The following is a 230,686-nucleotide window of genomic DNA, read 5'->3' as shown; positions in this document are numbered from 1 at the left end:
TGTGTTTTTAGAAGCGCCGGTGGCCCTAAAGGGGCAGACTTATATCGGTGAAGGCACCAGAATTGGTATGAATTCAGAACTTCGTGATGCCAAGGTTGGCAGGGATTGCCAGATTGACCAGGCCGTTATCTGTGAATCTGTTGTCGGCAATGAGGTTAAAATTGGTCCCTTTGCCTATTTACGCCCCGGTACAGAGCTGGCGGACCAGGTCAAGGTTGGCCATTATGTTGAAATTAAAAACAGCCATGTGGGCCAGGGCAGTAAGGTCCCGCATTTAAGCTATATGGGTGATGCGGATATCGGTGCGGGGGTCAATATTGGCTGTGGGAGCATTACCTGCAATTACGATGGGCAGAAAAAATATCGGACCACCATTGAAGACCGGGCCTTTATCGGTAGCAATACCAACCTGATAGCCCCGGTGACCATTGGAGAACACGCTTATATTGCAGCAGGATCAACCATACGGAAAGATGTGGCTGGTGAATCTTTGACTTTTATGGATACAAAGGTAAAGAGTCGAGACAACTGGAATAAGGACAAATAATGGAGGCTAAAATCATGTATGAATTCCCCTTGGAAAAAGATTTGCGACATTTAAAAGTATTTAGTGGCAGCTCCTCTCATGACCTTGCACAAGAAGTAGCAGATTGCTTAAAAATTCCATTGGGTAAAAGCAGCAATACACAATTTAGTGATGGCGAATTGAATGTCAATATTGATGAAAGCGTCCGCGGCTGTGATGTTTTCTTAATCCAGTCCACCTGCTCGCCGGTCAATGACAGCATTATGGAACTATTGATTATGATTGATGCCCTGAAGCGGGCCTCAGCCCGTCGGATTACGGCTGTCATTCCTTACTTCGGTTACGCCCGTCAAGACCGGAAGAGCCGGGGGAGAGAGCCCATTACAGCTAAACTGATGGCGGACCTCCTCACGGTAGCCGGCGTCGACCGGGTTTTAACCATGGACCTGCATGCTCAACAAATTCAAGGCTTCTTTAATCTCCCGGTGGATCATTTAGTGGCATCCCCTTTGATCGCTGAATACTACCAGGAACTGGGCCTGAGTGATATTTGCGTGGTATCTCCGGATATGGGTGGTGTTCGCCGGGCCCGGGCCTTGGCTGAACTTTTAGAGGCCCCGCTGGCGATTATCGATAAAAGACGCCCCATGCCGAACGTGTCGGAAGTCATGAATATCATTGGGGACATTAGCGGTAAGAATGTCATCATGATTGATGATATGATTGACACCGCCGGGACGATTACCAATGCAGTGTCTGCCATGAAAGAACGAGGGGCTAAGGAAATCTATGCCTCCTGTACCCATGCGGTGCTTTCCGGTCCGGCCATTGACCGGATTAACCAGTCCGGCTTAAAAGAAGTTGTCACCACCAATACCATTCCGACGGCTCACCTGGATTGCAAAAAACTCAAAACTTTATCTGTCGCCCCCATTTTCGCGGAAGCCATCATGCGGATTTTCCAAGATGCCTCTGTTAGCCGGATGTTTCGCTAAATGAAAATGATTGTAGGGCTGGGCAATCCCGGTAAAAAATATGAGGGAACCCGGCATAATGTAGGCTTTATGGCCATAGATGCTTTGAGTCGGGCCTGGGGGATAGATGTCAGTAAAAAGGAGAAAAACGCCTTAACCGGAAGTGGCTTTGTCAATGGCGAGAAAATTCTCCTGGTGAAACCCCTGACCTTTATGAATTTGAGTGGTGATGCCGTTTGGCAGCTGATCGATTATTACGCTGACCAGCTGGATGACTTCTTGGTTATTTATGATGATATGGACATGCCCGTGGCCCAGGTCCGCTTTAAAAGGCAGGGCTCATCAGGTGGCCACAATGGGATTAAGTCCATTATCAGCCGGATCAATTCCAAGGAATTTGATCGGCTAAAAATTGGGATTGGTAAAAAGGAAAACGTAATCAGCCATGTGCTGTCGCCCTTTTCCAAACAAGACCAGGCCGCCATCGATGAAGCCTTGGAGACGGCCGTTGAGGCGTGCACCAGGTGGTTGGAAGCCGGTATTGATCGGGCAATGAATGAATTTAATTAATCCATATGGGTGGGGGTCCTCGGACACCCACCTATTTCATGTTGGGAGGATACAATGAGTGTCATTACAAGCACTATAATGGACCAGATTCGCTTGCCCCGGCCCCTCCAGGCCGGCGAGCAAATCGTATATACCGGTTTGGAAGATGATATCCGGACACTCCTGGTGGCCTCCGCTATAGACGATAAAAGGACCCAACCCGCTTTGATTGTCTGTGAATCGGAGAAGCGGGCCAAAGAGGTCAGCAATCAGATTTCCCATTTGACAGAGGGGCCGGTCGACCTCTTCCTGCCTATGGAGGCCATAGCCTTTGAAGTCCTGGCTCAAAGCCGGGAAGTGGCAAACGAACGGGTCCGTATCTTGGCGCGTTTGTTAGATGCGGACTATACGGGCGTTATCGTCACGACCGCTCAAGCCTTAGAGGCCAGGCTGATGCCGCCGGCCCTGTGGCGGTCACATCTCCATACCCTATCTATAGGAGAGGATATTGACCCGGAAGACCTGGTTGCCCGGTTGGTCAGTGAGGGCTATAGCCACCAACCGGTCGTTGAACAGGTAGGGGACCTTTCTGTCCGCGGGGGGATTATTGATATTTTTTCGCCGGCCTATGATCACCCCATCCGGATTGAACTTTTTGATACGGAAATAGACTCCATGCGTTTCTTTGATCCGGCTGACCAGCGGTCTATACAAACAGCAGACCAGGTGCTGATTACCCCGGCCAAGGAAGTTTTTGTGGATGAGCAACTGGCACCGGACTGGCTGGGAAATATTAAGGTCGCTGAAAAAGAGGCCCTAAGCCGGCTGACCGATAAAAAGCACCAAGAGGCTGCCCAGAATTTACGGGCTCGCCTGGCCCCGGTCTATACGGCTTTAAAGGAAGGGGTTCCCGGCGATGAATTAGACCTCTACCGGGGTTACTTCTTCGAAGAAAGAACCAGCCTGCTGGATTATTTTCACCAGCAGCCCCTGGTCTTTTTAGACGAGCTCAACCGGATTGAAGACTATATCCTGGCTGCCGAAGAGGAAAAGAAGGACCAGTTTACAGACTTGCTCCACCAGGGGATTGTCCTACCCGGTCAGTGGGAGAGCTACCTCTCTGCCGGTGATTTTTCCCGGCTCTTTAAGGGAATGACCCTCCTGGCCTTTCAAGTACTTAACCGGTCTGCCAAGGTTTGGCCGGCCCTCGCTCATGTGGACTACCGGGCTGAGCGGCTCCCGACTTATTTTAACCAGCTTCAATTGCTGGAAGAGGAGCTGGAGCGCTGGAAGAATCTGGGCATGCGGATCTTAGCCCTTTACGACAGTGACGGGATCCGGGATAAATTTACCGCTTTTTTAGAGACCAGAAACCTGCCCTATGCTCCAGCAATAGTAGATATGGAAGGGGCAGGCCTTTACCTGGCTAGAGATGACCTAACCATCGGCGGGATTTTTTGGGACAACAAGCTGGTCGTCTTACCCTTGCGTCAAATTCTGGGTGGGACCAAGAAAACAAGACGTCGGCGTCGGTCCGATGATGCCGAGCGGTACGCCAGTGCCGATGACCTAGAAGTGGGGGACTATGTTGTCCACGACCAGCATGGGATTGGCCAATTTTTAGGGATGAAGCACCAAAAAATTGGTGACCTGGAAAAGGACTACCTCATCGTCAAATATGCCGGTACAGATAAGCTCTACATCCCGGTGGCCCAGTTTGACCTCCTGCAGCGATATATCGGCCATGAAGGGCATAAACCTAAGTTGAACCGGTTAAGCTCCGGCGATTGGCAACGGACGAAAAAACGGGTGGCCCAATCCGTTCAGGATATGGCCGACCAGTTGATCCGCTTATATGCCAAAAGGGAGCAGGAGCCGGGCCATGCCTTCCCGCCGGATAGTGACCTCCAGCGAGCCTTTGAAGAAGACTTCCCCTATGTTGAAACCGAAGACCAGCTCCGGGCCATTAACGATGTAAAAAAGGACATGATGAAGTCTCGGCCCATGGATCGGTTGGTTTGCGGAGATGTCGGCTACGGCAAAACAGAAGTGGCCGTCCGGGCCGCCTTTAAGGCCTATTGTGATGCCAAACAGGTGGCCGTCCTGGTACCGACAACCGTCCTGGCCCAGCAGCACTACAAGACCTTCTCCGACCGGTTTACCCCCTATGGGGCTAATGTTGCTGTTCTTAGCCGGTTTAATTCCGCTAAGGAAACGGCCCAGATTTTACAGGATATCAAGGATCACAAGATCGACGTGGTCATCGGGACCCACAAGCTCCTGGGGAAGTCTGTTCAGTTTAATGACTTGGGCCTATTGGTTGTTGACGAAGAGCAGCGCTTTGGGGTGACCCATAAGGAAAAAATCAAGGCACTAAAGACCGATGTAGATGTTCTGACCCTGTCCGCCACCCCGATCCCTCGGACCCTGCAACTGTCCCTGGTTGGTTTAAGGGATATGAGCGTTATTGAAACGCCACCGGCAGACCGCTACCCTATCCAGACCTACATTGTTGAATTCAACGATGCAGTCCTGGTCCAGGCCATTCGGCGGGAGCTGGACCGGGGTGGACAGATTTATGTCATCCATAACCGGGTCCAGGAATTGGACCAGCTGGCGGCTCATATTAACGACCTGGTACCGGAAGCTCGAATAGCAGTGGCCCATGGCCGGTCAACAGACCGCCAACTGGAAACCATCATGATGGATTTTGTTGACCATAAGTATGATATCCTCGTTTGCACCACCATTGTTGAAACCGGCCTGGACATTCCCAATGTCAACACCCTGATCGTCCACCATGCCGACCGGTTCGGCCTTAGCCAGCTCTATCAACTACGGGGCCGGGTGGGCCGGTCCAAGCGGATCGCCTACGCCTACCTGACCTACGAGCGCAATAAAATGCTGACAGATGTGGCCGAAAAAAGACTAAACACCTTGAAGGAATACACCGCCCTGGGGTCCGGCTACCGCATTGCCATGCGTGACCTGGAATTACGGGGGGCCGGGAATATTTTAGGGGCTGAGCAGCATGGTCACGTGGCCGATGTGGGCTATGCCTTGTACCTACAGATGCTGGATGAAGCCATTCGACGGCAAAGTGGCCAAGAGGTCAAGGAAAAACGCAGCGTTGAAGTTGAGTTGACCATCAATGCCTTCCTCTCCAAGGCCTATATTCCGGACAGCAGCGTCCGGCTCGGTATGTATAAGCGACTGGAACAAACAGAAAGGGAGGAAGACCTTTTAGCCCTTACAGAAGAGCTGGAAGACCGGTTTGGCCTTTTTGACGAGCCCCTGGTAAACCTCCTGGCTGTCATTTCCCTGAAGCTTGTCGCCGGTCAGCTGGGCATCCGGTCCTTGAAACAAAGGCGAAATGAGCTCGAGATTTACTTTTATCCGGACACGCCCCTATCCATCCAAGCCCTCTTTACGTATGTACAGTCCCAGCAGAACCTATCAATCAGTAACCAAAGTGGCGAGTTGGTTTTGAAAATGACACTTTTAAAAGACCATTTGAATGCAAGTTATGTAGATTCAATTAAAGAGCGGCTAAAAGTGATTCAAAACATTGCCAGCGAAAGATAAAGCCCCTATAATAGGGGCAGACAACGATAAAGGAAAAAGGAGCGAATCAATTTGAAATTAAAGAAACCCTTAGCACTCATGATGGCAACCCTAATGGCTGTAAGTGTACTGGCTGGCTGCGGTTCAGATGCTAACTCCGGCAAAGAAGCCATTAAAGTCAATGACTCAGCTTTAAAAACCGGTTACCTTGACGGGCGTATTGACCAAATGCTTACAGTCAACCAAATTAAAAATGATGATGCCATGGCTGACTACTACAAGGCCCAAATCATCGAAGGTTTAGTTAGCACTGAATTGATTCGCCAGGAAGCAGACCGTCGCGGTATTGAAATTACCGACAAAGACATCGAAGCTTTAAGAGAGAAATCCATTAAATCCTATGGCTCTGAAGACAACTTTAAGGCTGCCATGGAAAAATATAATATTAACGATGAACAGTTTGACGATATGCTGCGTGAGCAACTCCGGTATGAAAAATTAACCGACCAGCTCAAAAAAGATGTCAAAGTAGATGCCCAGGCCTACTACAATGAAAATCAAGACCAATTCAATGTGGATGAACAGGTCAAGGCGTCCCATATCTTAGTCAAAGATGAAAATAAGGCCAAAGACCTGATCAAACAGCTCAATGAAGGCGGCGACTTCGCCAAGTTAGCCAAAGAAAATAGTGAAGACAAGGGCAACGCTGAAAAAGGTGGCGAACTGGGCTACTTCACCAAGGACAAGATGGTAGCTGAATTTGCAGATGCTGCCTTTGCCATGAATCCCGGGGATATCAGTGCTGAACCGGTAAAAACCCAATATGGCTACCACATCATCAAGGTAGAGGATAAAAAAGCGCCTCACTTACAAAGCTTTGATGAAGTAAAAGAAGAATTAACCGCACAGTTGGAAGAAAGTGAAGTCAAGACCAAACTTCAAGACCTGCTCACTAAGTTAAAACAGGAAGCGAAGATTGAGTACCTGGATGACAATTACAATCCGGAAAAACTCATGCAAAAGGCCCAAGAGCAGATGCAAAAACAACAGGCTGCTGCTTCACAACAGGCTGCAGAAGGGTCTGCTACAGAAAGCAAAGAGCAGGCTGCAGACACCAGTAAAGATAAGTAATCCATAAAAAAGGGGCTGTTGCAAAATAGCCCCCTAAAAAAGCACAAGGCCCGTCTCATTTTTGAGACGGGCCTTGGCCATTGTTGGTATAATATATACATGTCCTACAACAATTATTTTAATCTTAGCTTAGAGCGAGAACAATTGCAAGTAAAAATGAGCTTTTATGATCTTCATATTGAAGATGACGGAAAAGTAGGTCTGGTGCAACAACTTGTAGAAAGGATGGACTTAACTGCTTTAATAGGCAGCTATAAAAAAAGAGGAAGAAGACCGGCCTGCAATCCCGTTACAATGCTCCAAATTATTATTTTCTGCTACAGTGAAGGCTTATTTTCTTGCCGTGCCATTGAAAAAGCTTGTAAATATGATTTGCGCTTAAGGCTTATATTAGCTGGACAAAAGCCGCCGGACTATGCTTCTATTAACCGCTTCCGCCAGCGTCTGGCCCCTCTAGCTGAAGACTTACTTCACCAATTTTTAAAAATGCTCATTGAAGACAAGCAAGTTGACCTATCCAGTATCTATATAGATGGCACTAAGATAGAATCCTTTGCCAATAGGTACAGCTTTGTCTGGAAAAAAAGCATCCTAAGGCATCAGGCTAAACTATCTGCTCGAGTGGCAGACTACTTTAACCTGCCTAAAGAGACGGCTAGCCAGATCCTTGAAGATACACTTGAAGAAAGCTTAAAAGCCCTGTATAAAAAAGCCGGGGAAAAAGAAATAGTCTTTGTATATGGGTCCGGCAAGAGAAAAACAAGGGAGCAAAAAGAAATAGAAATGCTTCAGAAGTGGTTGGACCGGTTCCAAAAATACAAGCAACAGCTAGACCTCTTAGCTGACCGGAACGCCTACTCAAAGACCGATCCGGACGCCAGCTTCATGCGGATGAAAGACGACCATATGCGTAATGGACAGCTTAAACCCGCCTACAACATCCAGCTGGCCTCTAGTGGCCAATTTATTATTGCCGCCTATGCCTCCGCCCATCCCAATGACATGCCCACCTTAATCCCCTTTTTAAGCCAAGTCATCCCTAAATACCGGGGTCTCATCTTACGAGTAGTTTGTGACAGTGGCTATGAAAGCATTGAAAACTATAGCTTCCTGGCTAAAGAAAACATCCAAGCCTTTATAAAACCCGCCAACTACGACAAGTCAAAGACAAGAAAGTACAAAGAGGATATTGGGCGTCGGGAGAACATGACCTATGTATCCGAGGGAGACTACTATATTTGTACCAATGGTAAAAGGCTTCTAAGGCAAAAGGATTATTACAAAACCCGTAAAAGTGGCCATAAAGAGCGGATTCAAAACTACCGCTGCCAAGAATGCACAAACTGTCCCTTTACAAAGTCATGCAATAAGTATGCTAAAGTCGCCAACCCTAAAAGTAAAGGCATCTCCTTTAGCCCAGACTTTCAGCATTATAGAGAGGAAGCATTAGAAAATCTCCGTAGTCAATTAGGTATTGAGGAACGGATCAATCGATCTATTCAGGCTGAAGGGATGTTTTCAAAGCTGAAAGATGGCCTTAAATACAATCGCTTTCGCCACAAAGGGCTAGAAAGTATTGTCGCAGAGATAAACCTTATGGCCATAGCTATGAACCTTAATACACTGCTGAGCAAAATAAAAAAAGGCTGCCAAGGCCCCATTCGATACCAAAAAGCAGTCTAGTAAAATACAAAAAACGAAAATGAGAAGGGGGGCTTATATTTCTGTGCCTAAAATTAAGGTGTTCTTACTTTTTGGTACTAGTGGCGTTTTTACTGTAAGTACCTATACTACGCACGTTAAGAAAAAAGGGGCTGTGTCGAATGATTTTACTCATTCTGACACAGCCCCTTTTTTTATGATAAGGCTTCCGGGTTTTGTTTTAGGTATTCGAACAGGTGGAATAGGGCCGCCCGGCCAACCGCATCTCGGACAGCAGACCGGTGCTTGGTCTGGAGGGCATTTGCCTGAAAATGCCAGGTAAAGGTCCCGGTTGGGGTGGCCAAGCCGATATAGGCTAAGCCAACTGGTTTTTCGGGGCTGCCGCCACCTGGGCCGGCGATGCCCGTGGTGGAGATGGCCAAGTCTGTTTGGAAGGCCGCACGGGCACCATCGGCCATTTCTGCTGCCGTTTGTGCGCTGACAGCGCCGTACTTGGCCAGGGTATCCGCCTGCACCTGTAAAAAATACTGCTTGGCCTTTTCGGTATAGGTGCAGATGCCGCCGGCGAAATAAGCCGAGCTGCCGGGAATATCTGTAAACCACTTGGAAATAAGCCCACCGGTGCAGCTTTCAGCTGAGGCCATTGACCACTTGCCCCGGGCCAATTGCTGACTTACCGGGTATTTTAAATGGTCGACATCGATACCGTAAAAATAGTCCTTGAAATGGTCAATCAAGGTCTGGATAACGGGCTTGATGAGGTCTTCAGCGGCCTGGTCGCTCGGGCCATAGGCTGTGACCTGGAGCTCTACTTCGCCGCCCTTAGCGTAGGGGGCCACAAGAGGATTGCTATTGTCCGGCAGAATGTCATCAAGCCGGCTGTCCACCTCCGCCTCGCCAATGCCATAAAAGTGTAGGGCATGCCGCCGGATAGCAGACTGGGCAGTGGCCGCTAAGCGCGGGGCCAGGGAGGCCTCGAAAGTGGCCTTCATTTCATGTGGGGGCCCCGGGAGGAGGACAAGGGTGGCTTCTTCGTTTTTAAGCCAGATGCCCGGGGCTAGGCCACTAGGATTGGCTAGGATTTCAGCCCCTTTTGGTACCATGGCTTGTTTTTTATTGTTGGCGGTTGCCTTTTGGGACCGGTCTTTAAAAAAGTTATCGATATGGGCCATGGCTTCGTCAGAAAGCAGGAGGGGCTGGCCCCACACCTTGGCCGCCACTTCCTTGGTAATATCATCATAAGTGGGCCCCAGGCCCCCGGTGACGATAACCCAGTCGGCCCGGTCTAAGGCCAGGCGCAGGCTTCTTTCCAGCTGGTCGGCAGCATCGCCGACGGTTACATGGCTGACCACTTTCAGGCCGTAATCTTCCACCTGCTGGGCCAGCCAGGCGGAATTCGTATTTAATACATGTCCGCTGGTGAGCTCGCTTCCAACGGCTATTATTTCTGCTTGCATTTCATCACCTCTCAGATATCATACGCGGTTCATAAAATAATAACAAGGTGTTGCATAAATTTCCGTATGGGTGTATACTTATTCAAAACCTGGCGCTTGGCAGAGCTTTTATGCAAGCCTTCCTTTAGCGGGATAGCTTGTTTGGCAACCTTGCCGATAGCAGCATAACCGGCGCCCAGTGAAGGAGGAGGGGCCTATGGCTGATCGTATTGAATCATATAAGTCGCCACAAGCATTGCTGGAAGGCCTCCAGGCTTTTCTGACCGAGGAAGGGGAGGGCTTGACCCATGTCAACTACCGCGTCCTAATCAAAGACGGACGTGAGACCCCTTGGCTATTTAATGCCAGGCTAGAATATGATGCGGAAGGCTGGCAGGTCGTGAGCCTGGAATCAGGTCAAGTCTTGTGGGCCGGTCCATCGGCGGCTATTGTCGCCTTTAAAATCCGACCCTACTACCGGGCCCGGTGCATTGGCTTTAAAAATATTTTATTTACTTTATTATCCCCAGAGGAGGCGGAATAATGTCAACCCTTAAAGGGCGCGATTTCCTGGCACTGGCTGACTTTACCGGTGCAGAAATAGAGCTTTTAGTCGATACAGGTCTTTTGTTGAAAAAACAGTTAAAAGAAGGCACCCCCCATGACCACTTAAAGGGCAAGAGCTTGGCCATGATTTTTGAAAAATCATCTACCCGAACCCGGATGGCCTTTGAAGTAGGTATGTACCAATTAGGCGGGCAGGCCTTATTTTTAAGCAGTCGGGACCTGCAGATAGGCCGGGGGGAGAGCATTGCAGATACAGCCCGGGTTATGAGTCGGTATGTAGATGGGATCTTAATCCGGACTTATAAGCAAAGTGATGTGGTTGATCTGGCCGCGTATGCAGATGTGCCTGTTATCAATGGTTTAACCGACTGGAGCCATCCCACCCAGGTGATTGCCGACTTCATGACCATTAAAGAACACAAGGGTCAGTTAGAAGGATTGAAAATAGCCTATGTCGGTGATGGCAATAATATGTTACACTCTTTATACATCGGTGGAGCCCAAGTGGGTATGTCGGTAGCGGCTGCCTGCCCGATAGGCTATGAGCCGGATGCCTCTGTTGTAAAAGCAGCTCAGGCGGCAGGCCAAGAGACGATTACTTTAACGACTGACCCCCATGAAGCAGTCCAGGATGCTGATATTATTTATACAGATACCTGGGCCAGCATGGGCCAGGAAAGTGAAAAGGCTGAACGCCAGAAGATCTTTAAAGACTATCAGGTCAATGCAGCCCTTATGGCCAAGGCCCGGCCGGGTGCTATTTTTATGCACTGCCTGCCGGCCTACAGGGGCCTGGAAGTAACAGAAGATGTCCTGGAAGGGCCGTCATCGGTGGTATTCGATGAAGCAGAAAACCGCTTACATGCTCACAAAGCCATCATGGCTTCAATTATAAACTAGGAGGATTCAGATGGAAAATAAAGTAAAAGTAGTTATGGCGTACTCTGGGGGATTGGATACATCAATTATCATCCCTTGGCTCAAGGAAAATTACAACTGTGAAGTCATTGCCTGCTGTGCTGACGTCGGTCAAGGGTCGGAAGTGGACCAGGTTCACGATAAGGCCCTGGCCAGCGGTGCCTCTAAAGTTTATATCATGGACTTAAAAGATGAGTTCGTAGCTGATTATGTATTCCCGGTCATTCGGGCTGGCGCTATTTATGAAAATAAATACCTGCTGGGGACTTCCTGTGCCCGTCCCCTCATTGGGAAGGCCCTGGTTGAAGTGGCCAAAAAAGAAGGGGCCGATTACATTTGCCATGGCTGCACCGGGAAGGGGAATGACCAGGTCCGGTTTGAACTGGCCATCAAAGCCTTGTCTCCCAGCACAAAGATCATCGCCCCTTGGCGGATTTGGGATATTAAGAGCAGAGAAGATGCCATTGACTATGCAGAAGCTCATGGCATTGAAGTACCTGTCACTAAAAAACGCCCCTACAGCATGGACAGAAACGTCCTTCACCTATCTCATGAAGGGGCTGACTTGGAAGATCCGGCCAATGAACCGATGGCCGACCTTTGCCTGATTTGCACACGGCCGGAAGATGCGCCGGATGAAGCGGAATATGTGACCATTGACTTTGAACACGGAACCCCGGTCGCTCTGAACGGGGAAAAATTAGCCCCCCTTCAATTATTGGAAAAGGCTAATGAACTGGCTGCTAAACACGGGGTTGGCATTGAAGATATCGTTGAAAACCGCTTGGTAGGGATGAAATCCCGCGGGGTATATGAAACCCCCGGCGGTACCCTCTTACATGAAGCCCACCTGGCCTTAGAATCCTTAACTCTGGATAGACAGACCATGTACTTTAAAAATACGGTCTCCAACCAATACGCCCAACTGGTCTATGACGGTTTATGGTTCACCCCCTTGAGAGAAGCCCTGGATGCCTTTGTCGATTCCACCCAAAGAACCGTTAGCGGTCAAGTGCGGATGAAGCTTTACAAGGGTAACTGCCACTCTGCCGGGATGACCTCTCCCTATTCTCTCTACAATGAAGACTTTGCCACTTTCGGTGAAGATGAAGTCTACAACCAGGCAGATGCAGAAGGCTTCATTAACTTATTCGGCCTGCCGGTTAAGGTGAATGCCTTGATGAAGGAAAAAGCCGGTCTGAATACGGAGGAAAAATGAGTAAATTATGGGGCGGTCGCTTTTCTAAAGACAGCGACCACTTAATGGAGGACTTCCATTCTTCCATTAAATTTGACCAGAAACTCTATCGGGAAGACATCCGCGGCAGCATTGCCCATGCAGATATGCTGGGGACTGTCGGCGTCCTGTCCAGAGCGGAAGCAGATACCCTTATTGAAGGTTTAAAGGCTGTTCAGGCAGATATTGAAGAAGGAAAAGTGGCCTTTACCACCGAAGATGAAGATATTCACATGAATATTGAGCGTCTTCTGACGGCCAAGGTAGGGGATGTTGGTAAGAAACTCCACACCGGCCGGAGCCGGAATGACCAGGTGGCCGTTGACCTGCGGATGTATGTCCGGTCAGCTGTCGCTGAAACCCGTCAGCTCCTGGTGGACTTGGTAGAAGTCCTCCATGACCTAGGCGCGGCCCATGTGGAAACCATCATGCCCGGCTACACCCACCTGCAAAGGGCCCAGCCGGTTACCTTTGCCCACCATTTACTGGCCTATATCCAGATGTTTCGCCGGGATGTTGTCCGCCTGGATGACTGGCAGAAAAATAATAATATCATGCCCCTGGGGAGTGGGGCCCTAGCCGGGACCACCTACCCCCTAGACCGTAACCAGACCGCCCAAGCCCTGGATTTTGATGCCCCCTGCGCCAACTCTATGGACGGGGTCAGTGACCGGGACTTTGTCTTGGACTACCTCTATGCCGCCTCTGTCAGCATGATGCACCTATCCCGCTTGAGCGAAGAGGTTATCTTATGGGCCAGCCAGGAATTTGCCTTTATTGACCTGGATGATGCCTACAGCACCGGCTCATCTATTATGCCGCAAAAGAAAAACCCCGATGTGGCTGAACTCATCCGCGGGAAGGCCGGCCGGGTATCCGGCCACCTGATGGCCATGCTGATGACCATGAAAGGGCTGCCTCTGGCCTACAATAAAGACATGCAAGAGGATAAGGAAGGGCTCTTTGATGCCATCGAAACCTGGCAAAAATGCCTGATGATGGCGGCGCCCATGCTTAAAACCCTGAAAGTTAAAAAAGAAAACATGCGGGCTGCCAGTGAAGGCGGGTTTACCAATGCCACCGACCTGGCAGACTACCTGGTCGGCAAGGGCGTGGCCTTTAGAGATGCCCACCGGATTGTCGGTGAACTCGTGGCCCATGCCCTAGACCAAGGTCAGGCCCTCGGTGACCTCTCTTTAGCAGACCTGCAAAAGGCTTCCCCTCAAATTGAAGAGGACATCTACGAGGCCATCTCTGTAGATACTTGTGTGAAAAGACGCCACACCAAAGGGGCGCCCGGTTTCCCTCAAGTGGAAGAGGCCCTGGACGAATGTAAAAGCTGGCTCACTCAGCAGCAATAGATACGCCCATCAAGCTCATCAAATAAAACCCCTAAAAGTTAGACCGACCGGCCTGACTTTTAGGGGTTATTTTATCCTGCGGCCAGGTATGTAGTCAGTAGAAAGCATCCCGGCGATAAAAAATACTGTAAAAATGACTGGTCCGTGGTGCTGGACCTATCTTTTTTAGAAAGAATCATTTATCATAGAAAAGAGGTGTGAGCATGAATAAAGAATTCGTTTTAAAGGTTTTTCAGGACAATGCGACCAAGCCCTTGCCTTTTGAGAGCATTGCCAAGCTTTTTCCCCAATTAAGTAAAAGCGATCGAAAAAACCTCCAGAAAAGTATTGATGAGCTAACAGCAGAAGGGGCCCTGGTCAAAACCAGAACAGACCGGTATGGACTCCCCGAGCAATTGAACTTGGCCGTCGGTAAAGTAAAAAAGAATAAAAAGGGCTTCGGCTTCCTTATTTTAGATAACCCGGATAAGGATGACCTTTTCATCCCGGCCCAGGCCTTAAACGGGGCCCTCGACCAGGATAAGGTTATTGTCCGCCTTGGGGCGCCGGCGAAAAAAGACCCTAAGACCGGTGACCAATTGCGGGCGACCGGCGAGGTCATCCGCATCTTGGAGCGGGCTAGAACCTCCTTTGTCGGTAAGTTGGATGCCCACAAACACTTTGGCTTTGTCATCACGGACGATGCCGGAGATATTTTTGTGCCCAAGTCCGGCTTTTCCGGTGCTAAAAAGAATGAGATCGTTTTAGTTGAAATCAAAAAATGGTCAGATGGGTCTAGAAACCACGAAGGGGTTATCAAGCGGGTCTTAGGCAAAGAATCGGATCCCGGTATTGATATTCTATCGATTATATATGAACATCACTTGCGGGCCGAATTCCCCAATAAGGTGCTTAAAGCGGCCAAGGACGTGCCCCAAAAAATCAGTTCAGCGGATTTTGATAACCGTCATGACTTACGCCATATTCCCTTTATTACCATTGATGGGGCAGACTCTAAAGACTTAGATGATGCCGTTCAACTAGAAGTCCTGGATAACAATCATTATTTCTTGCGGGTGGCCATTGCCGATGTCGGCTATTATGTGCCGGAAGACTCCGTATTTGATAAAGAGGCCTATAAAAGAGGGACCAGTGTTTATCTCCTGGACCGGGTCCTGCCAATGCTGCCCCAGGAACTCTCTAATGGCATCTGCAGCCTTAATCCCGGAGAAGACCGGTTGGCCATGGTTTGTGCCATGGAAATTGATGAGAAGGGGCGGGTTGTTGCCAGCGAAATCATGGAGGGGGTCATTCATACCAAGGCCCGGATGACCTACGATGGGGTTAATGCCATCCTAGCCGGTGATAAGCACCTGTCTAAGGAATACGAAGAAATCGTCCCCATGCTGAAAGACTTGGAAAGCCTTCAGGGCATCCTCATGCAAAAACGGATGGACCGGGGCGCCATTCAGTTTGACCTGCCGGAAAGCGCCATCCGTTTAGATGCAGATGGCCGCCCGGTGGATATTTACTGGAAGAGCCGGGGCCTGGCTGAGCGGATTATTGAAGAGTGCATGATTATCACCAATGAAACGGTGGCCGAGCGCTTTTTCCGTTTGCGGACCCCTTTCATCTATCGGGTTCATGAAATGCCTGAAAAGGAAAGGTTGGAGGATGTCAGCCGCTTCCTTCAGACCTATGGCTACACCCTGCACATCCAGGAAGATAAAGTCCAGCCGCGGGATTACCAAGCCGTTCTGGACCAGGTGGCCGCAGAGGAAGCCTATCCCATTAACATGGTTATGCTCCGGTCGATGACTCATGCTTACTATTCACCCAAGCCTCAGGGCCACTTTGGCCTGGCCTCCAAGTACTATACCCACTTTACCTCTCCAATCCGCCGGTACAGTGACCTGGCCATCCACCGGGTGATTAAGGAACACATCCACCATAACTATAAATTATCTAAAAAAAGGTTGGTCACCCAAGAAGCCTCCCTCAGTCGCTATGCCGAGCAGGCCAGCCTGACGGAAAGGGTTGCTGAAGAGGCCGAACGGGATGTCCTGGCTCTTAAAAAGGTTGAGTATATGGTTGACTATGTGGGCGAGGAATTTGACGCCCGGGTGGTCAGCGTTACCGGTTTTGGCCTCTTTGTCCAATTAGAAAACTCCGTAGAAGGCTTGGTGCATATTTCAACCCTGGTTGACGATTTCTACCGCTTTAACCAGGACCAACTCTTATTGGTTGGGGAACACACCGGGAAGACCTACCGCCTGGGTCAACCGGTCAAGGTTCGCTTACTCAAAGCGAATGTGGACTTAGCCCAGTTGGACTTTGAATTAATCAGTGAGGAGGATGAAAGTGAAAGTCATCGCTGATAATAGAAAGGCCCGACATGACTACTACATTGAAGAGAGCATCGAGGCGGGAATTGTCCTTAAAGGGACAGAAGTGAAGTCTATCCGAGCCGGGCGGGTAAATTTAAAAGACGCCTATGCCTCGATCGACCAAGGCGAAATCTTCATCGAGGGCATGCACATCAGCCCTTATGAACATGGGAATATCAACAACGTTGACCCCTTAAGAAAAAGAAAGTTACTTTTGCATAAGCGACAAATTCTAAAGCTTGAGCAAAAGATAAAAGAAAAGGGCCTGACCCTGGTGCCCTTAAAGATTTATTTTAACAATGCGAATGTGAAGGTAGACCTGGCCGTGGCACGCGGGAAAAAACTGTATGACAAGCGGGCGGTGGCTGCTGAAAAATCTGCCCGCCGCGATATCGATCGGGCACTGAAATCGCGTCAGAGATAAGAGGAGGCATTTGAATGGGACAGAAACTAACAACTAAAGATATTCGACAAGTTTATTTTTCAGAAGTGAAAAAAAGCGTCATCCGTCGTGTGGCGCGTACCGTCTTCATTACCCTCATTGGGGTGATTTCCATATTTTTAGCAGATGCAGCGACCAACTCTGACTTAGACAATACCAATCCAAACTTCAGACATTAGAAGATAGGCTTAGTAAACAACTGGCCCCCCAAATTTGGATTTTTAAATCCAAATTTGGGGGGCCAGTTGTTTAAAGTACTAAGGGTGTTTTTATTTAGTTAGAGACCTTCGGTTCTTTTACTTCGTAGTCGCCAGCTTCCAGGGTCATTTGCTTGATGAAAGCCGGGCGGCTGGGGGTTTCAGCGATATGGTCAACGCCTTCAATGCCTTCAATGACTTTACCAAAGGCGGCGTATTCGCCGTCTAAGTGGGGGGCCTTGGCATGCATAATGAAGAATTGGGAGCCGGCACTATCTGGGGCCATGGTTCTGGCCATAGAAATAATGCCCCGTTCATGTTTTAGGTCATTCTTAAAGCCATTGCTGGTGAATTCACCGGCGATGGTATAACCGGGGCCGCCGGTTCCGGTACCATTGGGGCAGCCGCCCTGGACCATAAAGCCAGGGATAATTCTGTGGAAGGTAAGACCGTTGTAAAAGCCCTTCTGGACGAGGTGGGTGAAGTTGGCAACGGTATTAGGGGCAATCTCAGGATAGAGTTCAAGCTTAATCAGATCACCATTATCCATCTCAATGGTAACAATAGGATTTGTCATTAATTTGTCTCCTTTAACATGTCTATTTGCGTTAAAATGAATAAAGTCAATATAAACTAGTTACCTAGATATAGCTTTCTCTAAACGCATCTGAGGAGGATTAGCCTTTAATGATAAAGAAAATTATAGTGCCCTTTTTTCTGGGCCTTCTTTTTTGTGCGGCCTTTAACCAGCCCCCGGCTCAAGCAGCTATTACCTTATTGATTAACAATGATGCCTATTTCTCTGAGCCCCGACCTGAACTGGTCGACTCACGGGTTTATGTGCCCTTGCGGACCATTTCCGAAGGCCTGGGTTACGATGTGGCCTGGGACCAGGAAGAGCAGCTTGTTTCAATCAGCAAGACCGGGAATCACGCCATCAGCTCTAATCCCAACCGGCCTCAAATTAGCATCTATATCGACGGGGAAAAGCTAGGTCTGACACCCTCCCTGGGCCAGGCCTATATTAAGGCGCCGGGCTATACCATGGTACCCTTGCGGGCCATTTCGGAAGGGCTGGGTGCCCAAGTTGAATGGCATGATGGCCTGGTAACGGTCCAACAAGATAGACAAGGGGAACTAGTGGGTGAAGAAAGCCAGCCTGAAGCCACTTGGGCGCCGCCGACTATAGCAAGCGAGGAAAGGACGACACCCTCTGACCCAGCACCGGTCTATGAGCCCATCCCAAGTTCGGCACCACAAGTTTCCCTCAGCGGGCAAACAGCTACGAGCATGACCATCTTAGGCGAGGCCTGCCTGAGCCTGGACCAGGTCAACCGCTATTTGGCTGATAAAGAGAAACAAATGCAGGCCCAAACCCTGCGAACCGGTAAACGGTTTACCCCTTTCCCTCAAAACATTGGTGCCCTGTACTTATCCATTGCGCCGAAATACGGAATCCGGGGGGATGTCGCCCTGGCGCAAGCCATTCAAGAAACCGGTTACTTCCAATATGGCAATGAGGTCCTGCCTAAGCAAAATAACTACTGTGGCCTGGGGGCGATTGGCCGCCGGACCACCCAGGAAGACTTAGATAAGCAAGTCTTTTCAACGATTGATCCATCAGCCGCCTGGTTGACCCTGGGTGTTCATGGCTGGTCCTATAAGACGCCGGCTGTCGGGGTGGAAGCCCACCTCCAGCACCTGTACTCCTATGCCAGTGCCAACCCCCTACCGGGTGGCTGTCAATTATATGATGGCCGCTTTAACCACGGTAATCGAGGCAAAGCCCACGTTTGGGCAGACCTGAATGGCCGCTGGGCTGTACCGGGTGACCGCTATGGTCAAATTATTGTCGAACAAATTTGGCGGGAAATGGCCGCCTATTAAAAGCCAGCACTGGTTTCTCAAGGGAACCAGTGCTTTTTGTATGGGCCCGGCTTGGGTATATGCTAGGTAAGACCCTTATCGAGGAGGATGACAGGTGAATATTAGACGGACTGTGACAAAAGCGTTGAAGGGCCAGGCCGATGACCGCTTCAATGTCATCGCATCTGCCTTTGAAGAAGACGCACCGGCAACGATGCGGGTATTACAAATGCACGTTTATGCCCCGATTACCCAGATAGACCGCTGGCAGGCGATTGAAATCATCGGTCAGTTGACTGAAAAATACGCCCCTGAAAACGACGAGCTTTTCCGCAATGTCATTCGGCGCTTTATCCTACAGATGTGTGAAGAAAGTGCCAATGTCCCTTGGGCCTCAGCAGAGGTCATCGGAACCATGCTCGCCCATGATCGTAAGCGTCAGTTTGTAGAATTTGTAGGGCCCTTATTTTACCATGCGGGCTTAAATGAAATCTGCTACCCGGGTTTATTTTGGGCTTATGTGCAAATGGCGCCACGCTATGGTGAGGAAATGCAGGAATTCTTGCCGAAAACCCTTCCCTTTATTACTTACCATGAAGCGGAAGCACGGGCTTATGCCGCCTGGGCTTTCAGAGAAGTGCCCTATGCACCCGCCGCCAAAGCCCTGGAGGCTCTCTTGGAAGACGACAGAAGCTTCCCCATTTATGAAAATGGTACCCTGCAGGAATATACCATTTCAAGTTTGGCCGCTGAAGCCCTGGAGCGGTGTAAGGCTGCTGCCAAGTAAAACTTTACAAAAAAAAAGAGAAGGGGTAGAATAAGGGTTACGCAGCAGAAAGTGATCGCGGCTTCGGCTGAGGAAAGTCCGGGCACCATCGGGCAGGATGCTGGCTAACGGCCAGTGAGGGTAACCTTAAGGAATAGTGCCACAGAAAGCAAACCGCCTTCGGGTAAGGGTGAAAGGGTGCGGTAAGAGCGCACCGGCAATTGGGTGACCAATTGGCCAGGTAAACCCCATCCGGTGCAAGACCTAGTAGAAAACAATAGAGTGGCCCATTCTGTTTTCGGGTAGGTCGCTTAAGGCAAGAGGTAACTCTTGTCTCAGACAGATGATCACTGATACAGAACCCGGCTTATTATCTGCTGAAAAACCCCCTGTACATTTTTTGTACAGGGGGTTTTTGTATGCCATTAAGCAGCGGTACCGGTTTGCTGGCCGTAATACTGTTGGTTTTGTTGGTATTGGCCCTGCTGGCCCGTTTGCTGCTGGCTGTTTTGTTGGCCTTGCTGTTGCTGGTTTTGTTGTTGACCCTGCTGGTTCTGGCCAGTGTTTTGGGTCGCTTGCTGCTGTTGAACAGTGTTTTGTTGCTGTTGCCGGTAGTAATTGGCATAATTGGCCGAGGAGTAGGTGGTGGGTTCTGTGCCACTGGCGTAGAGTTCCATATGTCTGAAGGCATATGGAGTAGACCGAGTGGCCAATTTACCTGTTTTGGTATCAATGAGCACATCTACCAGGCCTTCAGGGCGCTCGAAATTTTCTACCGGTAGATCGCGGTGGGCGTAGGTCATGATGTTGCTAAAGACCACGGCCGCGTTTGTTGAGGTACCGTAAATCGGGGCCGGTGTATCGAAGCCCATCCAGACGACGCCAACCAGTTGGGGAGTGTAGCCGGCGAACCAGAAGTCCTTACTGTTATCTGTGGTCCCGGTTTTACCGACAACGGTTCGGCCATCGCCTAAGGCAGCTGCGCCGCCAATCCCTTCGTAGACCACGCTCTGCAAGCAGGAGGTAACCATGTAGGCGGTTTCTGGGCTCATGCCCTTGTGGCGCTCGGCCTTTTCTTCCCAGATGACCCGGCCTTTTTCGTCAGTAATCTTGGAAATCAGGTTCGGCTCAGTATAGACCCCGCCATCAGCAAAGGCCCCATAGGCACCTGCCATATCCATCACGGAGACCCCCTTGGTGAGGCCCCCTAGACCGGCAGATAAGGTTTCGTCATTGACGTTACCCTCTTCAACCAGAGTGGATATACCGATATTTTTAGCGAACTTGAGGCTATCCTTGATGCCGATTTCCTGTAAAACCCGTACCGCTACTGTATTGTAGGAATCAGCGATGGCTTTACGGATGGTGACATCCCCGTGATACTGTAAGTCAGCGTTTTTAATTTCATGGCCGGAATCACTCCGGAAGGGGGCATCCTTAAAGACGGACCCGGTGCCGTAGCCTTTTTCAAAGGCCGGCGCGTATACAAAAATGGGCTTAAAGGCAGACCCGGGCTGACGGGTGCTTTGAGTGGCATAGTTCCAACCCCGGCTGCGGTTTTCATCCAGGTGACGACCGCCAACCATGGCCCGTACGCCACCGGAGGCGGCATCCATAATGACCATGGCGGCCTGCAGGGTTTCATTTGAGGCACCACCCGGGAAGTTGTAATCGGAATTAAAATAATCAAACATGTATTTCTGTAAAGGCTGGTCTAATCGTGTATGAATAATATAGCCGCCCGTATAGAGCTGGTTGATATCTTTTTCTAAGCCTAATTTTTGTGCAGCAGCTGTAATAACCGCATCAATATAGCTTTGATTATAGGTTTGGGTCTCTGTTTCCGGACTGACAGAAATGGTGGCCAAGTTTAAGGGAGCATTGGCAGCCTTCTGATAATCCGCCTCAGTGATGTATTTATTGGCTAATAAGGCCTGGAGGACTTGGCCCCGGCGTGCTAAGGCATTGTCCGGATTGCTAATGGGGGAGTGGCCGGCAGGGTTCTGAATAATCCCGGCAATCATGGCCCCTTCTGCAATGGAGAGTTCAGAGGCATGCTTACCGAATAAATCATTGGCGGCGGCTTCTACCCCATAACAGTTCATGCCGCTGTTGCCGACGCCCAAATAAACCCGGTTTAAATAAGCCGTAATAATATCTTCCTTGCTGTATTGCTTTTCTATCCGTAGGGCTAATACAGCTTCCTGAATTTTTCTGGAATAACTTTTTTCGTCCCGTTTATTCAGGGCCATCCCGGCTAATTGCTGGGTGATGGTGGACCCCCCTTGGACAATGTGACCGGCCCGTAAGTTGGCAATAAAAGCCCCGCCAATCCGAATGGGGTCAATCCCATTATGCTTGTAAAAGCGCTTGTCCTCGATGGCAACGACAGACTTAATCATATTCGGAGAAATTTCATTGTACTTAATCTGAATATGATTATTATTCGCTGAAAGCTTATCGACGAAGTCGCCGTCTTTATCGACAATGTAGCTGGTTACGTTGTAGCTCGTTATGTCCAGGTCTTCAATATCCGGCATAGAGCCCATGGCCGCCATAATGACAGTCGTCACCGTTGTTACCCCGACGACGCAAAGCAATAGAAAGGCCAGTATGAGTAAATGTGACCATTTAAACCTTTTAGGGGGATTTTGGTCAGGTGAGTTTTTTTCATTATCCATTGAGAAACCTCCTTATAGGCCATATTATAGCATAGATTGAACTGGCTCCATAGCTAATTTAACAGATAAAAAGAAAGGCGCCCCAGAGGGGCGCCGAAAGAACTATACCTTATTCCTTAACGATTTCGTTTAGAGCGTTAATTAAAGCATCAACATCGATACCATGAACTACGGCACCCTGTTCAATATTTTCAAAGCGTGCAGCAGCACAACCCAGACAACCCATGCCATATGCCATGAAGACCTGAGCTGTTTGCGGGTATTCCCGAACAATATCAGAAATAGCCATATCTTTAGTGATTGCCATGATGATACTCCTTTCTATATAGACGGGTCTCCGTCAATCGTCATTTTAGCAAAAAGATCTCACTTGTCAAGCCATCTAAAAGTTATAGGTCTAAAAAAGTTAGCATCCCTTACTTGAGAAAGGGATTGCAAAAGGTTATACTAAGTAGGTTATTTAAGGGAGGCGGTATGAATTGGAAACCTTTCTCAGTCGTACAGAGAAGCTCGTTGGAGAGGAGGCCGTTCTGCGATTAAATAAGGCCCATGTACTTGTCGCCGGCGTAGGCGGCGTTGGCTCCTTTGTCGCAGAGGCCCTTGCCCGTGGAGGCATCGGCGAGCTGACCATTATAGATGATGATATTGTGGATGTTACGAATATCAACCGGCAGCTACAAGCCTTCCCCGATACTGTGGGTCGGCCCAAGGTAGAGGTCATGCAGGAACGGTTATTGAGGATCAATCCCGCCCTCCAGTGCCATGCCGAAAGGATTCATCTTACTGAAGACTGGACCTTGGCAGGAGAGCTGGCTTATATAGCCGATTGTGTGGATGATGTGCAAGCTAAAAAGCAACTGATTGTGACGGCTCAAAGGGCCCAGGTGCCGGTTATTTCCAGTATGGGGTCCGGCAACCAGATCGATAACCGACACTTCACCATTACCGACCTGTCGAAAACCCATACCTGCCCCCTAGCCAGGGCTCTTAGGAAGGCCCTGCGGGAAGAATCCATTTGCAAAGGGGTTAAAGTTTGCTATAATCCAATTAGTCCATATGTTAAAATGGCGGGTTCACCAGGCACCATGTCTTATGTACCGGGCACTGCAGGCTTATTAATTGCAGGCGAGATTATCCGGGAAATAATTGGTATTTCTGTGTAATCGGTTTAAAAGTCGGGTATAAGGTGGATAGATAGAAAACTAAACCAAGGCGTTTTAAGGAGGATTTTCATGGCTAATGATAACGTTATTATCGTCACGGACGATAACTTTGATGAAGTTGTTCTAAAAAGTGACCAACCGGTACTGGTTGACTTCTGGGCAGCTTGGTGTGGCCCCTGTAAAATGGTTGGGCCCATTGTAGAAGAATTAGCAGATGACTTTGCCGGCAAAGCAAAGGTTTGCAAATTAAATGTGGATGAAGCTGGTCGTACCGCTCAAGCTTATGGCGTTATGTCCATTCCGACCCTTATCCTGTTTAAGAATGGCGAAGAAAAAGACCGGGTTGTCGGTTTCAGACCTAAGTCTGACCTGGCCCGTCTGCTCGAATCCTAAAACAAAAGCTGCCCAGAGTGTTTGGGCAGCTTTATTCTTTATAGATACTGGTCAGGTAGGGAGTGGTGGAGGCGTTGGGTTTGATTTTTAGAGAAGTTCTTGTCCAGGCCTTTCACCATAACCCCTATCAGGGCAAAGAGCAGACTGAGAGACAGGCGGACACCGGTTCGGATTAGTTTTTTCCGGAGGGCTGTGTCTAGTTGGTAAAGGGGATGGCTGGCACTAGTGCCGGCTTTTTCAATGAGTCCCTCGTCAGCGAGCTCCTGGAGGGTCAAAGCCGTTTCGGCTGGGGTCATCCCACTTTTTTTGGCTAACTTTTCTACAGAACAGGGCCCCAGCGTTAAGGCGATTAATAGTGACCGGTATTTACCATTGATTAGATGCGTAAAGTAATCTTTCATAGCATGACCTCCTAGTGCAAACATAGCATGATGACGGGGGCCTGTCAATGACCTTCAATTGAAATTTAGACCGCCTATTAGAGAGGAGGAAGCAGGTTGAAATGCCCAAAATGTGGTCATAATAGCCGCGTTCTGGATACGCGCACAGCAGAAAGTGGTGATGTCATCCGGAGACGGCGGGAATGTACCGCTTGTCATAACCGCTTTACGACCTTTGAAAAAATCGAGGACATGCCCTTACTTGTGGTCAAAAAAAGTGGCCGGAAAGAGTTATTTGATGCGAGCAAGGTCATGAAAGGCTTGGTTAAGGCTTGTGAAAAAAGGCCGATATCCGTAGATAAACTCGAAAAATTATCTTTAGAAATTGAAAAGGACCTAAAGGCCGAGGGCCGGGAGGTAGACTCTGCCCGGATTGGTCAAGCCATCATGAATCGCCTGATTGACCTGGACCAGGTGGCTTATGTCCGCTTTGCCTCTGTGTATAAGGACTTTTCGGATGTAGAGACCTTTATCAAGGAAATAGAGAACCTGCCGCACCGCCATGACTGATCGCATAGAGGGGAAGTATGATGCCATTATCCTGCAGGAGCGGACTTTTAATGAAGCCGATGTGATGGTGACGGCCCTGACTGCTGATATAGGCCACCAAACCTTTATCGCCCGGGGCTTAAAGAAGGAAAAGAGTCGTCTTCGCGGGCTGATCGCCCCTTTTTCGGAATGTCGCCTTCAGTTGGTGGCCGGCAAGGGCCTGCCTGTTCTAACCGGCGCTGACTTAATCGATGCCCATGATGCTATCCGGAACAATTACCGGTATTCCGTTGCAGCCCTCTATATTTGTGATTTGTTCCACCAGATGACAGTCGAAAACGAGCCAAACGCAGGCCGATACGAGCTTTTAAGGGACGGACTGGCTCTTTTGCCAACGGTCCGTGCTTGGCAGTGGATCCTCTATATGGAATGGGCCCTCTTAAAGGATGCCGGCTTCGCAGCAGACCTGGATCGATGTAGCGTCTGCGGGGAAAGGCTCCCGGGTTATAGAGAGGCCCCTGTCGCCGGAGCTGACGGCGAATTTATTCATAAGGACTGCCAGGAAGATGGTGCTGGGGCTAGCCTGCCGGTAGCGGCCTTTGCCTACCTGCAGTATCTAGACCGGGCAGATCTTCGTCACTTAGGCCATATTTTATTAACAGAGCCGGCCCGGCGGCAGGTATATGACTACCTCGGTCAGCGCTATCAATATATTTTGGACTTTCCTCTGGCATCACGCCAAAGTGTTCGCCACCTCTTTGCCAGTCCATCTCTTGACAAGTAGGCCGTTCAACGCTATATTTAATGCATAAATTCATATGAAACGATGACCGGGAAGAGTAAAAAATAACTGTTTTTCAGCGAGCTATCGATGGTGGGAGGATAGTAAATGGTGTTTTTGAAGGGCGCCCGTGAGTTTCTTTTTTTGAGAGAGCGCAAGCTAATCAGGGTGGAACCGCGGGAAACGTCTCGTCCCTGTCTTTGACAGGAACGGGGCGTTTTTTTGATGAAAGGAGATAATATGGATTTTCAAAGTATGATCTTATCCCTCAATAAATTCTGGGGTGATGAGGGCTGCATTATTTTACAGCCCTATGATATAGAAAAAGGGGCCGGGACCATGAACCCGTCTACCTTCTTGCGGGCCTTAGGGCCAGAGCCCTGGCATGTGGCCTATGTTGAGCCCTGCCGCCGTCCAACCGACGGTCGGTACGGGGATAACCCCAACCGCTTGCAACACTACTACCAATATCAGGTCATCCTCAAGCCCTCGCCGGAAAATATCCAGGAACTTTACCTGAAAAGTTTAGAGGTCCTGGGTATTGACATGAGCCGGCATGACGTGCGCTTTGTCGAAGATAACTGGGAATCGCCTACCCTAGGGGCCTGGGGCCTTGGCTGGGAAGTATGGTTGGACGGGATGGAAGTGACCCAGTTTACCTACTTCCAGCAATGCGGGGGCATTGACTGCTCCCCAGTTAGTGGTGAAATCACCTATGGCCTTGAGCGGTTAGCCATGTTTATTGACAATAAGGATAATGTCTATGACCTGCCTTGGGTTGGGGATTTAACCTATGGGGACGTCTTCCACCATAATGAAGTGGAGTATTCCAAGTACAACTTCGAGCTGGCAGACGTGCAGATGCTTTTACAGCTTTTTGATATGTACGAAAAAGAGGCTCTCCGCACCCTGGAAGCAGGCCTGGTCATGCCTGCCTATGATTATGTATTGAAGTGCTCCCATACCTTTAACCTCTTAGATGCTCGCGGGGCCATCAGTGTGACCGAGCGGACCCACTATATCTCCCGGGTCCGGAATATGTCTAGAGCCTGTGCAGAGGCCTATGTGGCTGTACGAGAAGAATTGGGCTACCCCTTATTAAAAGAGAAAAAGGAGGCAGAACATGAGTGATGTTATTTTAGAAATCGGCATGGAAGAGGTCCCGGCACGATTTTTGCCGGCTGCGTTAAAAGAGCTGAAAGCTTCTGCTGAAACAGCCCTTGAAGAAGCTAGACTCCCTTTTTCTGAAGTAAAAACCTTTGCGACACCCAGACGCCTGGTTCTCTATATGCGGGGTGTAGCTGACCGTCAAGAGGATTTGCATGAAGAAGTCCGGGGGCCTTCGGAAAAGGTGGCCTATGACAGTGAGGGCAACCCCAATAAGGCCCTCAAGGGCTTTATGGCTTCACAAGGCGTTGTTCCCGGGGATATTACGATTCGAGACGGCTATGTTTTTGCCACTAAAACAGCCACCGGCGAATCCCGGATGACCGTTTTAAAAGAAATGCTGCCCAAGCTTATTTTAAACTTACACTTTCCTAAAACCATGCGCTGGGGGAGCCACCAACTCCGCTATGTCCGGCCCATTCATTGGATTTTGGCCCTCTGTGATGACCAGGTCATCCCCTTCTCTATTGAAGTGGCTGAATCCGACCGGTTGAGCCGGGGCCACCGTCACTTAGGCGAAAGCGAATTCGCCGTGGCTTCTGTGGATACCTACTTCACCCAGCTGGCAGAAAACTATGTGATTGTTGGCCAGGAAAAACGGCGGGCCATGATCCAGGACCAACTGCAAAAACTGGTCGATGAGGCCGGCGGGCAACTGGAAGAAGATCCTGATCTTTTAGAAGAAATTGTTTACCTGGTCGAATATCCAACTGCCCTTTTGGGCCGCTTTGATGATGCCTTCCTGGAGATTCCGCCGGAACTGGTCATTACTCCGATGAAAGAGCACCAGCGGTACTTCCCGGTCCGGGATGCTGCCGGTAAGGGCCTCTTGAATGCCTTTTTAACTGTTCGTAACGGGACAGATGACTACCTGGATGTCGTCAGAGCCGGGAACGAAAGGGTCCTGCTTGCCCGCCTATCTGATGCCCGTTTCTTCTTTGAAGAAGACTTGAAGGTCTTACCGGAAAGTCGGCTGGAGAAACTGAAAAGCGTTGTTTTCCAGGAAAAGCTGGGCACCGTTTACGAAAAGGTGGACCGGCTGCAAGGCCTGGCTGGTCAGATCGGTCAAGACTTAGGCTATGACGAAAAGACCATTGCGGATGCTGTTCGGGCAGCCCGCCTAGCTAAAACAGACCTGGTGAGCAATGTTGTTGGCGAATTTCCGGAACTTCAGGGTATTATTGGTGAGGTCTATGTAGGGCGAAGCGGCCAAGATAATCAGGCGGTGGCCCAAGCCGTACGGGAACACTATATGCCCCGCTTTTATGGAGATGACCTGCCGGCGACAGAGGCGGGGACTATTTTGGCCCTAGCCGATAAGTTCGATACCATTGTCGGCTGCTTTGCTGCCGGTATTGAACCGACCGGGTCCCAGGACCCCTACGGCCTGCGCCGGCAAGCCAGCGGAATTGTGGCCATTCTCATTTCGAATCAGATTCCTGCTTCCTTAGCGGCCCTGATTGACCTGGCCATTCAAGCCCTGCCCAGCGACTTGGTCGATGATCCGGTAGCCCTGGGGGACCAGGTGCTCCGCTTCTTTGACCAGCGGATGCGGACCGTCCTTAAAGAAAAAGACTATGATACCATCTTTGTTGATGCCCTCTTAGCAGCTGGGTACGATAACCCCCTGGCGACGATGGAAAGGGCAAAAATCATGGATCAGTTCCGCCAAACCGAAAAAGATGCCTTTGAAGGTATCCTGCAAACCTACAAACGGGCCAATAACCTAGCCCGGAAAAGTGATGACCGGGCTATCAATCCGGACTTATTTGACGATCCGACAGAAGGGCAGCTTTTCACTGCCATTCAAGACTACAAGGACAAGCAGAAAGACGCAGGGGTTCAAGATCAATTGCGGGCCTTAACTGTCCTGAGCCAGCCCCTGGATGCCTTTTTTGACGCTGTTATGGTTATGGACGAAAGAGAGGATGTGCGGATGAACCGTCTAGCCCTCTTGCGAGACTACACTGAACTAGGTAAGGCTTTAGCTGACTTTGACCGGTTAAATTAAAAGGTAGGGATTATCTATGAAAACCGATATTGAGATTGCCAACAGCATTGTACCCCAGCCGATAGAAACCATTGCAGACCAGATTAATATCCCCAAAGAAGACCTTTATCTGTACGGCCCCCACAAGGCTAAATTGAACCTCTCTCTCCTAAAAGACCAGGCGACCAAGGGAAAATTGGTCCTGGTTACAGCGATTAACCCCACGCCGGCCGGTGAAGGCAAGACAACGACCACCGTTGGCCTTGGCGATGCCCTCAATAAGGCCGGTCGGCGGACGGTGATTGCCTTGCGGGAACCCTCTCTTGGCCCGGTTTTTGGGATTAAAGGCGGTGCAACCGGCGGGGGCTATGCCCAGGTCATCCCCATGGAAGATATCAACCTCCATTTCACAGGGGATATGCATGCCATTACCTCGGCCAACAATCTTTTATCTGCAGCCATAGATAACCACATCCACCAAGGGAATGCCCTGGGGATTGACCCTCGGCGGATTAGCTGGAAACGATGCCTGGATATGAACGACCGGGCCTTACGCCGGATTGTTTGCGGCCTCGGTGGCCCAGCCAACGGCATGCCCCGGGAAGAAGGATTTGACATTACGGTGGCCTCGGAAGTCATGGCCATTCTCTGCCTTGCTAATAACCTGACCGACTTAAAAGACCGCCTGGGACGGATTATCATCGGTGAAAATTTCGCCGGCGACTATGTATCCGCCAAGGACCTCCAAGTCCATGGGGCCATGGCGATGCTCTTAAAAGACGCCTTGAAACCAAACTTGGTCCAAACCCTTGAGGGGACACCGGCCATTATCCATGGCGGCCCCTTCGCCAACATTGCCCATGGTTGCAACAGCATTATTGCAACTAAAATGGCCCTATCTTTTGGGGATATTGCTGTCACAGAGGCCGGCTTTGGGGCTGACCTGGGCGCTGAGAAATTCTTTGATATTAAGTGTCGCTATGCCGGCTTAGAGCCTTCGGCTGTCGTTGTCGTCGCTACCGTTCGGGCTTTAAAGTACAATGGTGGGGTGGCCAAAGATGACCTAGGAACCGAAAATCTGGAAGCCCTTGAAGACGGTTTGCCCAACCTGCTCCGTCATCTGGATAATATCCAGAAAGTTTACGGGCTACCTGCTGTTGTGGCCATCAACCGCTTCCCGACAGATACAGAGGCCGAGCTGGACCTGATTCGCAAGGCCTGCCGGGATAGGGGGGTTCAAGTGGCCCTTTCAGAAGTATGGGCTAAGGGCAGTGCCGGCGGTGCTGAGCTGGCCGAAGCCGTTCTGGCTCTTTTAGATAAGCCCAGGCAATTTACCTTTGCCTATCCTGTTGAGGCGCCCATTAAAGAAAAAATTCAAGATATCGTGACCCGGATCTACCGCGGAAGAGCTGTCGTTTATAGTGCCCAGGCGGAGAAAGTCATCCGCCAGCTGACCGCAGCCGGCTATGGAGACTTGCCCATTTGCATGGCAAAGACTCAGTACTCCTTTTCTGATGAGGCGACCCGGTTGGGGGCGCCGGAAGACTTTACCGTCACCATCCAAGACCTGCATGTTTCTGCCGGGGCGGGCTTTATTGTCGCTCTTTGTGGCAGCATCTTAACCATGCCGGGCTTACCGAAAGAACCGGCAGCTCTCGGCATGGATGTCAACGCTGAAGGAGAAGTAACAGGCCTATTTTAGAGATACAAAAATCCACCTGCTGTAATGTGCAGGTGGATTTTTTCTTTAAATTAAGGAAGAAAGGATTCTAAAATCAAGGCCAGGGCCAAATAACTCCCATAGTCCCGGTTTAATTTGGACATCTGGGCCATAGCCGGCATCATTTCTGCAGGAGACTGGTTTTCTCGGGAAAAGCCGCCAATGACCTTCCGGACCCGCCAAGCAGATAGCCAGGGCAAGAGGATGACCCACTTGTGCCCTGTTCCCAGGAGGACGAAAGTCCAAAGGTAGGCCAGGGCCAGGCCACAGGCAATAAAGATAACACTCTTTCGATGGCCCAGCAAAATGACCAGTGTCCGGCGGCCGCCCTTTTGATCCCCGACCCGGTCCCGTAAATTATTAGCCGTTAAAATAAGTCCGATTAAAATAAAAATAGGGAAGGCTACCCATAAGACATGGGTGGTGAGCTTGCCCAGCTGGACATAGTAAGCGATACAGGTGATGCCGGCCCCCATGGTCCCACCGGCAAAAATTTCACCAAAGGGCGTCCGGGAGAGGGGCAGGGGACCACCGGCATATAAAAAGGCAATAAGGACACAGAGGGCCCCCACAAGGAGGAGCCACCAGCTGGTACTCCAGGCCAGGTAGAGCCCTAAAAGAACCGCTAGTCCCAGGCAGACAAAGGCCGTCCGCAAGACAAAGGAGGGGCTGAGCCCATCATGGACGATGGTCCCTCCAATCCCGATGGAGGCCTGGGTATCCAAGCCGCTATGGAAGTCAAAGTACTCATTCAGTAGATTCGCTGCAATTTGGATAAGCACCGAGGCCGCCAGCATAGCCAGGAGGATCAAGTCCCTTAGCCGTCCACTTTCCTGCATGGCCAGGGCCGTCCCGACAAAGACCGGAATAAAGCTTGCTGATAGGGTATGGGGGCGAATCATTCGCCACCAAAAATCAATAGAACGCACTAAAACACCTCATTTCTATAAAGAAAGTGTACCATAGACGGGCCCAATGTCAATTTGAATAAAAAGACCTCGAAGGGGAGATGTAACCACATTGTCATTAATCCGTATGAATAAAAGGAAAATCGCCTTGTTGAGCGATTTCTAAAAAGTATTCACTGGAAGGTTACTTAGGAGTAACTTAAACTCAGAAGTTTTATTATTGAGCGGTGCCCTTCCTTTTGTTATAATGATAGGTGTTGGAGGTTAACGATAAGAGGAAAAGAGGTGTTCTTAAATGGCTCACGTGATTAATGGAGATTGCTGCATTTCTTGCGGCGCATGTGAAGGCGAATGCCCGGTTAGCGCAATTAGTGCTAATGACGATGGGATCCGTGTCGTTGACGCTGATGCTTGCATCGACTGCGGTAGCTGTGCAGCAGCTTGCCCGTCTGACTGTATTGATGCTGAATAATTTAAGTCAGGCTTCACCGATGTGCCGCTTTGCGGCACACTACATAGACAGGAGGATACCTTAATTAAGTATTATGCTGTCAAAATAGGACGTGCCCCTGGGATTTATACCGACTGGGAAAACTGCAAAAAACAGGTCCATGGTTTCCCTGGTGCGGTATATAAAAGTTTTAAAGATAAAGAGGCTGCCGAGCACTACATGCAGGGTGCCCCCTCAACCCCATCTTCAAAGGAGCTCGCCGCTGCTACCCCTCAACCGACAGAGGACCGGTTCGTTGCCTATGTGGACGGGAGCTATGACGCCCGTACCGGCAGGTATGCCTGCGGTGTGGTGATGCTAACGGTAGCCGGCCGGAAGACTTTCTCTGAAGCCTATACCGATCCTGAAAATGCCAAGCTCCATAATGTGGCCGGTGAGCTGGCCGGTGCCTACCGGGCTATGGCCTATGCCCTGGACCAGGGGGTCTCGGAGTTGGTGATTGTACATGATTACACCGGCATTGCAGAGTGGGCCAGGGGGAGTTGGAAAGCCAACCTGCCCTTGACTCAGGATTATCAGCAATATGCCCAGCACGTTCAAGGAAAACTTAAACTCCGCTTTATAAAAGTCAAGGGACATAGCGGAGACACATATAATGACTATGCAGATCGATTGGCTAGAGAAGCCTTAGCTATAAAGGGGTAAGAACGCCACAAATAAATATAAATAAGGATGGATGGTATGCACGCAGCTAAGAAATGGATTGCCTCCTGCCTCATGTTAACCGTGGCAGGAGGGCTTTTAACGCCACAGGCGGCCCAGGCAAGTTCCGTTCAGGATTTGCAAAACAAAAAAGGGCACTTGGAGGCAGATATAAAGGCCGCAAAAGCCGATAGAGATAAAACCGCTGGGAATAAACGGAGTAATGCCCAGGCCCTAGAGGCCATTCAAACAGGCATTTCAACGACCAAACAGCGTATTGGTATTTTATCCGACCAATTAGCCGTCTCTGAAGGCCGGATTTCAGCTAAAGAAGTTGAAATCGCCGAAAAACAAAAAGAATTTGACGCCCGCAAAGCGACGCTGAACAGTCGTCTAGTTGAAATCTATAAAAAAGGCGATAATAACTTCATCGAAGTCCTTTTCCAGTCAGAAGACTTTTCGGACTTTCTGACCCGGTTTGAGTATATGTCCTTAATCGCTAAAAAGGACCAGGACTTATTACGTGAAATTGCTGAAATGCAGAAGAGCTTACAGGCTGAAAGGTCTGCCTTACAAGAGGAAAAATCCCACTATACAGCTCTAAAGGCTGAGCAGGAATCCCACCAGGCCGGCCTGCAACGGCAAGAAGCCGAAAAACAGGAACTGGCGAAAAACCTGGATGCGGAAGAAGCCTCTTTAAATGAGCGCATTGCCGCCATGAATGCAGCCAGCATTGACATCGGCAATCAAATCGTTGCCATTCAGCAAAGGGAAGCAGAAGCCGCTCGTGCCCGGGCTGCTCAAATTCAAGCTCAACAGGCTGCAGCTGCCCGAGGCACCTCCGTACCGGCTAATATCCCGGATGCGCCTATTACTGTTTCCGCCGGGGGCTATGTCTGGCCTGTGCCGTCTTCCCATTACGTCAGCAGTCGGTACGGCCCAAGGGTTTACCCCTTTGGGGGGACAGACTTCCATATGGGTCAGGACATTGCAGCACCTACCGGGGCGCCTATTGTGGCTAGCCGGAGTGGGAAAATCATTCTTCAGGTGTACCATCCGAGTTATGGTAATTATGTTGTAGTCGATCATGGTGATGGGGTTAGTACGGTTTATGCCCATATGTCTGGCTTTGCCAGCAGCCTAGGGGCAAATGTTAATGCTGGGGATATCATTGGTTTTATTGGCTCTACAGGAGACAGTACCGGTCCCCATTTGCATTTTGAAGTCCGTATTAATGGTCAGCATACAGATCCTGCAGCTTATATTGGTTGTTAATTCATCTCCTCGGTTTGTCGCCGAGGAGTTATTTTATTCCAGGCAAATATAGGAGGATATTCTGTGGCATTAACAAAAAATCAAATCCGCGACCTGCGTAAGATGGCACAAGCCCTTAAGGGTCAGGTCCAAGTCGGTAAAAGCGGCATTACAGAGGGCACCCTGGTCAACTTAAATGAGTCCTTAAAGGCCCATGAACTCGTCAAAATCACTGTTTTAAAGAACGCTACAGATAATACAAAAGAGGTAGCCCAGGCGCTCGCTCAGGCAACTGGTGCTGACATTGTCCAGGTCATTGGTCGACAGATTGTCTTATTCAAACGGAACCCGGACAACCCGGTCATTCAATTGGCGGCGATATAAAATGGAGACCGCAAATCATATCCGTCGGCTTGTCGTCAAGGTCGGAACCAGCACCCTCATCCATGCCAGCGGGAAGCCAAACTTGCGCCGAATTAATGAGCTAGTGGAAATCCTAGTGGATTTAAGTCATAATGGAATTGAGTGTATCCTCGTTTCATCGGGGGCCATCGGCATTGGCATGAGCCACTTGCGTCTAGGCCACCGGGGCAAGACCTTATCTGAAAAGCAAGCCTTGGCCGCTGTCGGCCAAGGCCTCCTGATGCACTTGTATGAACGAAAATTTAGCGAGTTTGGGGCAACCGCTGCCCAACTCTTACTGACCCGGGATGACTTGGCGGACAGACAGCGCTTTCTCAATGCCCGTAACACCATCCATGAGCTCTTAAAATTGGATGTCGTCCCGGTCATCAATGAAAATGATACCGTTTCTGTAGATGAAATCCGCTTTGGGGACAATGATTCCCTGGCCGCCCTGGTTTCTATTTTAATCGATGCGGACCTGGTCATCCTTTTAACGGATGTCGATGGCCTTTATACCGATAACCCAGTGACCAACCCCTTGGCGGAAAAAATCCACCGGGTGCCTGCCATTACTGAAGCATTAGAAGAAATGGCTGGCTCAGCAGGGTCTTACGTAGGCACCGGCGGGATGAAGACAAAGATAGAGGCAGCAAAGATTGCCACTTCCGCAGGTATTCCCCTCGTCATTGCTTCAGGGGAAAAACCCCAATTGGTTTACGATATTGTCGAAGGCAAGGACGTTGGGACCTATTTTAATGCCCAGGCTGTTACGGCCCATAGTCGCAAAAGCTGGATCATTTACGGCGCCCGTCCCTTGGGGACCATTACCATTGATGATGGCGCTGTAGAGGCCATTACCCGGAAGGGAAAAAGTTTGTTACCGGCAGGTGTTGTTGAGGTAAAAGGCGACTTTCAACAAGGGGATATGGTGGACATTGCTTCCACGCATGGTAAAATAATAGCCAAAGGGATTTCGAACTATGCTGCGTCAGATATCGACAAGATAAAAGGCCTACACACGACTGAGATTGACCAAGTTCTGGAAGGACGCAGCTATGATGTCGTCATTCACCGCGACAATATGGGCCTTACCCATTAAGGAGGATCCAATTATGTCATTGGAACAAATGGCGCGCAATGCTAAGGCAGCGTCAAAGGTACTAGCCTTGAGTGATCAGGTCATGAAAAACAATGCCCTTAGCGCAATGGCAGATGCCTTGCTATTAGAAAAAGCCTACTTACAAAATGAAAATAATAAAGATATGCAGGCCGGGCGTGAGGCGAATATGTCTGAAGCCTTGCTGGACCGTCTGCTCCTGACCGATGCCCGTATTGAGGATATGGCCAAGGGGCTCAAAGACCTCTGCGATATGCCTGACCCCATTGGTCAGGTGACAGAATCCTGGCGCACAGAAAATGGCCTGCAAATTTCCCGGCAATCCGTCCCGCTGGGGGTTATCTTGATGATTTATGAGGCCCGGCCGAATGTTACAGCCGATGCAGCCGGCCTTTGCTTAAAGAGTGGCAATGCTGTTATTTTACGGGGCAGTCGGTCTGCCATTCATTCGAATATCGCCATCGCCTCCGTTCTAAAGCGGGCCCTGGCTGATACAGGTATCCCGACAGATGCCATCCAGCTGGTTGAGGATGTTTCCCACGAAGCGGTTGGTGAACTCTTGCGGATGAATAACTGGATTGACCTGGCGATTCCCCGAGGTGGAGCAGGCCTCATTAAAAGTGTCGTTAGCCAGGCCAGCATTCCTGTTATTGAAACCGGGACCGGGAACTGTCACCTGTATGTCGATGCCCCGGCTGACTTGAGCAAGGCTTTGGCCATCACCATGAATGGTAAGGTCCAACGGCCGGGCGTTTGCAATGCGCTTGAAACCCTCCTGGTCCATAAGGATGTCGCCGATGCCTTTTTGCCAATGGCCTTAGAGGCCCTGAAAACCGCCGGTGTAGAGATTCGTGGTTGCGATCAGACCATGACCTACGGTAAGGAGATTGCTGCAGCTACAGAAGATGACTATGCAACCGAGTTCCACGACCTTATTTTAGCGGTTAAGGTGGTCGATAGCTTTGCGGATGCGGTGAGCCACATTAACCGCTACAGCAGCGGCCATTCCGATGTTATCGTTACAGAAAGCTATAGCCATGCCCAGGCCTTCTTAAATGAAATCGACTCTGCCTGTGTCTATGTCAATGCCTCCAGCCGCTTTAGCGATGGGAGCCAGTTTGGCTTTGGGGCGGAAATCGGCATCAGTACTCAAAAAATGCACGCTCGTGGTCCGATGGGAATTCAAGCCCTGACCAGTTACAAATATACCATTTGTGGTAAAGGGCAAATTCGCGAGTGATGCGGATCGCTTTTTTCGGCGGGAGTTTTAACCCGCCCCACCAGGCCCATAAGGCTATTTTGACCCATTTGATGGCGCGCTTTCAGTTTGACCTGACCCTTGTAGCGCCGGCCTACACGCCGCCGCACAAAAAGAATCTCAAGCAAGCCTCCTTTGAAGATCGGCTGGCGATGACCCGGCTGGCCTTCGCCAATATTGAGGGCATAGAGGTCTCTGATTTAGAAAGCCGGCGTCAGGGACCCTCTTATACGGTTGATACCCTGGCAAAAATCGCCCAGCGCTACCCGGATAGCCAGCTCTACCTGGTGACCGGTGGCGATGCCTACCATCAATTCTGTACCTGGCACCGCTGGGAGGAAATCCTGGACCAGGCCTGTCTAATCATTGCCCGGCGGCCCGGCTATCTCTTGACCGGTAACCTGGTTTTAGAAGAAACAGCCGTTAAAAGTGGCCAGGGCATGATTCTGACAAGCGTCCCGCAACTGGCTATTTCTTCAACGGCTATCCGGACTAGAATTGCTCAAGGCGATAGCCCGGAGGGTTGGTTGGCGGACGACGTGGCCGGGTATATCCGGGCCAAACACTTGTATCAAATGGGGGATGACCATCTTGAAGTATGAGCAATTCCGAACCTTACTCAGCCAGGCGCTGGGCCCCAAGCGCCTGGCCCACTGTGACCGGGTCGCTGATACAGCCGCCCGGTTGGCTGAAAAGTATGGGGCTGATGTGGATGCGGCCTATCTGGCAGGGCTGATGCATGACTATGCTAAAAAACTGGACCAAGGGCGGCTATACGAGATTGCCCAAGAGGGGCAGCTCATCACCGACCCCTGTGAAGAAAAGGTGCCGGACTTACTACATGGGGTCGTTGGCGCATATCTTCTGGAAAAATCGGGTACGATTACTAATAAGGACGTCTTACAAGCCATGGCTAGTCATACGGTCGGACGGGCCAACATGTCCCTACTGGAAAAGGTCGTCTACCTGGCTGACTATATTGAACCGGGCCGGACAACGCCCGGGCTAGAGGCGGTACGTCAGGCTACAGAGAAAAACTTAGACGAAGGTCTCTTCCTAGCCTTGTCTAATACGCTCACCTGGCTCTTAAGTGAAAGAAAAGTAATTCACTCCAACTCAATTCTCATGTACAACTGGCTGATAACTGAGGTCTTAAATTGAAATAGGCGAATACAAAGGAGTTTTAACTTGGAACTTGAACTGAAAAGCATTGTTCAAACATTAGACCAGCACAAGGGCGAAGATATCAAGGTTCTGGAAATCGGCGCCTTATCCAGCATCGGGGACTACTTTGTCCTGGTGACAGCATTAAACAATACCCATGCCCAAGCCCTGGCCCATTATGTTGAGGAGGAAGTCTTCAAAGCCGGCGGTCAAAAGCCTTTGCGGATTGAAGGCTTGCGCGAAGGCACCTGGATTCTAATGGACTATGGCGATATCATCGTACATATCTTTACGGCTGAAGAGCGTAGTTATTATGGCCTGGAAAAATTATGGGGCGATGCTGAGGAAGTCGCTACCGACGCCTTAACGGGTGGCCCTTCTGAAGAACAATCATGAGACCTGTTGCCATCTTTGATTCGGGGATTGGCGGGCTCACTGTTATGGCAGAGGTTCAACGCCGGATGCCGCACCTGCCGCTTATTTTTTATGCAGATCAGGATCACGTTCCCTATGGGAATAAGACACCGGAGCGGATCCGGGCTTATATGATAGAGGTTCTAGAAGACCTTAAGCCTTACAATATCCAGGCCTTGCTTTTGGCCTGCAACACGGCCACCAGCGCTGCGGCCGATTTTTTGCGTGCCCAGACAGACTTTCCCATTGTTGGTATGGAACCGGCTGTCAAACCGGCGGTGCTTAAGGAGGCTGTGGATAAAAAAATCCTGGTCAGTGCCACTGACTTGACCCTTAGGCTGGATAAACTCACCCGGCTGATAAAAAATTTGGCGGCAGAGGACCGGGTCCAGCGCTTATCCCTACAAGAGCTGGTTGCCTTTGCAGAAAAAGGGGACTTCGATAGCCCTGCTGTTGAGCAATACCTGCGAGACCAGCTTCAGCCGTATGACTTATCCACTGTGGGGGCCTTGGTTTTAGGTTGCACCCACTTCCTTTACTTTAAGCCTCTATTAGAGGCCATTCTTCCGCCGGCCATTGATATTATCGATGGCAATGCCGGCACCGTGAAGCAATTACAAAAGTTGATTGTCTATCATGAAGATGGTCAGGGGGCAGAGCCCCGTCCCCAATTTATTGTTTCGGGACGACCGGCCAGTAAGGAAGAAGACTTTTTCCAAGCCTGTTTGCGCCGTAGCTAGATGTTTAGGAGGTGGTGACGTATGAAAAAGCTGCTCTTTATAATCAATCCTGCCGCCGGCAGAAGCAGCTTACGGGATAACTTGCTGAGTGTCGTGAAAGTCTTCTCTGATGCCGATTATCTCGTAACCCTTTATATCACCAAGTGTGCCGGTGATGGGCAAGAACATGTGGCTCGGGCAGCAAAAGAATACGATATCATCGTTTGTGCCGGTGGTGACGGAACCCTCAATGAAGTGGTTAACGGTATCCTTTTAAGTGGCTGGGATGTCCCCCTAGGTTATATTCCGGCCGGCACGACAAATGATTTTGCCAGCAGTCACCAGCTCAGCCGGATTCCTCGTCAGGCTGCCCGCAATATCGTAGAGGGGAAACCCTTTCCCCATGATGTTGGCGAATTTAATGGTGAGTACTTCACCTACGTAGCGGCCTGTGGCCTCTTCTCCGACGTTTCATTTTCAACGCCCCAGGCCCTGAAAAATGCCTTTGGCCGCTTTGCCTACTACTTTGAAGGGGCCCGTAAAATCCAGGAAATCACCCAGGAATTTCCCTTGGAACTGACGGTTGATGGAAAAGCCATGACGAGTAAGTATTGTTTTTTGGCCGTCGCCAACTCCCTATCCCTAGGCGGGGTCTTACAATTTCCTGAAGACATGGTCTCTCTGTCGGACGGTATTTTGGAAATCTTGGCGGTCAAGGCGCCTCAAAATCCCATTGAATTTCATAATTTAATGCGCGCTATGGTTGAAAAGGACTATAATAATGACATGGTCCGTTGCATTCATGGCAAGGAAATTCGTGTCCAGACGGACGTGCCCCTGGTCTGGACCCTAGATGGTGAATCCGGCGGGAAACATACAGATGTCACCATTCGCGTTTGCGAGAGACAAATTCGCTTGATTTATTAGATCAATTTTACAAGGATGGTAGCTCGTTCATGATTCGATTTGAAAAGGTAAAAAAGCAATTTAAAAATGGAACGGTTGCTTTAGAAGATATCAATTTGACAATCCATGATGGTGAATTCGTTTATATTGTCGGCATGAGTGGGGCCGGCAAATCAACCCTTATCAAACTGCTTCTAAAAGAATATGATGTCACCGAAGGGGCCATCACTGTCGATGGCTTGCGGCTTAACCGGATACCGGCCGGTAAAATTCCGGCCTATCGCCGAAATATCGGCTTTGTCTTTCAAAACTTCCGCCTGCTTTCTGACCGGACAGCCTTTGAAAACGTTGCCTTTGCCTGTGAGTGCATGGGCTTGAATAGCCGAGAAGTCCGTCGAAAAAGCCGAGACGCCCTGCAATTTGTCGGTTTACAGGATAGAATGAACCACCGGCCGGATGAATTGTCTGCCGGTGAGCAACAACGGGTATCTATTGCAAGAGCCGTCATCAACAACCCGCGCCTTGTCATCTGTGACGAGCCCACCGGGAACCTGGACCAGCAAACGGCCAGCGGCATCATGCAGCTCATGGAAAATATCCACCAAAGTGGGGCAACAGTCATCATGGCCACCCATGACCACCGCTTACTGGATAACCATAAGCACCGGGTCATCAGTTTATTTGAGGGTCGGATTGTTGCTGATAGTAAGCCGCAGGCAGGAGGACTCAACCGTGAAATGGATTAATCATATGCTTTATGGCCTGCGGGATACCTTCCGCGCCCTCTTCAGACACAAGGCCATGGCCGGGTTGACGGTCATTACCATCGCCATTACCCTATTTATCTTGGGGGCGGTCATCCTCTTTGCCTTGAATAGCCAGGCAGCATCTCAAAAAGTAGAGTCTGAACTGGAAATGGTGGCTTATTTAAATGCCGGCCTATCCAACGATCAAATTGCCCAGTTGGGCGATAGCATCGGCAAACTGCCGGATGTGGCTGAAGTCAAGTTTGTGAGTAAAGAGGATGCAATCAATGAGTTGAATGCTCGCTTTCAAGAGAATGACGACTTAAAAATATCCCTAGACGGGGACAACCCCCTGCCGGATGCCTACCGGATTCGCTTAGAAAATGCCGATGCCAGCGACCAGGTCGCTGCAAAAATAAAAGGTATGGAAGGGGTCGACGATTTGCGATATGGCCAAGACCTGGTCCAAAATGTGGTCAAACTCAATCATTCGGTCAAGGTTTTCGTTTTCCTTGCCGTCGCCCTGATGCTCTTTGCCACCCTCTTTTTAATTAGCAGCACCATTAGCCTGACCGTTTCCGGTCGGCGGGAGGAAATCACGATTATGTCCCTCATCGGTGCCTCCGCCAGCACCATTCGGATGCCCTTTTTCTTAGAGGGCATTATTATTGGTGCCGTTGGCTCAATCATTTCCATCATCGGCCTGACTTTTGGCTATGGGAAAATGGAGGACTATATTTCTCACTTACTGCCTTTTTTACCCATCTATTTAAATATGACGGTCATTTATGCATTAATGGGACTTTTGTTGGCCATAGGGGTTATTCTTGGTGCTATAGGTAGTGCTTTTGCCGTCCGCAAGCATTTAAACGTTTAATTTGACCGGCACACATTGATATAGTGTGCCGGTTTTTCATAAGGAGGAAAAAACGATGGAAAAGCCCTTCCCGCAAATTTTACAAGCAATCGCTGATCAAAAGCCGACCATTGGCCTTATTCTAGGGTCCGGTTTAAATAGTATCGCTGACCGAATTAACCAGGCCCTCACCATCCCTTATTCAGATATTCCTGGATTTAAGGTATCTACAGCCCCGGGTCATCGTGGCCAGCTCATCTGTGGCCAATTGGCCGGGCAAAGCATCCTGGCCATGCAGGGCCGGTTACATTACTATGAGGGCTATGACCTAACTGATGTGGTTTACCCGATTCGCCTGATGCACCAGCTGGGGATAAAGACCCTGATTGTGTCTAATGCTGCCGGCGGCATCAACGAGCGCTTTTCTGTCGGTGACCTCATGTTGATTACCGACCACATCAACTTCACCGGCAACAACGCCCTCATTGGCCCGGTTGCTGAAGGGGAACTCCGCTTTCCGGATATGACTTACGCCTATGCGCCGATTCTACAGGACAAGGTCCGCCAGGCGGCGGACCGCCTAAAGATGCCCCTCCAGGAAGGGGTTTACGTCGCGACTTCCGGGCCGAGCTATGAAACGCCGGCAGAAATCCGGGCCTTCCGCATTTGGGGCGGGGACGCAGTGGGCATGTCTACCATTCATGAGGTGACGGCCGCCAATGCCCTGCAAATGCAAGTCATCGGCATTTCCTGTATTGCTAATATGGCAGCCGGTATCCTGCCAGACCGGTTGACGGAAGAGGATGTCTTACGGGCCGGCAAGGCTGTCGAAGAAAAATTCTCGAATCTTATTATTGAAACGATTAAAGACCTGGAGGGGTAGTATGAATAGCGGTGCCGGATTACCAGCTGTAATCGATTATGACCGTGAAAACAATACCATTACCATCATTGATCAAACGCGGCTGCCCATGGACCTGGTTTTAAAGGACCTCAAGACCATCGATGACGTCTACCTGGCTATTAAAAATCTTGAAGTGCGGGGGGCACCGGCTATTGGCTTAGTCGCTGCCTACGGTTTGGTCTTATACGCCCATACGATTCGGACGGATGACCGTCTATTCTTCTGGGGGCAAATGCGGGGAGCGGCAACCTACCTTAAAAGTGCCCGGCCAACAGCGGTTAACTTATCCCGAGATGTCGATATGGTTATGTCCGCTTTCCAACGGTTAGCCGGAGCGCCAGTCGATAAAATTATTAATGATATTGAATTTTGCACAGGCCTACTGAAAAGTGCGATTAAGGCAGCTGAAGAGGCCATCGGTCGGACCGGCGCCAGCCTGTTGGAAGACGGTGACCTGGTCATGACCCATTGCAATGCCGGGGTCCTTGCCACTGGGGGCGCCAAGGGTACAGCCTTGGCCCCCATTTATCGGGCTAGAGAAGAGGGGAAGACCGTATCTGTGATTGCCTGCGAAACCCGACCGGTCTTGCAGGGGATGCGGTTAACAGCCTTTGAATTGGCCAAGAACCAGGTGCCCGTCAGGCTGATTACCGATAGCATGGCTGGCATTTGCATGAAGACAGAGCCCATTAAGGGTATCTTTGTCGGTGCAGACCGGATCACTGCTAACGGCGATGTCGCCAATAAAATTGGCACTTATAGCCTGGCCGTTTTGGCCCAGGCCCATGGCATTCCCTTTTATGTCTGCGCCCCGACCAGCACCATTGACTTGTCTCTGGAAACTGGCAGCCTAATTCCCATTGAAGAACGGGACCCGGGCGAACTTACCCAGCTCTGGTTTGAAGAAAACATGCAAGTGCCTGACGTGACTTACTACAATCCGGCCTTTGATGTCACCCCTTATGAACTGGTTACAGGGGGAATTATTACGGAACACGGCTTTTGGAAGCCAGGGGCAAGCCATGGTTGATTGGGTAGCTGAAGATGACTTAATCCGGGCCAGCCAGCTTCTAGCCGAAGCCGGCCTAGTTACGGCTACCGATGGCAACCTGAGCAAGCGTACGGACCAGGGCTTGATGATTACTCCCACCGGCCGGGCCAAGGCTCTTTTACGCAGCAAGGACCTCTCTCATTTGGATGCGACTGGTAATATCCTTGAAGGCCCGGTCCCCAGCCGGGAATGGGCCTTTCACCGGGCCATTTATATGGCCAAGCCTGAGGTTTTGGCTATCTGTCATGCCCATCCGGATTTTGTGACCGCCCTGGCCTCCCAAGACCTGGTTCGGCAGGAACGGTTTCTATTTGATGCTGAATTACGTTTTCCTCAATTAGGGTATATTGCTAAGATGACCCCAGGCAGTGATGAGCTTGCTCGGGCCGTTGGCAAGGCCAGCCTATCGGCCAATGCCTTACTTCTGGCCAACCATGGAGCCATCACCTGGGGACAGTCGGCAGTAGAGGCGGTGCAGGAGATGGCTGCCCTTGAACGGTGGGCCAGGACAGTCTTTATTTTACAAAGGGGCGGCAGCTAATTTATTTTTCTACCCTGCTGTGTTACAATTGATTAATAGCGGAAAAGGAGGGGATAGTCATGCTGACAAAACTGAATATGCCGATGATCCAATCATTAGAGAAGGAATTTATTGTAACGGGAAAGTCTATCTTTGCCGAATTTCCAGAGGAATTCACCTGCTTTGAGGTCATGAGTGCCTTGCAGATGCCTAAACTCCTATTTCCGGAAGCCAAAAATCCAGACCGGGCCCTGCGCTTCAGCATTAATAGCGCCATGGTCTTTTTAGCTGTTAAGTTACATATCCTAACCATGGGCTTAACTCATTCTGAGACCGATACAAAACTGGAAATGGCCGTCTTAAATGGCGATTTACTGAGCGCGCGCTTTGCCCAAAGAATGATTTCAGAAAATGAGTTTGACTTACTCAAGGGCTGGTTGGAAAGCCTCCTGCCTTTCTATAATGACCTGACCAATATGAGCCTGGAGAACGTGCCTCAAGACACCCGGATGCTCAGCTATCCGGAGACGCTCCTGGCTTATGAGATTGCTATTGCAGCGGACCATGCCGATGATTTTGGCGAAACCCCTCTAGTGGTTCAAGACCATCTTCCTGACCTGGTCCAAGGGTTGGTTTGTGCTAATTGGACGCCTTTTTTATCGGCAGTTAGCCAAGTGCCCGCTCTGACCCAAGCCACCCAGGACCTCATTCGCCTACAAGAGGCATACCAGAAAGTACCGCTTGTTCAATTTTCTATACCTGCACTGGAGGCCGAACAGACGATATGAAGAATATCCTTCAACATAAATTTTTGAAAAATAGACTTCGTAAGGTAGAAGACTACCTTATGACGTTCTTATCAACTGATCCGGAATTTATCAGTGTCCAGGCCAGAGGAAACTTAGCTGCCGGCGGTAAACGTCTGCGGCCGGCTTTTGTGCTTATGTCTTCAGAGTACTACAATCGTTTTGACGACAACATAATCAAAGTAGCTGCGATGTTAGAATTAATACATATGTCATCCCTTATCCATGATGATATTAATGACAATGCCGATTTAAGGCGGGGACGTCAAACGATTCATGCCAGCTATACCAATGATGTCGCAGCTCATGTCGGGGATTACATCCTGATTAAGGCCCTTAGACATATTTTTGAGGTGCCGGACTTTGACCGTATCCTAGACTTAATTGCAGATACGGCCGTTGAAATGTGCAAGGGTGAAATCGCCCAGTTGCATTCTATGTTTGATGCCGAGCAGACCATTACCGACTACAATTATCGGATCGAGCGTAAGACAGCCCTCCTTATTGCCATCTGCTGTCAGATGGGGGCAGTGATGGCCCATGCAGGCCAAGCGGACGAGGAAGCCTTCTACCAGTATGGCTACCACCTGGGTATGGCCTTCCAGATGAAAGATGACCTCCTGGACCTCCTAAATAGCGATGCTGAGGTGGGCAAACCGACAGGCAAGGACTTGGAAACAGGCCTCATTAACCTGCCTACCATTTTACTTTTAAATAAAGACTTCCCGGAAAAAGACCGGGTAAAAAGCCTCATCAACCAGCGGTTTCCGAACGGAGCAGCGGATATTAACTTCATTGTTGATTTGATTAAACGGGAAAATGCCTTCAAGGAAACAGAAGAAATTATCTTAAATCATATCGCGGAGGCAAAAAAAGTTTTAAATCAACTGGAAACCAAGCCCATCGTGAACTTGATGCGAGACGGGGCCGACTTTATTTATGAAAGGGCCTACTAATGTCCTTTAACTACGTTATCCACTGTGACCTGGCCGGAGCGAACTGCTTGATTGTTGGTGGGGGTAAGGTGGCCCTCAGGAAGGTGCAGACCCTCCTGGAAACCGGGGCCCAGGTCACTGTTGTTGCACCGGATTTTTTACCAGACCTGGCAGGCATCGAGCATGAGCGGTTACACTGCCTACGGCAACCCTTTACGATAGAGGACCTGGCCAACAGGGATCTCGTTTTTGTGGCAACCAATGACCGTGCCCTTAACGAAGAGATTGCTGCTGCCTGCAGAGACCGGCACATTCCTGTTAATGTGGCGGATAGCCGGTCGGAAAGCACTTTTATTGTGCCGGCCCTTCTACAAAAAGAGGACCTGCTGATTTCCATCGCCACCAACGGTAAAAATCCCGGTTATTCCCGGGCCTTAAAAGCCTACTTAAACGATCAGATTGACGATCGTTTTTTAGAGGCCCTGGATATCTGGTGTGCCGTGCGCGATAGGGTAAAAGAGAAGGTTCAGGGCCAGACAGAGCGTGAAAAGATTTTAAGGCGCCTATCCCTTCTCGATTTAATCAAGGCCATGGAGACAGCGCCAAAGGAAGATGTGTATAGAAAGGTGATAGAATGTCTATTATTGTAATAGGCTTAAATCATAAAAGTGCGCCGGTAGAAGTGCGGGAACGGGTTTCTTTGTCACGTCCGCAAATCATCAAGTATAGCCCGGTCGTGCGTGATATTCCGTCCTTGAGTGGGTGCGCCATTTTATCCACTTGTAACAGGACGGAAATTTATTGTAATACAGACAATATTGACCAAGCCATCCAGGACATTATGGACCTGGTGGCTCAGAGAAGTGGTTTTAATATAGAGGAGCTTCGCCAGTACATTTACATATTCCAGGATGAGGAGGCCGTCAAGCACCTCTTTACTGTATCTGCCGGCCTGGATTCCCTTGTCCTTGGTGAGTGTCAAATCCAGGGACAGGTCCAAGATGCCTATGATATCGCCCTCCAGGAACACCTTTCCGATAGCATTATCAATACGCTCTTTATGAATGCCTTAACCGTTGGCAAGCGGGTCCGGACAGAAACCCAGGTGGACCGGCAGGCAGTAAGCATTTCCAGTGCAGCGGTAGAAATGGCCAAGGCCTTTTTTGGGGCCTTAGAAGGGAAGAAGGTTCTGGTGCTTGGCGCTGGTGAAACCAGTGAACTGACCTCCCGGCACCTGGTCAGCAATGGAATTTCAAGTATTATGGTGGCCAACAGGACTTTTGAACGGGCCCAGTGGCTGGCCGAAGAAATTGGCGGCCAGGCCGTCCGCTTAGACCACCTGCAAAGCTTTTTACCCACAGCTGACCTGATTATCAGTTCTACGGCATCGCCTAAATATTTCATCGAGGCAAAGGACCTGGCTCCCCATATCGAGGGAAGACAGGACCCCCTCTTGGTTATTGATATCGCAGTGCCCCGGGATATTGACCCGGCAGTCGGTGATTTGCCGGCGGTTACCCTGTATGATATCGACGACCTGCAGACGGCGGTCAACCGCAATAAGGCTTACCGGGCCAAGGAAGCCATTGCTGCTCGGGACATTGTACAGGAAGAACTGGAAGACTTTCTTTTTTGGTTAGATACCCTCTGGGTCATCCCGACCATCGTTCGTATGCGGGACCAGCTGGAAGAAATTAAGGAAAAAGAAATCCGCAAGGCCCTGAACCGGATTAACCATCCAAGTGACCGCGAAATAAAAATCATTGAGCAAATGGCCAATGGGATTGTCAACCAGTGGCTACATACGCCCATGACCAATATGAAGCGGTTGGCCGGTCGGCGGATTGATGAAATAGACTGTTACATTCAAGCCATTAATGACCTTTGGGATTTGAAATCGTAGGGGGAAGCGTATGATAGCTAAAAATAAATGTCGGGTGGGTACCCGGTCCAGTCAGTTGGCCTTATGGCAAACCCACCATGTCATCGAAGCCTTACAAGCCCATTTTCCGGAAACTGAATTTGAAGTGGTGGAGATGTCTACCAAGGGGGACCGGATCCTAGACCAGGCCCTATCGGCTATTGGTGACAAGGGGCTCTTTACCCGGGACTTAGAAGAAGCCATGCATTCCGGGGCCATTGACTTTGCTGTTCACAGCTTAAAGGATATGCCTTCTGTTTTACCGGATGGGCTGGGCCTGACCGCTATGCTGAAAAGAGAGGACCCAAGAGATGCCCTCTTGGCTAAGAATAATGTCAAGCGGGTCGAAGACCTGCCGGCGAAAGCCATTGTCGGGACCAGCAGTTTAAGACGTAAGGCCCAGCTTTTATCCAAACGCCCGGACCTAGACGTTAGAGACCTGCGCGGCAATGTCCAAACCCGGGTTCGGAAGTTTGAGGAAGGGCCCTTTGACGCTGCGATTCTCGCTGGCGCCGGCCTGCACCGGATGGCCATGGAGGACTATATCTCTGACTACCTGCCCCTTGACCACTTCATCCCAGCTGTCGGCCAGGGGATTGTCGTTGTTGAGTCCCGCTTAGATGATGAGCTGATGCTGGAAATGCTGGCCCAGATCAATGATAAGGAGGCCCAAACCTGCTCTGCAGCAGAACGGGCCTTTATGCGGCGCCTTGAAGGGGGCTGCCAAGTGCCCATAGGGGCCTTAGCCAGCATTGAAGGGGAGGGCCTCTCCTTACGAGGCTTTTTAGGCCGGGTAGATGGTTCAGAGGCCATCATCAAAGAAAAACAGGGCGCAGTGGCTGAAGCGGAAACCCTTGGGCAAGCCCTGGCTGAAGACATGTTGGCCGGGTCTGGACAAGCCATTTTGAATGATATTCGCAAAGGATAGGAGCGATTATGAATAAAGGAATTGTATACCTAGTTGGTGCCGGCCCCGGTGATGTCGGCTTATTGACCCTGAAGGGGCTGAAAGCCATTCAAGAGGCGGATGTCATTGTTTATGACCGTCTGGCGAACCCGCGCTTATTAAGCTTTGCCAAACCGGGCTGTGAAATGATTTATTGTGGTAAGACCCCTGACCATCACACCTTAAAGCAGGAAGAAATCAATGCCCTCCTGGTCGACTTAGCCGGCAAGCATAAAGTCGTCACCCGCTTGAAGGGTGGGGACCCCTTTGTTTTTGGTCGAGGTGGGGAAGAGGGCGAGGCCCTTCACGAGGCCGGCTATCCCTTTGAAGTGGTACCGGGGATTACCTCTGCCATTGCTGTCCCGGCCTATGCCGGGATTCCGGTTACCCACCGCCATCTGACCTCTACCTTTACAGTCATCACCGGCCATGAAGATCCTACCAAGGATGACAGCCAAATCAATTGGCAGCGTCTAGGGGAAGACCCTGGCACTTTGATTTTCCTCATGGGGGTCGGTCGTCTCCAGGGGATTGTCCAACAGCTGATGCGGTACGGCAAGGCGCCGGAAACCCCGGTGGCCTTGACTCGCTGGGGGACCAGACCGGAACAGGCGACCGTTACCGGTAGCCTAGATACCATTGTCGATATCGTTGAAAAAGCTGGCTTTACCTCACCGGCCATCATTATCATTGGCGAAGTGGTGAAGATGCGAGATACCCTGGCCTGGTTTGAGCAAAAGCCTCTCTTCGGCCAGCGGATTCTAGTGACCCGGGCCAGAGAGCAGGCAAGTGCCTTATCTGAACAAATTGAAGCCCTGGGCGGCGAGGCCGTTGAAGCCCCAATGATTCATGTCCAAAAGCCCAAGGATGAGGCGCCTCTGTTGGCAGCCATAGAAGACCTGGCCCGCTACCAGTGGGTTATTTTCACCTCCACCAATGGCGTCCGCTACTTTTTTGAGAACCTTCTGGCCTGTGGGAAAGACGTCCGGGCTCTAGCCAATGCCAAGCTCTGTGCCATTGGGACCAAGACTGCCCAGGCCCTCTTGGACAAGGGCCTGCGGGTAGAAGTGGTGCCGGAAGTCTTCCGGGCTGAAGCCATTGCCGAAGCCTTACAAGGCCGGATTGCCAGCGGCGATGAAGTACTGATTCCCCGGTCCAGCCTGGGCCGGCAAGTCCTTATCGATGAACTGGAAAAAATGGGCGCTACCGTCCATGACGTGGTGACCTATGAAACCGTTGAAGCAGATCTACCGGAAGGCGGCCTCACGAGCCTCCTGGAAGACCGGTGCATCAGTGCGGTGACCTTTACCAGCTCGTCAACGGTCCACAACTTTATGAAGCTCCTAGGCAACCGCTTAGACCTGCTTGAATCCCTTAAATTAGTCTCTATTGGGCCGATCACGACCAGTACCTTAGCCAAATATGACCTGAAGCCTGATGTAGAGGCAGAAGTGTATACGATAGATGGCGTTGTAAATGCCTTAAAGACTTTATAAAAAGGAGTAAGCTCCATGAAATTGACTCATCGCATGCGGCGACTGCGTCGGACCCCCGCCATTCGTCGTATGGTACAAAATGTGTACATTCACCCTGAAGATATGATTTATCCGATTTTCGTGACCGAACTGGCCGACCAACCCCAGGAAGTAAGCTCTATGCCAGGCGTTTACCAGTTCCCCCTGGACCATGTCCTTAGCGAGGTTGACCGCTGCGTCAAGGCCGGTGTCGAAGCCATTATGCTTTTTGGCCTGCCGGCTGAAAAAGACCCCCAGGGGAGCCAGGCCTATGCTGAAGACGGGATTGTCCAGGAGGCCATCCGAAAAATCCGGGCAGCCTATCCGGACCTCATTATCAGCACAGACGTCTGCCTGTGTGAATATACCAGCCATGGCCACTGTGGGATGATTACCGCTGAAGGCCAAGTGCAAAATGATGTTACCCTTGATTTACTGGCTAAAACCGCCGTCAGTCATGCCCGGGCCGGGGCAGATATTCTATCGCCTTCAGATATGATGGATGGCCGGGTTGGCGTTATCCGCCAGGCTCTGGATGACGCCGGCTTCGAGCATGTATCCATTATGGCCCACTGTGCTAAGTTTGCCTCAGCCTTTTACGGCCCCTTTAGAGATGCAGCAGACTCTGCTCCCCAATTCGGTGACCGCAAGAGTTACCAAATGGACCCCGCTTCAGGCACCCGCCAGGCCTTACAGGAAATCGCCCTCGATGTAGATGAGGGAACGGATTTTATCATTATCAAGCCGGCCCTGGCCTACTTGGACCTGGTCAACCAGGCAGCTGAAAATTTCTTACAGCCGATTGTCACTTACAATGTGAGCGGCGAGTATGCCATGGTTAAAGCGGCCGCCCAGCAGGGGTGGATCGATGAGAAAAAGGTCGTTATGGAAATGATGAAGGCCTTTAAACGGGCTGGAGCCGATATTATCATCACCTATCATGCAATTGATGTAGCCACTTGGCTTAAGGAGGGGCAACAATGAGTCTCAGTTTCAAAAAATCACAAGCCGCCTATGAAGAGGCAAAAAAAGTCATCCCAGGTGGGGTCAATAGTCCCGTCCGCGCCTTTAAAGCCGTAGGCAACCATCCGGTTTTTATCCAAAGTGGTCAAGGGGCCCATGTGACCGATATCGACGGCAATGAGCTAATCGATTATATCTGCTCCTGGGGTCCCCTTATTTTCGGGCACAATGATAAGGCTGTTCAAGAGGCTGTCTTATCAGCGGTTCAAAACGGGACCACCTTTGGCATGCCGACTGAAATCGAAACCACCATGGCAGCTAAAATCATCGAACTCATCCCCTCCATCGAGAAAGTCCGGATGGTCTCCTCCGGAACCGAGGCGACCATGAGCGCCTTACGCCTGGCTCGGGGCTATACCGGACGGGAAAAAATCGTTAAGTGCGGGGGCTGCTACCATGGTCATGCCGACCACCTCCTGATCCAGGCCGGGTCTGGGGCCATGACCTTTGGGGTCCCTTCTAGCCCGGGTGTGCCGGAAAATATCGCCAAGGAGACCCTAACGGCTACCTATAATGATATTGCTAGCTTTAAGCAGCTCTTTGAAGCCTATAAGGACCAAATTGCCGCAGTTATTATTGAGCCTATCCCGGGGAACATGGGCCTTATTTTACCTGACCAGGGCTTCTTAGAAGACCTGCGCACCTTAACGGAAGCCAATGGCACCCTGCTTATTTTTGACGAAGTCATCTCCGGCTTCAGAGCCTCTTTAGGCGGGGCCCAAAAACGCTTTAATATTATGCCTGACCTGACCTGCTTAGGGAAGATTATTGGCGGCGGCCTGCCTGTCGGTGCCTTTGGCGGCAAGGCTGAAGTCATGGACCACCTGGCGCCATTTGGCGAAGTCTACCAGGCCGGAACCCTGTCCGGGAACCCCCTGGCCATGACAGCCGGCTACACCACCCTTTGCGAATTACAAAAAAGAGACCCCTACACCCAGCTGGAAGAAAAGGGAAAGCAATTAAAAGAGGGCTTGGAAGAAGCCGCTCAAAAGCACGGTGTGCCTGTCTCCATTAACCATCTGGGTTCCCTACTGACGGTCTTTTTCACCGACCAACCGGTTCATTCCTACGCAGATGCCCAAACCTCCTCAACAGAAGCCTACCGGATTTTCTTTGAAAGCCTTTTAGCAGAAGGCATCCATTTGCCGCCCTCCCAGTTTGAATGCTGGTTTATCTCGACAGCCCACCAGGATAGCGACATCGAAGCCACGCTGAAAGCAGCCGATCACGCCTTTAAGGCCGTTGCTGAGGCCGGTCAATAATGAGTAAGGGATCTTTTTACTTTCAAACTTATGGCTGCCAGATGAATGAGCATGACTCTGAAATTATGGCGGGCCTTTTAGCCGACCAAGGCTATACCCCGACAGACCAACGGGATGAGGCCGACGTGATTATCATCAATACCTGCTGCATCCGGGAGAAGGCAGAGCACAAGGTCTTAAGCCTCTTAGGTGAACTCCGGGGGCAAATTGAAGCCGATCCGAATAAGGTCGTGGCTGTGTGTGGCTGTATGGTTCAGCAGGAAGATATTGTTCCTAAAATTCGCAAGGCCTGTCCCCACGTCAAACTCATTATCGGGACCCATAATTTTCATCGAATAGCTGAATACATTGACCGGATTCGGGAAACCAATGAGACCATTTGTGACATTCCGACTGAAGAGCTACTGATTGAAGAAGCCCTACCAACCATGCGGGAGTACCCCTTCAAGGCCTTTGTCAATATCACCTATGGCTGTAATAATTACTGCACCTACTGCATAGTCCCCTATGTGCGCGGCAAGGAACGGAGCCGGGACATGGTGGATATCTTAAATGAGGTCCGAGCTCTCGTGGCAGATGGGGTCAAGGAAATTACCTTCTTAGGCCAGAATGTTAACTCCTATGGGAATGACTTGGATGATCCGGAGGCCCATTTTCCCGGCCTTTTACGGGCCGCCGACCAAATTGAAGGCTTAGAGCGGATCCGCTTTATGACCTCCCACCCGAAGGACTTGAGCCAGGAATTGATTGATGTCATTGCCGATAGCCGGCATATTTGCCACTATATCCACCTGCCGGTTCAAGCCGGCAGCAGCCGGATACTCCAGCGGATGAATCGCCGGTATACCAAGGATCACTACCTGGCCCTAGTCGAAGCCATCCGCAAGGCCATGCCTGAAGCAGCGCTGACAACGGATATCATCGTGGGCTTTCCGGGCGAAACAGAGGAGGACTTCCAGGAAACCCTGGATTTAGTCGAAAGGGTTGGCTTTGACAATGCCTTTGCCTTTGCCTACTCCCCCCGGGCCGGGACCCCTGCCGAAAAGATGACCAACCAAATTCCCCTGGAAGAAAAGAAGGACCGCCTGGCCCGTCTCAACGACCTGCTCGCTAAATGGTCCTTGAAGAAAAATCAAGCCTATCTCGGGAAAACGGTTAAAGTCTTGGTAGACGGGGTAAGTAAAAGTAACGATCGTGTGCTTAGTGGTAAAACCGATACCGGAAAAATTGTCCTATTTACCGGCAATGAAGAGGCCATCGGCACCCTGGCGGACGTTCAAGTAGAGAGTGCCCAAACCTGGATCCTCAAAGGAAAACGAGTCAAGTAAGCGGAGGTATAACATTGAGTATTTTAGATAAAGCCAAAGAACTAGCGGATGCCATTTCTGAAAGCCCGGAGCTTCGTCGGGTAAAAGAAACGGAACTCCGTATCATGATTAATATGGACGCCCGTGAAATTGTTGAGGAATACCAAGGCATTCAGACGGACGCCATTAGTAAAGGCTTAAACTACGAAGACTTGCCGGAAGAGACCAAACAGCGCCTTCAAGAACTGGAAAAACAAATGAACGACAATGATATTATCAATGAATATCTGTCCGCAAACCAAGAATTAAACCAGATTCTGGAATCTGTTAATATGGTCATTACCAACGCCTTAAACGGTAATGAAAGCGATTGTTCCAGTTGTTCCAGCGCCAGCGGCTGTGGCGGAAATTGCCCATCCGGTCATTAATTGATTATCATGCCGGCAAAAATCATTGGATTTTTGTCGGCTTTTTTACACCTAAAAATAGCTCAAGTGCAAGGGCGTGATGATATGAAATTAAGATGGTCCTGTTTGCCTATTTTTCTCCTTGTCGGTTTTTTTATGCTTCCCCATTCGGCTTGGGCGACAGCTTCTTCCACGGAAGAAGCTGTCTACACCCTTTTGCAACATAATATCGTCAAATTAGAACTCCCGGCCAAAGACCTGGATAGGTCGCTGAATGACCTGGGCATGACCTACGCGACCTTTGACGGCTACAAGCATAGTCTGAAGTACTACTATTACAAGGAAAAGCCCGAAGAATATTACGTCCACGTTATGCTGAACCCCAATGAAGGCGAAACCCGCCAGGCTGTTTTCGACCGCATTCAAAAAATCCGTTCAGAGGCCTTGGCCATGCCGGGGCCGGTCCTCCAGCTGGAATTTGTGAATAATTATTTAATCCAACACACCGCCTACGATGAGGCGGTCTACCAAGACTTCCTCGCTGGCAAAGAGATTGAAGACTTGTCCCCCTGGTCAGCTAAGGGGGCCCTGGTTGATGGCAAGGCTGTCTGTGAAGGCTATGCCGGTGCCTTTATGCTTATCTGTGACCAGCTGGGGATTCCCTGTGTCAAGGTGAATGGCGAACTGAACGGGATTCCCCATACCTGGAATAGTGTCTTTATAGAGTCCATCCAGGATTGGCTGAATGTTGATGTGACAAATAATGATCCGGGAGAGGCCCAGGTGCCGGATAATTTTAAGACCCACTTATTCCTGATAACCGATGACCAACTGAGGCACTATGGATACAAGTGGAGCCCGGAAAAATCCCAGGCCATCAAGGACATCCGCTTTCCTTATATGATTGGCCGGCAGCTGGATTTTCTCCGGAAGGATGGCATTATTGTCGGTCGGGGCGGCGCTAACTTTGCCAGTGCTGCCCCCTTGACCCGAGAAGAATTGGCTGCGATTATTGTCCGCATTGCCGGTAAAGACTGGCATAAGCGGACCAACTTGAGCCCCAGTCCCGATGTGTCTGACTGGGCCCAGGAGAGCGTCCAGCTCTGCCGGCAGAAGGGCTATATGATTGGCTATCCTGACGGCAGCTTTAAGGGGAGTAACCCGGTGAGCAAGCGGGAGTTGGCAACCATTGTCCTGCGGCTCAAACAGGTCTCCGCTAAGAACTATACCTGGGATTCGGCCGAACAGGTTGCCGTATCGGAAGGCCTGCTGAGCAGCGGCCGTACCAGCGGCATCATAACCCCAGTCGCCAGTCGAGCGGATATCTTTGACATGCTCTATCGCCTGCTGGCCCCTAAAGCATAAGCGCAAAAAGTCCCAAAACTGGCTGCTTACCAGTTTTGGGACTTTTATTTTTTGCTTAGTCGCCGCAGAGGGTTTCACCAATGCCTGCATGGATGACCAGGTCAGCCTTGCCATCTCGGGGCGTAGCTTCTTTATTAATCAAGACCAGGGTATCACCCTTGAAGTAGTCTAGGAGGCCGGCAGCCGGGTAGACCACCAGAGAGGTCCCGGCAACAATCATCATATCTGCTGCTTCAATGGCCCGGACCGACTCAATTAAAGTGGTCGAGTCTAAGGATTCTTCATAGAGGACCACATCCGGTTTAATCACCGCATTATCTTTAGGACAGCGGGGGATACCGGAAGTGCCGGCGATAAAATCCAGGTCATAGAAAGTGCCACACTGGGTGCAGTAGTTCCGCAAGACAGATCCATGCAATTCAAAGACTCGTTTACTGCCGGCCATTTGGTGGAGGCCATCAATATTTTGGGTGATAACTGCCTTGAGTTTACCTTGAGCCTCTAATTCAGCCAGCTTCTTATGGGCGCAGCTGGGTCCATTATTGGGGGCTAGAGAAAAAGACCGGTAGAATTCAAAAAATTCCTCTGTGTGCCCTTCGTAAAAAGAGTGGGAGAGCATGGTCTCCGGAGAATACTTAAAGTCCTTTCGGCTGTAGAGTCCATCCGGACTTCTAAAGTCCGGAATGCCGCTTTCTGTCGAGACACCGGCCCCGCCGAAGAAAACGATATTATCATGTGTCTCTATGAGTTTTTTTAGTTCGGGATGCATAGGATCACCCTTTCTCTTGTACGCAGCCCTAGGGATTATGTTACAATAAGCATAGCTTGAAACCAGTCAACAGTCAAAGAAAAGAGTTGGAACGTGTATAATATTGTCTTATTTGAACCGAGAATCCCGCAAAATACCGGTAATATTGCCCGGACCTGTGCCGTTACCGGCACAGCCTTGCACCTCATCAAACCCTACGCCTTTGCCATCACAGAGAAAAACCTGAGACGGGCCGGCTTGACCTATTGGGATATATTGGATATTTATGAATACGAGAACTTTGATGACTTTATCCAGCGGAAGGGGCCGGGCACCGTCCATCTCTTATCTAGTAAAGGGAAGGCTGCCTATACGGAAGCCGCTTTTAAAGACGGCGATTATTTATTTTTCGGCCGAGAGGATACAGGGGTCACCTCTGAGATTCACGAAGCCCTTAAAGCACACGAATGGCGCATCCCCATGCTGGATATCCCAGAAGCCCGCTGCCTAAACATCGCAACATCCGTTGGGATTGCCTTATTCGAAGCCTTGCGCCAAAACAGCTTTTCGTATTTGAGGTGATGATATGTCTTTTCCCCTTAGCCCCCATGTCCAGATTGAAAGCATAGAAATTGCCGGCATTCCCGGCTATCGCTTTAAAGCAGAGGCCTGCCGGAAACCTTATCCCACCCTTATTTTCTACCATGGCTGGCAGTCCAATGCCGACCGGCAACGTTTTCGGGCCGGCGTCCTGGCTGCCTTTGGCTACCAGGTCTTTATTTTCGATGGGCCCATGCACGGTAAGCGTGGCCAGGTTGAAGATACCCCGGAGAATGTATTGCACTATTTTTGGCAGGTCATTGACCAGGAAGTGGCAGAGTTTCCAGTCATATATGAAGAACTGGTGGAAACCTTTGCAGCTGACCCTAACCGCTTGGCCGTTATGGGCCACTCCATGGGGGCCTTTGTCAGCCTGGCCCTCATGACCCAATACCCCTACATCAGCTGTGGGATTGGCTATAATGGCGCCAGCGACTGGTCCTTCATTGCGGAAAACCTGGCCATGAACTACCGAACAACCCCTGAAGCCATCAAGGCCGGCCGGTCCCCCTTAGGTAAAGTGGTCTATCGGCCCAGCCAATACAACCCCCTGCAGGCCGCGAATCAGCTGGTCAACCGGCCCCTTTTCTTGACCAATGGGGCTGAGGACCAAACCATTCCCCTTGCAGGCAACCTTCGACTAGCTGATTATTTACAGGCCCATAACAAAGACGAAGGGCTATTTAAGCACGAAATCTACGAAGGCGTCGGCCATATCGTAACAGATGGAATGTTGGCAGATGGCTTAATTTTTTTAAAAGAACATCTAAAATAAACAAGCCCCTTGACAAGTTTAGGTAAAGATAGTAATATTATTATTGCTTGTCGGGGCGTGGCTCAGCTTGGTAGAGTGCTGCATTGGGGTTGCAGAGGTCGCTGGTTCAAATCCAGTCGCTCCGATACGTTAACACAGCAGGTTTGCGGATTTTCCGTGAACCTGCTTTTTTGTGTTTTTTAGTGTCAGATAGAACCTTCGCCCGGCGGGCCAGACAGGCCGGCGCCCTAACCGGCCAGATGGAGCGGGAGCTGGACAACGCCTCTAGGCGGGTCCGGATATCCCGGCTCCAGGCCGCCAAGGATACCCTCCGGCGGGAAATGCAGCTATTTTACAGCAGCTATGACCAAGACCTGGCCGACCACCTAAAAAAGCAGTATAGCGACACCTACCAAGCTACCCTAACCGGCCTAAAGGATACCGCCTTTATCACCATGCCCCATATAGACATGACCGTCTCCCGGCTAGACGCCGCCATCCGTAAACCCTGGGCAGTAGACGGCCTGACCTTCTCCCAGCGCCTGTGGAAAGACCAGGCCACCCTGGTCAACACCCTCCACCAAACCCTCAGCCGGCAAGTGGCCCTAAGCCTACCACCGGACGAGACCGTCAAGGCCCTGGTTACCGCCTTCCCGGAAAAGACCATGCGTAGCGCCATAGGCCGCCTGGTCATGACCGAATCCAACGCCATCGCCACCGCCGGCACCCAAGAAGCCTACAAGGCCACCGGCGTCAAGCAATACGAAATCGTCGCCACCCTGGACAGTAAGACCTCAACCATCTGTCAGGAAATGGACGGCAAACGGTTCCCCACCAGCAAGATGGAAATAGGCGCCACCGCTCCACCCTTCCACCCCTGGTGCCGGACCACAACCGCCCCCTACGACCCCGACTTTGACGACCTCCTACCCGACGGCCCCAGAGCCGCCAGAGAGGCAGACGGAAAGACCTACCTGACTAATGCCAGGACTTATAAGGAGTGGGTGGCAGAGGGGCAAGAAGAACCAGCGCAAAACTACAAGCCGCTTATTTTTGGCGACAAACCACAGGCCTATAAGCGTGGCCAGGTGAGTATCCAGGTCCTCCCGCTGCTGGGCCGCCAGAATACCATCCTTGTTTCAGATCGTGTGAAGCTAACTCGTAAGGAAGCTCATTTTGTCGATATGCAGCTAACAGAGGCATATGCCTTATTAGGCGACATTCAAGACTACAGTAAGCCCGCAGTCGTTATTGTAGATACCGCAGAGATGCAAACCGGGGCCTTAGCTTCTTATAACGCTGTAGAAAATAAGATCTACTTACTTCATGCCGCTACACAAAGAAAACGTTTGCTAGAGCTCCAGAAAGATTTATCCGAAGCAGGCAACGAATTAAGCACTTATGTGCATGAACTACTACATTGGCTGGATGCCCAGAGATACACAGCTAAACATGGAGTGATAACCCGAGAAAACTACCGTCAATACATTAAACGACTCAAGCGGGACAACAAACATCAACTTGACAAGTTGGGCATAAATGCCAATAATAGTGGTAAGATAAGTAGTTATGCTGGCTTTTCATTTAAGAATGGGGACTACGACGAAGTTTTCGCCGAATATCGGACAAAAAAGATTTTAGGTTAGGAGGTAAAAAAGAGATGGCTGTCATGGTTTGCTACCCACCAGATATAAAAAAAATGGTAGAAGAAGTTCGAAAATATGAAGATAAAGAAGAAAAACCCTTAGCGATACACGAAAAAGAAGAAAAAATAAGAGCATGGCATCGTGAGCAATCCCGTTTAGAAGAAGAAATAATATTACAGAGCTAAAAGCCACCCAACCCGGGTGGCTTTTGTGTTGAAAGGAGACGGTTATGGAAGAATTTCGTACGATATACCGTATTTTGAAAATTTTGCGGGAAGCCATGGAGTATGAAGAGTTTGACGCTGCAGCTATTTCGCCTGATTCTCTAGGTATTAGCAAACCTAAATGGGAGCAGCTTATGGCTATGCTGGTTAAAAATGGGTATATTGAAGGGGTTACTGTCATCCCTCTTTTAGGCAGACAAGCCGGCATCAAATTATCCCATCCTCAGATCACCTTAAAAGGCTTGGAATACCTGCAGGAAAATTCCATGATGAAAAAAGCTGCCAATCTTGCAAAGGGCATTGCGGAGCTAATTTAAGCGAGGTGATCCACTATCTCCCGTGCAGGGTAAAGCACACGACCTGGACAAGTCGTAAAAAGGTCTTTTTTCTATACCTAAAATTGGTTGCCCGACCTAAAACGGGAACGCCCGGTCATGGCGACGACCTAAAAAGCCTAGGCGAGAGAGGAGACCCCATGAATACAGACACCCTGAAAAAGTTAGGCCTAACCCAAGAGCAAATAGATGCAGTCATGGCAGAAAACGGTAAAGACATCAAGGCCGAGCAGGGCAAGGCGGAGAGCCTGAAAAAGGAAAGAGACACCCTCCAGGCCCAGCTGGTCGACGCCACCGAGACCATCAAGGGCTATAAGGACATGGACATTGATGCCATTCAGAAGTCCGCTGACGACTGGGAGGAAAAATACAAGGCCAGCGTCCAGGAACTGGAAGATCTCCGCTTTGATAGCCTCCTAGACAAGGGGCTAACCGGTAGCGGCGCCTATGACGCCGACATCGTGAAAAAGCTCCTGGCCCGGGAAGCCCTCCTGGTCAAAGACGGCAAGCTAGAGGGCCTAGACAAGCAACTGGCCCACATGCAGGAACACCGGCCCTACTTATTTGCACCGCAAGAAAAGCCAGATGAGCAGCAAGAGACTAAGCCAGAGGGCAGCGGCTTCAAGCCCTTTGTCCCTCCGGCCGGCGGCGATGGCGCCAGAGGGCCGGATAAAAACTTATCTCAGCAGCTGGATATATCATCCTAGATGTTATCTAAGCAATCACTTAGAAAATAAGACAGCCTTCCTTAGCTGTTTCCGCACTTTTGATTTTTTTCTGTCATCTTTTCATTTATAATCAATCATGGTATGATTAGCTTGATACATTACTGTGCGTTTATATGCAAATTTATACTGAAGAAGGTGACAGGCTTGTTGGTTGCTGGCCGTTCGCATATTGGCTTAGTGCGTAAAACGAATGAAGATGAATACTATTGTGATGGAAGGGGACGTTTTTTAATTATCGCTGATGGTATCGGTGGACATCAAAACGGGCATATTGCCAGCCAGCTGGCTGTTGATGAGCTGCATTGGTTTATAGAGGAGAATATCCACTTACCGGCTGAAGCCCTTCTCCGGGAGGGCTTTCAACGGGCGAATGCAAAGGTGCATAGCTATCAAGAAAACAAAACCAATGGGGGCATTATGGGGACGACCTTAACGGCCTTTATCATCCGTGATGGAAAATACTACCTCGGCCATTTGGGCGATTCACGAGCCTATATCCTTCATCAGAATAGCCTTCCTAACCAGCTGTCAAAAGACCATACCTTCTGGGCGGAATTAGAAAATTTAGATGAAGACATGCGCCAGGCTATGTTAAAAAATAGAGTAGATAGTCCTAAGAACACCTTGATGCGGGCTATTGGACCGGAGCCCAGTTGTGACCCTCAATTTTTGTCAGGTGACCTATCGGCAGGGGATATCTTACTGCTGATGACTGATGGTATGTATCGGTATACAAATGTGGAAGAAATGTATGAAGTCGTCAGCTACACCGATGACCTGGAAGAAGTGGCCTTGCGTTTTGAGCAATTGGCGTTAGAGCGTGGGGCCAGGGATAACCTGACAATTGTTCTCTATCGACAGGAAGGAGGCGGTCAACTGTGCAAGACATTCTAGGCGGTCGCTATGAAATCATCCGGAAAATTGGTGGTGGTGGAATGGCCATTGTTTATCTGGCCAAGGACACCTTTTTGGACCGGCAAGTTGCGGTTAAAGTCCTCCGGGAAGAATACGTCGAAGATCCGGAATTCTTACGGCATTTTAAAAAAGAGGCCAAGTCTATTGCGGCCTTAAACCATCCCAACATTGTCAATATCTATGATTTTGACGCCAGCCAAGATCCGGCCTACCTAGTCATGGAATTTGTTGAGGGGATGTCCATTAAGCAAATCATTAATGATGAGGGCTACCTCCCCTGGGACCAGGTCGCTGATATTGGCATCCAGGCGGCCCGGGGGTTAGACGCCGCCCACAAAAACCATATTATACATAAAGATGTTAAGAGCCATAATATCTTAGTTGATCGCAGTGGCCTAGTAAAAATTACAGACTTTGGCATTGCGCAAATGCTTTCCAGTACGACCATTACCCATAACAAGGGCATCTTAGGCTCAGCCCACTATTTTTCACCGGAGCAGGCCCGAGGGGAGCGGGTTGATGAAAAATCCGACATTTACTCCTTGGGGATTGTCCTATATGAGATGCTTTGCGGCCAGGTGCCTTTTACCAGTGACAACCCTGTCAGCGTTGCCTTAAAGCATATTCAAGAAGAGCCTGTCCCGCCAACATCCATTGTCCCCGGTATCCCGGTAGCAATGGAAGCCGTGGTCTTGAAGTGCCTGGAAAAAGACAAGGACCTTCGTTTCCGAGATATGGCAGAGCTGGCGGAAACCCTTGAGGTCATCCGGGAAACCGATGCTTCCGATATAACCGGCTACCAGCCAATGTCCGTTTTTCCGCAAGCAGAGGCGGACCTAGACCCGATGAATGATACCCTGGCCCTGCCGCGGAACCTAACCCAAAAACACACAGACATGCCGGCGCCAACCAAACAAGAAAGCAAAAAAGTCTCTAAGGATAAAAAACGGGCAGATCGGAAAAAGCGCTGGACGCGGATGCTCATCTTCCTTTTAGTCTTGCTCGCTGCCTTTGGGACGTTGAAAATTGCCCAGTCATTTATTGGCGGCGGGAATATAGAAGTGCCTTCTGTCATTGGCTTTTCCTATCCGGATGCAGAACAGATTATTGCCCAAGAGGGCTTGCGCATTAAGGAAATTGATACCGAATATAGTGATGAGATTGAAAAAGGGGCCATCATTAGTCAGGATCCGGTAGCCGGCAAAAAGGTTAGAAAAGGCCGCCTTATCGGCGTTGTCGTCAGCCGAGGCCCTAAAAAAATAGAAGTGCCGGACTTAGAGGGACAAACAGAGGCTGAAGCTAGAGAAGCTTTAGCGGATGCCAAGCTGCGCCTTGGTAAGGTCCAGACGGACTATGACAGCAGTGTCCCGGAAGGAAAGGTCATTTCCCAGTCACCCCGGTCCGGTAAAGAAGTCGACAAGGATACGGCTATAGACATTACGGTGAGCTTGGGCAAAAAACCGGAATACGCCACCATGCCGGACCTCCGGGGGATGAAGCTTTCGGAAGCCCGGTCAGCCTTAGCCGGCCGTGGCCTGACTGTATCTTCTACCAGTGAAGAAGAAACTTCAAATGATGACAAGGACCGCGTTATCGGTCAATCCATTGAACCTGGTGCCGAACTTGAAAAAGGGACCGGCGTTACCCTCACTATTGGGACGGGCAGACACGTTAGTGAAGATGTTCCTGTCAATGTGTCCTTTGTCTTACCGGAAAAGGGAGTCGTCGTTATTACCCAAACGGATGCATCAGGGAACCAAACCATGCTCTACCGCGGCGTCCATGAAGAAGGGGAGTCCTTTAGTAAAAATTATAATGCCCCCTCCGGAAGTAAGCTACACATTAGCCTGAATGGCAGAGAAATTAATCAAATCAACACTTAGTGAGGTGACTATGAAAGGCCGGGTTTTAACTGCACATGGTGGATTTTATGAGGTACTTACAGAAGGGGGCCTCTATACCTGCCGCTTGCGCGGGAAAAATAAAAGAGGAGAGCAGATTGCTGTTGCCGGAGACTGGGTGCTTATCGAGCCTAGCAAAAAGGCGGAAGGGACGATAGAATCCATCTATCCCAGAAAGAATGCCTTACACCGGCCCAGTCTGTCAAATATTGATCAATTAATTATCCTATCCGCCTTGCAAGATCCGGAAGTGGATTTTTTACTGGTTGACCGCCTTCTGGTAATCGCCCACTACCATCAAATCAGACCGCTTTTGGTTTTCAATAAGGCCGACTTGACTGCCGACTTAACAGCCATCCAGACCTACTACCGCGATAGCTACCCGGTTTTTCGAATCAGCGCCCGAGACCGGCTAGGGGTAGAGGGCTTGCTGGATGAATTAAGCGGAAAAACCACCGCCATCGCCGGCCAATCCGGCGTGGGAAAATCAACCCTCATTAATGCCTTAACAGGCAGTGATGACCAGGCCACCGCCTCAGTGAGCGATAAATTAAAGCGGGGGCGGCACACCACCCGGACCACCCGCTTTATCCCTTTTGAAAGTGGCTTTATTGTCGATACACCCGGTTTCAACATGCTCCACCTGCCCAAGGATTTAGAAGGAAGGGACCTATCTCACTACTACCCTGACTTTATGGACCAGGCAGATGGCTGCCAGTATAGAGACTGTCTGCATATCAATGAACCGGTATGCGGTGTTAAAACAGCTGTTCATTCGGGTATACTATCCGATAAACGCTATCAGAATTACTGCACTTTACTATCCGAACTAGAGTAAGAGGGGGCTGCTTGTGTCTATAATCATTTCACCGTCTCTTTTATCCGCTAATTTTGCCCGGCTCGAAGATGAATTAAAAGCCATCGATCAAGCCGGAGCACCCTGGCTTCACCTGGATGTCATGGATGGCCTTTTTGTGCCTAATATTTCTTTCGGGATCCCTGTCATCAAGGCCATTCGCAAGGTCTCCGACCTCTTTTTTGACTGCCACTTGATGATTGCCGAGCCCAGCCGCTACTTAAAAGACTTCGCCGATGCCGGCGCTGATTTAATTACAGTCCATGAGGAAGCCAGCCGGGATGTTCGTCAAACCCTGGCCGATATCAAGGCCCTGGGCTGTAAGGCCGGCCTTTCCATCAACCCGGAAACTCCCCTTTCAGCTGTTGAACCCTATTTGACTGAAGCTGACCTGATTTTACTTATGAGCGTCCACCCGGGATTTGGGGGCCAGTCCTTTATAGACATCACCTTTAAGATCAAAGAACTCCGTCGGCTCATGGATGAAGCCGGCTCTAAAGCTATTCTCCAGGTAGATGGTGGCATTACCACAGATAACGCCAAGGCGGTTGTCGATGCTGGGGCCAAGTGCCTCGTTGCCGGATCAGCTATATTTGGCAAAGAGGACCGAAAAGCGGCCCTGGAAGGGATTCTAGCAGCCACCGGCAAGGAGGCTCAATGAAGATAGCCGTAGATGCAATGGGAGGCGACTATGCACCAAAAGAAGTCGTCCTAGGTGCCTGCCAAGCCCTCCAACAATTTCCGGAAATAGAGGAAATTGTCCTAGTAGGCGATGAAGCCCAGATTAAGCCTTTTATCGATGAGCAGGTCAAGGACCGCCTATCGATTGTACATACCGATGAGGTCATCGGCATGAATGAACACCCGGCGACAGCCTTCCGTCAGAAAAAACAAGCTTCTGTTCGCCTCGCGACAGATCTCGTCCGTGATGGCCATTGCGATGGTATCGTCTCCTGCGGAAACACCGGAGCCCAAATGGCTTCAGCCATCTTTCGCCTAGGCCGGATTAAGGGGATTAAGAGACCGGCCATTGCCGTTCTTCTACCGACCCTCCAGGGACCCAAGCTCTTAGTTGATGCCGGGGCCAATACCCAGGTCGACCCAGATAACCTTCTGGACTTCGCCACCATGGGTGCCGTATACATGCAGCTTTTAACCGGTCAGCCGGCCAAGGTGGCCCTCATCAACAATGGGGCTGAAGAAGAAAAGGGCAGCGACCTTACCCAAGCAAGCCACCAATTGCTGAAACAATCTGACCTTCACTTTATAGGCAATATAGAAGGACGGGAAATTACCGAGGGCACTGCTGATGTCATGGTTTGTGATGGCTTTACCGGCAATGTCATCTTAAAAACCCTTGAAGGCTTTGGTAAAAATATTTTTAAACTTTTAAAGAGAGAAATTGAAAAGAGTGCCCGCTATAAGATGGGGGCCCTTTTACTCAAACCGGCTTTTTATGGCCTCAAAGATACCATGGATCCTAAAGCCGTTGGCGGCGCCCCCCTCCTTGGGGTCAAGGGCGTCAGCATTGTCTGTCACGGGAATAGTGACGCAAGAGCCGTCGTCAATGGTATCCTTGTTGCCAAAGAATGTATCGAAGCCCAACTCATCTCTCAGATAGAAGAAGCTGTAGCAAAAGATGGAATGGAGGAATAATATGACCACCTTTGAACAAGTGAAAGAAATCGTCGCCAACCAATTGTCCATTGACCCGGCTAAGATTACCGAGCATACGACCTTTGAAGAAGTAGAGGCAGATTCCTTAGACGTCGTAGAAGTGATTATGAATATTGAAAGTGAATTTAATGTCGACCTGCCTGATGAAGAGGTAGAGGGATTTAAAAATGTCGGAGAGCTCTCTAAGTATGTAGACCAGTTGTTATCCTAATTTGCTATACGCTTAATTCTATGTTATACTTATTAGCGGAAAGAGTGGGCCAGCCCACTCTTTCCTATTTATTAAAGGTGGTGAACACCCTATGAATGCAACCGAATCCTACATTGAAAAACATTTTGCGTCCCTTTTAGAATCCTATGGCTTTGAATTGGTTGACGTTGAATACAGAAAAGAAGGCGGCGATTATTTCTTACGGTTATTCTGTGATCGTCTAGCTGAGGATGAACATATAGATTTAAACGATTGCGAAAAAATCAATCGGCTTTTAGGAGAGGCCCTAGACCAGCGTGAAGACCTGCCGATTAAGGGGGCCTATCGCTTAGAGGTTTCTTCCCCGGGGATTGAACGGCCACTGAAAAAACCGCAAGACTTCATCCGTTTTACCGGTCAATTGGTTTCCGTCAAGCTTTATAAGGCTGTCGATAGCCTAAAAACCCTTGTCGGTAGCTTGGAAAAGGCAGATGAAGAAGGCATTACCCTGGTCACATCTTCCGGGGGATCCTATCAGCTGGCATATACTGATATTGCTAAAGCGAACTTATATTTTGAATTTTAACAGAGGTATTGAGGTGGAGCATGAAGAAAAAGGCTAAGAAAGACTCCCTGCGAGAAATTCTTACTTTACTGGAAATAGAAAAGGGCTTAAAGCCGGCTGTCATTGAAGAAGCCATTAAAACATCTCTGGTTTCGGCCTATAAGAAAAACTATGGCAGCGATGTGAATGTCCGCATTGAGTTTAACAGCAAAACAGATGCCATCGATGTCTTTATCGACCGCATCGTCGTTGCTGAAGTGGAAGACCCCCAAACGGAAATTGCCCTACTCGATGCTCAGGAAAGTTACCCCCATGCTAAAATCGGGGATACGATTTCTGAAAAAGAAGAACCGAAAAATTTCGGCCGGATTGCAGCGCAAACGGCCAAGCAAGTCATTGTGCAGAAATTACGCGAAGCCGAACGTGGACATGTCTTCAAAGAATTTGCCAGCCGCGAGTCTGATATCGTCACCGGGATTGTTGACCGGATCGACCATGGGGTATGTACTGTACGGCTCAATAATGCAGATGGTATGTTGCCTGTAGCGGAACAAATCCCCGGCGAAGACATCCAAGCCGGCCAACGGCTCAAGGCCTATATTGTCGAAGTTCGCAATGCAGCTAAAGGGCCACAAATTATCCTTTCTCGTATCCATGCCGACTTGCTCAGCCGTTTATTTGAGCTTGAAGTCCCTGAAATTCAGGATGGCTATGTGGAAATCAAGTCGGTGGCTAGAGAAGCCGGTATGCGGTCTAAAATAGCTGTTGCTTCCAACGATGAAAATATCGACCCGGTCGGTGCCTGTGTTGGACCGAATGGGTCTCGGGTACGGGCTGTTGTCGATGAGTTGAACGGCGAAAAGATCGATATTATCAACTGGGAACCGTCGCCAGACTTATACATTGCCGAATCTCTTAGTCCCTCTGTGGTCATCGATGTCTTGGTCGATGAAGAGGAAAATAAGGCGATTGTTGTCGTGCCGGATGACCAGTTGTCACTGGCCATTGGCAAAGAGGGGCAAAATGCCCGTTTAGCCGCTAAGTTGACCGGCTGGAAAATCGATATAAAAAGCAAAAGCCAAGCGGACGAGCAGGAGATTAATTATAATTTTATTTTTTCAGATGAAATGTAATTAAGAGGTGGACCATGACAAAAAAAGTGCCTGAAAGGACCTGTTTGTCCTGTGGTGAGAAACTGCCAAAAAGAGAATTAATTCGCATTGTGCGAGATAGCAAGGGTGCCTTCCATCTTGATCCAAGTGGGAAAATGCCGGGAAGGGGCGCTTATTTATGCGGTCGTGAAATTTGCAGCTTAGATAAGTCCTTCCGCAAAAGGCTCCAAGCTTCTTTTAAAACGTCCGTAACAGACGAAGCTTTTGAGGCACTCCTGGCCGAGGTTCAAGCCTATGTTAAGTGAAGTGGTTGAAAAGAAAATCTTAAGTCTTTTAGGTTTTGCCCAAAAGGCTAAAAAAATCACCTCAGGCGATGCCAATGTGCGAGCCCTTCTGAAAAAAGACCAAGTCAAATTACTCGTCATCGCAGATGATCTCAGCGAAGAAGCTAAAAACCGCTGGTACCGTAAAGCCGAAAGCTTTGACCTGCCATGCTTTTCTTTTTCAAATAAAAGTGCAATAGGTTTAGCCATGGGCCAGTCGCCCAGAGCCATCGTTGCCCTTTTAGATGACTCATTTGCAGATGCAATCTTAAAATGCAGGATGGAATCTATGGAAAAATAAAACCAGAAAGAATCGGGGTGTGATGATGGGAAAAGTACGAATCTATGAACTCGCTAAAGAGCTGAAACAAGATTCTAAGACGATTATTCAGGAACTGGAAAAAATGCAGGTGCCGGTGAAAAACCACATGAGCACGGTTTCTGAGTCTGTCGCTCAAGATATCAAAAACAAATTCAGCCATGAAGCAAAGTCTACCGCACCATCTAATAAAACAGCTGATAAAAATAAAACACATAAGGGTGCCAAGGGCAACCCGTCAAGCCAAGCTTCTCATCAGGAAAAGAAGGGGCAGGCAGGGGGAGGCGCCGGGCATCATCATAAAAAAGATGGTCAAAAATCTGAGCATAAGCACCAGTCGAATGGGCAGCAAAAAGGCAACCATGTTGACCAGAAAAAAGGGGAAAAATCCCATAGCCAGAAAAACGTCAACAAAAGACAAAAGCAACAAAACCGTCCAAATGACAATCGGTCTTCTCATCAAAACAACCATTCAAATAGAAACGATAAGAACGGTCAAAACAGAAACCAGTCCTTTAACAAGAAAAATCGCAAGGGGAAAAAGGACAAACGCCATAATAAGCGGGCGCCCCAACATGAACCGCGCGAATTTGCTGAAGTTAAGCACCATGTCGTGATTAATGAAACCATCACTGTCCAAGACCTGGCCCGTCAGTTGAGTAAAAAGGCCAGTGAAATCATCATGAAACTCATGAGCCTGGGCATGATGGCAACCATGAATCAGGAATTGGACGCCGATACGGCTTCCATTATTGCTGAAGAATATGGGGCAACCGTTGAAGTTAAAACCACCATGGAAGAGGACTTACTCAAGGAACTGGAAGTCGAAGATAATCCTCATGACCTGCGTAAACGTCCCTCTGTTGTCACCATCATGGGGCACGTTGACCATGGTAAGACCTCCCTCCTGGATAAGATTCGCCAAACGAACGTAACCATCCAAGAAGCCGGCGGGATTACCCAGCAGATTGGTGCTTACCAGGTGCGCTTTAATAATGAGCGCATTACCTTCCTGGATACTCCAGGCCACGAAGCCTTTACTTCCATGCGGGCCCGGGGGGCACAAATTACCGACATTGCCATCCTTGTAGTCGCTGCAGATGATGGGGTCATGCCGCAAACCATTGAAGCCATTGACCATGCGAAAGCGGCAGAAGTGCCCATTATTGTGGCCATCAATAAAATAGACAAACCTGACGCCAACCCGGAAGTGGTCAAGCAAGAGCTGACCCAGTACGGCATTGTGGCTGAAGAATGGGGCGGCGACGCCATTATGGTCCCGGTATCTGCCAAACGGGGCGATGGTATTGAAGAGCTGCTAGAGATGATCCTTTTGGTTGCTGAAATGGAAGACCTGAAGGCCAACCCCAACCGTCACGCCGTCGGGAAGGTTGTTGAATCCAAGCTGGATAAAAGCCGTGGGGTTGTAGCAACCCTCCTGGTTCAAAACGGGACCCTTCATAGCGGTGACTTCGTCATTGCCGGCTCCACCCAAGGGCGGATTCGGGCCATGTTTGACTACAATGGCAAGCCCTTAGAAAAAGCCGGCCCTTCAACACCGGCAGAAATTCTCGGGCTCAGTGAAGTGCCGGAAGCCGGGGACGACTTTGCAGCCGTTGCCAATGAAAAACTGGCCAAACAACTGGCTGAAAAACGTCAACAAGAAAAGCACATGAAAGAAATTAGTCGGGGGTCGGCGGTTTCCCTGGAAGAATTGTTCAGCCAGATCCAAGAAGGCGATGTCCGGGAATTGAATATCGTTTTAAAAGCAGATACCCAGGGGTCTATCGAAGCCATGCGCCAATCTTTAGAGGGATTAGGTACAGAAGAGGTCCGGGTCAATATTATCCGAACGGCTGTCGGTGGTATCCGGGAATCTGACGTTATGCTGGCCATGGCCTCCCAGGCTGTTATCATTGGCTTTAATGTCCGGCCGGATATCAACGCCAAGAAGTTAGCTGACAAGGAAAATGTCGATATCAATACCTATCGCATTATCTATGAAGCCATCGATGACGTTAAAAATGCCCTGAGCGGTCTTTTAGCTCCTGAAATTCGGGAAGTTGACCTGGGCCAAGCAGAGGTCCGGAGCGTTTTTAAGGTACCTAAGATTGGGAATGTCGCCGGCTGCTATGTCACTGACGGTAAAATTGTCCGCAATGCCAATATCCGGATTCTTCGCGACAGCGTCGTCATTTATGACGGTGAAATGGCCTCTTTAAAACGCTTTAAAGATGATGTTAAAGAGGTCGCTGCTGGGTATGAATGTGGTATCGGATTTGAAAAATTCAATGACATCAAAGAAGGTGACGTCTTCGAAGCGTACACCTTTGAAGAAATTAAACGCGAACTCTCTTAGGAGGTAGTATGGCCAATATAGAGCGGGTAGCTGAAGAAATTAAAAGAGACATGACGGATATCATTCGGTCAGAAATCAATGATCCGCGTATCGACAGCTTAATCAGTGTCACTGAGGTATCTGTAAGCGGGGACCTGGGCTATGCCAAGGTCTACATCAGCAAACTGGGTAAGGATGAGGAACGTCAGGAAGTCGTTGATGTTTTGAACAAGGCCAGCGGCTATATCCGGACCCTTTTAAGCAAGCGGTTAAAAACCCGGACGGTTCCTGCTTTGGAATTTTTATTGGACGACTCAATGATTTACGGCGCTAAGATAGATGGGATTTTAAATGACCTCAAAAATGATCAATAACAATGATATGGCCATTCGCTCTGCCCTTGAGGACGCAGAGCGGATTGCTATTTTTTCGCACATTCATCCGGATGGAGACGCCATTGGAGCCCAACTGGGCTTGGCCCAGGTTTTACGACAGTTAGGTAAGACAGTGGACATTTATAATCAAACCGGCCGGCCGGAAAGCTTTGCCTTTCTGCCCGGCATGAATGACTTATCCCCCTGGACTGACCAAAGCCCTGAGCCGGATGTGAAAATAGCCCTGGACTGCGGCAACCTGGACCGGCTCGGCCTAAGCCAGGCCGCCTGGGCCGGCAAAAGAACCATTACCATTGACCACCATGCCGGCCATGAGCCCTTCTCGGATTTAAACTATGTAGATAGCGAGTCCCCGGCTACCTGTGCCATTATGGCCGACCTGTGCCGGAAGTGGGGCTTCCCGGTTTCAGCAGAGGCGGCGACCTGCCTTTTAACCGGTATCCACACCGATACCGGGTCCTTTCGCTATGAAAAAACCTCAGCCGATACCTTTTCCACAGCTGCCTGGCTGATGACCTGTGGGGCAGACTTAGCTGCCATTCGCTACCATGTCTTTGAAAGTACTTCAAAGGCGCGCTTCCAGTTGCTCAATGCCCTGTATAATTCCAGCGAATTTATCTTTGACGGTAAAGTCGCCGTAGCGGAAATCTCCCATGACCTCATGGCCTCTCTGGGGGTTGCGGATGATGAGGTCCACGGCTTGGTCGGTCAGCTGAAGGAAGTGCAGGGGGTTGAGTTATCCATCCTGCTTCGCGAACTAGCCACTGGCGAAATAAAAGTCAGCTTACGGAGCAAGCAGTATGTCGACTGTAACCAATTGGCCGGCGAATTTGGCGGTGGCGGACACGTACGTGCTGCCGGCTGTAAGTTGAAGCTGCCGATGGCAGAGGCCCGCCAAGTCCTTACCGAAAGGGCCCGTAGCTACTTGAAAAGGGAGGCCTTATGATTAACGGCATCCTCGTCATTGATAAACCGGCCGGTTTAACCTCCCACGATGTAGTCAGCCGGTTACGGAAGGTCTTCAAGCAAAGGCGGATCGGCCATACGGGAACCTTGGATCCGGATGCAACAGGAGTCTTACCCATCTGCCTGGGGCAGGCGACCCGGTTGGCTGAATATTTAACAGCAGATGATAAATCCTACCAGGCCCAGCTTGTTTTTGGCCAGGCCACAGACAGCCTAGATGCCTCCGGCGAGGTGGTTGAGGAAACGGACCTGCCGGACTTAAGTACAGAGGCCTTTGCAGCCCTCCTGGAGGGTTTTTTAGGTGAGCAAATGCAAATCCCGCCTAAGTATTCGGCCATTAAGATAGACGGTGTCCCCCTCTACAAACTGGCCCGAGCAGGCAGGCCCCTACCGGAAGTGAAGGCCCGGCAGATTACCATCAAAGAAATCCAGCTCCATACATATGACCGACACCAGGCCTGTTTTTCAGTAACTGTCAGCAAGGGCACCTATATCCGGTCCCTTTGTGCAGATATCGGCCAGGCCGCTGGATCTTCTGCCCATATGGCCAGCTTGCGCCGCTTATCCAGCGGACAATTTGACCTTTCCCAGGCCATTCCCTTAGCCCAGTTAGAAGAAGCTACGGATCCAGCTGCCTATATTATTCCCATGTACGAAGCCATGAAAGGTTATCCCCAACTTGCCTTAACTGGGGATGAGCAGAAACGGGTCCAGAATGGGAATGCCATCCCCCTACAGGCCAACGCTGGGATAGAAGGGGGCCCGGTTGTTGCAAGTCATCTGGATAAGATGGTCGCAATCGGCTTTATAAAAGACGCGGAATTTCAACCTAAAAAGGTTTTTAATGACTAGAGGTAGGCGAAATATGAAAATATACCATTCATTTAAAGAAGTTCCCAATCAGGCAAGAGTCCTTGTCCTAGGCCACTTTGATGGACTCCACCTAGGTCACCAGGCCCTGATCCAAAAGGGCTATGAAATGGCTCAAAAGCTTGGCATACCCCTGATGGTTGCCACTTTTTACCCCCAGTTTCAGTCCTTGGCTGACCCTGGTTTTAAATATATTATGAGTCAAGAAACAAAAATGAAGCGGCTTGAGGACTTGGCTGTTGACGAAGTTTTTTCGGTGCCCTTTGATAAAAGGATTGCCGAACTGCCCCCGGAAGCTTTTGCCCGGGACCTCCTTCAAAAAACGCTGACAGCCAAGGGCCTGGTAGTGGGCTTTGACTACACCTTTGGTCACCAGGCCAGGGGGAAGGCCCAGGACCTGGTCGACCTTGTGGCCCCTATTCCGGTGGAAGTGATTCCGGCTTACAAGTGCGATGGGCAGGTCTTGAGCAGTACCGTCATCCGTCAGCTGCTTCGACAAGGGGACGTCGCCCAGGTGGAGACCTATCTGGGCTACCCCTACCAGCTCTGTGGAGAGGTCATCCATGGGCTGGCCAATGGCCGGAAGTTTCTGGTTCCAACGGCCAATATTTCCTTGCCAAAAGACCTGCTCCTACCCAGGCCCGGGGTCTATGCCGGCCGGTGTTTTTTAGCCGACAAGCCGCACCAGATTTTTCATTCCGTCATTAATATTGGCACCAAGCCAACGGTCAATGATGACCCCTTTGAAACGGTTGAAGCCTACCTTATGGATTTTGACCGGGATATTTACGGCGAAAGGCTTTGCGTCCGTGATTTGCACTTTTTGCGGGGTATCACCAAGTTTGCCTCTTTTCCAGAATTGAAGGCAGCCATTATGAAGGATATCGAAATGGGCAGGGCATATTTAGCTGAGAAATATAAGCCTATGTCTTGACGCCCCCTGCACTATTTTGTATAATTAAGTAGTTGAATTGGACCGAAGCACAGTCTACCGTTTCTCCGGCGAGGACTTTGTTTCCGGTGACACTCATTTTAAGGAGGAAAATAATTATGGCATTAGATCAAGCTAAAAAACAAGAAATCATCAAGGAATATCAAACCCATGAAGGTGACACCGGGTCCCCGGAAGTACAAGTCGCCTTATTAAGCTATCGGATTAATTACTTGACCGAGCACTTAAAAAGCAATAAAAAAGACCACCACTCTCGTCGTGGCCTATTAAAAATGGTCGGCCAACGGAGAGGGTTATTAAATTACCTGATGAAAATCGATATGGATCGCTATCGTAATCTCATCTCGAAGCTTGGCTTACGTCGGTAAGTGAAGCCAACTGGTAAGCGTATACATTGCCAAGGCGCTTTTGTGTCCTTGGCAATTTTTATAAATTCGTGAGGAGGCTTTATATGGATACAGTGATTCGCCGGTCAATGCAGTTAGCCGGAAGAACACTAAGCCTGGAGACTGGCCATTTAGCCAAGCAGGCCAGCGGTTCGGTCCTGGTTCGGTACGGGGATACCGTTGTCTTGGTCACCGCTACAGGTAGCCAAGAACCCCGGGAAGGTATTGACTTTTTCCCTTTAACCGTTGACTTTGAAGAAAAAATGTACGCCGCCGGGAAAGTCCCCGGCAGCTTCTTGCGCCGTGAAGGCCGGGCATCAGAACAGGCAACCCTATCTGCCCGCTTAATCGATCGACCGATTCGACCCCTATTTCCGAAGGGCTACCGGAATGATGTGCAGATTGTTGCCACGGTCCTATGCGTTGATCCGGATAATCCCCCGGATATGGCAGCCATGATCGGGGCATCTTGTGCCCTGCATTTATCCCATATTCCCTTTTTAGGCCCGATTGCAGGGGTCCATGTCGGCTATGTGGATGGGGAAATGATGATTAATCCCAACCATGCCGAAAGGGAAGCCAGCCTGCTGGACCTAGCTGTAGCAGGGACCCACGACGCCATTATGATGGTAGAAGCCGGTGCCCAGGAAGTCTCAGAAGAGGTCATTCTGGAGGGGATTCTCGAAGGCCACAAGGCCATTCAAGCATTAACCGACTTAATTGAGGACATGCGCCAGGAAGCCCTGGAAAAGGGGATTGCCAAAGAAAAAATCGCCTTCGATCCCCCGGCGATTGACCCAGATATTCAAGCAGCTGTTAAAGAGGCAGCCTGGGATGATTTAACGGCTGCCCTAAAAATTGTCAACAAAAAAGACCGTGACCAAGCCATTGCAGCGGCTAAAGACAAGGCCCTAACCCTCCTCATCGACCGCTTTGAAGAGGGCGAAGGGGAGATCAAGCAGGCCCTGGATGACTTAACCAAAGCCATCGTCCGCCGGTTAATTACCCACGATAAAATCCGCCCGGATGGCCGGGCCTTAGATGAAGTCCGCCCCCTGACCTGTGAAGTGGACCTCTTGCCGCGGACCCACGGGAGTGCTGTCTTTACCCGGGGGCAGACGCAAATTCTTTCTGTTGTGACCCTTGGGTCCACAAGAGATAACCAACCCCTGGACGGCCTGGATGATGAAAGCAGCCGTCGCTACCTCCACCATTACAATTTCCCACCCTACAGCGTTGGGGAAACCCGGCCGATTCGGGGCCCAGGCAGACGGGAAATTGGTCATGGGGTCCTGGCCCGGCGGGCTCTAGAGCCGGTGATTCCTGATATTGAAGACTTCCCCTATATGATTCGGGTGGTGTCAGAAGCCATCGAATCCAATGGGTCCACTTCAATGGCCTCTGTATGTGGCAGTACCCTGAGCCTCATGGCTGCAGGGGTTCCCATTAAAAAACCGGTATCCGGCGTGGCCATGGGCCTCATCCGTGAAGAAGACCAATTCAGCGTCCTGACCGACTTACAAGGACTGGAAGATGCTCTTGGGGATATGGACTTTAAGGTCGCCGGTACCTCAGATGGGGTAACCGCCATCCAAATGGACATCAAGATTAATGGCATTAACAAGGCTATTTTAGAGCAGGCCTTGAAGCAGGCCAAGGAAGGGCGCTTGTTCATCTTGGATACCATGCTCAAATGCATTGATGCACCCCGGACAGAATTATCACCCTTTGCCCCTCGAATTGAATCCTTTAAAATTGATGTGGATAAAATTAAGGATGTCATCGGCAGTGGCGGCAAAACCATTAAAAAGATTATCGAGTTAACGGGTGTTCAAATCGATGTAGAAGAGGATGGCACAGTGAGCGTCTTATCAAATGATGCACAAGCAGCAGACCAGGCAGTCAAAATGATCCAAGACATTGTCAAGGATCCGGAGGTTGGGGAAATTTACACCGGCAAAGTCGTTCGTATCATGGACTTCGGTGCTTTTGTAAATATTCTACCCGGCAAAGATGGCCTGGTTCATATCTCTCAACTGGATAAAAAACGGGTCAATAAAGTGGAAGATGTCGTCAAAGTCGGCGATGAAGTAACGGTTAAAGTGATCGAAATCGACCGGATGGGACGGATTAATCTATCACGGAAAGCCCTACTCGATTAAGCATTCTTTTCCCTAAAATTGGGTATGAATTCAAGTACGGTGAATTCATACCTTTTTTAGTTATATATTTTACAAAAAGTTGGAGGGGGAGTTTCTTGTACCATATTGGATTAGATATCGGGTCGACCACCCTTAAAATGGCTGTCAAGGATGACGCCGGTCACTTGGTCTACCAATCTTACAAGCGCCACCGCTCTTTCATACGTGACATTGCGGTTGAATCAATGGGTGAAGTCATTGATATCATAGGTACAGATCAACAAGTAACGATAGCTGTCACCGGGTCAGCAGGTATGGGCTTTGCTGAACAAGTCAACCTACCCTTTATTCAGGAGGTTGTCGCTACACAATTAGCTGTTGAAGATGCTTACGATGATATAGATGTTGTCATTGAGCTTGGGGGAGAGGACGCTAAAATCCTCTTCTTGACCGGCGGCACAGAAGTCCGGATGAACGGCAGTTGTGCCGGGGGGACAGGGGCCTTTATTGACCAAATGGCCGTCCTTTTAGATACCGACCTGGCCCAATTAGATGAATGGGCCCTAAAGGCCAAGCACATCTATCCGATTGCTTCTCGCTGTGGTGTTTTCGCGAAAACGGACGTGCAGCCCTTGTTAAACCAAGGGGCCGATAAGGCCGATGTGGCCATGAGTATTTTTCATGCCGTTGTGAACCAGACCATTGGTGGCCTGGCCCAGGGGCGGGAAATCAAGGGGAAGGTCATGTTCCTCGGTGGACCGCTAACCTTTTTAAAAGGGCTTCAACAGGCCTTTAAAGAGGTCTTAGCCCGGGATGAAGATGACTATCTTTTCCCTGACAATGCCCAATACTTCGTAGCCTATGGGGCTTCCTTGTATAGCAAATCAGAAGAGAGCATGTTGGCTGGCGACCTCCTTGAGGCCATTGAAAAGCAACAGGAGGGCCACCAGTTTGAAAGTCATGTTGCCCCTCTTTTTGAAAGTCTGGCCGAATATGAGGCTTTTATCCAGCGACATAGTGAGACCGCTGTGCCCCGGGCTGACCTGACCACTTATACCGGCAAGGCCTATTTGGGTATCGATGCCGGGTCTACAACGGTTAAGCTGGTGGTCATCGGTGAAGATGAAGAGCTCCTGTTTGAAAGCTATGAGGCCTCAAATGGGAAGCCGGTTGAATTTGTTCGCCAGGCCCTACTTAAAATCTATGAAAGCAATCCGACCATCAACCTGGTTTCCGGCGCAGTGACCGGTTACGGGGAAGAACTGGTGAAAACAGCCCTGCAAATTGACTATGGCCTGGTTGAAACCATGGCCCACTTAACAGCCGCCCAGGCCTTCCAGCCCAATGTAGACTTTATCATAGACATTGGCGGCCAGGATATGAAATGCTTCCGCATCAAGGATGGGTTCATCGACACCATCTTCTTAAACGAAGCCTGTTCATCCGGCTGTGGATCCTTTATTTCAACCTTTGCCAGCGCCCTGGGCTATAATGTCGCCGACTTTGCCAAGTTGGGCTTATTTGCCAAGCACCCTGTTGAATTGGGCTCCAGGTGTACGGTCTTTATGAACTCTTCCGTTAAACAAGCCCAGAAGGAGGGGGCCAGTGTTGAAGATATTTCTGCCGGCCTGTCCATGTCTGTGGTTAAAAATGCCCTCTATAAGGTTATCCGGGTGAATTCCGCAGAAGACCTGGGTCAGCACATTGTCGTTCAAGGCGGAACCTTCTACAACGATGCCATTTTACGGGCCTTTGAACGTGAAATTGGTGGCCAGGTCATCCGGCCGGAAATCGCCGGCCTCATGGGGGCCTATGGCTGCGCCTTATTTGCCAAAAGCCAACCCGAAAAGGACCAGTCAACCATCCTGAAGAAAGAAGACCTGGAAGACTTCGAGCAAAAAACCACCACCCGGATTTGTCAGCTCTGTGGCAACCATTGCCAGCTGACTATTAACCAGTTCAGCGGTGGCCGGGAACTCATTGCCGGTAATCGGTGTGAACGGCCCCTCTATAAAGATGGGCAAAAACGCGACCACCTACCAAATGAAATGAACTTTAAGCGTCAATTGATCAGCCAGGCCCGGGCCAGAGGAAAACGGACCATGGACAATTGCCGGGGGACCATCGGCCTCCCCTTGGGCTTAAATATCTATGAGATGTACCCCTTCTGGATGGCCTTTTGGAAGGCCCTCCGCTTTAGGGTAATCTTATCGCCCTTTGGCACCAAGGATACCTACCTGGCCGGCCAGGCAACCATTCCATCAGATACCGTTTGCTATCCGGCAAAACTCATGCACGGCCAGGTCCTTAACCTTATCGATCAGGGTGTCGATGCCATCTTTTACCCCTGCCTCACCTATAACTTTGACGAAAATATTAGCGATAACCACTACAACTGCCCGGTGGTCGCCTACTATCCCCAGGTCTTAGAAGCCAATATGAAGGCCCTCAAGGACGTCAAATTTTTATATCCCTTTTATGGGGTCCACAACCGGAAGAAGTTCACCAAGGCCATCAGCCAAGATATTCAGGCAACCTTTGGTATTCCGTCCAAAGAAACCAAGCAGGCGGTCGATGCCGCCTATAAGGCCATGGACGACTACCATCATAAAATCCTGGACTTCGGGACTCAGGCCATTGAAAAGGCCCGGGCGGTTAGAGCGCCCATTATCGTGCTCGCCGGTCGGCCCTACCACATTGATCCAGAAATCAACCATGGAATTGACCAATTAATTGAAACCTTTAATGCGGTGGTTGTAACAGAGGATGGCCTCCCCATGGACCCTGACCATATCGAGACAGATATCCTGAACCAGTGGACCTACCATGCCCGCCTCTACAATGCAGCTAAACTGGTGCGGGATACAGATGACATGTACCTGGTCCAACTGGTCAGCTTTGGCTGTGGACTAGATGCCATCACCACCGATGAGGTAAGGGATATCCTAGAAGAAAAAGAAGACATCTATACCCAGATCAAAATCGATGAAATCAACAACCTGGGCGCTGTCCGTATCCGGCTCCGTAGCCTATTTGCGACCATTGCCCAGCAGCAAAACAAACAGTAAATGCTACTCAAAACTTCTTAGGAGGTGACGAACCGGCCATGTCTACCACAAACCGCGTTGTGTTTACTGAAGAAATGAAAGAAACGCATACCATTTTAGTCCCGATGATGCTACCCATTCATTTTAAGTTTTTACAGCGCATTTTAGAGATGGAAGGGTATAAAATAGACGTTTTAACCGGTCAGGGGCAGGAGCTCATTGATACCGGTTTGAAATACACCCACAATGACACCTGCTATCCGGCCCAGCTGACCATCGGCCAGCTCATGCAGGCCGCCTTAAGTGGGAAGTATGATACCGACCGGATTGCCTTACTGCTCATGCAAACCGGCGGTGGCTGTCGGGCATCCAACTATGTCAGCCTCCTCCGAAAGGCTTTAAAACAAGCCCATATGGAGCATATCCCAGTCCTGTCCTTTAATCTTTTAGGCCTGGAAAAGAACCCAGGCTTTACCCTGTCAAAAGACCTCATCCACCGGATGGCTGTAGGCGTCCTCTATGGGGATGTCCTGATGGACCTCTATAACCAAACCCTGCCTTACGAAGTCCATTCGGGGGACTGTGACGCCCTGGTAGAGACCCTGGTCGAAGAGCTTTGTGATAAGTTCAAGCGGCATGAAGCCTTTAAGGACAAGGATATTGTCCGGGAAAGCAGAGATATCCTACAACGCTTTTCTGAAATCGAAGTTCGCGAGGAAGAGCGAATTCGGGTTGGGATTGTCGGGGAAATTTATGTTAAATTCGCCCCCCTGGGCAATAATAACCTGGAAGCCTTCCTCCGGTCAGAGGGGGCAGAGGTCGTGGTCCCGGGCTTAATGGACTTCGTCCTTTACACCATTGATGCCGGCATTGAAGATAATAAACTCTACGGAACCGGCTTCATTAAGCGCCTTGTCTCCGAATACCTCTACCGACGGGTGATCCGCCTGCAAAATAACATCATTGACCAGTATGCCGACTACCCCCGATTTAAGGCCCCGGCTCATTTTGAAGAAACCAAGGGGCAGGCTGCTGAAATTGTCCATGTGGGCACGAAAATGGGGGAAGGCTGGCTCCTAACCGGTGAAATGGTAGAGCTCATTAATAGTGGGGTCAACAACATCGTCTGTACCCAGCCCTTCGGCTGCCTGCCCAACCATATTGTTGGCCGGGGGATGATGCGCAAAATTAAGGAAATTTATCCGGAAGCAAATATTGTCCCCATTGACTATGATGCCAGCGCCACCCAGGTCAACCAGGAAAACCGACTCAAGTTAATGTTATCCTCAGCAAGGTCCCAAGCAAATAAAAAGCCGCTTTAAAGCGGCTTTTTATTTGCTTGAAGTTATTCTTTATGAGATAATATATTATAAGATAAGAAAGGAAGGGATATGGTTTGCAAATAGAGGAATTAAATGAAAGCCAACGGCTAGCTGTAGAAACAACAGAGGGGCCCTTGCTAATACTGGCCGGCGCCGGTAGTGGGAAAACAAAGGCGATCACCTACCGGATTGCCTATCTAATTGAAAAAATGCAGGTATCCCCTTATCATATCCTAGCCATAACCTTCACCAATAAAGCGGCCCAAGAACTCCAAGAGCGGATTAGCCGCCTCATCGGCCCTGAAGGACGTCGGGTCTGGGCCAAAACCTTTCACGCGACAGCCCTGAATATTTTACGCTTTGAAAACGATTTGATTCCCTATGAGGATAACTTCGTTATTTTTGATGCAGCTGACCAGCAAACGGTCATTAAAAGGGTTCTAAAAGAGGCAAAAATTGACGAAAAGTCCCTGACGCCACGGGCCTTACTTGCCGATATTTCCCGGGAGAAAAATGCCTTACATCGCCCGGAAGATACCCGCCGCTTGGCCCAGGGAGATGGCAGCTCTGAAAACCTGGCAACCCTTTATGAGGCCTATCAACGGGCCTTGAAGCAGCAGAATGCCATGGACTTTGATGACATTATTTTTGAATTGATCCGCTTATTTGAAAGCCAGCCTGACGTTTTAAAAAAATACCAGGACCGGTTTAAATATATTATGGTCGATGAATACCAGGATACCAATTACGCCCAGTACACCCTAATCAAGCTTCTGGCTGACCAGCACAAAAACATCTGCGTTGTTGGCGATGATGACCAGTCCATTTATGAATGGCGGGGGGCTGATATCCGTAATATCCTGGATTTTGAACACCAATACCCGCAGGCCAAGGTCATCAAGCTCGAGGAAAATTACCGGTCCAGCCAGTTTATTTTAAAGGCAGCTAATGGCGTCATTGCCAATAACCAGGAACGGAAGGACAAGAGCCTATGGACTGAACGACCTGATGGCGAAAGGGTCAAGCTCTATACGGCCCTGGATGATACAGATGAGGCCTTTTTTATTTCCCGTCATATCAACCAACTACTGGGAGATGACAGCGGCTATAGCTACAAGGACTTTGCTGTCCTCTGCCGGATGACCGCCCAATTCCGGAAAATTGAAGAAGACTTTATCCAGCGGAAGATCCCCTATAAAATTTTTGGGGGCATTAAGTTCTACAGTCGAAAGGAAATCAAAGACATTATGGCCTACTTAAGCCTCTTGTCTAACCCCTATGACTTTATCTCCCTGGAAAGGGCCTTACAGACTCCTCGGCGGGGTATTGGAGACGGCAGCATTGAAAAGATCCGCCAATTGATGCGGTCTGAAAATATCACCGGCATCGACGCTTTAGCCCGGGCTCGGGAAGTTATTAGCACAAAAAAAATACTAGCTGCTATTGACGTCTTCCTCAAGCTTTTAGCAGATGCCAAGCAAATCTATGAAGGCAATTACAGTATTGCCGAACTAACCAACTTCCTCTTAGACGAAAGTGGCTACCGGACCATGCTGACAGAGGAGGACTCTGTAGAAGCCGAAACCCGGCTAGACTACATCAACCAGTTTTTAGCAACGACAGCTGAATTTGATGCCAGCCATGAAGACCTTGAGGATGCCTCCTTGACGGTCTTTTTATCAGACCTGGCCCTTTATACTGACACAGATGACTACCAAAACAACCAGGATACGGTTTCCATCATGACCCTCCACTCCGCCAAGGGGTTGGAGTTTCCAGTTGTCTTCATTCCCGGTATGGAAGAAGGGATTTTCCCACATGCCTACCGTTTGGTAGATGAAAGTGACTTAGAAGAGGAACGACGCCTCTGCTATGTTGGCATTACCCGGGCAGAAGACCACCTTTTCCTCTTACGGGCCGAAAAACGGATGCTCTATGGCAAGATGCAGGCAAACCTGCCTTCTCGTTTCCTAGATGAAATTCCATCCTTGGTTTTAGATGACTTAAATAGCCGGCATAATAAGAATACACCGGCCAAGGAAACCAAACACGTCAAACGGTCTAAGGCAGAAGACGTCACCTACTTGGTAGGCGATAAAATCAACCACCAACTCTGGGGCAAGGGAGCTGTTGTCGCTGTTGATGACAAGGGACCCTTTACGCAAATTAGCGTGATGTTCCCGGATATGGGCTTAAAGAAGCTCATTTCAGCCTACGCTCCCATTCAAAAAATAGAGGATTAAAGGAAGTGGCAGCATGCTAACGCCTCTTGAGCAGTCTGATCTCCTAAAGGATTTCAAGGTATATTTACACCTAGAGCGTGGCCTGGCCAGTCAAACGCAAGAAGCCTATATCCGCGACCTCAAGGATTTTTTCCACTTTATAGACGATAAAGCGCCGACCGACTGGGCAGAGCGTGATATTGACCACTACCTGCAAGACGCCGGTCGGCGTTTTGCGCCCAGCACCGTGGCAAGGCGGATGGCTGCCTTGCGGACCTTCTTCAGCTATTACCAGCAAGTCTATCCGGGTATATTAACATGTACACCCCGTTGGCAGGCGCCTCGCAACAGCCAACACCTGCCTGAGGTGCTTTCAGTTGAAGAAGTTAGTCAGCTCTTAGCTGCCCCGGACCGGTTTAAAATGCCGGGCGTCCGGGATGCAGCCATCCTAGAACTCCTGTATGCCACCGGCATGCGGGTCAGTGAACTCTCGGCCCTTGAGCTCCAGCAGATTTTTACCGAAGACCAGTTCATCCGGGTCATCGGCAAGGGGAAAAAGGAACGCCTGGTTTTTTATGGCGACTCTGCCAGCAAGGCCCTGGACCGCTACTTGGCCCAGGGGCGGCCCCGGCAAAAAAATTACCGCTTGACCCAGTTGGTCTTTCTCAATAACCGGGGTGGCCAGTTATCCCGGCAAAGCATTTGGAAAATCATCAAGCGTTACGCTAAAGAAGCGGGTATCGACCGGTATGAAAGCCTGACACCCCATACCCTTCGCCATTCTTTTGCCAGTCATTTATTGGCTGGTGGCGCTGACCTGAGATTAATCCAGGAATTGCTGGGCCATGCTGATATATCCACCACTCAAATCTATACCCATATCGCAGATGATGCGCTCTTATCCCAATATCGTGCTGCACACCCACGTGGATAGGGAGGTTTCAGATGAAAGTCATAATGATTGTTCTAGATAGCGTTGGCGTAGGCGCTTCACCGGATGCAGGCGCTTTCGGAGATCCATCCAGTGTAAATACCCTGGCCTCAGCCCTTAAGCACTTGCCCCAGGGCACCAGCCTAAAAAACCTAGAGGACCTAGGCTTCATCCAGCTCTGCCAAGAAAAACCTGAGCCCGGTCGGGCCATAACCGCCCGGGCTCTTGAAGCATCCAAAGGGAAGGATACCGTTGTCGGTCACTGGGAATTGGCCGGTAAAATCAGCGATCGAGCTTTTCCCACCTTTCCCCAGGGCTTTCCTGAGAAAATGGTCGACCACATCAAATCAGTTGCCCAAAGGGATGTCTTGTGGAATAAGCCCGCTTCAGGCACCGCCATCATCCAAACCTTCGGCGATGAACACCTGAGAACGGGTGCCCTCATCGTCTATACCTCTTCAGACAGCGTTTTGCAAATAGCCGCTCATGAAGACATCGTCCCCCTGGACGAACTCTACCGCATCTGTGCCCAACTTCGCCAGGACTTTTCAGCGCCGGAGGAGGAGGTCAACCGGATTATTGCCCGGCCCTTCATCGGCCCCTCAGCTGGCCCCTTTACCCGGACCGAAAATAGGAGGGACTTTACCGTCCCTATTCCGGCGGGACACCTCTTAGATGACCTGGCCCAAACCAAGGTTCCAAGCTACGCAGTCGGAAAAATAAAGACCATCTTCCCCAATGTTACCTTTACAGGTAATTGGCCGGGCCATAATAATGCCGAAGCCCTCGCTTCAACCTTAGCGCTTGCTCAGGAAGTCCCCCATGGCCTTATTTTTACCAACCTTGTTGATTTCGATATGCTCTATGGCCACCGGCGGAACCCGGAAGGGTATGCCCAGGCCCTCTTGGCCTTTGACCAGGCCCTGCCGGACCTTCTAGCCGGTTTACAGGAAGAGGACTGGTTGATTTTAACCGCCGACCATGGATGTGACCCCTTGGCGCCTGGGACAGACCATACCCGGGAAAAAATACCGGTGCTTTTCTATTCCCCGCAGCTAAAAGCGGGCGACTATATCGGCGAACGCAGCAGCTATGCGGATATTGCCAGCACCATCGCCGATCTCTTCGAAATCCCTTATAGTGGTGCCGGCAGCTCTTTCAAAGAATACTTGGATACCTAGGAGGACTTATGTCAAAAAACGCCCAATACTACATTTCGAATAAGGCCCAGAGCCTTCCCTTAAATAAAGAAGCCGTTAGCTTTATGGTCGATGGCTATGTAAAAAATGAAGTCAGCGACCCACAGATGGCCGCCTGGCTCACTGCCTGCTATATTCATGGCCTGGATGATGAAGAGACCATCCTCTTAACAGAGGCCATGGTCCAATCCGGCGATCAATTAACCTGGCCAGACCATCTACGACATGATGGCCGCTACCGCTTAGTGGATAAACACAGTAGCGGAGGGGTAGGGGACAAGACAACCCTTATTATTGCCCCCTTAGTGGCCGCCTTTGGCTATCCGGTGGTCAAACTCTCAGGCAGATCCCTCGGCCATACCGGCGGCACTATCGATAAGCTAGAGAGCATTCCCGGCTTACGAACCGACTTGAGCGAAGAAGAAATAGAGGCCCAGGTCGGCCGGATTGGCCTCTATATCGGCAGCGCCACCGATCAATTAGCCCCAGCCGATAAAAAAATGTACGCCTTACGCGATCATATCGGCCTTATTGAGGAGCCGGGACTCATTTGTTCAAGCATTGTCAGCAAAAAAATCGCCTCTGGTGCCGATGCCTTTGTCTTTGACATCAAATACGGCCAGGGAGCCTTTATGGACAGCAAAGATAAGGCCCGCATCCTCGCCAAAAAAATAGAAAAGGCTTGCGAATATTTTCACAAACCTTGCAAAATCATCCTATCTGATATGAATGAGCCCCTTGGGGATGCCATTGGAAACGGCTTGGAAATTCAGGAAGTGATTCGTGTTTTATCCGGAAAGGTCAGCCAGGGGCCTTTAATTGACCTATCCATTGACCTGGCGGCCAATATGCTGGCCTTAATCGACCCGGAAAAGCCAGATATCAATCATTGGAAGAAACAATGCGCCATGGCCTTAAAAAACGGCAGCGCCCTCCAGAAATTCAATGAGATGGTCCAGGCCCAAGGTGGCGATTTAGACGAAGCACTTGATGAAGAAACTGAATTCAGTTATGACTTCTATAGCGGCGAATCCGGTCGAATTACAGCCATAGATGCCAAGGTCTTTGGCATCGCCGCCCATGACCTGGGCGCCGGTCGGCTGGACCATGATGGTATCCATCCAGCAGCAGGCATAACCCTGGACAAGCACGTCGGCGATACCGTATTCACCGGCGAACGGATTGCCTTGCTGCATTACAACCTTGAACGGAGCCAGTATCTATATCCAACCATTGACGCCTTGAAGAAGGCCGTTACAATCGATACCCAGGTTGAGGTGAATCCTTTTAATTAAGGATTGGCTAAACACTTTAGGCTAGGCAGTTTCTTGTCCAGTCTAAAGTGTTTACATAATATATATTATGGGAAGCTGCGGCTTGGTAAGCTTAGAGCACTGATTAGGTATCTACACCCCTCTTATCCAAAAAGGCCCTTAGAAAATGAGATCCCTACAACTCATTTTTCTAAGGGCCTTTATTATATTATACAAAGCTTTCTTACAAGTCCGGTCTTTTAGATTCAAGCCTTTGCTTTTCGCCGTAAAATATCCATTGGCTTAACAGGCTGGTCAACGGGCATATAGATGACCTGTCTAGCATGAGGCGCTTCTGTAATCTCCTCCATGTTTTCGTCATACATTTGGTCAATTTGATGGTCCAGCTCGGTATAGTCTGGCCCGAAAAACTGGATGGCTTCCCCTAAGACCATCTTATTGCGTTGTTCTACCTTGGCCATCTTAATTGCTGAATCGTAGTCTAAAACGACGCCGCAGAATTCGTAAGGGGTTACCGGCCCTGAAAAGGCTGAATTGATAGCATGGTCTTCCGGACGGCCAAATAAGAAGCCGCTGGTGTAAGGCCGGTGGCTGATTTTATTTAATTCCTTTTCACTATATACAAAAGCATCTTCATCAACCTGACCGGCCAAGACGCCATCTAAAACCCGCCGGTAGGCCCGGACAACTGTTGATAGGTAGAAAATACTCTTCATCCGGCCTTCAATTTTCAAGGAAGAAACGCCAGCTTCTACGAGGTCCTTTAAGTATCCCAGGGTCGACAGGTCATGGGAGTTGAAAATATAGCTCCCCTGAGCATCTTCCTCTACCGGATAGTATTCACCGGGGCGCTTTTCTTCAACCAGGGCATAGCGCCAGCGGCAGGGTTGAGCGCAGGCCCCCTGGTTGGCATCCCGGCCGGTCATGTAGTTGCTGAGCAGGCACCTACCCGAATAGGACATACACATGGCTCCATGCACAAAGACTTCCAGTTCAGCGGAAGTCTTGTCTTTGATTTCTCTGATTTCTTCCAGGGAGAGCTCCCGGGCCAATACCACCCGGTCGACCCCTTCCATATTTTCCCAAAAGCGGATGCCGGCCCAATTCACGATGGTGGCCTGGGTGCTGATATGGATGGGGACCTTAACCCCGGCCTCTTTAATGAGCCAGTAGACACCCGGATCGGCAATGAGAATGGCGTCAACCTGGATGCTTTCTAAAAACTGGGCATAGGCACCAATGCCTTCTAGACCGTCATTATGCGGGTAGGCATTCATGGTTACGTACACTTTTTTATGACGGTCATGGGCATAGCGAACGGCTTCTTCTAGCTCTTCATCATTAAAGTTACCGGCGAAGGCCCGGAGGCCAAACCGTTTTCCGGCCAGATAAACTGCATCTGCGCCATAGTGAAAGGCGAACTTTAATTTTTCAAAATCGCCTGCCGGCGCCAATAATTCCACCTGATTCATGGACACGCTCCTCTACTCCTTGATTAAAAGCAAGACCCCATCATCGATATTTAAGACATGACCCCGCCCACTGGCTGCGACATCTTCCAGGAATTGCCGAAGTCTCAATACGGCCGTTTTCTGCCTATGGTTGGGATAGGCCAGGGTAGCGACCCAACCGTGTTGCAAGATGTCATCAAAAATCATCAGCCCACCCGGGCTGACATGCTGCCACAAGCGGTCGGCCAGAGCCGCATATTGGCCTTTGGCGGCATCGATAAAGATAAGGTCATAGACCTGGTCGTTGAGTCCAGCTGATGCCCAAAAACCCTCTGAACGGATATCGCCCTGGAGCAGTTGAACCTGGCCACTAATAAGATATGAAGCAAGAAAGCGCCTTGCATCTGCATAGCGCTTTTCATTGATCTCAATACTGGTAATTTTAGCTGCCGGGGCTGCTTGGGCAAGGATCAAGGTGGATAGACCGATGGCTGTCCCTAACTCTAAGATATGCACCGGTTTTTTTAGGGCAGCAATCATCTTCAAGGCCCGAGCCACTTCCGGTACGACAACGGGAATATGGTTTTCTGCCGCATAGGCTCGCATGCTTTTTATTTCATTTGATTCCGGAAAAAGCGCTTCTAAATAGGCGCTTTCATTCGGATAGGCTTGGTAGTCAGTCATAACCGTAAATCTTTCTATTTTTCAAGTGTTCTTCGTAAGTCCTGGCAAAAACGTGGGCATTCCGGGTTTGGGTGTTAAAAAGATAGAAGTAATAGTTCGTTTTAGCCGGATTAGATGCCGCCACCAAGGACGTCATACTGGGATTACAGATCGGCGATGGAGGAAAGCCCTTGTGCAAGTAGGTATTGTAGGGCGACTTAATTTGGTAATCGGCAAAGTTTAAGGCCCGCCCCTTTTCATTCATCGCATAGGCGATGGTGGCATCGCACTGTAGGGGCATATCCTTGTTTAAGCGGTTAATATAAACCGAGGCAATGGCCGGTTTTTCCCCATCACTCCTGGCTTCACGCTCAAGCATGGAGGCCAGGATAACCGTTTGCCGGTCGTCTAGCTTATTGGTGCGCTTGGGAATCTTTTTCGTGTGGGCATCAAAATTATCCAGCATCAGTTCGATGACGCTTTCCGGGTCCATATTATCTTCATATTCATAGGTACCGGGAAAAAGATAGCCTTCTAAGCGGGTGTCATCGCCACCGGGCGAGGTGATGAAGGAATAGCCGATAAACTGACCATTCCTGACCGTTTCCCAGAACTTTTGTTTAGAACAAATCTCTTTCTTTTCAAAAAGGTCTGCGACATCACTTAGGGTAATCCCCTGGGGAATGGTTATGACCCGGGTAGCCCCCTTTGGCCGCATGAGGATAGAGCTGATGCGTTTTAAGGGCATGGCTGCACTAAGCTTATAGGTGCCAGCCCGGGGCACCTGGTTGTCTTCGTTATTTTTGACGTATTCCAGGAAGTGACCGTTATCTTTGATGAAGCCTTCATTTTCTAGCCGCATGGCAACGGTCTCTAAGTTATCATTTGGATCAATGGTAAAGTTAATCCGCTTGGTCTCTTCTAAGTTGGCGATTTCATCACCGGATACGGTACCCAGCTGGGTGAGAAGAATAAGGCCACTGCCGATGACGACGATCAAAATTAGGCAAAGACCCAATAAACAGCCAAGTCTTGAGCCTTGTTTTCTTGCTTTTTTTGCCATATGACCACCTTAATTATGCTCAATGCCAAGAAACTTGGCGACTGAATTTGACCACATAGTCAGCAGCTGAAAGGATTGTTAAGATAACCGCGAGATAAATGAGAGCCGTACCGAAGGGCCAGCCCAGAATCAGCAAAACAATAGCTACCATCTGGGTAACGGTTTTAAACTTGCCCCAGGGGCCGGCTGCAATGACAGTCCCTTCTGAGGAGGCCACTGCCCGTAAACTGGTAATGCCCAGCTCCCGGGCTAAGATAATAATAACCACCCAAATGGCCAGCTTATTTTGGACTGCCAGGGCAATGAGGGCCGTTAGCACCAGTAGTTTATCGGCCAGGGGATCCATGATTTTCCCATAATTGGTCACCAGGTTATTCTTTCTTGCCAGGTATCCATCCAGGAAGTCTGTAAAAGAAGCCGCCACAAAAATAATAGCTGCAATCACTTCAGCCCTGCCGGACCCAACCATTTGAAAAATTAGGTACAGCGGGATCATAATAATCCGCAAGGTGGTCAGCATATTCGGTAGATTCATCATCCTAGATCAACTCCCCTACCATGTCATATTCATCAACGCCCGTCAGACGAACTTTTAGGGTATCACCAACTTGATAGGCTCCGGCTTCTGCCTGCAGCAAAATAAAGGGATCGATATCCGGGGCCTCGCCGAAACTCCGGGTCAGGTAAAGGCCCTCTATATCCGGGCTGATTTCTTCCACGACCACCAGCCGCTCTTCCCCTTCTGCCCCCCGGTGCTTGTCCTGCATAATTTGGAACTGGTCATCCATCAGGACCTGGGCTCTCTCTTCACGGATTTCTTCCGGGATTTGATTGGTCATTTGCCCTGCAGGGGTCCGGTCCTCCTGGGAGTAGGGAAAGACACCAACCCGGTCCAGCTTGGCTTCCTTCAAAAAGGCCAGGAGTTCAGCAAACTGGTCCTCTGTTTCCCCGGGATAGCCGGTGATAAAGGTCGTGCGAAAAACCATATCCGGAATCGCCGTCCGAAACCGGTGAATGATATCTTCGATTTCAGCCTTGGTGATATGGCGTCGCATAGACTGCAGGATGTCGTCATTAATATGTTGAAGCGGCATATCAATATAGTTGCAAATCTTAGGCTCTTCTTTAAAGCAGGTAATGAGTTCATCGCTAATGTGGTCCGGATAGGCGTATAAAAGACGAATCCATTCCAAGCCCTCAACCCGGCAAAGCTTGCGCAATAAGGCAGCCAATTGAGGCTTACCGTATAAGTCAAGGCCATAGTAGCTGGTATCTTGGGCAATCAGGATCAGTTCCCGGGTACCCTGGGCCACAATGGCCTCTGCTTCCGCAAGGATGTCTTCCATGGGCCGAGACCTATAAGGGCCCTGCATATCCGGAATAGCACAGTAGGAACAGCGGTTATTACAACCTTCAGCGATGGAGAGGTAAGCATAATGTCCTGGCGTACTGACCAACCGGCTTTCATAATCCTTAGCATCAGGAAGGCGCCAGTAGGTATCCACTTGGATCGGTGGCTGACCGGCCTGGTAGTAGTCCCGGATAATTTCCACGATGTGGTCATAGCCGGTCGTCCCTAGGAAAAGGTCAACTTCCGGCATCGCTTCTTCTAATTCGTCGGCATACTTTTGGACCAGGCAGCCTAAAGCAATCAAAAGCTCTAAGTGACCGGATTCTTTATAGTCAGCATAGCCCAGTAATGTATTAATCGATTCTTCCTTGGCGGCGGTAATAAAGCCACAGGTATTGACGATAATGACCTCAGCCATCTGGGGATCGGTTGTTAAACTGAAATCCCCGGATGACAGTAAACCTGCCATCACTTCACTATAGACGGTGTTTTTAGCACAGCCGAGGGTTTCGATGTATATATGCTTCACGCTTTATAGCCTCCATTAGCTTTCGCTGTTGTTGAATACTTCCTCATATTCCTCCAGGGTCATCTTGATTTGTCGCGGCTTACTACCCTCATAGGGGCCTACATAACCCAACTCTTCAAGCTGGTCGATAATCCGGGCAGCCCGAGTATAACCAATTCTAAAGTGACGTTGCAACATGGATATGCTGGCCTGGCCACTTTCGATAAAGAGACGACAGGCATCTGGAAGCAGGTCATCATAAGCGGCCTCATCGGCATCGCCTTTTTGGCCACTTTCAGCCATGGCCACTTCAGCGGCCATTACTTCTTCATCATAGTTTGGTTGGGCTTCAGCTTTAACCGACTCTACCACTGCATCAATTTCATCATCGGTTACAAAAACGCCCTGAACCCGCTTGGGTTTAGCCATGCCTGTTGGGTAAAAGAGCATATCACCGCGACCGAGCAGTTTCTCAGCCCCGCCCATATCCAGGATGGTTCTGGAATCCACCTGGGAGGAAACGGCAAAGGCAATCCGGGACGGGATATTGGCTTTAATAATCCCTGTAATGACATCAACAGAGGGGCGTTGGGTAGCGATAACCAAGTGCATTCCGGCGGCCCGGGCCATCTGGGCCAGACGGCAGATGGCATCCTCTACATCAGCCGGCGCCACCATCATGAGGTCCGCCAATTCATCGATAATGATGACAATATTCGGCAGGGTTTCTGTTTCCGGTGAAAATTCGCCCTTGGCTTGCCGCTCGAGGCACTTCTCATTATAGCGACGGATATCCTTGGCGCCAGTGGCGGCAAATTTTTCATACCGCTTTTCCATTTCCTTAACGGCCCAGCGCAGGGTGCCGGCAGCCTTTTTAGGATCGGTAACCACCGGCGCCAGGAGGTGGGGAATCCCGTTATAGTTTCCAAGCTCAACCATTTTCGGGTCAATCATGAGCAGCTTGACTTCATAGGGCTTGGCCTTGTAAAGCAGGCTAATGATAAGGGCATTTAAGCAAACACTCTTCCCGGACCCGGTTGACCCGGCAATCAGGAGGTGGGGCATTTTAGATAAATCAGTGACAATCGACTGGCCACTGATATCCTTGCCGAGGACGACACTTAAAGGGCTATCGGCCTCTTGAAAGGCCTTCCCGGCGATTAATTCCTTAATTCGCACGACCCGGGCCCGTTTATTGGGGACTTCGATCCCTACCGCCGGCTTACCCGGAATCGGTGCTTGAATACGAATCCCCGTCGTGGCCAGGTTAAGGGCCAGGTCATCGGCCAGGTTAAGAATTTTACTGACTTTTACCCCAGCGGCCGGTTGGAACTCATACTCGGTAATGGTCGGGCCCACGCTCACGGAGTGGATGGCCCCTTTAACCCCAAAGTTATCCAGGGTCTCGACCAGGGTCCGGGCATTCTCGTCAATTTCTGCCTGGTCAATTTTCAGTCCTTTTTTAGATACATCCTCTAAAAGGTCAACAGAAGGCAGGTGGTAAATCTGTTGGGGTGAATGGGCCTTGGCTGCGACGGCATCGGCCAGGCCACTTTCTACATAGGACTGGACCTGCTGCCGGGCATCCTCTTCCCGCAATTCTTCTTCAAACTCTTTTAAGTTGCTGATAAAGATGGTCTGGTCGGCCAGGGCCGGCTCCTTCTTTTCTGCTTGGACCTTACTTTTCTTTCTAGGTCTTTCAGTCCGTGCCCTTTCGACAGGCGGCTCATCAGCAGCGGCCAGTTGTTTCTGGTCAGCTCTTTCAGGTAACCGGTTTTTTACCCGGTCAACCAGTCTCTTTCTCCCCTTTTTCTCAGGGCGGTCTCCAGCCTGGTGGTCATCAACAAAGACGAAATGCCTAAACTGGTCAGTAAACTTTCCAATCGCCGGGCGTAAGTTATTGGCCAGGCTTTTTAGCCAGATGACCAGCTTGCCTTCACTACCGTAGTATAAGAAAATCACCATGCCGGCAATCATAATCAACCGAGTCCCGGTGGCCCCAAAAAGTTTAACAAACAGGTAGGAAACCAGGGCGCCGATTAGGCCGCCGCCAATCCCATCTCTGCCATATTCAAAGCTTTTCTCCAGTTCAATATTGAGATGCTTAATCCCTAAAAATAGGACGGCTATGCCAATAAAGCCAATCACTTGCCGCCGGTTGGGGGAAAAACGTGGCACACTGAGATGGACGCCCAGGGCCGCAATGAGGACCGGTACAAGGAATCCCCCTGAGCCAGCCAAGGAATGAATAACCCGATAAAAGAATCCACCCAATACCCCCATCTCATCATTGAGATTCGAGGGATGGATACCAGCGCCTCGTGCTAAAACCCAGACTAAGTAGCCGGCTAAAATAATAAGTATTAATCCACTTAGCACGCGCAATAGGATATTTGACCGATCAAGTTGTTTTTTTCTAGCCAAAAACATCACCTCCGTAATAGGTAATTCATATCAAGTCATCATATCATGAATAGGGCAAAAAGGAAAGAGTGATACCTTTAAGTTATTCTCCCTTCCCCTGAAAAGTCGTGATTATTTTTTCCGCCGCCTCTGCCTTAGAGAGAAGATCCAGGTTTAACCAGGTTAAGTTAGGGTCCCGTCGGAACCAGGTCAGCTGTCGCTTGGCAAATCGCCGGGTATTCTTTTTCACTTCATTGATAGCCTTTTCCAGGGGCGTATCCCCTTGGAAGTAAGGGATAAATTCCTTAACACCAATCGCCCGCAGAGCCGGGGTATCGCCCGGCAAGTCTTGCTTGAGCAGCGCCTCCACTTCAGCTAAAAGGCCCTGGTCAACCATGAGGTCGACCCGTTGGTTGATCCTTTCGTACAGGCGCCTCCTGTCCATGGTCAGACCAAAAAAGGTTAGATCATAGGCATGTTGCTGGTACTTGGCCTGCATATCTTTTTCCAAGAAATCCTGCTGTTTCAGATAGTAGAGCTCTAGGGCCCGAGTCACCCGTCGGGGGTCCCTTTTTTCAACATGGGCCAAGAGGTCCGGGGCCCTTTCAAGGAGGAAGTTGACCACCTCGGCCAGACCCAATTCTTGAACCTTTTGTTCCGCTAAAAGGCGCCCCTGCCGGTCGGTGTCGGCATACTGGTAGTCATAAATCAGGCCATTGATATAAAGCCCGGTACCACCGACGACAAAAGGAACCTTCCCCCTTTGGCCGATATCCGCAATCCGCTGGCGGGCAGCTGCTTGAAATTGGGCTGCAGAATAGGCCTCGGCCGGTGGACGGTCGGCAATCCCATAGTGAACGACACCGGCCATTTCCTCTGGAGAGGGCTGGGCGGTACTGATGGCCATGCCTTGATAAATCTGCATAGAGTCACCGGATATGATTTCTGCATCCAGGGCCTTCGCCACCTCAATACTTAAGTCGGTTTTACCACTGGCTGTTGGCCCGACAAGAACCAATAATTTTTGCATACCTACTCCTTTACCCCTTACCCGGGAAAGCTCCCTCTTTTGAAAAAGAGATACAAGTCATTCATACTGATTTCAATAAAGATAGGCCGGCCATGGGGGCAGGTCCGGGGAGACGACAGCTTAGCCAGACTTTGAATCAGGGCATGTTGTTCAGCATGACTGAGGGGCCAGTTGGCCTTCACTGCTGATTTACAGGCCCGGGTGGTCAATAGTTCCTCCCGGATTTCAGCCATGGTCAGCCGGGGATTTTCTTCAAAAATGTCCAGGATTTCCAAGATAAAGTCCTTGATATTGGGCACATGCACCAAAACCGCCGGCAGGGCCACAACGCTATAGTCCTCGTCGATGACCTCAATGATAATCCCCATATCCCGTAAGGCCAGGATAGCCCGGTTGGTTGCATCCTTCTCCCTAGGGGTCAAGGCCAGGGGAAAGGGATGGAGCAGGTGCTGGATCAGGACTTTTTCTTCCTTTTCTTGGGCCATAAAGGCATCGTACAGGATCCGCTCATGGCAGGTGTGCTGATCAATGATATAAAGGGCCTTCTTACTTTGGGCAAGAATAAAGGTATTATTTAATTGACCAATGACCTGGAGGTCGTGAAGGTCTCCGATATCCAAGGGCTCCTCAGCAGCTACATCAAGGGAGCTGGCTAAAAAGCCCCTGTTAGCTTCAGGGTCGATATCCAAAGTCGGACGCTCATGCGCTAAAGCTGGATGGTCACTTGCAGCATTCTTATTTTTCTCATACCGATAGCTTGAGCGTTGGTCACTCACTTCAGGCCTAGAGCTGAATGTAGGGGTCTGGCTACTGGCATAGGTATCCGCGGTAAAGGGGAGTTGCTGGGACCTGGGAAAGGGGCCCTTGGTCGCCCCCCTCCCTTCCTGCCGATCTAAGCTGAAGGGAGTATCTGTGGCCTCTGGCCCTTGTTCATCTGAAAACAAGCCCTTGTCATCCAAATCGTCTTCCTGTAAGGCCGCCGGGGTGTAAGTCAGGGCTACCCGGTCCTTCCAGATGACATCTCTGACCAAGTCTTCCAATTGACTTTGCCACAAGCCCGGATGGGCAATTTTTACCGTGGTTTTAGCCGGATGGATGTTCACATCCAGGGTATCCGGAGGCACCGTCAATAACAGCAGGCTGGAAGGAAACCGTCCCTTGGGGATATAGGTGTGGTAGGCATTTTCAATAATGGTATTAATTTCCTTACTCTTGACCCAGCGGCCATTGACAAAGACCGTCATTTCTTTCCGGTTATTCCGGGTGACGCTTGCATCGCTCATCCAGGCTTCTGCAAAAATCCCCGGTGCCAGTTCCACTTCTTCCAGATGGAGTAAGTGCCCCTGGAGGTCTGCGCTCCGGAAGTAAACAAAGCGGTCTTCGACAGAATCCCGCCCCACGGTCGTGTAAACCAGTTGGTTATTGTGGGATAAGGTGAAGGTCACCTGGGGATAGGCGGTGGCGTAGACACTAAAGAGCTCTGCACACTGGCCGAACTCATAGCTTTCCGATTTTACGAATTTACGCCGGGCAGGCACATTGTAAAAGAGGTTGCGGACCTCTATTTGGGTCCCCTGGCGAGGGGCTACGGCCTCAAAGGCCTCGCCGGGGTTGGCGCCGGGGGTGTACTTCCAGGTCTTTTCCTCTTTCGCAGTGCCACTGGTGGCAGAGGCCTGACTGACAGTAGCAATGCTGGCCAAAGCCTCCCCCCGGAAACCAAAACTATGTAGGGCAAAAAGGTCGTTAAAGTCCGATATTTTGCTGGTGGCATGACGTTCAAAGGCCAGGGGCAGGTCATCCTTGGTCATGCCACTGCCATTGTCTGTCACCTGGATTAACCGCATGCCGCCGGCCTGGAGCTGGATATCAATGGTATCCGCCCCGGCATCAATGGCATTTTCCAGAAGCTCCTTAACGACAGATACCGGCCGCTCAATCACTTCTCCAGCGGCTATTTTATTGGCGATTTGTGGGCTAAGTATATTAATTTGACCCATACGAACAACCTTTCTATTGATCTGAAGACTGGAGGAAACGACCTGCCTCCTCTTTAAGGGCCAGGGCCCGATTCAGCAAATCCCCGACAGACATCCCTTCGATATCCCAATCGGCCAGCAAGCTGATGAATTGTTCTAATTGCAAGTTCTGCTCTCTGAGGCTAATGTCCTCATCCTTCACAGCCGTTAAGTTAGCTTTTTCTTCTTTTTCTAAGGTCTGAAGAGCATTCTCTGCCATGGCAATGATTTCTGCCGGCAGTCCGGCCATTTTGGCCACATGAATCCCATAACTCTTACTGGCCGGTCCTTCTTTAATGGTATGCCGAAAGACAATATCAGAGCCGACATCGTCTACCGCCACCGACCGGTTAACAATTCCGTTGTCTTGGGCCAGGCTGGTTAATTCATGGTAGTGGGTGGCAAAGATGGTCATAGCCTGGATCCGCGTATTCATGTAGCGGACAATCGCATAGGCAATGGAAAGACCATCATAGGTGCTGGTCCCCCGGCCGACTTCGTCTAGGACCACCAGGGACCGGCTGGTGGCGTAATTCAAGATATTGGAAACCTCGTTCATTTCAACCATGAAGGTACTCTGCCCCTTGGAGAGCTGGTCGCTGGCCCCAATCCGGGCAAAGACCCGGTCAACAACGGCTATTTCTGCAGCCTCTGCCGGTACAAAGGACCCAATCTGCATCATAATTGAGGCAATGGCAATGCTCCGGCAGTAGGTACTCTTACCACTCATATTAGGCCCGGTTAAGAGGACAAAGCGTGAGGACACCGGATCGAAGGAAACATCGTTGGCCACATAGTTCGTCGCCCCTACGGCCTGCTCAACCATAGGGTGGCGGAGGCCACGAATGGAGATGCCTTGGTCGATGGGTACCGGCCGGGTGTACTGGTTGCGGATGGCGCAGCTGGCCAAGCCGGCATGGACATCTAGGAGGGCCAAGAGTCGGCTGGTGGCCAAGATCCTTGCCACATGGTCCCCCAGCTGGCGACGGATATCTACAAAGAGGTCATACTCCAAGCTTTTCAGCCGGTCGCTGGCCCCCAGCATTTTTGCTTCCATGTCTTTGAGGTCCGGGGTGATGTACCTTTCCGAATTGGCCAGGGTCTGCTTTCTTTCATAATCTGCCGGGGCCTTGTCCAACTGGCTTTTGGTGATTTCAATGTAGTAGCCAAAGACCTTGTTGAAACCCACCTTCAGATTTTTAATATTGGTCCTTTCCCGTTCCCGGTCCAGGAAATCGGTCAGCCAATTTTTACCATCCCCGACCATGCTGCGGAGGTCATCGACCTCGTCATTATAGCCATCCCGAATGAGGCCACCATCGCGGAGGGAAAAAGGCGCATCCACCGCTATGGCCCGGTCCAGGAAGGCGTAAAGGTCCTGGAGGGTATCGAAAGACCGATCAAGGACTTGGAAACTGGGGGTCTTGAGCTGGGCAACCACCCTCTTGATGGCCGGCAGTCGCATTAGGGACTGTTTTAATGAAAGGAGGTCTTTGGCGTTGGCCGTTTGGTAAGAAATCCGAGAGGTGATCCGCTCCATATCCAGAATATGCTCAAGCTGGTCTCTCAGGGCCTCTCGTTCCTGGTGGGCATGAAAGAATTCTGCTGTTGCAGCCAGCCGGTTTTCTATTTCCGACCGCTGGGTCAGGGGGTGTTCTAGCCACTGGCGCAATAAGCGGCGGCCAAAGGCGGTTTTGGTTTCATCCAGAATATCCAGGAGGGCCGGCGAGCCATCATTGAAGGCCAGGGACCGCTCGATTTCCAAGTTATACCGGGTGGCCCGGTCCAGGACCATGTAGTCATCAATTTGGGTGAGGTGGAATTGGGTAATATTGGCCGCCTTACTTCGCTGCATCGTTTCGATATAGCTCAAGAGGCCACCAGCTGCGGCAATGGCTGCCCCTTCTCTTGAAGGGTTGGCATAGCCGAAGACTTCCAGACTATTAACCTGGAAATGGCCCTTGAGATAGGCTTCAGCATCCTCCAGGTGGAAGGCGTGTTCATAGTGGCCGTTGTATTGGATGCCATGGTCACCGAGGATGTCCTGGCAATGCGCCAACAAGACCGTGTCTGCCTCGCTGTAGACAATTTCAACTGGGTGGTAGCGGTCCAGCTCTTCCAGGGCCTTGCCGGTCTCCGTTGGATAGAGGGCAAAAAAGGCCCCGGTAGAAGCATCCGCAATGGCAAAACTGGTCTTTTTGCCACTGGAGGCCACGGCGGCAATATAGTTGTTATCCTTGGCAAGCATCTGGTCGTCTAAAACAATCCCCGGGGTAATAATCCGGATGACTTCTCTTTTGACTAGCCCCTTGGCTTCCTTGGGGTCTTCGACTTGTTCGCAAATAGCGACTTTATAACCCTGGCTCACTAAAGTGGCCACATAGGATTCGGAAGAATGAAAAGGAACCCCGCACATGGGGACTTTAACATTGTTGCCCCCATCTCGGGCCGTTAAGGCCAGACCCAGAACCCGGCTGGCGGTTTCTGCATCTTCACCGAACATTTCATAGAAGTCGCCCATCCGAAAAAAGAGGATGGTATCCTCGTGCTCAGCTTTAATGGCATTGTATTGTTTAAACATCGGCGTTGTTCCTTGCATGCTTCCTCCTATTTAATCTGCACGACAGTGGCCCCGTCACCACCTTCGCTAAAGTCGCCCAAGCGATAACCGGCGACATGGCTGTTTTTCTTCAGGGCGGTATGAACAGCCTGGCGTAAGATGCCGGTGCCCTTCCCATGAATGATGGTAACTTCATTTAAGTTGTTGAGGGCCGCTTCGTCCAGGTACTTATCCATAATGGCGACCCCATCTTCAGGGTACTGACCGCGGATATCCAGTTCTGTTGAAACGGATTTGACTTTTTTACCGGCTGACTTCTTGGGATTGCCGGCTGTTGAGGACCGGCCGGCGCTACCTCCATGAGCCAAATCACTGATATTCACATTTAATTTCATGGGGCCGGCCTGGACCAATAAATCGCCCTTTTTATCCGGCAATTCCAGGACCGTTGCCCCCTGGGAAAATTTCGGCAGGTAGACTTCCTGGCCAACTTCCAGGCTGTCTTTTTCTAAGGGCTTATGGGTGCTGACTTCGTTTTTATGACGTAAGTGGGCAGCCCCTTTTGCGGCCCGGCGGCCCAGCTGCCTGACCTGACTGACCCCTTTTTGGGAGGGGTCCTTTCTCAACTTCTTCAGCTCTTGCTCAATCAGGTCTGCTTCGGCCCGGGCCTCTGTTAAAATTTTAGCGGCCTTATCTTTACTATGGGCCAGCATGGCCTCTTCCTGTTTGGCCAAAGTCGAGGCCTTATGTCTAAGATCCGCTTCCCGACGGTCCAGTTCCTCTTGCAAATCCTTTAACTGTCGGTCTAATTCGGCCGTACGCAGTTGTTCCTCTTGCAGGTTTTTGATGAGCCTTTCTGTTTCACTTTCAGCCTCTTTAGCCAGTTGGTCCGCCCGGTCAATGACGCTTTCCTCTAAGCCAATCCGCTTGGCGATGGCAAAGGCGTTACTATTACCGGGGACCCCAATTAAGAGCCGATAGGTGGGCTGGAGGGACTCCACATCAAATTCGACACTGGCATTGGTGACGCCCGGCCAGTGGTAGGCAAAACGTTTCAGCCGGCTATAGTGGGTCGTCGCCAGGACATAACTGCCCTTGGCCAGAGACGCTTCTAAAATAGCAATGGCCAGGGCTGCCCCTTCAGAAGGGTCTGTGCCGGCCCCAAGCTCATCATATAAAACCAGGGTGTCCTTGCCCAGTTCCGGTAGGATTTGGCATATTTTGGTTAAATGGGCTGAAAAGGTACTCAAGGACTGCTCAATACTCTGTTCATCGCCAATATCGGCAAAAACCCGCCTAAAAAGGCCTATCCGACTATCTTCTCGGACTGGAATGTGGAGGCCCGACTGGTGCATCAGGATTAAGAGACCCGCTGTCTTAAGGCTCAGGGTCTTCCCCCCGGTATTGGGCCCGGTGATGATGAGGGCCTGGCGGTGGTCGCCCAGGTCGATATCAATCGGTACCACCGTTTCCGGGTCTAAAAGGGGGTGACGGGCCTTGATCAATTCAAAAAAGGTCCCCTCTTCAAAATCCGGGGCAACGGCCTTCATTTGCAGGGCCAGCCGGCCCTTGCCAAAGGTGAGATCCAGGTGAGCTAAAATTTCAAGGTTATCAAGTAAATTGGGCACATAAGGCCGGAGCAGGTCGGCCATTTCCCTTAAAATTCGCAAGACCTCTTCCCGGTCGGCCAATTCCAGAGCAGCTACATTATTGTTTTTCTCCACCAAGGCCAGGGGTTCGATGAAAAGGGTAGCCCCGCTGGCACTTTGGTCATGGATGATGCCCGGCATTTTTGACCGGTAGCTGGCCTTGACCGAAAAGACGAAGCGGTTATTCCGGATGGTCAGAATCTGGTCTTGGAAATAGTCCTCATAATTTCTATTATGCAGCATTTTTTCCATTTGGCTGCGGACCTGCTGGCGCAGGCTGGCCTGGTTCCGGCGGATATTGGCCAATTTATCGGAGGCATGGTCCAAGACCTCGCCATCGTCCCCTATTTTTCTTTTAATGCTCTTGGTCAGGGTGTCAAAAACATGGAGGCCTTCTGCCCAGTCGGCTAAGGCCGGGATATCATTGGGACTGTGTTTTTCCAGCAAGAAGCTTTTCAGCCGCTTGGTCGCGTAGAGGACTGTATAAATCCGTAAAAAGGAGGGTCCTTCCAAGACGCCCCCTACCTTCACTGTTTTTAACAGGTCTCGGATGTCATGGATGCCCCCCAAGGGGATATCCCCATCCACTTCTAAGAGGGATAGGGCCTCTGCTGTTTCCGCTTGCCCCAGGGCAACTTCCCGGGCATGGATCATCGGTCTCAAGCGGCTGGCAGCCTGTTTACCCAGCTGGGAAGAACACTCCTTCTCCAGGCGGTCTATGATCTTAAAGTAATCTAATTTTTCCAGGGTTTTAGAATCTGCTAGGCCAGCAGCTGTATTCATTAAAACACTCCTTGTATGAACTGTTCATCGGCCGGAGGGGTATCCTTCATTAACCCAGCGAGGCGGTCTGCATCAGTTGCCTTAAAGGCCGGTTCGCCCTGAGCATACCGGGTCAGGGCATCAGCAAATACCTCGACCAGGGTAGACAGCTCCGCCTGGCTTAGATAGGCCCCTTCAATCCGCCAACTATCGAGGGATAAGGCCAGGAGGTCGTCCATATGCTCATATAAAGACAGGAGCCGCCCATTGAGGACCAGGAGGTCTCCGTAGCTGTTTTCGGAACAGGGGAACTGGCTGCCCTTGGCCTGGTGGAGGACTGCGGGATGGTCCAAATCAGTCTGTCCGGCTTCCGTTAAAGATCCATAAGCGCTTTGCAGGAGAGGATAGCGGCCGGCGATAATGATTTCCAGCGGCACATTGCCAATAGAAGACAGGTCATCAATCTGGTTCCGGCTTAGTTCAGGGGACAGGGTCAGACCGGATAAGCCTGCCTGGGTCCAAAAGCTCAGGGTTACGTCATTGGTGACATTAAGGGCGTAGTCCCCTCTTAAGTTCTCATACCACTGCCTGGCCGGCAGTTGAGAGATATTACTGATATAACAGGTGCTTACGCCCCAATCGGCCAATTGACGCAGGCGGTCTGTAGAGCTTTTTTGATGGTCCGGCATAACAATGGGACCTTCTTCAGCGCTGATGCTGCAACCGGCAGCGCGCAGGGCGGCTATGTCTGCCGCCTGCCAGGGGAAGGGCCCGGCCTGGGCCGATACCTTGATAATGATGTGGTGAGCGCCCTGGGCCAAGGCCAGCTGGGCCTGGTCAGGATTAGCTACAGTGACAGCCAGGTCCGGCAGCGGCCAGGTCTTCATCTGAGGCGGAATCCTGTCTAGCAAGGTATAGACCCCCTCCAAAAAGGCCTCCCTGCTTCTTTTTTCCCGGTCGGTCTCTTCTTCAGTGAAGGCCTCAACAGCCAGGCGTCTGACCCGGTTTAAGACACTGGCCGGAATAAAGACATCCTCTCCGGCTTCCAAGCCGACTTCCCCGAGGACAAACCGCGTCCCGCCCAAGCGGTCCAGTTGCTTCCGTACCACCTCTAAATCAGTGGCCTGGCGGTTAGCCGCTTGGACAATATACTCATCTTCAAGGGTTACCGGCAGCTCTTGGTCAGAAGCCAGGACTTGAGCCGTTAAGGGCGCGCCGACACTGGCATAAAGATAGATATCCAGTTGGTCCTTGCCACTCGGAATCTGTTTTTCTTCCCGGGCCAGCCCCTTAACCAGTTGGTTGTCATAACTCTTAAAAATATGATAGGGACCACCGGGTATTTTCTTAACCTGACTCGGTAACTCGACCAGGTGGCCTTTCTTAGCCCGCCGAACCTCTTCTTTGTTGACCAACATTTTATTAATATAGCCGCCATCGAGGACAGCACCTTCGCCATCCAATAAAACATACCCATCACCGAGGGCCAGGGGTTGGTCAAGGTTTACAAGCAGGCGATTTTTTTCCACTTTTTTAACCTGGCCCAAGGGGATCCCCTTGTGGTTAGCCAGCCGGGTGCTGAGCAGGTCCTCTTTTCCCGCCCCACCAAGGTAACCCTGGGTAAAGCCACCCCGGTTATAAATCTGAGCCATTTTACTGATTTCACGGCTGACCTCTTGACTGGTCAGGGGGTGATGGGCCATGCAGGCATCAATCTGCTTGCGATAAGCACCGACCGTTGAGGCGATGTAGGCTTCTTTTTTCATCCGCCCTTCAATCTTTAAGGAACTGATCCCCAGTTGGAGCAGGGTGGGTAATTCTTTCAGGGTGCACAGGTCTTTCATACTGAGCAGGTGCCCCTCTTCCACGACCTGGGCCTGGTCATCGAGGAGCTGGTAATTTTGTCGGCAGGGCTGGGCACAGGCCCCGCGGTTACCGCTTCGCCCGCCGCAGAAGCTGCTCATCAGACAGTTGCCCGAATAGCCCATACAGAGGGCCCCATGGATAAAGACCTCCAGCTCTATGGGTGAGGCTTCATGGATTTTTTTAATGTCTTCCGCAGTGCACTCCCGGGCTAAAACGACGCGCTCAAAACCCAGATCCTGGAGTTGAACGGCACCTGCCGCATTGTGAACCACCATTTGGGTGGACCCATGCAGGGGCAGGTCTGGGAGCTCCTGTCGCAAAAGAGCAGCCAGGCCCAGGTCTTGAATAATCAGGGCGTCAACTCCAGCCTCATAGAGGTCATAAGCGGCCTCGAGGGCCTGGCCCAACTCATGGTTGAAAAGCAGAGTATTGACTGTGCAGTAGGCCTTGACCCCATACCGGTGGGCATAATCAATGCCGGCCCGGATGTCTTCCGGGCCAAAGTTTTTGGCATAGGCACGGGCACTAAAGGCTTGACCACCAAAATAAACGGCATCGGCACCGACATTGACGGCCGTTTTCAGGCAGGACAGGTCGCCGGCCGGTGCTAATAATTCGGGCTTATTCATCGACTAATGCCTCCAATAACTCGCTCGATGTGCTCCAAGTATGATACAAGTTTTCCAGGTCTGCTTCAAGCTGGTCCTTTTCTGACAGTCGGGCTTCATAGGTCTCCTGGGCCTCTTTACTATAATTTTGCGCAGCCTCAAGGAGGGCCTTTTCCACTGCCTCTAAGGCATCTTCTTTTTCGGCAATTTCTTGTTCAGCCCGAGCTATTTCATCCCTCAGCTTACTTTTGCTTAATTTATTTTTGCCGCCCTTCTTTGGCGAAGGCTTCTTAGCCGCCAGCCCTATGTCAGCCCTTTCCTCAGCGCTTTTTAAGGCCGCCAACTCTGCCTGCTCGGCTAGCTTTTCCCGATAATAGCTGTAGTTGCCGTAATAAATCTGGACTTCCCGGTTATCGAAGGCCCAGGTTTTATCTGTCACCTCATCCAGGAAGTACCGGTCATGGCTGACAATTAGCAGGGTGCCCGGGTATTCCTTTAAGTAGGCTTCCATAACCTGCTTAGAGGCGATATCCAGGTGGTTGGTCGGTTCGTCCATGATGATGAAGTTCGGGCGTTCCAATAAAAGCATAAGCAGGGATAGCCGGGCCTTTTCCCCACCGGATAGGCTTTTGACCTGCTTGTCCCAGTCGCTTTCAAAGAAGAGCATCTTAGCCAGTTCACTCCGGGACTCTGGTAGGTTTAAATCGGTATGGTAGAGGATTTGGTCTAAGACCGTGCTCTCATAGTCCAGCCGTGATTGCTCCTGGTCAAAGTAGGCCCAATGCACCCTGGACCCAAAGCTAACTTCTCCGGAAGCAGGGGGAATTTGGCCAATAATGGTCTTCAACAAACTGGACTTACCGCAACCGTTGGGTCCAATGATGCCAATTTTATCCTGCCGGTAAACCGTTAAATTCAAGTGGGAAAAAAGTAGGTCCTGGTCAAAGCCTTGGGAAAGGTCATGAAGGTCCAAAACAATCTTAGCAGACATATCCACATCAAAGTCCTTAAAGTGGGCCGTCTTATCCCCTTCTGTCTTCTCCAGGATTTGGAGGCGGGCCAGTTTTTTTTCCCGGCCCCGGGCCTGCTTGGCCATCCGCCCGGCCCTGTTTTTTTCAATATAAGCCTGTTCCTTGGCAAGCATCCGCTGCTGGTTGGCTACAGCCTTGTCATGGGCCAGGTCGGCCTCCCGCTTCAAGACCAGGTAACGGGAATAGTTACCCGAATAGGCGGTTAAGCTGCCATGGTCCAATTCCAGGATCTTAGTGGTGACCTGGTCTAGGAAGTAGCGGTCGTGACTAATGAGCAGAAGACTTCCCTTGTAGTTTTTCAGGTAGCCTTCTAGCCAGTCGAGGGCCTTAATATCCAGGTGGTTGGTCGGTTCGTCCAGGAGCAGGATATCCGGCTCTCGAACCAGTAAAGCAGCTAGCTCCAACCGGGTTCTTTCCCCACCACTAAAGGTATGGAGGGGGCGGTCATAGTCCGCTTCTGTAAAACCCAGGCCCTGGATAACCCCCTTGACCCGGCTTTCTATGCTATACCCCCCCTGCTTTTCATAGGCATGGGTGAGGTCAGCATAGCGGTCGTAGATATCCTCGAGGCCTCCGCCATCGGCCTGGCTCATTTCTTCTTCTAACTGGCGGAGTTGTCGCCGCATATCCAGGATATCAGCAAAGACGGCCATCAGGGCATCCAGTAAAACCGTCCCGGACTGGAAGTCAATCCGTTGCTCCAGGTACCCCAGGGTACAGTCTTTCTGGAGACTGATTTGACCGGCCTCAATAGGCAATTCACCGGTGAGACATTTAAAAAGGGTTGTTTTTCCGGCGCCATTTGGACCAATTAAGCCGATTTTTTCGCCCTCTTGGATCACGAAGGACAAGTGGTCGAAGGTTGGCTCTACAATATAGGCATGGCGTAAGTCAGATGCTTGAAGGACAATCATTGTCTCACCTCTTGAAATAGATTAAATCACTCCGGGGCAGCCAAATGGTTGGCTTTAAGCTGACCGCAGGCCCCATCAATATCCGCGCCTTTCTCCTCGCGAATGCTGGCAGCCAGCCCCTTGGCGACCAGTTTATTTTGAAAGGCCCGAGAGGCCCGCATATCCGGCCGAACAAAGTCTTTGCCACTGACGGGGTTGACCGGGATAATGTTAAAGTGGCAATCCAGCCCCTTCACCAACCGGGCCAGTTCATCAACTTCTTTGTTGCCGTCATTGATCCCGGCAATCAGGGCATATTCAAAACTAATCCGCCGGCCGGTCTTGTCACAGTAATAATGGCAGGCCTCTATTAATTGGTCTAAAGGATAGCTTTTAGCGACCGGCATAAGCCGGCGGCGGGTTTCATCATTGGAAGCATGGAGAGATATGGCCAGCCCGATATCTGTCTGCAGGTCTGCAAACCGTTTGATTTCCGGCACCAAGCCACAGGTAGAGATGGTCATCCGGCGTCTGGCCATATCCGCCCCCCGCTTATCGCAGAGGATATCTATAGCCTTGATGACCGTATCAAAGTTGGCAAAAGGCTCCCCCATGCCCATAAAGACCAGGTTGCGAACCTGCATCGGCTCCCCTTCTGCCTTTAAGAGGGCATTGGTCCCGTAGACTTGTCCCAGAATTTCCGCAACGGTTAACTGCCTGTGAAAGCCCAGGGTCCCGGTCGCACAAAAAGAGCAACCCATCGCACAGCCGACCTGGCTGGACACACAAAGGGTATTCCGCTGCTTGCTATAATCACCGCGGTACTTCATAAGGACACATTCAATCAGCTGGCCATCGCCCAGGCCCAAGAGGTATTTTTCCGTCCCATCTTTGGAAACCTGTCTTTTGAGGCAGGTCGCCAATTCGATGGTGTAACCGTCTGCCTGCAGCTGGTCAATCAGGGCCTGGCTGACATTGTGGGCCTGGTCTAAGGCGGTGATTTGCTTGTCATGGAGCCAGGCAAAGAGCTGCTTAACCCGAAAGGCCGGCTGACCATAGCTGGTCAGCAAGGCTTCCAGCTCATCAAAGGATAAGTTTCTTAAATCAATCATCCTGGCCTACCTTTCGGAATTTCGCTATAAAAAAGCCGTCCATTTGATCCCGCTGGGGGATAATCCGGCAGATATGCTTGCCCTCCTCTACCTGATAAGGGGTCAAAAGATCCGGCAGGGAATCTGGTTTAAAATCTGGATGGCGGTCGAGGAAGTGCTGGCACTGGTCTTCATTTTCAGCCCGTAAGGTGGTACAGGTGCTATAAAGAAGGGTCCCACCCAGCTTGAGGGCTGCTGCCGCCTTATCCAGGATAGCCGCCTGCAAGTGAACCAAGTCAGGCAGCTGTTGGCGACGTCTCTGCCAGCGGGCATCAGGGCGGCGGTTGAGCACGCCCAGGCCTGAACAGGGGGCATCAACGAGGACCCGATCATAGAGGCCCTGGGCTTCCATAGCCTGAGCGTCTTGAACCTGGGGCTGGATGATGGAGATGCCGAGCCGGTCCATGTTTTCCCGGATGAGCTGAACCCGGTGGGGGTGAAGGTCAAAGGCATCAATCCGGCCTTGATCCTTCATCAGGGCTGCAATATGGGTTGTTTTCCCGCCGGGCGCGGCACACAGGTCAGCGATATACTCACCGGGACTCGGATCCAGGGCATGGGCAACCAGCATGGAAGAGGCATCTTGGATGATAAAGTCACCGGCCTGAAAGCTCTGGAGCTGGCGGAGACCGCCTGGGTTATAAAGGGCCAGGCCTTCAGGCACCCGGTCCAGCCGGTCGGCCCGGACCCCTTCCCGGGCCAATTTCTGAATTAAGGCGTCTGGCTGAATCTGTAAGGTATTGACCCGGGCCAGGAGGGGCGGCCGGGCGTTCATGTACTGGCACAAGGCCTCTGCGCCGGCCTTGCCGTATTCTTTCAGCCAGGTATCTACAATCCACTGGGGAAAACTGTAGTACTTGGCCAGGTAGCCAGCTGCATTTTTCCGCTTATCCGGCCATTTCACCGGTTGGTCGTCCTTGAGATAGTTCCGCAAGATGGCATTGATGAATTTATCTGCCTGTTGGTGTTTACCTTGGAGCCGTTTGGCTGTATTGACGGCCTCACTGACGACAGCATGGTCGGGAATCCGGTCTAAAAAGATCAGCTGGTAGAGGGCCATCCGCAAAATTTGGTGGGTATAGCTGTCTAATTTTTTAAGCGGCTTATTGCTATAGTTGGCCAGGACATAGTCCAAATGGTCCCGGTAGGTCACTGTGCCATAGACCAGCTCTGTGACCAACCCCTTGTCTTCAGCAGATAGCTCACAAGAAAAAAGGGCTTTATCCAATTCAAGATTGGTATAAGCCCCCTCTTCATCAACCGCATAGAGTATCTGCACCGCGAGATCACGTGCATGATGCTCAGTCACTGCGGCCACCTCCAAAAATAAGAATCAAGCGCAAGAGTTGAAAAATAGCTGTTACAGCAGCCGCTACATAGGTTAGGGCAGCGGCACCTAAAACCGACTTGGCGCCGGCAAGTTCGCCCTGGTTCAAAATATTTTCTCCACCCAAGGTCGCAATGGCTCGGCGGGAAGCGTTAAACTCCACCGGCAGGGTGATGACCTGGAAAAAGACGATAAGGGAGAAGAAAATAATACCCCATTTGATAAGCGGTGCTGCACTCAGCACAATCCCCAGGATAATCAACGGCAGGTACAGAAAGCTACCGAAATTGGTAATGGGGATAACGGTATTACGAATCCGTAAAGGAAAATAGCCCTTGGCATGTTGGATAGCATGGCCGACTTCATGGGCGGCAATCCCCACCGCAGATATGGAATTACCGTAATAAACGTCATAAGACAGGCGGACTTCTTTTTCACGTGGGTCATAATGGTCACTAAGTTCGCCGCCGATTTGACTGATGGTTACATCATAAAGGCCATTATCATCAAGCATCTTACGGGCTACATCTAAACCGGTGTACCCTTGCATATTGGCGATATCATTATACTTGCGATAGGTACTGGATACCTTACTTTGGGCATAAATCCCCAGAATCAAGCAGGGAATGAGTAGTAGAAATGTCGGGTCAAAATACATGATTTCACCTCTCGTTTATTCCTCAACAGCGTCAAAGTGATCACCGGCAGCCAGCCTAGTGCCATTTAGGTAAGCATGAACAGGCATCGCCTTCTTCCCTGCCGGTTGGACCGTCTGCAGGCGGACCACGCCGGCCCCTGTTTGAACATCAATCCCGGCTTTAGAGGCATTCAAAATCGTGCCGGGTGCCTGGTCGCTGTCTTCCGAAGACAGGAAGGTCATCTTGATGACCTTCAAGCGTTGGCCGGCCAGCTTGGTGTAGGTCCCTGTCTGATGGCCAAAGGCCAGGTTGAGTTGAACAAGGCCCTGCCCATCCTGCCGCCAGTCAATCGCCTCATCTGCCTTGCTGAATTTTGGGGCATAGGAAGCCTGGCTATCATCTTGGGCCACCGGGGCCAGCTGACCGGACAGGATGGCCGTTAAGTGGGCCTCAATGGCTGCGCCCCCAAGGGCTGCCAGCCGCTCGAATAGGGCATCGCTATCCTCTTCCGGCCCAATGGCCGTCCGGTCTTGAGTGTAAACCGCACCGGTATCTAGGCCCTCCTCCATCCGCATCAGACTGATGCCGGTTTCAGCATCGCCATTGCGGATGGCCCATTGGATGGGGGCTGCACCGCGATAAGCTGGCAGTAGGGAAGCATGCACATTAACGAAGCCTTGGGGCAGGGCCTCCAACCATTTTTTAGGTAGGATTTTGCCATAGGCGGCAACCACAGCCCCATCGGCCTGGTGAGCGATGAAATCTGTAAAAGCCTCATCATCGAGTTTGGCCGGTTGATAAACGGGGATACCCCGCTCTTCAGCAAAAACCTTAACCGGCGGCGGTAAGACCTTCTTGCCCCGTCCTGCCCGTTTGTCTGGCTGGGTATAAACAGCCACCAGGTCATGCCCGGCGGCGATAACCGCTTCAGCAATACGAACAGCAAAATCCGGGGTGCCCATAAAAATCACCCGCATTATTCTGCACGCTCCACATTGCTGGCTTTGTCAATGTATAAAATCCCATCCAGGTGGTCGATCTCATGTTGCAGGGCCCGGGCCTTAAAGCCTTCCGCATCAATGGTCACTTCCTGCCCTTCTTCATTCAGGGCCTTGACCTGAACCTGGTTGGCCCTAATGACGATGCCGTTAAAGCCTGGTACGCTCAAGCACCCTTCAGGCCCTTCCTGGAGGCCCTCCTTCTTGACAATTTCAGGGTTGATGAGCTGCATGAGACCATCGCCGACATCGACGACAATCATCCGGCGGGAAATCCCCACTTGGGGGGCCGCCAAGCCAACACCATGTGCATGATACATGGTTTCAGTCATATTGGTTAATATTTGACGCGTGCGATCCGTCACTTCATCGACCGGTCTGGCCGTTTTACGTAAGACGGAATCACCTGCGGTTACGATTTGATATCTAGCCATAGACGCCTCCTTATCAGTGTCTACTATAGAATATTTTCAGGATCAACATCAACCGTTAAGCGCAAACTTTTACTCTTTCTTGAGGAAAATCGGTAATTCCTACACCAAATGCCCACGGTCAGTAGGGTTGGCAGGTGGGCTGCCTTTAAAATCATCTGGTACCGCCAACGGTTTCTAACCCTTTCCAAGGGGGCAGGACTCGGGCCAAGGATAATCAGGCGCCGGTCAGGCCGGTCCCGGGAATCCGGGTCATTGGCCAGTTGAACGTAACGTTCGCCATCCTTAGCGCTGACTTTCGTCAGGGCCTTGAGATCTCTGGCCAGGGCATGAATGGCTTCTTCAGCCACCAGCCGGTCCCCATCACTCACCACCACCTGCATCAGGTGAGTAAAAGGTGGATAGTCTATCATTCTACGTACCTCAATTTCATGATTATAAAACATATCATAATCTTGAGCACTCGCGGCTACAAGAGACGGATGGTCCGGCTGCCGGGTTTGAAAGATGACCAGGCCGGGCTTATCCCCCCGGCCGGCCCGTCCAGCCACCTGGGTCAGCTCTTGGAAGGTCCGCTCAGCTGCCCTGTAGTCTGGCAGGTAAAGGCCTAAGTCTGCATTCAGCACTCCGGTGAGGGTAATATTGGGGAAGTCCAAGCCCTTGGCGATCATCTGGGTCCCAATCAAGACCTGGGCCTCCCCTTTTTGGAAGGCCCGCAGAATTTCGCCTTGGTCGCGGCTTGTATCCGAATCCAATCGGAGGCTTTTAACCTCAGGGAAAAGGGCATGGAAGGCCTGCTCAACTTGCTCGGTCCCCATGCCCCGGTGGTTGAGCTGGTCTGACTGGCAATTAGGGCAAGTCGCCGGTGGCCGACTGACAAAGTCGCAATAATGACAGCGAAGGACCCCCTTATTCTTGTGGTAGGTCAGGGCCACGTCACAGTGGGGGCAAAGGATGGCTTCACCGCACTCGTCACAGACGAGGGCCGTCGCATAGCCCCGGCGGTTCATATATAAGAGGGCCTGGTCGCCCAGGGCCAGCCTTTCCTTTAAGGCCTGTATCAGTTGGTCACTGAAGACCTGTCGAGGGTCCAGCTCCCGGCGAAGGTCACAGACTTGAACGGTGGGCGGGTTAGCACCCCCGGGCCGTTCATGAAGGGACAACCGGGTAATACTGCCCGCATCTGCCCGGTAGGCCAGGTCTACAGATGGGGTGGCGCTCCCTGAAATAAAAAGAGCCTGGTTCATTTGGGCCCGTTTTTCCGCCACGGTATGGGCATGGTAACGTGGGTCCGGCTCCGTTTGCTTATAGGCCCCGTCATGGCCCTCATCGATAATAACCAGGCCCAGGTTTTCAAGCGGAGCAAAGACAGCGCTCCGGGTCCCGATGACAACCCGTCTCTTACCTGCTTTAATGTCTCGCCACTGCTGGTAGCGTTCTTTATCTGTCAGCCCACTATGTAAAATAGCTATGTCATCTGGAAATTGTGCAGCAAAGCGGGAAAGCATCTGCTTGGTTAAGGAAATCTCCGGAATTAACACCAGGGCTGTCTGCCCCTTGGCCAAGACCCGGGCCACTGACCGGATATAAATTTCCGTCTTCCCACTCCCGGTAATCCCCTGCAAGAGGAAGGAGGCAAAGGTCCCGGCCGCCAAACTTCTTTCCAAGGCCGCCATGACCTGGGCCTGGCCTTCAGAAAGGGTAATTTCCCTGGCTGGCGGGGTCACCTGGGCCGAATGGATGGTCGCGGCCTGGTAACTTTCTTCCTTGCGCACGTAGCCCTTTTTCATAAGCGCGGAAAGGCTGGCATGGGGATTGGTACCGCCAAAGCGGTGCCGCAATTGACTGGCCGTCTGGGGGCCATCTGTAAAAAGGGCCAGGAGGGTAGCCTGTTGGCGGGGGGCGCGAGCCAAGTCCTGTTCAGCCAGCTTGAAGGCCTCTTCAGATAAGTCTGCCAGGTAGAGGGCCAGGGGCTTTTCTTTCGGTTCTGTGTATTGCCAGCGCCATTGCACCAGCTTTTCCTCTTCTAAGGGGGCAAGTAGGGCCTGCCAGTCTGAAAAGGCGCCTTTTATTTTCTTTTCCGTTCTTGGCGTCTGGAGGTAATCTAAAAAAGACTTGGTCCTGGCGTCCAGGTCACCTGTACCAGCCTGACCAACCAGGACCCTTTCAAGCTTTTGCCGGATATAGGCCGGTAACATGGCTTCAAAGACCAGGTAAATAGGTGATAAAAATCGTTTGGCCGTCCACAGGCCAAGGGCCACCTGCTCCGGACTTAAAACAGGAGACTGGTCTAAAAGGTCTATGATTGCCTTAATCTGAACGCCGGCTTCCATACTATGCCTATCGGACACAGCGACGACCAGGGCCGGCATGGCTTTATTGCCCCGGCCATAGGGTACAAGGACCCGCATGCCCACACTCAGGTCTTCAGCTAAGTGGGGCGGAACGGCATAGGTAAAGGCTTTTCCACCTGGCGGATAAGGTAAATTTAAGACCACTTGGACAAACAAGACCCCGCCTCCTTTCAAAAAAAAGATGCCGCATGCGGCATCTTTGATATTAACCCTTGACGGCTTCTTTTAAGGCATCTACCCGGTCGGTTCTTTCCCAAGGCAGGTCCAGGTCTTCGCGGCCAAAGTGCCCATACGCAGCACAAGCCCGGAAGATGGGGCGCCGTAATTCTAAGTCACGAATGATAGCAGCCGGACGCAGGTCAAAGACGGTCATCACCGCCTGGGCCAGTTTTTCTTCATCAACGGTAGCTGTCCCGAAGGTCTCCACAAGAACGCTCATCGGCCGAGCTACCCCAATGGCATAGGCCAGTTGCACTTCGCATCTTTTGGCGAAACCGGCAGCCACGATATTTTTAGCCACATACCGAGCCGCGTAAGCGCCGGACCGGTCAACCTTGGTGCCATCTTTACCGGACAGGGCCCCGCCACCATGCCGGGCCATGCCACCGTAGGTATCAACAATAATTTTCCGGCCGGTCAAGCCGGCATCCCCTTGAGGGCCGCCGATGACAAAGCGTCCAGTGGGGTTAATAAAGTATTGGGTCTGGTCATCCAGGAGGTCCGCCGGAATGGCTACCTTGACCACCTGGTCAATAATATCTTCCCGCAACTGGTCTAAGTTAGCGGCATCTGTATGTTGGGCTGATATAACAATGGTATCCACCCGACGCGGGGTTCCATCTTCGTATTCAACAGTGACCTGGCTCTTACCATCAGGCAGGAGATAGTCCAGGGTCCCATTTTTTCGCACTTCTGTTAAGCGACGGGTCAGCCGGTGGGACAGGTAGATCGGCAGGGGCATCAGGGTAGGTGTTTCATCAGAGGCATAGCCAAACATCATCCCCTGGTCCCCGGCACCGATGGCCTCTATTTCTTCGTCGCTCATTGCCCCTTCACGGGCTTCCAGGGCACAGTCGACCCCTTGGGCGATGTCCGGTGACTGTTCCCCAATGGCCGTGATAACTGCAGAGGTCTTATAATCGAAGCCTTGGCGAGCATCATTGTAGCCAATGTCATGGATGACCCCGCGGGCAATTTTCGGCATATCGACATAGCAGCTGGTGCTGATTTCACCGGAAATAAAGACCATGCCGGTGGTTAAAAAGGTTTCACAAGCCACCCGGGCATTGGGGTCTTTTTCTAAAATAGCATCCAGGATGGCATCGGAAATTTGATCCGCTATTTTATCCGGATGCCCCTCCGTCACTGATTCTGAAGTAAAAAACTTTTTCAAATAAGCTCTCCCCTTTTGCCATAATACTTATAAGGACTTCTTTTCATTTAAAAGTTTATCGACACGTTCAATGATTTGAGCAGCTAGACGGTCTTTCGACATGGTGGGCCAGTGGTCCACTTGGCCGGCGCGGTCAATGACGGTCACTGTGTTGACATCATGACCAAAACCCGCATTGGCTGCTGTAATATCATTCGCGATAATCATATCTAAGCCTTTACGCTTTAATTTATCCTGGGCGTAGCCCTCTACATTCTGACTTTCAGCAGCAAAGCCCACCAGCACTTGATGGGGCTTTTTAATTTCCTTGACAGCAGATAGGATATCCGGGTTGCGGGTCAGGGCCAGGGACAGGTCTTCCTCCCCCTTCTTCATCTTGTTGTCCAGGTAAACCGCCGGCCGATAATCTGACGGCGCTGCCGCCATAATTAAGGCATCGCAAGTCTCAAATGCTTCTGTAATGGCCTTTTCCAGGTCCCTGGTACTAATAATAGGGATGGTCTTAATACCCGGCGGTGGGTCCAGGTGGACCGGGCCACTAACCAGGATTACGTCTGCCCCGGCATTTTTAGCCGCCTGGGCAATGGCATAGCCCATCTTTCCGGAGCTATGGTTGGTTAAATAACGGACAGGGTCTACCTGTTCCTGAGTTGGTCCGGCACTCACCAGGATCCGTTTACCTGTCATTGTTTTTGGCATGGCTGTAGCGAGGATGGCCTTTAAGATATCCTCCGGCTCCATCATCTTTCCAACCCCGACTGTGTGGCAGGCCAGCTGACCCTCAACTGGGGCTAAAATCTCCGCCCCCCGTTGGGCAATGGTCTCAATATTGGCCTGGGTCGCCGGATGCAGGTACATTTGATCATTCATAGCCGGAGCCACGAGCAACGGGCCGCCATAAGCCAGGAGCAAGGTGGATAGGAAATCATCGGCTATGCCATGAGCCATTTTAGCGATAATATTCGCCGTCGCCGGCGCGACAACGACCACGTCGGCCCACCGGGCCAGGTTAATATGGGCTAGGACATCTTCAGCCTGGGGCTCAAACATATCCAGAATGACCTTCCGAGATGTTAGGGTTTCATAGGGCAGCGGCATAACCATTTCCCTGGCGTGCTTGGTCAAAACTACCTGGACGTCACAACCAACCTTGGTCAAGGCACTGGTCAAGGGCAGGGTCTTGTAGGCCGCAATCCCCCCACTAACAGCTAAGATAACATTCATAAAGACCTACTCCTCTACAGGATCCTCTGTCTTCACATCATCATTAAAAGCATAGGAAACATGCCCTTCGCCAATTTCGCACAGGGCAATGGAAACGCTTTTATTGGTCGGAGCATCTGTTAAACGCACCGCTCCATCAACCAGTTCTCGCGCCCGTTTGGCAGCAACGACGGCCAAAGAGTACTTACTATCCGCTTCTTCAAGTAATTTATCAATACTCGGTTGAATCATATTTTTGCTCCTTTTCCACTCTAAACTGGCGCGGTAAGCGGCTATTATGCTCAACGCGACACTTTTCTGCATTGATAATGGCCTGCAGGTCTGCTGTTGCTTCATGGATATCGTCATTGACGATGACATAATCATAGGCCGTTAGGGTATTGATTTCATTCATAGCATTCCCTAACCGATGGCGAATCTGTTCTTCGCTTTCCGTTCCCCGTCCCCGGATACGACGCTCCAGTTCAGCAAAGGAAGGTGGCATAATAAAAACCAGAACCGCATCGCTTTTTTTCAATTTAACCTGCTTTGCCCCTTGGGGATCAATTTCAATCATCACATCTTTGCCCGCCTGGACCTGCTCTTCCACATAGTCGAGAGGCGTTCCGTAATAATTTTTATAGACCTCTGCCCATTCCAGGAAGCCGTCAGCCTTTATTTTTTCTTTGAAGGCCTCTCGGGTCATAAAGAAATAATCGACCTGGTCTTTTTCACCGGGTCTGGGGTCTCGCGTGGTCGCAGAAATAGAATAGTTGATATCTATTTGTTCTCTTAAGTGCTCGCAAAGGGTCCCTTTTCCTGCACCGGAAGGCCCTGATAATACGATGACAATGCCTTCTTGTTTATGCGCTAACATAAGCGCCTCCTTCCAGTCACAATTTTAGGCGATATTTTGAATTTGTTCCCGCATGGCATCAATCAGTGTTTTCAATTCAACAACTGCGTGGCTGCCGCGGGTATCATTAATCTTTGACCCACAGGTATTCACTTCCCGGTTCATTTCCTGGAGGTAAAAATCCGCTTCTCGACCAATAGGGCCTTCTTCTTTGAAGAGGTCTTTGAGTTTTTTTATATGGCTGTCTAGACGGACCAGTTCTTCTTCGATACTGGTCCGGTTCATAAAGTAAACCAATTCTTCCATCAGCCGCTGCTCATTGACGCCGGCTTGGCCTAGAACCTCTTCCAGTTTGTCCCGCAGTTTTTCCTCAAGCTGCTGGCTGACCCGGGGGGCAACTTCTTGTAAGACCCCGAGGTTGGTCACACATTTTTCTAAACGCTGGTCTAAGTCTGCAGCCAGCCGGTCGCCTTCTGCCAGGGCCGCCTGGCTGTAATTGGCCAGGGCGGCTTGGAGGGCTTGGAAGATCAAGGGCTTATCCTCTTCGTCAAAGCTAAGGTTTTGGTCTTCAATCATGTGCGGAATTTGTAAAAGGGCTAGCCATTCCTGCCGGCTGAAATCGCCTTCTCCGACCTGGCTATTCAAGTGGCTGGCAACAGTAGCCAATAAGCTTTCATTAATGGCCCAACGGGCCTGGCCGGCAGCCAGGTCTTCCAGGCGAACCTCAACATTAATATTCCCGCGGAATATTTCTTGGCTCAAGGCCTGTCTTAATTCTACTTCATAGGGGCGCAAAATTTGTGGCATTGAAATACGCCAATCCAATCGCTTGTGGTTCACCGAATGGATGGCGACCGATACATGCCATTGAGCATTTTCTGCAGTACCAGCCCCAAATCCTGTCATGCTGCGCATAGGACCTCCTAAAATAGTTTTACCTTACAATACCACAAATCAGCTGGTAAAAAAAGTATCGGTAACCAATCCGTTAAAAGCGTACGGCTGACGCCGAAACCGTCAGCCGTAGACTTATAAGGAGTATTCAATTTCAATTGGTTTTAAATTTTTGCTGAGGATGTTTTTCTTAGGCTTAATGATGACCTTATTTTTGCGGATTAAGATACTGCCACACCGCTGCATGGCCACAGATAGACAGTGGGCGTCATCCAGGTGATCATGACGGAGCACATCCCCGTGCTTATCTTTAATGGTGGAATAAATTTGACACTGACCGTTATTAAATAGCCGCAGGGACAGGTGGACCTCTATTTTTTGGTCGCACTTACTGCGATATAAAAGGGGCAGGTCTTCATCCCCTTCCCGGATAATAGCAACCGCCTCGAGGATATCATCGGTAAACTGGTCTTCCGTATCATAGGTTAAAAGAATACGTTCCGTTGTCGCCAGTAAAATAGCCTTTTTTTCTTGGTCAGACCGCCGGTTAAAATCTTCTGCATTGAGCCCAATGGTAATGTAGCGAGACCCATCATTGGATAAGCGCATTTCATCTTCAATTTCAGTGGCCGGTAGGTAAGTGCTAAAAACGACTGTTAATTTTTCTTGTTCAAATAATTTAACGCCCTTTTCATATAGTAACAGGGCTAAGCGTTGACCAATAACCGAATAATTAAAAGGAATGTGGTATAAAACACCGATATCTGCAGGGAACTCTTCCCCGGATACATTCGGTACATCGGTTTCTGCATAGGTCAAGGCCGTTATGACCTTCGCTGTCATATCGTCACCTCATTGTATAAGTAATCCCATAAAGACGACATATTGTATACACAGGTCAAGTATACCATATCTCCTGATGGAACAGTTTTGTTTTATGCTAGGATTACTTTTTTTTATCAACCCACAAAAAACGCTTAAGGAGGGGATGCCTCCTTAAGCGAATGATCTGCTTATATCCAATCCTTTTCCAGCAAAAGTTCTAAAATTTGCACCGTATTGGTAGCTGCCCCCTTACGAATTTGGTCGAAACAGGCCCATAAGTTTAAGGCATGGTCATTGTAGAGGTCTTTGCGAATCCGGCCAACATAAATATCATCGCTGCCCGTTGCCGTAATCGGCATGGGGTAGATGTTATCATGGGGCTTGTCCTGTAAGACCACCCGGGGGGCTGCAGCGAGAATTTCGCGAGCCTCATCCGGGGAAAGGGGATTTTCAAATTCCACATAGACACTTTCCGCATGGCTCCGCATAACCGGCACCCGAACGGCTGTGACCGTAATGGCCATATCCGGCGCGTCTAAAATTTTATGTGTTTCATGGAGGACTTTGGTCTCTTCCTTGCTGTAGTCCTCTTCCTGCCAAACATCAATATGGGGGATTAAGTTAAAGGCAATTTGGTGTTGGAAAACATCCAGATGAATGGGTTTGTGGTCAAGGATTTGACGGGACTGGTCTTCTAATTCCGTCAGACCGGCAGCACCTGCACCGGAAACGGCCTGGTAGGTACTGACAATAATCCGCTTGACGCCCGCTTTCTGGTGGAGGGGGTTAATGGCCCCTACCAAGAGGGTCGTCGAGCAGTTCGGACTGGCAATGAGCCCCTTATGGTTTTTAGCTGCCTCCCCGTTGACTTCCGGAATAATGAGGGGGACATCTTCCTCTAAACGGAAGGTGCTGCTATTGTCAATGACAACCGTCCCGGCTGCCTGGACGTCTCGCCCAAAGGCTCGGCTGGCTGGGCCACCGGCAAATAGGGCCACATCTACGCCCTTGAAGGCATCCAGGGTGGTTTCTTCTACGGTATATGTTTTTTCCATAAAGGTTATTTCTTTGCCCGCGCTCCGGGAACTGGCCAGCATCCTTAGGGATTTAAATGGCACTTTACGCTCTTCGATCACCTTGAGAATTTCTTGCCCTACAGCACCAGTGGCGCCAACAACGGCAATATTTAATTCTTTCATAGCAGCATCTCCTTTTATATATCAGGTTACCGGTCATGCTATCATGCAGGACCTGGACTGTCAAATGTTAACGGGCAGCCCGGGCCAAAAACTCCCGCGTCCGGTCATGCTGGGGATTTTCGAATAATTGGTCCGGCGTCCCGCTTTCCAGGATAATGCCCTCATTCATAAAGACAATTCGGTCAGCGACATCGCGGGCAAAGTTCATTTCATGGGTGACGACAATCATGGTCAGGCCGCTACCAGCCAGGTCCTTCATGATGGCCAGAACATCATCAACCATTTCCGGGTCTAAGGCCGAGGTCGGTTCGTCAAAGAGGACCACTTCCGGATCCATAGAGAGCGCCCGGGCAATGGCCACCCGTTGCTTTTGCCCACCGGAGAGTTGTCGGGGCAGGGCATTGGCAAATTCGATCATGCCCACTTGTCGGAGATATTTTTTAGCCGTCTCCTCTGCCTCTTGTTCTGACCGGCCCAGGGCCTTGACCTGGGCATAGGTGCAGTTTTTAAGAACAGACATGTTATTGAACAAGTTAAACTGCTGGAAAACCATCCCCACTTTTGTGCAGTATTGGTTCTGGTCGACCTGGTCTGCTAAAATATTCTGGTCTTTAAAGTAGATGGCGCCGCCGGTCGGCTGCTCCAAAAGGTTGATGCAGCGAAGCAGGGTTGATTTCCCTGACCCGGATGACCCAATCAGGCAGACCACTTCACCGGGAGCTACCTCCAGGTCAATTTGCCGCAGTACTTCCCTGGAACCAAAGGATTTTTTCAATTTCTCAATCCGAAGAACAGCTTTTGTCATTTTGTTTGCCCTCCTTGGCCCAGGTTACTCATATAGGCGCTGCCATCTAAGTCAACCATGAGTTCATAGTGGTCGCTGCCATCCATCTTACGTTCAATTAAACCCAGAATCCGGGTGGTCACGAGGGTTAAGACTAGGTAGATGACACAGGCAATGAGAAAGGGCGGGCCTACATTAAACATGGCCCCACCGATGGTTTGGGAGGTGTAGAAAATCTCCGTTACCCCAATGATGGATAAGACGCAGCTGTCCTTCATGTTAATGATAAATTCATTACCGATGGTCGGTAAAATATTACGCAGGGCCTGGGGCATGATAATGCCCTTCATCGTTTGCCAGTGGCTCAGGCCTACCGAATGGGCCGCCTCATACTGGCCCTTATCCACAGAAATAATCCCGGACCGAACAATTTCTGCCATATAGGCCCCGGTATTAATGGTAATAATCAGCAGCCCGGCCGTCAGAACATTGAGTTGGACACCAAAGAGGCCGGCTGCAATCCCAAAGTAGATGAACATGGCCTGGACCATCATGGGGGTACTCCGGAAAAATTCAATATAGCAGGTGGTCAGAAAGCGACCGATTTTATACAGGGTCACCAGGACCTTGTTAGACTGGCGCTCGATGGGAATGACCCGGTACATCCCTACCAGCATGCCGATGGCCAGGCCCACCAGCGTCCCAACGACAGCCAAAAGCAGGGTTACCCCGATGCCACGCAAGTACCAGTTCCCATAATTGGCCAATATATTGGAAATGGGTTCTAATAATGCCATTATAGCCTTCCTTTCAGAAAAGAGACTGCCCTTATATAAGGGCAGTCCATGGAGTCAAGTCGCTTATGCAGCAGGTTGTTCCTTGATGGCCTTTTCCATCAAAGCTTCACGGTCTTCATCGCTGATTTTCTTCAGGGCATTATTAACTGCTTCCATCAGGGCGTCATTGCCTTTTTTGACAGCTGCAGCAATAGCAATGTCGTTAGGGTCTGTTTCAAAAGCATTGGCTTCGTCAAATTCAACAAAGGTAAAGCCTTTGATGGCGTTTTGAGCAGATAAGCCTTCTACTTTTTCAGAAACATAGCCATCGATGATGCCGGATTTTAAGGCTTCGCGCATGGTGCTGAAGTCCTTCATCGGGTCTTGGATTTTTGCTGCAGTTAATTGTTTGAGGGCGGTAGCATGGAAGGTATTGACTTGAGCCGTTACCTTAGCATCCTTGAAGTCTTCCTTGGTCTTGGCTTGAGCATAGGGGCTGTCTTCTTTGACGACAACAACCAGTTGGCTGAGGTAGTAGGGGTCAGAGAAGTTCACCGTTTTCCGGCGTTCAGCTGTCGGGCTCATTCCGGCCATAACCAAGTCAGCTGTACCGGATTGGACAGCCGGAGACAGGGAATCCCAGGGCAGTTTAACCACTTGTAATTCTAAGCCGAGTTCTTTAGCAACCAATTGAGCCATTTGGATGTCATAGCCATTGGCAAAGGTATTGGTCCCCTTAATCGGCGCAGCATTGTTGCTGTCATCGACCTGGGTCCAGTTGAAGGGCGGGTATTGGGCTTCCATGGCAATGGTTAACTTCCCTTTTTCAACGGTTTGAAGGCCGCCATCGGTCGCTGCAGTTGACGCCGCCGGTTCAGATGTAGCAGCGCTTTCGCTCGCACCATTACCGCCACAGGCGGTGACAGATACAGCTAAAGCCAGGGTGAGTACAGTTGCCATTAATTTTTTTAGTTTCATAATCCTGAAACCTCCTCTTTTTTTACCATATAAAAACACCACAATTGCTTGTGGTGTAATGCATCAGTTTTGCAGCACAACAATGGATTCATTGACAGCCCTAAACCTATTGAGTTTAGTTCCAAGAAAGAAGTGAAGAAAGCACCCTCTCTTTCGGCGAAGACACCTTTAGGTCTGTTTCAATGGCGCTTTTTCGCCTCCGCAGCCGACTCTTTGTCCTCGCAACCTCTGCATTACAATATGATATTGCCTTAAGGCTAACATACATTTGCATGGGCGTCAATTGAAAGTTATCAATACTTGTCATTAGTCACAAAAGGCGCTCCCTTCACTCTGCTGAAAAGCTGGTCAATAAGGGACGCCGGAAGGGATCCAGCTGGTCAACCAGGGCCCTATAGGCGGCAAGGTTTGCTGCAGAAAATCCACTGCTATTTTCCCCAAGGCCCCAAGCTTGGATGCAGGGATGACAGCCATACCGCCTTAACCACTTTTCCAGTAAATTGCGCCGCCTGGCCCCCTCGATGCCCTGGGCGTAGATCGTAACGGGTGGCAGGTCCAGGATGACCTGCTGGCCAATCTGGTCACAGAGGGCTAGGTAGGGGTCAGCCTGGGTTAGACCATCTAAGCGGAGGTAGCCGGCCCGGGCTTGAACCAGCGGACCGGTCTGCTCTTGACAAAAGGTCTCTAAGGATAGGATGGGGAGGTTCCCGTCTATGTCGGGTCCAGGAGCCAGTAAGCCAAAGGGTAGAAGCCAGTGGTCCATGAGCTGGTCATTGTCGATGGCCTGCACCTCCAGCTGGTAGAGGGTCGGTTGGTCCGGGGACCAGGCCTGGAGTAGACCGTCCGGTATGGTATGGCGCTTACCCTCACCTGTGTAAAGGTCCTCCCCATCTTCATTCAGCAGAAAGACATAGACCTGATCCAGACGGCCGAGGACCTCCAGTTGGAAGGCCAGGTGCCCCTCTTCTTTGGTCAGGTAACCGTTAGAAATATAGGACCAGGGCGTCGTCTTAATGCCAATGGAGCCAAAGACACCTGCTGCCGGCATACCAAGGGGAGCAGCTAAGGCCAGCCAATCTTCTGCAGCTATATTGAGCGGCGGCAACAAGGGGCAGGTATCCTTATCCGGCAGGTTGACAAAGCGAATGACCAACTGGTTGTCGCCGACCTGGAGTAAGTCATTGCAGGCAAATTCAACCGCTTCACCCGGACTATAGTGGATGTGAGCCAGGACGCCATTCATATAAATATAGGCCGGCGCAGCCATGCTTTCGCAAAAAAAAGCGCAGCGTTGGCCTAAAAAGGCCGCCGGTAAGATGAAGCGGTAGCGGTAGCTTTGTTCTTCTCCTAAGGCTGAAAAGGCAGGTCCGCTGGGCGAGGGAAAGGCAACCGCTTGCTGGGCCTGGTCGGATAGCCAGTAGCCTGCCAGGGACAAGAATAAGCGGCTAGCTGTCTGCTTCATGGCCCTGCCCTTACCCTTCCTGGGCCAAGTGGCCGGTTTGAGCAAAGGTCTGGAGAATAGGGACAGCCTTGGCGCAGGCCCGGGCCCGGTGGCTAATAGTATTCTTCTCCGCTGGCCCCATCTCAGCCAAGGTCTTCATGGCTTCCGGGACTAAAAAGAGGGGGTCATAGCCAAAGCCATTGGCCCCGGCCGGCGACCGGAGAATGACCCCGTCCAGCCGCCCTTCGACAAAAATAGGCGATTGGTCGGGCAAGGCCAGAGCCAAGACACAGACAAAGTGGGCCTGGCGCTTATCATTGGGGGTATCAGCCAAATCGGCCAATAATTTTTTATTATTGGCTGCGTCATCATGGGCGAACCCGGCATACCGGGCCGAATAAATCCCAGGGGCTCCGTCTAGGGCCTCTACCACCAGGCCTGAGTCATCGGCCAGGGCCAGCTGGCCAGTCAGACGGGCGACGGTTTGCGCCTTAATGGCTGCGTTTTCCTGAAAGGTCTCTCCGTCCTCAACGATTTCGCCTACAGCCGGATAAGCGGCTAGGCTCTCTACTTCAAAGGGCAGATGGGCGAGTAGGGCTTCCATTTCTTTTCTTTTCTTTTCATTATGGGTGGCAAGTACCAGTTTAATCATAGACCCTCCTGATTTTAGATACAAAAAAAGCACCCTTTGGGGTGCTGGAAGCGGAAAACGAGATTCGAACTCGCGACCCTCGCCTTGGCAAGGCGATGCTCTACCACTGAGCCATTTCCGCATAGCGCTCATCTCTGGCGCTATTACATAATATCACACTCCAGAAAAAATGCAAGCCTTTTTTTACAAAAAATTGATGGTCTTTTATCTAATTTTCTTAAAGGCCCCACCGGCCACCGCCAGGTCAAGCTTAATTTCTTTTTATCTTATGAAAACGACCCCTTTACAAATCACTTCATTCAGGCTATAATATCAATCGTTAAGCGCCCGTAGCTCAGTGGATAGAGCGTTGCCCTCCGGAGGCAAAAGCGTAGGTTCGACTCCTATCGGGCGTGGTCCAAGTGGTCTGATTGTCAGACCACTTTTTTCTTTTTTATAGATGTTTATCGGTTACCTTCCTTGGTTATTTGGTAATTTATCCCAGGATATGGAGGTGTCCTATGGCTTTTATTTGGAAGTATATCAAAGAAGATGCACTTTTTTTGCTGATTGCCCCGGCCTTTATGCTCCTATCTGTCGCTGCAGACTTACTCCAACCCACGCTGATGGCGCAGATTGTCGATAACGGGGTGGCCAACGGGGACCTGGCCTACATCAAAGAAAGAGCCCTGCTCATGCTCTTAACAACCATCGGCGGTCTCTTGGCCGGAATCATCTCTTATTATATGGCTGCCCGGACAACGGCGCGGGCCGGCCAACGGATCCGGCTGTCCCTCTTTTCAAAAATAACGACCTTTTCCCACAAAGAATTAGACCGCTTTTCCGTCCCCACCCTCATTACCCGGATGACCAATGACGTCAGCCATGTCCAATCGGTGATTTTATCCATCCAGAATACCTTTTTACAGGTCCCCTTCTTATTGACTGGGGGCCTATTTATGGCGATCCGGCTGAGTCGCCAGCTGTCTCTGATCTTTTGTATCGCTATTCCTGTCCTCATTGCTATTATCGCCATTGTCCTGGTCCGGGCCGTCAAGGTCTTCCCGGTGGTCCAGGAAAAGCTGGATGCCTTAAACCGGATTGCCCGGGAAAGCATCCTCGGCATGCCGATTATCAAGGGCTACTTGGCGGAGCCCCTGGAGAAAATCCGCTTTAGCAAGGCCAATGATGACCTATACAACTGGCAGCTCAAGTCTGCCCTCCTGATGATCCTCATGTCCCCCTTTATTATGATGACCTTCAACTTCTCTAGCGTCGCCATCCTCTGGGTGGGGGGCTATGAAGTCTATGCCGGCCAGCTTGAGGTCGGGAAAATCATGGCTTTCTCCACTTATCTGTCTCAAATTTTAATGGCGGTCATGATTAGCTCTTTTGTTATTTATATGTTTTCCCAGGCCCAGGCCTCTTTAAAACGGATCCAGGAAGTGGTTGATACAGAAACCAGCATCCAATCGCCTGCAAGCGGCAAAGAAGCCCAGGGCTACCAGATTGACTTTGACCATGTCTCCTTCCGCTATGATGAAGAGGCTGCTGAGGATACCTTAAGGGATATCCACTTGACCATCCGGGAAAATGAACGGATTGGCATTGTTGGGCCGACAGGGTCCGGTAAGTCCAGCCTGGTCGGCTTAATGCTCCGCTTTTATGACCCCCAAGAGGGGACTGTTTCCTTTGGCGGAGTCCCCCTGCCCCAGCTGGACCTGGTCCAGTTGCGGCAAGCCATTGGCCTGGTCCAGCAGGACAATACCGTCCTTTCCGGCAGTATTGAAGAAAATCTGAAAATCGCCAACCCCCAGGCCGGTGCGACAGATATGCAAAAAGCCCTGGACCAGGCGATGGCCCAGGAGCTCTATATCCACCGGGAGGGTGGCCTATCCACGGCCATCCAGCAGCGGGGGAACGACTTGTCCGGCGGCCAGCAACAGCGGCTCTCCATTGCCCGGGTCCTCTTACAAAAGCCCCGGGTCCTGATTTTGGATGACAGCACCAGCGCCCTAGACGTCCTGACGGAAAAGCGCTTTTTAGATGAGCTGGACCAGCATAAGACCGAGCAAAGCCAGATTATCATCGCCCAACGGATCAGCACCTTGAAGCGGTGTGACCGAATCATCGTTATGAACCGTGGCCGCATCGAAGCCATTGGGTCCCATGAGGCTTTACTGGAAGAGAGCCCCACCTATCAAGCCATTGCCCTGAACCAGTCTGACCGAGAGGTGACGCTATGAGTAGACATCGGCAGAAAAAGGCCATGGCAGGGCCCAAGCCCGCCCAAAACACCTGGCCAACCCTTAAACGCCTCATCGGCACCCTCCGTCCCTCCTTGGGCATGATCATCCTGGCCTCTATTGCCAACACCTTGGTCACCGCCCTGACCATCTTCAGCATGTACCTGATGGGCCTGGCCATTGATAAGTATATCTTACAAATGGACCTGGAAGGGCTCGGCCGTCTGGCCCTGGGTATGATTGCCCTTTTTATAACCACCTCTGCCCTCAGTTACCTGGATACCAGGATCATGGCCCTCGTCGCCCAAAATATTTCCAAGTCCTTACGGGCCTCGATTTTTGCCCAGCTCCTCCGCCTCCCCCTGTCTTATTTTGACCGCCAGAGCTCCGGTGACCTGATGAGCCGGTTGACCAATGATGTTGATAGCATCAACCAGACCCTAGCCACCAGTGTGAGTTCTGTCCTAGAGGCCCTCATTAACCTGGTGGGGATTTTCATCGCTATGATGCTCCTATCGCCTACCCTTACCGGCTGGAGCATGCTGGTCCTCCCCTTCGTCTTTATCAGCACCCGGGTGGTCATCCATTTTTCATCCCGCTATTACCGGGCCCTGCAGCAAAACTTGGGGGCGGTCAATGGCTATGCGGAAGAGCATATCTCCGCTCAAAAAATGCTCCTCCTCTATGATACCCGGGAAAGTGTCCAGAAGGACTTTATCCGTCTCAATGACGACCTGGCAGATGCCTACAAAAAAGCCCAGGCTGCTTCGGTCCTGAAACCGATTACCGACTTTCTGAATAACCTCGTCTTTCTAACCGTTACCCTCATCGGTAGCTACCTGATTATTACAGGGGGCCAATTAACGGTGGGGATCCTCTTCTCCTTCTTGATGTACATGCGGCGGTTTACCCGCCCCCTCAACGACCTGGCCAGTCTCTTTAACACCATCCAGGCGGCCATTGCCGGCGCTGAACGGATCTTCAACCTCCTGGATAGCCCGCCGGAAGATGATACCGGCCTCAAGGCCTATGACTTCAAGGGCGGTGCTATTTCTTACCGCCAGGTCTCTTTCAGCTATGATGATGAAGAGGTCCTCCATGATATTTCCTTTGAAGTCCCCAGCGGGGAAACAGTGGCCCTGGTCGGGGCAACCGGATCGGGCAAGACGACCATTGCCTCCTTGCTCAACCGCTACTATGACCCGGATAAGGGGACTATTTTCCTGGACGGACAGGACACCAGCCAGTTGTCCCGTCAGTCTATCCGGGACCAGATTGGCCTTGTCCTCCAAAACACCTTCCTCTTTACGGAAAGTGTCGCCGATAACATCCGCTACAGTCGACCGGAGGCCACGAAGGCTGAAGTCATTGCAGCAGCTAAGGCAGCCGGGGCGGATGACTTTATCCGCCAGCTGCCCCACGGTTATGAAACCATCCTAAAGGATAACGGCAGCAACCTATCCGGCGGCCAAAGGCAATTGCTGGCCGTCAGCCGGGCCATTTTAGCCGACAAGCCCCTCCTCATTCTAGATGAGGCCACCTCTTCTATTGATACCAAAACAGAGAAGCTGGTCCAGGCCTCCTTTGCCCAACTGACTAGGGGCCGGACGACCATGATCATTGCCCACCGCCTCTCTACCATCCGCAATGCAGACCACATCATCGTTATCGATGACGGGCGGATTGTTGAACAGGGCAACCACCAGACCCTCCTGGAAAAAGGCGGCGTCTATGCCCGAATGCACGCCAGCCAGGACTTAGCGGAACCAATAGCTGTGCCAGCCGGATAATTGGACATAGGCCTCCTTGGGCACCTGTACAAGGGTATTGTAGATATTGTAAAGGTCTCCAACCGCCCCTAATAAAAGGGCACAAGCAAAGGGAAAAAGGGACCGGACCAGGTAATGGTCGCTGCCCGTCAAGGCCCAAATCCCTAAGGGCAGAAGGCCCAAAAGCAGCCCCGGTGCTGCAGAAATGACAATAAAACGCAGCCGGCTAACCGGTTGGGGTGAATAAGCCATGAGCAGGCCGGCATCTATTTTTTGGTAAACATGGACCTCCGCCCCCCTTGGAAAAGCCCAGGCATGGATCCACTCATGGAGAAAAAAGCCCGGTATAATGGCCAGGCAGCCCAAAATAGTGGGTAAATGAAGCCAGTGCCCGGTGACCAGACACCTGGCCCCATAGGCCAAGGCAACCAGGGCTAGCAGGGGCCAGTGCCAAGGCATGATGGCCTTGACCAAACTGTCCAGGTCAGCTGGTTCATCATAGGGCACCGCATGGGCAGGCAGGTCAGAGCTGGGCAAGTCTTCCAGCCTTGCCAGGTAGCCTTTATAGTGGATGGCCATATGCACCTCCTCAAGCAAGTACAAAAGATATGAAAAATCCTATTCCACAGACCTGTGGAATAGGATTTTTTGCTGGTTACAATGACTGGCAAGCCGCCAGTAGGCGACTGGCTCCAATCCGGCTGGCACCGGCATCTAAGTAGGCCATGGCCTCTTCCAGAGATTGGATGCCCCCGGAAGCCTTGATGCCAATGGTCTCCGGTAAGGCCTGGCGCATGATTTGAACCGCCTCCAGAGAGGCCCCGGGGAAGTTAAAGCCGGTGCTGGTTTTTAGAAAGTCCACCCCACAAGGCGGTAGAATCTCACACAGCCAGCGGATCTGGTCCGGGGACAAGGCCCCTGTCTCAATGATGACCTTGAGCAAGGCCTCCGGCACCGCTTCCCGCACCTGCCGGACCTCATCTGTCAGGCGGTCCTTGTCCCGGGCTAAAATATCGCCGATGCAAACCACCATATCAATCTCATCGGCGCCCTCAGCGACAGCTGTCTTGGCCTCAAAGGCCTTGACTGCAGGGGTCTGGTAGCCATTGGGAAAGCCGATGACGGTACAGATTTTGTTCTTTCCTTCCAGGGCCGCCTGGGCTGCTCGAACCCGGTTGGGCGGGATGCAAACCGAGGCAACAGGAATGTCTCTGACCGCCTGAAAGAAGGCCTGGTAGTCTGCCGCACCGGCCTGGGGCTTCAAGAGGGTATGGTCTAGGGCAGACAGGATAGCGGCCTTGTCTAGCTTAAGCATTGTCCAAAACCTCTGTTAGGAGCTGGTTTACCAAGCCAGGGTTGGCCTGGCCCTTGGTTTCCTTCATGACCTGGCCGACCAAAAAGCCTAAGGCCTTCTTTTTTCCGGCCTTATAGTCTTCGACAGACTTGGGATTGGCCGCTACAATGTCCCGGATAAGGGGTTCTAAAGAGCCCGTATCGGAAATTTGCTTCAACCCTTCTCTTTCTACGATATCAGCCGGGCTGTCACCGGTTTCAAAGGCCTTAACAAAGACATCCTTAGCGATTTTACCACTAATGGATCCGTCCTTAATGAGGTTTAAGAGGTCGACCAGCTGGGCCGGTTGGAACTGGCTATCGGCCAGCTGGATTCCATCGGTATTAAGCTTGGCGGCAATATCCCCCAAAAGCCAGTTGGCAACCGGTTGGGCTTCTCCATAGGCCTTCCAGGCCGCTTCAAAGAAGTCTGCCAGGTAGCGGTCTTCGGCTAAGAGGCCAGCATCTGCTTCAGAAAGGCCGGCTTCGGTCACAAAACGTTGGCGGCGGCTCCGGGGCAGCTCAGGGATTTCCGCCCGTAAGCGATCGATATCCTCATCTGTAACGATAACCGGGGGAAGGTCCGCATCTGGGAAATAGCGGTAGTCATCAGCATTTTCCTTGCTCCGGAGGGAGTGGGTTACCCCCTTGGCATCGTCCCAGGTCCGGGTTTCGAGTTTCACCTCTTCGCCGTCATCCAGGAGGTCACTTTGACGGTCAATTTCATGGGCAATAGCCCGTTCAACGGCCCGGAAAGAGTTGAGGTTCTTGATTTCAGCCCGGGTCCCGAAGGCTTCCTGGCCGACCGGTCGCAAGGAGATATTAACGTCACACCGTAAGGACCCCTCCTCCATTTTAGCGTCACTGACACCGATATAGGTAATAATGGCCTTTAATTCTTCCAAGTAGGCCCTGGCCTCTGCAGCGGACCGCATATCCGGCTCGGAAACGATTTCAATTAAGGGGACACCGGCCCGGTTATAGTCGGCCAGGGAACTGTTGGAGGCGGTAATGCTGGCCCCCTGGTGGATAAGTTTCCCGGCATCTTCTTCCATATGGATCCGGGTCATGCCGATGCGTTTTTCCTGGCCATCTACAGTAATATCAACATAGCCATGTTCAGCAATGGGCTCATCAAACTGGGAAATCTGGTAGGCCTTGGTCAGGTCCGGATAAAAGTAGTTTTTCCGGTCGAACTTGCTAAACTTATTAATGGTACAGTTGGTTGCCAGGCCGGCTAAAATGGCATAATGGAGAACCTGCTTATTTAAAACCGGCAGGGTCCCGGGCAGGCCTAAGCAAACCGGGCAGGTATGGGTATTGGGTTCCCCACCGAAAGCGGTGGTACACCCACAGAAAATTTTTGTTTTTGTCTTCAGCTCTACGTGGACTTCTAAGCCGATTACCGGTTCGTATCTCATTGAGCCACCTCCGTCGTTTGACCTTCCAATGCAGCAGCAAAGCTAATGAGGGTGCTGTCGCCACGCACATCGCCAATGAGCTGCAAGCCTATGGGCAGGCCGTCTAATTCGCCAAAGGGCATCGATAACCCCGGTAAGCCGGCTAAATTCACCGGACAGGTCAGGAGGTCCTGCCGGTAGGCATCTACAGCATCCAGGTGTTCCCCAAGGGCCGGGGCCACCTGGATGGCGGTCGGCGTCAATAAGACATCATAGGTCTTAAAGAGGTCCTTAAAGGCATTTTGGATGAGCCGGCGAACCCGGAGGGCCTTGAGGTAAAAGGCATCATAATAGCCGGCACTCAAGGCATAGGTCCCGAGCATAATCCGCCGCTTGACTTCATCGCCAAAGCCGTCATGTCTGGTTTCTTTGAACATGGAAACCACGTCCTTGCCTTCAACCCGCAAGCCGTAGCGGACACCGTCGAACCGGGCTAGGTTAGAGGAGGCCTCAGCGGTTGCGATGAGGTAGTAGGTCGGAATAGAGGCTTCCAGGTAGTCCAGGTGGCAGGTTTCCACTTCTGCCCCCAGGCTTTCATATATCTTAGCGGCTTCCTGAACGGCCTCACGAATGGCCGGGTTGGTGACCGCATCCAGCATTTCCTGGGGAATACCAATCTTTTTGCCCTTGATATCCGCCTGGAGGGCAGCCAGATAGTCCGGCCGGTCTTCCGGCAGGCAGTTGCTGTCCCGGTCATCATAGCCGGCAATGACAGACAGGAGGATAGCCAGGTCAGCGACAGAATGGCCCATTGGCCCTATTTGGTCCAGGGAAGACCCGAAGGCCACGCAGCCATAGCGGGAAACCACCCCGTAGGTCGGCTTAATCCCGTAAATACCACAGTAGGAAGCCGGCTGACGGATAGACCCCCCGGTGTCACTGCCCAGGGCTACCGGTACCATGTCCGCAGCAATGGCGGCAGCGGAGCCGCCGCTGGACCCGCCCGGTACCCGGCCTTGATTGATGGGGTTCAGGGTTGGGCCAAAATAAGAGGTCTCGGTGGTTGCCCCCATGGCAAATTCATCCATATTGGTTTTACCAATGATGATGGCGTCCTCAGCAAGGAGACGGTCAACGACATGGGCGTTAAAAATAGGTTCATAGTTTTCGAGCATTTTAGAGGCACAGGTCGTACGTAAGCCCCGGGTGCTCAGGTTGTCCTTTAAGGCAATGGGCACCCCGGCCAAGCGGCCAAGGTCTTTGCCCTGCGCCCGTTTTTCATCTAATTTTTTTGCTTGCTCAAGGACTTGTGTCTCATCCACAGTAATAAAGGCATTGATGGTCTTGTCCACTTCCTTGATGCGGTTTAAGTAGGCTGTCGCAATATCCACAGCACTTTCCTGTCCGGAAACAAAGGCCTCGCGCACAGAGGCGACTGTATGTTTATGCATATTTCCTCCTATACAATCTTGGGCACTTGAAACATGCCTGCTGCCACTTCAGGCCCATTGGCCAGGGCTTCTTCCCGGGGCAAGCTGTCTTGAACTTCATCTTCCCTGTAAACATTGGACAGTTCTAAAACGTGATTTAAGGGAGGGACGCCTTCGGTATCAATGGTGGTTAAGATATCCATCATATCAATGATCATATCCAATTGTTTTAATTGGTCCTCGATTTCCGCTTCGCTGAAGGACAGCCGCGCCAAGTGCGCAATGTGTTCAACGGTTTCTTTAGTTAGCATCTCGCATCTCCTATTCCTCTTACTAATCTATGGTTTATTGATGAAGGAGGTCAAGGACCCCTGCCTGGTCGAGCACAGGTATACCCAGGGCCTGGGCCTTATCCAATTTTGAGCCGGCTTCTTCACCGGCAACGACATAGTCGGTCTTCTTGCTCACAGACCCAGTAACCTTAGCCCCTTCCTTTTCCAGGAGGGCCTTCATCTCATTTCTTGAATAGTCCGGAAGGATCCCGGTTAAAACAAAGGTTTTACCCGTCAGCCGCCCTTCCACTTCCTCTTGCGCCTGAACTTGGTAGCTGACGCCGGCTGCCTTTAGGTCGGCCAAGAGCTTTTGGTTGGCCTCATCTTCAAAGTAGCCGACAACCGCTTCGGCAATCCCGGGACCAATGCCGTCAATGGCCAGGAGTTCTTCTTCCCTGGCTTCTTGAAAGGCATCCAGGTCCTGTAAGTGGCGCACTAATATTTGGCTGACATTTAAGCCCACTAGGGGAATACCCAGGGCGTAAATAAAGCGGTCAAAGGGCCTGGATTTCGCTTCTTCCAAGGCCTTGAGTAAATTATCCGCCCGTTTATCCCCCATCCGATCCAGGGGAAGCAGGTCTTCTTTGCTGAGCTGGAATAAGTCTGCAGCGGTATGAATCAGGTCTGCTTCATAAAGCTGCCGAATCAAGGACGGCCCCAAGCCATCGATATCCAGGGCATCTCTGGCAGCCATGTGCAGGATGCCGGCCTGGATTTGAGCCGGACAACCCAATCGGTTAGGGCAACGCCAGACGGCCTCCCCTTCTATGCGGATGAGGTGGGACTGGCAGGATGGGCAGGTCTGGGGAAATTGGTAGGGTGCACTGGCTGCCGGACGTTTTTCCGGCAAGACCTGGACCACTTCCGGGATGACATCGCCGGCTTTTTGGATAAGAACGCTATCCCCCACCCGGACATCCTTGGCCTGGATAAAGTCCTCATTATGGAGGGTGGCCCGGCTAACGACGGAACCGGCCACCAGGGTCGGTTCAAGCTCAGCAACCGGCGTGACTGCACCTGTCCGTCCCACCTGGGTTGTGATGGCGGTGATTCGCGTTTCCTGCTGCTCAGCCGGAAACTTATAGGCAATGGCCCAGCGGGGCGTCTTGGCCCGGACACTTAAGGCCGATCGGTCAGCCAAGTTGTCCACCTTGACGACAATCCCGTCAATATCATAGGGGATTTGGTCCCGGTCGGCGGTTATCTTCTGAACCGCTTGGCAAACGGCCTCTATGCCCTCGCAATGGTAGGCTTCCACCGGCCGCAAGCCCCAGGACCGGATGGCGGCCAGGACTTCGGCCTGGCTGGAAAAAGAGGCACTGCTGGCGAGGATATCATAAAAACGCAGGGCTAAGGGACGGGCAGCGGCCACCTTGGGGTCAAGCTGCCGGACAGACCCTGCTGCTGCATTCCGGGCATTGGCAAATAAGGGCAGGTCTGCCGCCTGACGCTTGTCATTGAGGGCCAGGAAGTCTTTTTTGGGCAGGTAGACCTCTCCCCGGACCACCAGCTGGCCAACAGGCTCATTAAGCCGCAGGGGCACGCTCTTGATGGTTTTTATGTTATCCGTCACCACTTCGCCAATTTGACCGTTGCCCCGGGTGGCTCCCATGACCAGGAGGCCATCTCGGTAGGTCAGAGCCATGGAGAGACCATCAATCTTGTATTCAACACTGTAGGCCACCCGGTCTTTACCCAGACTCCGGCGGACCTGGCTGTCAAACGTGTATAAGTCTTCCTCTGAAAAGGCATTGGCCAGGCTTAGCAGGGGCACCTGGTGAACGACAGTCTCAAAGCCTTCTGCCACTGCACCCCCAACCCGCTGGCTGGGCGAATCAGGCTGGACCCAATCCGGGTGCGCTGCTTCAATAGCAAGTAGGGTTTGGTAAAGGCCGTCATACGTGCTATCACTAACTTCCGGCTGATCCAAAACATAGTAACAATATTCATAATGGCGGAGTTTTTGGATAAGCGCCATCATATCTTCTTTGCTGCTGTATTCAGCCATCCGATCACCTGTCTTTCCGTTTTATTTTACCTTGACCGTCTCACCACGTCAACGCTTGCCCCCCGGAAGGTCTCTTTTGCAGACTTGACAGGTGCATATGAAAGGACTATGATATGATTAATAATTGAATAATTCTTCAGGGCAGGGTGAAATTCCCGACCGGCGGTAAAGCCCGCGAGCACTTTGGTGCTGATTCGTTGTAAGTACGAAGCCGACAGTAAAGTCTGGATGAAAGAAGAGTTCCTCAAAAGCGATGCTTATTGAGTCCATTTCAGTGTGCCCTGACCGGGCACACTTTTTTTATTGGAGGGCCTATGAATGATCGTTTGATGATGACCCGCGCCTTACACCTAGCCAGCCGGGGCGCCGGGCAAGTGGCACCCAACCCCATGGTGGGTTGTGTAATTGCTAAGGATGGCAAAATTCTTGCCGAGGGTTGGCATAAAAAGTACGGCGGTCCCCATGCCGAACGCGAGGCCTTGGCCGCTGCCGGCGACCAGGACCTGCGCGGGGCCACTTGCTTTGTCACCCTGGAGCCCTGTAGCCATACCGGGAAAACACCCCCCTGTACGGAAGCCCTTATCGCCGCCGGCATTAGCCGGGTGGTTATCGCCACTAGAGACCCCAACCCGGTCGCCAAGGGCGGGGCCGAAATCCTATTAGAGGCCGGCTTAAAGGTAGATATCGGCCTCATGCGGACAGAGGCAGAAAAATTAAATGAAGCCTTCTTCTACTGTCTAAAGACCGGCCTTCCCCTGGTCCGCTGGAAGGTAGCCGCTACAGCTGATGGCTGTGTGGCACCGGCCCCGGACAGTCAGGACCGGAAGATATCCGGGACTGAAGCGGACAAATGGGTCCAAGACCTCCGTCACCGAGTAGGAGCCATTATGGTCGGTGCCGGTACTGTCCGGAAAGATGACCCCCGCCTAACCGACCGGTCCGGCATCAGTCCTGCAGCCCCCTTGCTTCGCGTCATTGTGGGCCATGATGGCCAGGCCCTGGCAGGTAGTCAGATTTTGAAGACTGCCCGCGACCTACCGACTATCTTTGCCTGTGCCGGGCCGTCCAGCTATTTAGACAAGCTGGACCAGGCCGGGATAGAGGTCTGGCATTGGCCGGACCAGGCTGATGTTCCCTTAGTAGACCTCTGTCGCCGCTTGTCTGAAAGAGGCATTGATGAAATCCTCCTGGAAGGTGGGGCCCACCTGGCTGCCGCCATGCTGAAGGCCCGCTTAATCCATACCTTCCAGCTGATTTTAGCCCCGAAGCTCTTAGGCCAGACGGCCCTCAACCAGGCTATCTTACAAGAAACAGGCTGTACCGGTCCCTCTACCGCCTACCAACTTATCCAACCGGAGCTTGCCCTCTTAGGTGACGATGTACTCTATACCGCTACCCTCAGCTATAAGGAGGTAGACCCATGTTCACCGGATTAATCGACCGCACCGGAATCCTCCAGGCCCTGGAGCCGACGGCATCCGGCTTGGAGCTGACCATCTTAGCCAGCCCACCCTACGACCAGTTGGTCTTAGGCGAAAGCATTGCTGTCAATGGCATGTGCCTGACCGTCACAAAAATAAAAGGCCATGCCTTTTCCGCAGATGTGAGCCGGGAAAGCATCCACCGGTCGAATATCGCCCAACTCAGCCGTGGCGATGCCGTCAACCTGGAACGGGCCATGGCCATGGGCGGTCGCTTTGGCGGCCATATTGTGAGCGGCCACCTGGACGGAACCGGCCAAATCGTAGCGATTGTCCCAGATGGCCAAGTTAAACTTTTTAGCCTGGATATCGGTTCCGACATGACCCGCTGGGTCGTTGAAAAAGGGTCTATTGCCATTGACGGCATCAGCCTTACCCTAGCCAAGGTCGAAGGGACCATTATCACCATCGCTGTCATCCCCCACAGCCTCCAAGCCACCACCCTGGAAAAGGCTACAATCGGGCAAACAGTGAACATTGAGTGTGACATCCTGGCCAAGTATGTCGAAAAAATGCTGGCCGGAAACACCAGCGATGCCCAGCCCGATGCCCCCGCTGACCAAATTGACCTCGACTTTCTCGCCCAACACGGCTACCTATAAAGTAAAGGAGCATGACTATGCACGCATTCAATACCGTAGAAGAAGCCTTACAGCGCCTGCGCGATGGCGGCATCATCATCGTAACAGATGACCCGGACCGGGAAAATGAAGGCGATATGATTTGTGCCGCCGAATTTGCCAGCACTGAAAATGTCAATATGATGGCCTCCATCGCCAAGGGGCTCATCTGTATGCCCATGAGCAGTGAATTTGGCGAAAAGCTGGGCCTGTCCCAGATGGTCACCAAAAATACCGATAACCATGAAACGGCTTTTACCGTATCCATTGACCATGTCGATACAAGCACCGGCATTTCTGCCGTGGAAAGGGGCTATACCGCCCGCCAGTGTATTGATCCCAAGGCCAAGCCCGAGGACTTCCGCCGGCCGGGCCATATGTTTCCCCTCATTGCCAAGGACCGGGGTGTCTTTGAACGGCAGGGGCACACCGAGGCCACCGTTGACCTCCTACGTCTGGCCGGTCTGGATGCCTGCGGCCTCTGCTGTGAAATTATGAATGACGATGGCACCATGATGCGGACCAGCGACCTCCACCAGGTGGCCCAAAAGTACGACATGCCCTTCATCACTATCAAGGACCTCCTCCACTACCGGAAGGTCAACGAGGTCATCATTGAGCAAGTGGCCAAGGCGAAAATGCCCACCCGGTATGGTGACTTCACCATTTACGGCTATATTAACCTCATTAACGGCGAGCACCATGTGGCCCTGGTCAAAGGCGACGTCACCGATGGCCAACCGGTTCTCTGCCGGGTCCATTCCGAATGCCTGACCGGTGATGCCCTAGGCAGCCGCCGGTGTGATTGCGGCGAGCAATACGACGCCGCCATGAAGGCCATTGCCAAAGAAGGCCGGGGCATCCTCCTCTACTTGCGCCAAGAAGGCCGCGGCATTGGCTTGATCAATAAAATAAAGGCCTACGCCCTCCAGGACCAAGGCTATGACACCATTGAAGCCAATAATATGCTGGGCTTTCCGGATGATATGCGGGATTACAGCGTAGGGGCCCAAATCCTGCGGGACCTCGGCGCCAAGCAGCTGCGGATTATGACCAATAACCCCCAAAAGGTTTACGACCTCAAGGCCTATGGCATGGAAATTGTCGAAAGGGTCCCCATCCAAATGCCCATACATGATGCGGATGCCTGCTACTTAAGAACCAAGCAAGAAAAAATGAACCACTGGCTCAACTACGATACCACAAACTAGGAGGATATTATGCGTATTATCAACGGTCACTTAGTCGGTCAAGACGAAAAAATCGCCATTGTCGCTTCCCGTTTTAATGAGCTCATCGTCAATAAATTAATTGGCGGGGCTGAAGACGCCCTAACCCGTCACGGCATTGCCAGCGACCAGATTGACTTATTCTGGGTGCCCGGGGCCTTTGAAATCCCCTCTGTCGCCCAGCGAGTTGCCTTAAGCGACAAGTATGATGCTGTTATTTGCCTCGGTGCTGTCATTCGCGGGGCCACCCCCCACTTTGACTATGTCTGTGCAGAAGTTTCCAAGGGGATTGCCGCCCTATCCATGACAGCCAAGTGCCCGGTCATGTTTGGGGTCCTGACAACCGACTCCATCGCCCAGGCCATTGAACGGGCCGGGAGCAAGGCCGGCAACAAGGGTTACGATGCAGCGGTCGGCGCCCTGGAAATGATGGATTTATACAAGCAAATCTAAACTAGATATTGAGCCAGCACCAATTAATAAATAAACAAATACCCCGGCACCTGTCCCTGAGGACAAACTGCCGGGGTATACTTATCTCTACTCATTCGAGCCTTCTTCATCTTGAACCGCCTGCAGGAGGGCCTCTTCTTCAGCTGAAAAAGGGTAGCCCTCCAGCAAGTCCGGCCGCCGCTGCCAGGTCCGGCGAAGGGCTTCTTTTTTTTGCCAACGCCGGATATTGGCATGGTGGCCGGACAGGAGAACTTCAGGCACCTCCATCCCCCGGTAGTCTCTTGGCTTGGTATACTGGGGATATTCCAGGAGCCCCTGGAAAAAAGAGTCCTCTTCATAGGAGGCCTGCTCCTTGATGACCCCGGGGATCAGCCGGGCAATGGTGTCAATCATAACCATGGCCGGCAACTCGCCACCGGTCAGAACATAGTCACCAATGGAATACTCACTGTCCACAAAATGGCGAATCCGCTCATCAAAGCCCTCGTAGTGGCCACAAACAAAGGCCAGGTCCTCCCGCTTGGATAAACGGACGGCATCTGCCTGGCTAAAGGGCTTACCCTGGGGTGATAAGAGGATGACCTCACTATTGGCGGAATCCGGCGCATGGTCTTCCAGGGCATCGACCAGGGGCTGGGGCATTAAAACCATCCCCTGGCCGCCGCCATAGGGGGTATCATCCACATGCCGGTGTTTATCCAGGGCATAGTCCCTGAAGTTCACAACTTCTATAGAAAGGATCCCCTTATCACAGGCCTTACCTAAAAGACTGGCGGTTAGGGGACCTTCAAACATTTCAGGGAATAAGGAAAAAATGCGTATCTTCATCGGCCTAGTCCCTCAAGCCCTTGGGCAGGTCAACGTCCATCCGGCCGGCGGCCAAGTCCACCTGGCGAACCACTTCTTTTAAAGCCGGCACATAGATGACCTCCTCTGCCCCCTGGACCACATAAACATCATTGGCGCCGGGCTGGAGAACTTCTTTGACCTGGCCCAGGTGCTCATCATCCTGGTAGACATCCAGGCCAATTAAGTCCTCGATATAAAAGCGGTCCGGCGGCAGAGGACGCCTTAAGGCCAAAGGAATATGGCACTCGTAGCCCTTCAGTAGTTCAGCCGCCGTCCGGTCTTCTACATCAGCCAAGACAAGGAGGACGCTACCCTTATGGTAGCGGACCTGGTCAATGGCATGGGTCATGCTGCGGTTACCCTTGGTCAGGATGATTTCCTCCAGGTCCGAAAACCGGTGAGGGTCATCACAGAGGGGCTGAATTTTCAGCTCCCCCTGGACCCCATGGGCCCCCTGGATCCGTCCAATCAAGATTGTCTTAGCCATTGATTTGACGGATTTTGACAACGATATCATCTTTAACGACGATTTCACGGTTTAAGTTGAGGTTGAAGGCCTCCCCTTCGACCAGTTCAGTGACAAAGTTACCTTCCCCGGCGGTCACTTCTTCCCCTTCTTGGAGGGCATCTACCGCTGCCTTGCTGGCTTCCATTTGCTCGCGGTAAACGGCAATTTTTTGACGTTCCATATTAAATTGCTGACGCAGTTGTTCTACTTGGGGGTGGGCTTTGAGGGTGAGCTCCGTCATGGTCTTGTCCATTTGCTTGTCAAAGTTGGCGAGCTCGTCATCAATTTGCTTGATTTGCTCATCCACTTCAGCCAGGGCCTTATCCTTATAAGCCTGGGTAACGACTTGCTTGTAAGTCACTTTGCCCATAACGGTTAATTTATTTGCGTCCATAGGAATCTCCTTTCTAAAAAATCCGGAATCCCAACGGGCTTCCGGATTCAAGTTATTCTACAATTTCTACGTAAACTTTTTTATGCATACGGGCGCCGACTGCTTTGAGCACTGTGCGCAAAGCATTGGCAATCCGGCCTTGTTTACCGATAATCTTGCCCATATCTTCGCTAGCGACCTGTACAGTCACCTGAACAGTGGTATCGTTTTCTTCTATAGAGACGTCCACCTTATCTGGTTGATCAACCAGTGCTTGCACCAGGTGTTTGACCAGTGCTTCCATGGCTCCCACTCCTTAAGCGTTTTTCTTAACGCCAACTTTTTTAAATAAGCTACGTACGGTGTCAGACGGTTGTGCACCGGTGGAAAGCCATTTTTGTGCTTTCTCAGCGTCAACTTTAATGTCAGCGGGGTTCTTGTTGGGGTCATAATAACCGATTTCTTCGATGAAGCGACCGTCACGCGGTGCCCGGCTATCAGCTACAACAATACGATAAAAAGGTTTCTTTTTAGCGCCCATCCGTTTTAATCTGATTTTTGTTGCCATTCCTACTCACCTCCTATGCGAGATTACAGGCCGAAAAAGGGCAGGCGTTTCTTTTTGCCGCCTTTGCCGCCGGCCATTTGGGTTAATTGTTTCATCATGGTTTGCGATTGGTCAAATTGCTTTAAGAGCCGGTTAACGTCTTGGACGCGGACACCGGCGCCGGCTGCAATACGTTTGCGGCGACTCCCATTGATAATCTTGGGGTTCTGCCGCTCAGCCTTGGTCATGGAAAGGATGACAGCCTTGCTCCGATCCATTTCTCTGGCGTCAATTTTAACATTTTTCAAGGCCTTTTTATTGAGGCCGGGGACCATTTCTAAAATAGAGTCCATATCGCCCATCTGTTGCATTTGGGCCATCTGGTCCAGGTAGTCATCCAAGGTAAAGGATTGGTTGATGATCCGCTCTTGGATTTTCTTGGCCTGGTCTTCGTCAAAGGCCTCCTGGGCCTTATCGATGAGGGTCAAGACATCCCCCATGCCCAGGATCCGATTAGCCATTCGGTCCGGATGGAAGGGCTCAAGAGCATCCAGCTTTTCCCCCATCCCGATGAACTTAATCGGACAGCCGGTGACTTCTTTAACAGAAAGGGCTGCGCCCCCGCGGGTGTCGCCGTCCAGTTTGGTCAGAACCAGGCCGCTAATGCCCAGGGTTGCGTTAAATCCCTCTGCGACGCTGACGGCGTCTTGCCCGGTCATGGCATCGATGACCAGGAGAATTTCCGTCGGCTCTACCTCCTCTTGGATGGCAGAGAGTTCGCCCATCAGGGCTTCATCAATATGGAGGCGCCCGGCGGTATCCAGAATGACAATGTCATTATTATGGTTACCGGCATGGACAAGGGCTCTTTGTGCAATTTCTACCGGGTTTTCATCAGTTCCCTCAGAGTAAACAGGAATCTCCAATTGTTCGCCCAGGACTTCTAATTGTTTAACCGCTGCCGGACGGTAAACGTCACAGGCCACGAGGAGGGGCCGTTTCTTCAGCTTATCCCGCAGGTAGCGGGCTAATTTCCCGGAGGTAGTGGTTTTACCGGACCCCTGTAAACCGACCATCATAATGACCGTTGGCGGTTTAGAGGCAATCTTCAGCTTTTCCTGCTCCCCGCCCATCAATTGGGTCAGCTCGTCATGGACAATTTTGACCACCTGTTGGCCCGGGGTCAGGCTTTCCATGACCTCGCTCCCTAAGGCCCGGTCTTTAATGTGGGCCACAAAAGATTTGACCACTTTATAGTTGACGTCTGCTTCCAGCAAGGCCAAGCGCACTTCTTTTAGGACTTCTTTTAAGTCGGCTTCGCTGATTTTACCCTTGCCGGTAATTTTTGCAAAAACATCCTGCAGGCGGTCTGCTAATCCGTCAAATGCCATCGTTTTGGCCCCCTTTCAAAATTGAAAGTATCTCCATTGCCTCATCCAGGTGCTTGCGATCACCTGCTGCCAACCCTTCAACCAGCTCTTGGAGCCGGTTGAAATAAGCTTGTTGCAAGCCCTCTTTTTTGGCCAGTCCCAGCTTATCTTCATATTCATCAAGTAGCCCTTCTACCCGTTGGAGGGTATTGTGGACCGCCTGACGAGAGGTTTGGGTGGTTTCGGCAATTTCGGCTAATGAAAGGTCTTCTTCATTGTATAAAGCAAAAACATGTCGTTGATGCTTGGTTAATAAATTGGAATATAAATCAAATAACTGTGTGATATAAGTCAAATGGCCTAGACTTTCACGCATACTATCACCTGTCAATCCATTCTCCTTGACACCTTTGGTATGATAACAAGGATCCCGGCAGCTGTCAAGCTTTTTTCCTTGTCAGCTCCCTTTATTTTGATAGAAATTGAGGTAGCAGCTAAACCACTACAAGCCCGCGCCCTGGCTACCGTCCTGGCCACTTGGTGCCTGGTCGGTACTGCCCAAACCGCCCAGCCGCTGGCCGGTCTCGGCCTGGTCATCATCACAAAGGAGGTAGGGCATAAAGATGCCCTGCATAAAGCGGTCCCCGGCTGCCAGGGTCAAGACTTTCCCCTCCTTGCTGTCATTGGTCAGCGTAGCCTGGATGTGGCCTTCATTTAAGGCGCCATAGTAGTCACTGTCTATGACCCCGATGGTATTGGCCAGTTGCAGCCGGTAGCGGGTCCCCAAGCCGCTCCGGGGCATCAGTAAAAGAACGACCCCGGCCGGCATCCGGACCCGGATACCGGTCGGGATACAGATACTCTCCCCTGGCGCCAGGATCAGGTCAGCAGGTAGGTAAAAGTCATAGCCGGCGCTGCCTGCCGTTGCCCGCTTGGGCAAGTGAATCTGGTCATACACCTGCTCTAGGGCCTCCCTGTCTTCTTGTTGATCTACCCAGTCGGCTACAAACTGCTTTTGACTCACTTTTTCAAATACAATCATATTTTCACTCCAGACCTCGCTTTTCTTGAAAGATGCATATCAACCTGCTATAATTTTACTGCTAGTTTAATAAGAAAAGGGGATTTTAATGGGTCGTATACATAACATCGAAGGAAAGAAGAATAAAATGGACAGCCAAAGGTCTGCCAGTTTTACCAAACATGCGCGCAACATCAGCGTTGCTGCCCGCATGGGTGGTGGTGACCCGGCTTATAACGCAACCCTGAAGTTAGCCATTGATAAGGCCAAAGCTGATAATATGCCTAATGATAACATACAGCGGGCCATAAAAAAAGGAACCGGCGATACCGATTCCGATAACTATGAGCACATCACCTATGAAGGTTACGGCCCCGGCGGTGTTGCGGTGATGATTGACTGTCTGACCGATAATAAAAACCGAACCGCCGGTAATGTCCGCCACCTGCTGGATAAGAATGGCGGTAACCTTGGGACCAATGGCTGTGTTGCCTTTTTATTTGAACGCAAGGGGGCCATCGGCATCGACCGGGCTGAAACAGCCCTTGGCGAAGAAGAACTGATGGACTTGGTCTTAGAAGCCGGCGCAGAAGACTTCATTGTCGAAGCCGACCACTATGAAGTCATCACCGGTCCGGAAGATTTTTCGGCTGTCTTAGAAGCCTGCCGGGAAGCCGGCGCCTCAGTTATCACCAGTGATATCAGCATGCTCCCGATGACCGTCGTTAAAACCGAAGAAGACATCGCTGCCAAGGTCGCCAAACTGGTCAATGATCTGGAAGCCGATGACGATGTCCAAAATGTCTATACCAACGCTGAATAAATGCTCCTAAAGCGCCAACGGCGCTCAAGTCAACCATCTACTATAAATAAAGGCCCAGCTTTTAGCTGGGCCTTTATTTATCTTATACTTGACCGGGCCTTTGACGGGCCCGACAAAAGCGACAAATAGGTGGGTCCTGGAGCGGTAACTCATGAAAGATCTCGCCACAATGCTTGCAGACCTGGCCCCGCACTGCAGCTAAGGAACGCCAGGCCGGCGCCGCGATATCCTCAATCTTTAAGGGGGCTTGCCAGTGCAACCCGTCAACAGGACAAAGATCCTGGCAGAGATGGCATTGGCTACATAAGACAGGGGCATGGAGCAAATGAGCCTCCCCTTCCGCCTCATCAAGGCGGAGGGCCCCATGGGGACAGACCTGACTGCAGGCGCCGCAAAACTGACAGGCTGTAGCCCCCAGGGACCGATAGGGCAATTCCTGGTCTAAGGGCAGGTCTTCTGCCTCTTGAAAGGGTTTAATGAGCAGGCTCCGCCTAGGCAACCGCCTTTCACCATCCTGGGCCACATACCGGGCCAGTTGGAGCTGCCACTCCTTTTTCCCTGTCTCCTGGAAGTACTGGAAGCCATCTGCTATAAAGGCCCGCCGGCTCCTCTTGCGGTCAAAGAACTGGTTCAAAGCGGCCGGGTCCCGAATAATCACCAGCCGGTCCCGATGAGGAATGGCCAGGCGGTCCAGGCGGACAGTCAGGCTTTCCGGAGACCAATCATTGACACAAGTTGCGCAGGCTTCTTGGTCGACATAGAGGACCAGCTGGTCCATTTTCCCAAGAAGAGGCGCCAGCCACTCCGGCTCTAGCTGGGTAAAGCAGGAAATTCGTCCGTCAACCCGGGCTTCGCCTGGATCATGGGTGCAACCAATAACAATCCGGTCCTTTTTGTTCACATAATCGGCCACGAGAAAGGCATCCAGGGTAAAGACCCGCTCAGGGCAATCCCGGACACAGCGGCCACAAGCTCGACAACTTTGCACCAGGGGACCTTCTTCTGTGAGCCGGATCCCCCGCTCCGGACAGATGTCGGCACATAGGGAGCAGCTGGCCTGGGGCGAACTGGCGCGGACACAGAGAGAAGGGCTAACCTTGATTTCGCCGACGAGTTTATTCAAGCCCCAGTCGATGAGCTTCATAATTCATCCGCTTCCTTTGGTAGGTAAATGGTAAAGGTGGAACCTTCCCCAAGGGTGCTGGTAGCCGTTAATTGGCCGCCATGGGCTTCTACAATAGACTTAGCGATCCAAAGGCCTAGACCAGCGCCATGGCCTTCTTTCTCAACGTTTTTGCTGGCTGTATCAAAGGCCTTAAAAATATGGCCAAGCTGGTCAGGGGTCATCCCGGACCCAGTATCCTGAATATCCAAGCAGATCCCTTCAGCCAGGTCCCGGATGGATAAGGTAATAGACCCACCAGGCGGGGTAAACTTAAAGGCATTATCAACAATATTGACCAGGACCTGGCGAAACTTATTCGGGTCCAGGTCGACCTGGGTCCCCTTAGGGATGTCGTTCACCAGCTGAACCCCGGTATCCTGCATCCGCAGCTCAAACTGCCCCTGGATTTCCAGCCCCATCAGGTAAAGGTCTGTAGGGGCTAGTGCCAGATCCAACTGGTCGCTGGAAATCCGGGCCCAGTCCAAGAGTTGGTTGATGGTCTCTAGTAAGGCATCTGATTCGCGCATGATTTTTTTCGTATAAATGCGCTGCTTAGGATTCAGGTCACCGGCAACTTCCCGGTCCAATAATTCCGCAAAGCCTTTAATAATATTTAAGGGAGTCCGTAACTCGTGGCCGATTTCCGCCACATAATAAACCCATTCATCCGCCTTGGACTTATGCATATCCGGCCTCCATAATATCCACTGCATGGGCCTTGATGATTTCGGTCAAATCTTCATAATGGCCCTTCTCTTCCTCGTAAATGCGCTTTAATATAGCTCTGTCATCGTCTTTTTCGACCATATTCAATAAAGTTTCGTAATAAAAAACCGCCGCTTCTTCCTTGGCCAGGTAGGTGACCATAAAGGCCATGAGGCCTTCAGAAAAATCGGGCGGCTCAGATGGGGATGCACAGACCAGGTCAGGAGCCAGCCGCCCTAGCAGGGCCGACAGATAGCTGGCATGACTCAATTCTTCCTGGGCATACTGGATAAACTGTAGTTTCAAATCAAGCCGACTGATTTCCTGTGCCATACATACGAAGGCATCTGCTGATTCCAGTTCATCCAGCAGGCCACGACACAGGACTTGAACAAGCTCGTTACTCATAAATCCTCCGCTACTATCTCATTTTAGGCCGGATATCTGATTTGATGTGCTGCTTTAAAAGCGGCAGCCGGCGCAGTTTAAATATACGTACGGTTGAGGATACCAGGATAAAGGCTAGGGCAATACAGCCACAAGCAACCAAGGAATCGGTTGCATAGCCCATCGATACAGAAATATTCCCGGCGATAAAGTTTTCTATGGCCCGGTAGACCCCGGCCCCCGGCACAATGGGCAAGACCCCGACAATGAGGTAGACCATCACCGGCACCTTGGTCAGTCTGGCCATAACCTCGGCATAAATGGCTAAGGCGATGGAAGCCGTAAAGAAGTCAAAGGCTTCACCGGCAATGACATTCAGGTCAAAAGCCAATTTACCAAGGGCACCACCTAAGGCGGTCCAAAATAACAGCCGCCCCCGCAAATTATATAAAAGGGCAAAGCCTAAGCTGGAAAAAAAAGCGAATACATAAATCATGTTAACCACTTCCACCCTTCCGATACGACCCAGTAGCCTACCGTACTCCCGATGGCAATCGCACAACCGACCAAGAGGCATTCAATACCTGCCACCATACCGGCGAGGAGGTCTCGGGCAATGACGTCACGAATGGCTGTCGTAAAGGCTACCCCGGGAACGAGAATCATCAGGGTTCCGGTAATGATTTTCCCCAATTGTAGGCCGGGGATAAATAAGGAACAGCCGGTAACAACTGTGGTGTGAATAAAACTGGCCACAACGGTGACAAAAAAGCTATTGGCATGGAAACGTTCCATCTGGATGCAAAGGGCCTTGGCCAGAAGTACGGCAGTCATCCCAATGACGGCATCCAGAAAGCTCCCCCCAAAAAAGAGAGTAAAGGCAAAGCCCACCATTGCCGCTGCAAAAAGCTGCATGGGGAAGCCATATACGGGGCGATTGCGGATTTCCTTAATTCGTTTGTCGATATCTGCTAGGGATGGTTTTTCTGCGCAGATGTGGCGGACATAGTCATTGACCTCACAAACGATATCATAATTGGTTGCCCGAGCGTAGACCCTCTTGGTTTTCGTCACCGTCGCCTGCTCAGGCGTTTCCATGGAAATAATAATGAGGTTTGGAATAGCAAAAACATCCGTCGTTGCGATGCCATAGGCATTTAAGATCCTCTGCATGGATTCTTCCACCCGGTATATTTCCGCCCCATTGGTCAAGAGCAGGACACCCAGTTTAATGGTAAGACTCAAAAGCTGGTGGTAGGCGATTTCAGGGTGGACTTTAACCTGCTCTTTTGCTTGCAGCAGTTCAGTCATTATCTTCCCCTAGGTAGGTAGCCCGAATAATATCTTGGCGGGTAACAATGCCCAAGAGTTCATCCTCTTCATTAACAATCGGTAGACGGTTAATTTTTTTGCTCAGCATCACCTGAGCCAGTTCGGAGACATCCGCATACTCAGGCAAGGTGATTGGCTCGGAAGACATCAGCTCTTCCACCTTACCGGCTGTGATGACCTTGATCTCTTCCTTGATTTCCCGTTGATTAATGGGAAAGGCACTGTCTAAAAACATTAAATATAAGGGTTTTTGCAGCGGTCTTTGCTGCTTCACTAAGTCCCCTTCTGTGATAACCCCAACTAAGCGCTTTTGGCTATCAACAACCGGGGCCCCGCTAATATTATGCCGGATAAAGATTTCCGCCACTTCCTTCAAATCCATAGCCGGTGACACTGTAATCACATCTTTGGTCATAATATCTTTTGCTAACATGGTGACAACCCCCTTACAAGTGAAGTATGTCAGGTAAGAAAACAGGCTTAAAAGAAATGCTCTGTTTTCAAAAAGCGTAAGAATTCTTCATTGGCCTGGGTTTTAAATTTCTTTTTATGGTAGACAATCCGGAACCGCCGCTTGAATTCGTCTTCTTTTAACGTAGTCATAGACAGAGTCCCTGCCTTTAACTCGTTCTTGATAGCCCAGCGGGAGAGGATGGTGAAGCCATGGCCTATTTTAACCGCTGTCTTAAGGGCTGTCGTGCTGCCCAAACGCATGATCACGTTTAAATTATTGGCGGAAAAACCGGCCAGCTTCAAGTGGTGCTCAATTTCCGCCCGGGTACCGGACCCCTTTTCTCTGGAAATAAAGGGGTACTTGTCGAGTTCAAAGACGGAAATACTGTCCAACTTGGCCCAAGGGTGGTCCGGGCTGGTGATGACGACCAATTCATCATCTAAAAAGGGGATGGATTCCAAGTCTTTACCGACAGGAGGCCCTTCAACAAGGCCCACATCGAGGGTGGTCCCATGGATGGCCATTTCTATTTCATCTGAATTGGATACATCTAGGGAAAGGGTCACCTTGGGGTGTCTCTTTTTAAAGGTCCCCAGGATATAAGGCGCAATATACTCACCGATGGTATTGCTGGCCCCAATCCGCAAGCGGCCGATGATGCTGCTGTTTAATTCCTGCATATCCCTTTCCAGGTTCTGCTGCATATTGCTCATCTCTGTCGCAAATTTATACAGCAGCTCCCCGCTTTCTGTTAGGATAATGTTACGGCTGACCCGGTCAAATAACCGGGTGCTGTAGTGTTCTTCCAGCATTTGAATCTGAAAGCTAACCGCCGGCTGAGTCAAAAAGAGGGCCTTGGCTGCCTTAGAAAAACTTTTCTTTTCAACAACCATTAAAAAGACCCGAATGCTGTCATTTAACATGCTCCACCTCCTCCGTGCTCCCTAAAATTTGCTCTACATTGGCTTGGGCCAGGTACTGGATAAAGTGGCTGCAAGCCTCTGATTCAAAGTGGCTTTCATTCAGCAGGATATTGAAGCGGCGGGGCATGGGCACTTCCTTAATCCGGACAATAGAGGCCAGGTCCGCTTGAACCAGGTCTTGAACAGCCCACTTACTCATAACAGAAATCCCCAGGCCACCAATAATGGCTGATTTAATGGCAGTAATATTGCCGATTTCCATAATGATATTCAGGGATTCAATGTCAAACTCCGCATCAATCAAGGCCTGTTCAAAGATAAGCCGGCTGCCGGAACCCGGTTCACGGATAATAAAGGGCTCCCCGGTTAACTCTTCCAGGTGGACCTCTTCTTTTTCAGCCCAGGGGTGGTTTCCTGGCACAACAACCACAAGCTCATCGTCTAAAATACTTTGGAACATTAATTCCTCATGTTTGACCTGGCTTTCAACCAGCCCCACATCAAGGTACTTGGATAAAACGAGGTCTTCCACCTCTCTTGTATTATGAATTTCCAGAGTGATATCCACATCGCTATATTCTTTTTTGAAGGCGCAGATAACATGAGGCATAACATATTCGCCAACCGTCCGGCTGGCCCCAATCATCAGGGTCCCTTTCACATGACCAGTCAGTTGTTGCATCTTCCGCTCCAATTGGCTTTGCAGGTCATTCATGGAAAGGGCGTACTCTAATAAAAGTTCGCCGGCTTCCGTTAGCTTAACATGCCGGTTGACCCGGTCAAAAAGCATGGTTTGGTAGTACTGCTCCAGGGTTTGTATTTGAAAGCTAATGGCTGGCTGGGTCAGGTTGAGTGCTTTAGCGGCTTTAGAAAAGTTTTTCTTTTCGGCAACAGTAATAAATACCTTCAAGCTGTCACTTAACAAAAAGTCTCCCCCTTTAAAAATGATAATAGGAAAAATGATCCAAAAGGGCTTTTTCCATCACCCCAATCGGCGGTGCAAAGATTGTTATGAGCCGGTTCGTTTCCGGATGAGTGAACTGCAGCTCCCAACTATGTAAAGCCTGCCCCTTAAAGCCCAGGTCCGTTCTCTTCTCCCCATAGAGCCAGTCGCCCAGACAGGGATGGCCAAGATGGGCCATGTGGAGGCGCACCTGGTGGGTGCGACCCGTCCACAGACGAACCGCGGCTAAAGAGTAACCCTCACTGTAAGCCAAGCAATCGATGTCGCTGATGGCCAAGCGGCCTTCGGGCTTGATTTCACGTTTAAAGGGGTGGCCTGTAATCCGACCTATCGGCGCCTGAACCCGGTGAAAAGCAAAGGGCAGGCAACCCTCTACGATGGTTAAGTAGCGCCGTAAAAACCGGTGGGACTGAAATCCCGCGGCCAGTTTTACATGGGCTCGGTCCGTCTTGGCAACCAATAAGGCCCCAGAGGTATCCCGATCCAGCCGATGAACAATCCCCGGCCGGTAATACTCACTACCTGCCGATAGCCGGGTATGAGCGAGGAGGCCATGAACAAGCGTTGGCTCACCGTCATTGCCACTTGGGTGGACCAAGAGGCCCGCTGGTTTATTGACGACAAGAAGCTGGTCATCTTCATACAATATGTCTAAGTGCATGTCTACAGGTGTCAGGTGGATTAAAGATGGGGCCTCTACTTGAAGGTTATCCCCCTCTTGCAGGAGATGCCCGGCCTTGCTGACCGGCTGGCCATTGACAAAGACCCGGCCCTCTTTGACAGCCTTCCGGACGGAAGACCGGCTCGTGTCCAATTCAGCTGCCAGCCAAAGGTCCAGCCGAATATCCCGGCCCGCTCTCACTTTTAAGTCATGATGGTTTTGCATCGGATTCATACTTTAGAATATACACCACCATTAATCCAACACCACAAGTCACTGCAATATCCGCTACATTAAAAATCGGGAAAACATGGAAATCAAAAAAATCCGTCACCCGTCCCTTAACCAGGCGGTCAATCAAGTTGCCAAGGGCCCCGGCAATAATCAAGGCTGTGGCGCTATCCAGCCAAATAGACCGCTGACGGGCCTGGGACCGGTACCAAACCAGGACAGCCAGCAAGACAAGGGTAATCACAATAAAAAGACCCCGATTACCGGCTAAGATGCCAAAGGCCGCCCCTGGATTTTCGATATAAGTGAATGACATGACCGAAGGAATCACCGGAATGGATTCACCCAAGGCCAGCTCTTGGCGAACGACCCACTTGGTCACCTGGTCCAGGCCGATAAGAGACAGCACTGCTGCCCAAAATTTCATATTCATAGGCCTATTCAAAACTATTGACCATGGACAGGAGTTGGGCAAGCCATTCGCTAATACCTGGCAGGTTCATGGTTATGATATTTTTCAAAATCATACCGGCAATGGTCAGGACCAGGGCCAACCCGATAGTGCCCCCCAAACCTCTGGCCAGACCAATAAGGAAATTCATGAATAATAAGCGGAAAGGATGGGCAATATAACTGGCGTATTCCGCCAACCGGGCCTTGTCCATAGCAGCGATGAGCTTGTCAAACTTTTCCTGGTTCGATCCACTGTCATCGACCATATTTTGCAGCTCATCCCTTGCCTCTTGATACCGAATATCCGGCGATTCTTCGTCCTTTTTCTTGCCAAAAAAAACCACAGCAGGTCCTCCCGATTAATTATTCAGCGCATGAATGGGCGCCGGAATCCGACCGCCACGTGCGACAAAAACATCCGAGCTATAGCTGCTCACATCCATAATAGGCGCGTAGCCTAAGAGACCGCCAAATTCGACCTTGTCGCCAACGGTCTTACCCGGCACAGGAATAACCCTGACCGCAGTCGTTTTACGGTTAATCATACCGATGGCTGCTTCGTCAGCAATCATGGCTGCAATGGTCGACGCCGGGGTATCGCCAGGAATGGCGACCATATCAATGCCGACCGAGCAAACTGAGGTCATGGCCTCGAGCTTATCAAAAGATAAGGCCCCCTCTTCTGCTGCACGGATCATCCCGGCATCTTCACTGACCGGAATAAAGGCACCTGACAGGCCCCCTACATGGGAGCTGGCCATGGCACCGCCTTTTTTAACCGCGTCATTGAGCATGGCTAGGGCCGCTGTCGTCCCATGGGCCCCTACCCGTTCCAGGCCAATGGCTTCCAGGATATCCGCCACCGAATCACCGACCGCCGGCGTCGGCGCCAAGGACAAGTCAACAATCCCAAAGGGGACCCCCAGGCGGTCAGCTGCGACCCGCCCGACCATTTCGCCGCTGCGGGTAATCTTATAGGCCATCCGCTTAATGCGCTCAGCAATAGCATCAAAGCTCTCTTCTTCTCGATTCTGGAGGGCTGCCAGGACAACGCCCGGACCGCTAACCCCAACGCTTAAGACCGCTGCCCCTTCACCAATCCCGTGAAAGGCCCCGGCCATAAAGGGGTTATCTTCAACAGCGTTACAAAAGGCAACAAACTTGGCACAGCCCAAGGCTTCCCTATCCTTGGTCCGCTCAGCCGTTTCCTTGATAATATCGCCCAGGAAGGCCACTGCATCCATATTAATGCCGGCTTTGCTGGACCCTACATTGACTGAAGAGCAAACCAGGTCTGTCTCAGCCAAGGCTTCCGGAATGCTGGCAATGAGCTCCCGCTCAGCATCCGTCATCCCCTTTTGGACCAGGGCGGAAAAGCCCCCCAAAAAGTCCACACCGACGGTCTTGGCGGCACGGTCCAGGGCCTTGGCCAGGGCCACATAGTCCCGTTTATCACAGGCTTCGCCAATAATGGAGATTGGCGTTACAGACACCCTTTTATTGATAATGGGAATCCCATACTCAGCAGAAATCGCTTCACCAGTTTCCACTAAGTGTTCTGCATACCGGGTGATCTTGTCATAAATCCGGCGGGAAACATCATCCACATTTCTCGAGATACAGTCCCGCAAAGAAATACCCATGGTAATGGTGCGAATATCCAGGTTCTCCTCAGAGACCATATGGATGGTTTCAAAAATTTCTGTTGGGGTTAGGCTCAGTTTCATTGGTAGCTCCCATCTATACCCGGTGCATGAAGTTAAAAATATCTTCGTGCTGACAGGTAATTTGTGTTTTAGTTTCTTCAGCGATACCTTGCAAGGCCTCGTTTAAATCAGACAATTGGATGGTTGCTGAAGAAATATCGACGACCATAATCATAGAAAAAAAGCCGTCAATGATGGTCTGACTAATGTCCAGGATATTGACACTGTTTTTAGCGAGCTCCGTGGACACCCGGCTGATAATCCCCTGGTGGTCTTTGCCCACAACGGTAATAACCGCTTTAATGGTTTGCGTCTCCATGAATCCTCCCTAAATTAGGACAAGTGTTTCTGAACAATATAGCGGATAATATTCGACCGACTGATAACGCCAACGAGTTTGCCATCAGCTTCTACCGGTACTTTTTTGATTTTCTTCTTGCCGAGGATTCTTGCCACATCGTCAATGGCCTCGTCTTCATTGACGGTAATAGCCTTGGTTGTGGCCAATTCCATGACATTGATTTTAAGGAGGTCTTCCAGTTTTTGGTCGAAGCTTTCAATATCATACCAAACGGTGATAAAACTGGTCATATCAATAATACGAGGGTCTTGTTTGGCGATATATTTCATAATATCACCATCACTGATAAAGCCTACGATGGATTGGTTGTCATCAATAATAGGTAGCCCACTGGTCTTTTTATCGACAAGCACCCGCAGAACATCAGCAATAGTATCTTTTTCGTTAACCGTATAAACATCCGTTTCCATAATATTACGAATCGGTTCTGACATTGGTTTTCTCCCCTTTATTCAAGTAAAGCATAATTTTTACTTATAATACCGCATGTCGTCTCATTTGTCCAGTCTTAGCCTTTTATACACCTAATTTGAAGTAAATAAAACGAACACTCGCCCGAAAGCGAGTGTTTGTTTGGATATAAAATGATTATTTTAATTGGCTTGCAATGTCGCCGGCCAGGTCTAATTCGCCAGCCTTTTTACCATCTTTAATGATGATAACTGCAGCGTGTTTATTATCATTTAACTCAACACCGAACTTAGAAGCCAGGGTTTTCTTCCGGGTGTAGTCTGCTTCCATGGTCTTATAGTCTAAACCGGATTCAGCTACGACTTTGTCAACAGCATTGACTTTTTCCAAGCTGTCATCATAGTCCGGGGTCCAGAAGGAGAGTAAGAGCGGCTTGTCAGAGTTCATGATGTTTTCTTGAATATCTTTTTGCTCTTCAATGAACCGTTCAGCAGCGGTAGCAGCAGTAGCCCCATCACCGACAGCGGTTGCAATTTGCCGTAAATATTTGTCACGGACGTCACCGACAGCGTAAATCCCTTCTAGGTTAGTTTCCATCAGGTCGGTGGTCGGAATGTAGCCCCGGGAGCTGGTTTCAAGGCCGGTCCCTTCCAGGAAGGCCGTTTGCGGCACCAGGCCAACAAAGAAAAATACCCCTTGGCAAGCCAGGTCATTGATTTCACCAGTTTTAACATTTTTTACCTTAACGCCTTCAACACTGTCTTCACCATAAATGGCATCTAAAACAGAGTTCCATACGAAGTTCATTTTGGGGTGCTTAAAGGCCCGTTCAGCAGCTTGCTTGTTGCAGTCTAAGATACCTTCTTCGTGTAAAACGATAACGGTGATCTTTTCAGCAAACTTAGCGATGAACATACCTTCTTCAATGGCTTGGTCGCCGCTGCCGACAACAACAACGTGTTGGTCTTGGAAGAATTCAGCGTCACAGGTGGCGCAATAAGCAACGCCGTCACCGGTGAATTCTTTTTCACCGGGAATACCTAAAACGCGGGCTTCAGTCCCGGTTGCAATAATCACGGCTGGTGCTGTGTACTTATTTTTACGGGTTGTGAGGACCTTCATGTCATCACTAAAGTCAACGGTTTTAATGGTTTCTTTCGTAATGGTGCAGCCGAATTTTTCAGCATGGTCACGCATGATACCAGTGAGTTCAGGACCAGTGGTATCCGGGAAACCGGGATAGTTAACGATTTCGCGGGTGGTAAAGGCCCGGCCGCCAACGCTACCTTTTTCAATAATCAAGGTATTCATTTTTGCCCGGCCACCATAAATACCGGCTGCTAAACCAGCAGGACCGCCACCTAAGATGATTAAGTCATAATTTTTTTCTTCTAAGGGTTTTCTTGCCATTAAGCCTTCCTCCAAATTTAAAAATTTAAAAGATATAAAAAATATATGGATTATATTAACACTACTATTATAGCAGATAATTTTCTGAAAGCTAGCCATTACCCGACCTTACTAGTCGGTTTATTTATTGGATCAATCTATTTTTTTTATTGACTGGCACTGACCAGGGGGACCACCCGGATATGGTCACAAATTTCCTGGGGGACTTCCAGCTGGCCGGTGCCGATTTGGATAAGAGAGGCGACGGCCCGCTTCAAGACCACAACAGTCATCCCAACATGGGCGCCAATCTGCTCGAAAATTCCTTCGTTATCAATGGCAACAATTTCCCCTAGGGTCCCTTCCTGCAGTTCGGATAGGGTACAGGTCTTATTGGTCTTTAAGGTCATCTCGATTACGCTCCTCTTCATATACTGATGTAGCCATCCGGTAGAGCTCAGTTATTTTATCCGCTTGGATGATTTCCTTGATTACCCGAACGGTAATGGGCTCACCTGGGCCTATAATGGCCTGGCCTTCCTTATTATTAATCGACTGGGAAACGGTTTGGCCGCCCAGATCCTGCATAACCACCTCAACGTCCCGTTCATGCCGGTCCCGAGAGGTTTTTTCCATGACCTTGTCAAAGAGATCGCCCAACTGGCTGTTAATCTTACTGGTCACCCGGTTGAAGTCATTGATCATTTCATCGGTATTGGCATTTTTGACCCGGTCGCTTATTTTCCCACCGAGGTCATTTAACTGTTCACCTAAGCGGTTAAGAATTTCTTCTGACTTTTGCCCGCCAGCCCCTTCCTTGCTACCTTGGCCCAGCTTAAGGGCTTCCTGGTATAGGGCCGTATCTGCAGGGAGGAGGTCCATTTGCTCAGTATCGCCGGCAACGATTAGGGCATCCGTACCCAGCCGGCAGTCTTCCCGCATGGCAAGGGCCACCGGTTGCCCGGGTGCTTGTTCCAGCCGGCCACCGGTAACAAGGAGTTCTACGAGCTTGCCTTCTCCATCAATAGCGGCATCGATAATCTTTGCCAGTAAAATCCCCTTTTCATTAATAATGGGCAGGCCAATGAGGTCATGGCCCGCCAAGGCCCCTTCCTCTGCGATGTCATCAATAACAACCACGTCACCGGCATAGGCCTTTATCCCCGCCTGGGGAATAAAGCCCTGGTTGGATAAGGCCAGGCCAGTTAATGAAGGCTTGGCTTCATGGAATAACCAGCGGGACCGTCCATTTAACAGACGACCGGACCGAATATCAATGATATCTTTAGCCATTAGGGATAGAATACTATATTTTTTTGAAGGCATATTAGACCCCTCCTAGGATGCTTTTTTCCGGGCCGTCCTAGCTTCAACCACTTGGCAAATCCGAATGGATACCTCATAGAGGACCAGCATGGGCAAGGCCAAGAGCAGTTGACTGACCACATCCGGTGGTGTGAGGACAGCTGCCAAAAAGAGGATAATAATCACTACATACCGCCGCCATTTCTTGAGAGACTGAGCCTTGACCAGGCCGGCTTTAGCTAAAAGCCAGGCCAGCAAGGGCATCTCAAAAATCAGGCCAAAGGGCAGTAAAAAGCGGCCGACAAAGTCCAGGTAGTAGTTTGCTGTGATTTGGGGTTCAAAATTGCCCCCAAACTGGTAAAGCAAAATACCAAGTGCCGGCTTCAATACCAATATATACCCGAAAGCAAGGCCGGCTAAAAATAAGAGGGTGCCCACCAGGCTGGCTGTCAACACCAAAACCCGTTCATTTTTATAAAGGGCCGGCAGGATAAAAGAAAAAACCTGCCAAACAACAACCGGACTGGCCAGGACAAGCCCTGCCATGAGACTGACTTTAAAGTAGGCGATAAAGCCTTCAGAGACACCGATAAAAATCAGCTTCTGTCCCTCGGCCTGAATGGGTGCTGTCAGCCAGCCCATTAAGAGCTCCCGCCACAAGCCAAAGCAGAGTAAGCTGGTTAAGCCAACAGCTATGACGCTCACCAGAATAACACGGCGCAAGGCTTTAAAGTGCGCGGATAGCGGTAATTCCTTATCGGCCATTGGCTCCCTCACTTCCTTTACTGGTCCTTATCCTTTTTCTGTGTATCCGGCTCCTTGATAAGGTCCCGAATAAAGTCATGGCTGGCCTCTTGGCCGCGACGGACAGCGTCCATATCGCCCTTGATTTCATCCGGGTCCAGGCCATCCGTTAAATCATTTTTCAAATCATCGGTGACGCCATTGATGGTTTGGCGGAACTCCCTGACAACCCGGCCAAATTGGCGGGCCGTTTGTGGCGCCTTATCCGGCCCTAGGACCAGGACAGCTGCCAGCAAAATAAGGATTAATTCACCGAAACCGATTGCCCCAGAGATCATTTGCTTTCGTCCTTATGGTCTTGATCCTTGTCTTCCTCTGTACCGTCATGCTTACCATCTTGGGAAACTTCTTCTTTAAACTCCCGGACGGATTGCCCTAAAGACTTGCCTACACCCGACAGGCGCGACCCGCCAAAGACCACTAAGGCGACAACAATGACCAGGAGCAGTTCCATACTACTAATCATACCGGTTATCATTTTTTCACCTCACCTAAAAGTAGCAGCCTGGGCACACCTGCTCAGGTGTGCCGCTGCCAAGTTATTTTATCATATCACGAGACCGCTACTGCAACAAGATTATAAATTTCTCAGCATATCCAGCCGGTCTTCAACAGTTGTCAATTCACCCTTGTAGGTGGTCAGTTTTTCCCGTTCCTGGTCGACCACTTCAGCCGGGGCCTTGGTCACAAAGCCCTGGTTGTTTAGTTTTCCTTCCAGGCGCTTGATTTCTCCCTGGAGGCGTTTCTCTTCTTTTTCCATCCGGGCAATTTCCGTTTCCAGGTTCAGCAGCTCTTTAATGGGCAGTAAAATCTGGACAGACCCGGTCACTGCACTGACAGCCTGTTCGGTCAAGTCATTGTCTGCCCCGACCTTCACATCAGAGGCAAAGGCTAAAAGCTGGAAGGCTTCCTGCTGGTCTTCGAATAACTCCCGAAGGCCTGGGTCAGTAATGACCAGGTGGATGGGAGCCCGTTTACCGGTCGGTACATTCATATCATGGCGGAGGCCACGGACCGCCTTAACGGCATCCATCACCAGGGTCATGTCAGCTTCTGCCTGATCATCAAGCCAGGTCTCGATTTGAGGCCAGTCGGCAATCATGATACTTTCCCCCTCATGGGGCAACTGTTGCCAGATTTCTTCTGTGATAAAGGGCATAATCGGGTGCAGGAGTAGGAGGGCTTCTCTTAAGACAATCGCCGATGCCTGCTGGGCCTCCACTTGGGCCTCGAGGCCGTGTTTCCCATATAGACGGGGCTTGGCCAACTCAATATACCAGTCACAGAATTCATCCCAGATGAAGTCTGTAATCGCCCGGGTGGCTTCACCCAGTTCATAGTGGTCCAGGGATTCAGACACATGGACAGCGACCTTGGCCAGACGAGTCGCAATCCAGCGGTCATACAGGTGACGGGGCTGGAAGTCACCCTTGAGGACGGACTGGTCTTCCGGCTGGTTCATCAGAACAAAACGGGCAGCATTCCAAAGTTTATTGGTAAAGTTCCGGGAGGCTTCGATTTTTTCCTGGCGGTAACGGGTGTCGTTACCCGGCGTTGTCCCGGTAACCAGGGTCATCCGTAAGGCATCTGCCCCATAACGTTCGATTTCTTCCAGGGGATCAATGCCATTGCCCAGAGACTTACTCATTTTCCGCCCTTGGTCATCCAAGACCAGGCCATGGATTAGGACATCATCAAAGGGTTTCTGGCCAGTCAGTTCGTAGGCATCGAAAATCATCCGGGCCACCCAGAAGAAGATGATATCCCTACCGGTCACGAGGACACTGGTCGGATAGAACATGTCCAGGTCTGCGGTCTTCTCAGGCCAGCCTAAGACTTCGAAGGGCCATAAGCCTGAGCTAAACCAGGTATCCAGAACGTCCTCATCCTGGTGGAGCTTTTTAGACCCGCAGGTCGGGCAGGTATCAGGGTCATGGGCTTCACAAATAATATGCCCACATTCCTGGCAGGTCCAGACAGGAATCCGGTGCCCCCACCACAGTTGACGGGAGATGCACCAGTCCCGAATATTTTCCAGCCAGCTGGTATAAATTTTAGTGAACCGCTCCGGTACAAATTTAATGTCCCCATTGTAGGCCGCTTCCAGGGCCGGCTTCACCAATTTTTCCATGGCCACGAACCACTGTTTACTGACCCGGGGTTCAATGGCTGTATGGCAGCGATAGCAGTGGCCGACAGCGTTATCGTAGTCTTCCACCTTATGCAGGTACTTAGTCCCTTCCAGGTCCTGGATGATTTTTTTCCGGCAGTCAAACCGGTCCAGCCCTGCATAGGCCCCGGCCTTGTCAGTCATATAGCCTTTTGCGTCGATGACTTCGCAGAAAGGCAGGTTATGCCGTTGGCCAACAGCAAAGTCATTGACGTCATGGGAGGGGGTAATCTTTAGGGCCCCGGTCCCAAATTCTTTATCCACATAGTCATCGGCAATAATAGGAATGGCCCGGTCAGCCAGGGGAATCAGGACTTCCTGACCGATGAGCTGGCTAAAGCGGTCATCTTCGGGGTGAACGGCAATGGCTACGTCCCCAAAGATAGTCTCCGGCCGGGTCGTCGCAATGGTCACATGCTGGCTGCCGTCAGCGGTGTAATAATTCAAATAGTAGAGCTGGCCATGGTGGTCTTCGTGCTCCACTTCAATATCGGAAATCGTCGTTTCACAGTGAGGGCACCAGTTGACAATATAGTCCCCCTGGTAAATGAGTCCCTTATGGTAGAGGTCTGCAAAAGACTTGCGGACCGCATGGGTGCAGACATCATCCATGGTGAAGCGTTCCATGCTCCAGTCACAGGAGGAGCCCAGCTTCCGGATTTGCCGGGTGATGGCTTCACCATATTCATTTTTCCACTGCCAGCAGCGGTCAATGAAGGCCTCCCGGCCGATTTCATCCTTGCTGGAGCCTTCTTCCCGGAGTAGGCCTTCTACCTTGGCCTGGGTCGCAATACCGGCATGGTCTGTGCCCGGGACCCAGAGGGTGTTGTCCCCCTTGAGTCTATGATAACGGATTAAAATATCCTGCATGGTGTTATCCATGGCATGGCCCATGTGCAGCCGGCCGGTGACATTCGGCGGCGGCATAACGATGGTAAAGGGCGTCCTTTCTTCATCGCGGCTTGGTTTAAAATAACCGGCTTTTTCCCAAATATCATACCATTTTTCTTCAATAGCTGACGGATCATACGCTTTAGCGAGTTCTCTTGCCATAAATATCCCCTTTCATGTAAAAAAAGACAGCCATCCTAAAAGGACGACTGTCTGCGTGGTACCACCTTTTTTCGATCCGAAGATCCTCTATGTCGATAACGAGACAAACCGGAACTGTTCCCACAGTCCACCTCAAAAGCGACCTTCGAGCAGCTTTTCTTCCGGTACTTCCAGCACTTGCACCGGTCTCTGGTAAGTCAGTCCTGCCCTACTCCTCTTTTTCATCGGCATTCATTTTATTTTATAAAGTGTAACCGATTCCCGGTCATTGGTCAATAGCGCTTTAGCTGGTTGCCGATCCGGGCATATAGGATGCCTGCCACGGTCGTCACCAGGGCCCCCTTAACCAGGTTAAAGGGCAAAACACAAAGGACAATGAGGCCCTTCAGGTCAACGATATGCCCATTGAGGGCTGCACCGGCCTGGATATAGACCTCCAAGGGAACTTGGAGCAACTTGGCATACAGGGGCAGAAGCAGGAAGTAGTTCAACAATCCTGCTGCCAGCATAAGGAGCAGAACCCCAACCACCGACCCAACGACCAAACGTTTTTTTGACGGCTGGCCTTGCATCAACAAGACCGGCGGCAGGACCAGAACGCAACCTGTCAAGAAATTGGCCAGCTCACCAACGCCTGCAGTATAACTGCCTTTAATGAAAAAGATGATGAGGATTTTTAAGAGCTCAACACAAACAGCTGCCAGTGGTCCCATCATAAAGCCGGCAACCAGGACCGGCACTTCACTGAAGTCCATCCGGTAAAAATCAGGTGCCAAAAAGGGCAAGGGAAATTCAAAATACATGAGCACACTTGCGATGGAGGCCATAAGGGCCATCCGCACCAAGTTTTTCGTTGTGAAAAGCTGTGTTTTTTTCATATTTACGCTCTCAGCTATTTTTTAGAAGCGTTTACGCTTGCTGGCCATGGAGAAGTCATACCACATGGGGGCCGCAATCCCGATGGAAGAATAAGCCCCGGATGCAATACCGATAATCATGGCCAAGACAAAGTAGCGGGTCGTATCCCCACCAAATAAGAAGACTGCGATTAAGGGCAGCAGGGTACTGATGGAGGTCACCAGTGACCGGCGCAAGGTGGCGCTGATACTGTCATTGACCACATGGGCCAGGTCCTGCCTTTTGACCCGACCGAGATTTTCCCGAATCCGGTCAAAGATAACGATGGTATCGTTAATGGAATAACCGAAGATGGTCAAGATAGCCGCGACAAAGGTAACGTTCACTTCCCATTGGAAGATGGAGAAGAGCCCGATAGTAATAAACACGTCGTGGAAGAGGGAAATAATCCCGGTAATGGCAAACCGCCATTCGAAGCGGACGGTGATATAGGCAATCATGAGCACCATGGCAATAAAGAGTGCAATCAACCCCTTTTGCAGGATTTCCTGGCCAATGGTAGGGCCTACAGCTGTTGCCTGCAGAACTTCGGTTTTGCCGAGTTGGTCGCTGATGGTTTTGACGTATTCATTTTGCTTGTCCTGTTGCATGAACTGGGTCTTGATTTGGAAAGTCCCGTCTGCCAATTCTTGAATCTGATCGCCGCCATGGCCGGTCTTTTCTAAGGCTTGGCGAACATCGGCAATCTTAACCTGCTTATCGACACTGATGTGCAGGTTGGTACCGCCGGTGAAGTCAATCCCAAAATTCATCCCTTGAATCAGGACCGATGCCAGGCTCGCAATCATTAAAATAATGGAGAGGGCATAAAATATTTTACGTTTTTCAACGAATGTGAAATAAAACTTTTTCATTATCTCCCCTCCTCCTTAGCGATGCGTTTAACGCCATAAAATTCAGGCCCCTTAACTACGCCACTAGAGATGAGGTGGTTCAAAATAAAGCGGGTGAAAGTGATGGCTGTAAACAAGCTGATAACAATCCCAATGCAGAGCGTAATAGCAAAGCCACGAATTTCCCCGGTGCCTAAAACAATCAAAACAACCCCGGCAATTAATGTTGTTACATTTGAGTCAATAACGGTTCTGAAGGCTTTTTCAAAACCTGCTTTCGTTGCCACCCGGACCGTTTTGCCTTGCCGTAACTCTTCCTTGATCCGCTCATAGATGAGCACGTTCGCATCGACTGCCATCCCAACAGATAAAAGGAAGGCTGCGATGACCTGTAAGGTAATCGTAGACCGAATCAAAATCAGCGTGCCGGCAAGTAAGAGGGCATACAGCACTAAGGATAAGCAGGCAATGACCCCGGGTCGGATATAGAGGACCAGGATTAAGAGGGCTAATAAAATACTCCCAATAATTGCAGCCTTAATACTCTTTTGAATGGCGTCAGGCCCCAGTTGCGCCCCGACAGTATTTTGTTCAACGACTTCCAGCTTAACGGGCAGGGCCCCTGCATTTAAAAGCATGGCTAAGTTAGAAGCGTCGTTTAAGCTTTCGAAGCCACCACTAATACTGGCTTCACCATTGGTAATCGGTTCTTGGATGAAAGGTGATGAGATTGGCTGACCATCGAGTTCAATCCGGATAACCCGTTGAGGGTCTCTCCCGGTCGGGAACTTAGCTACCAGGTCAGAGGTGGCCTTGGCAAAGGCATCTGCCCCATCTTTCTTGAATTTCAGGCTGACGCCAAACTGGTCGCCGGCCTGGATGGCCTTGTCATTGGTAATGGCCGATGCATTCTTTAGCTGTGACCCGTTTAAGACCACTTCACCGGTATCGGCCCGAACAAATTCCAATTTAGCAGTGGTGCCAATGAGTTCAATGGCCTTTTCCGTATCTTCGATCCCGGGTAGCTCAACAGCGATGCGGTTGGTCCCTTCGCGTCTGATTTCCGGTTCAGTTACCCCTAAACCGTTAACCCGGTTGGAAATAACCCCCATTGCATCCTGCATTTCTTCATCTGTGGTGCCCTTAGGTGCCTCCAACCGTATCTGGACGCCTCCTTGTAAGTCAAGCCCTAAGTTGGCATGACTCTTGTACACCGGTAACAGAACCACAATCGCTACTGCCAAAAGAACTACAACAGCAGCGACGATGGCTAAACCTCGCCGTTTCAAAAAAATCCCTCCCAAATTATATTATAGACAAAGGTCATTATAGACCTGAAAGCTTGAGTTGGCAAGCCTTTGCCCCCTCCAGCTTTTACTTAAATGATAAAAAAGACGCGAAACCTCAGGTTTTGCGTCTTTTATGCTAGACAGCCTCATTTGATTATTTTTCGTCATCTGCCTCAACGTCGTCAGCAACCTTTTCTTCTTCAATGGCTTCAAACGTTTCCGCATCAACAACAACGGTGTCTGCGCCATTTTTCTCTAAAACGGTGCTGATGGCCTGACGGGTTAATTCAACGGTTAGCCCTTCAGCAATTTCAACATAAGCATATTCATCGGTCAGGGCACGAATATAGCCGGTAATCCCACCAGCAGTAACGACATGGTCGCCGACAGTTAAGTTGGCCAGCATATCATTCCGCAGTTTCATCTGTTTCTTTTGGGGCCGCATGACGAAAAAGTACAAGAGCCCAAACATAGCCACCAGCCAAATCAGGGTGATGCTGCCGCCGGCAGCGTTTGTTGCAAAAATTGTCATAGTCTCCTCCTAAACCTTCATTTCATCACTAAACACTATATTGATCAAAGAAGCGCGCCCGAAAAGCCTGGTAGCGGTCATCTCGTAGGGCCTCTCTTAGATCCTCCATCAATTGGTTGAGATAATAGATATTATGTACAGACAAGAGCCGGATACCAAAGACTTCCTTTGCCTGGACGAGGTGACGGATATAAGCCCGGGAATAATGCTGGCAAGCGTAGCACTGACAGCCTTCCTGTAGGGGGCTAAAGTCGTCTTCATTTTTCGCATTCCGGATATTTTCTCGACCAAAGGGGGTCCAGAATGCCCCGTGCCGGGCAATCCGGGTGGCTTGGACGCAGTCAAACATGTCGATCCCGTAGCCGACCCCTTCTACCAGGTTATCCGGGTTGCCAACGCCCATCAAGTAGCGGGGCTTGTCTTTCGGAAGTTCATCTGCTGTGCGATCGAGCATGTCATACATAACTTCATTCGGCTCACCAACAGAGAGACCGCCAATGGCATAGCCCGGCAGGTCTACTTCCAGGGTCCGGTGGATACTTTCCAGGCGGAGGTCAGGGAACATCCCCCCCTGGACAATGCCAAACAGGGCCTGGCCCTCATTTTCATGGGCAGCTGCACACCGCTTCAGCCAGCGGTGGGTCCTCTCCATGGACTGGCGGGCATAAGCTTCATCCGCATCGGCCGGGGTGCATTCATCAAAGGCCATGATAATATCTGCCCCCAGGGCGTTTTCAATGGCCATGACCGATTCCGGTGTAAAGAGGTGCTTGGATCCGTCCAAGTGAGACCGGAAAAGAACTCCTTCTTCCGTAATCTTACGGAGGGCCCCCAGGCTAAAGACCTGGAAACCACCACTATCGGTCAGGATGGGCCCCTGCCAATTCATAAATTGGTGCAAGCCCCCGGCTTTTTTTACCAGCTCGTGGCCGGGCCGGAGGTATAAGTGGTAGGTATTGGCCAGGATAATCTGACTCTTGGCTGCCTTGACTTCCTCAGGCGACAGGGTCTTGACCGTCGCCTGGGTTCCTACCGGCATAAAGGTTGGGGTCTGAATCACCCCATGGGGGGTATGCAGCCGGCCTAACCGCGCCTTGGAATCCGATGTATCCTGTAACCGTTCAAATTCAAATGCCATTGGTCCTCCTATCGAATAAACATCGCATCGCCAAAAGAGAAAAACCGATATCGCGCGGCCACCGCTTCTTCGTAGGCCTTTAAGATGGTCTCCCTGCCGGCTAGAGCAGAGACCAGCATCAGGAGGGTGGACTTGGGCAGGTGAAAGTTGGTGATCAGGGCATCGGTTACTTGAAAGGTATACCCAGGATAAATAAAAATATTCGTCCAATCCCTCCCTGCCTTCACTTTTCCCGCTTCTACAGCACTTTCAACGGTACGGACACTGGTCGTTCCCAGGCAGATAATCCGCCGGCCCTCACTTTTGGCCCGGTTGAGTTGGTCAGCTGCCTGGGGCGTCACTTCATAAAACTCGCTATGCATCTGGTGGGCCATGGCATCCTCTTCCTTAACCGGTTGAAAGGTGCCCAGGCCAACATGCAAAAGGACCTCGCAGATGTCTACGCCCTTGGCTTTAATCGCCGCTAATAGCGCGCTGGTCATATGGAGACCTGCCGTTGGGGCGGCCGCTGACCCACTCTGCTGGGCATAAACCGTCTGATAGCGATTGGGGTCATCCAGCTTTTCATGAATATAGGGGGGCAGGGGCATGGTGCCCAGGTCTGCCAGGACTTCTTCAAAAATCCCCTCATAGTGGAAGGCCACGAGTCGCCCGGCATCAGTGACGCCAACGATTTCCGCCTCTAAACGGCCATCGCCGAAGCTAATCCGGGCCCCGGGTTTGAGGCGTTTACCCGGCCGGACCAGGCATTCCCAAGAGTCTGGCCAGTCGGTAGACCGCTTCAAGAGCAGGACTTCTACCGCTGCCGTTCCCCCTAGCTTCTGCCCAATGAGCCGGGCAGGGATGACCTTAGTCGTATTCAAGACCAGGATATCACCAGCGTTTAACTCGTCTAGTATATCATAGAAATGATGATGGGTCACCTTCCCCGTATCCTTATCCAGGACCATCAATCGCGATGCACTTCGCTGGTCTAAGGGGTGCTGGGCAATCAGTTCTTCCGGTAGATCATAGTCAAAGTCTGACGTTTTTAACACAATCACTGCCACCTATCTTAATAAGCGCATTAGCAAGCTTAGAACCACACTAATGACAATACAAGAAACAATTGGAAAGAAAAAGGTCCCATGGTCACCTTCAATGACCAGGTCCCCAGGTAAACGGGGAATCCCCCGTCCGCCTGCCTCGAAAAACCATATCAGGCCACCGAGGCAAACAAGAACCAGTCCCAGGCCGACGAGCATCTTACCCATCTGCCGACCCCCTATCCGTTGGAGGTATAGTCAGACCCAGGTGCTTATAGGCCAGCGGGGTGGCCATCCGGCCCCGCGGGGTCCGGTTAATAAAGCCCTGTTGCAGGAGGAAGGGCTCACACATATCCTCCAGGGTCCCGCTATCCTCATTTAAGGTCGCCGCCAGGGTATCCAGGCCAACCGGTCCACCGCCATACTTGAGAATAATCGTTTCCAGGAATAAGCGGTCCACCTGGTCCAGGCCCAGCCGGTCAATTTGCAGGGTATCCAGGGTCGCCTTGGCCAGGTCCTCGGTGATCACCCCATCCGCCTGGACCTGGGCAAAGTCCCGGACCCGCCGCAGCAAGCGGTTGGCAATCCGTGGGGTTCCCCGGGCCCGCCGGGCCAGCTCGCCGGCCCCGGTTTCCGTAATGGGCACCTGCAAAAGGGCTGCACTCCGCTTGATAATCTCTTCCAAGTCCCGGTGGCTATAAAAGTCCAGCCGTTCAATGACCCCAAACCGGTCCCTTAAGGGAGCCGCTAAAAGGCCTGCCCGGGTGGTAGCCCCAATTAAGGTGAAGGGGGCCAGGTCCACCCGTAAGGTTCGGGCTGCCGGCCCCTTCCCCATAATGATGTCCAGGGCATAGTCTTCCATCGCCGGATAGAGCACTTCCTCGACACTCCGGTTAATCCGGTGAATTTCATCAATAAAGAGGATGTCCATGGGCTCCAGGTTGGTCAAGATAGCTGCCAGGTCCCCGGGTCGCTCAATAGCCGGGCCGGAAGTCACCCGCAGCTGTACATGCATTTCATTGGCAATGATTTGTGCCAAGGTGGTTTTACCGAGGCCCGGGGGACCATAAAAGAGGACGTGGTCCAGGGCCTCCCCCCGGTCTTTTGCCGCTTGGACATAGATATTCATATTTGCTTTCACCCGGTCTTGACCGATGTATTCGCTAAAGGTCTTGGGCCGGATGGATATATGTTCTAGGTCATCGGGCAGCTCTTGGGGGGATATAATTCGCTCATCGCGCACGCCTGTCAACTCCTATGCTTACCAAGTAAGGTTAAGGCTTCTTTTAAAAGGGCCGATTCGTTCTCTTCCTCTTTGGATAAGAGGGGACGGACCGCCTCTATTTCGACCATTTGATAACCGAGGCCGAGAAGGGCGTCGGTCACCACATCCAAGGCTGATGAAGGGGCCACCACTTGGTCGGGTGCCCATTCTTCAGGTAAGTCTGCCGGGTCAAAGGCCTGTTCCAGTTCTAAAAGAATCCGTCCGGCGGTCTTCTTACCGCAGCCGGGGAGCTTCAAGAGGGCCTTCTCATCCTTAGCCAAGACAGCCCGGATGATCTCGTCTGCTCCTGCAGCCGCCACCATGGTGACTGCACTTTTAGCCCCGATTCCTGTAACAGACCGCAGCTGGTGGAAGACATCCCTATCTCTGCCGGTCTCAAAGGCGTAGAGTTCAATGGCATCCTCTCGCACATTGGTATAGGTATAGACAGATAAGTCCTCACCCACCTGGAAACGAACCCGGGGGTCACAGCCAAACTGGAGCTCATAGCCAACGCCGCCCACCATAAGGATTAAACTTTTCGCGTTTAGAGCAAAAACCTTCCCTGTTAGGTAGCCAATCATTTAAAGCCCTCCCCTCATATGCGCATGACAGATAGCAATCCCCAGGGCATCGGCGGCATCGTCCGGCTTGGGCGTGTGGTCCAAGTGCAGGATTTCCTTGACCATCCGCTGGACCTGTTTTTTTTCTGCCATCCCATAGCCAACCACCGCCCTTTTGACCTGCATCGGCGTATATTCGCCAATGGGAATCTGGTGCCTTTCAGCCTGTAAAAGAAGGATGCCCCGGGCCTGGCCGACCGTAATGGCGGTGGTCGTATTCCGGCCAAAGAAAAGCTTTTCGATGGCAATTTCGTCAGGCCTAAAGCGGTTGATCACTTCGTCAATTTCATTATAAATGGTCAATAACCGCCGGCTCATCGCGTCTTCAGCCGGCGTTGTGATGGTACCGTAGCAAACCCCGGTAACCCTTCCCCGTAAATAGCGGATAACGCCATATCCGGTCGTGGCCGTCCCTGGGTCAAGTCCCAAAATAATCATGGCGCCTCCGTTCTAAAAATACATCATCTTATCTATTTTAGCATATTCATACAGGCCGCTCAAATATCCGCCCGCCTGGTTACCTTGTCAATCCGCTCCCCATGCTTGTGGCTAATAGGTAGGATGGTCACCAGGAAGGTGTAGATTTCCAACCGCCCAATGATCATCAGGACGGCGTCGTAATACTTGAGGGGAGTGGCCAGGTCGGAAAAACAGGTGTAGCCCCCCGGTTCAGAAAAGAAGGCGCCCCCGTTCCCAATGCAGGTGGCCGACATGGATAGGGCCTCCATATGGGATACGTCAAAAAAGCTGTTAATCATGGTCCCCACCAGGAGAAAGGCCACATAGAGGAAGAAAAAAATCCCGGCATTGGTAGCCACCCGGGTTGGCAGGGCCGTATCCCCGACCTTGATACTGGTGACCACCCGGGGGTGGATAATCCGTTGGAGTTCATTTTGGGTCTGCTTCAGCATGATAAGGATCCGTTCAACCTTCATCCCTCCGCTGGTCGACCCGCTACAGCCCCCGATGACCATCAGAATTAGGAGGATGTACTGGGTGAAAAAAGGCCAGTGCAAAAAGTTATCGTTGGTGTAGCCGGTCGTAGTGATAACCGATACCACTGAAAACAGGGCATACCGAAAGGCCGTACCGGCACCATTAACATGGTAAAGGGCCAGGTAGACGAAGGATAAAAGGGTGGCGATAGCGATAATGCTCACATACAGGCGAAATTCCAAGCTTTTAAAGGCCAGCTTAATGGACCGCTTGGCAAAAATCCGGTAAATCAGGATAAAGTTCATCCCGCCAATAAACATAAAAACGATGGTCACCCATTCTGCCGCCGGGTTTTGTAGGCCGCCAAAGCTAGCATCCATGGTCGAGTAACCGCCGGTGGCAATAGTCGTCATGGCATGGTTGATGGCATCAAACCAGCCCAGGCCACATATTTTCAGGGCTAGGGCGTTCAAAAGGGTCAGGATGACATAGGCATACCAAAGACGTTTGGCATTATCCGATATCCGCGGGCTGATTTTTTCCTTCATTTGGCCAAACTCAGCCTTAAAAAGCTGCATACCGCTGACGCCTAAGCTGGAAAGAATGGCCACAAAAAGGACGACAATCCCCATCCCGCCTAGCCATTGGGTCATAGACCGCCACAAAAGCATGCTTTCCGGCAGGACTTCCACACTGGGTAGGACATTAATGCCTGTAGCCGTAAAGCCGGATGAGGCTTCCAAAAGGGCATCCCCGAGTTCCGGATAGTAGCCGCTCAAGGCAAAAGGCAGGGCCCCAAAAAAAGAAGCGGCAAACCAAGTGATGGTTACCAGCCAAAGTCCTTCTTTAATGCCTAGGTTTCCCCGCGCCTGCCTAAAGGCAAAGTACAGGGTGGCCCCGGAAATCAAGGTGATAATAGCGCTGATGGTAAAAGCTGCTGTATCCATCTCAATTTCTTTATAGGATATGATAAGTGGAACGAGCATGGTGCCCCCAATTAAAAGGAGAATCCGCCCCAATGCTGCTAAGACAATCTTATAATTCATCTCTTCCTCTATTATCTAAACAAGCGCTTTAACTTCTTCATAGATGCTTTCGCTACAAATATATTTAAATTATCCTCAAATAAGAGCACATCATTCCCTGTGGGGATAATGACCTGCCCGTCCCGTAAAATAGAGACCACAATGACCCCCTTGGGGAATTTGATATCCTTAATGGCCTGGTTGGCCAGGGGGTGGTTTTCGCGGTCAATAATGAGCTCGATAATCTGGGCAAAGCCGGTATTGACTTCGGCCATGGAAATCAGGGTCCCCTTTTGAATGAAGCGCATAATGGCCTCACTGGTGAGTAACCTGGGGCTGACCGATACATCTATCCCGACCGATTGAATCAGGGGCAGGTAGTCGCTCCGTCTAATCTGGGCGATGGTCTTTTTGGCTCCCAGCCGCGACCCCATCAGACAGGTCAAGACATTCAGCTTGTCGTCTTCTGTGGTACTGACGAGGATGTCTACTTCATCAATGCCCTCTTCCTGCAAGATGTCAATGTCACTGGCGTCCCCATGGAGGATGATGGTCGTATCCAAAAGGGCGGACAGGCGCTCACAGCGGGCATAATTCTTTTCAATGATGGTAACCCGGATATTGGTCGGTTCCAGGTTTTTGGCCAGGTAGTAACCGGTCCGGCCACCACCGAGAATCATGACCTGTTCCACCGGGCGCCGGTTAATCCCCATAGACTTTTCTACCGCTTCCATGTCCTCTGTCCGGGAAATCAGGGTAAGCCGGTCGCCGGCTAAAATGATATCATCCCCATTTGGGATGATCAGGTCTCCATCCCGCAGGATCGAGGTAATCAAAAAGCGGTTGGCCCCAGTGAGATTTTTGAGCATCACATTGACAATAGAGGCCTTCTCCGGCACTTCAATTTCCAGGAGCATGACCTGCCTGGCGTCAAAAAAGTTAACGTTTAAGGCCTCCGGCACCTGGACATAGTTGGTAATGGCGTTGGCTGTAACCTGTTCCGGGTTGATGAAAAAATCAATGCCCAGGGATTTGTTGGCTTTCAGCAAGGCATCCTGGGCGTATTCAACATTCCGCACCCGGGCCACTGTACAGTCAGCTCCGCGCTGCTTCGCAAACATACAAGCCAACATATTGACTTCATCGCTGTCGGTCACGGCAACCAGCAGGTTAGCTTCCTTTAAGTTTAAGTTTTGCTGAAAGCGGGGGCTGGCGCCATTGCCAACCAGAACCTGGACATCCAAGTTATCATTAACGGTATCAGCCCGGTCCGGGTCTCGTTCAACAACGATAACATCATGTTCCTGGTCAGAAAGCATCTCAGCCAAGCTGAAACCAACCTTCCCGGCACCGATGATGATTGCTTGCATGGTTTGCACCTCCTATCTTTTAACAGTGTATCATTGATCCCGAGAATTTCAAGAGAAAAGAGCCCCACCAGTGTAGCTGGCACAGGGGGCTCTATCTGTTTATTCTATGTCTTCTACTTCTTCCGGCTCTACCAGTTCTTCAATTAAATCCTTGAGCTGGTCGAGGCCAATACCTGATTCAGCGGAAAAGATCAGGGGCTTTTTGGGGCTATCCAGAGCCCGCATAATCTTACTGGTATGGGCCTGCCATTTCCCCTTTGGGACCTTATCGGCCTTGGTTGCCACCACAGCCACCGGCAGGTCCTGGTCCATCAGCCAGTTAAACATGGCGATGTCATCCTTAGAGGGCTCATGGCGGATGTCGATTACCTGGAGGACCAGGACCAGGGGGACCCGGTTAGCCAGGTACTTTTCAATAAAGGCCTGCCACTTTTCCTTTTCTGTTCGGCTCACCCGGGCATAGCCATAGCCCGGACAGTCCACCAGGTAAAAGGGGGCAATGTCCGACTGGATGGCATAGTAGTTCAACTGCTGGGTCTTACCCGGCTGGGCACTGGTCCGGGCCAGGTTTTTCCGGTTGATGAGCCGGTTGATTAGAGAGGACTTCCCAACATTGGACCGGCCTACCAGGGCGATTTCCGGAAAGCCGTCATCCGGATACTGGCTTGGTCCCACAGCGCCGCGTAAAAAGCTGGCTTTTTTAATCTGCATACTTCCTCCTAAACGAGGGCTTGACGAAAGACATCGTCAATGGTTTCGCACAAGTGGAAGGTCAGGTCCTTCCGTACGGATGCCGGGATATCATCGATATCGTCCTTATTGTCCTTGGGCAGGCAAATGGTCCGGCAACCGCTCCGGTGGGCAGCAATGACCTTGTCCCGGATGCCGCCAACAGCCAGGACCTTGCCCCGGAGGGTGATTTCCCCGGTCATGGCCACATCTTTCCTGATTTTCCGGCCACTCAAGGCTGAGACCATGGCTGTTGTCATGGTTATCCCTGCAGAGGGGCCATCTTTAGGCACCGCCCCTTGGGGAATGTGAAGGTGGAGGTCTCTATCCACGTGGAAGCCGGCCGGCAGGTTCATCTTTTCCTGCAGGCTCCGAACCACTGCCAGGGCCAGGTAGGCGCTTTCCTGCATGGTTTCCCCCATCCGACCGGTGAATTTTACGTGCCCCTTGCCAGGCATGGTCTGGCATTCGATTTGGAGAATTTCTCCGCCTAGGCTAGTCCAAGCCATGCCGACAGCTACACCCACATCATCTTGTTCATCGGTGATGAGGTGCTTAACCAGGGGCTTGCCGAGGTAGGATTCCAGGTTCCGTTTCTGGATGCGAACGATTCCCTCTGTTTCTCCACTGACCACCTGACGGGCCACCTTCCGGCAGACGCTCCCAATCTTCCGCTCCAGCTCCCGGACACCGGCTTCTGCGGTGTATTCCCGGATCATCCGGAGCAGGGCCCCGTCAGAAAAACTGACCTGGTCTTTGCTCAAGCCTTGGTCGGTAATCTGCCGCTTAACCAGGTAGCGCTTGCCGATTTCCATCTTCTCTTCTTCGGTATAGCTGGGCATCTCGATGATTTCCATCCGGTCTCGCAATGGGCCGGGGATGGTTTGGGTGGTGTTGGCGGTGGTAATAAAGAGGACCCGGGACAGGTCAAAGGGCAGGTCCAGGTAATGGTCCTTAAAGGTATTGTTCTGGGCAGGGTCTAAGGCTTCCAGTAAGGCTGAAGCCGGGTCCCCCCGGAAGTCCCTGTTTAGCTTATCGATTTCATCTAACAGGAAGACCGGGTTGGCAGAACCGGCATCCTGCATCCCGGCCATAAGACGGCCGGGGAGGGCACCGACATAGGTCCGCCGGTGACCGCGGATTTCAGCCTCATCCTGGACCCCACCGAGGGCCAGGCGAACATATTCTCGGCCGGTGGTCCGGGCAATGGACTTGGCCAGGGAGGTCTTCCCGACCCCGGGCGGCCCCACCAGGCAGATGATGGACCCCTTGCTTTCGCCATGCAGGGTCCGAACGGCCAGGAATTCTAAAATCCGGTCCTTGACCTTTTCCAGTCCATAGTGGTCTTCATCCAGCACCGCCTCAGCCTGGCGGATATCATGGTTTTCCTCACTATAGGTTCCCCAGGGCAGGTCTAGAACGAATTCAAGGTAGTTGACCAGGTTGCCATAGTCAGGAGTCATGGTGGACAGGCGGGCTAAGCGGTCTAATTCGCGGTTTAGCTTGGTCTTGATATCCTCATCGGCCTTGAGGTCCGCAATGGCCGTCCGGTAAGCCGTGATGTCTGCTTCCTTATCGGCGCTTTCACCTAGTTCTTCATTAATGACCTTGATCTTTTCCCGTAAATAGTAGTCCTTTTGAGACTTGTCCAGGGCTTTTTTGAGCTTATTATTAATGTCCGCTTCCAGGGCAATGAGTTCATTTTCCTTCACCAGGTGACGGACGATGATGGCCAAGCGGGCTTCCAGCTTGGGCTCGGCTAAGATGGCATACCGGTCTTCCAGGTCGGAAAAGAGAATGGAGGCCAGGTAGTCTACCTGCGCTTCATAGCCGACTAAGTCGCCATAATGATTGAGCTGGTCCTGGTTTACGGCTCCGGATAGCTGGGTGAATTTAAGGACTTCTTCATTGAGCCGACGGGCATAGGCCTCGAGGGTATTATCCGCCAGGGCATTGTCAGGCAGCTCTGTATAGAAGGGCTTCCAGAGGGCCTCCAGGTGGGGGTCCTCCTGGTTTAATTGGACCAGTTCAACCCGCTCGATGACTTCAACCACAATCCGCATACCGGAAATGGCCCCGGCCGGTACGATTTCTTTAATTTCTGCCAGGGTCCCCACCGGGTAGAGATCATCATAGGTTGGTTTCTCTGTTTCCAACTCCCGCTGGGTCAAAAGAACCACCCGGCCCCCAACCCCTGCCTCTTGAATGACCTTTTTAGACATCATCCGTCCAATGTCCAGGGTCATGTCTGAGCCCGGAAATAAGACCACCTGTCTCAGCGGAAGGGCACCGGAAATCCGGACCGGATCCTTTGGGCGAGAAGCGTCATGGTATTCGTTCGGTGACTTGTTCAAGGTATCACTTCCTTTAAAAAATGCCTTGCAAGGAGTCGCTTGCAAGGCATGAGATTAGTTCTCGGCTGAAGTTAAAATGACTTGGGTATCCTTTTTCCCCCGGATGACATCGGCATCAATCACGATGCGTTCGACATCTTCCCGGCTGGGGACCTCGTACATGACATCCATCATGACATTCTCCAGGATAGCCCGTAAGCCACGTGCACCTGTTTTACGTGCTAGGGCATCTTCTGCAATAGCATCCAGGGCATCATCAGTAAATTCCAGCTCCACATCGTCTAAAGCCAGGAGCTTTTTATATTGCTTGATTAAAGCATTTTTAGGCTCAGTCAGAATCTGCTTGAGCGCGCCCTTGTCTAAATTATCCAAGGATACTAGGTAGGGCACCCGCCCGATAAATTCGGGAATAAGCCCGTATTTCAGCATATCTTCCGGTTGGACCTGGTGTAAAACCTGGTCCTTATGCACAGTGCGGTCTTCTTCCGACTTGTCGGTATTAAAGCCCAGGGCCTTGTGGCCAACCCGTCGTTCAATGATTTTGTCGAGGCCGTCAAAGGCGCCCCCTAAGATAAAGAGGATATTGCTGGTATCCAACTGGATGAACTCCTGGTGGGGGTGCTTCCGTCCGCCCTGGGGTGGAATATTGGCTACTGTTCCTTCGATAATCTTCAACAGGGCTTGCTGGACCCCTTCACCGGAGACATCTCTGGTGATGGAGACATTTTCCCCTTTCCGAGCGATTTTATCAATTTCATCGATGTAAATAATCCCGCGACCGGCCGCTTCCAAGTCAAAGTCAGCAGCCTGGAGAATTTTAAGCAGGATATTCTCCACGTCTTCCCCAACATAGCCGGCCTCCGTCAAAGAGGTGGCATCTGCAATGGCAAAGGGCACCTTTAAGATTCGGGCCAGGGTTTGGGCCAGGAGGGTTTTACCGCTCCCGGTTGGCCCAATCAGGCAAATGTTGGTTTTTTGGAGCTCTACATCGTCTTCAGGGTCAAGCTCATGGTTAATGCGCTTGTAATGGTTATAAACCGCCACAGACAAGGCCTTCTTCGCCTCATCTTGGCCAATGACATACTCATCTAAAACGGCCTTGATTTCACTGGGCTTTAAGGCTTCGATTAAACCAAGGGTTTCCAGGTCTTCCTGGTGTTCATTGCTGAGAATATCATTGCAAAGGTCAACACACTCATTACAGATAAATACCCCGGGGCCCGCTATTAATTTTTTGACCGCATCTTGCGGTTTGCCACAAAAAGAACAATGGAGTTCTTCCTGGCCGATATTATTATTACTCAAAAAACGATCCCCCTAAAGGTTTTTAGTCGTGGTTTTCAATGACCTTATCAATTAACCCGTATGCCAAGGCGCTGTCAGCGCTCATAAAGTTATCGCGTTCTGTATCGATTTCCACCTTTTCCAGTGGTTGGCCGGTCATCTCAGCTAAGTTTTCATTGAGCTTTTGGCGAATCCGCAAAATTTGCTCAGCATGAATTTTAATATCCGAGGCCTGACCAGAGGCCCCACCGGACGGCTGGTGAATCATGATTTCACTATTGGGTAGGGCGAACCGTTTCCCCTTCTTGCCGGCAGCAAGTAAAAAGGCCCCCATACTGGCTGCCATGCCGATGCAGATGGTCTGGACATCAGGCTTAATATAGCGCATGGTGTCGAAAATAGCCATACCGGCGGTGACAGAACCGCCCGGGCTATTAATGTAGAGATAGATATCTTTTTCCGGGTCATCTGCTTCTAAGAAGAGCAGCTGAGCAACTATAGCATTGGCGGAAGCATCATTGACTTCGCCGCCAAGGAAAATAATTCTATCTTTTAAAAGGCGAGAGTAGATATCATAAGACCGTTCACCTTGACCAGTCTGTTCGATGACATAGGGTACTAAAACACTCATGTTGTATTTCCTCCTTTGTTAAACAAAACAGGCTATCTACAACTAATTACCCGATTTTTGCATTGTCTAAAAGGAAATCAATGGTTTTTTCTAAAACCATATTCCGGGAGATGCTGTCCCCTTGGCCCTGCATGATGAAGGCCCGTTTGATATCTTCTTTTTTCATTTGATACATGTCTGCCAAACGGTCAAATTCCGCTTCGACTTCTTCTTCATCAACGGTGATGTTTTCCGCTTCTGCAATGGCTTCCAGGACAATGGTTGCCTTAACAGATTCTTCAGCCCGTTTTTTGAATTCACCGCGTAAGCCTTCCATGTCGCCACCGGTCAATTGCAGGTATTGTTCTAATTCAATCCCCTGGTTGCGCATGCTGTAGGCCATTTCATTGATGTAGTTGTCAGTTTCTTTTTCCACCAAGGATTGGGGAGCAACGACGTCGGAGTCTTCAACGACCTTTTCGGTGATCTTATTTTTATATTGGTTTTGAGTGGATTCTTCCACTTGCTTGGTCAGTTCTTTGCGGATGTCTTCCTTATATTCATCCAAGGTATCAAATTCGCTGACGTCTTTAGCGAATTCATCATCCAGGTCGGCCAGGACCTTCCGTTTGATGTCTTTAACGGTTACGGTAAAGACCACTTCCTGGCCGGCTAAGTCTTCAGCATGGTATTCTTCCGGGAAGGTCAGGGGGATGTCTTTCGTTTCCCCAACTTTCATGCCTACCATCCCATCTTCAAAGCCCGGGATAAAGCTGTTGGAGCCGATGACCAGGTCATAGTTTTCGGCGGTGCCGCCTTCAAAGGCTACGCCGTCTTTCTTCCCTTCAAAATCCAGGGTAACGCTGTCGCCTTGTTCAACACTGGCCCCTTCCGGCGCATCTTCCAGGAGGGCGGTCCGGTCTTGAGCGCGTTTTAGTTCAGCTTCGACCATTTCGTCGCTGACTTCGGTATCCAGCTTTTCTAAGGCAATGCCCTTATAGTCCCCTAAGGCAACTTCTTGCTTGGTATCGACAACGACCTTAAAGATAAAGGGTTTATCCAGTTCAAGCTGTTCAACATCAAAGCTCGGTTCACCAATGGGTTTGATGGCATCGTTGTCTTTAATGGCTTCTAAGTAAGCCGGATAAACAACTTTTTCAGCAGCATCATAATAGAAGAAATCCTTACCATAGTGTTGTTCGATTAAAGCCTTAGGCGCCTTACCCTTGCGGAAACCAGGGATGGCAATTTTGTTCTTTTGTTCTTTATAGGCATCTTGTACCGCTTTATCAAAGACATCCTGGTCTACTTCAATGGTGAGTTCTTTGCGAACTTTATCAAGATCTTTAACTTCTAATTTCATAACTTTCCTCCTAAACAGTTCCAGCTGCATACTTGCGACATCATGGTTGGTTATAAAAAAAACTGCAACCATTGGTCGCAGTTAATTAAGCGGAAAACGAGATTCGAACTCGCGACCCTCGCCTTGGCAAGGCGATGCTCTACCACTGAGCCATTTCCGCATGTGCGGGTGAAGGGACTTGAACCCCCACGTCGTGAAACGCCAGATCCTAAGTCTGGTGCGTCTGCCAATTCCGCCACACCCGCAATCTTCAAGGGCCACACCACAATCGTGGCCGTTGACGGACTTTATAATACTACATGAGGCAAATGGTGTCAAGGGATTTGTCGTTTTTTCGTATAGAAGCCATTAGCTGTTTTTTGCCGGGGCCAGCTCTAATTCAGCCTGATTTTGAGGCCTTTATTAAGCTATCCCCCGCTCTCCCCCCTTCAGCTTTCTTCATCCTGGTCAGCCAAGGCCCTGATAGCCTGATCGAGGTATATATCCCGGTCCAGCCGGATTTCTTCTGTGGGAGCCGGCGGTGGAGCGGGCCGGTTCCCGAGCCAGTCTGCCTGGGTCTGGACCTGGCTTTCCAGGGCCATCTGATCAACAAGGTCTTTTAACTTTTCTCCGGATCCGGCTTCTGGCCGGTCTTCCTCAGTCAGGTCATCGATAAAGGCGTAGACCATCGCTTGTAAAATCGTTTTTGGAATATCCATAGCCAACCTCCTTAGCGCTGCTCATATAAGACGACTTGACCATTTGCCGGCAAGGCACTACAAGCCAATAAAGGAAAAGACCCCTGCCGTGGCCAAACTGACCAGGGCCGCGGCAATACAAACCCCTAGAAAGATAGACGGAATGGCATCCCGGAGCCGCATATTTAAAATCGTCGCGACCAGGGCCCCTGTCCAGGCCCCGGTCCCCGGCAAGGGAATGGCCACCAGGATGCAGAGGCCAAGCCAGCGGTATTTTTTGACGGTTTGACTTTTTAAGTGGGCCCGGGTTTCCAGTTGGTCGGCCAGTTTGGCCAGCCGTGGAATCCCCTTCATCCAATTAAGGATACGCCGCATGAGGAGAAGGATAAAGGGCACGGGCACCATATTCCCAAGGATACTGGTGATAACCACCGGGATCGCCGGCATCCCTAAAGAGGCTCCCAGAGGAATGGCGGCCCTCAACTCCAGAACGGGTAGCATAGCCGTAATAAAGACGGTTAGGTAGCGGCCCAACTCAGATGATGCAAATTCAATCGGCATGGTCGCCTCCTTACAAAATCTCTCATCATCAAAATAAAAAGCGCCGAGTGGTGGACCACTCGGCGTCCTATTTTATTCACAATTAAGCAATGGCATCCACCATGTCACTGCCGGCAACATCCTGATCAATGCCCTTGACCCGCCATACAGAGGTGTAGTCAAAGTTCCAGCCATTGGTCTCCATATAGCCGTAAACAACGCCAAAGGTCCCACAGCTTTCCAGGGTTACCGGGGCGCCACTGGCATCTTCTCCCCAGTAAAAGGCTACGTGGCCGTCCCCTAGGATGATATCCCCGGGCTTAATGTCTTCCCAGCTGATTTGTTCCAGGTATTCGGTGTAGTTGGGTAGGGTATAGGTGGTAAAGGCCCAACTTTCGCGGGGCATAAAGCCGGCATCCATGAGGGCTGTGTGCACAAAGCTGGAGCAGTCGCGGTAACCATCGGTCATCCGTTGGGGTTGGCTATAGTGCCAGCCCAACATTTTCTCGGCTTCCTTTTTAAGCTGCAGGCGGCCGCTGGACGGGGAAAAGTCTTTCCAGCTCATAACCGACCCCTTGTAATAGCCGGTGGAGGCATCTACTGAATAAAGGGGGTTAGCAGCAATAAAGGCCTCATTAGAGGTCACCATGGGCTGCTGGAGGGTAGCATCCTCTTGGTCCGTCGGCAGGGGGACCAGGGCTACTTCATCAACCGTGTTTTCCTTTTCCTTGTGGTTGAGGATAAGACTTGCAGGGGCATCAGCCTGGTCTTCTTCTACTACAGCTGCAGGGCTGTTGGCCACTTCCTGACCGGCTGCTTCTGCTTCAGCGGCTGCAGGGGCAGCTTGGTCTGCCTTTTTGTCCGCCTTCGCCGAGGCTTCATTTTTATCATTCTTTTGGGCCTCAGCCTTACTAGCCTTTTTATCTGCCTCTTTGCCTTGATTTTTTTCGCTGTCTTTATTTGCCTTGCTGTCGTCTGCTTCCTTGGCAGCCTTTTTCTCTTCCTTAGCCGCTTCTTTTTCCTTTTCTTCAGCGGCCTTTTGTTCTTCTTCAGCCAGGCGTTTTTCTAGAGCTTCGACGTCTTTCTCATCGACTTCTTCGCCCTTTTGGTTGACAAAAATGTCCCGGCCATCTTTGACAATTTTATATATAACTGTGTCTTTATAAACCAGATAGGGCTCATCCTGGGCCTCAGCCGAAATCCCCGCCAGGGGGGATGCCAATAAACCCGCAATGGTAATAGCGCCAATGATTTTTTTAGCGGTTCCTTTCATCAGTCAGCCTCCGTCAATCTATAATGTCATATATCCATATATTAAGCGTCATCTTACATCTCTTACTATACCTGAACCAGCTGTATTATGCTAGACCTACAAGCAAGATTTTACTATTTCTCATAAAGTTAGCCGGGGCCGCCTAGGCAGTTCGGCCAGTCAGTTGGGCAGGTCCCTATTAACAAAAAAGACTGCCTAAAGGCAGTCTCTTGATTCCATATGCGCTATAAAGGACTCGAACCTTTGACACCCTGATTAAAAGTCAGATGCTCTACCACCTGAGCTAATAGCGCAAATGAAGTTGTTGTTTTGCCGAAGCAAACTGGGGTAGCAGGATTCGAACCTACGAATGCGGGAGTCAAAGTCCCGTGCCTTACCGCTTGGCGATACCCCAATAAAGGGTGGATGATGGGAATCGAACCCACGAGTGCCGGAGCCACAATCCGGTGCGTTAACCACTTCGCCACATCCACCAAAATAAACACGCGCCTGGAGGGATTCGAACCCCCGACCCTCGGATTAGAAGTCCGATGCTCTATCCAGCTGAGCTACAGGCGCAAAAGCTGGTCGGAAGCGAACACCGTAGCTTTCAGAATCCCGAAGGCGGCCGTTTCCTGTGTCGCGAAGACTATTTTAGCATAGACACCCGTAAAGTACAAGCCCATTTTTTACATTTTCTAAAAAAATAGCGGGTGATGGGAATCGAACCCACGTAGCTGGCTTGGAAGGCCAGAACTCTACCATTGAGCTACACCCGCATCAATTATCGGGGCGGAGGGATTCGAACCCCCGACCCCATGGTCCCAAACCACGTACGCTACCAAACTGCGCTACGCCCCGACAACACGGATAATTATAGCAAATTGTTTATGGGGCGTCAAGAAAAGATATTCCTAGGCCCCCCTCCCCTGCCCCATTAACAGGCCAAAAAGAATACTTCGGGGTGGCCTTGCGAAAGGCATTTGCACTTAAAGCCATCTAATTTGATGTTTGACCTTTATTTTACAGCCAAAATACGGTATCTTATAATTGAATAAATACTTCATATAATTAAGGAGGATTTTATGAGTACAAAAATCGGTATTAATGGCTTTGGCCGGATCGGTCGTCTGGTCTTACGGGCTGCTATGGAGCATCCTGAAGTTGACGTCGTCGCCTTAAACAGCACCTCTGATCCTGAAGGGACCGCGCGTTTATTTGAATTTGATTCCACCCACGGGCGCTACCAGGGTGATGTATCTTACGATGATGGCCACCTGATTATTGATAGCCACGCCATCCCCCTCTTCAGTGACCGGGACCCTAAAAACTTAGACTGGGGAAGATACGGCGCAGATATTGTCATTGATTCCACCGGTAAATTCAAGACCGTTGAGGCCGCTTCTGTCCACTTGGGCCAAGGGGCTAAAAAGGTCATTATTACCGCCCCCAGCCCAGATGCACAGATGATTGTTATGGGCGTCAACCAAGATGCTTATGATCCTTCTCAACCGGTTGTCTCTAACGCCAGCTGTACCACCAACTGCCTGGCGCCGGTAACCAAGGTCATCCACGACAACTTCAATATCGTTGCCGGCATTATGACTACGGTCCACTCCTTCACCAATGACCAGAAAAACTTAGATAACCGCCATAAAGACCCCCGCCGGGCTCGGGGCTGCACCCAGTCCATCATCCCCACGACGACCGGTGCGGCTAAAGCCATGGGCAAGGTAATCCCTGCCTTAGACGGTAAAATGAACGGCTTTGCCCTTCGGGTACCGACGCCGAACGTATCTTTAACTGACGTGGTCTTCCAATTAGAAGAAAGCCCCAGTGTGGAAGAAGTCAACGCCTTTTTAAAGGAAGCCGCTGAAGGCGAACTCAAGGGAATCCTTGGTTATTCCGACAAGCCCCTCGTTTCCATTGACTACAATGGCGATGCCCGGTCTTCCATTGTCGATGGCCTTTCCACAATGAAGGTCGGCGACCATTTGGTTAAAATCATTGCCTGGTATGATAATGAATGGGCTTACAGCAAACGCTGCGTTGACCTGGCCCATTTTATCAATGAAAAGTAAACAAGAATAAGAGCAAGCGCAAAGAGGCACCCTCCATTTTGAGGGTGCCTCTTTTGATGCTTAGGCTGGGGCCTATTTATGCTTCTTTTGCTGCTTTTTAAACCGGTCTTTCAGTTGATTGAGCCGGTCTGCTTTAGAAGGGCCGGTGGATTCCTGGGTATGGTGGGACCCCTCCATCTCCCGGTGCCACTTATCCTGGTCACGGGGCTTTTCGTATAAATTTTTACCCATCTTGCTCATCCTTTTCCTTCAATAAATCCATTAGTTTGCTTCGCCGGGCAGCTTGGCTGCCATTGGCAAAGCAACGAACGGTTTCGGTATTTTGAATGGCCACCTGCATGAGATCGTCCAGGCCCTCGATCCGGGCCTCTTCCCGGTGGCATTCCCGCCGCTTGGGCTTGGTCTTAGGCTCTTTAGGGACGAAAACAGTGCAGCAGTCTTCATAGGGTAGGACAGAGATATCATAGGTGTCAATGGCCTTGGCTATTTTTACCGTATCCAGCTTGTCATAGGTCAAGAGGGGCCTAAAAACAGGCATGGTCGTAACTTCATTGATGGCGTAAAGGCTTTCAATGGTCTGGCTGGCCACCTGGCCAATATTGTCCCCGGTGACCAGGGCCTTGGCATGGCGGAGGTCAGCCAGCTCTTCCGCGATGCGAAGCATAATCCGCCGCATCAGGGTAATCCGCAGGTTGCTATGGCAGTTGGCCCCTATGGCCTCCTGGATGGGGGTGAAGGGCACCAGGTGGACGTCAAAATGACCACTGTAGGCTGCCATTTTTTCGGCCAAGTGGAGGACCTTTTCTTCGGCCTGCTTGGAGGTATAGGGGTAGCTGTGGAAGTGGATCCCTTCTACGACCACCCCCCGCCGCATCATGAGCCAACCGGCCACCGGGCTATCAATCCCTCCGCTCAGGAGGAGTTGGGCCCGGCCACCGGTGCCCAGGGGCAGGCCGCCTAAACCCGGCCGCCGTTCAAAAAAGATATGGGCTTGTTCAAAGCGGATATCAATAGAAACTTCCAGATCATAATCCGTAAGGTTGGGGCTTAGCTGCGGGAAATGGGCCAGGATTTTTTCTGCAACCTGCAGCTGAAAGTCCATAGACCGGATAGGAAAGCGTTTATTGGCCCGGCGGACCGTCACCCGGAAGGTCTGGTCTGTTGCCGGGAGCTGGCCCAGCTCGGCCAGGACTGCTGCTTCAATCGTGGCCGGGTCCAGGTCTGTTGACATGACCGGGCTGTAGGTCGAAATCCCAAATACTCGGTCCAGGGCCGGGTAAAAGTCAGCCGGGTTCCGTCCATTGAGCGGGATAGACAGCCGTCCCTGCTCCCGGACCACTTCCGGTCGGTCGCCGATTTCCCGCTCCACTTGCCGCCGGATATTGTTGACCAGGGTCTTTAAGAATTGTTTTTGGTTCTTCCCCTTTAAGCCAAGTTCTCCGTAGCGGATAAGGATATGATCATAGGTCATATGGCTGTGCGCTCCTTTCTATATACGCCTGTACTTATTGTGCATTCTTGCGCCGGGGCGATTTTTTCCATTTATCGCTCTTTCCCTTGCCGTGGTCACCGTGCTTGCCCTTATTGTAGGACCGGTTTTTCCGGTTGTGGAAATTTTTATTCCGGGAGCCCTTGTGGCCTCTTCCACCCTTATGAGGGACACTGTTTTTAGAGTAAACCGGTTTTTCAGCCGTCAGGTTAATGCGCTTGGCTTCGAAATCCCGTTGGTCCCCGGTGGTGATTAGAGATAAGGCAGCCATCAGGGCATCCTGGGCACCATAGGTAGCAATCAGGTCTTCCGCCACCCAGCTCAATTGGTCAAATTCGCCATTTTCCAGGGCATCTACGACCTGGATGCGGAGGTTTTCCTGGCGGACCTGCTGGGTTCTCTGCTCAGTCGGCAGGGGGCTGCGGGCAATTTTGTGTTTGATGGTCCGTTCAATATAGGCCAAGTGATCTTTTTCCCGAGGGGTCACGAAGGACATGGCCAGGCCATCGTTGCCGGCTCGGCCGGTCCGGCCAATCCGGTGGACATAACTATCGGCATCTTGGGGCAGGTCAAAGTTAAAGACGTGGGTCACCCCTTGGACGTCCAATCCCCGGGCCGCTACGTCGGTGGCCACCAGGATATCGATTCTCTTCTCCCGGAACTTCCGCATGACCTGGTCCCGTTGGTACTGGCTCAGGTCACCATGGAGGCCTTCCGCCCGGAAACCGAGCTGCTGTAAAGCCCGGGTCAGTTCATCGACCCGGCGCTTGGTCCGACCGAAGACCATGGAAAGGTCCGGCTGCATCATATCCAGGAGCCGGGTAAGCAGGAGGAGCTTTTTATCTTCATAAACAATGAAGGCCTCCTGGTCAATGGCCGGGACCGTTAAGGTTTCCTGGCTGACCTTGACCATTTCCGGGTCCTTCATATAGGTTTCGGCAATCCGCTTAATTTCCGGCCGCATGGTGGCGGAAAACATCATGGTTTGCCGCTCTTCCGGGCATTCTTTCAGAATATCTTCGATGTCTTCGACAAAGCCCATGTTGAGCATTTCATCTGCTTCATCTAAGATGACCACTTTAATATCATTGAGACGGATGGTCCGCCGGCGCAAGTGGTCCTTTAACCGCCCTGGGGTGGCCACAATGATTTGCGGACGATTTTTCAGGGAAGAGATCTGCCGCTTGATATCCTGTCCCCCGTAAATGGCCAGGGAGTGCAGGGGCAGGTAGCGGGATAATTTATAGATTTCTTTCTCAACTTGGATGCAGAGCTCCCGGGTCGGTGTAAGAACCAGGACCTGCACCTTATCGTCATCATCAATCCGCTCTAAAAAAGGAATGGCGAAGGCCGTCGTTTTGCCGGTACCGGTTTGCGCCTGGCCGATTAGGTCACGGCCGGCCAGCCCCACCGGAATGGCCTTTTCCTGGATGGGCGTCAGGCTTTCAAAGCCCATGGCGTCAATGGCCTTTTTTAGGGGATAGGATAATTCTTCAATATTAAAACTCACATTTTCCTCCAAATTTATGATAGTGGAATACAAATATTTATTATACCATACTTTGCCTTATTTTAGTATTTTTTCAAATACAAAGCACACCGAATGGCAGCTGCTGACATTCGGTGTGCTGGCTATGCTTCTTTAGACTAGTCTTGGATAAATTTATCAAAGGGCCAGAAGTAGATGCCGCCCTGCAGAAAACGGACCTTATCAAAACCGGCCTGTTCCAGAATCAGCTGGGCTTCATAACCCCGGGTGGACAGGATACAGAAGAGGATAATCGCCTTATCCTTGGGCAGTTCATCGGCCCGGGCCCGTAATTCCTCGATGGGAATATGAGCCTGGTGCTTGGTTTTAAAGGCCCCCAGTTGGCTGACTTCATCATCGCAACGCAAGTCAACAAAGATGACATCATCCCGGTCTAAGAGCTCTAGGCATTCAAAGAAGCCAATCTGTTTGGCCCGGCCTTCAATGACGTTTTGGATAACATTGGCATTGGTCAAGAGGTTATCCACTGCAGAGGAATAGGGCGGCGCATAGGCCAAGTCCATATTCCCCATCTCATAGGCGGTCAGTTGGGGATTGGCAGACAGGGCGCCGGCCATGGTATCAACCCGCTTATCCACATTACCGGGACCAATAATCTGGACACCCAGGATGCGGGCGGTTTTCTTGTCAGCGACAACCTTAATCATCACCAGTTTTTTGCCTGGCATAAAGTGGGTGATATCCGGCCCCGGAACAATACAGGTGACGGCATCATAGCCCTGGGCCAGGGCGTCCTTTTCGGTCAGACCCACTTTACCGGCGGTCCAGTCAAATTGTTGGACCAGGCTGGTGCCTAAAACGCCGGGGAAGGTCTGGGTATTGCCCTGGGCAATATTGGTGCCGATAATCCGGCCGTGCTTGTTGGCCGTAGACCCCATGGGGGCAAAGGTCCGTTTACCGGTAATCCGGTGGTTGACCATAACGCAGTCGCCGCCGGCATAAATATCCGGGTCACTGGTCTGAAGGTATTCGTTGACGATGATTCCGCCATCAATTTCAAGCCCAGCTTCTTTCGCGAGGGCAACATCGCTGCGGACACCGGTGGATACCAGGACCAAGCCACATTCCAGCTCACCCTTATCGGTAACCACACCGCGGACAGCCCCTTGGTCATCCAGTTGGATTTCTTTTAAGGCGGTACCGGTCATGATATTGATATCTTCTGATTCCAGGTAGGCTTGTAAAACCGCTGCCATATCTTTATCGAGCATTTTCGGGAAAATCTGGTCTTCCATTTCAATAACGGTCACTTCCAGACCCCAGTCGGCGCAGGCTTCCATCATTTCCATACCGATAAGGCCACTACCGACGATAACGGCATGGTTGATCCCGGTTTTCAGGTGGGCTAAGATATCCTGGCCATCCTGGGGGGTCTTCAATTGGAAAACGCCTTCGCCATCCAGGCCCGGAATCGGGGGCTTGGCATTATAAGACCCGGTTGCTAAAACCAGTTTATCGTAATCTAAGACTTGCTCGCTGCCATCAGCGACATTTTTGACCGTTACCTTCTTACCTTCCCGGTCAATATGGGTGGCTTCATAGCCGAGCAGGGTATCGATATCTTTCGTTGCCTTCATGAATTCCGGCGTACGAACAGCATCCCAGGAGGTGGTCATCAGGTCGTTTAAATCTTTGACAGTGGCACCCACATAATAGGGGAGGCCACAACCGCCATAAGAAATCCAGTCTCCCTTTTCTACTAAAGTTACTTTGGCTTCAGGCATCAGCCGTTTGAGCCGTGCTGCAGCTTTGGGGCCACAGGCCACCCCACCGACTACAACAACATTTAAGGCATCACTCATGGTCATTCTCCTTTATAACTATATCATCAACAGTTAAATTGTTCTCCTTACTATTGTACATCAGTTAAGATGAAAACTCGAGAATTGGGCAAAAACTTCCATTATAATAGATAATTGATTGTATTACCATTTTCTATACAGCTATTGTCAACAGGGTGTTAAAATAAGTACTAAACCACTGAAAAATCTGATATGATAGACTCGTGAGACCAAGAACAAGCAGATGACCTGCCTTGTTCATCCGAAAATAGTGAAGTGTTTTCGGCGTCAAAAAAAGGAGGTAGTATAGTTATGTTGTTGACCCTATTCTGTTGGTTTGCCATCATTTTCTTTATTGCAGCATCTGTGCAGAAATTCCGCTATTATGCCAATAAGCCAATGCATGGTAGACAAGACCTTTACCCGATCCCCGGTGAAGATCCGGATCGTGTAGAGCATGGCGGTTCCTTCTATGAGGAGCAACGTTGGTATGAAAAACCACGTAAGAAAAACCATCGTGGTGAAATCATCGATATGTTGGCTGAAATGCTCTTCATTAAGAAACTGTTCCAAAAGCAAACCAAATTATGGTGGGTTTCTTACGCCCTGCACTTGGGTATCTACTGCATTATCGCCGCCATGGTGATTGGTGCAGCTTCTGTACTCTTACCCTTTACAGGCGTTTTAGCCACCTTGTTAGGTTTAGCTTTAACAGTTGCAGGCCTGGCCGGTGCCATCTTAATGACTATCGGTACCATTGGCCTCTTGGTTAAACGTATTGTTGACCATGAATTCCGCAACTACACCACGCCGCAGGAATACTTCAACCTAGCCTTCCTCTGCGCAGGTAGCGCAACGGGCCTGGCTGCCTTTATTAGCAACGGCTGCCGGTTCGGCTATGTTAAGAGTATCTTCAGCGACATGTTCCACTTTAGAGCTATTAAGGGGTTAAACAAAATCACCATTGTTCACGTTCTCATTTTCTGCGGGCTCTTAATTTACATTCCTTTAACAAAAATGAGCCACTACGCCGGAAAATTCTTTGCTTTCCACAGTGTACTTTGGGATAACCGTCCCAACTTACCGGGGAGCAAGGTTGAACAACAAATCATGGAAGAAGCTTCCATTAAGCCGAGCCCGGACATGCAATGGAGTGCCCCTCACTATCACCCGGCTCCGGAAGGCGACGAGAAAAAATAACCGCAGCTGCTTTAGTATAGAGGATTGGAGGACTTCAAATGATAGATGGACGTCAACTTCGCCCACGTGATATGGGTATCCGTGGGGAACAATTAACCACTGTCAATGATAAGAACCACCTCATGCCCCTACCGGCTCCCTTTGAAGACCCGGCCTCCTGGCCTGAGATTGAAGAAGCCAAACCGGAATGGCGTGAGAATTACTATGCTGACCTAGACGGCTTTATTGCCCTGGACGGCTTTAAACGCCCTGAAACCAAAGAAGAAGAAGACGAGATTGTCAATAAGTTTTTAAAGGGTCTTGAAAAGCTTCTGAACGATGAGGCCAATAAAGGGATGATCCAGGTTCTGGACCTGACCATGGAATATTGCGCCAAGTGTAACACCTGTTCAGATGCCTGCCACCTATTCGTGGCCACTGACCGCAATGAAATCTACCGCCCCACCTACCGGATCGATGTTTTACGCCGAATCATCAAGGGCTACATCAATCCGCCGAAAACCAAGCTCGGCCAGTGGAAGGCTAGATTTACCGGTGCCGATGTTGACCTGAACTGGGAAACCATCATGCGCCTGGCTGAAAGCGCCTACCGCTGCAATCTTTGCCGCCGGTGCGCTCAAGCCTGCCCCCTCGCTTTAGACAACGGGTCTCTGGCTAAGGAAATCCGCAAAATCTTCTCCCAAGAGTTAGATATTGCACCGAAGCCGATTCACGAACGTGGGGCTAAAATCCAGCTGAGAACCGGTTCTTCCACCGGTATCACCAAGGCTGCCTTCCTGGACACCGTCGAGTTCCTGGACGAGGACTTAAACGACCTCTACCCTGGCAACGACTACCAGGTCCCCATTGACAAGCAAGGGGCAGACATCCTGCTCATCCACAACGCCGGTGAATTCATGGCCTGGCCTGAAAACCCCATGGCCTTCGAAATTCTCTTCAATGAAGCCGGCCTTTCCTGGACCCTGTCCAGTGACATGATGGGCTATGACAACGTTAACTACGGGATTTGGTACGATGACAAAATCGCCCGTGACATTGCTACCCAGCAGCTGGCAGCCGCTAAGAAATTAGGGGTTAACCGGATTGTCGTTGGGGAATGCGGCCACGCCCACAAGGCTTTAACCGTCGTCAGTGACCGGTTTACCCCGGCCAAAGACCGGGTGCCTGTTGAAAGCTTCCTGCCCATGTTACGGGACTTAGTCCTGGGCGGCGCTTATGACCTGGACCCCTCCCGGAATGACTTTGCCGTTACCTTACACGACCCCTGCAACTTCGTTCGTCAAATGGGCGTCGTTAAACCCCAGCGGGACATCATCAATGCTGTTGTTCCCAAAGGCCGGTTCATGGAAATGTACCCCCATGGCGTCGATAACTACTGCTGTGGCGGTGGTTCCGGCTTTGCCATCATGAACAGCCTCAACTTCCCGGCCTACCGTGAAAACATCTCCACCCGGGTGAAACTGAAACAAATCCTGGATGCTTTCGGACCGGAAAATATCTACAATAAAGACCTGGTCAAGTATATCTGCGCCCCCTGCTCCAACTGTAAGGGGACCTTCCGCGAAATGCTCAAGTACTGGGGTCTCACTGAAAACTACAACTTCCAATACGCCGGCTTAGTCGAATTGGTTGTTAATGCAATGAGCAAGTTCGATAAGCCCTACTTCGAATTCTTACGGGATGACGAAGACGAATTTGCTATGATGTAAGTTTCAGCAAAACAAAAAGCGTTCTTGACTTGTCAAGAACGCTTTTTTCTATGCCTGGCAGCGGTACTTTCCAGGCAAAAAAGTCACCCAAGCAAAAAAAGAACTGCCCCCTCTTCCTGCAAAATGCCGGGTGCAGTTCTCTCAAGCTTGAGTGACTTTTTTATCTTTAAATGGCCGGTTTTTGCCACAAGAGGCAGGCAAAGGCCCCGACTTCAGTCTGAGATAGGCGCATCTCATTTTCCAAGGTGAGGTTTTCGGGCCCGGCAGTTGGCGGGATGAAGACCGACTCTTTGGCAGCCAGGAGGTAGTCCGGGAAGAGTTGTTTCATCTCCTCCATGGTCTTAAAGGCGGCCTGGTGGAAAACAGAGTCCTCCCGGGGCATATGGGTCTTGTATTCTTCGCCCCAGGATGAGTTGCCGGTGATGGTGCCGATCATGACATAGCCCCCGGGCCGGACGACCCGAAAACATTCTTCCAGGGCCTTTTCGGCCTCATGGACAAATTCAAAGAGGGCCATGGAGACTAGGCCGTCAAAACTATTGTCAGCGAAGTCCATATTGGTGATATCCATTTCATGAAAGCGGGGCGCCAAGCCGGCGAATTTCAACTTATGCTTAGCGATTTCCAGCATTTCAGGGGACAGGTCTATACCTGTCATGGCATGGCCGAGAAGGCTCATTTTCAAGGTAAACCGGCCGGTGCCACAGCCTGCATCCAGGAGGCTTTTGCCCAGATCGAGGGGCAAAATAGACAGGGCACATTCCGTTTCTCTGGCATCGACAAACCGCCCCAGGGGCGTTTCATACCAGGCGTCATATTCCTTTGATTTCTCTGCAAAGTCAGCCATGAGGTCTCATCCTTTCCAGCTCTTATTCAGCTGCGTGTTTGGCATACTTCTGCCGGTCTTGAAGGCGTAAAAAGCGTTTCCGTAACCGTAAATGATTGGGGGTGACTTCCAGGTATTCGTCCTGGGCCAGGAAAGCAATGCATTCTTCCAGGGACATTTTCCGCGCCCCTTTCAGTTGGATGGCATCATCTTTCCCGGAGGCCCGAGTATTGGTCAGTTTTTTGGTCTTGCAAACGTTAATGGGAACGTCCTGTTTGCGGTTGGCTTCGCCAATGACCATCCCTTCATAGACATCTACCCCGGCACCGATGAAGAGTTCGCCCCGTTCTTCGGCAGCCTTGAGGCCATAGGCTGTGGAGGTCCCGGTTTCAAAGGCGACCAGGACACCGCCATCCCGGGTGGAGAAGGCACCAGCAAAGGGACGGTGGTCTTCATAGGTGGCGTTCATAATCCCATAGCCATGAGTCAGGGTCAAGAAGTCGGTCCGGAAGCCGACCAGCCCCCGGGTGGGAACGATGAATTCCAAGCGGGTTTCGCTACCCCGGGGCATCATTTGCTGCATGACCCCATGCCGGCGGTTTAATTCATTCATGACATCGCCGATATAGGCTTCCGGAATATCCAGAGTAACGAATTCAAAGGGTTCACACCGGACGCCATCGATTTCCTTGTAGATAACCTGGGGCATGGAGACCTGGAATTCCAGCCCTTCCCGCCGCATTTTTTCAATAAGGATGGCCAGGTGGAGCTCGCCCCGGCCGGCCACCCGGAAGGCGTCTGCCGAATCGGTATCATTGACCTGGAGGGCAATGTCTGCCTCGCATTCCTTGAGCAGGCGCTCTCTCAGCTTCCGGCTGGTCAAGGGTTCACCGTCTTTACCGGCAAAGGGCGCATTATTGATTAAGAACCGCATTTCCAGGGTGGGTTCTTCTATTTCAATGAAGGGCAGGGGGTCTAACTGGTTCACATCGCAGATGGTCTCCCCGACATTAATCTCCCCTAGGCCGCCAATGGCGACAATGTCCCCGGCAGCGGCGGCCTCAATATCGACCTGCTTGAGGCCGGAGAACCCATAGAGTTTATTGACCCGGGTCTGGCGCACTGCTCCGTCTCGGCTCATGATGGCGACGGCATCCCCTACCCGGAGACTGCCCCGCTTGATGGTGCAAATCCCCATTTTACCGACATATTCATTGTAGTCCATGAGGGTAATCTGGGCTTGGAGGCTGCCGTCCCGGTCGCCCTTGGGGGCGGGGATGGTTTCAACGATTTGGTCCAGCAGGTCTTTGAGGTCTGTTTTATCGGAAAGGTTCGGGTCCTTGCTGCAGATCCCCTTGACCCCGATGGCATAGAGGACCGGGAAGTCCAGCTGTTCTTCATTGGCATCCAGGTCAATGAAGAGGTCATAAACTTCATCCAGGACTTCTGCCGGCCGGACAAAGGCCTTGTCCATTTTATTGATGATGACAATAGGCACCAGGTTGGCTGCCAGAGCTTTCTTGAGGACAAACCGGGTTTGGGGCATGCAGCCTTCAAAGGCATCTACAACCAAAATGACGCCATCGACCATGGTCATGATCCGTTCAACTTCACCACCAAAGTCGGCGTGGCCCGGGGTATCCACGATATTCATGCGAAAGTCTTTGTATTCTATGGAGGTGTTTTTGGCTAAAATCGTAATGCCTTTTTCCCGTTCAAGGTCATTCTTATCCATCACGCGTTCCGCAACATTCTCATTTTCCCGGAATGTCCCACTCTGCTTGAGCAGTTGGTCAACGAGGGTGGTTTTCCCATGGTCAACGTGTGCAATGATGGCTATATTTCTGATTTTACTTTCTTCTCGCATATGGCCTCCTAGCCTGAAAGAAAAACACCCGAGCAGGCAGTCCTGTTCGGGTGAGTGGATTATTCTTCATCCTGTGCAGCTGTCGTTGCCGGAACTTTTTCGGCACCGACTACACGGCCATCATACTGACCGCAAGACGGGCAAACATGGTGGGGTAATTTCGGTTCGTGGCAGTTCGGACAAGTCATAGCAGATACAGCATTCATTTTAGACCAAGCGCTGCGCTTGATGTTTCTTCTCGCTTTGGAACGTTTACTTTTTTGGACACCCATTTATTCCACCTCCCCGTCTCGCAGTTGAGCAAGTTTTGCCCACCGCGGATCAATTTCAATGGTTTCACATTGACAAGAAGCCAGATTAAGATTTTGCCCACACTTAGGACACAGGCCCTTGCAGTCTTCCTGGCACACAATGGTTACCGGCAGGCTTTGCAGGATGGCGTCTACGATAAGGGGCTCAAAATCATAGTCTGTTTTGTCATAAATCCAATAGCGTTCTTCCAAGTCACCGATATCTTCACCCGGTTTTTTGACATTGGGAACATCTAGGCTATACACCAGCTTCTCATCAATATCTAGGTCTACATCAAAGGTAACCGGTTTCAGACAGCGGTCACAGGGAACCTGGATCTGGCCGGTAACCCGCCCGAGCATTTGCATGTCAAACTGGCTCACGCGGAAGATACCCTCAGCCTTAATGGGCTCAGTTATCCGAAATGATGTAGGCATCAAAGGCAAATCGCCCGTTTCAAATGAAAAGGGCACATCGGATTTTACTTGTGGTCGAATCGGTGCCAAATTCAGCGACAGCATAGCGCCACCTCCTACAATCATGACAGCGTTCAACTTGTACTATTATAGACATCTCATAGGCACTTGTCAAACGTTTTTGTGTCTCTTTCGCCATTTAACCGCTTTTTTAAGGGGAACGCACCGGCGCTAAGCCCGTCGGCCGGGCTCATATTCTTTCCCTATCCGCTAGCAGGATTCCAAGTCGCGTATCTTTAAATAATTAGCTATAATGGACCTAAATAACCGGTTATCTGGGAGGCAAGTATGCAAATTTGTGGTATCATCGCTGAATTTAATCCTTTTCATCGCGGCCATGCCCGCCTGGTCGAGACCATTCACCGGCTTTTGCCGGAGGCCCTAATTGTTGGCGTCATGAGTGGCCCCTTCTGCCAACGGGGCGATGCGGCGATCTTAGACAAGTGGGCTCGGGCTGAAGCAGCGACCGCAGCGGGGGTCAATGTCCTTTTTGAACTACACTCGACCTGGTCGACGGCCTCGCTCCAGACCTTTGCCTATGGGGCTGTCGAAACCCTCAAGGCCACCGGTCTGGTCACCCACCTGGCCTTTGGCAGCGAGTGCGGCCAGGTCGAAGAATTGGAGACCCTGGCCGACCAGCTCCGCCAGCCTTCAGACCAGTTCACCCACTTATTGAAGACAGCCCTGGCCGACGGGGCGCCCTTCGCCCTGGCCCAGCAGGGGGCCTTGGAAAAGGTCACAGGCGTGAGCCCACTAAAGGACCGGCCCAATGACCGGCTGGCCCTCTCCTACTTGCGCTATGCCCCCAGCCATTGGCAGGCCCTGGCGGTCCAGCGAGATACCCAGCATGACGGTCAGGCCTCCGGCCGGGCCATCCGGTCCGCCTTGAGCCAGGGGCAGTCGGTCAATGACCTATTGACCCCCGCCGCCCTGGCCCAAGTGGAAAAAGCAGGCAAGCAAGGCTGGACCTGGCCTGACCTTGGCGATTTTTACGGGGCCCTCCAGCTGCGGCTTACCAATATGTCCGCCGGCGAAGTCGTTGGCCTCCTGGCCTGTACAGAGGGCATCGCCATCCGCTTAAAAAGGGCCGCCCACTCTGCCGATAGTTTCGAGGCCTGGCTGGATACCGCCTTGGACCGACACTTATTTGAAAGCACCCTGCGGCGGGCCGCCCTGCAAATCCTCTCCCCGGTCAAGCCCTTGCAAGCGGTCCCTTATTTAAGGCTCCTGGCTGCCGATGACCTGGGCCGTCGGCTCCTGAAGGCCATGAAGGGCCGGGCCAGGGTGCCAATCATTGGCAACTGTGGCCGGGATGTCAAAAAATTACCTGCTCAGGCCCAAGCAGCCTTTGCTGATGACCTCCGCCGCCAGGAAACGAGTCGCCTCCTACAGAAGGCGGCCCCCTACCGGCAGGCCCTACGAGACTTCCATACGCCGCCGGTCATGATCTAGTCAGTCCAGGACGGACTCAACCCCATGGCGGAGCCAATAGAGGCTTTTGCTGACCACCGGAATCCCCCGGGCCTCCCAAAGGGCCCGGGCATAAAGGTCCAGCTGTAACTGGTACCTTTCAGGCTGGATGGCCCGGTCACTTTTAAAGTCAATGATATGGTAGCCGGCCTCATCCCGGTAAAAGAGGTCAATCTGACCATCGATCAGGTGGTCTTGGTAAAACATGGTAAAGGAGACCTCTTGCTCGACTGTATCGGCATACCGGCGGAGACGGTCGGCAGTATCGCTCGCATAGAAGCGGATTAAGAGGTCAGGGTCAAGAGCCCCTGCCTCCTCTTTCGTCATAAGCTGTCTGGCCACCAGGCCCTCTAGGGCTATCTGGAGGGTGGCTGGCGTATAGACCCTATTGGGCAGCAACTGGACGGCCCGGTGGAGCAGCGTTCCCTGCTCCTGGGCCGTAAAATGATAGGCTTCATCTAAGAAGTGTGGCCGCCGCCAGTCGTTTGTCGGCCCTACCGGTCCAAAGTAGGACGGCCAGGCCTTGGCCACCCCATCCGTTAGTCGATTTTCTTCCGCCAATTGACTAACGGTTTTTTTATAGGGTTCCTGGCTATCCCGCAGATAAGGGTAGGGCTGGCTCAGGGTCCGCTTTAAGTCCTCCAAAAAGGCTGCATGAACCGGCAGGTCCGCTAGGGCAAGGGGACTCTTATCCCCCTCTTCCCCTTCTTCCAGCGTCAGGTGCCGGATGACCAGGTCCTCCCCTTCCAACTCGCCTGCCCGTGCCAGGAGGGCCAGCCAGTCCCCGAAGGACCGGCCGGTCCATAACTTGAAGGTCAGGGCGCCACGAGGCAGGAGGCCCTCCTCCTTCTTGGGCTCCCGGCCAAGGAGGATCAACCGGTTAATGGCCCGGGTAGCGGCGACGTACAAGAGCCGGACCTCTTCACTGACACTTTCCTGGCGGATCACCTGCCCGATGATCTTTTTCTCAAAAGAGGGCCGGACGGTGTAGGCTTCCAGGTTCACGACATTCAAGGCACAACCCAGTCGCTGGTGGACCAGGAGGGGGTCAGTGGTATCCCGGAGGTTGAAGGTGTGGTAGAGGTCTGCCAAAAAGACCGTATCAAAGCCCAGTCCCTTACTCTTATGGATACTCATCAAGCGGACGCAGTCATCCTGCTCTGTTAACGTTACGGCCGGCTGAAGGCTATCGCCGGGCGCTTTTTTTATGTCCTCGATATGCCGCAGGAAACCGTCTAGGCCACTGTGGGAAAAACGGACGTACTCGACCATGAGGTCAATCAGGGCGGCCACGTTGGCATACCGGTCCTCGCCCTGGTGCATGGCCTTTAAGAAGTCCCCATAACCGGACCCTTGCAAGAGCTCCAGGGCAAAGTGGTCAATGGTCACCATCTTGAGCCGGAGCCGGTAGCGGTCAAGCCGGTCATAGAAGTCGCGTAACCGGTCGGCGATGGGCCCTTCCCCGGTCGCTGCCATCGCTCTGGCCGCAGCCGAAAACCGCCCCTTGGGCTCAGCCAGGCGGATCCGGGCCAGGTCTTCATCGGTCAAGCCGGCAAAGGGCGAAGTCAGGACCGCCAGGAGGGGGCCATCGTAGCTGTCGTTATTGATGACTTCCAGCATATTGAGGAAGAGGCGGACTTCCATATTTTCAAAACCGACCAGGCTGTTATCCGAATAGTAGGGGACTTCCGCATCGATGAAGGCCCGTTCATAATCGGCCAGGTGGGTCCGGGGCGTCCGCATGAGGATGGCCATATCCCGGTAGCGCTTGCCTTCCTCCCGGACCAGGGCCTTGATCTTCTCCGCCATCCACCGGCCCTCTTTATAATACTTGCTTTCCCCATCATAGGCCTCGTCCAGGTTGAGGTAAACCAATTCGACCGGCTTATCCTCAGGCTGACCGGCCTGGCCGGGAACCAGGGCCTGGCCAGGAGCGGAATAATCCACCTCGCCCAGGCGCTTGGTCATGAGGGGCATAAAAATCCTGTTACAGGCCCGTAAAATCCGCGGCTGAGACCGGAAGTTCTCAGACAGGTGGATTAGGGTTTCCCGGCCTTGAGACTGGTCATAGGCTTCATACCGGCGTAAAAAGAGGCCCGGATCCGACTGGCGAAAGCGGTAGATGGCCTGCTTGACATCGCCCACAAAGAAAAGACGGTCCGGCTGGGCCAGGCGCATAATGATTGCTTCCTGGATGCGGTTGGCATCCTGGTATTCATCAAAGAAAATGTAGCTGGCCTCTTGGCGGATGGCCGCCAGGCTTGTTTCATCCTCCAGTAAGCGGAGGAAATGGCTCTCTAAATCGTTGAAGTCCAGGCTGTTCTTATCCGTCTTTAGCGCATTGTATTGGTCTAAAACAGACTTCGTCAACTGACCCAGGGCTTGGAGCCGGGGTAAGGTCGCCTGCCGGTCGGCCAAAACCTGGGGCATGCCGCCCGGGGGCAGGAGGTCCAGCAGGCTCTTGAGGGGACTCTTGATCCCGCTATCCCGCAGGTCCTTAAAGGCCTCCTGAAGGTCCCGGACCCCCTCATCGGTATCCTTTTTAAGGCGGACCGACTTGAGCCGGCCGACCTTAAGGGGGGCTAGACGATTAAAGGCATCTTCAAGGGCCTCCATGGCCGCCTGGTCAACGGCTTCAACCAAGACATGGTCGTCAGCCAGGGTCTCCAGATAGGGGGCCAGGGGCTCAGCCATCGGGTCCTGTAGGAGCCGGGCCATGGCCTCCAGGGCCTCAGTCATTTGTTGGGCGGTCATGTGTACCAGGTCCAGGAAGGCCCGGCTCAGGGCTTCCGGCAGGTCATCTGTCGGGCCCTGGCCACAGGCCGCCAGCCATTCGCTGGGTTGGGGGCGGGTCCTGGCCTCTTGTAAGAGCTTTTCCACCATCCGGCGGAGAGGCTGGTCATCATTGGCCCCGCCATAGGCCCAAACCAGGTCCGCAAAAACCGTCTCACCGTCTTCATAGGCCTGGTCAAAGACCGTGGTCAGGGCATCATTTAAGAGCTTACTGGCCGGGGCGCTTTGGAGAATGCGGAAGTTTGGTTCAAGGCCGGCTGCTTTAAAGTGGCTGCGGAGCATCTTGGCGCAGAAGGCATGTAAGGTGCTCACATTGGCCTGGGGCAGGTAACTCAATTGCTTGTGCAAAAAGCTGACCTGGTCCTGGTCGGCAGCGGCCTTAGCCCTTTTGAGGGCCTCCTCCAGGCCAAGGGCCAACCGGTCCTTTAGTTCACCGGCGGCGGCCCGGGTAAAGGTCACCACCAACATTTTTTCCAGGGGAAGTCCTTCCTCAGCAACCATCTGAACAATCCGATCGATCAGGACCCGGGTCTTACCGCTCCCAGCGGCAGCTGAAACCAGGATATCCTGCCCCCGGAGGGTCACTGCTTGTTCTTGTGCGGGTGTCCTTTTCATGCCTCTCCTCCTTCCAAGCCTAAATCATCAGCTGAGGCCGTCCGTTCCGCCATACCCGCTTCAAACCGGCAAATATGCCGATAGTCGCAATACTGGCAGGGGCTGACCTGGCCAATCAATAGGGGGGCATTATCAATCAGGCCGGCCAGGGCATATTGGGCGGCGCAATTGGCCATCTCTTCGGCATAGGTCATCAACTGGTCCATCTCTTGAGCAGACAAGACGTTGGTCTTTTTCTCAATGGCCTTGGCCCGGCCCTTGAGCCGGAGGATGCTCCCCCCTGTTTCCGTAATGCCCGGGTCCATTTTTTCTAAAATGGCAGGGTCATCGATGACAATCCCGTCTAAGAGCAGGGCGTCAATAACCGCCGCTGCAATGGTCTCCGGGTCATCACTCGTATCCAGGACCAATAAGTCCCGCAGGCGCAGGTAAAAGACCCCGCCGGCCCGGTCCCATAAGCCCGAGGCCAGGGCCGCCCGTAAGTAGAGCAGGAGTTGCAGCTGGAGGCCGCCGGCAACGGCATTCAGGTCAAAGGTCTTGCTGCCGGTTTTATAGTCAACAATTCGGACCGCGTCTTCAGCAGCATCGATCCGGTCGATGATTCCTTCCAGACGGATGGTTTCCACCCCGGTATCCAGGATGACAGTCGGCAGTTTTTCCTGACGGCCAAACCGCACCTCCTGGCCGGCGGGCTTAAAGTCACTGACTTCAAGCTGCCGGAAAATCTGCAGGGCAGTCCGCTCGGTATGCCGCTTGAGCCGCTGGCCGAAGATATGGTTTCGCCCGGACTGGGCCCTTTTTTGACCAATAATTTGGCCGGTTTCTTCTTCCAGGGCTTGCCGAATCAAGGGCAGGACCTCAGCTTCTTCCAGGCTGCCTCCTTGGGCCCGCTCGGAGCTGTAGGCCTCTGTTAATTTTTTCAGAGCCGCATGGATTAGAGAGCCAATTTCATTGTATTTCATGTCCGCCACCTCTTCTTCATGGGGGCGGATGCCGTAGCGGATAAAGTGCTGGTAGGGGCAGGCACACATGGATTCCAGCTCGGATACGCTGGCCCGGCCCTTGGCCAGGGAGGGGTAAAGGATTTCACTGACCTGGTCGGTCAGGGGCAGGCGCCTGTTGGTATAACGAAAGCCTGCCTGCAAAAAGGACCGGCGCAGGGGGTCATCTTCCATAAAAAAGCGGTAGTAGGTCCCCAGTTCCTCAGCTGCCCCTGCCGCTAGCCCTTGCCCGGCTTGAACCCGCCGCAGGCCGGCCAGGGTATCCCGCAAGGCCAGGGGCTTGCTATACCGGCGCAAGCGCTGGCCCAACTGGTAGGCACTGGTCACCTTGACTTGGGGAGCCAGGGCTTCGACCTGACGGATCAGGCGGGACCGGTTCATGGTCTGCCCGCCGTGGTCTGACCCTGGCCAGGAAAGGACCAGCCGCTCGGTGGGCCGGGTAAAGGCCTGGAAGAGGGCGGCCGCTTCATCACCTGTGGCCTCGGCCTGGCTCTGGCCCAAGTGGATGCCCAGGTCCTTAAGACGCTCCTGCTCCTCCTGGGCAAAGACACCGGCCTCGCCCTGGACAGCCGGGTACCAGGCATCCGATAGGCCCAGGATGAGCTGGATGGGGGTACGGCTGGTCCGGGTCCGGGACAGGGCCCCGACCAGGACCTGGTCCTGGGCCGGGGGAATGATGCCGATGGAGATGTTTTCCAGCCCTTCCCGCAGGAGCCGGGCATACTCTTTAAAGGGCATGGTCAACTGGCCCAGAGCGGTGACCAGTTGCTCTAAGAATTCAATAATTGCATTAAAAATCTGCTCATTTTCCTGGACCAGGGCCGGGTTGGGCCATTCAGCCAGGGCCTCCTGAAGGGCCGTGAACTGCCGGGTCCACTGGGGCTGGCTGATAAAGTGGTAAAAGGCCGTTGAAAAGTGCAGGACAGTTTCTTCCTTCTGGCAGGAGAGGTAAAAGTCTTCCAGCTCCTCCTTTAGGATCCTGGCCCCCTCCTTGGCGGCCCGGGCATCCGCCTGGGCCATGGCCAGCCGGTCGGCGGAATGAAAGCGGTCTTCATCTACGGCGTAACTGTCCTCTTTAAAGAACATCTGCCCCCGTAATTTCCGCGCCCGGGCATGCCGTTCCAGCCCCTCTAGAAGCCGGTCATCAATGGCAGAGAGTCCGCCCTTGAGATAGGCAAAGACATCCTCCTGGCGGAAGTCGTAGTCGACCAGGTCAAGGGCTGCAAAAATCCCCTGGAGGAGGGGGTTATCGGTAATATAGCGTTTTTCATCAATAAAGACGGGAATATCATGGTCAGCAAAGATCCGCCGGACCAGGGGAAAATACTCATCCGGTGCGGTGACCGATACGGTAATGTCCCGCCACCGGCACCCATCCTCTACCACCTTTTTGCGCAGGAGAGCCGCCAGGGTTTCCACCTCGATATCGGTGGTCGGCGCCTGCATGAGCCCTAGATGGATCATCTCTTCCACGGCTTCTGTCGGTGTGGTACTGAAGGCTGCCTTGGCCAGGCCGGCCAGGTCCGGGAGGACGGCCCGGCTAGACCGGACTTCTTTAATTTTGAGCGCAGGGCCGGCTATTTTTTTCAGGGCCGCAGCAAAGGCCCAGTTACTGGCATAAGCTTCGTGGTTGGCCACTTCATCCGGCGCTCGGTCCTGTTCACAGGTCCCGTAAGGTAGGGTCACCACCACATGGATGGGCACCCCCATTTGCTTGAGGGTATCCAGAATAGCCAGTTCCAGGGCCGACATCCGCTGGAAGGCATCAAAGTAGAGGTGGATTTTTTTTAGGTAGTCAGCCTGAGGAAGGATTTCTACCAGGGTCTGCAAGCGGGCCTCCCCATCCAGGTAGCTGTCTCCTAAAAGCTGCTCATACCGGCCTTGCAACAGGGCCATATCGTGGCATTTATTTCTCAAGGCCGCCGGTAGGTCCGTCCGGTCCGCTAAGGCCTGCAGGCCCTGGGTGCTGATGCCTGCTGCGTGCAGGTTGGCAACCGTGGTCGCAATGGCCCGGAGGACACCTGTCTGCCGGTGGGCATTTTTATACAGGCGGAGCTGGTCATTTTCCTCTAAAACAGCCTGGTAAAAGACCAGGTCTCTGGCACTGCTCCCGATATACTGGCGCCCGGCCCCTTCAATCCGCCCCAGGACTTCGCGGGCTAGGGAGGCAAAACTTTTTACCTTGATGTCCATGACGGCCTTGACCTCCAAGGCCTCCAAGAGGTGAATATCGCTCTGTAGGGTGAATTGCTCGGGGACCAATAAATAAGCCGACTCCCCTCTACGATGGTGGCCCTTGAGGGCTTCTAAAACAGCCTCATGAGCGATTTGCTCATGAGGGGCAACCAACAGTTCCATGAAAAACCTCCTATGTAAAAAAAGCGGACGCCCTGAGAGCGTCCGCCTATCTCCGGCTTACTCAGCCTTGTTTTTCAGGTATTGATCAATGGCATATGCCGCTTCTTTGCCGGCACCCATGGCCTTAATAACCGTGGCTGCGCCGGTAACGACATCGCCACCAGCGTAAACATCCTCAATAGACGTTTGGGCGGTCTCATCAGTGATAATGAGGCCCCGGTCTGTAATATCTAAGTGAGGGGTATTATCTGTCAAAATGGGGTTGGGCCCTTGGCCGATGGCTACAACAACTGTATCAATAGGCATTTCCTCGACGGCGCCCTCAATGGGTACGGGCCGACGACGGCCACTGGCATCCGGTTCCCCCAGTTCAAATTTTTGTAACTTCATCCCGGTCACCACATCATCTTCATTGCCCATATAGGCAATCGGTGATGACAGGAGGACCAGTTCAACGCCTTCTTCAATGGCGTGTTCCAGTTCTTCTTTTCTGGCCGGCAGCTCGTCCTTACTCCGCCGGTAAACGATATAGCTCTTTTCCGCACCAAGCCGTAGGGCCGTCCGGGCTGCGTCCATGGCCACGTTGCCCCCGCCGATAACGGCTACCCTTTTACCAATTTTAATGGGGGTCGCATGGTTGGGGTAATCATAGGCCTTCATCAGGTTGGACCGGGTTAAAAATTCATTCGCGGCAAAGATCCCGTTCAGGTTTTCGCCGGGCAGGTGCATAAAATGGGGCAGGCCTGCACCCGTCCCGATAAAGAAGGCTTCAAAGCCCAATTCATCCCGGAGTTCAGTAATATCATAGAGCTTACCGACGATGCTGTTGACCTTAAATTCAACGCCAAGGGAGCGGATGTAGTCCACTTCCCGCTGGACAACGGCCTTGGGCAGACGGAATTCCGGAATCCCGTACATCAAAACCCCACCGGGGGTATGCAGGGCTTCAAAAACCGTCACTTCATAGCCCATTTTAGCCAAGTCCCCGGCACAGGCCAGGCCCGCAGGCCCTGCACCGATGATGGCGACTTTATGGCCATTGGATTCAATCTCTGGGGCCTTGGTTTCCATGTTTTCCGCTTCCCAGTCGGCTACAAAGCGTTCCAACCGCCCGATGGCCACCGGTTCCCCTTTGATGCCCAGGATGCACTCGCCTTCGCACTGGTTTTCTTGAGGGCAGACCCGGCCACAAACAGCCGGCAGGCTGGTCTTTTCCTTTAAACGTTCAACGGCCAGAGGTAGGTCATCATTGGCCACCGCCTCAATAAAGGCCGGAATGGTAACAGATACCGGGCAGCCGGTGACGCAGCGGGGATTTTTACAATTCAAACACCGCTGAGCTTCAGCCACGGCTGTATCGTGGTCATAACCCAGGGCGACTTCATTAAAATTACGGATGCGGTCTCCCGGATCCTGGGTGGGCATCTCATGTCTAGCTGCTTTGGAGGCCATAGTTAAACCCCCTTTACCGGTCGGTCATCGTGCTCAAGACCGAGGTTGCATTGGTGGTCATGGTAGAACTGGCGACCTTCTGCTTCTAAGTTCTTTAGATAGGCAGACCGTTTCATAGCCAGGTCAAAGTCAACCTGGTGGCCATCAAATTCCGGTCCATCAACACAGGCGAATTTGGTATCCGCGCCGACCTGGATCCGGCAACCACCGCACATCCCGGTCCCATCAATCATGACCGGGTTCATGCTGACAAAGGTTTTGACGCCGAAGGGTTTGGTGACCCGGGCGCAGTTTTTCATCATAATCATGGGACCAACCGCCCAGACCGCAGCCACATCACCCTTGCTACAAACCTCTTCTAAGATATCCGTAACAAAGCCCTTGTGGCCAACTGAACCGTCATCTGTCGCAATGTGCAATTCATCAGAGACGGAATCCATTTTGTCTTCCCAGAAGAGCAGGTCCTTATTCTTGGCGCCGATGATGGAAATCACGTGGTTGCCTGCTGCTTTCAGTGACTTAGCGATGGGATAAATAGGCGCGATTCCCACCCCACCGCCGACAATCACGACTGTACCATACTTTTCAATTTCGCTGGCACGACCCAGTGGCCCAACAACATCAGCCAGTTGGTCACCGGTGCGCAGTTGGGCCAATTCATCCGTAGACCGCCCAACTGCTTGGAATACAATGGTAATGGTACCTTTTTCCGCATCTGAATCGGCAATGGTTAAGGGCACGCGTTCGCCCTCCTCATTAATCCGAATAATCAGAAATTGACCGGCTTGTGCTTTCTTAGCCAGCTGTGGTGCCTCAACACTCATTTCGTGTGTTAAGCCCCCTAAATGCTTGTAGTCAACAATGGTATACATTGTCTTCCCTCCTCTTCTTCCCCGTGTTGCGCTTTAATAGGTATGATAGGCCTATTATTAGAATTGTACTTATATTTAGCGAATGTGTCAACTTAATAGCCTTATTCAGCCAAAAAGACCTGCCTTCTTTGCAGAAGACAGGTCTTTTTTTACAGTTCACTGCTAAGGGCGTCCTCCTGGTGGGGCGGGTTACCATTGCGACCAGGGACTTTTTTAAAGATCCCGGTGACCATGAGGCTGATGGCCCCATCACCGGTTACATTACAGGCCGTCCCAAAGCTATCCTGGAGGGCGAAAATCGATAGGAGCAGGGCCGTGCCGTTATCGTCAAAGCCCAGGACAGAAATGACCAGGCCTAGGGAGGCTACAACAGTTCCCCCCGGTACCCCAGGCGCAGCGATGGCAAATATCCCGAGCAGGAAAATAAAGATCAGCATAGTTGAAACCGCCGGCAGTTCCCCATAGAGAATTTGCGAAACGGTCATAACAAAGAAGACTTCCGTCAGCACCGAACCGCAAAGGTGGGTATTGGCGCAAAGGGGAATGGCAAAGTCTCGAATTTCCGGATCTAGCGTCTTGGCCTTCCGGGCACAGCGGAGGGCAACCGGCAGGGTGGCTGCTGAACTCATGGTGCCGACTGCGGTCATATAGGCCGGTGGATAGTGCTTAAAGACTTCCTTGGGGTTGGTCTTCGATAGAAAGCCCCCAATCCCATATAGGAGGGCTAACCAAATAAAATGACCAATAATAACGATGAAGATGACCTTGATAAAGACCGGTAATTCGTAGATAATGGCCCCTTCATAGGCCAGGCCGGCAAAGGTCGCAGCAATGTAGAAGGGCAAGATATTAATGACCACTTTTTCCACAATGGCGAGAACAATTTTATGGAATTCGCCCAGTAGATTCTCCCAGGTCTTGGAATCGGTCCATAGAACCGCCAGCCCGATGAGGACCGCTGTAATGAGGGCAGTCATGACCGGCATAATCGGGTCAATGGTCAACTGGAATAAGGACTCGGGAATTTCCCGGCCGGCCCCCGTATGGTCTCTAATGTTCAAGTAGGGGATAATCACTGTACCGGCGGCAAAGCTCATCAGGGCCGCCCCTACCGAAGAGGTATAGCAAATGACCAGGGTAACGGTTAAAATCCGGCCCGCACTCTGTTTTAAGGAAACAATGGCCGGGGTGATAAAGCCTAAGATGATTAGGGGGACAATGTAACCGATTAAGTCCCCGATAATCGTTTTAAAAGTGGCAATGACGACAATCACTGTCTCATTGGCTACCGAGCCCAGGGCTATACCGATAGCGATACCTACAATGAGTTTAAATAGCAGGCTATTGACGATCGTCTTTTTTTCTGCCATGTCAACACCTTCCTCTCACTTATATTAAGATGTTTCCACTATAACGCAATTTTTTACAAAAATAAAGCCCCAGCAGAGATGGGGCAAAAGAAAAAGCTGTCACCCTAGAGTGACAGCTTAAAAAATCACTTATGCGTCATCGTTGGTATCATTGTCGGCAGCCTGACGGTCCTCCCGTTTTTCCTCACTGGTCCGATTGTCAACAATGCCTTTCCGCTGCAGTTCTTTTTTGCGTTCGAGTTCTTCTCGCCGCGCTTCCTGCTCGACTTCTAGCTCTTCTAAAGACCGCCCTTCCAGGAGGCCCTTAAATTCATAGGCATTGAGGTTCTCTTTTTCTTTAAGGGCCTGGGCGATAATATCCAAATCTGCCCGGTGGGTATTCAAGATTTCATGAGCCTTGGCATGGCAGTCATCCATGAGCCGCTTGACTTCCTTGTCAATCGAATAGGCAATCGCTTCACTGTAGTTACGGGAGTGGCCCAAGTCTCTGCCTAAGAAGACCTGTTCCTGGTCTTCGCCAAAGGCAATGGTGCCCAGTTCATCACTCATCCCCCAACGGGTGACCATTTGCCGGATGGTCTTGCTGGCCCGTTCAATGTCATTGGAAGCCCCGGTTGAAATTTCACCGAGGACGATTTCTTCCGCTACCCGGCCGCCGAGCATCATGGTGACCTCGCTCAAGAGGTGAGTCCGGGTCATGTAGTTCCGGTCCTCTTCAGGTAGGGACATGGTGTAGCCCCCGGCATTGCCCCGGGCGACAATAGACACCTTGTGGATGGGGTCACACTCCGGCAGGAAGTGACCGATGATGGCGTGGCCGGCTTCGTGGTAAGCCACCAGGCGCTGTTCTTTTTCGCTGATCTTGGCCGGGTTTTTCTTTTCCGGCCCGGCAATAACCCGCTCAATGGATTGTTCAAATTGGGCATGGCCGATGGTCTTTAAGTTTTCCCGGGCAGACAGGAGGGCCGCCTCGTTGACCAGGTTGGCCAGGTCGGCGCCGGTAAAACCTACCGTCTGCTTGGCGATGACCTTGAGGTCAACATCTGCAGCCAGGGGTTTGTTCCGGACATGGACCTTGAGGATTTCTTCCCGTCCCCGGACATCAGGCCGGCCAACGGTGACCTGGCGGTCAAACCGGCCGGGCCGTAAGAGGGCCGGGTCCAAAATATCCGGCCGGTTGGTGGCAGCCAGGATGATAATGCCTTCATTGTCATCAAAGCCGTCCATTTCAACCAGCAGCTGGTTCAAGGTTTGTTCCCGTTCGTCATGGCCGCCCCCGACACCGGCACCTCTCTGCCGGCCAACGGCATCAATTTCGTCGATGAAAATGATGCAGGGGCTATTTTTTTTGGCCTGTTCAAAAAGGTCCCGAACCCGAGAGGCCCCGACCCCGACAAACATTTCAACGAAGTCTGACCCTGAAATGCTGAAGAAGGGCACGCCGGCCTCCCCGGCCACAGCCCGGGCCAGTAAGGTTTTACCGGTCCCCGGTGGCCCGAAGAGCAGGACCCCCTTGGGAATTTTCGCCCCGATTTGGGCATACTTTCTGGGGTCTTTCAGGAAGCCAACCACTTCACTTAGTTCTTCTTTCACTTCATCGGCACCGGCGACATCCTTGAAGGTGACTTTTTTCTTATCGTCCACTTGCATCTTCGCCTTGCTTTTACCAAACTGGCTCATCTTGGCCCCGCCGCCTTGGCTTTGGTTCATAAAAAAGAAAAAGAGCCCCACAAGCAGCAGAATCGGTAAAAGGGTACCTAATAAGTTTAATAGGGGTGACGGCTGGGGGGTTGCCTTTTGCTCAATCTTCACCCCATTGTCCAGCATGACTTCTTCCAGTTGCGATGAGTTTTTGGGAATGTTCATTCTAAAGGACTTGCCGTCTTTGGTTTTCCCTTCAACTTCCTGGTAGTTGTCATAGCTGGTGATGGCAATCGATTGTAGATCACCTTTTTCCGCACCCTTAATCAGTTCGGAATAGTTTTGGCTATAGATGACCTGTTCCGTTTGCTGGGTCTGCCCGCTGGTAAAGTATTCCAGCAGGGACAAAAACAGCAGGAAGATCACAAGGTAGATCACAAAACTCTTCCATGCTTTTTTATTCATGCACGTCCTCCTCTAGTTGATATGGCCTGTTAATGATTGGTCACATCATTAAACTCGGCTCTTATATAAATACCCGTTTTCGCATGATTTCTTTCATTGAATAACGCTTCGTCACTTTTTGCCAATCCGGGTATCCACATCACTTGACCTGCTTGGTCACAAATCATAGGCCAGCGTGCACGCAAGCGGTGGGAAATGTGCTGGCTCTGGAAAACTTTTTTCAGCGCTTGATGGCCTAAGCCGGGGCGCCGGATCACATCACCGGCCTGTCGGGTACGGACCCACAGGGGCCTGTCATCAGGTAAAAAGAAGTCCCAGAGAGAAGGGGCTGCCGGTGCAGTCCGGCTGACCAGGAAAGAACCGGGCCAGGTCGGGAGCCTAAAGGACTCACCCGGCTGGGGCTGCCAAAGGCCTACCGGGCACCCCTTCTCTTGCTGCGTCGCATCACTTAAAACGATGTGGTTCTTTTCAATATACACCTTAATGCAGCCGCCGTCTATCGTTTTATCATTTTGTAGGGAATTTAAAACATCAATGACCGTATCCAGTTGGTAGGCGTTAAAGGTCCCCTCTCTATCGGTCAATTTTTGGCGGAGCCGGGCCAAGACAGCCTTTTGCACATAGGGGGGCTGGTCTTGTAAAAGGGGCCGGGGAAAGGCGATTTCTCCGGCAATGACCGGGCTGGCCTGATTCATGAGGGGGATCAGCATCTGGTCCTCGACCAGGTCTGTCAGTTCCTGCAGGTGCCTGGCCATCTGGTTCACATGGCGGACTGCAGCCGGATTAATCCCCTCCATGAGGGGAACCAGGTCTTGCCGGATCCGGTTTCGGGTATAGCCGGTGTCGGTATTGGTCTCATCAAGGGCAAAGACCAGACCCCGGGCTTGGCAGTAGGTCACCAGCTCATCTTTTCGGGCAAAAAGCAGGGGCCGGATGATAGGCCCCCGCTGGGTAGGCATGGCAGCCATGCCCCGGACGCCCGCACCGCGCATCATATTAAAGAGGATGGTTTCTGCCCGGTCATCGGCATGGTGGCCCAGGGCAACTTTCGACAGCCCCCAGCGGGCCATCACTTGTTGAAAGAGCTGGCGGCGGGCCTGGCGGCCGGCCGCTTCTTCACCGATTTTCTCTTTAGCGGCCAGCCGGCGGACTTGGCAGGTCCCATAAACGAGGGGGACCCTCTTCTGCCGGCAATAAGCAGTCACTGCCAGGGCCTCTGCCCCGGCCCCGGGCCGGAGCTGGTGGTTGAGGTGGGCAGCCATTAGGCTAATCGGCCGGTCTTCCCGCAGGCGGCAGAGCAGGTCGCAGAGGGCCATGGAGTCCGGCCCGCCGGACAGAGCGATGAGGATCCTGTCCCCATCTGCAATGAGCCCCTCTGCCTCTACAAAGGTCCGAAAGGCCTCATACATGACGCCCCTGCCCACTTTCTTCATATAAGTCACTTAAGAGGAGCCCCTGGAGGCTATCCTTGGTCGAGGCCAGGTAGCCCTCTAGGCCCAAGGCCTTACAGACTAGGTCTAAAATGAGCAGACCCGGTAAAATGGTATCCCGTCTTTCCGGGGCCAGGGTGGGGATGGCTGCCCGCTCTTCTGCGGTCATGCCGGCATAGGCGGCCATAAAGCGCAGCCAGTCCAGGCGCTTAATAGCCGCCTGGTGGATAGCCTGGCCATCATAGGCCGCCAGGCCCAGGACAATGCCAGCCAGGGTCGTTAGGGTACCGCCTACGCCGATACAGGTCCGGCCTTTGAGGTCAATCGTTTCCAGGTACCGGTCTAAGGCCACTACAAGGGCCTTGATTTCTTCCGGCCGGTCTTTTAAGACCAGGCAGCCATAAGGAAAGCTCTGCGACTGAAACCGCCCCTCATGATAGAAACTCAATTCTGTAGACCCACCGCCAATATCCAAAACGATGGCCTCTTCCCTGGAAACCGGCGCATCGGCAGTCGCCCCGGTGTAGCCGTAATAGCCTTCTTCAACTGGACTTAAAATCCGGACCGGCACCTGGACCAGGTCGGTCAGCCGGTCGGTCAACTGGCCTGCGTTCGGCGCTTGCCGGACTGCTGCTGTGGCGGTCACCAACAAGTGGCCGGGGCCTTGGGCTGCCGCCGGCAGCTTAGGATAGAGAGACTGGACCGCCGCCAGGGTCCGGTCGATGGCCGCCTCGGTTAACGTTCCATCGACCGCCCGCCCCTCTGCCAGGCGACTAAAAGCCAGGTATTCTTTTTCTTCACGCAGTTTACCACTGTCCAGCTCAGCTACAGCCAGCCGGACGCTATTGCTTCCAATATCAAAAACAGCCCGCATACTTGCCTCCTATGTAAAAACCACCTTTATCGCCAATGATAAAGGTGGTTTCAAAATTAATAGCGATTGCCGCTGCGACGTTTCGCATTCATGTTCTTGTTCAGGGATGCTAGTTTCTCATCGCTGTCTTTCATAAAGCGCGAGATTTTATCCTCGAAACTCAGTGACGGGCGTTGTGGTTTTTTCTTTTCTTTGGCTCGTTTGATGGATAGGCTAATTTTGCCCTTATCATCTGTACTGACAACAAATACTTTAACGACATCATCAACCTTAAGAAAATCATTCACATCTTTCACAAAGCTGTCTGCGACCTCGGAAATATGGACCAAACCAGTATCCCCGGTCTCCAGTTTTACAAATGCGCCAAAATTTGTGATACCCGTGACTGTTCCTTTAAGAATCTGCCCTTTAGCAATGGACATAGATGGTGCAAGCCTCCCCTTAAAATTAATATTATTTTCTTATTCATTATAGAGTTGCCACATAAAACTGTCAATAGTTAGCCGGTAGGCGTGGCGTCTTTCTGGGTAATCAGCACTTCCCCGGGCTTGACCATGCCCAATTCTTCCCGGGCCACTTCCTCTACCGCTTCATCGGTCTTCATGTATAAAACATCTTCTTTGATATTTTCCTGTTCCTGGAGGGCCTCAATCCTTGTTTGAATGAGTTGGTTCTCCTGGGCCTTCAGGTCTACAATCAAATAACACCCGGTCACAAAAGAAACGCTTAAGTAGAGCACCAGGAAGGCAAAGAAGACGTTTCGCCAACGCAACCGTTCAAAAGCACTCCTATAGGGCGTTTTTTCTTTTGGGCTAAAGAAAAACCGACGGAAAATATCCGTCACATGTCGATTAAATAAAGGGTTGGCTGGTCTTTTAGCCTGTTCGCTCACACCGGGCCCTCCTTCCCTATTGACGAATAATGCGATACAGCTGGTCTGCCTCATTGGCACGGACGGTTTCTTTTAAATCAAGGACTTCCGCCACCAGGGTCTTCTCACCGAAGCGGATGGTAATTTCATCACCGACGGCCACCTCCGTCCCGGCCTTGGCCACCCGGTCATTGACCGATACCTTGCCGGCTGTACAGACATCCTTGGCTACAGTCCGCCGCTTGATTAACCGTGACACCTTTAAGAATTTATCTAACCGCATGCTGCCGCCTTTCTTGACCATGCACTTATGTAAAAAAGACCTGCCAAGGCTTGACAGGTCCGTGAACTGCAATTATTTGCCAACAACCGCTTCTTTTAAAGATTTCCCAGCCTTGAATGCCGGAACCTTGGTTGCCGGAATAACAATCGGTTCTTTCGTTTGTGGGTTTTGCCCTTGACGTTCTTTGCGATCGCGCACTTCAAAAGTGCCGAACCCGACTAATTGTACTTTTTCACCATCAACTAAGGTTTCAGTAATGGCTTCAAATACAGCAGCAACTGATTTTTCTGCGTCTTTCTTAGTCAGACCCGATTTTTCAGCAACCTTAGCGACTAATTCAGATTTGTTCAAGTATAATCCCTCCCCAGATCGATTAGAAAAGTAAGAAGATGATTCCATAGCTTGCTTGCATTTTACCACATTATATAGGCAAATGAAAGCGTAAAAACAGTAAATATGTGAATTTCAAGCGGTTTTCAAGGTCCTGTTAGCTGAAGCTTACTGTTTTTGCCCCAATATTTTTTTTAGCTTGGGACCAATCTTGGGAATAGCCGCCAGGGTATCCAGGTCAATCCCCTTGATGGCGAAAAGAACCACAAAATAAGCCAGACCACCCAGCATAATGGCCAAGAGGGTTGCCCAGGAGGCTGAAATCCAGGTGGTCAGGAGGCCATAGGTCCCATAGCAGAGGAGACCCATGACAAGACTTGCCAGCAAGGGCTTAAGAAAGACCAGCTGGGGATCACACCAGCCCCAGCCAATAACCCCGGACAGGCGGACGACGTTGAGGACAGCAGCACAACCGAAGGCCAAGACCGTCGCTAAGGCCGCCCCGCTGGCGCCAAGGGCCGGATAGCCGGTCAGAACCCATGTCAGGGCAAACTTCAGCACCAGCCCCAGGAGCAGGTGGTACATAGGGATTAAAACCTTGCCCAGGCCCTGCAAAATGCTGGCTGAGCACTGGTAGAGGCCAACAACAAAGACCGTAAAGGCCAGGGCCGCTAAAACGCTGCCGGCCTCAGCATCATTATATAAGAGGGTGGAAATCCCGGTCGATAAAACAGCCAGCCCCATTGAGGCCGGCAGGACCAGGACCATGGTCAACCGCATCCCTTGGCGAACATTGTGGAAAAGGTCATCCTGGTCATGCCGGGCCAGGGCATCGGCAACTGCCGGCACCAGACTGGCCGAAATGGCTGTGGTCACGATAAAGGGCAGGTTGATAATCGGCATAGCGTAGTTGGACAGGTAGCCCAGCTGGGCAATGGCCTCGCTATGGCCCATCCCGGCAAACTCCAGCCGACGGGCCACCAGGGAGGAGTCGATAAAACTCGTCATCGGCAGCAAGAGGGCACCAATGGAAATCGGCACCGCATAATAGAGGAGCTGCTTTAAAACAGCCTGGTCCCTTGCCGGGTCACGGCCGGGAAAGGGCCCCTGGTCAGTCCGGTGCTTCCGTAAAAAGCGGACAAAAACAAGGGCTAGGAATAAGAAGCCGCAAACGCCCCCGACCATGGACCCAAAGCTGGCCCCGGCCACCACATATTCCACCGGCTTGTGCAGGAGTAAAAAGAGGGACAACAAGATGGTCCCGACTCTGAAAAACTGCTCTAAAATCTGAGAAATAGCTGTCGGCACCATATTCTGTCGGCCTTGAAAAAAGCCACGAAAGACAGCCATCAGGCAGCTGAAAAGCATGGCCGGCGCCAGGGCCCGTAAGGACCAGGCGGCCCGGGGTTCATTAAAGTAAACGGTGGCAATCCAGGGGGCAGCCAGGAAAAAGAGGACCGCCGCCGCCAGGCCCACACAGGCCAAAAGAATCAAGGCCACCCGGACAATCCGAAGACTTTCGCCTTTCTCAGCCCGTTCTTCACTCATGGCCACCAGTTTAGAAACCGCCAGGGGAATCCCGGCTGTTGATAGGGCAAAAATGATGGAGTAGATGGAGTAGCTCATACTGTAAATGCCGGCCCCTTCCGCCCCCACCATCCGGTTAAAGGGAACCCGGTAGGCGGCCGACAGGAATTTACCCAAGACACCGGCCAGGGTTAAAATCATCGCCCCACGAAAAAATGTTTTCTTTGCCATACTTATCCGTTTCGTTTAAAAAATAGCGTCGCGCACAATCGTTTCTTCACGACCGGGACCCACAGCTACAATTTTTACCGGAATCCCTGCCAGGGCTTCAATCCGGTTGACATAGTCTTGAGCAGCCTTGGGCAGGTCTTCGAAGCGGCGACAGGCCGAGGTATCTTCCTGCCAGCCCGGCAGGCTTTCATAGATGGGCTCAACCCGTTCCAGGTCATCCAGGGAGGCCGGGAAATGGTCAATGACCTGCCCGTCTAACTTATAGCCAGTTGCAATCTGGATGGTCTCACAGCTGTCCAGGACGTCCAGTTTCATCAGGGCCAGGGCGGTCATCCCGGATAAGCGGATGGCATAGTTGACCACTGCCATGTCCAGCCAGCCGCACCGGCGGGTTCGGCCGGTCACGGTCCCAAATTCATGGCCCCGTTCCTGTAAAAGCTGGCCCATGTCATCTTCCAGCTCAGTCGGAAAAGGACCGGCCCCAACCCGGGTCGTATAGGCCTTGACAATCCCCAGGACATTCTGAATCTGCCAGGGGGCCACGCCGGCACCGACAGCCGCCCCACCGGAAATGGGATTGGAAGAGGTGACATAGGGGTAGGTCCCATGGTCTAAGTCCAGGAGGGTCCCTTGGGCCCCTTCAAACATGACCTTCTTGCCGGCCGTTAAGGCTTCGTGTAAGAGCCAGGAAGTGTCACAGACCATGTCCTTCAAAAAGGCTGTGTCTTCGGTCATCTCCCGGAGGACTTCATCAACTTCAAAGGTTTTTTCCCCGTAAAGTTTGCTGAGCAGGTTATTTTTGATGGGCAGGACTTCTTCCAGCCGGCTTTTAAACCGGTCCGGGTCTAAAAGGTCTCCCATCCGCAAGCCAATCCGGGCACACTTATCCATATAGCAGGGGCCAATCCCATTCTTTGTGGTCCCGATTTTTAGGTTGCCCTTGGCCTTTTCTTCGCATTCATCCTGGAGGATGTGGTAGGGCATAATCAAGTGGCAGCGGTCGCTAATCCGCAGCCGAGAAACGTCTACATTCCGTTCTTTTAAATAATCTAACTCCCGGCGCAGGACGTGGATATCCACCACGACCCCGTTGCCAATGACACAGGTGGCGTTCCCGTTAATAATCCCGGAAGGAATGAGCCGCAACTTGAATTCCTCGCCATTTACGACCACTGTATGGCCGGCGTTATTGCCGCCCTGGTAGCGGACGACCAGGTCCGCTTCTTCCGCCAGGTAGTCCGTCACCTTACCCTTACCTTCATCGCCCCATTGAGAGCCTAATAATACCAATCCCGGCATACCTTCACCTCATTTATTTCATCAATAGCCATTCATTTTTTCTAAACATGCAAAAAACTCAAACAGCCTGATCACCGACCAGCTGTTTGAGTAGCGGTTTCCCGTTACACCTTATTCTATCAATTTTTACAGCCAGGGTCAATTGATGGCGGCATTTCATAGAATAAGCGGTTATTGGGGTTTTCCTGGACCAGGTCCCGAAAGAGGGCCAAGAGGGCATTGCCATAGGGGCCCAGGGCATCGACCATTTCATCGGCATGTAAGAAGACCAGGGCAAGCCCATCGCGTTCGCTGAGCTCATCCCAGAGGGCATCCAAGTTTTCGCCATAATGGGCCGATAGATTGAATTTGTTTTTGAGGTAATCATGGATAGTGTCCCGGTTCAACATGTCTCTGCCGTCAATAATAATCATGCCGGCCCCTCCTTTGTTACGTCTTCAAAATGGCGGTAGTGGTCTTGGGTATAGTAAATGTTTCCTTCGTTATCGTAAACCAGGCGCTCTGGCCCTCGCGGGCCACCATCATAGTTGACATCGCATTCCTTATAGCGCAAGCCTTCCCTGTCCGGCAGCTGTTTTTCCCTGTTAGCAAACCGGTCCCCGCCAATGGTGGCCATGGGACCAAGGTCCCGGAGGTTGCCCTTTTCAGGCACCCAGCCCTTCTCTCGGGCTTCCCGCTTGGTTAGGTAATTATCCGGCAAGTGGCCATAGACCCGTAGGTAGGCCACCACTGAAGGGGCATCTGTATAGGCCTGGTCTTCCTGGACGCTGACGACTTGGGCCTGCCGGCTTGCCGTTTCCGGCCCTTGTCCATCGGAGCTGCCCGGTATGGAGCAGGCACAGAGGAGCATAGCCAGGCACAAAATCAGGGCCAGGCTGATTTTTTTCACTTTCTTCGTCATACCATATCCACCTCACTTGACCCTTTTAGCCGGCGGATACTCCCCTTTCTTTCTAAAAAGAAAAATGTAGCCTTTTCAAAAATCCGGTCACTGAGCCGGGCCCCATAGCGGTCGGCAATTTCCTGGCCCTTGAGGTTGGTATTGATGAACCAGCTCCGCCGGCTGGCATTCCGGTCTTCAATGAGGTCGGTCAGCTGGGTAATGACAAATTCGCTGACCGACTCCCGGCCCAGGTCATCGATAACCAATAGGTCGCAGCTTTTGACCCGGTGCATCACTCGGCCGCTGCTGGCATCGTCATAGAGCTCATTGCGCAAATTTTCCATTAATTGATCGGCGCGAACATAGATAACGCTCAGGCCGCGGTCTAGGGCCGCCTGGGCCGTGGCCAGGGCCAGGTGGGTCTTCCCCCGGCCGATATCCGCCCGGAGGACGACATTACCCATGGGCACCCCCTGGGCCAGCTTACTGACGAAGGTCTTTAAGCGGTTGACCTTGTCGGCGGCATCGGTTTCCGGGGTGTAGAGACTGACGTCAAAGGTCTCAAAGCGCATATCCCTGGCATTGTCCGGCAGGCCGGCCTCCCGGTAGCGTCTGGCCCGCAGGTCTTTCTGCCGGCAGCGGCAGGGGTGGCCGTCCTTAGTCATCCCCCGGTCCTGGCAAATGGGGCAGTCCCAGTCGGGCTGGTAGACATCCGGGCTGATGCCATACTTGGCCAGGAGGGCCTCCTTTTCGGTCAGGATATTTTGATACCGCTGGTCCAGGCCCGGGACCAGGTCCGGGTCCTTAATGGCCTCCCGGACCAGTTTAGCCACCAGTTCTTTCTGCGCTTTATCTAAGGCAGCCAGGTCCGGGTGGGCTGCATGGAGCCTGGCCACCCGTTCATCCCGGGCCCACTGTTTTTCCAGTCGTTTATTATTGATTTCCGGCATATCATTCCTCCAAGCTATCGTAGTCCTCCGGGGCATGGTCGTCAAAATCACGGTTGCCGATCACCTTCCGCCGCCCCTTAATCCGTTCCTTGGCGGCTTTTTTATGACTTTTCCGTCGGTTGGCCACGTCCTGGGGGGTGGAAAGGCCTTCCGCCTGCCAATTGTCCAGGACCCGGTCGACATAACCGATGGAGGGATTATCCGCATTGATGGTTTCATCTGCGGCCAGGAGGATCATTTCATGGCTGAAATGCCAATCCCGCTGCCATTTTTGGTAGTAATTTTTTTGGGCCTCTGTCGGTTGGTTATACTTGCCCAGCCGCTGCAGGACCTCTTTGACCTTTTTAACCCCGTAATCCAACTGACTACAGAAGTCTTTTAATTCGGGAAGGGTCTTAACCCCGGCCTGGAAGGCCATCTGGCAAAAGCCCGCAAAGCTATAGTAGCGGCGCCGGTAATTCGCAGCGTAAAAGACAAAGGCCTGGTAGACAACTTCCTCGGGCCAACCGTATTTTTGTAGGACTTGTAAGAGGTCCCTTTTATCTTTTTCCGATAAGAACCGGCCACTTTCCTGCTCATACCGTTTGACCAGGCGGGCATAGACCGTTGGCAGGGGTTGAGGCTGGGGCTTTTGCTGGCTTTTACCCCCCTCGACCAGTTGCAGCATGGGTTCAAAGGAAATACTCTGCCCCTCCCGGGCCACCAGGCCCCGGGTTTCCAAGAGCTCACAGGCCCGGTTACCCTTGACATCTGCCGGTTTGACCTCGCCTTCCAAATATAATAGGTAGCAAAGGGCCCCCCATTCCTCTAAGGTCAGGTCCATCCCATCCAAATACGCCAATAAGCGGCGCGGAATGGCCACTGCCCCGCCTTGCAGGAACCAGTTTAATAATTGTGCCAGTGCCCTCACCCCTAGTCTTTATAAATACCGGTTATCCGGACGTCAATGGACCGTACCGTCAAGCCGGTGATATGCTCTACTGTCTGAATGGCCTCTTCCTGGAAGGCCTGGACGGCCAGCTGGATGGGCGTGCCAAAACGAACGGTTGCTTCGCATTGGATGGTGACCCCCAGGTCACTAATATTGACCCCTGTTTTAACCCCCTGGCCCAGGCGTTCATGCTGCTTGGCCAGGTGGTTGACCAGTTGAATGACCACTTGCTCGGAAATACTGACCTGGCCAAACTGAGAAAAGCGGGGCCGGACGATGGATTTTTCACTGGGCTGGTCCTTGCCCTTCTTCCGCTTAAAGAGGTCTTTAAAGGGACGGATCCAGATGCCCGGAAAATTTTGCCGGACCTCAACAGCCGGCAAGGGGATGACATGCTTCCCCTCTTGGCGCATTTGTTGGGCCAGCTGGATTTCTTCCGGGCTGACCACATTATGAATAAAAATAATCTGCTTTAAGGGGGGAAGGTTGAGGGACTGCCCGACCCGGTCTATCATATGCTCACTGGTCCCCAGAAGCAGGAGCTTTTTAGGATTTTCCTTCTGCAGGGTTTCCCGCATGTCGGCTGCAGCCTTGGGGTCTAAGAAAATAGCCGTTTTAACAGCCGCAACCAGGGTCGGCTCAGCCTTGGCTGACTGGCCGGCAATTTTCTTTCCCCGATGAATGAGTAGGCCATCATCGATGATGTACTCGATATCATATTGTTGGGCCACTTCCATTGCGTGGTGACTCTTGCCGGTACCACTCGGACCGATTAATGCATACACGTCCATATCAACTTCGCCCCCAATCAATCGGTAAAAAACCTTCGAAAAAGGCTTCCCGGTCTGTAAACCGAGACTTCATCGCTATAATATCCAGGCCGGCTTCACGGGCCTGGGCCATGGCATCTGCCAATAAGGGGTCATTGGCCCGGTTAAAGGCCAGGTCCTTGACCGCCTGCCCCATGGTGACCAGTAGGATAACACACCGGTAACCGGCCTGGCTGAGCTTGATAAGGGTTTCCACATGGTGGCGCCCCCTTTCCGTTGGGGCATCCGGAAAGAAGGCCGTATCCCCGATTTTATAATTCGCCGATTTGACCTCCAGGACGGTAGGCCTACCGGGGGCCTCCCTGAAAAAGTCAAAGCGCTGGCTGCCTATTTTAAACTCAGGCCGCCAGTCACCAGCCAGTAGATAGTCCTTTAAGAGACCTTCCTGGAGCCAACTGGCAATCAGGTAATTGGCGTATACCGCCCGCAAGCAGACCCAGGCCCCTGCCTGATCAATGAGAAAAAGGTCGTATTTGGTTTTCCGGGCAGGGTTCGTTGCCCGGGCTATTTTCACCGGACAGCCGGGAATTAAAAGTTCCCGCATCCGGCCTGTATTGGCCAGGTGGGCATCGGCCAGGCTTCCGTCCGGTAACTCGACTTCAGCAATGAAACGGTTGCGCCGGTTGATAAAAACAGCATCTTCTAATATAGGTAACTTAATCATGGCCCCTCCTTCCATCTATTATACTTAAATTTCTTTTCAATTACCACGCCAATAGGCCAAATCTAAGATGGATACAAAAATCCCCCAACAAGAGACCACAAGGGCCAGCTGCTGGGGGATAAAAAGACTTGACTTAGCCGATAATTTCAAGATTGACCGGAGCAACGCCACTGGAAATCATGCCTAACTGCTGGGCAGCAGCCATAGACAGGTCAATGACCCGGCCGGGGGCAAAGGGGCCCCGGTCTGTAATCCGGACGACAACAGACGTACCATTGTTTAAATTGGTCACTTTGACCCGGGTGCCGAAGGGCAGGGTCTTGTGGGCGGCAGTTAAATCATACATGTTAAAGCGCTCACCGCTGGCGGTGTAGTTGCCGTGTAAGGCTGCGCCATACCAGGTAGCCTGGCCGGATTCATAATAGGTGGTTTTAGGGGCTTGGACCACCGGTTCAACGGGCTTGGGTTCAGCAATATAACCCTCTAAGTAACGCAGGCCAACCTGGCCGTTTTCAGAAGAGGGAGTAATGGCAATGGCCCCGCTTTGACGGTTGACACTGACGGCAGCCTGGTCAATGACGTCCATCAGGAAGTGCAGGGGTACCATGAGGGACCCGTTGATGTTGTCATAGCCAAAAACCCGGTCGCCGGAGCTTAAGGTCTTACTTTCAGGGTTCACAATCAGCTGGTAGCTTTGGTCGCCGGTGGAAAGGACTAACTTGGTCCGGACTTCATCAGCGACCCACTTGACCTGAATGCCTGCCAATTCAAGGACAGACCGGACCGGGTAATAGGTCAGGTCACCAGACTTTTGCACCTGGTCAACCTTATCCCAGACGAAGGGTTGGGCTGCTTGAGCAGTCCCGGCATTGGTCAATAAAAAGGCCCCCATTGCCAAACCGGCAATGATGGACTGAATGGTTTTTTTCATAATTGGTACTTCCTCCTTGTAAAAACTAATCCGCTTGGCATTTTACGGGAAGTTCACCGTCTTGGCAAGGTCGGAGCCGAAAAAGACAAATGCCCTTTTTTTGAGCGGGCAGGCCCCTAATGGGGTCGAGGGCGGAGGACAAAAAAAGAGCGCAACCAAGGTCTTTTTCAGACATCTGGTTACGCTTTCACTTTTTTATAAAAGGGGGCTGGCCACCCGCCAAGGACGGGCCCAGCACATCGTTTTGTTTAATGCTTGGCATAAAATAAACTTAGGCGATACAAAAAGGTTACAAATCCGACTTTTTCATAACTAGCCGGCAAAAGTGACAATTTATTTACTCCCGCACAAGCCCAGGCTGATTTTCAAGGCCCGGTCCACCCGGTCTAAGAGGTCCCGGTCGATATGGCATACCTTCTTATGTAAACGACTCTTATCAATGGTCCGAATTTGTTCGGCCAGAATAATGCTGCCGGCCTCGAAGGACTTATCTTCCTGAGAAATCGGAATATGGGTGGGGATATGACCATGTTCGCTTTTGGTGGTAATCGGCAAGATAATGGTCGTGGGGCTGTGATAGTTGCCAACGTCATTTTGCACAATCAGCACCGGCCGAAAGCCATTTTGCTCACAACCGACAACCGGGCTCAAGTCCGCATAGTAGACATCGCCCCGTGTCAAGACCCGCTTATGTTTTTGACATGTTTCATTTCCCACGACGCAACTCCTTGGCAATTTCCTGAATTAAATCGCCGGCCAGGGTACTGTCTTCCCCGTAGATATCTGCACAATTTCGACCACACTGGCCATGGAGGGCAACAGCTGTGGTCGCTGCTTCAAAGGGGCTCAAGCCCTGGCCAATGAGGGCGGTAATCATCCCTGCCAGGACATCGCCTGCACCGGCTGTCGCTAGGGCCGGCGAATTAATGCTATTGACAGCTGCCCGGCCATCTGCTGCTGCGACGACGGTCTGAAAGCCTTTAAGGACCAGGGTCACTCGGTATTTTTCCGCAAAGGCCCGGGCCGCTTCAAGCCGGGAGACTTTGGGATCATGACTCTCGCCACATAAGCGCTTAAATTCTCCCGGATGGGGGGTTAAGATCAGCTCTCTCGAGGCCTCCTTCAACCCGTCAAGGCCCAGGCGGGCCAAAAGGGTCAGCCCATCGGCATCAAGGACCAGGGGTTGGTCTCCATGGTCCAGCAGGTAGCGCAAGGTCTCTTCCTTGGCCTCATCCAGACCAAGGCCCGGCCCCAGGCAAAGGACATTGGCCCGGGCCAGGAGCCAGTCCAGAGCCGAAGGGCTGGGCCACTGGACTGGCCGGACCATGGCTTCGGGCATCACCGTCGATACGGCGTGAAAGATCCGCTTATCGGCTAGAACGCTCACCAAGCCGGCACCGGTCCGGAGGGCGGCTTGGGCGGTCAGGACCGCAGCCCCACTCATACCGACAGACCCGGCAATGATACCGACGTGGCCAAACTGGTGCTTGTAGCAGTCAGCCGGTCGTTTATCCTTCTTCACTTTTGCGTCAGCAGCAGTGAGGAGGCTGGTTTTAACGGCCAGGGAATCTGCCACTTCCGACGGTATGCCGATATCCAGGACCTGGACCCGGCCACAGACGTCAGGCCCCCGACCGGCATAAAAACCGACCTTGGGCAGGGTCAGGGCCAGGGTATCCGTACACTCAAGAACCGCCCCCTCCACTTGGCCATTGTCGGCATTGAGCCCGCTGGGACAGTCGATGGCCACAACCGGCAGGTCCCGTTCATTGGCAATGTCAATGATTTCCGTCACCAGGGCTGATAGGGGCCGGTCCAACCCTACACCGAAGAGGGCGTCAATGAGGAGGTCACAGTGGTTTAAGTTGGCCTTCAGGAGGCGGAGCTGGCCTTCTCTATGAATATCAAAAACCCGGATGGACAGGTGGTCGATGATCTCCCGGTTGACCCCATGGTCAATACTCGTCTTCTGATCGCTGCTTTCATTAACTATGTATACGGCGACTTTAGCGCCTTTTAAGTGGAGCATTCTTGCCACGGCCAACCCATCGCCACCATTGTTGCCCGGGCCGCATAAGACAATAATCCGGCGGTCCATCAGGTCTTCATAAGTCTCAAATAGGGCCTCCGTAATGCTGCGCGCTGCATTTTCCATTAGGATGAGAGATGGAAAGCGCCACTGGTCAATGGCCCGCGCATCAATTTCTTTCATCTCCTGTCGATTGACTAAATACAAGCTTATCCCTCCAGTATGACTACCGCCGTTGCATAGTCCCTTTCATGGCTCAGGCTTACATGCCAGGTCTCGGCACCCAGGTTGTGGGCAATCTTTGTCGCCCTTTCACTCAGCCGGAGGACCGGCCGACCGGCCTGGTCCCGGTCGATGACCAGGTCATGCCAGCTCAGGGGCCCTATACCGGTGCCCAGGGCCTTTAGGCCGGCTTCCTTGGCCGCAAACCGGGCAGCCAGTCGTTCCGCCGACTGACCAACATAGGTCACTTCCTCCGGGGTGCAAATCCGGTCACACAAAGACCCATGGCGCGCCCACACTTGGCGGATCCGCGCCACAGAACAAATATCTGTCCCCAGTCCAATAATCGCCATATCAGCCAATCGCTTTCTCAATGGTCTGGGCGATATCCTGGGCCAGGCGGTCAATGGTCGCCTTATCCTTCCCTTCAACCATCACCCGGAGAACCGGTTCCGTCCCGGAGGCCCGGACCAGGATCCGACCTTCATCGCCCATGCTATCCTCTGCCTGACGGATAGCCCCTTGAATACTGGCCTCTGTTTCCCAGCCCTGCTTATCTCTTACCTGGACGTTAATCAGGGTTTGGGGGAGTTTTTCCATGGAGGCGGCCAAATCCTTCAGACTCTTCTCTTCTCTAGCCATAATGTTTAAGAGCATAATGGCCGAGAGGAGCCCATCCCCGGTGCTGTTAATTTTTCTAAAAATAATATGCCCGGACTGCTCGCCCCCGATGACCCCATCATGGGCCATCAGGGCTTCATTGACATACCGGTCCCCGACCTTGGTTTCCACCAGCTCAATGCCCGCTGCCTGCATAGCCAGCTTTAAGCCCAGATTGCTCATAACCGTCACCACCAAAAGGTTGGGTTCCAGGGCCCCCCGTCGGTGAAAATCATGGGCGTAAATAGACATCAATTGGTCCCCATCCACCAGGTCTCCATCTGCTGTGACGGCTAAAAACCGGTCGGCATCGCCGTCAAAGGCCAGGCCAATATCAGCCCCCTGGCTTTTCACTGCTGCGATGAGCCCTTCTGTATGGGTTGACCCACACTGGTGATTTATATTCCGGCCATCGGGTTCATGGCCAATCATGATGGTTTCCAGCCCCAGACTGGTGAATAAGTGGTCGGCAATAGGGCTGGCAGACCCATTGGCACAGTCAACGACAGCCTTGAGTGAAAGGGCCTCAAAGCTGGCCTGGCCTAAAAGAAAGGCCTCATAGCGATGGATGGCCTCCCGGTCATCGATGACAGTCCCCAGGTCCTCTACAGGCGCATAGCCAATAGGCTCTTGGCTTTTTACCAGGGCCTCGATTTCATCTTCAACGGCATCACTGAGCTTAAGACCGTCCTGGTTGAAAAACTTAATCCCATTGTCCCAGTAAGGGTTGTGGGAGGCGGAAATAACAACCCCAGCCACAGCCCCTTTTTCACGGACCAGCCAGGCCACAGCCGGGGTAGGAATGAGCCCACAGGTCACGACATCAATCCCGGTCGAAGTCAGCCCGGCGGTTAAAGCGGCTTCCAACATTTGGCCGGACAGGCGGCTATCCCGGCCGATAACGATTTTCTTATGGGTTTCAGCAGCGTCCTTTGCTAGGACCCTGCCAGCCGCTTGGCCCAGCCGGAAAGCCAACTCCGGCGTCAGCACTTCGCCAACTTTTCCCCGCACGCCATCTGTTCCAAATAATCTGCTCATATTGGTCTCCTAATTATGTGATCGTTAAAGTTAATCGCTGGGGACTTATTTCCTCCACCGGCGATCCATCATCGCTATATACATGGACGTCTACAACATGTTTGCCGACCCCCAGGCCGGTCGCGTCGACAGAGGCCTGTAGGTGCGTGGTATTACTTTTAGGGACCAGCTGCACCTGGACGGTTGTCTGGTCCAGGCGGCCAGTGAGGCCCGGACTGAGCTGACTGATCTCAACGGGGACCTCCTTTTGACTGACAGTCCCCTCTCGTGAGGCAAAAATCAGGCTCACCCGGATATTATCCGGTTCAATAACGGTAATCCCTTCCGGGATGTTTAAGCCCACGCTGACCTGCTGGTCTTTCTGCATCCCGGAAATATCGATGGGGTTGGTCGCCACTTGGTCAATATCCGCCAGCCGGCTGGCAGCCCCCTTAATAGTAACGGTTTCAGGTGCGGCCAGGGCCGACTTGAGCACATAGCCCTCTCCGGCAGTGCCGCTAATTGTGGCCACCACCGGGACGGCCTTTTTTTCTACAGCATCATCCAGGCTGATAACCAAGCGTACGGTATTGGGCTTGACTTCCACCCCCGGTAAATTAAGGGCTTGCCCATTCCGGTCTAAGAGGATAACCGGGCAATCCAGGCTGGTGGACTCATAGAGGTCCGCCAGGTTCACCTGGACCACCGCCTTGCTCACCTGTTTGGTCAGCCAGGGATCACCGGCAATAAAAACCTCCCGGGGCTGGGCCTGGTACTTCTTCACCTTGCCGCCATTGGGCAGCTGGCCGGTTTCCAGGACCTGAACAGGTAGGCGTTTTCCATCCAGCCGCTCAGCGGTCACGACAATTTCCCGGGGCGACACCTTGGTCACCTGAACATGACTGGGCGACTTGACCATCACCGGGACGGTATTATCCCCCACCTTCACCTTGCTCAGGTTCACTGAAGCGGTAAAGTCACCGGCGGTTAGACTATCAAACTGGTTGGACCGGGCCCGAACGGTAATGGATACCTGCTTGGTCGGGCTGTTCACAGCCATTTCCCCATCTAAGTGTTCGTAAGTGACCGGCACCTGAAAGAACCGGGTTTCAAAGGGATTTTTTTCAATTCCGACATAAAACCAAAGTAAAATAGCCAGGGCCAGGGCAATGACCTTGAGGCCCGGATTTTTTATTTCCAGCTTTTTCATTGAAACACCTTCCATTTCTTCCAAAACGGAACTTGGGCTTCATGCTGAATGAGCATTTCCTGTAGAAAATGGTTGGTCTCCTTAAAGGACATATCGTAAGTCAGCTTGCCATCGCAGGCAATAGAAATACTCCCTGTTTCTTCAGAAACAATACAAACCACGGCATCGCTCACTTCAGATAGGCCAATCCCTGCCCGGTGACGGGTCCCCAGGGCCTTGGAAATATTCCGATTGTCTGAAAGCGGCAGGTAGCAGCTAGCCGCCACTATCCGGTCACCATCAATAATCACCGCCCCATCGTGGAGGGGGGTGTTGACGACAAAGATATTATTGAGTAAGGCGGTCGACACCAGGGCATCCAACTGGATGCCGGTCGCTGTATATTCTTCTAACCGACTTTCTCGCGCTAAAACGATTAAAACCCCGGTCCGGGTACTGGAAGCTGCATGTAAGCAGCCCATAATCCGGTCAATCCGCCGGAGAACAGCCTCTTCCTCCTCATTGACCCGTCGCCTGCGCCAGACCTTCCCCTTCCCAAGCTTTTCCAGGGCCCGCCGGAGTTCCGGGGCAAAAATAACCGGAATGGCCACAATGAGCATCCGTTGCACCTGGACCAAGACCCAATTAATGGTTGAAAGGCCGATGAGTTCACTAACGGCACTGAAGGCAATCAGGACGAGGATCCCCTTAGCCAGCTGCTCTGCCCGTGTACCGGTTATCATTTCTATGATTTTATAAATAACAAAGGCGATAATCAGGATATCCAGAATATTAATCGGATAAACAATCGCCGGTAAACCTTCCCAAAAGCTTTGCATAGCCAAACCTTTCTGTAAAATATGAGGATGGTGAACTTAATTCGCTTACTCTAGTGTACAACAATTAGCTCTTTTTTTCATCCGTAAAAACCCCTCGTTGGCCAGTTCCGCTAAAATTCTTTCTTTCACATGTAAGGGACTGACATAAATAAAAAACCCGGGCCTCCAGCTAATGCCAAAGGTCCAGGCCAATCTTATTCATACTTCTTCATGACGTCTTCCCGTAGTTGTGCTGTCATCGAAGGCACGTCAATTTTCATGGGGCAGCGCTCAATGCAGCGGCCACAGCGGAGGCAATTGTAAAGAACCGGTGCCGCTTCTTCCTTGTCTTTTTCGACAAAGGCGGTCCAAATCCCCCCAATGCCACCCATGTAGGTGTGGCCAAAGTGGCCTGCAGTCAGGGCAAAGACCGGGCACTCATACATACAGCCACCACAACGGAGGCAGAGGGCCGCTTCTTTATAGCGGGGGTCGGCAATCATATCCGACCGACCATTATCCACAAAGATAACGTGGAATTCTCTAGGCCCGTGGGCACCGTAGGTGGTCACTTTTTCAATATCCCCGGTTTTGCTGGGCCCACTGATGACATTTAAGTAACCCGGCGCGCCATACTGGCCAAAGCGCCAGTTGACTTCGCAAACCTTCATGGCATCGATAAAGGATGGGACCAATTTCTCAATGCCCACAACGGCAATATGGATTGGGGGCACCCCGGTACATAGGCGAACATTACCTTCATTCTCAATGATCGCAATCTGCCCGGTTTCAGCAGCGACTGCATTGGCCCCGGAAATACCGACATCGGCGGTAAAGTATTTTTCCCGCAGGAACTCCCGGACAGCCGCCACCTCTTCAGCGACTTCAGGGGCAATTTCCCGGCCAAAGAACTTGGAAAAGACTTCAGCCACCTGCTCCCGGGGCATATGAATGGCCGGGGACAGGATATGCATAGGCCGTTCATCATTGAGCTGTAAAATAAACTCACCCAGGTCCGTTTCCCAGACGTCATGGCCCAGGGCGGCTAATTCCTGACGCAAGTGGATTTCTTCACCGAGCATGCTCTTCCCTTTGACAATCTCCCGGCGGGGCCCGATAATCTCATGGATTTTCTGGATGCATTCAGCCCCGTCTTTGGCAAAGTAGGCCTGGCCGTGATTGCGGCGGATGGCCTCCATGGCCTCTTCCATAAGGGGCTGCCAATTATCCAGGGCCTTCAGCTTAATGGCCTTGACCTCCTCGGCCATTTCCAGGGTATGCGGGTAGCGGTCCAGGGCCTCGGTCACATTTTTTCTATAGGATGCGACGGCCCGGCCTAAGGCCTTTTGAATATTTTCATCATTAGAGGCCCGATTAATGTCTGCTGCATAATTGGCCATTTCTTTTTTCATATTAGACATCTCCATACCCCCTTGCGACAAGCTCGACAAAGTCTTCTATCTCGATAATGGGCTGACGGGTCTTGAGGGTCAGGGCCGACAGGCAATAGGGGCAACTCACAATGGCCCGGTTAGCACCGGTAGCAGCCAGTTCCTCCACCCGGCCGACGCCTAACTTGTGAGATAAGTCCGGATAGGTCATCTTAATGGGCCCGCCGCAACAGGTCGTCCAAGCCCCATGACGGTCCGGCTCAACATAGCGAACCCCCATGGCATCTAAAATCTCTCGGAATTCCTGGCTGACGCCCAGTTCTCTGGCCATTCGACAGGAATCATGGATGGTGTAAACATCTGCCGTTTCATACTTGGGCAGCTGGTCCCGCTTAGCCCAAACCAGTTCCGGAAAGGTCTTAACCTCCAGCTTGGGAAAGTCCTTGTAGTGGGGATAGACCAGCTTGAACATTTCTGCTGCATGGGGCGACAGGCAGACAACCGTCTTGGCCCGGGTCCCCTTCAGGAAACGGCCCAACTCCTTACTATAGGCCCCTAAGGCCTCGTCAAAGCCCATCTCATGCAAGAGGGCCCCGCTGTAAATTTCATGCTCACCATCATAGGCCAGGTCATAGCCCAGACGTAATAAAATCTTGGCGGCCTTCCGGTTGATGCTGAAATACCGGTCCTTATCCTGGGCGAAAACAGAGGCAAAGATTTTCTCCGGCGCTGGCCCAATCTTGTGGACCAAATCCCGCATGGTCATCATCCAGGAAAAGAAAGCGCTCCCGGGTGGCACCAGGCCCATGACCGTCATCAGGGAATCCATAAAGGGGAGCAGCTGGTATTCACCGCCGGTATAAAAGAGCAGGTCACCGCTTGCCGGTAAGTCTAAATCCTTAGCCCATTCAGCGTTTTCTTTTGCAGAAACCGCCAAGGGGCTCTTATATTCTAAGATATTGTCCCGTACCAAGCTCATGGTTTCTGGCAAGGTATTTTTTGACATCCTCGACACCTCCATGCCATCTATTATAAAAAACAAAGATACATCTGACCAGTCATATCGTGGCATAAAAAAAGACTTTGGACAAAATCCAAAGTCAGCTCCCCGAGCTGGGCTCGAACCAGCAACCCTTCGGTTAACAGCCGAATGCTCTACCATTGAGCTATCGAGGAATATATAGACAACAAGTGCCTGAAGCACTGGCTGCCTATATAAAATAACACGCCTATGACCAATTGTCAACTTTTTTTTTACTTTTACAGACAGTCCAGGTCAAAACCGTCAGATGCCTGAACAAGCAGGACCGGCCTTTCTTGCCACTCCCCCTTCTAGCCTCCGCCTCTTGCTATCCTTCCCCGGCCTGCTGCCGATTGCCAAGGACCTCAGCCACAAAGGCCCCTGCCAAAATAAAAATGGCGCCGGGTATTTGCAGGGAGACCAACTTTTCACCAAGCAGCCAAGCCGATAGAAAGAGGGCCGTCAGTGGCTCCAAATACCCCAGGATGGCGACCGATTGTGCCGGCAAGTGAGTTAAGGCAGAGAAAAAGAACAAGCAGGCCAGGCCGGTGCTGAAAAAGCCCAAGACCAGCAAAAAAGGCCAGTCCGACCGACTGATAACAAAGTCAAAGCCACCGGTAAAGGCCATAAAGGTTGCCACCGTCACCAGGCCGGCAGAAAGCTGGACCTGGGTATTGTCCAAACCGGATAAATCTTGTGCCTGCTTATTGGTCACCACCATGACCGCATAGGTGACCGCTGACCCTAAGCCACACAAGACCCCTAGCCACTCACCATGAAAGCTGATTTCTGTCCCATTGATCATACATACCCCGATAAACACCGCCGCAAAGGCCCCAACCTTTAGTCGGGTTAATTTTTCCTGAAATACCAGCGGCGATATGGCCATCACGATGACCGGGCCACAGGCATAGAGGAGCGAAGCCACCCCAACCCCTACCCGGTCAAAGGCCTCATACAGGAATAGCCAGCTAATCCCCATGGCCAGCCCGGATACGAGGACAAAGGCAAGGTCCCGCGGATAGCGAAAAAGCGCTCGCCCCTGCCGGCGCACCAGCATGACGCCAAGTAAAAACAAGGACCCTAAAAGCAAGCGAAAAAAGACAATGGTTGTACTGGTCTGGTCAATATAACTGGCGATAATCCCATTACAGCCAAAGGTGACCACCGATAGCAAGTACAGGACATAGGCTCTGGATAAAGGCATCTGCTTCCCTCCTATAAGACATGTATTAGGACTACCTTACCATAAAGACTTCTCTCCTGAAAGCCTTTATGGTATATTAGCTTAAAATCCACTGATAAGGAGAAGCCACCATGCTCACTCTGCTCTATGTTATAGCCGTGTCCCTGACCCTGCTCACGCTCATACTCGTCGGCCTTCTCTTTTATAAGTATCCACCCCAAGAAATAAATAACATTTATGGTTACCGGACCGCCCGATCAAAAAATCCACAGAAGCCTGGGCCTTCGCCCAGGTCCATGCAGTCAAGGCCCTCATCCGCTATGGCCTCATCGCCTTTGCCCTTAGCCTCCTGGTCATGCCGGCCCTGACCTTAGGACCGATCGGCCTAACGGAAGGACAAGGTACTACGGCCATTGTGGTCATTACCCTCGCTCAAGCCTTAGGCCTCCTCCCCCTCTATATCCTGGGCACTGAGAGAGCCCTCAAGGATAATTTCGATGAAGAGGACCGGATGCGTTCGCCCAATATAAAGGATTAAAGTGGTTATATCCCTGGAAGATAGTATCCACAAGTCATCTGCCCCTTATCATAAAAAAGGCCCTTATCACTTGGCTTTTCTTGACCAAATGACAAGGGCCTTTGTATTACATGCTACAAGAGGGGCAATTTGCTAAAAATAGAGATTTGGCGACTGGGCCAGGCCATCCCTTTCTTTTAAGCCTTATGCAGGCGCATCAATCTCTAGAAGAATAGGAGCATGGTCCTGCCGGTCACCGGAAGAAACCATTTCAGATGAGATCACTCGGTCCTTTAACCGGTCACTCACCAGGAAGTAGTCAATTCTCCAGCCGGAGTTGTTGATTTTGCTGGTTTTGACCCGTTGGGCCCACCAGGTATAGGCTCCTGTCACATCCCCATGGAGATAGCGGAAGGAGTCCACAAACCCCTTATCTAAAAGGGCCGTAAAGCCTGCCCGCTCTTCATCGGTAAAGCCCGGCGACCGGCGGTTGGCTTCCGGATGTGCCAGGTCAATTTCCTTATGGGCCACATTAAAGTCACCGGTGGCAATGACCGGCTTATCCTGGTCTAAGCCGGAGAGGTAGCCTGCATACTGCTGATCCCATACCTGCCGGTCAGCTAAGCGAACCAGACCATTCCCGGCATTTGGGGTATAGACCTGGTTAAAATAAAAGGTATCAAATTCCAGGGTAATGAGCCGGCCTTCCTGGTCCATCGGCGCCGGCGCCCCAATGGCCGGATAAGAAATCCTCGGGCTAAGGTCCTTTTTATAGAGGACCATATTCCCCGCATAACCCTTCCGAGCCGGGTCCCGAGAGCTGGTCCAGGCATAGGTATAAGCCGGAAAAAGACTTCCCAGGGCCGCCTCATGCTTAGCTGTCGGTCCATTGGCTGATAGCTTTGTTTCCTGAATAGCAATAATATCCGCATCGGCCTGCCGAATGGTTTCGAGCACCAACCGGGACAAGTCTGACCGCGCCGAAGTCCCCGTTAAAGCCGCATTGAGCGAGTCAATATTCCAAGAGATAAACCGCATTTCATCACATCTTTCTATCATAATACTATGGTAAAGGGCTAGATAAAGCCTACAACTTCATTCGCCTGGTAACTAATTATATAACCATTGTTCTTATTATCAAACAAGCTGATTGACAGTCTGAAAACGTCCAGCAGTTAGCTGCCTTATAACCGGCAACGACCGCCTGTCAGTGTGCGAGGCAATAGAGCAGTAAACCGGAGGGGTTAAGATAGGGCTATCGGTTCTCCAGGAGTATTGGAATAAGATAGGCCCTTGCTCCTCATGCGCCCATTCCCTGCCTTCCTACAAGAGCAAAAATAGGTCGACGCTCGGC

At 51.4% G+C, this 230,686-nt stretch carries 221 protein-coding genes, 12 tRNA genes, 1 other RNA gene, 1 pseudogene, 2 riboswitches and 2 other annotated features (1 of these 239 cut by a window edge); of the genes and pseudogenes, 94 read left to right on the top strand and 141 right to left on the bottom strand.

Features of this window, described 5'->3' with window-relative positions:
• The 6 genes from glmU to ACKQTC_RS02560 all read left to right on the top strand — a co-directional run.
• Window positions 1-547: the final stretch of a bifunctional UDP-N-acetylglucosamine diphosphorylase/glucosamine-1-phosphate N-acetyltransferase GlmU gene (gene glmU, locus ACKQTC_RS02585; protein ID WP_408976868.1), read on the top strand. It extends 806 nt beyond the left edge of the window; only the last 547 of its 1,353 coding nucleotides appear in the window; its start codon lies off the left edge, out of view; the stop codon is at window positions 545-547.
• A 29-nt stretch (window positions 548-576) separates the two neighbouring features.
• Window positions 577-1,521, top strand: coding sequence for a ribose-phosphate diphosphokinase (locus tag ACKQTC_RS02580; RefSeq protein ID WP_408976942.1), 945 nt, complete (start codon window positions 577-579; stop codon window positions 1,519-1,521).
• Entirely contained in the window at window positions 1,522-2,070 is a 549-nt protein-coding gene (pth, locus tag ACKQTC_RS02575) for an aminoacyl-tRNA hydrolase (protein ID WP_408976867.1), read from the top strand.
• A gap of 54 nt (window positions 2,071-2,124) precedes the next feature.
• Window positions 2,125-5,634, top strand: a complete 3,510-nt coding sequence (mfd, locus tag ACKQTC_RS02570) for a transcription-repair coupling factor (protein ID WP_408976866.1) — start codon at window positions 2,125-2,127, stop codon at window positions 5,632-5,634.
• 51 nt (window positions 5,635-5,685) lie between these two features.
• Entirely contained in the window at window positions 5,686-6,744 is a 1,059-nt protein-coding gene (locus ACKQTC_RS02565; RefSeq protein WP_408976865.1) for a peptidylprolyl isomerase, read from the top strand.
• Between the two features lie 99 nt (window positions 6,745-6,843).
• On the top strand, window positions 6,844-8,427 hold the full coding sequence (locus tag ACKQTC_RS02560; protein WP_408976864.1) for an IS1182 family transposase: 1,584 nt from the start codon (window positions 6,844-6,846) through the stop codon (window positions 8,425-8,427).
• Between the two features lie 173 nt (window positions 8,428-8,600).
• Here ACKQTC_RS02560 and ACKQTC_RS02555 read toward each other — a convergent pair whose 3' ends face one another.
• The gene (locus tag ACKQTC_RS02555) at window positions 8,601-9,863 is read right to left on the bottom strand and encodes a competence/damage-inducible protein A (protein WP_408976863.1); all 1,263 of its coding nucleotides are present in this window, start codon (window positions 9,861-9,863) and stop codon (window positions 8,601-8,603) included.
• 196 nt (window positions 9,864-10,059) lie between these two features.
• Here ACKQTC_RS02555 and ACKQTC_RS02550 point away from each other — a divergent pair, with 196 nt between their 5' ends.
• From ACKQTC_RS02550 to ACKQTC_RS02520, 7 genes are all read left to right on the top strand, one after another.
• Complete coding sequence (locus ACKQTC_RS02550; protein ID WP_408976862.1) at window positions 10,060-10,386, top strand: hypothetical protein; 327 nt, start codon at window positions 10,060-10,062, stop codon at window positions 10,384-10,386.
• The gene (gene argF / locus ACKQTC_RS02545; protein ID WP_408976861.1) at window positions 10,386-11,309 is read left to right on the top strand and encodes an ornithine carbamoyltransferase; all 924 of its coding nucleotides are present in this window, start codon (window positions 10,386-10,388) and stop codon (window positions 11,307-11,309) included. The genes ACKQTC_RS02550 and argF overlap by 1 nt, the downstream gene beginning before the upstream one ends.
• 10 nt (window positions 11,310-11,319) lie before the next feature.
• Entirely contained in the window at window positions 11,320-12,546 is a 1,227-nt protein-coding gene (locus ACKQTC_RS02540; protein WP_408976860.1) for an argininosuccinate synthase, read from the top strand.
• Window positions 12,543-13,925: an argininosuccinate lyase gene (gene argH, locus ACKQTC_RS02535; RefSeq protein WP_408976859.1), complete on the top strand. Its 1,383-nt coding sequence runs from the start codon at window positions 12,543-12,545 to the stop codon at window positions 13,923-13,925. Before ACKQTC_RS02540 ends, argH begins: the two co-directional genes overlap by 4 nt.
• Before the next feature lie 203 nt (window positions 13,926-14,128).
• Window positions 14,129-16,282, top strand: a complete 2,154-nt coding sequence (gene rnr, locus ACKQTC_RS02530; RefSeq protein WP_408976858.1) for a ribonuclease R — start codon at window positions 14,129-14,131, stop codon at window positions 16,280-16,282.
• Window positions 16,260-16,715 (top strand): SsrA-binding protein SmpB, encoded by a 456-nt coding sequence (smpB, locus tag ACKQTC_RS02525; RefSeq protein WP_408976857.1) that lies wholly within the window; start codon window positions 16,260-16,262, stop codon window positions 16,713-16,715. The genes rnr and smpB overlap by 23 nt, the downstream gene beginning before the upstream one ends.
• A 14-nt stretch (window positions 16,716-16,729) precedes the next feature.
• A complete protein-coding gene (locus ACKQTC_RS02520; RefSeq protein WP_408976856.1) occupies window positions 16,730-16,912 on the top strand; it encodes a hypothetical protein in 183 nt (60 codons plus the stop codon).
• 94 nt (window positions 16,913-17,006) lie between these two features.
• Here ACKQTC_RS02520 and ACKQTC_RS02515 read toward each other — a convergent pair whose 3' ends face one another.
• Entirely contained in the window at window positions 17,007-17,507 is a 501-nt protein-coding gene (locus tag ACKQTC_RS02515; RefSeq protein ID WP_408976855.1) for a peptidylprolyl isomerase, read from the bottom strand.
• A 110-nt stretch (window positions 17,508-17,617) separates the two neighbouring features.
• Between ACKQTC_RS02515 and ACKQTC_RS02510 the strand changes: the two genes are divergently transcribed.
• From ACKQTC_RS02510 to rnpB, 3 genes are all read left to right on the top strand, one after another.
• Window positions 17,618-18,817: a stalk domain-containing protein gene (locus ACKQTC_RS02510; RefSeq protein WP_408976854.1), complete on the top strand. Its 1,200-nt coding sequence runs from the start codon at window positions 17,618-17,620 to the stop codon at window positions 18,815-18,817.
• 94 nt (window positions 18,818-18,911) lie between these two features.
• On the top strand, window positions 18,912-19,583 hold the full coding sequence (locus ACKQTC_RS02505; RefSeq protein WP_408976853.1) for a DVU0298 family protein: 672 nt from the start codon (window positions 18,912-18,914) through the stop codon (window positions 19,581-19,583).
• A gap of 41 nt (window positions 19,584-19,624) precedes the next feature.
• Window positions 19,625-19,947, top strand: an RNA gene (gene rnpB, locus ACKQTC_RS02500) — RNase P RNA component class A.
• Between the two features lie 40 nt (window positions 19,948-19,987).
• On the opposite strand, the gene ACKQTC_RS02495 is transcribed toward rnpB, so the two are convergent.
• Window positions 19,988-22,243 carry a transglycosylase domain-containing protein gene (locus ACKQTC_RS02495; RefSeq protein ID WP_408976852.1) on the bottom strand — a complete coding sequence of 752 codons (2,256 nt, stop codon included), beginning with the start codon at window positions 22,241-22,243 and terminating at the stop codon, window positions 19,988-19,990.
• Between the two features lie 109 nt (window positions 22,244-22,352).
• Window positions 22,353-22,550: a DUF1858 domain-containing protein gene (locus ACKQTC_RS02490; protein ID WP_408976851.1), complete on the bottom strand. Its 198-nt coding sequence runs from the start codon at window positions 22,548-22,550 to the stop codon at window positions 22,353-22,355.
• Window positions 22,551-22,722: 172 nt separating this feature from the next.
• Here ACKQTC_RS02490 and ACKQTC_RS02485 point away from each other — a divergent pair, with 172 nt between their 5' ends.
• Together ACKQTC_RS02485 and trxA are read left to right on the top strand one after the other, a co-directional pair.
• On the top strand, window positions 22,723-23,406 hold the full coding sequence (locus tag ACKQTC_RS02485) for a tRNA threonylcarbamoyladenosine dehydratase (protein WP_408976850.1): 684 nt from the start codon (window positions 22,723-22,725) through the stop codon (window positions 23,404-23,406).
• A 69-nt stretch (window positions 23,407-23,475) separates the two neighbouring features.
• A complete protein-coding gene (gene trxA, locus ACKQTC_RS02480; protein ID WP_408976849.1) occupies window positions 23,476-23,799 on the top strand; it encodes a thioredoxin in 324 nt (107 codons plus the stop codon).
• A gap of 38 nt (window positions 23,800-23,837) precedes the next feature.
• Here trxA and ACKQTC_RS02475 read toward each other — a convergent pair whose 3' ends face one another.
• Window positions 23,838-24,200: a hypothetical protein gene (locus tag ACKQTC_RS02475; RefSeq protein WP_408976848.1), complete on the bottom strand. Its 363-nt coding sequence runs from the start codon at window positions 24,198-24,200 to the stop codon at window positions 23,838-23,840.
• Between the two features lie 96 nt (window positions 24,201-24,296).
• Here ACKQTC_RS02475 and nrdR point away from each other — a divergent pair, with 96 nt between their 5' ends.
• The 5 genes from nrdR (at window position 24,297) to ACKQTC_RS02450 (ending at window position 30,368) form a co-directional block, all read left to right on the top strand.
• The gene (nrdR, locus tag ACKQTC_RS02470) at window positions 24,297-24,749 is read left to right on the top strand and encodes a transcriptional regulator NrdR (protein WP_408976847.1); all 453 of its coding nucleotides are present in this window, start codon (window positions 24,297-24,299) and stop codon (window positions 24,747-24,749) included.
• Window positions 24,742-25,512, top strand: a complete 771-nt coding sequence (gene recO / locus ACKQTC_RS02465) for a DNA repair protein RecO (protein WP_408976846.1) — start codon at window positions 24,742-24,744, stop codon at window positions 25,510-25,512. Before nrdR ends, recO begins: the two co-directional genes overlap by 8 nt.
• Window positions 25,513-25,545: 33 nt before the next feature.
• Window positions 25,546-25,708: a binding site (T-box leader), on the top strand.
• A gap of 41 nt (window positions 25,709-25,749) precedes the next feature.
• A complete protein-coding gene (gene glyQ / locus ACKQTC_RS02460) occupies window positions 25,750-26,640 on the top strand; it encodes a glycine--tRNA ligase subunit alpha (protein ID WP_408976845.1) in 891 nt (296 codons plus the stop codon).
• Window positions 26,633-28,687, top strand: a complete 2,055-nt coding sequence (gene glyS, locus ACKQTC_RS02455; RefSeq protein ID WP_408976844.1) for a glycine--tRNA ligase subunit beta — start codon at window positions 26,633-26,635, stop codon at window positions 28,685-28,687. Before glyQ ends, glyS begins: the two co-directional genes overlap by 8 nt.
• A gap of 16 nt (window positions 28,688-28,703) precedes the next feature.
• A complete protein-coding gene (locus ACKQTC_RS02450) occupies window positions 28,704-30,368 on the top strand; it encodes a formate--tetrahydrofolate ligase (RefSeq protein WP_408976843.1) in 1,665 nt (554 codons plus the stop codon).
• A gap of 50 nt (window positions 30,369-30,418) precedes the next feature.
• On the opposite strand, the gene ACKQTC_RS02445 is transcribed toward ACKQTC_RS02450, so the two are convergent.
• Window positions 30,419-31,315, bottom strand: a complete 897-nt coding sequence (locus tag ACKQTC_RS02445) for a 1,4-dihydroxy-2-naphthoate polyprenyltransferase (protein WP_408976842.1) — start codon at window positions 31,313-31,315, stop codon at window positions 30,419-30,421.
• Between the two features lie 274 nt (window positions 31,316-31,589).
• Between ACKQTC_RS02445 and ACKQTC_RS02440 the strand changes: the two genes are divergently transcribed.
• From ACKQTC_RS02440 to ACKQTC_RS02305, 28 genes and pseudogenes are all read left to right on the top strand, one after another.
• Window positions 31,590-31,766 (top strand): 4Fe-4S binding protein, encoded by a 177-nt coding sequence (locus ACKQTC_RS02440; protein WP_408976841.1) that lies wholly within the window; start codon window positions 31,590-31,592, stop codon window positions 31,764-31,766.
• Between the two features lie 21 nt (window positions 31,767-31,787).
• Window positions 31,788-31,952: pseudogene (locus tag ACKQTC_RS02435) on the top strand (ribonuclease H1 domain-containing protein); the annotation flags it as partial.
• 12 nt (window positions 31,953-31,964) lie between these two features.
• Window positions 31,965-32,450 (top strand): RNase H family protein, encoded by a 486-nt coding sequence (locus ACKQTC_RS02430; protein ID WP_408976941.1) that lies wholly within the window; start codon window positions 31,965-31,967, stop codon window positions 32,448-32,450.
• Between the two features lie 36 nt (window positions 32,451-32,486).
• Entirely contained in the window at window positions 32,487-33,722 is a 1,236-nt protein-coding gene (locus tag ACKQTC_RS02425; protein ID WP_408976840.1) for a murein hydrolase activator EnvC family protein, read from the top strand.
• Between the two features lie 63 nt (window positions 33,723-33,785).
• On the top strand, window positions 33,786-34,085 hold the full coding sequence (yhbY, locus tag ACKQTC_RS02420) for a ribosome assembly RNA-binding protein YhbY (RefSeq protein WP_408976839.1): 300 nt from the start codon (window positions 33,786-33,788) through the stop codon (window positions 34,083-34,085).
• Window position 34,086: 1 nt separating this feature from the next.
• The gene (gene proB / locus ACKQTC_RS02415; protein ID WP_408976838.1) at window positions 34,087-35,205 is read left to right on the top strand and encodes a glutamate 5-kinase; all 1,119 of its coding nucleotides are present in this window, start codon (window positions 34,087-34,089) and stop codon (window positions 35,203-35,205) included.
• Between the two features lie 13 nt (window positions 35,206-35,218).
• Complete coding sequence (locus ACKQTC_RS02410) at window positions 35,219-36,463, top strand: glutamate-5-semialdehyde dehydrogenase (protein ID WP_408976837.1); 1,245 nt, start codon at window positions 35,219-35,221, stop codon at window positions 36,461-36,463.
• The gene (gene nadD / locus ACKQTC_RS02405) at window positions 36,463-37,083 is read left to right on the top strand and encodes a nicotinate (nicotinamide) nucleotide adenylyltransferase (protein ID WP_408976940.1); all 621 of its coding nucleotides are present in this window, start codon (window positions 36,463-36,465) and stop codon (window positions 37,081-37,083) included. Before ACKQTC_RS02410 ends, nadD begins: the two co-directional genes overlap by 1 nt.
• Window positions 37,073-37,642: a bis(5'-nucleosyl)-tetraphosphatase (symmetrical) YqeK gene (yqeK, locus tag ACKQTC_RS02400; RefSeq protein WP_408976836.1), complete on the top strand. Its 570-nt coding sequence runs from the start codon at window positions 37,073-37,075 to the stop codon at window positions 37,640-37,642. The genes nadD and yqeK overlap by 11 nt, the downstream gene beginning before the upstream one ends.
• A gap of 27 nt (window positions 37,643-37,669) precedes the next feature.
• Window positions 37,670-38,041, top strand: a complete 372-nt coding sequence (rsfS, locus tag ACKQTC_RS02395; protein WP_408976835.1) for a ribosome silencing factor — start codon at window positions 37,670-37,672, stop codon at window positions 38,039-38,041.
• Window positions 38,038-38,799 carry a glutamate racemase gene (murI, locus tag ACKQTC_RS02390; RefSeq protein ID WP_408976834.1) on the top strand — a complete coding sequence of 254 codons (762 nt, stop codon included), beginning with the start codon at window positions 38,038-38,040 and terminating at the stop codon, window positions 38,797-38,799. Before rsfS ends, murI begins: the two co-directional genes overlap by 4 nt.
• A gap of 21 nt (window positions 38,800-38,820) precedes the next feature.
• Window positions 38,821-39,705: a diacylglycerol/lipid kinase family protein gene (locus ACKQTC_RS02385; protein ID WP_408976833.1), complete on the top strand. Its 885-nt coding sequence runs from the start codon at window positions 38,821-38,823 to the stop codon at window positions 39,703-39,705.
• A 29-nt stretch (window positions 39,706-39,734) separates the two neighbouring features.
• Window positions 39,735-40,430, top strand: a complete 696-nt coding sequence (gene ftsE, locus ACKQTC_RS02380; RefSeq protein ID WP_408976832.1) for a cell division ATP-binding protein FtsE — start codon at window positions 39,735-39,737, stop codon at window positions 40,428-40,430.
• Window positions 40,417-41,307 (top strand): permease-like cell division protein FtsX, encoded by an 891-nt coding sequence (gene ftsX, locus ACKQTC_RS02375; RefSeq protein WP_408976831.1) that lies wholly within the window; start codon window positions 40,417-40,419, stop codon window positions 41,305-41,307. The genes ftsE and ftsX overlap by 14 nt, the downstream gene beginning before the upstream one ends.
• A 55-nt stretch (window positions 41,308-41,362) precedes the next feature.
• On the top strand, window positions 41,363-42,169 hold the full coding sequence (locus ACKQTC_RS02370) for a purine-nucleoside phosphorylase (RefSeq protein WP_408976830.1): 807 nt from the start codon (window positions 41,363-41,365) through the stop codon (window positions 42,167-42,169).
• Window position 42,170: 1 nt separating this feature from the next.
• The gene (gene mtnA, locus ACKQTC_RS02365) at window positions 42,171-43,220 is read left to right on the top strand and encodes an S-methyl-5-thioribose-1-phosphate isomerase (protein ID WP_408976829.1); all 1,050 of its coding nucleotides are present in this window, start codon (window positions 42,171-42,173) and stop codon (window positions 43,218-43,220) included.
• Complete coding sequence (locus ACKQTC_RS02360) at window positions 43,213-43,782, top strand: class II aldolase/adducin family protein (RefSeq protein WP_408976828.1); 570 nt, start codon at window positions 43,213-43,215, stop codon at window positions 43,780-43,782. The genes mtnA and ACKQTC_RS02360 overlap by 8 nt, the downstream gene beginning before the upstream one ends.
• Before the next feature lie 59 nt (window positions 43,783-43,841).
• The gene (locus ACKQTC_RS02355) at window positions 43,842-44,549 is read left to right on the top strand and encodes a hypothetical protein (protein WP_408976827.1); all 708 of its coding nucleotides are present in this window, start codon (window positions 43,842-43,844) and stop codon (window positions 44,547-44,549) included.
• Between the two features lie 59 nt (window positions 44,550-44,608).
• Window positions 44,609-45,523, top strand: coding sequence for a polyprenyl synthetase family protein (locus tag ACKQTC_RS02350; protein ID WP_408976826.1), 915 nt, complete (start codon window positions 44,609-44,611; stop codon window positions 45,521-45,523).
• Window positions 45,523-46,152 (top strand): precorrin-2 dehydrogenase/sirohydrochlorin ferrochelatase family protein, encoded by a 630-nt coding sequence (locus tag ACKQTC_RS02345; protein WP_408976825.1) that lies wholly within the window; start codon window positions 45,523-45,525, stop codon window positions 46,150-46,152. The genes ACKQTC_RS02350 and ACKQTC_RS02345 overlap by 1 nt, the downstream gene beginning before the upstream one ends.
• Complete coding sequence (gene hemA, locus ACKQTC_RS02340; RefSeq protein ID WP_408976824.1) at window positions 46,137-47,405, top strand: glutamyl-tRNA reductase; 1,269 nt, start codon at window positions 46,137-46,139, stop codon at window positions 47,403-47,405. Before ACKQTC_RS02345 ends, hemA begins: the two co-directional genes overlap by 16 nt.
• A gap of 10 nt (window positions 47,406-47,415) precedes the next feature.
• Window positions 47,416-48,351, top strand: a complete 936-nt coding sequence (gene hemC / locus ACKQTC_RS02335; RefSeq protein WP_408976823.1) for a hydroxymethylbilane synthase — start codon at window positions 47,416-47,418, stop codon at window positions 48,349-48,351.
• 8 nt (window positions 48,352-48,359) lie between these two features.
• Window positions 48,360-49,865: a uroporphyrinogen-III C-methyltransferase gene (gene cobA / locus ACKQTC_RS02330; RefSeq protein ID WP_408976822.1), complete on the top strand. Its 1,506-nt coding sequence runs from the start codon at window positions 48,360-48,362 to the stop codon at window positions 49,863-49,865.
• A gap of 15 nt (window positions 49,866-49,880) precedes the next feature.
• Entirely contained in the window at window positions 49,881-50,867 is a 987-nt protein-coding gene (gene hemB, locus ACKQTC_RS02325; protein ID WP_408976821.1) for a porphobilinogen synthase, read from the top strand.
• Window positions 50,864-52,168 (top strand): glutamate-1-semialdehyde 2,1-aminomutase, encoded by a 1,305-nt coding sequence (gene hemL / locus ACKQTC_RS02320; RefSeq protein WP_408976820.1) that lies wholly within the window; start codon window positions 50,864-50,866, stop codon window positions 52,166-52,168. The genes hemB and hemL overlap by 4 nt, the downstream gene beginning before the upstream one ends.
• A complete protein-coding gene (gene miaB / locus ACKQTC_RS02315; protein WP_408976819.1) occupies window positions 52,168-53,496 on the top strand; it encodes a tRNA (N6-isopentenyl adenosine(37)-C2)-methylthiotransferase MiaB in 1,329 nt (442 codons plus the stop codon). The genes hemL and miaB overlap by 1 nt, the downstream gene beginning before the upstream one ends.
• Before the next feature lie 14 nt (window positions 53,497-53,510).
• Window positions 53,511-53,903: a YlbF family regulator gene (locus ACKQTC_RS02310; protein ID WP_408976818.1), complete on the top strand. Its 393-nt coding sequence runs from the start codon at window positions 53,511-53,513 to the stop codon at window positions 53,901-53,903.
• Window positions 53,904-53,987: 84 nt separating this feature from the next.
• Window positions 53,988-55,247, top strand: a complete 1,260-nt coding sequence (locus ACKQTC_RS02305; RefSeq protein ID WP_408976817.1) for an S-layer homology domain-containing protein — start codon at window positions 53,988-53,990, stop codon at window positions 55,245-55,247.
• Between the two features lie 55 nt (window positions 55,248-55,302).
• Here the strand turns inward: ACKQTC_RS02305 and ACKQTC_RS02300 are convergent, their stop codons facing one another.
• Entirely contained in the window at window positions 55,303-56,016 is a 714-nt protein-coding gene (locus ACKQTC_RS02300; RefSeq protein ID WP_408976816.1) for an NAD-dependent protein deacylase, read from the bottom strand.
• A 93-nt stretch (window positions 56,017-56,109) separates the two neighbouring features.
• On the opposite strand from ACKQTC_RS02300, the gene ACKQTC_RS02295 reads away from it, so the two are divergent.
• The 30 genes from ACKQTC_RS02295 to ACKQTC_RS02150 all read left to right on the top strand — a co-directional run bounded on the left by ACKQTC_RS02295 (window position 56,110) and on the right by ACKQTC_RS02150 (window position 86,204).
• Window positions 56,110-56,577 (top strand): tRNA (cytidine(34)-2'-O)-methyltransferase, encoded by a 468-nt coding sequence (locus ACKQTC_RS02295; RefSeq protein WP_408976815.1) that lies wholly within the window; start codon window positions 56,110-56,112, stop codon window positions 56,575-56,577.
• Window positions 56,578-56,581: 4 nt separating this feature from the next.
• Window positions 56,582-57,370 (top strand): alpha/beta fold hydrolase, encoded by a 789-nt coding sequence (locus ACKQTC_RS02290; RefSeq protein ID WP_408976814.1) that lies wholly within the window; start codon window positions 56,582-56,584, stop codon window positions 57,368-57,370.
• 51 nt (window positions 57,371-57,421) lie between these two features.
• Window positions 57,422-57,495 (top strand) — tRNA-Pro (locus ACKQTC_RS02285).
• Between the two features lie 57 nt (window positions 57,496-57,552).
• A complete protein-coding gene (locus ACKQTC_RS02280; protein ID WP_408976813.1) occupies window positions 57,553-58,995 on the top strand; it encodes a minor capsid protein in 1,443 nt (480 codons plus the stop codon).
• Window positions 58,996-59,009: 14 nt separating this feature from the next.
• Complete coding sequence (locus ACKQTC_RS02275) at window positions 59,010-59,180, top strand: hypothetical protein (RefSeq protein WP_408976812.1); 171 nt, start codon at window positions 59,010-59,012, stop codon at window positions 59,178-59,180.
• Between the two features lie 44 nt (window positions 59,181-59,224).
• Window positions 59,225-59,536 (top strand): YjcQ family protein, encoded by a 312-nt coding sequence (locus ACKQTC_RS02270; protein ID WP_408976811.1) that lies wholly within the window; start codon window positions 59,225-59,227, stop codon window positions 59,534-59,536.
• A gap of 158 nt (window positions 59,537-59,694) precedes the next feature.
• Window positions 59,695-60,261, top strand: a complete 567-nt coding sequence (locus ACKQTC_RS02265; protein WP_408976810.1) for a phage scaffolding protein — start codon at window positions 59,695-59,697, stop codon at window positions 60,259-60,261.
• Window positions 60,262-60,363: 102 nt separating this feature from the next.
• Complete coding sequence (locus ACKQTC_RS02260) at window positions 60,364-61,176, top strand: PP2C family protein-serine/threonine phosphatase (protein WP_408976809.1); 813 nt, start codon at window positions 60,364-60,366, stop codon at window positions 61,174-61,176.
• Window positions 61,161-63,080 (top strand): Stk1 family PASTA domain-containing Ser/Thr kinase, encoded by a 1,920-nt coding sequence (gene pknB, locus ACKQTC_RS02255; protein WP_408976808.1) that lies wholly within the window; start codon window positions 61,161-61,163, stop codon window positions 63,078-63,080. The genes ACKQTC_RS02260 and pknB overlap by 16 nt, the downstream gene beginning before the upstream one ends.
• Window positions 63,049-63,936 carry a ribosome small subunit-dependent GTPase A gene (rsgA, locus tag ACKQTC_RS02250; RefSeq protein ID WP_408976807.1) on the top strand — a complete coding sequence of 296 codons (888 nt, stop codon included), beginning with the start codon at window positions 63,049-63,051 and terminating at the stop codon, window positions 63,934-63,936. Before pknB ends, rsgA begins: the two co-directional genes overlap by 32 nt.
• Window positions 63,937-63,949: 13 nt before the next feature.
• Window positions 63,950-64,615: a ribulose-phosphate 3-epimerase gene (gene rpe / locus ACKQTC_RS02245; protein ID WP_408976806.1), complete on the top strand. Its 666-nt coding sequence runs from the start codon at window positions 63,950-63,952 to the stop codon at window positions 64,613-64,615.
• On the top strand, window positions 64,612-65,610 hold the full coding sequence (gene plsX / locus ACKQTC_RS02240; protein WP_408976805.1) for a phosphate acyltransferase PlsX: 999 nt from the start codon (window positions 64,612-64,614) through the stop codon (window positions 65,608-65,610). Before rpe ends, plsX begins: the two co-directional genes overlap by 4 nt.
• Window position 65,611: 1 nt before the next feature.
• Window positions 65,612-65,842, top strand: coding sequence for an acyl carrier protein (acpP, locus tag ACKQTC_RS02235; RefSeq protein ID WP_408976804.1), 231 nt, complete (start codon window positions 65,612-65,614; stop codon window positions 65,840-65,842).
• Between the two features lie 91 nt (window positions 65,843-65,933).
• Window positions 65,934-66,407: a ribosome maturation factor RimP gene (locus ACKQTC_RS02230; protein ID WP_408976803.1), complete on the top strand. Its 474-nt coding sequence runs from the start codon at window positions 65,934-65,936 to the stop codon at window positions 66,405-66,407.
• 20 nt (window positions 66,408-66,427) lie between these two features.
• A complete protein-coding gene (gene nusA / locus ACKQTC_RS02225) occupies window positions 66,428-67,519 on the top strand; it encodes a transcription termination factor NusA (protein ID WP_408976802.1) in 1,092 nt (363 codons plus the stop codon).
• A gap of 14 nt (window positions 67,520-67,533) precedes the next feature.
• A complete protein-coding gene (gene rnpM / locus ACKQTC_RS02220) occupies window positions 67,534-67,803 on the top strand; it encodes an RNase P modulator RnpM (RefSeq protein ID WP_408976801.1) in 270 nt (89 codons plus the stop codon).
• A complete protein-coding gene (locus ACKQTC_RS02215) occupies window positions 67,793-68,122 on the top strand; it encodes a L7Ae/L30e/S12e/Gadd45 family ribosomal protein (RefSeq protein ID WP_408976800.1) in 330 nt (109 codons plus the stop codon). Before rnpM ends, ACKQTC_RS02215 begins: the two co-directional genes overlap by 11 nt.
• 25 nt (window positions 68,123-68,147) lie before the next feature.
• Window positions 68,148-70,499, top strand: a complete 2,352-nt coding sequence (infB, locus tag ACKQTC_RS02210; RefSeq protein ID WP_408976799.1) for a translation initiation factor IF-2 — start codon at window positions 68,148-68,150, stop codon at window positions 70,497-70,499.
• Window positions 70,500-70,507: 8 nt separating this feature from the next.
• A complete protein-coding gene (rbfA, locus tag ACKQTC_RS02205; RefSeq protein ID WP_408976798.1) occupies window positions 70,508-70,852 on the top strand; it encodes a 30S ribosome-binding factor RbfA in 345 nt (114 codons plus the stop codon).
• Window positions 70,830-71,819, top strand: coding sequence for a DHH family phosphoesterase (locus tag ACKQTC_RS02200; protein ID WP_408976797.1), 990 nt, complete (start codon window positions 70,830-70,832; stop codon window positions 71,817-71,819). Before rbfA ends, ACKQTC_RS02200 begins: the two co-directional genes overlap by 23 nt.
• Window positions 71,816-72,691, top strand: a complete 876-nt coding sequence (gene truB, locus ACKQTC_RS02195; RefSeq protein ID WP_408976796.1) for a tRNA pseudouridine(55) synthase TruB — start codon at window positions 71,816-71,818, stop codon at window positions 72,689-72,691. Before ACKQTC_RS02200 ends, truB begins: the two co-directional genes overlap by 4 nt.
• Entirely contained in the window at window positions 72,684-73,643 is a 960-nt protein-coding gene (ribF, locus tag ACKQTC_RS02190) for a riboflavin biosynthesis protein RibF (protein ID WP_408976795.1), read from the top strand. The genes truB and ribF overlap by 8 nt, the downstream gene beginning before the upstream one ends.
• A gap of 116 nt (window positions 73,644-73,759) precedes the next feature.
• The gene (gene rpsO / locus ACKQTC_RS02185; protein WP_408976794.1) at window positions 73,760-74,029 is read left to right on the top strand and encodes a 30S ribosomal protein S15; all 270 of its coding nucleotides are present in this window, start codon (window positions 73,760-73,762) and stop codon (window positions 74,027-74,029) included.
• 83 nt (window positions 74,030-74,112) lie between these two features.
• Window positions 74,113-76,209 carry a polyribonucleotide nucleotidyltransferase gene (locus ACKQTC_RS02180; protein WP_408976793.1) on the top strand — a complete coding sequence of 699 codons (2,097 nt, stop codon included), beginning with the start codon at window positions 74,113-74,115 and terminating at the stop codon, window positions 76,207-76,209.
• Window positions 76,210-76,304: 95 nt separating this feature from the next.
• On the top strand, window positions 76,305-79,256 hold the full coding sequence (locus ACKQTC_RS02175) for an acyl-CoA dehydratase activase-related protein (RefSeq protein ID WP_408976792.1): 2,952 nt from the start codon (window positions 76,305-76,307) through the stop codon (window positions 79,254-79,256).
• Window positions 79,257-79,294: 38 nt separating this feature from the next.
• The gene (locus ACKQTC_RS02170) at window positions 79,295-80,557 is read left to right on the top strand and encodes a 2-hydroxyglutaryl-CoA dehydratase (protein ID WP_408976791.1); all 1,263 of its coding nucleotides are present in this window, start codon (window positions 79,295-79,297) and stop codon (window positions 80,555-80,557) included.
• Between the two features lie 74 nt (window positions 80,558-80,631).
• A complete protein-coding gene (locus tag ACKQTC_RS02165; RefSeq protein WP_408976790.1) occupies window positions 80,632-82,800 on the top strand; it encodes an ATP-dependent helicase in 2,169 nt (722 codons plus the stop codon).
• Between the two features lie 13 nt (window positions 82,801-82,813).
• The gene (gene xerA / locus ACKQTC_RS02160; RefSeq protein ID WP_408976789.1) at window positions 82,814-83,713 is read left to right on the top strand and encodes a site-specific tyrosine recombinase/integron integrase; all 900 of its coding nucleotides are present in this window, start codon (window positions 82,814-82,816) and stop codon (window positions 83,711-83,713) included.
• 11 nt (window positions 83,714-83,724) lie between these two features.
• Window positions 83,725-84,891: a phosphopentomutase gene (locus ACKQTC_RS02155; RefSeq protein WP_408976788.1), complete on the top strand. Its 1,167-nt coding sequence runs from the start codon at window positions 83,725-83,727 to the stop codon at window positions 84,889-84,891.
• 8 nt (window positions 84,892-84,899) lie between these two features.
• Window positions 84,900-86,204: a thymidine phosphorylase gene (locus tag ACKQTC_RS02150; protein WP_408976787.1), complete on the top strand. Its 1,305-nt coding sequence runs from the start codon at window positions 84,900-84,902 to the stop codon at window positions 86,202-86,204.
• Between the two features lie 224 nt (window positions 86,205-86,428).
• Here the strand turns inward: ACKQTC_RS02150 and ACKQTC_RS02145 are convergent, their stop codons facing one another.
• The 31 genes from ACKQTC_RS02145 to ACKQTC_RS01995 form a co-directional block, all read right to left on the bottom strand.
• On the bottom strand, window positions 86,429-87,655 hold the full coding sequence (locus ACKQTC_RS02145; RefSeq protein WP_408976786.1) for a peptidase U32 family protein: 1,227 nt from the start codon (window positions 87,653-87,655) through the stop codon (window positions 86,429-86,431).
• Window positions 87,656-87,667: 12 nt separating this feature from the next.
• On the bottom strand, window positions 87,668-88,318 hold the full coding sequence (locus ACKQTC_RS02140; RefSeq protein WP_408976785.1) for an O-methyltransferase: 651 nt from the start codon (window positions 88,316-88,318) through the stop codon (window positions 87,668-87,670).
• Window positions 88,311-89,297 carry an endolytic transglycosylase MltG gene (gene mltG, locus ACKQTC_RS02135; protein ID WP_408976784.1) on the bottom strand — a complete coding sequence of 329 codons (987 nt, stop codon included), beginning with the start codon at window positions 89,295-89,297 and terminating at the stop codon, window positions 88,311-88,313. The genes ACKQTC_RS02140 and mltG overlap by 8 nt, the downstream gene beginning before the upstream one ends.
• Before the next feature lie 82 nt (window positions 89,298-89,379).
• Window positions 89,380-89,895: a CDP-diacylglycerol--glycerol-3-phosphate 3-phosphatidyltransferase gene (gene pgsA, locus ACKQTC_RS02130; protein WP_408976939.1), complete on the bottom strand. Its 516-nt coding sequence runs from the start codon at window positions 89,893-89,895 to the stop codon at window positions 89,380-89,382.
• Window positions 89,896-89,899: 4 nt separating this feature from the next.
• Complete coding sequence (gene rimO / locus ACKQTC_RS02125; protein ID WP_408976783.1) at window positions 89,900-91,240, bottom strand: 30S ribosomal protein S12 methylthiotransferase RimO; 1,341 nt, start codon at window positions 91,238-91,240, stop codon at window positions 89,900-89,902.
• A 15-nt stretch (window positions 91,241-91,255) separates the two neighbouring features.
• Entirely contained in the window at window positions 91,256-93,502 is a 2,247-nt protein-coding gene (locus tag ACKQTC_RS02120) for an FtsK/SpoIIIE family DNA translocase (RefSeq protein WP_408976938.1), read from the bottom strand.
• A gap of 223 nt (window positions 93,503-93,725) precedes the next feature.
• Window positions 93,726-94,652 carry a tRNA (adenosine(37)-N6)-dimethylallyltransferase MiaA gene (gene miaA, locus ACKQTC_RS02115; RefSeq protein WP_408976782.1) on the bottom strand — a complete coding sequence of 309 codons (927 nt, stop codon included), beginning with the start codon at window positions 94,650-94,652 and terminating at the stop codon, window positions 93,726-93,728.
• Between the two features lie 17 nt (window positions 94,653-94,669).
• Window positions 94,670-96,649 (bottom strand): DNA mismatch repair endonuclease MutL, encoded by a 1,980-nt coding sequence (gene mutL, locus ACKQTC_RS02110; protein ID WP_408976781.1) that lies wholly within the window; start codon window positions 96,647-96,649, stop codon window positions 94,670-94,672.
• 13 nt (window positions 96,650-96,662) lie between these two features.
• Window positions 96,663-99,266, bottom strand: a complete 2,604-nt coding sequence (mutS, locus tag ACKQTC_RS02105; protein ID WP_408976780.1) for a DNA mismatch repair protein MutS — start codon at window positions 99,264-99,266, stop codon at window positions 96,663-96,665.
• Window positions 99,267-99,274: 8 nt separating this feature from the next.
• Window positions 99,275-101,659, bottom strand: a complete 2,385-nt coding sequence (locus ACKQTC_RS02100; protein WP_408976779.1) for an endonuclease MutS2 — start codon at window positions 101,657-101,659, stop codon at window positions 99,275-99,277.
• Entirely contained in the window at window positions 101,659-104,133 is a 2,475-nt protein-coding gene (locus ACKQTC_RS02095) for a U32 family peptidase (protein ID WP_408976778.1), read from the bottom strand. Before ACKQTC_RS02095 ends, ACKQTC_RS02100 begins: the two co-directional genes overlap by 1 nt.
• Window positions 104,126-106,057, bottom strand: coding sequence for a ribosomal protection-like ABC-F family protein (abc-f, locus tag ACKQTC_RS02090; protein WP_408976777.1), 1,932 nt, complete (start codon window positions 106,055-106,057; stop codon window positions 104,126-104,128). The genes ACKQTC_RS02095 and abc-f overlap by 8 nt, the downstream gene beginning before the upstream one ends.
• Window positions 106,058-106,083: 26 nt before the next feature.
• Window positions 106,084-107,148, bottom strand: coding sequence for a 23S rRNA (adenine(2503)-C(2))-methyltransferase RlmN (rlmN, locus tag ACKQTC_RS02085; RefSeq protein WP_408976776.1), 1,065 nt, complete (start codon window positions 107,146-107,148; stop codon window positions 106,084-106,086).
• Complete coding sequence (rsmB, locus tag ACKQTC_RS02080) at window positions 107,141-108,496, bottom strand: 16S rRNA (cytosine(967)-C(5))-methyltransferase RsmB (protein WP_408976775.1); 1,356 nt, start codon at window positions 108,494-108,496, stop codon at window positions 107,141-107,143. The genes rlmN and rsmB overlap by 8 nt, the downstream gene beginning before the upstream one ends.
• The gene (locus tag ACKQTC_RS02075; protein ID WP_408976774.1) at window positions 108,489-109,172 is read right to left on the bottom strand and encodes a zinc metallopeptidase; all 684 of its coding nucleotides are present in this window, start codon (window positions 109,170-109,172) and stop codon (window positions 108,489-108,491) included. Before ACKQTC_RS02075 ends, rsmB begins: the two co-directional genes overlap by 8 nt.
• Before the next feature lie 15 nt (window positions 109,173-109,187).
• The gene (gene fmt / locus ACKQTC_RS02070) at window positions 109,188-110,129 is read right to left on the bottom strand and encodes a methionyl-tRNA formyltransferase (protein ID WP_408976773.1); all 942 of its coding nucleotides are present in this window, start codon (window positions 110,127-110,129) and stop codon (window positions 109,188-109,190) included.
• Window positions 110,129-110,584 carry a peptide deformylase gene (gene def / locus ACKQTC_RS02065; protein WP_408976772.1) on the bottom strand — a complete coding sequence of 152 codons (456 nt, stop codon included), beginning with the start codon at window positions 110,582-110,584 and terminating at the stop codon, window positions 110,129-110,131. The genes fmt and def overlap by 1 nt, the downstream gene beginning before the upstream one ends.
• A gap of 23 nt (window positions 110,585-110,607) precedes the next feature.
• A complete protein-coding gene (gene priA, locus ACKQTC_RS02060) occupies window positions 110,608-113,091 on the bottom strand; it encodes a replication restart helicase PriA (protein WP_408976771.1) in 2,484 nt (827 codons plus the stop codon).
• Window positions 113,092-113,140: 49 nt separating this feature from the next.
• Window positions 113,141-114,328 carry a methionine adenosyltransferase gene (metK, locus tag ACKQTC_RS02055; protein ID WP_408976770.1) on the bottom strand — a complete coding sequence of 396 codons (1,188 nt, stop codon included), beginning with the start codon at window positions 114,326-114,328 and terminating at the stop codon, window positions 113,141-113,143.
• Between the two features lie 27 nt (window positions 114,329-114,355).
• On the bottom strand, window positions 114,356-115,552 hold the full coding sequence (gene coaBC, locus ACKQTC_RS02050; RefSeq protein ID WP_408976769.1) for a bifunctional phosphopantothenoylcysteine decarboxylase/phosphopantothenate--cysteine ligase CoaBC: 1,197 nt from the start codon (window positions 115,550-115,552) through the stop codon (window positions 114,356-114,358).
• Between the two features lie 6 nt (window positions 115,553-115,558).
• Window positions 115,559-115,783, bottom strand: coding sequence for a DNA-directed RNA polymerase subunit omega (gene rpoZ, locus ACKQTC_RS02045; RefSeq protein WP_408976768.1), 225 nt, complete (start codon window positions 115,781-115,783; stop codon window positions 115,559-115,561).
• Window positions 115,764-116,408 carry a guanylate kinase gene (gmk, locus tag ACKQTC_RS02040; protein WP_408976767.1) on the bottom strand — a complete coding sequence of 215 codons (645 nt, stop codon included), beginning with the start codon at window positions 116,406-116,408 and terminating at the stop codon, window positions 115,764-115,766. Before gmk ends, rpoZ begins: the two co-directional genes overlap by 20 nt.
• A 24-nt stretch (window positions 116,409-116,432) precedes the next feature.
• Window positions 116,433-117,302, bottom strand: coding sequence for a YicC/YloC family endoribonuclease (locus tag ACKQTC_RS02035; protein ID WP_408976766.1), 870 nt, complete (start codon window positions 117,300-117,302; stop codon window positions 116,433-116,435).
• Between the two features lie 114 nt (window positions 117,303-117,416).
• The gene (locus ACKQTC_RS02030; protein ID WP_408976765.1) at window positions 117,417-118,124 is read right to left on the bottom strand and encodes a hypothetical protein; all 708 of its coding nucleotides are present in this window, start codon (window positions 118,122-118,124) and stop codon (window positions 117,417-117,419) included.
• Window positions 118,125-118,294: 170 nt separating this feature from the next.
• Complete coding sequence (locus ACKQTC_RS02025; RefSeq protein WP_408976764.1) at window positions 118,295-119,305, bottom strand: aspartate-semialdehyde dehydrogenase; 1,011 nt, start codon at window positions 119,303-119,305, stop codon at window positions 118,295-118,297.
• 67 nt (window positions 119,306-119,372) lie between these two features.
• Complete coding sequence (locus ACKQTC_RS02020) at window positions 119,373-120,110, bottom strand: amino acid ABC transporter ATP-binding protein (protein WP_408976763.1); 738 nt, start codon at window positions 120,108-120,110, stop codon at window positions 119,373-119,375.
• The gene (locus ACKQTC_RS02015) at window positions 120,107-120,886 is read right to left on the bottom strand and encodes an amino acid ABC transporter permease (protein WP_408976762.1); all 780 of its coding nucleotides are present in this window, start codon (window positions 120,884-120,886) and stop codon (window positions 120,107-120,109) included. The genes ACKQTC_RS02020 and ACKQTC_RS02015 overlap by 4 nt, the downstream gene beginning before the upstream one ends.
• 63 nt (window positions 120,887-120,949) lie before the next feature.
• Window positions 120,950-121,843, bottom strand: a complete 894-nt coding sequence (locus ACKQTC_RS02010) for a transporter substrate-binding domain-containing protein (protein WP_408976761.1) — start codon at window positions 121,841-121,843, stop codon at window positions 120,950-120,952.
• A 64-nt stretch (window positions 121,844-121,907) separates the two neighbouring features.
• Window positions 121,908-122,082: riboswitch (Lysine riboswitch) on the bottom strand.
• 89 nt (window positions 122,083-122,171) lie between these two features.
• A complete protein-coding gene (locus ACKQTC_RS02005; RefSeq protein ID WP_408976760.1) occupies window positions 122,172-123,305 on the bottom strand; it encodes a glycoside hydrolase family 2 protein in 1,134 nt (377 codons plus the stop codon).
• Between the two features lie 10 nt (window positions 123,306-123,315).
• On the bottom strand, window positions 123,316-123,936 hold the full coding sequence (locus ACKQTC_RS02000; RefSeq protein WP_408976759.1) for an XTP/dITP diphosphatase: 621 nt from the start codon (window positions 123,934-123,936) through the stop codon (window positions 123,316-123,318).
• A gap of 49 nt (window positions 123,937-123,985) precedes the next feature.
• Window positions 123,986-124,057: transfer RNA gene (locus ACKQTC_RS01995), tRNA-Gly, on the bottom strand.
• 202 nt (window positions 124,058-124,259) lie between these two features.
• Between ACKQTC_RS01995 and ACKQTC_RS01990 the strand changes: the two genes are divergently transcribed.
• The 3 genes from ACKQTC_RS01990 to ACKQTC_RS01980 all read left to right on the top strand — a co-directional run bounded on the left by ACKQTC_RS01990 (window position 124,260) and on the right by ACKQTC_RS01980 (window position 127,951).
• Window positions 124,260-124,331: transfer RNA gene (locus tag ACKQTC_RS01990), tRNA-Arg, on the top strand.
• A gap of 105 nt (window positions 124,332-124,436) precedes the next feature.
• Window positions 124,437-126,161: an ABC transporter ATP-binding protein gene (locus tag ACKQTC_RS01985; RefSeq protein ID WP_408976758.1), complete on the top strand. Its 1,725-nt coding sequence runs from the start codon at window positions 124,437-124,439 to the stop codon at window positions 126,159-126,161.
• Entirely contained in the window at window positions 126,158-127,951 is a 1,794-nt protein-coding gene (locus ACKQTC_RS01980; protein WP_408976757.1) for an ABC transporter ATP-binding protein, read from the top strand. The genes ACKQTC_RS01985 and ACKQTC_RS01980 overlap by 4 nt, the downstream gene beginning before the upstream one ends.
• Here ACKQTC_RS01980 and ACKQTC_RS01975 read toward each other — a convergent pair.
• The 6 genes from ACKQTC_RS01975 to ligA form a co-directional block, all read right to left on the bottom strand.
• Window positions 127,919-128,509: a metalloprotease family protein gene (locus tag ACKQTC_RS01975; protein WP_408976756.1), complete on the bottom strand. Its 591-nt coding sequence runs from the start codon at window positions 128,507-128,509 to the stop codon at window positions 127,919-127,921. The genes ACKQTC_RS01980 and ACKQTC_RS01975 overlap by 33 nt on opposite strands.
• A gap of 76 nt (window positions 128,510-128,585) precedes the next feature.
• Window positions 128,586-129,245 (bottom strand): deoxyribose-phosphate aldolase, encoded by a 660-nt coding sequence (deoC, locus tag ACKQTC_RS01970; protein WP_408976755.1) that lies wholly within the window; start codon window positions 129,243-129,245, stop codon window positions 128,586-128,588.
• Window positions 129,238-130,683 (bottom strand): Asp-tRNA(Asn)/Glu-tRNA(Gln) amidotransferase subunit GatB, encoded by a 1,446-nt coding sequence (gene gatB / locus ACKQTC_RS01965; RefSeq protein ID WP_408976754.1) that lies wholly within the window; start codon window positions 130,681-130,683, stop codon window positions 129,238-129,240. Before gatB ends, deoC begins: the two co-directional genes overlap by 8 nt.
• Window positions 130,680-132,113, bottom strand: a complete 1,434-nt coding sequence (gatA, locus tag ACKQTC_RS01960) for an Asp-tRNA(Asn)/Glu-tRNA(Gln) amidotransferase subunit GatA (protein ID WP_408976753.1) — start codon at window positions 132,111-132,113, stop codon at window positions 130,680-130,682. Before gatA ends, gatB begins: the two co-directional genes overlap by 4 nt.
• Window positions 132,114-132,121: 8 nt before the next feature.
• The gene (gatC, locus tag ACKQTC_RS01955; RefSeq protein ID WP_408976752.1) at window positions 132,122-132,403 is read right to left on the bottom strand and encodes an Asp-tRNA(Asn)/Glu-tRNA(Gln) amidotransferase subunit GatC; all 282 of its coding nucleotides are present in this window, start codon (window positions 132,401-132,403) and stop codon (window positions 132,122-132,124) included.
• 34 nt (window positions 132,404-132,437) lie between these two features.
• The gene (gene ligA, locus ACKQTC_RS01950; protein ID WP_408976751.1) at window positions 132,438-134,432 is read right to left on the bottom strand and encodes an NAD-dependent DNA ligase LigA; all 1,995 of its coding nucleotides are present in this window, start codon (window positions 134,430-134,432) and stop codon (window positions 132,438-132,440) included.
• A 128-nt stretch (window positions 134,433-134,560) separates the two neighbouring features.
• Window positions 134,561-134,676, top strand: a riboswitch (FMN riboswitch).
• A gap of 70 nt (window positions 134,677-134,746) precedes the next feature.
• Between ligA and ribD the strand changes: the two genes are divergently transcribed.
• Genes ribD through ribH form a run of 4 tightly spaced genes read left to right on the top strand, consistent with a single transcriptional unit; the run spans window position 134,747 to window position 138,215 of the window.
• Entirely contained in the window at window positions 134,747-135,868 is a 1,122-nt protein-coding gene (gene ribD / locus ACKQTC_RS01945) for a bifunctional diaminohydroxyphosphoribosylaminopyrimidine deaminase/5-amino-6-(5-phosphoribosylamino)uracil reductase RibD (protein ID WP_408976750.1), read from the top strand.
• The gene (locus ACKQTC_RS01940; protein ID WP_408976749.1) at window positions 135,853-136,515 is read left to right on the top strand and encodes a riboflavin synthase; all 663 of its coding nucleotides are present in this window, start codon (window positions 135,853-135,855) and stop codon (window positions 136,513-136,515) included. Before ribD ends, ACKQTC_RS01940 begins: the two co-directional genes overlap by 16 nt.
• Window positions 136,516-136,532: 17 nt before the next feature.
• Window positions 136,533-137,744, top strand: coding sequence for a bifunctional 3,4-dihydroxy-2-butanone-4-phosphate synthase/GTP cyclohydrolase II (locus ACKQTC_RS01935; protein ID WP_408976748.1), 1,212 nt, complete (start codon window positions 136,533-136,535; stop codon window positions 137,742-137,744).
• A gap of 9 nt (window positions 137,745-137,753) precedes the next feature.
• Entirely contained in the window at window positions 137,754-138,215 is a 462-nt protein-coding gene (gene ribH / locus ACKQTC_RS01930; protein WP_408976747.1) for a 6,7-dimethyl-8-ribityllumazine synthase, read from the top strand.
• A gap of 87 nt (window positions 138,216-138,302) precedes the next feature.
• On the opposite strand, the gene trmD is transcribed toward ribH, so the two are convergent.
• The 8 genes from trmD to ACKQTC_RS01890 form a co-directional block, all read right to left on the bottom strand.
• Entirely contained in the window at window positions 138,303-139,043 is a 741-nt protein-coding gene (gene trmD, locus ACKQTC_RS01925) for a tRNA (guanosine(37)-N1)-methyltransferase TrmD (RefSeq protein WP_408976746.1), read from the bottom strand.
• A gap of 4 nt (window positions 139,044-139,047) precedes the next feature.
• Window positions 139,048-139,551 (bottom strand): ribosome maturation factor RimM, encoded by a 504-nt coding sequence (rimM, locus tag ACKQTC_RS01920; RefSeq protein WP_408976745.1) that lies wholly within the window; start codon window positions 139,549-139,551, stop codon window positions 139,048-139,050.
• Window positions 139,544-139,966 (bottom strand): YlqD family protein, encoded by a 423-nt coding sequence (locus ACKQTC_RS01915; protein WP_408976744.1) that lies wholly within the window; start codon window positions 139,964-139,966, stop codon window positions 139,544-139,546. Before ACKQTC_RS01915 ends, rimM begins: the two co-directional genes overlap by 8 nt.
• A gap of 52 nt (window positions 139,967-140,018) precedes the next feature.
• Window positions 140,019-140,249, bottom strand: coding sequence for a KH domain-containing protein (locus ACKQTC_RS01910; RefSeq protein ID WP_408976743.1), 231 nt, complete (start codon window positions 140,247-140,249; stop codon window positions 140,019-140,021).
• A 12-nt stretch (window positions 140,250-140,261) separates the two neighbouring features.
• Window positions 140,262-140,513: a 30S ribosomal protein S16 gene (gene rpsP, locus ACKQTC_RS01905; RefSeq protein ID WP_408976742.1), complete on the bottom strand. Its 252-nt coding sequence runs from the start codon at window positions 140,511-140,513 to the stop codon at window positions 140,262-140,264.
• A gap of 23 nt (window positions 140,514-140,536) precedes the next feature.
• On the bottom strand, window positions 140,537-141,883 hold the full coding sequence (ffh, locus tag ACKQTC_RS01900; RefSeq protein ID WP_408976741.1) for a signal recognition particle protein: 1,347 nt from the start codon (window positions 141,881-141,883) through the stop codon (window positions 140,537-140,539).
• Complete coding sequence (gene ylxM / locus ACKQTC_RS01895; RefSeq protein ID WP_408976740.1) at window positions 141,873-142,238, bottom strand: YlxM family DNA-binding protein; 366 nt, start codon at window positions 142,236-142,238, stop codon at window positions 141,873-141,875. Before ylxM ends, ffh begins: the two co-directional genes overlap by 11 nt.
• 126 nt (window positions 142,239-142,364) lie before the next feature.
• Complete coding sequence (locus ACKQTC_RS01890; RefSeq protein ID WP_408976739.1) at window positions 142,365-142,904, bottom strand: dCTP deaminase/dUTPase family protein; 540 nt, start codon at window positions 142,902-142,904, stop codon at window positions 142,365-142,367.
• 88 nt (window positions 142,905-142,992) lie between these two features.
• On the opposite strand from ACKQTC_RS01890, the gene ACKQTC_RS01885 reads away from it, so the two are divergent.
• Entirely contained in the window at window positions 142,993-143,706 is a 714-nt protein-coding gene (locus ACKQTC_RS01885) for a YebC/PmpR family DNA-binding transcriptional regulator (protein ID WP_408976738.1), read from the top strand.
• A gap of 82 nt (window positions 143,707-143,788) precedes the next feature.
• Here ACKQTC_RS01885 and ACKQTC_RS01880 read toward each other — a convergent pair whose 3' ends face one another.
• The 49 genes from ACKQTC_RS01880 to ACKQTC_RS01640 form a co-directional block, all read right to left on the bottom strand.
• The gene (locus ACKQTC_RS01880) at window positions 143,789-144,850 is read right to left on the bottom strand and encodes a 4Fe-4S dicluster domain-containing protein (protein ID WP_408976737.1); all 1,062 of its coding nucleotides are present in this window, start codon (window positions 144,848-144,850) and stop codon (window positions 143,789-143,791) included.
• On the bottom strand, window positions 144,847-145,557 hold the full coding sequence (locus ACKQTC_RS01875) for a sensor histidine kinase (RefSeq protein ID WP_408976736.1): 711 nt from the start codon (window positions 145,555-145,557) through the stop codon (window positions 144,847-144,849). The genes ACKQTC_RS01880 and ACKQTC_RS01875 overlap by 4 nt, the downstream gene beginning before the upstream one ends.
• The gene (locus tag ACKQTC_RS01870; RefSeq protein WP_408976735.1) at window positions 145,550-145,984 is read right to left on the bottom strand and encodes a ferritin family protein; all 435 of its coding nucleotides are present in this window, start codon (window positions 145,982-145,984) and stop codon (window positions 145,550-145,552) included. The genes ACKQTC_RS01875 and ACKQTC_RS01870 overlap by 8 nt, the downstream gene beginning before the upstream one ends.
• A gap of 13 nt (window positions 145,985-145,997) precedes the next feature.
• Window positions 145,998-146,459: a threonine/serine exporter family protein gene (locus ACKQTC_RS01865; protein ID WP_408976734.1), complete on the bottom strand. Its 462-nt coding sequence runs from the start codon at window positions 146,457-146,459 to the stop codon at window positions 145,998-146,000.
• The gene (locus ACKQTC_RS01860; protein ID WP_408976733.1) at window positions 146,456-147,274 is read right to left on the bottom strand and encodes a threonine/serine exporter family protein; all 819 of its coding nucleotides are present in this window, start codon (window positions 147,272-147,274) and stop codon (window positions 146,456-146,458) included. The genes ACKQTC_RS01865 and ACKQTC_RS01860 overlap by 4 nt, the downstream gene beginning before the upstream one ends.
• Window positions 147,267-147,728, bottom strand: coding sequence for a CBS domain-containing protein (locus ACKQTC_RS01855; protein ID WP_408976732.1), 462 nt, complete (start codon window positions 147,726-147,728; stop codon window positions 147,267-147,269). Before ACKQTC_RS01855 ends, ACKQTC_RS01860 begins: the two co-directional genes overlap by 8 nt.
• A gap of 47 nt (window positions 147,729-147,775) precedes the next feature.
• On the bottom strand, window positions 147,776-148,672 hold the full coding sequence (locus tag ACKQTC_RS01850) for a selenium metabolism-associated LysR family transcriptional regulator (RefSeq protein ID WP_408976731.1): 897 nt from the start codon (window positions 148,670-148,672) through the stop codon (window positions 147,776-147,778).
• On the bottom strand, window positions 148,662-149,597 hold the full coding sequence (locus tag ACKQTC_RS01845) for a selenium metabolism-associated LysR family transcriptional regulator (protein ID WP_408976730.1): 936 nt from the start codon (window positions 149,595-149,597) through the stop codon (window positions 148,662-148,664). The genes ACKQTC_RS01850 and ACKQTC_RS01845 overlap by 11 nt, the downstream gene beginning before the upstream one ends.
• A 13-nt stretch (window positions 149,598-149,610) precedes the next feature.
• Complete coding sequence (locus tag ACKQTC_RS01840) at window positions 149,611-150,531, bottom strand: RluA family pseudouridine synthase (RefSeq protein ID WP_408976729.1); 921 nt, start codon at window positions 150,529-150,531, stop codon at window positions 149,611-149,613.
• Entirely contained in the window at window positions 150,506-150,961 is a 456-nt protein-coding gene (gene lspA / locus ACKQTC_RS01835) for a signal peptidase II (RefSeq protein WP_408976728.1), read from the bottom strand. The genes ACKQTC_RS01840 and lspA overlap by 26 nt, the downstream gene beginning before the upstream one ends.
• Window positions 150,962-150,965: 4 nt before the next feature.
• The gene (locus tag ACKQTC_RS01830) at window positions 150,966-151,325 is read right to left on the bottom strand and encodes a DUF5665 domain-containing protein (RefSeq protein ID WP_408976727.1); all 360 of its coding nucleotides are present in this window, start codon (window positions 151,323-151,325) and stop codon (window positions 150,966-150,968) included.
• A 15-nt stretch (window positions 151,326-151,340) separates the two neighbouring features.
• On the bottom strand, window positions 151,341-152,708 hold the full coding sequence (locus ACKQTC_RS01825; protein WP_408976726.1) for a PFL family protein: 1,368 nt from the start codon (window positions 152,706-152,708) through the stop codon (window positions 151,341-151,343).
• 13 nt (window positions 152,709-152,721) lie between these two features.
• Window positions 152,722-153,006 carry an ACT domain-containing protein gene (locus tag ACKQTC_RS01820; protein ID WP_408976725.1) on the bottom strand — a complete coding sequence of 95 codons (285 nt, stop codon included), beginning with the start codon at window positions 153,004-153,006 and terminating at the stop codon, window positions 152,722-152,724.
• Between the two features lie 14 nt (window positions 153,007-153,020).
• Window positions 153,021-153,482 carry a CBS domain-containing protein gene (locus ACKQTC_RS01815; RefSeq protein WP_408976724.1) on the bottom strand — a complete coding sequence of 154 codons (462 nt, stop codon included), beginning with the start codon at window positions 153,480-153,482 and terminating at the stop codon, window positions 153,021-153,023.
• A 154-nt stretch (window positions 153,483-153,636) separates the two neighbouring features.
• Entirely contained in the window at window positions 153,637-154,869 is a 1,233-nt protein-coding gene (gene trxB / locus ACKQTC_RS01810) for a thioredoxin-disulfide reductase (RefSeq protein WP_408976723.1), read from the bottom strand.
• 146 nt (window positions 154,870-155,015) lie between these two features.
• Window positions 155,016-155,258, bottom strand: coding sequence for a FeoA family protein (locus tag ACKQTC_RS01805; RefSeq protein ID WP_408976722.1), 243 nt, complete (start codon window positions 155,256-155,258; stop codon window positions 155,016-155,018).
• Complete coding sequence (locus tag ACKQTC_RS01800; protein ID WP_408976721.1) at window positions 155,239-156,174, bottom strand: PRC-barrel domain-containing protein; 936 nt, start codon at window positions 156,172-156,174, stop codon at window positions 155,239-155,241. Before ACKQTC_RS01800 ends, ACKQTC_RS01805 begins: the two co-directional genes overlap by 20 nt.
• A 12-nt stretch (window positions 156,175-156,186) precedes the next feature.
• On the bottom strand, window positions 156,187-156,918 hold the full coding sequence (tatC, locus tag ACKQTC_RS01795; RefSeq protein ID WP_408976720.1) for a twin-arginine translocase subunit TatC: 732 nt from the start codon (window positions 156,916-156,918) through the stop codon (window positions 156,187-156,189).
• A gap of 17 nt (window positions 156,919-156,935) precedes the next feature.
• Window positions 156,936-157,235 (bottom strand): twin-arginine translocase TatA/TatE family subunit, encoded by a 300-nt coding sequence (locus ACKQTC_RS01790; RefSeq protein WP_408976719.1) that lies wholly within the window; start codon window positions 157,233-157,235, stop codon window positions 156,936-156,938.
• Entirely contained in the window at window positions 157,232-157,423 is a 192-nt protein-coding gene (locus ACKQTC_RS01785) for a twin-arginine translocase TatA/TatE family subunit (RefSeq protein WP_408976718.1), read from the bottom strand. The genes ACKQTC_RS01790 and ACKQTC_RS01785 overlap by 4 nt, the downstream gene beginning before the upstream one ends.
• 111 nt (window positions 157,424-157,534) lie before the next feature.
• Window positions 157,535-160,180 carry a valine--tRNA ligase gene (locus ACKQTC_RS01780; RefSeq protein ID WP_408976717.1) on the bottom strand — a complete coding sequence of 882 codons (2,646 nt, stop codon included), beginning with the start codon at window positions 160,178-160,180 and terminating at the stop codon, window positions 157,535-157,537.
• 36 nt (window positions 160,181-160,216) lie between these two features.
• Window positions 160,217-160,414: a binding site (T-box leader), on the bottom strand.
• 38 nt (window positions 160,415-160,452) lie between these two features.
• Window positions 160,453-161,058, bottom strand: a complete 606-nt coding sequence (locus ACKQTC_RS01775; protein ID WP_408976716.1) for an ECF transporter S component — start codon at window positions 161,056-161,058, stop codon at window positions 160,453-160,455.
• Window positions 161,059-161,079: 21 nt separating this feature from the next.
• Window positions 161,080-161,952 carry a protein translocase subunit SecF gene (gene secF, locus ACKQTC_RS01770; protein ID WP_408976715.1) on the bottom strand — a complete coding sequence of 291 codons (873 nt, stop codon included), beginning with the start codon at window positions 161,950-161,952 and terminating at the stop codon, window positions 161,080-161,082.
• A complete protein-coding gene (gene secD / locus ACKQTC_RS01765; RefSeq protein WP_408976714.1) occupies window positions 161,952-163,220 on the bottom strand; it encodes a protein translocase subunit SecD in 1,269 nt (422 codons plus the stop codon). Before secD ends, secF begins: the two co-directional genes overlap by 1 nt.
• A gap of 154 nt (window positions 163,221-163,374) precedes the next feature.
• On the bottom strand, window positions 163,375-163,752 hold the full coding sequence (gene yajC / locus ACKQTC_RS01760; RefSeq protein ID WP_408976713.1) for a preprotein translocase subunit YajC: 378 nt from the start codon (window positions 163,750-163,752) through the stop codon (window positions 163,375-163,377).
• 28 nt (window positions 163,753-163,780) lie between these two features.
• Window positions 163,781-164,890 carry a tRNA guanosine(34) transglycosylase Tgt gene (gene tgt, locus ACKQTC_RS01755; protein WP_408976712.1) on the bottom strand — a complete coding sequence of 370 codons (1,110 nt, stop codon included), beginning with the start codon at window positions 164,888-164,890 and terminating at the stop codon, window positions 163,781-163,783.
• An 8-nt stretch (window positions 164,891-164,898) separates the two neighbouring features.
• Complete coding sequence (gene queA, locus ACKQTC_RS01750; RefSeq protein ID WP_408976711.1) at window positions 164,899-165,927, bottom strand: tRNA preQ1(34) S-adenosylmethionine ribosyltransferase-isomerase QueA; 1,029 nt, start codon at window positions 165,925-165,927, stop codon at window positions 164,899-164,901.
• A 12-nt stretch (window positions 165,928-165,939) separates the two neighbouring features.
• Entirely contained in the window at window positions 165,940-166,134 is a 195-nt protein-coding gene (locus ACKQTC_RS01745) for a DUF2905 domain-containing protein (RefSeq protein WP_408976937.1), read from the bottom strand.
• A 1-nt stretch (window position 166,135) separates the two neighbouring features.
• Window positions 166,136-167,167 carry a Holliday junction branch migration DNA helicase RuvB gene (gene ruvB, locus ACKQTC_RS01740; protein ID WP_408976710.1) on the bottom strand — a complete coding sequence of 344 codons (1,032 nt, stop codon included), beginning with the start codon at window positions 167,165-167,167 and terminating at the stop codon, window positions 166,136-166,138.
• The gene (gene ruvA, locus ACKQTC_RS01735; protein WP_408976709.1) at window positions 167,164-167,763 is read right to left on the bottom strand and encodes a Holliday junction branch migration protein RuvA; all 600 of its coding nucleotides are present in this window, start codon (window positions 167,761-167,763) and stop codon (window positions 167,164-167,166) included. The genes ruvB and ruvA overlap by 4 nt, the downstream gene beginning before the upstream one ends.
• Window positions 167,764-168,240: a crossover junction endodeoxyribonuclease RuvC gene (gene ruvC / locus ACKQTC_RS01730; protein ID WP_408976708.1), complete on the bottom strand. Its 477-nt coding sequence runs from the start codon at window positions 168,238-168,240 to the stop codon at window positions 167,764-167,766.
• 59 nt (window positions 168,241-168,299) lie between these two features.
• Window positions 168,300-169,784, bottom strand: coding sequence for a TrkH family potassium uptake protein (locus ACKQTC_RS01725; protein WP_408976707.1), 1,485 nt, complete (start codon window positions 169,782-169,784; stop codon window positions 168,300-168,302).
• A gap of 11 nt (window positions 169,785-169,795) precedes the next feature.
• Window positions 169,796-171,133, bottom strand: coding sequence for a Trk system potassium transporter TrkA (gene trkA, locus ACKQTC_RS01720; protein WP_408976706.1), 1,338 nt, complete (start codon window positions 171,131-171,133; stop codon window positions 169,796-169,798).
• Window positions 171,134-171,232: 99 nt separating this feature from the next.
• Window positions 171,233-171,844 carry a ribosome biogenesis GTP-binding protein YihA/YsxC gene (gene yihA / locus ACKQTC_RS01715; protein WP_408976705.1) on the bottom strand — a complete coding sequence of 204 codons (612 nt, stop codon included), beginning with the start codon at window positions 171,842-171,844 and terminating at the stop codon, window positions 171,233-171,235.
• A gap of 8 nt (window positions 171,845-171,852) precedes the next feature.
• Window positions 171,853-174,216: an endopeptidase La gene (gene lon / locus ACKQTC_RS01710; RefSeq protein ID WP_408976704.1), complete on the bottom strand. Its 2,364-nt coding sequence runs from the start codon at window positions 174,214-174,216 to the stop codon at window positions 171,853-171,855.
• A gap of 54 nt (window positions 174,217-174,270) precedes the next feature.
• Window positions 174,271-175,521 (bottom strand): ATP-dependent Clp protease ATP-binding subunit ClpX, encoded by a 1,251-nt coding sequence (clpX, locus tag ACKQTC_RS01705; RefSeq protein WP_408976703.1) that lies wholly within the window; start codon window positions 175,519-175,521, stop codon window positions 174,271-174,273.
• A gap of 22 nt (window positions 175,522-175,543) precedes the next feature.
• Window positions 175,544-176,131 carry an ATP-dependent Clp endopeptidase proteolytic subunit ClpP gene (gene clpP / locus ACKQTC_RS01700; RefSeq protein ID WP_408976702.1) on the bottom strand — a complete coding sequence of 196 codons (588 nt, stop codon included), beginning with the start codon at window positions 176,129-176,131 and terminating at the stop codon, window positions 175,544-175,546.
• Window positions 176,132-176,177: 46 nt separating this feature from the next.
• Window positions 176,178-177,473 carry a trigger factor gene (tig, locus tag ACKQTC_RS01695; RefSeq protein ID WP_408976701.1) on the bottom strand — a complete coding sequence of 432 codons (1,296 nt, stop codon included), beginning with the start codon at window positions 177,471-177,473 and terminating at the stop codon, window positions 176,178-176,180.
• An 88-nt stretch (window positions 177,474-177,561) separates the two neighbouring features.
• Window positions 177,562-177,633: transfer RNA gene (locus ACKQTC_RS01690), tRNA-Gly, on the bottom strand.
• A gap of 3 nt (window positions 177,634-177,636) precedes the next feature.
• Window positions 177,637-177,718, bottom strand: a tRNA-Leu gene (locus tag ACKQTC_RS01685).
• Between the two features lie 183 nt (window positions 177,719-177,901).
• Window positions 177,902-178,171 carry a hypothetical protein gene (locus tag ACKQTC_RS01680; RefSeq protein ID WP_408976700.1) on the bottom strand — a complete coding sequence of 90 codons (270 nt, stop codon included), beginning with the start codon at window positions 178,169-178,171 and terminating at the stop codon, window positions 177,902-177,904.
• A 57-nt stretch (window positions 178,172-178,228) separates the two neighbouring features.
• The gene (locus ACKQTC_RS01675; protein ID WP_408976699.1) at window positions 178,229-178,711 is read right to left on the bottom strand and encodes a COG2426 family protein; all 483 of its coding nucleotides are present in this window, start codon (window positions 178,709-178,711) and stop codon (window positions 178,229-178,231) included.
• An 82-nt stretch (window positions 178,712-178,793) separates the two neighbouring features.
• Entirely contained in the window at window positions 178,794-179,963 is a 1,170-nt protein-coding gene (locus ACKQTC_RS01670) for a C40 family peptidase (RefSeq protein ID WP_408976698.1), read from the bottom strand.
• 220 nt (window positions 179,964-180,183) lie between these two features.
• Window positions 180,184-180,256 (bottom strand) — tRNA-Lys (locus ACKQTC_RS01665).
• 29 nt (window positions 180,257-180,285) lie between these two features.
• Window positions 180,286-180,357, bottom strand: a tRNA-Gln gene (locus ACKQTC_RS01660).
• 6 nt (window positions 180,358-180,363) lie between these two features.
• Window positions 180,364-180,436 (bottom strand) — tRNA-His (locus ACKQTC_RS01655).
• Window positions 180,437-180,447: 11 nt separating this feature from the next.
• Window positions 180,448-180,521 (bottom strand) — tRNA-Arg (locus tag ACKQTC_RS01650).
• Between the two features lie 129 nt (window positions 180,522-180,650).
• A tRNA-Gly gene (locus tag ACKQTC_RS01645) sits at window positions 180,651-180,721 on the bottom strand.
• Between the two features lie 8 nt (window positions 180,722-180,729).
• Window positions 180,730-180,803, bottom strand: a tRNA-Pro gene (locus ACKQTC_RS01640).
• A gap of 224 nt (window positions 180,804-181,027) precedes the next feature.
• Here ACKQTC_RS01640 and gap point away from each other — a divergent pair.
• Window positions 181,028-182,023, top strand: a complete 996-nt coding sequence (gene gap / locus ACKQTC_RS01635; protein WP_408976697.1) for a type I glyceraldehyde-3-phosphate dehydrogenase — start codon at window positions 181,028-181,030, stop codon at window positions 182,021-182,023.
• A 72-nt stretch (window positions 182,024-182,095) separates the two neighbouring features.
• On the opposite strand, the gene ACKQTC_RS01630 is transcribed toward gap, so the two are convergent.
• The 4 genes from ACKQTC_RS01630 to ACKQTC_RS01615 all read right to left on the bottom strand — a co-directional run bounded on the left by ACKQTC_RS01630 (window position 182,096) and on the right by ACKQTC_RS01615 (window position 186,863).
• Window positions 182,096-182,254, bottom strand: a complete 159-nt coding sequence (locus ACKQTC_RS01630; RefSeq protein ID WP_408976696.1) for a hypothetical protein — start codon at window positions 182,252-182,254, stop codon at window positions 182,096-182,098.
• Window positions 182,247-183,494 carry a tRNA uracil 4-sulfurtransferase ThiI gene (thiI, locus tag ACKQTC_RS01625; protein ID WP_408976695.1) on the bottom strand — a complete coding sequence of 416 codons (1,248 nt, stop codon included), beginning with the start codon at window positions 183,492-183,494 and terminating at the stop codon, window positions 182,247-182,249. The genes ACKQTC_RS01630 and thiI overlap by 8 nt, the downstream gene beginning before the upstream one ends.
• Before the next feature lie 34 nt (window positions 183,495-183,528).
• Window positions 183,529-185,022 (bottom strand): DEAD/DEAH box helicase, encoded by a 1,494-nt coding sequence (locus ACKQTC_RS01620; protein ID WP_408976694.1) that lies wholly within the window; start codon window positions 185,020-185,022, stop codon window positions 183,529-183,531.
• A gap of 137 nt (window positions 185,023-185,159) precedes the next feature.
• Window positions 185,160-186,863 carry an FAD-dependent oxidoreductase gene (locus ACKQTC_RS01615; RefSeq protein ID WP_408976693.1) on the bottom strand — a complete coding sequence of 568 codons (1,704 nt, stop codon included), beginning with the start codon at window positions 186,861-186,863 and terminating at the stop codon, window positions 185,160-185,162.
• 291 nt (window positions 186,864-187,154) lie between these two features.
• Between ACKQTC_RS01615 and ACKQTC_RS01610 the strand changes: the two genes are divergently transcribed.
• Together ACKQTC_RS01610 and ACKQTC_RS01605 are read left to right on the top strand one after the other, a co-directional pair.
• Window positions 187,155-188,042, top strand: coding sequence for a respiratory nitrate reductase subunit gamma (locus ACKQTC_RS01610; protein WP_408976692.1), 888 nt, complete (start codon window positions 187,155-187,157; stop codon window positions 188,040-188,042).
• 38 nt (window positions 188,043-188,080) lie between these two features.
• Window positions 188,081-189,751, top strand: a complete 1,671-nt coding sequence (locus ACKQTC_RS01605) for a (Fe-S)-binding protein (RefSeq protein ID WP_408976691.1) — start codon at window positions 188,081-188,083, stop codon at window positions 189,749-189,751.
• Between the two features lie 166 nt (window positions 189,752-189,917).
• On the opposite strand, the gene ACKQTC_RS01600 is transcribed toward ACKQTC_RS01605, so the two are convergent.
• The 4 genes from ACKQTC_RS01600 to ACKQTC_RS01585 are packed head-to-tail and all read right to left on the bottom strand — an operon-like array spanning window position 189,918 to window position 193,172.
• Entirely contained in the window at window positions 189,918-190,598 is a 681-nt protein-coding gene (locus ACKQTC_RS01600) for a class I SAM-dependent methyltransferase (RefSeq protein ID WP_408976690.1), read from the bottom strand.
• 22 nt (window positions 190,599-190,620) lie between these two features.
• Window positions 190,621-192,444 carry a translational GTPase TypA gene (typA, locus tag ACKQTC_RS01595; RefSeq protein ID WP_408976689.1) on the bottom strand — a complete coding sequence of 608 codons (1,824 nt, stop codon included), beginning with the start codon at window positions 192,442-192,444 and terminating at the stop codon, window positions 190,621-190,623.
• A gap of 59 nt (window positions 192,445-192,503) precedes the next feature.
• Window positions 192,504-192,716, bottom strand: coding sequence for a 50S ribosomal protein L32 (gene rpmF, locus ACKQTC_RS01590; protein WP_408976688.1), 213 nt, complete (start codon window positions 192,714-192,716; stop codon window positions 192,504-192,506).
• Window positions 192,717-193,172 (bottom strand): YceD family protein, encoded by a 456-nt coding sequence (locus tag ACKQTC_RS01585; RefSeq protein WP_408976687.1) that lies wholly within the window; start codon window positions 193,170-193,172, stop codon window positions 192,717-192,719.
• Between the two features lie 327 nt (window positions 193,173-193,499).
• Between ACKQTC_RS01585 and ACKQTC_RS01580 the strand changes: the two genes are divergently transcribed.
• Window positions 193,500-194,663, top strand: a complete 1,164-nt coding sequence (locus tag ACKQTC_RS01580; RefSeq protein ID WP_408976686.1) for a nucleotidyltransferase family protein — start codon at window positions 193,500-193,502, stop codon at window positions 194,661-194,663.
• Here ACKQTC_RS01580 and ACKQTC_RS01575 read toward each other — a convergent pair whose 3' ends face one another.
• From ACKQTC_RS01575 to ACKQTC_RS01425, 31 genes are all read right to left on the bottom strand, one after another.
• Window positions 194,664-198,089: a UvrD-helicase domain-containing protein gene (locus tag ACKQTC_RS01575; RefSeq protein WP_408976685.1), complete on the bottom strand. Its 3,426-nt coding sequence runs from the start codon at window positions 198,087-198,089 to the stop codon at window positions 194,664-194,666.
• A complete protein-coding gene (locus ACKQTC_RS01570) occupies window positions 198,086-201,448 on the bottom strand; it encodes a PD-(D/E)XK nuclease family protein (protein ID WP_408976684.1) in 3,363 nt (1,120 codons plus the stop codon). Before ACKQTC_RS01570 ends, ACKQTC_RS01575 begins: the two co-directional genes overlap by 4 nt.
• Before the next feature lie 57 nt (window positions 201,449-201,505).
• Entirely contained in the window at window positions 201,506-202,900 is a 1,395-nt protein-coding gene (gene gltA / locus ACKQTC_RS01565) for an NADPH-dependent glutamate synthase (protein ID WP_408976683.1), read from the bottom strand.
• A gap of 2 nt (window positions 202,901-202,902) precedes the next feature.
• Entirely contained in the window at window positions 202,903-203,772 is an 870-nt protein-coding gene (locus ACKQTC_RS01560; protein WP_408976682.1) for a sulfide/dihydroorotate dehydrogenase-like FAD/NAD-binding protein, read from the bottom strand.
• Window positions 203,773-203,921: 149 nt separating this feature from the next.
• A complete protein-coding gene (locus tag ACKQTC_RS01555) occupies window positions 203,922-205,142 on the bottom strand; it encodes a dicarboxylate/amino acid:cation symporter (RefSeq protein ID WP_408976681.1) in 1,221 nt (406 codons plus the stop codon).
• Window positions 205,143-205,271: 129 nt separating this feature from the next.
• Window positions 205,272-207,248, bottom strand: coding sequence for an ATP-dependent zinc metalloprotease FtsH (gene ftsH, locus ACKQTC_RS01550; protein ID WP_408976680.1), 1,977 nt, complete (start codon window positions 207,246-207,248; stop codon window positions 205,272-205,274).
• Window positions 207,249-207,277: 29 nt separating this feature from the next.
• A complete protein-coding gene (gene tilS / locus ACKQTC_RS01545; RefSeq protein ID WP_408976679.1) occupies window positions 207,278-208,681 on the bottom strand; it encodes a tRNA lysidine(34) synthetase TilS in 1,404 nt (467 codons plus the stop codon).
• Window positions 208,650-209,552, bottom strand: a complete 903-nt coding sequence (locus ACKQTC_RS01540) for a Ppx/GppA phosphatase family protein (RefSeq protein WP_408976678.1) — start codon at window positions 209,550-209,552, stop codon at window positions 208,650-208,652. The genes tilS and ACKQTC_RS01540 overlap by 32 nt, the downstream gene beginning before the upstream one ends.
• Window positions 209,553-209,608: 56 nt before the next feature.
• Window positions 209,609-209,974: a S1 RNA-binding domain-containing protein gene (locus ACKQTC_RS01535; RefSeq protein ID WP_408976677.1), complete on the bottom strand. Its 366-nt coding sequence runs from the start codon at window positions 209,972-209,974 to the stop codon at window positions 209,609-209,611.
• A gap of 77 nt (window positions 209,975-210,051) precedes the next feature.
• Window positions 210,052-210,444 (bottom strand): septum formation initiator family protein, encoded by a 393-nt coding sequence (locus ACKQTC_RS01530; protein ID WP_408976676.1) that lies wholly within the window; start codon window positions 210,442-210,444, stop codon window positions 210,052-210,054.
• 16 nt (window positions 210,445-210,460) lie between these two features.
• Window positions 210,461-210,706 (bottom strand): RNA-binding S4 domain-containing protein, encoded by a 246-nt coding sequence (locus ACKQTC_RS01525; protein WP_408976675.1) that lies wholly within the window; start codon window positions 210,704-210,706, stop codon window positions 210,461-210,463.
• Between the two features lie 72 nt (window positions 210,707-210,778).
• Window positions 210,779-211,105 (bottom strand): HU family DNA-binding protein, encoded by a 327-nt coding sequence (locus tag ACKQTC_RS01520; protein ID WP_408976674.1) that lies wholly within the window; start codon window positions 211,103-211,105, stop codon window positions 210,779-210,781.
• A gap of 99 nt (window positions 211,106-211,204) precedes the next feature.
• Window positions 211,205-212,794 carry a putative polysaccharide biosynthesis protein gene (locus tag ACKQTC_RS01515; RefSeq protein WP_408976673.1) on the bottom strand — a complete coding sequence of 530 codons (1,590 nt, stop codon included), beginning with the start codon at window positions 212,792-212,794 and terminating at the stop codon, window positions 211,205-211,207.
• Between the two features lie 15 nt (window positions 212,795-212,809).
• The gene (locus ACKQTC_RS01510; RefSeq protein ID WP_408976672.1) at window positions 212,810-214,093 is read right to left on the bottom strand and encodes an adenylosuccinate synthase; all 1,284 of its coding nucleotides are present in this window, start codon (window positions 214,091-214,093) and stop codon (window positions 212,810-212,812) included.
• 119 nt (window positions 214,094-214,212) lie between these two features.
• Window positions 214,213-214,506: a barstar family protein gene (locus tag ACKQTC_RS01505; RefSeq protein WP_408976671.1), complete on the bottom strand. Its 294-nt coding sequence runs from the start codon at window positions 214,504-214,506 to the stop codon at window positions 214,213-214,215.
• Window positions 214,503-214,994, bottom strand: coding sequence for a ribonuclease domain-containing protein (locus tag ACKQTC_RS01500; protein WP_408976670.1), 492 nt, complete (start codon window positions 214,992-214,994; stop codon window positions 214,503-214,505). The genes ACKQTC_RS01505 and ACKQTC_RS01500 overlap by 4 nt, the downstream gene beginning before the upstream one ends.
• Window positions 214,991-215,926: an ATP-binding protein gene (locus ACKQTC_RS01495; protein ID WP_408976669.1), complete on the bottom strand. Its 936-nt coding sequence runs from the start codon at window positions 215,924-215,926 to the stop codon at window positions 214,991-214,993. Before ACKQTC_RS01495 ends, ACKQTC_RS01500 begins: the two co-directional genes overlap by 4 nt.
• 1 nt (window position 215,927) lies before the next feature.
• Window positions 215,928-216,788, bottom strand: a complete 861-nt coding sequence (locus ACKQTC_RS01490) for a DnaD domain-containing protein (protein ID WP_408976668.1) — start codon at window positions 216,786-216,788, stop codon at window positions 215,928-215,930.
• A gap of 50 nt (window positions 216,789-216,838) precedes the next feature.
• Window positions 216,839-217,648: an Asp23/Gls24 family envelope stress response protein gene (locus ACKQTC_RS01485; RefSeq protein WP_408976667.1), complete on the bottom strand. Its 810-nt coding sequence runs from the start codon at window positions 217,646-217,648 to the stop codon at window positions 216,839-216,841.
• Window position 217,649: 1 nt separating this feature from the next.
• Window positions 217,650-218,351, bottom strand: coding sequence for a DNA/RNA nuclease SfsA (sfsA, locus tag ACKQTC_RS01480; RefSeq protein ID WP_408976666.1), 702 nt, complete (start codon window positions 218,349-218,351; stop codon window positions 217,650-217,652).
• A 133-nt stretch (window positions 218,352-218,484) separates the two neighbouring features.
• Window positions 218,485-219,282, bottom strand: coding sequence for a septal ring lytic transglycosylase RlpA family protein (locus tag ACKQTC_RS01475; protein ID WP_408976665.1), 798 nt, complete (start codon window positions 219,280-219,282; stop codon window positions 218,485-218,487).
• A 333-nt stretch (window positions 219,283-219,615) separates the two neighbouring features.
• Window positions 219,616-219,999, bottom strand: a complete 384-nt coding sequence (locus tag ACKQTC_RS01470; protein WP_408976664.1) for a type II toxin-antitoxin system PemK/MazF family toxin — start codon at window positions 219,997-219,999, stop codon at window positions 219,616-219,618.
• On the bottom strand, window positions 219,989-221,518 hold the full coding sequence (locus ACKQTC_RS01465) for an NAD(P)H-hydrate dehydratase (protein ID WP_408976663.1): 1,530 nt from the start codon (window positions 221,516-221,518) through the stop codon (window positions 219,989-219,991). Before ACKQTC_RS01465 ends, ACKQTC_RS01470 begins: the two co-directional genes overlap by 11 nt.
• Before the next feature lie 2 nt (window positions 221,519-221,520).
• Window positions 221,521-221,886, bottom strand: coding sequence for a holo-ACP synthase (locus tag ACKQTC_RS01460; RefSeq protein WP_408976662.1), 366 nt, complete (start codon window positions 221,884-221,886; stop codon window positions 221,521-221,523).
• 1 nt (window position 221,887) lies between these two features.
• Window positions 221,888-223,231: a phosphoglucosamine mutase gene (gene glmM, locus ACKQTC_RS01455; RefSeq protein ID WP_408976661.1), complete on the bottom strand. Its 1,344-nt coding sequence runs from the start codon at window positions 223,229-223,231 to the stop codon at window positions 221,888-221,890.
• 13 nt (window positions 223,232-223,244) lie between these two features.
• Window positions 223,245-224,420: a CdaR family protein gene (locus ACKQTC_RS01450; RefSeq protein WP_408976660.1), complete on the bottom strand. Its 1,176-nt coding sequence runs from the start codon at window positions 224,418-224,420 to the stop codon at window positions 223,245-223,247.
• A complete protein-coding gene (gene cdaA / locus ACKQTC_RS01445; protein WP_408976659.1) occupies window positions 224,417-225,238 on the bottom strand; it encodes a diadenylate cyclase CdaA in 822 nt (273 codons plus the stop codon). The genes ACKQTC_RS01450 and cdaA overlap by 4 nt, the downstream gene beginning before the upstream one ends.
• 194 nt (window positions 225,239-225,432) lie before the next feature.
• Window positions 225,433-226,638, bottom strand: coding sequence for an LUD domain-containing protein (locus tag ACKQTC_RS01440; protein WP_408976658.1), 1,206 nt, complete (start codon window positions 226,636-226,638; stop codon window positions 225,433-225,435).
• On the bottom strand, window positions 226,631-227,614 hold the full coding sequence (locus tag ACKQTC_RS01435) for a (Fe-S)-binding protein (RefSeq protein WP_408976657.1): 984 nt from the start codon (window positions 227,612-227,614) through the stop codon (window positions 226,631-226,633). Before ACKQTC_RS01435 ends, ACKQTC_RS01440 begins: the two co-directional genes overlap by 8 nt.
• A gap of 98 nt (window positions 227,615-227,712) precedes the next feature.
• Window positions 227,713-227,784: transfer RNA gene (locus tag ACKQTC_RS01430), tRNA-Asn, on the bottom strand.
• A gap of 173 nt (window positions 227,785-227,957) precedes the next feature.
• Entirely contained in the window at window positions 227,958-228,836 is an 879-nt protein-coding gene (locus ACKQTC_RS01425) for a DMT family transporter (RefSeq protein ID WP_408976656.1), read from the bottom strand.
• Between the two features lie 334 nt (window positions 228,837-229,170).
• Here ACKQTC_RS01425 and ACKQTC_RS01420 point away from each other — a divergent pair, with 334 nt between their 5' ends.
• Window positions 229,171-229,353, top strand: coding sequence for a hypothetical protein (locus ACKQTC_RS01420; protein WP_408976655.1), 183 nt, complete (start codon window positions 229,171-229,173; stop codon window positions 229,351-229,353).
• A 183-nt stretch (window positions 229,354-229,536) separates the two neighbouring features.
• Here ACKQTC_RS01420 and ACKQTC_RS01415 read toward each other — a convergent pair whose 3' ends face one another.
• Complete coding sequence (locus ACKQTC_RS01415; RefSeq protein WP_408976654.1) at window positions 229,537-230,391, bottom strand: exodeoxyribonuclease III; 855 nt, start codon at window positions 230,389-230,391, stop codon at window positions 229,537-229,539.
• Window positions 230,392-230,686: the final 295 nt, after the last annotated feature.

Origin of the sequence: Peptococcus simiae, from assembly GCF_046097595.1 — a bacterium.
Taxonomy (GTDB): domain Bacteria; phylum Bacillota; class Peptococcia; order Peptococcales; family Peptococcaceae; genus Peptococcus; species Peptococcus simiae.
Note: the sequence above shows the minus strand (reverse complement) of the source record. Positions and strands in the feature narration are given on the sequence as shown.

Bases quoted from the DNA above. Each gene is read 5' to 3' on its own strand.
- ACKQTC_RS01975 (WP_408976756.1), bottom strand. From the start codon at position 128,509: ATGGCCATCCACTATAAAGGCTACCTGGCAAGGCTGGAAGACTTGCCC.
- ACKQTC_RS02520 (WP_408976856.1), top strand. From the start codon at position 16,730: ATGGGACAGAAACTAACAACTAAAGATATTCGACAAGTTTATTTTTCA.
- ACKQTC_RS02290 (WP_408976814.1), top strand. From the start codon at position 56,582: ATGTCTTTTCCCCTTAGCCCCCATGTCCAGATTGAAAGCATAGAAATT.
- ACKQTC_RS01745 (WP_408976937.1), bottom strand. From the start codon at position 166,134: ATGCTCGTCGGCCTGGGACTGGTTCTTGTTTGCCTCGGTGGCCTGATA.
- ACKQTC_RS01935 (WP_408976748.1), top strand. From the start codon at position 136,533: ATGCACGCATTCAATACCGTAGAAGAAGCCTTACAGCGCCTGCGCGAT.
- argF (WP_408976861.1), top strand. From the start codon at position 10,386: ATGTCAACCCTTAAAGGGCGCGATTTCCTGGCACTGGCTGACTTTACC.
- ACKQTC_RS01985 (WP_408976758.1), top strand. From the start codon at position 124,437: ATGGCTTTTATTTGGAAGTATATCAAAGAAGATGCACTTTTTTTGCTG.
- ACKQTC_RS01785 (WP_408976718.1), bottom strand. From the start codon at position 157,423: ATGATTAGTAGTATGGAACTGCTCCTGGTCATTGTTGTCGCCTTAGTG.
- ACKQTC_RS02410 (WP_408976837.1), top strand. From the start codon at position 35,219: ATGTCATTGGAACAAATGGCGCGCAATGCTAAGGCAGCGTCAAAGGTA.
- tgt (WP_408976712.1), bottom strand. From the start codon at position 164,890: ATGGCATTTGAATTTGAACGGTTACAGGATACATCGGATTCCAAGGCG.
- lspA (WP_408976728.1), bottom strand. From the start codon at position 150,961: ATGAATATGAAATTTTGGGCAGCAGTGCTGTCTCTTATCGGCCTGGAC.
- ACKQTC_RS02265 (WP_408976810.1), top strand. From the start codon at position 59,695: ATGAATACAGACACCCTGAAAAAGTTAGGCCTAACCCAAGAGCAAATA.
- ACKQTC_RS01570 (WP_408976684.1), bottom strand. From the start codon at position 201,448: ATGGAACTGTTGGTTGCCCCTCATGAGCAAATCGCTCATGAGGCTGTT.
- ACKQTC_RS02540 (WP_408976860.1), top strand. From the start codon at position 11,320: ATGGAAAATAAAGTAAAAGTAGTTATGGCGTACTCTGGGGGATTGGAT.
- ACKQTC_RS01560 (WP_408976682.1), bottom strand. From the start codon at position 203,772: ATGTATACCATTGTTGACTACAAGCATTTAGGGGGCTTAACACACGAA.
- ACKQTC_RS01630 (WP_408976696.1), bottom strand. From the start codon at position 182,254: ATGGGTAAAAATTTATACGAAAAGCCCCGTGACCAGGATAAGTGGCAC.
- ACKQTC_RS01535 (WP_408976677.1), bottom strand. From the start codon at position 209,974: ATGTCCATTGCTAAAGGGCAGATTCTTAAAGGAACAGTCACGGGTATC.
- ACKQTC_RS02100 (WP_408976779.1), bottom strand. From the start codon at position 101,659: ATGAATACAGCTGCTGGCCTAGCAGATTCTAAAACCCTGGAAAAATTA.
- ACKQTC_RS02035 (WP_408976766.1), bottom strand. From the start codon at position 117,302: ATGCGCAGCATGACAGGATTTGGGGCTGGTACTGCAGAAAATGCTCAA.
- ACKQTC_RS02345 (WP_408976825.1), top strand. From the start codon at position 45,523: ATGTCCTTTAACTACGTTATCCACTGTGACCTGGCCGGAGCGAACTGC.
- ACKQTC_RS02075 (WP_408976774.1), bottom strand. From the start codon at position 109,172: ATGTATTTTGACCCGACATTTCTACTACTCATTCCCTGCTTGATTCTG.
- ACKQTC_RS01670 (WP_408976698.1), bottom strand. From the start codon at position 179,963: ATGAAAGGAACCGCTAAAAAAATCATTGGCGCTATTACCATTGCGGGT.
- mtnA (WP_408976829.1), top strand. From the start codon at position 42,171: ATGAATAGCGGTGCCGGATTACCAGCTGTAATCGATTATGACCGTGAA.
- ACKQTC_RS01495 (WP_408976669.1), bottom strand. From the start codon at position 215,926: ATGCCGGAAATCAATAATAAACGACTGGAAAAACAGTGGGCCCGGGAT.
- ACKQTC_RS01860 (WP_408976733.1), bottom strand. From the start codon at position 147,274: ATGACTGAACTGCTGCAAGCAAAAGAGCAGGTTAAAGTCCACCCTGAA.
- ACKQTC_RS02555 (WP_408976863.1), bottom strand. From the start codon at position 9,863: ATGCAAGCAGAAATAATAGCCGTTGGAAGCGAGCTCACCAGCGGACAT.
- glyS (WP_408976844.1), top strand. From the start codon at position 26,633: ATGAGTGATGTTATTTTAGAAATCGGCATGGAAGAGGTCCCGGCACGA.
- hemB (WP_408976821.1), top strand. From the start codon at position 49,881: ATGAAATTGACTCATCGCATGCGGCGACTGCGTCGGACCCCCGCCATT.
- tig (WP_408976701.1), bottom strand. From the start codon at position 177,473: ATGAAATTAGAAGTTAAAGATCTTGATAAAGTTCGCAAAGAACTCACC.
- rpoZ (WP_408976768.1), bottom strand. From the start codon at position 115,783: ATGATTCAACCGAGTATTGATAAATTACTTGAAGAAGCGGATAGTAAG.
- trmD (WP_408976746.1), bottom strand. From the start codon at position 139,043: ATGAAGATACGCATTTTTTCCTTATTCCCTGAAATGTTTGAAGGTCCC.
- ACKQTC_RS01800 (WP_408976721.1), bottom strand. From the start codon at position 156,174: ATGCCTTCAAAAAAATATAGTATTCTATCCCTAATGGCTAAAGATATC.
- ACKQTC_RS02430 (WP_408976941.1), top strand. From the start codon at position 31,965: ATGCAGGGTGCCCCCTCAACCCCATCTTCAAAGGAGCTCGCCGCTGCT.
- ACKQTC_RS02495 (WP_408976852.1), bottom strand. From the start codon at position 22,243: ATGGATAATGAAAAAAACTCACCTGACCAAAATCCCCCTAAAAGGTTT.
- ACKQTC_RS02370 (WP_408976830.1), top strand. From the start codon at position 41,363: ATGGAAAAGCCCTTCCCGCAAATTTTACAAGCAATCGCTGATCAAAAG.
- ACKQTC_RS01600 (WP_408976690.1), bottom strand. From the start codon at position 190,598: ATGGCTGACTTTGCAGAGAAATCAAAGGAATATGACGCCTGGTATGAA.
- def (WP_408976772.1), bottom strand. From the start codon at position 110,584: ATGGCTAGATATCAAATCGTAACCGCAGGTGATTCCGTCTTACGTAAA.
- ACKQTC_RS01605 (WP_408976691.1), top strand. From the start codon at position 188,081: ATGATAGATGGACGTCAACTTCGCCCACGTGATATGGGTATCCGTGGG.
- ffh (WP_408976741.1), bottom strand. From the start codon at position 141,883: ATGGCATTTGACGGATTAGCAGACCGCCTGCAGGATGTTTTTGCAAAA.
- ACKQTC_RS01475 (WP_408976665.1), bottom strand. From the start codon at position 219,282: ATGAAAAAAACCATTCAGTCCATCATTGCCGGTTTGGCAATGGGGGCC.
- ACKQTC_RS02350 (WP_408976826.1), top strand. From the start codon at position 44,609: ATGACGTTCTTATCAACTGATCCGGAATTTATCAGTGTCCAGGCCAGA.
- thiI (WP_408976695.1), bottom strand. From the start codon at position 183,494: ATGACCTATGATCATATCCTTATCCGCTACGGAGAACTTGGCTTAAAG.
- ACKQTC_RS02360 (WP_408976828.1), top strand. From the start codon at position 43,213: ATGGTTGATTGGGTAGCTGAAGATGACTTAATCCGGGCCAGCCAGCTT.
- ACKQTC_RS01725 (WP_408976707.1), bottom strand. From the start codon at position 169,784: ATGAATTATAAGATTGTCTTAGCAGCATTGGGGCGGATTCTCCTTTTA.
- ACKQTC_RS01815 (WP_408976724.1), bottom strand. From the start codon at position 153,482: ATGTCAGAACCGATTCGTAATATTATGGAAACGGATGTTTATACGGTT.
- cobA (WP_408976822.1), top strand. From the start codon at position 48,360: ATGAATAAAGGAATTGTATACCTAGTTGGTGCCGGCCCCGGTGATGTC.
- ACKQTC_RS01865 (WP_408976734.1), bottom strand. From the start codon at position 146,459: ATGATTTATGTATTCGCTTTTTTTTCCAGCTTAGGCTTTGCCCTTTTA.
- rnr (WP_408976858.1), top strand. From the start codon at position 14,129: ATGAATAAAGAATTCGTTTTAAAGGTTTTTCAGGACAATGCGACCAAG.
- ruvC (WP_408976708.1), bottom strand. From the start codon at position 168,240: ATGATTATTTTGGGACTTGACCCAGGGACGGCCACGACCGGATATGGC.
- ACKQTC_RS01980 (WP_408976757.1), top strand. From the start codon at position 126,158: ATGAGTAGACATCGGCAGAAAAAGGCCATGGCAGGGCCCAAGCCCGCC.
- ACKQTC_RS01675 (WP_408976699.1), bottom strand. From the start codon at position 178,711: ATGCCGATTGAATTTGCATCATCTGAGTTGGGCCGCTACCTAACCGTC.
- tilS (WP_408976679.1), bottom strand. From the start codon at position 208,681: ATGAAGAAAGTGGGCAGGGGCGTCATGTATGAGGCCTTTCGGACCTTT.
- trxB (WP_408976723.1), bottom strand. From the start codon at position 154,869: ATGGCAAGAAAACCCTTAGAAGAAAAAAATTATGACTTAATCATCTTA.
- ACKQTC_RS01615 (WP_408976693.1), bottom strand. From the start codon at position 186,863: ATGAGTGATGCCTTAAATGTTGTTGTAGTCGGTGGGGTGGCCTGTGGC.
- ribD (WP_408976750.1), top strand. From the start codon at position 134,747: ATGAATGATCGTTTGATGATGACCCGCGCCTTACACCTAGCCAGCCGG.
- mfd (WP_408976866.1), top strand. From the start codon at position 2,125: ATGAGTGTCATTACAAGCACTATAATGGACCAGATTCGCTTGCCCCGG.
- plsX (WP_408976805.1), top strand. From the start codon at position 64,612: ATGAAGATAGCCGTAGATGCAATGGGAGGCGACTATGCACCAAAAGAA.
- rpsO (WP_408976794.1), top strand. From the start codon at position 73,760: ATGGCATTAGATCAAGCTAAAAAACAAGAAATCATCAAGGAATATCAA.
- ACKQTC_RS02450 (WP_408976843.1), top strand. From the start codon at position 28,704: ATGAAAACCGATATTGAGATTGCCAACAGCATTGTACCCCAGCCGATA.
- ACKQTC_RS01775 (WP_408976716.1), bottom strand. From the start codon at position 161,058: ATGAAAAAAACACAGCTTTTCACAACGAAAAACTTGGTGCGGATGGCC.
- xerA (WP_408976789.1), top strand. From the start codon at position 82,814: ATGCTAACGCCTCTTGAGCAGTCTGATCTCCTAAAGGATTTCAAGGTA.
- miaA (WP_408976782.1), bottom strand. From the start codon at position 94,652: ATGCAAAAATTATTGGTTCTTGTCGGGCCAACAGCCAGTGGTAAAACC.
- ACKQTC_RS01915 (WP_408976744.1), bottom strand. From the start codon at position 139,966: ATGGACGCAAATAAATTAACCGTTATGGGCAAAGTGACTTACAAGCAA.
- gatA (WP_408976753.1), bottom strand. From the start codon at position 132,113: ATGCATAAACATACAGTCGCCTCTGTGCGCGAGGCCTTTGTTTCCGGA.
- ACKQTC_RS01680 (WP_408976700.1), bottom strand. From the start codon at position 178,171: ATGGATATTCCAAAAACGATTTTACAAGCGATGGTCTACGCCTTTATC.
- proB (WP_408976838.1), top strand. From the start codon at position 34,087: ATGGAGACCGCAAATCATATCCGTCGGCTTGTCGTCAAGGTCGGAACC.
- yihA (WP_408976705.1), bottom strand. From the start codon at position 171,844: ATGCAGATTAAAAAAGCCAGCTTTTTACGCGGCGCTGTGGGACCAAGC.
- miaB (WP_408976819.1), top strand. From the start codon at position 52,168: ATGAGTAAGGGATCTTTTTACTTTCAAACTTATGGCTGCCAGATGAAT.
- ACKQTC_RS02440 (WP_408976841.1), top strand. From the start codon at position 31,590: ATGGCTCACGTGATTAATGGAGATTGCTGCATTTCTTGCGGCGCATGT.
- ACKQTC_RS01575 (WP_408976685.1), bottom strand. From the start codon at position 198,089: ATGAAAAGGACACCCGCACAAGAACAAGCAGTGACCCTCCGGGGGCAG.
- ACKQTC_RS01435 (WP_408976657.1), bottom strand. From the start codon at position 227,614: ATGTCAAAAAATACCTTGCCAGAAACCATGAGCTTGGTACGGGACAAT.
- ACKQTC_RS01840 (WP_408976729.1), bottom strand. From the start codon at position 150,531: ATGAATCCGATGCAAAACCATCATGACTTAAAAGTGAGAGCGGGCCGG.
- ACKQTC_RS02005 (WP_408976760.1), bottom strand. From the start codon at position 123,305: ATGAAGCAGACAGCTAGCCGCTTATTCTTGTCCCTGGCAGGCTACTGG.
- ylxM (WP_408976740.1), bottom strand. From the start codon at position 142,238: ATGCGTGAAAGTCTAGGCCATTTGACTTATATCACACAGTTATTTGAT.
- typA (WP_408976689.1), bottom strand. From the start codon at position 192,444: ATGCGAGAAGAAAGTAAAATCAGAAATATAGCCATCATTGCACACGTT.
- ACKQTC_RS01420 (WP_408976655.1), top strand. From the start codon at position 229,171: ATGCCGGCCCTGACCTTAGGACCGATCGGCCTAACGGAAGGACAAGGT.
- ACKQTC_RS01520 (WP_408976674.1), bottom strand. From the start codon at position 211,105: ATGGAATCATCTTCTTACTTTTCTAATCGATCTGGGGAGGGATTATAC.
- ACKQTC_RS01805 (WP_408976722.1), bottom strand. From the start codon at position 155,258: ATGACCTTAAAGACCAATAAGACCTGTACCCTATCCGAACTGCAGGAA.
- ACKQTC_RS01870 (WP_408976735.1), bottom strand. From the start codon at position 145,984: ATGAGTAACGAGCTTGTTCAAGTCCTGTGTCGTGGCCTGCTGGATGAA.
- ACKQTC_RS02200 (WP_408976797.1), top strand. From the start codon at position 70,830: ATGACCTCAAAAATGATCAATAACAATGATATGGCCATTCGCTCTGCC.
- trxA (WP_408976849.1), top strand. From the start codon at position 23,476: ATGGCTAATGATAACGTTATTATCGTCACGGACGATAACTTTGATGAA.
- ACKQTC_RS02270 (WP_408976811.1), top strand. From the start codon at position 59,225: ATGGAAGAATTTCGTACGATATACCGTATTTTGAAAATTTTGCGGGAA.
- ACKQTC_RS01580 (WP_408976686.1), top strand. From the start codon at position 193,500: ATGCAAATTTGTGGTATCATCGCTGAATTTAATCCTTTTCATCGCGGC.
- ACKQTC_RS01505 (WP_408976671.1), bottom strand. From the start codon at position 214,506: ATGATTATTATTGACGGCAGAGACATGTTGAACCGGGACACTATCCAT.
- ACKQTC_RS01855 (WP_408976732.1), bottom strand. From the start codon at position 147,728: ATGTTAGCAAAAGATATTATGACCAAAGATGTGATTACAGTGTCACCG.
- ACKQTC_RS02000 (WP_408976759.1), bottom strand. From the start codon at position 123,936: ATGATTAAACTGGTACTTGCCACCCATAATGAAAAGAAAAGAAAAGAA.
- ACKQTC_RS02275 (WP_408976812.1), top strand. From the start codon at position 59,010: ATGGCTGTCATGGTTTGCTACCCACCAGATATAAAAAAAATGGTAGAA.
- ACKQTC_RS02145 (WP_408976786.1), bottom strand. From the start codon at position 87,655: ATGAATCAGGTGGAATTATTGGCGCCGGCAGGCGATTTTGAAAAATTA.
- ACKQTC_RS01485 (WP_408976667.1), bottom strand. From the start codon at position 217,648: ATGGACGTGTATGCATTAATCGGTCCGAGTGGTACCGGCAAGAGTCAC.
- ACKQTC_RS02550 (WP_408976862.1), top strand. From the start codon at position 10,060: ATGGCTGATCGTATTGAATCATATAAGTCGCCACAAGCATTGCTGGAA.
- ACKQTC_RS01440 (WP_408976658.1), bottom strand. From the start codon at position 226,638: ATGTCTAATATGAAAAAAGAAATGGCCAATTATGCAGCAGACATTAAT.
- ACKQTC_RS01780 (WP_408976717.1), bottom strand. From the start codon at position 160,180: ATGGCAAGAGAACTCGCTAAAGCGTATGATCCGTCAGCTATTGAAGAA.
- sfsA (WP_408976666.1), bottom strand. From the start codon at position 218,351: ATGATTAAGTTACCTATATTAGAAGATGCTGTTTTTATCAACCGGCGC.
- ACKQTC_RS02015 (WP_408976762.1), bottom strand. From the start codon at position 120,886: ATGGCATTATTAGAACCCATTTCCAATATATTGGCCAATTATGGGAAC.
- ACKQTC_RS02355 (WP_408976827.1), top strand. From the start codon at position 43,842: ATGCTGACAAAACTGAATATGCCGATGATCCAATCATTAGAGAAGGAA.
- ACKQTC_RS01825 (WP_408976726.1), bottom strand. From the start codon at position 152,708: ATGAAACTGAGCCTAACCCCAACAGAAATTTTTGAAACCATCCATATG.
- recO (WP_408976846.1), top strand. From the start codon at position 24,742: ATGACTGATCGCATAGAGGGGAAGTATGATGCCATTATCCTGCAGGAG.
- abc-f (WP_408976777.1), bottom strand. From the start codon at position 106,057: ATGATTGTCCTTCAAGCATCTGACTTACGCCATGCCTATATTGTAGAG.
- nadD (WP_408976940.1), top strand. From the start codon at position 36,463: ATGCGGATCGCTTTTTTCGGCGGGAGTTTTAACCCGCCCCACCAGGCC.
- ACKQTC_RS01415 (WP_408976654.1), bottom strand. From the start codon at position 230,391: ATGATAGAAAGATGTGATGAAATGCGGTTTATCTCTTGGAATATTGAC.
- clpP (WP_408976702.1), bottom strand. From the start codon at position 176,131: ATGAGTGTTTTAGTACCCTATGTCATCGAACAGACTGGTCAAGGTGAA.
- truB (WP_408976796.1), top strand. From the start codon at position 71,816: ATGATTAACGGCATCCTCGTCATTGATAAACCGGCCGGTTTAACCTCC.
- ACKQTC_RS01585 (WP_408976687.1), bottom strand. From the start codon at position 193,172: ATGCCTACATCATTTCGGATAACTGAGCCCATTAAGGCTGAGGGTATC.
- ACKQTC_RS02170 (WP_408976791.1), top strand. From the start codon at position 79,295: ATGTCTACCACAAACCGCGTTGTGTTTACTGAAGAAATGAAAGAAACG.
- gltA (WP_408976683.1), bottom strand. From the start codon at position 202,900: ATGGCCTCCAAAGCAGCTAGACATGAGATGCCCACCCAGGATCCGGGA.
- infB (WP_408976799.1), top strand. From the start codon at position 68,148: ATGGGAAAAGTACGAATCTATGAACTCGCTAAAGAGCTGAAACAAGAT.
- ACKQTC_RS01540 (WP_408976678.1), bottom strand. From the start codon at position 209,552: ATGCGGGCTGTTTTTGATATTGGAAGCAATAGCGTCCGGCTGGCTGTA.
- gatC (WP_408976752.1), bottom strand. From the start codon at position 132,403: ATGCTAACTAAAGAAACCGTTGAACACATTGCGCACTTGGCGCGGCTG.
- mutL (WP_408976781.1), bottom strand. From the start codon at position 96,649: ATGGGTCAAATTAATATACTTAGCCCACAAATCGCCAATAAAATAGCC.
- ACKQTC_RS01820 (WP_408976725.1), bottom strand. From the start codon at position 153,006: ATGGAGACGCAAACCATTAAAGCGGTTATTACCGTTGTGGGCAAAGAC.
- ACKQTC_RS02010 (WP_408976761.1), bottom strand. From the start codon at position 121,843: ATGAAACTAAAAAAATTAATGGCAACTGTACTCACCCTGGCTTTAGCT.
- ACKQTC_RS01850 (WP_408976731.1), bottom strand. From the start codon at position 148,672: ATGTTAAATGACAGCATTCGGGTCTTTTTAATGGTTGTTGAAAAGAAA.
- cdaA (WP_408976659.1), bottom strand. From the start codon at position 225,238: ATGCAAAGCTTTTGGGAAGGTTTACCGGCGATTGTTTATCCGATTAAT.
- ACKQTC_RS02215 (WP_408976800.1), top strand. From the start codon at position 67,793: ATGTTAAGTGAAGTGGTTGAAAAGAAAATCTTAAGTCTTTTAGGTTTT.
- ruvA (WP_408976709.1), bottom strand. From the start codon at position 167,763: ATGATTGGCTACCTAACAGGGAAGGTTTTTGCTCTAAACGCGAAAAGT.
- ACKQTC_RS01910 (WP_408976743.1), bottom strand. From the start codon at position 140,249: ATGGAAGCACTGGTCAAACACCTGGTGCAAGCACTGGTTGATCAACCA.
- ACKQTC_RS02155 (WP_408976788.1), top strand. From the start codon at position 83,725: ATGAAAGTCATAATGATTGTTCTAGATAGCGTTGGCGTAGGCGCTTCA.
- rpsP (WP_408976742.1), bottom strand. From the start codon at position 140,513: ATGGCAACAAAAATCAGATTAAAACGGATGGGCGCTAAAAAGAAACCT.
- ACKQTC_RS01500 (WP_408976670.1), bottom strand. From the start codon at position 214,994: ATGACGAAGAAAGTGAAAAAAATCAGCCTGGCCCTGATTTTGTGCCTG.
- hemL (WP_408976820.1), top strand. From the start codon at position 50,864: ATGAGTCTCAGTTTCAAAAAATCACAAGCCGCCTATGAAGAGGCAAAA.
- ACKQTC_RS01450 (WP_408976660.1), bottom strand. From the start codon at position 224,420: ATGAAAAAGCTGGAAATAAAAAATCCGGGCCTCAAGGTCATTGCCCTG.
- ACKQTC_RS02260 (WP_408976809.1), top strand. From the start codon at position 60,364: ATGATTAGCTTGATACATTACTGTGCGTTTATATGCAAATTTATACTG.
- tatC (WP_408976720.1), bottom strand. From the start codon at position 156,918: ATGGCCGATAAGGAATTACCGCTATCCGCGCACTTTAAAGCCTTGCGC.
- rlmN (WP_408976776.1), bottom strand. From the start codon at position 107,148: ATGATTGATTTAAGAAACTTATCCTTTGATGAGCTGGAAGCCTTGCTG.
- glyQ (WP_408976845.1), top strand. From the start codon at position 25,750: ATGGATTTTCAAAGTATGATCTTATCCCTCAATAAATTCTGGGGTGAT.
- ACKQTC_RS01875 (WP_408976736.1), bottom strand. From the start codon at position 145,557: ATGCATAAGTCCAAGGCGGATGAATGGGTTTATTATGTGGCGGAAATC.
- pgsA (WP_408976939.1), bottom strand. From the start codon at position 89,895: ATGAATCTACCGAATATGCTGACCACCTTGCGGATTATTATGATCCCG.
- ACKQTC_RS02025 (WP_408976764.1), bottom strand. From the start codon at position 119,305: ATGAAAGAATTAAATATTGCCGTTGTTGGCGCCACTGGTGCTGTAGGG.
- ACKQTC_RS01610 (WP_408976692.1), top strand. From the start codon at position 187,155: ATGTTGTTGACCCTATTCTGTTGGTTTGCCATCATTTTCTTTATTGCA.
- ACKQTC_RS02030 (WP_408976765.1), bottom strand. From the start codon at position 118,124: ATGACAGCGAAGGTCATAACGGCCTTGACCTATGCAGAAACCGATGTA.
- ACKQTC_RS02515 (WP_408976855.1), bottom strand. From the start codon at position 17,507: ATGACAAATCCTATTGTTACCATTGAGATGGATAATGGTGATCTGATT.
- ACKQTC_RS02425 (WP_408976840.1), top strand. From the start codon at position 32,487: ATGCACGCAGCTAAGAAATGGATTGCCTCCTGCCTCATGTTAACCGTG.
- ACKQTC_RS02300 (WP_408976816.1), bottom strand. From the start codon at position 56,016: ATGCATCCCGAACTAAAAAAACTCATAGAGACACATGATAATATCGTT.
- ACKQTC_RS02510 (WP_408976854.1), top strand. From the start codon at position 17,618: ATGATAAAGAAAATTATAGTGCCCTTTTTTCTGGGCCTTCTTTTTTGT.
- ACKQTC_RS01890 (WP_408976739.1), bottom strand. From the start codon at position 142,904: ATGATTGTATTTGAAAAAGTGAGTCAAAAGCAGTTTGTAGCCGACTGG.
- ACKQTC_RS01515 (WP_408976673.1), bottom strand. From the start codon at position 212,794: ATGGCAAAGAAAACATTTTTTCGTGGGGCGATGATTTTAACCCTGGCC.
- fmt (WP_408976773.1), bottom strand. From the start codon at position 110,129: ATGCGGGTGATTTTTATGGGCACCCCGGATTTTGCTGTTCGTATTGCT.
- argH (WP_408976859.1), top strand. From the start codon at position 12,543: ATGAGTAAATTATGGGGCGGTCGCTTTTCTAAAGACAGCGACCACTTA.
- ACKQTC_RS01880 (WP_408976737.1), bottom strand. From the start codon at position 144,850: ATGAAGCTCATCGACTGGGGCTTGAATAAACTCGTCGGCGAAATCAAG.
- rsgA (WP_408976807.1), top strand. From the start codon at position 63,049: ATGGCAGAGAAATTAATCAAATCAACACTTAGTGAGGTGACTATGAAA.
- ACKQTC_RS02490 (WP_408976851.1), bottom strand. From the start codon at position 22,550: ATGGCAATCACTAAAGATATGGCTATTTCTGATATTGTTCGGGAATAC.
- ACKQTC_RS01885 (WP_408976738.1), top strand. From the start codon at position 142,993: ATGGGTCGTATACATAACATCGAAGGAAAGAAGAATAAAATGGACAGC.
- ACKQTC_RS01425 (WP_408976656.1), bottom strand. From the start codon at position 228,836: ATGCCTTTATCCAGAGCCTATGTCCTGTACTTGCTATCGGTGGTCACC.
- smpB (WP_408976857.1), top strand. From the start codon at position 16,260: ATGAAAGTGAAAGTCATCGCTGATAATAGAAAGGCCCGACATGACTAC.
- ACKQTC_RS02150 (WP_408976787.1), top strand. From the start codon at position 84,900: ATGTCAAAAAACGCCCAATACTACATTTCGAATAAGGCCCAGAGCCTT.
- ribF (WP_408976795.1), top strand. From the start codon at position 72,684: ATGACTAGAGGTAGGCGAAATATGAAAATATACCATTCATTTAAAGAA.
- ACKQTC_RS02020 (WP_408976763.1), bottom strand. From the start codon at position 120,110: ATGACAAAAGCTGTTCTTCGGATTGAGAAATTGAAAAAATCCTTTGGT.
- mutS (WP_408976780.1), bottom strand. From the start codon at position 99,266: ATGCAAGGAACAACGCCGATGTTTAAACAATACAATGCCATTAAAGCT.
- ACKQTC_RS02560 (WP_408976864.1), top strand. From the start codon at position 6,844: ATGTCCTACAACAATTATTTTAATCTTAGCTTAGAGCGAGAACAATTG.
- glmM (WP_408976661.1), bottom strand. From the start codon at position 223,231: ATGAGCAGATTATTTGGAACAGATGGCGTGCGGGGAAAAGTTGGCGAA.
- ACKQTC_RS02120 (WP_408976938.1), bottom strand. From the start codon at position 93,502: ATGGGGGTATTGGGTGGATTCTTTTATCGGGTTATTCATTCCTTGGCT.
- ACKQTC_RS01525 (WP_408976675.1), bottom strand. From the start codon at position 210,706: ATGCGGTTAGATAAATTCTTAAAGGTGTCACGGTTAATCAAGCGGCGG.
- ACKQTC_RS02095 (WP_408976778.1), bottom strand. From the start codon at position 104,133: ATGAATAAGCCCGAATTATTAGCACCGGCCGGCGACCTGTCCTGCCTG.
- ligA (WP_408976751.1), bottom strand. From the start codon at position 134,432: ATGGCTGAATACAGCAGCAAAGAAGATATGATGGCGCTTATCCAAAAA.
- ACKQTC_RS02140 (WP_408976785.1), bottom strand. From the start codon at position 88,318: ATGACTGACTACCAAGCCTATCCGAATGAAAGCGCCTATTTAGAAGCG.
- gmk (WP_408976767.1), bottom strand. From the start codon at position 116,408: ATGTTAGCGCATAAACAAGAAGGCATTGTCATCGTATTATCAGGGCCT.
- gatB (WP_408976754.1), bottom strand. From the start codon at position 130,683: ATGAGATACGAACCGGTAATCGGCTTAGAAGTCCACGTAGAGCTGAAG.
- ACKQTC_RS02305 (WP_408976817.1), top strand. From the start codon at position 53,988: ATGAAATTAAGATGGTCCTGTTTGCCTATTTTTCTCCTTGTCGGTTTT.
- rpmF (WP_408976688.1), bottom strand. From the start codon at position 192,716: ATGGGTGTCCAAAAAAGTAAACGTTCCAAAGCGAGAAGAAACATCAAG.
- trkA (WP_408976706.1), bottom strand. From the start codon at position 171,133: ATGCAAGCAATCATCATCGGTGCCGGGAAGGTTGGTTTCAGCTTGGCT.
- nusA (WP_408976802.1), top strand. From the start codon at position 66,428: ATGAAGAAAAAGGCTAAGAAAGACTCCCTGCGAGAAATTCTTACTTTA.
- murI (WP_408976834.1), top strand. From the start codon at position 38,038: ATGAGACCTGTTGCCATCTTTGATTCGGGGATTGGCGGGCTCACTGTT.
- yajC (WP_408976713.1), bottom strand. From the start codon at position 163,752: ATGACAATTTTTGCAACAAACGCTGCCGGCGGCAGCATCACCCTGATT.
- hemC (WP_408976823.1), top strand. From the start codon at position 47,416: ATGATAGCTAAAAATAAATGTCGGGTGGGTACCCGGTCCAGTCAGTTG.
- ACKQTC_RS01790 (WP_408976719.1), bottom strand. From the start codon at position 157,235: ATGATCTCTGGGGCAATCGGTTTCGGTGAATTAATCCTTATTTTGCTG.
- ACKQTC_RS01555 (WP_408976681.1), bottom strand. From the start codon at position 205,142: ATGGCAGAAAAAAAGACGATCGTCAATAGCCTGCTATTTAAACTCATT.
- ACKQTC_RS02475 (WP_408976848.1), bottom strand. From the start codon at position 24,200: ATGAAAGATTACTTTACGCATCTAATCAATGGTAAATACCGGTCACTA.
- ACKQTC_RS02180 (WP_408976793.1), top strand. From the start codon at position 74,113: ATGGATACAGTGATTCGCCGGTCAATGCAGTTAGCCGGAAGAACACTA.
- gap (WP_408976697.1), top strand. From the start codon at position 181,028: ATGAGTACAAAAATCGGTATTAATGGCTTTGGCCGGATCGGTCGTCTG.
- rimM (WP_408976745.1), bottom strand. From the start codon at position 139,551: ATGGCTAAGACAATCTTGATTGGACGGATCCAGGGGGCCCATGGGGTC.
- ftsH (WP_408976680.1), bottom strand. From the start codon at position 207,248: ATGAATAAAAAAGCATGGAAGAGTTTTGTGATCTACCTTGTGATCTTC.
- ftsE (WP_408976832.1), top strand. From the start codon at position 39,735: ATGATTCGATTTGAAAAGGTAAAAAAGCAATTTAAAAATGGAACGGTT.
- ACKQTC_RS01510 (WP_408976672.1), bottom strand. From the start codon at position 214,093: ATGCCGGGATTGGTATTATTAGGCTCTCAATGGGGCGATGAAGGTAAG.
- ACKQTC_RS01460 (WP_408976662.1), bottom strand. From the start codon at position 221,886: ATGGCGATTATTGGACTGGGGACAGATATTTGTTCTGTGGCGCGGATC.
- ACKQTC_RS01940 (WP_408976749.1), top strand. From the start codon at position 135,853: ATGTTCACCGGATTAATCGACCGCACCGGAATCCTCCAGGCCCTGGAG.
- ribH (WP_408976747.1), top strand. From the start codon at position 137,754: ATGCGTATTATCAACGGTCACTTAGTCGGTCAAGACGAAAAAATCGCC.
- secF (WP_408976715.1), bottom strand. From the start codon at position 161,952: ATGAAAAAGTTTTATTTCACATTCGTTGAAAAACGTAAAATATTTTAT.
- rbfA (WP_408976798.1), top strand. From the start codon at position 70,508: ATGGCCAATATAGAGCGGGTAGCTGAAGAAATTAAAAGAGACATGACG.
- deoC (WP_408976755.1), bottom strand. From the start codon at position 129,245: ATGCTTAAGCTAGACAAGGCCGCTATCCTGTCTGCCCTAGACCATACC.
- pth (WP_408976867.1), top strand. From the start codon at position 1,522: ATGAAAATGATTGTAGGGCTGGGCAATCCCGGTAAAAAATATGAGGGA.
- acpP (WP_408976804.1), top strand. From the start codon at position 65,612: ATGACCACCTTTGAACAAGTGAAAGAAATCGTCGCCAACCAATTGTCC.
- hemA (WP_408976824.1), top strand. From the start codon at position 46,137: ATGTCTATTATTGTAATAGGCTTAAATCATAAAAGTGCGCCGGTAGAA.
- rnpM (WP_408976801.1), top strand. From the start codon at position 67,534: ATGACAAAAAAAGTGCCTGAAAGGACCTGTTTGTCCTGTGGTGAGAAA.
- ACKQTC_RS02385 (WP_408976833.1), top strand. From the start codon at position 38,821: ATGAAAAAGCTGCTCTTTATAATCAATCCTGCCGCCGGCAGAAGCAGC.
- ACKQTC_RS02230 (WP_408976803.1), top strand. From the start codon at position 65,934: ATGAATGCAACCGAATCCTACATTGAAAAACATTTTGCGTCCCTTTTA.
- coaBC (WP_408976769.1), bottom strand. From the start codon at position 115,552: ATGAATGTTATCTTAGCTGTTAGTGGGGGGATTGCGGCCTACAAGACC.